General features: G+C 63.4%; 189 protein-coding genes, 7 pseudogenes and 2 riboswitches (2 of these 198 only partly in view). Of the genes and pseudogenes, 95 read left to right on the forward strand and 101 right to left on the reverse strand.

Features of this window, described 5'->3' with window-relative positions; translation table 11 throughout:
* The 4 genes from QYH69_RS02940 to QYH69_RS02955 form a co-directional block, all read right to left on the reverse strand.
* On the reverse strand, positions 1-2,469 hold the 5' portion of the coding sequence (locus QYH69_RS02940) for an AAA family ATPase (protein ID WP_308830425.1). The gene continues 330 nt to the left of window position 1, outside the view; only the first 2,469 of its 2,799 coding nucleotides appear in the window; its start codon is at positions 2,467-2,469; its stop codon lies off the left edge, out of view.
* 293 nt (positions 2,470-2,762) lie between these two features.
* On the reverse strand, positions 2,763-3,023 hold the full coding sequence (grxC, locus tag QYH69_RS02945) for a glutaredoxin 3 (protein ID WP_075161561.1): 261 nt from the start codon (positions 3,021-3,023) through the stop codon (positions 2,763-2,765).
* Positions 3,024-3,121: 98 nt separating this feature from the next.
* Complete coding sequence (locus QYH69_RS02950; RefSeq protein WP_308830426.1) at positions 3,122-3,646, reverse strand: peroxidase-related enzyme; 525 nt, start codon at positions 3,644-3,646, stop codon at positions 3,122-3,124.
* Positions 3,647-3,999: 353 nt separating this feature from the next.
* Positions 4,000-5,190: an AraC family transcriptional regulator gene (locus tag QYH69_RS02955; protein WP_308830427.1), complete on the reverse strand. Its 1,191-nt coding sequence runs from the start codon at positions 5,188-5,190 to the stop codon at positions 4,000-4,002.
* Positions 5,191-5,371: 181 nt separating this feature from the next.
* Between QYH69_RS02955 and QYH69_RS02960 the strand changes: the two genes are divergently transcribed.
* Both QYH69_RS02960 and QYH69_RS02965 read left to right on the forward strand, forming a co-directional pair.
* Positions 5,372-6,769, forward strand: coding sequence for a dihydrolipoyl dehydrogenase (locus QYH69_RS02960; protein ID WP_308830428.1), 1,398 nt, complete (start codon positions 5,372-5,374; stop codon positions 6,767-6,769).
* 621 nt (positions 6,770-7,390) lie between these two features.
* The gene (locus QYH69_RS02965; RefSeq protein ID WP_308830624.1) at positions 7,391-9,334 is read left to right on the forward strand and encodes an AI-2E family transporter; all 1,944 of its coding nucleotides are present in this window, start codon (positions 7,391-7,393) and stop codon (positions 9,332-9,334) included.
* 318 nt (positions 9,335-9,652) lie between these two features.
* On the opposite strand, the gene QYH69_RS02970 is transcribed toward QYH69_RS02965, so the two are convergent.
* Complete coding sequence (locus QYH69_RS02970) at positions 9,653-11,800, reverse strand: phosphocholine-specific phospholipase C (protein ID WP_308830429.1); 2,148 nt, start codon at positions 11,798-11,800, stop codon at positions 9,653-9,655.
* Between the two features lie 110 nt (positions 11,801-11,910).
* Positions 11,911-12,258: a hypothetical protein gene (locus QYH69_RS02975; protein ID WP_308830430.1), complete on the reverse strand. Its 348-nt coding sequence runs from the start codon at positions 12,256-12,258 to the stop codon at positions 11,911-11,913.
* 275 nt (positions 12,259-12,533) lie between these two features.
* Between QYH69_RS02975 and QYH69_RS02980 the strand changes: the two genes are divergently transcribed.
* The 3 genes from QYH69_RS02980 (at position 12,534) to glgA (ending at position 15,626) form a co-directional block, all read left to right on the forward strand.
* Positions 12,534-13,007 (forward strand): response regulator, encoded by a 474-nt coding sequence (locus tag QYH69_RS02980; protein WP_308830431.1) that lies wholly within the window; start codon positions 12,534-12,536, stop codon positions 13,005-13,007.
* A gap of 148 nt (positions 13,008-13,155) precedes the next feature.
* Complete coding sequence (locus tag QYH69_RS02985) at positions 13,156-13,746, forward strand: YSC84-related protein (RefSeq protein ID WP_308830432.1); 591 nt, start codon at positions 13,156-13,158, stop codon at positions 13,744-13,746.
* Positions 13,747-13,958: 212 nt separating this feature from the next.
* On the forward strand, positions 13,959-15,626 hold the full coding sequence (glgA, locus tag QYH69_RS02990; protein WP_308830433.1) for a glycogen synthase GlgA: 1,668 nt from the start codon (positions 13,959-13,961) through the stop codon (positions 15,624-15,626).
* Positions 15,627-15,724: 98 nt separating this feature from the next.
* Here glgA and glgX read toward each other — a convergent pair whose 3' ends face one another.
* The gene (glgX, locus tag QYH69_RS02995; RefSeq protein ID WP_308830434.1) at positions 15,725-18,004 is read right to left on the reverse strand and encodes a glycogen debranching protein GlgX; all 2,280 of its coding nucleotides are present in this window, start codon (positions 18,002-18,004) and stop codon (positions 15,725-15,727) included.
* A 462-nt stretch (positions 18,005-18,466) separates the two neighbouring features.
* Between glgX and QYH69_RS03000 the strand changes: the two genes are divergently transcribed.
* Complete coding sequence (locus QYH69_RS03000) at positions 18,467-18,889, forward strand: response regulator (RefSeq protein WP_308830435.1); 423 nt, start codon at positions 18,467-18,469, stop codon at positions 18,887-18,889.
* Positions 18,890-18,964: 75 nt separating this feature from the next.
* On the opposite strand, the gene QYH69_RS03005 is transcribed toward QYH69_RS03000, so the two are convergent.
* The 3 genes from QYH69_RS03005 to QYH69_RS03015 all read right to left on the reverse strand — a co-directional run bounded on the left by QYH69_RS03005 (position 18,965) and on the right by QYH69_RS03015 (position 21,927).
* On the reverse strand, positions 18,965-19,984 hold the full coding sequence (locus tag QYH69_RS03005) for a DUF6543 domain-containing protein (RefSeq protein ID WP_308830436.1): 1,020 nt from the start codon (positions 19,982-19,984) through the stop codon (positions 18,965-18,967).
* Between the two features lie 394 nt (positions 19,985-20,378).
* Positions 20,379-21,590: a patatin-like phospholipase family protein gene (locus QYH69_RS03010; protein WP_308830437.1), complete on the reverse strand. Its 1,212-nt coding sequence runs from the start codon at positions 21,588-21,590 to the stop codon at positions 20,379-20,381.
* 142 nt (positions 21,591-21,732) lie between these two features.
* On the reverse strand, positions 21,733-21,927 hold the full coding sequence (locus QYH69_RS03015) for a hypothetical protein (RefSeq protein WP_308830438.1): 195 nt from the start codon (positions 21,925-21,927) through the stop codon (positions 21,733-21,735).
* Between the two features lie 1,078 nt (positions 21,928-23,005).
* Between QYH69_RS03015 and QYH69_RS03020 the strand changes: the two genes are divergently transcribed.
* The 3 genes from QYH69_RS03020 to QYH69_RS03030 all read left to right on the forward strand — a co-directional run bounded on the left by QYH69_RS03020 (position 23,006) and on the right by QYH69_RS03030 (position 29,370).
* Positions 23,006-24,484 (forward strand): sigma-54 dependent transcriptional regulator, encoded by a 1,479-nt coding sequence (locus tag QYH69_RS03020; RefSeq protein WP_308830439.1) that lies wholly within the window; start codon positions 23,006-23,008, stop codon positions 24,482-24,484.
* A 149-nt stretch (positions 24,485-24,633) separates the two neighbouring features.
* The gene (locus tag QYH69_RS03025) at positions 24,634-26,319 is read left to right on the forward strand and encodes an MFS transporter (protein WP_374992334.1); all 1,686 of its coding nucleotides are present in this window, start codon (positions 24,634-24,636) and stop codon (positions 26,317-26,319) included.
* Between the two features lie 201 nt (positions 26,320-26,520).
* On the forward strand, positions 26,521-29,370 hold the full coding sequence (locus tag QYH69_RS03030) for a mechanosensitive ion channel domain-containing protein (protein WP_308830441.1): 2,850 nt from the start codon (positions 26,521-26,523) through the stop codon (positions 29,368-29,370).
* Between the two features lie 26 nt (positions 29,371-29,396).
* Here QYH69_RS03030 and QYH69_RS03035 read toward each other — a convergent pair whose 3' ends face one another.
* Together QYH69_RS03035 and QYH69_RS03040 are read right to left on the reverse strand one after the other, a co-directional pair.
* Positions 29,397-30,821, reverse strand: coding sequence for an ATP-binding protein (locus QYH69_RS03035; protein WP_308830442.1), 1,425 nt, complete (start codon positions 30,819-30,821; stop codon positions 29,397-29,399).
* 55 nt (positions 30,822-30,876) lie between these two features.
* The gene (locus QYH69_RS03040; protein WP_308830443.1) at positions 30,877-31,593 is read right to left on the reverse strand and encodes a response regulator transcription factor; all 717 of its coding nucleotides are present in this window, start codon (positions 31,591-31,593) and stop codon (positions 30,877-30,879) included.
* A gap of 189 nt (positions 31,594-31,782) precedes the next feature.
* Here QYH69_RS03040 and QYH69_RS03045 point away from each other — a divergent pair, with 189 nt between their 5' ends.
* The 3 genes from QYH69_RS03045 to QYH69_RS03055 all read left to right on the forward strand — a co-directional run bounded on the left by QYH69_RS03045 (position 31,783) and on the right by QYH69_RS03055 (position 33,438).
* A complete protein-coding gene (locus QYH69_RS03045; protein ID WP_308830444.1) occupies positions 31,783-32,919 on the forward strand; it encodes a porin in 1,137 nt (378 codons plus the stop codon).
* 124 nt (positions 32,920-33,043) lie between these two features.
* Entirely contained in the window at positions 33,044-33,193 is a 150-nt protein-coding gene (locus tag QYH69_RS03050; protein WP_308830445.1) for a DUF3563 domain-containing protein, read from the forward strand.
* A 92-nt stretch (positions 33,194-33,285) separates the two neighbouring features.
* Positions 33,286-33,438 (forward strand): hypothetical protein, encoded by a 153-nt coding sequence (locus QYH69_RS03055; RefSeq protein ID WP_308830446.1) that lies wholly within the window; start codon positions 33,286-33,288, stop codon positions 33,436-33,438.
* Positions 33,439-33,523: 85 nt separating this feature from the next.
* Here the strand turns inward: QYH69_RS03055 and QYH69_RS03060 are convergent, their stop codons facing one another.
* On the reverse strand, positions 33,524-33,934 hold the full coding sequence (locus QYH69_RS03060) for a DUF3597 domain-containing protein (RefSeq protein ID WP_308830447.1): 411 nt from the start codon (positions 33,932-33,934) through the stop codon (positions 33,524-33,526).
* A gap of 310 nt (positions 33,935-34,244) precedes the next feature.
* Between QYH69_RS03060 and QYH69_RS03065 the strand changes: the two genes are divergently transcribed.
* Positions 34,245-35,297 (forward strand): phytoene/squalene synthase family protein, encoded by a 1,053-nt coding sequence (locus QYH69_RS03065; protein WP_308830448.1) that lies wholly within the window; start codon positions 34,245-34,247, stop codon positions 35,295-35,297.
* 96 nt (positions 35,298-35,393) lie between these two features.
* Here QYH69_RS03065 and QYH69_RS03070 read toward each other — a convergent pair whose 3' ends face one another.
* From QYH69_RS03070 to QYH69_RS03095, 6 genes are all read right to left on the reverse strand, one after another.
* Positions 35,394-36,647: a patatin-like phospholipase family protein gene (locus QYH69_RS03070; RefSeq protein WP_308830449.1), complete on the reverse strand. Its 1,254-nt coding sequence runs from the start codon at positions 36,645-36,647 to the stop codon at positions 35,394-35,396.
* A 13-nt stretch (positions 36,648-36,660) separates the two neighbouring features.
* Positions 36,661-37,443 (reverse strand): 3-hydroxybutyrate dehydrogenase, encoded by a 783-nt coding sequence (locus QYH69_RS03075; protein WP_308830450.1) that lies wholly within the window; start codon positions 37,441-37,443, stop codon positions 36,661-36,663.
* A gap of 65 nt (positions 37,444-37,508) precedes the next feature.
* Positions 37,509-38,288, reverse strand: coding sequence for an acetoacetate decarboxylase (locus QYH69_RS03080; protein WP_308830451.1), 780 nt, complete (start codon positions 38,286-38,288; stop codon positions 37,509-37,511).
* A gap of 288 nt (positions 38,289-38,576) precedes the next feature.
* Positions 38,577-39,068, reverse strand: a complete 492-nt coding sequence (locus tag QYH69_RS03085; RefSeq protein ID WP_308830452.1) for an SRPBCC family protein — start codon at positions 39,066-39,068, stop codon at positions 38,577-38,579.
* Positions 39,069-39,108: 40 nt separating this feature from the next.
* Positions 39,109-41,475 carry a helicase C-terminal domain-containing protein gene (locus QYH69_RS03090; RefSeq protein ID WP_308830453.1) on the reverse strand — a complete coding sequence of 789 codons (2,367 nt, stop codon included), beginning with the start codon at positions 41,473-41,475 and terminating at the stop codon, positions 39,109-39,111.
* On the reverse strand, positions 41,472-43,262 hold the full coding sequence (locus QYH69_RS03095) for a VRR-NUC domain-containing protein (RefSeq protein WP_308830454.1): 1,791 nt from the start codon (positions 43,260-43,262) through the stop codon (positions 41,472-41,474). The genes QYH69_RS03090 and QYH69_RS03095 overlap by 4 nt, the downstream gene beginning before the upstream one ends.
* 525 nt (positions 43,263-43,787) lie before the next feature.
* Here QYH69_RS03095 and QYH69_RS03100 point away from each other — a divergent pair.
* Positions 43,788-45,839 carry a right-handed parallel beta-helix repeat-containing protein gene (locus QYH69_RS03100; protein ID WP_308830455.1) on the forward strand — a complete coding sequence of 684 codons (2,052 nt, stop codon included), beginning with the start codon at positions 43,788-43,790 and terminating at the stop codon, positions 45,837-45,839.
* A gap of 36 nt (positions 45,840-45,875) precedes the next feature.
* Here QYH69_RS03100 and QYH69_RS03105 read toward each other — a convergent pair whose 3' ends face one another.
* From QYH69_RS03105 to QYH69_RS03125, 5 genes are all read right to left on the reverse strand, one after another.
* A complete protein-coding gene (locus QYH69_RS03105) occupies positions 45,876-46,919 on the reverse strand; it encodes a porin (RefSeq protein WP_308830456.1) in 1,044 nt (347 codons plus the stop codon).
* 43 nt (positions 46,920-46,962) lie between these two features.
* On the reverse strand, positions 46,963-47,988 hold the full coding sequence (locus QYH69_RS03110) for an ABC transporter substrate-binding protein (RefSeq protein ID WP_308830457.1): 1,026 nt from the start codon (positions 47,986-47,988) through the stop codon (positions 46,963-46,965).
* Between the two features lie 55 nt (positions 47,989-48,043).
* A complete protein-coding gene (locus QYH69_RS03115; RefSeq protein WP_308830458.1) occupies positions 48,044-49,321 on the reverse strand; it encodes an MFS transporter in 1,278 nt (425 codons plus the stop codon).
* Positions 49,322-49,410: 89 nt separating this feature from the next.
* Positions 49,411-50,295, reverse strand: a complete 885-nt coding sequence (locus QYH69_RS03120; protein ID WP_075160859.1) for a polysaccharide deacetylase family protein — start codon at positions 50,293-50,295, stop codon at positions 49,411-49,413.
* Positions 50,292-50,993 carry a fumarylacetoacetate hydrolase family protein gene (locus tag QYH69_RS03125; RefSeq protein ID WP_308830459.1) on the reverse strand — a complete coding sequence of 234 codons (702 nt, stop codon included), beginning with the start codon at positions 50,991-50,993 and terminating at the stop codon, positions 50,292-50,294. The genes QYH69_RS03120 and QYH69_RS03125 overlap by 4 nt, the downstream gene beginning before the upstream one ends.
* Positions 50,994-51,267: 274 nt before the next feature.
* Here QYH69_RS03125 and QYH69_RS03130 point away from each other — a divergent pair, with 274 nt between their 5' ends.
* Positions 51,268-52,002 (forward strand): GntR family transcriptional regulator, encoded by a 735-nt coding sequence (locus tag QYH69_RS03130; protein ID WP_308830460.1) that lies wholly within the window; start codon positions 51,268-51,270, stop codon positions 52,000-52,002.
* 129 nt (positions 52,003-52,131) lie between these two features.
* On the opposite strand, the gene QYH69_RS03135 is transcribed toward QYH69_RS03130, so the two are convergent.
* The 3 genes and pseudogenes from QYH69_RS03135 to QYH69_RS03145 all read right to left on the reverse strand — a co-directional run bounded on the left by QYH69_RS03135 (position 52,132) and on the right by QYH69_RS03145 (position 57,626).
* Positions 52,132-53,802, reverse strand: a complete 1,671-nt coding sequence (locus tag QYH69_RS03135) for an MFS transporter (RefSeq protein WP_308830461.1) — start codon at positions 53,800-53,802, stop codon at positions 52,132-52,134.
* A gap of 300 nt (positions 53,803-54,102) precedes the next feature.
* Positions 54,103-55,762, reverse strand: a pseudogene (locus tag QYH69_RS03140) (methyl-accepting chemotaxis protein).
* Between the two features lie 280 nt (positions 55,763-56,042).
* The gene (locus tag QYH69_RS03145) at positions 56,043-57,626 is read right to left on the reverse strand and encodes an NADH-quinone oxidoreductase subunit M (RefSeq protein ID WP_308830462.1); all 1,584 of its coding nucleotides are present in this window, start codon (positions 57,624-57,626) and stop codon (positions 56,043-56,045) included.
* Between the two features lie 452 nt (positions 57,627-58,078).
* On the opposite strand from QYH69_RS03145, the gene QYH69_RS03150 reads away from it, so the two are divergent.
* The 3 genes from QYH69_RS03150 (at position 58,079) to oxlT (QYH69_RS03160) (ending at position 61,049) form a co-directional block, all read left to right on the forward strand.
* The gene (locus tag QYH69_RS03150) at positions 58,079-58,327 is read left to right on the forward strand and encodes a hypothetical protein (RefSeq protein ID WP_308830463.1); all 249 of its coding nucleotides are present in this window, start codon (positions 58,079-58,081) and stop codon (positions 58,325-58,327) included.
* Between the two features lie 158 nt (positions 58,328-58,485).
* On the forward strand, positions 58,486-59,430 hold the full coding sequence (locus QYH69_RS03155) for an LD-carboxypeptidase (RefSeq protein ID WP_308830464.1): 945 nt from the start codon (positions 58,486-58,488) through the stop codon (positions 59,428-59,430).
* A gap of 341 nt (positions 59,431-59,771) precedes the next feature.
* On the forward strand, positions 59,772-61,049 hold the full coding sequence (gene oxlT / locus QYH69_RS03160) for an oxalate/formate MFS antiporter (protein ID WP_308830465.1): 1,278 nt from the start codon (positions 59,772-59,774) through the stop codon (positions 61,047-61,049).
* 8 nt (positions 61,050-61,057) lie between these two features.
* On the opposite strand, the gene QYH69_RS03165 is transcribed toward oxlT (QYH69_RS03160), so the two are convergent.
* Positions 61,058-61,390 (reverse strand): DUF4148 domain-containing protein, encoded by a 333-nt coding sequence (locus QYH69_RS03165; RefSeq protein ID WP_308830466.1) that lies wholly within the window; start codon positions 61,388-61,390, stop codon positions 61,058-61,060.
* A 231-nt stretch (positions 61,391-61,621) separates the two neighbouring features.
* Here QYH69_RS03165 and QYH69_RS03170 point away from each other — a divergent pair, with 231 nt between their 5' ends.
* The 5 genes from QYH69_RS03170 (at position 61,622) to QYH69_RS03190 (ending at position 64,679) form a co-directional block, all read left to right on the forward strand.
* The gene (locus tag QYH69_RS03170) at positions 61,622-61,996 is read left to right on the forward strand and encodes a hypothetical protein (RefSeq protein WP_308830467.1); all 375 of its coding nucleotides are present in this window, start codon (positions 61,622-61,624) and stop codon (positions 61,994-61,996) included.
* A gap of 308 nt (positions 61,997-62,304) precedes the next feature.
* Positions 62,305-63,228, forward strand: coding sequence for a LysR family transcriptional regulator (locus QYH69_RS03175; protein ID WP_308830468.1), 924 nt, complete (start codon positions 62,305-62,307; stop codon positions 63,226-63,228).
* Between the two features lie 30 nt (positions 63,229-63,258).
* Positions 63,259-63,933: a response regulator transcription factor gene (locus tag QYH69_RS03180; protein WP_308830469.1), complete on the forward strand. Its 675-nt coding sequence runs from the start codon at positions 63,259-63,261 to the stop codon at positions 63,931-63,933.
* Between the two features lie 51 nt (positions 63,934-63,984).
* Positions 63,985-64,335 (forward strand): hypothetical protein, encoded by a 351-nt coding sequence (locus tag QYH69_RS03185; RefSeq protein ID WP_308830470.1) that lies wholly within the window; start codon positions 63,985-63,987, stop codon positions 64,333-64,335.
* A gap of 62 nt (positions 64,336-64,397) precedes the next feature.
* A complete protein-coding gene (locus QYH69_RS03190) occupies positions 64,398-64,679 on the forward strand; it encodes a DUF4148 domain-containing protein (protein WP_374992335.1) in 282 nt (93 codons plus the stop codon).
* A 24-nt stretch (positions 64,680-64,703) separates the two neighbouring features.
* Here the strand turns inward: QYH69_RS03190 and QYH69_RS03195 are convergent, their stop codons facing one another.
* The 3 genes from QYH69_RS03195 to QYH69_RS03205 form a co-directional block, all read right to left on the reverse strand.
* Positions 64,704-65,468, reverse strand: coding sequence for a response regulator transcription factor (locus tag QYH69_RS03195; protein WP_308830471.1), 765 nt, complete (start codon positions 65,466-65,468; stop codon positions 64,704-64,706).
* Between the two features lie 95 nt (positions 65,469-65,563).
* On the reverse strand, positions 65,564-66,907 hold the full coding sequence (locus QYH69_RS03200; protein ID WP_308830626.1) for a HAMP domain-containing sensor histidine kinase: 1,344 nt from the start codon (positions 66,905-66,907) through the stop codon (positions 65,564-65,566).
* Between the two features lie 110 nt (positions 66,908-67,017).
* Complete coding sequence (locus tag QYH69_RS03205; protein WP_308830472.1) at positions 67,018-67,707, reverse strand: response regulator transcription factor; 690 nt, start codon at positions 67,705-67,707, stop codon at positions 67,018-67,020.
* Between the two features lie 364 nt (positions 67,708-68,071).
* Between QYH69_RS03205 and QYH69_RS03210 the strand changes: the two genes are divergently transcribed.
* Positions 68,072-69,358: a porin gene (locus tag QYH69_RS03210; protein WP_308830473.1), complete on the forward strand. Its 1,287-nt coding sequence runs from the start codon at positions 68,072-68,074 to the stop codon at positions 69,356-69,358.
* A gap of 10 nt (positions 69,359-69,368) precedes the next feature.
* Here the strand turns inward: QYH69_RS03210 and QYH69_RS03215 are convergent, their stop codons facing one another.
* The 3 genes from QYH69_RS03215 to QYH69_RS03225 all read right to left on the reverse strand — a co-directional run bounded on the left by QYH69_RS03215 (position 69,369) and on the right by QYH69_RS03225 (position 72,192).
* Positions 69,369-70,583 (reverse strand): hypothetical protein, encoded by a 1,215-nt coding sequence (locus QYH69_RS03215; protein ID WP_308830474.1) that lies wholly within the window; start codon positions 70,581-70,583, stop codon positions 69,369-69,371.
* Between the two features lie 148 nt (positions 70,584-70,731).
* Positions 70,732-71,022 (reverse strand): DUF4148 domain-containing protein, encoded by a 291-nt coding sequence (locus tag QYH69_RS03220; protein WP_308830475.1) that lies wholly within the window; start codon positions 71,020-71,022, stop codon positions 70,732-70,734.
* Between the two features lie 141 nt (positions 71,023-71,163).
* Positions 71,164-72,192, reverse strand: a complete 1,029-nt coding sequence (locus tag QYH69_RS03225) for a LacI family DNA-binding transcriptional regulator (protein ID WP_308830476.1) — start codon at positions 72,190-72,192, stop codon at positions 71,164-71,166.
* A gap of 331 nt (positions 72,193-72,523) precedes the next feature.
* Between QYH69_RS03225 and QYH69_RS03230 the strand changes: the two genes are divergently transcribed.
* The 6 genes from QYH69_RS03230 to QYH69_RS03255 all read left to right on the forward strand — a co-directional run bounded on the left by QYH69_RS03230 (position 72,524) and on the right by QYH69_RS03255 (position 80,363).
* Entirely contained in the window at positions 72,524-73,765 is a 1,242-nt protein-coding gene (locus QYH69_RS03230) for an extracellular solute-binding protein (RefSeq protein WP_308830477.1), read from the forward strand.
* A gap of 163 nt (positions 73,766-73,928) precedes the next feature.
* Complete coding sequence (locus QYH69_RS03235) at positions 73,929-74,843, forward strand: sugar ABC transporter permease (RefSeq protein ID WP_308830478.1); 915 nt, start codon at positions 73,929-73,931, stop codon at positions 74,841-74,843.
* A gap of 9 nt (positions 74,844-74,852) precedes the next feature.
* Positions 74,853-75,704 carry a carbohydrate ABC transporter permease gene (locus QYH69_RS03240; RefSeq protein ID WP_308830479.1) on the forward strand — a complete coding sequence of 284 codons (852 nt, stop codon included), beginning with the start codon at positions 74,853-74,855 and terminating at the stop codon, positions 75,702-75,704.
* A 125-nt stretch (positions 75,705-75,829) separates the two neighbouring features.
* The gene (locus QYH69_RS03245; protein WP_308830480.1) at positions 75,830-77,800 is read left to right on the forward strand and encodes a beta-galactosidase; all 1,971 of its coding nucleotides are present in this window, start codon (positions 75,830-75,832) and stop codon (positions 77,798-77,800) included.
* Between the two features lie 203 nt (positions 77,801-78,003).
* Positions 78,004-79,293, forward strand: a complete 1,290-nt coding sequence (locus QYH69_RS03250) for a sugar efflux transporter (RefSeq protein WP_308830481.1) — start codon at positions 78,004-78,006, stop codon at positions 79,291-79,293.
* A 191-nt stretch (positions 79,294-79,484) separates the two neighbouring features.
* The gene (locus QYH69_RS03255; protein ID WP_308830482.1) at positions 79,485-80,363 is read left to right on the forward strand and encodes an MBL fold metallo-hydrolase; all 879 of its coding nucleotides are present in this window, start codon (positions 79,485-79,487) and stop codon (positions 80,361-80,363) included.
* 33 nt (positions 80,364-80,396) lie between these two features.
* Here the strand turns inward: QYH69_RS03255 and QYH69_RS03260 are convergent.
* Positions 80,397-80,783: pseudogene (locus QYH69_RS03260) on the reverse strand (LysR substrate-binding domain-containing protein); the annotation flags it as partial.
* A 610-nt stretch (positions 80,784-81,393) separates the two neighbouring features.
* Here QYH69_RS03260 and QYH69_RS03265 point away from each other — a divergent pair.
* Positions 81,394-81,963 (forward strand): VOC family protein, encoded by a 570-nt coding sequence (locus QYH69_RS03265; protein ID WP_308830483.1) that lies wholly within the window; start codon positions 81,394-81,396, stop codon positions 81,961-81,963.
* A 350-nt stretch (positions 81,964-82,313) separates the two neighbouring features.
* Here QYH69_RS03265 and QYH69_RS03270 read toward each other — a convergent pair whose 3' ends face one another.
* The 6 genes from QYH69_RS03270 to QYH69_RS03295 form a co-directional block, all read right to left on the reverse strand.
* The gene (locus tag QYH69_RS03270; protein ID WP_308830484.1) at positions 82,314-83,288 is read right to left on the reverse strand and encodes an anti-sigma factor; all 975 of its coding nucleotides are present in this window, start codon (positions 83,286-83,288) and stop codon (positions 82,314-82,316) included.
* Between the two features lie 11 nt (positions 83,289-83,299).
* A complete protein-coding gene (locus tag QYH69_RS03275; RefSeq protein WP_075160886.1) occupies positions 83,300-83,833 on the reverse strand; it encodes an RNA polymerase sigma factor in 534 nt (177 codons plus the stop codon).
* 831 nt (positions 83,834-84,664) lie between these two features.
* Positions 84,665-85,366, reverse strand: coding sequence for a response regulator transcription factor (locus QYH69_RS03280; protein ID WP_308830485.1), 702 nt, complete (start codon positions 85,364-85,366; stop codon positions 84,665-84,667).
* A gap of 100 nt (positions 85,367-85,466) precedes the next feature.
* Positions 85,467-86,483: a ketol-acid reductoisomerase gene (gene ilvC, locus QYH69_RS03285; protein ID WP_308830486.1), complete on the reverse strand. Its 1,017-nt coding sequence runs from the start codon at positions 86,481-86,483 to the stop codon at positions 85,467-85,469.
* Positions 86,484-86,797: 314 nt separating this feature from the next.
* The gene (locus tag QYH69_RS03290; RefSeq protein WP_308830487.1) at positions 86,798-87,241 is read right to left on the reverse strand and encodes a universal stress protein; all 444 of its coding nucleotides are present in this window, start codon (positions 87,239-87,241) and stop codon (positions 86,798-86,800) included.
* A gap of 506 nt (positions 87,242-87,747) precedes the next feature.
* Positions 87,748-89,223 carry an RNA polymerase factor sigma-54 gene (locus QYH69_RS03295; protein ID WP_308830488.1) on the reverse strand — a complete coding sequence of 492 codons (1,476 nt, stop codon included), beginning with the start codon at positions 89,221-89,223 and terminating at the stop codon, positions 87,748-87,750.
* A gap of 396 nt (positions 89,224-89,619) precedes the next feature.
* Here QYH69_RS03295 and QYH69_RS03300 point away from each other — a divergent pair, with 396 nt between their 5' ends.
* A complete protein-coding gene (locus QYH69_RS03300; RefSeq protein ID WP_075160892.1) occupies positions 89,620-89,958 on the forward strand; it encodes a BON domain-containing protein in 339 nt (112 codons plus the stop codon).
* 180 nt (positions 89,959-90,138) lie between these two features.
* Here the strand turns inward: QYH69_RS03300 and QYH69_RS03305 are convergent, their stop codons facing one another.
* The 6 genes from QYH69_RS03305 to QYH69_RS03330 form a co-directional block, all read right to left on the reverse strand.
* Entirely contained in the window at positions 90,139-90,591 is a 453-nt protein-coding gene (locus QYH69_RS03305) for a PA2169 family four-helix-bundle protein (RefSeq protein ID WP_308830489.1), read from the reverse strand.
* Positions 90,592-90,808: 217 nt separating this feature from the next.
* Complete coding sequence (locus QYH69_RS03310) at positions 90,809-91,045, reverse strand: hypothetical protein (RefSeq protein ID WP_308830490.1); 237 nt, start codon at positions 91,043-91,045, stop codon at positions 90,809-90,811.
* A 141-nt stretch (positions 91,046-91,186) separates the two neighbouring features.
* Positions 91,187-91,465 (reverse strand): DUF1488 domain-containing protein, encoded by a 279-nt coding sequence (locus QYH69_RS03315; protein ID WP_308830491.1) that lies wholly within the window; start codon positions 91,463-91,465, stop codon positions 91,187-91,189.
* A gap of 13 nt (positions 91,466-91,478) precedes the next feature.
* Positions 91,479-92,036: a type 1 glutamine amidotransferase domain-containing protein gene (locus QYH69_RS03320; RefSeq protein WP_308830492.1), complete on the reverse strand. Its 558-nt coding sequence runs from the start codon at positions 92,034-92,036 to the stop codon at positions 91,479-91,481.
* A gap of 21 nt (positions 92,037-92,057) precedes the next feature.
* Positions 92,058-92,348, reverse strand: a complete 291-nt coding sequence (locus QYH69_RS03325) for a hypothetical protein (protein WP_308830493.1) — start codon at positions 92,346-92,348, stop codon at positions 92,058-92,060.
* A gap of 490 nt (positions 92,349-92,838) precedes the next feature.
* Positions 92,839-93,138 carry a hypothetical protein gene (locus QYH69_RS03330; protein ID WP_308830494.1) on the reverse strand — a complete coding sequence of 100 codons (300 nt, stop codon included), beginning with the start codon at positions 93,136-93,138 and terminating at the stop codon, positions 92,839-92,841.
* Positions 93,139-93,434: 296 nt separating this feature from the next.
* Here QYH69_RS03330 and QYH69_RS03335 point away from each other — a divergent pair, with 296 nt between their 5' ends.
* The 7 genes and pseudogenes from QYH69_RS03335 (at position 93,435) to pdeR (ending at position 105,857) form a co-directional block, all read left to right on the forward strand.
* Positions 93,435-94,109, forward strand: coding sequence for an HAD family hydrolase (locus QYH69_RS03335; protein ID WP_308830495.1), 675 nt, complete (start codon positions 93,435-93,437; stop codon positions 94,107-94,109).
* A gap of 83 nt (positions 94,110-94,192) precedes the next feature.
* The gene (locus QYH69_RS03340; protein ID WP_308830496.1) at positions 94,193-94,690 is read left to right on the forward strand and encodes a PRC-barrel domain-containing protein; all 498 of its coding nucleotides are present in this window, start codon (positions 94,193-94,195) and stop codon (positions 94,688-94,690) included.
* Positions 94,691-94,704: 14 nt separating this feature from the next.
* Positions 94,705-95,115, forward strand: a complete 411-nt coding sequence (locus tag QYH69_RS03345) for a DUF3175 domain-containing protein (protein WP_308830497.1) — start codon at positions 94,705-94,707, stop codon at positions 95,113-95,115.
* A gap of 1,218 nt (positions 95,116-96,333) precedes the next feature.
* Positions 96,334-97,413 (forward strand): annotated as a pseudogene (locus QYH69_RS03350) (autotransporter-associated beta strand repeat-containing protein); the annotation flags it as partial.
* Between the two features lie 310 nt (positions 97,414-97,723).
* Positions 97,724-98,665: an autotransporter domain-containing protein gene (locus QYH69_RS03355; RefSeq protein WP_308830627.1), complete on the forward strand. Its 942-nt coding sequence runs from the start codon at positions 97,724-97,726 to the stop codon at positions 98,663-98,665.
* Positions 98,666-98,795: 130 nt separating this feature from the next.
* Positions 98,796-103,529 carry a DEAD/DEAH box helicase gene (locus QYH69_RS03360; protein ID WP_308830498.1) on the forward strand — a complete coding sequence of 1,578 codons (4,734 nt, stop codon included), beginning with the start codon at positions 98,796-98,798 and terminating at the stop codon, positions 103,527-103,529.
* Positions 103,530-103,844: 315 nt separating this feature from the next.
* Complete coding sequence (gene pdeR, locus QYH69_RS03365; RefSeq protein ID WP_308830499.1) at positions 103,845-105,857, forward strand: cyclic di-GMP phosphodiesterase; 2,013 nt, start codon at positions 103,845-103,847, stop codon at positions 105,855-105,857.
* Positions 105,858-106,050: 193 nt separating this feature from the next.
* On the opposite strand, the gene QYH69_RS03370 is transcribed toward pdeR, so the two are convergent.
* The gene (locus QYH69_RS03370) at positions 106,051-106,929 is read right to left on the reverse strand and encodes a crotonase/enoyl-CoA hydratase family protein (protein WP_308830500.1); all 879 of its coding nucleotides are present in this window, start codon (positions 106,927-106,929) and stop codon (positions 106,051-106,053) included.
* Between the two features lie 490 nt (positions 106,930-107,419).
* Positions 107,420-108,877, reverse strand: a complete 1,458-nt coding sequence (locus tag QYH69_RS03375; RefSeq protein WP_308830501.1) for a M20 family metallopeptidase — start codon at positions 108,875-108,877, stop codon at positions 107,420-107,422.
* A gap of 167 nt (positions 108,878-109,044) precedes the next feature.
* Here QYH69_RS03375 and QYH69_RS03380 point away from each other — a divergent pair, with 167 nt between their 5' ends.
* Complete coding sequence (locus QYH69_RS03380; protein WP_308830628.1) at positions 109,045-109,362, forward strand: superinfection immunity protein; 318 nt, start codon at positions 109,045-109,047, stop codon at positions 109,360-109,362.
* 123 nt (positions 109,363-109,485) lie between these two features.
* A riboswitch (ZMP/ZTP riboswitch) is annotated at positions 109,486-109,591 on the forward strand.
* A gap of 23 nt (positions 109,592-109,614) precedes the next feature.
* Entirely contained in the window at positions 109,615-110,247 is a 633-nt protein-coding gene (locus tag QYH69_RS03385) for a LysE family translocator (RefSeq protein ID WP_308830502.1), read from the forward strand.
* 49 nt (positions 110,248-110,296) lie between these two features.
* Here the strand turns inward: QYH69_RS03385 and QYH69_RS03390 are convergent, their stop codons facing one another.
* From QYH69_RS03390 to QYH69_RS03400, 3 genes and pseudogenes are all read right to left on the reverse strand, one after another.
* Positions 110,297-110,575: a YodC family protein gene (locus QYH69_RS03390; protein ID WP_308830503.1), complete on the reverse strand. Its 279-nt coding sequence runs from the start codon at positions 110,573-110,575 to the stop codon at positions 110,297-110,299.
* A gap of 555 nt (positions 110,576-111,130) precedes the next feature.
* Positions 111,131-111,452: pseudogene (locus tag QYH69_RS03395) on the reverse strand (MFS transporter); the annotation flags it as partial.
* Between the two features lie 94 nt (positions 111,453-111,546).
* Positions 111,547-111,972 carry an OsmC family protein gene (locus tag QYH69_RS03400; RefSeq protein ID WP_308830504.1) on the reverse strand — a complete coding sequence of 142 codons (426 nt, stop codon included), beginning with the start codon at positions 111,970-111,972 and terminating at the stop codon, positions 111,547-111,549.
* Positions 111,973-112,522: 550 nt separating this feature from the next.
* Between QYH69_RS03400 and QYH69_RS03405 the strand changes: the two genes are divergently transcribed.
* Positions 112,523-113,386, forward strand: coding sequence for an enoyl-CoA hydratase/isomerase family protein (locus tag QYH69_RS03405; protein ID WP_308830505.1), 864 nt, complete (start codon positions 112,523-112,525; stop codon positions 113,384-113,386).
* Between the two features lie 269 nt (positions 113,387-113,655).
* Here QYH69_RS03405 and QYH69_RS03410 read toward each other — a convergent pair whose 3' ends face one another.
* The 3 genes from QYH69_RS03410 to gltA all read right to left on the reverse strand — a co-directional run bounded on the left by QYH69_RS03410 (position 113,656) and on the right by gltA (position 119,198).
* Complete coding sequence (locus QYH69_RS03410) at positions 113,656-114,807, reverse strand: porin (protein ID WP_308830506.1); 1,152 nt, start codon at positions 114,805-114,807, stop codon at positions 113,656-113,658.
* Between the two features lie 498 nt (positions 114,808-115,305).
* Positions 115,306-117,582 (reverse strand): amylo-alpha-1,6-glucosidase, encoded by a 2,277-nt coding sequence (locus tag QYH69_RS03415; RefSeq protein ID WP_308830507.1) that lies wholly within the window; start codon positions 117,580-117,582, stop codon positions 115,306-115,308.
* Positions 117,583-117,896: 314 nt separating this feature from the next.
* A complete protein-coding gene (gltA, locus tag QYH69_RS03420; protein ID WP_308830508.1) occupies positions 117,897-119,198 on the reverse strand; it encodes a citrate synthase in 1,302 nt (433 codons plus the stop codon).
* Positions 119,199-119,503: 305 nt separating this feature from the next.
* Here gltA and QYH69_RS03425 point away from each other — a divergent pair, with 305 nt between their 5' ends.
* On the forward strand, positions 119,504-119,923 hold the full coding sequence (locus QYH69_RS03425; RefSeq protein ID WP_308830509.1) for a hypothetical protein: 420 nt from the start codon (positions 119,504-119,506) through the stop codon (positions 119,921-119,923).
* A gap of 38 nt (positions 119,924-119,961) precedes the next feature.
* On the opposite strand, the gene QYH69_RS03430 is transcribed toward QYH69_RS03425, so the two are convergent.
* The 3 genes from QYH69_RS03430 to QYH69_RS03440 form a co-directional block, all read right to left on the reverse strand.
* Positions 119,962-120,759: an alpha/beta hydrolase gene (locus tag QYH69_RS03430; protein WP_308830629.1), complete on the reverse strand. Its 798-nt coding sequence runs from the start codon at positions 120,757-120,759 to the stop codon at positions 119,962-119,964.
* Positions 120,760-120,925: 166 nt separating this feature from the next.
* A complete protein-coding gene (locus QYH69_RS03435; RefSeq protein ID WP_308830510.1) occupies positions 120,926-121,996 on the reverse strand; it encodes a rod shape-determining protein in 1,071 nt (356 codons plus the stop codon).
* Positions 121,997-122,316: 320 nt separating this feature from the next.
* Entirely contained in the window at positions 122,317-123,066 is a 750-nt protein-coding gene (locus QYH69_RS03440) for a helix-turn-helix domain-containing protein (RefSeq protein WP_308830511.1), read from the reverse strand.
* A gap of 174 nt (positions 123,067-123,240) precedes the next feature.
* On the opposite strand from QYH69_RS03440, the gene QYH69_RS03445 reads away from it, so the two are divergent.
* The 3 genes from QYH69_RS03445 to QYH69_RS03455 all read left to right on the forward strand — a co-directional run bounded on the left by QYH69_RS03445 (position 123,241) and on the right by QYH69_RS03455 (position 126,480).
* Positions 123,241-123,996, forward strand: a complete 756-nt coding sequence (locus QYH69_RS03445; protein WP_308830512.1) for a PadR family transcriptional regulator — start codon at positions 123,241-123,243, stop codon at positions 123,994-123,996.
* Between the two features lie 52 nt (positions 123,997-124,048).
* On the forward strand, positions 124,049-124,864 hold the full coding sequence (locus QYH69_RS03450; protein ID WP_308830513.1) for a siderophore-interacting protein: 816 nt from the start codon (positions 124,049-124,051) through the stop codon (positions 124,862-124,864).
* Between the two features lie 236 nt (positions 124,865-125,100).
* Complete coding sequence (locus tag QYH69_RS03455; protein ID WP_308830514.1) at positions 125,101-126,480, forward strand: TIGR00366 family protein; 1,380 nt, start codon at positions 125,101-125,103, stop codon at positions 126,478-126,480.
* Positions 126,481-126,504: 24 nt separating this feature from the next.
* On the opposite strand, the gene mmsB is transcribed toward QYH69_RS03455, so the two are convergent.
* Together mmsB and QYH69_RS03465 are read right to left on the reverse strand one after the other, a co-directional pair.
* The gene (mmsB, locus tag QYH69_RS03460; protein WP_308830515.1) at positions 126,505-127,401 is read right to left on the reverse strand and encodes a 3-hydroxyisobutyrate dehydrogenase; all 897 of its coding nucleotides are present in this window, start codon (positions 127,399-127,401) and stop codon (positions 126,505-126,507) included.
* Positions 127,402-127,489: 88 nt separating this feature from the next.
* Positions 127,490-129,181, reverse strand: coding sequence for an AMP-binding protein (locus QYH69_RS03465; RefSeq protein WP_308830516.1), 1,692 nt, complete (start codon positions 129,179-129,181; stop codon positions 127,490-127,492).
* A gap of 299 nt (positions 129,182-129,480) precedes the next feature.
* Between QYH69_RS03465 and QYH69_RS03470 the strand changes: the two genes are divergently transcribed.
* From QYH69_RS03470 to QYH69_RS03490, 5 genes are all read left to right on the forward strand, one after another.
* On the forward strand, positions 129,481-131,136 hold the full coding sequence (locus QYH69_RS03470) for a nodulation protein NfeD (protein ID WP_308830517.1): 1,656 nt from the start codon (positions 129,481-129,483) through the stop codon (positions 131,134-131,136).
* On the forward strand, positions 131,133-131,906 hold the full coding sequence (locus QYH69_RS03475) for a slipin family protein (RefSeq protein ID WP_075160918.1): 774 nt from the start codon (positions 131,133-131,135) through the stop codon (positions 131,904-131,906). The genes QYH69_RS03470 and QYH69_RS03475 overlap by 4 nt, the downstream gene beginning before the upstream one ends.
* Before the next feature lie 99 nt (positions 131,907-132,005).
* Complete coding sequence (locus QYH69_RS03480; RefSeq protein WP_308830518.1) at positions 132,006-132,266, forward strand: DUF4148 domain-containing protein; 261 nt, start codon at positions 132,006-132,008, stop codon at positions 132,264-132,266.
* Positions 132,267-132,646: 380 nt separating this feature from the next.
* The gene (locus tag QYH69_RS03485) at positions 132,647-133,948 is read left to right on the forward strand and encodes an NCS2 family permease (RefSeq protein ID WP_308830519.1); all 1,302 of its coding nucleotides are present in this window, start codon (positions 132,647-132,649) and stop codon (positions 133,946-133,948) included.
* A 75-nt stretch (positions 133,949-134,023) separates the two neighbouring features.
* Positions 134,024-134,554, forward strand: a complete 531-nt coding sequence (locus QYH69_RS03490; protein WP_308830520.1) for a cytochrome b — start codon at positions 134,024-134,026, stop codon at positions 134,552-134,554.
* A 12-nt stretch (positions 134,555-134,566) separates the two neighbouring features.
* On the opposite strand, the gene QYH69_RS03495 is transcribed toward QYH69_RS03490, so the two are convergent.
* Positions 134,567-134,857, reverse strand: a complete 291-nt coding sequence (locus QYH69_RS03495) for a DUF1488 domain-containing protein (protein ID WP_075160922.1) — start codon at positions 134,855-134,857, stop codon at positions 134,567-134,569.
* A 587-nt stretch (positions 134,858-135,444) separates the two neighbouring features.
* On the opposite strand from QYH69_RS03495, the gene QYH69_RS03500 reads away from it, so the two are divergent.
* The 3 genes from QYH69_RS03500 (at position 135,445) to QYH69_RS03510 (ending at position 139,158) form a co-directional block, all read left to right on the forward strand.
* Positions 135,445-137,484 carry a sigma-54-dependent Fis family transcriptional regulator gene (locus tag QYH69_RS03500; RefSeq protein ID WP_374992336.1) on the forward strand — a complete coding sequence of 680 codons (2,040 nt, stop codon included), beginning with the start codon at positions 135,445-135,447 and terminating at the stop codon, positions 137,482-137,484.
* A 25-nt stretch (positions 137,485-137,509) separates the two neighbouring features.
* Complete coding sequence (locus QYH69_RS03505) at positions 137,510-138,676, forward strand: VIT1/CCC1 transporter family protein (protein WP_308830521.1); 1,167 nt, start codon at positions 137,510-137,512, stop codon at positions 138,674-138,676.
* 182 nt (positions 138,677-138,858) lie between these two features.
* Complete coding sequence (locus QYH69_RS03510; protein WP_308830522.1) at positions 138,859-139,158, forward strand: 2Fe-2S iron-sulfur cluster-binding protein; 300 nt, start codon at positions 138,859-138,861, stop codon at positions 139,156-139,158.
* A 52-nt stretch (positions 139,159-139,210) separates the two neighbouring features.
* Here QYH69_RS03510 and QYH69_RS03515 read toward each other — a convergent pair whose 3' ends face one another.
* Both QYH69_RS03515 and QYH69_RS03520 read right to left on the reverse strand, forming a co-directional pair.
* Positions 139,211-139,537 carry a helix-turn-helix transcriptional regulator gene (locus QYH69_RS03515; RefSeq protein ID WP_308830523.1) on the reverse strand — a complete coding sequence of 109 codons (327 nt, stop codon included), beginning with the start codon at positions 139,535-139,537 and terminating at the stop codon, positions 139,211-139,213.
* Positions 139,521-139,631: pseudogene (locus QYH69_RS03520) on the reverse strand (type II toxin-antitoxin system RelE/ParE family toxin); the annotation flags it as partial. The pseudogene QYH69_RS03520 and the gene QYH69_RS03515, both read right to left, overlap by 17 nt.
* 339 nt (positions 139,632-139,970) lie before the next feature.
* Here QYH69_RS03520 and QYH69_RS03525 point away from each other — a divergent pair.
* Positions 139,971-141,215 carry an FAD-binding oxidoreductase gene (locus QYH69_RS03525; RefSeq protein ID WP_308830524.1) on the forward strand — a complete coding sequence of 415 codons (1,245 nt, stop codon included), beginning with the start codon at positions 139,971-139,973 and terminating at the stop codon, positions 141,213-141,215.
* A gap of 57 nt (positions 141,216-141,272) precedes the next feature.
* Here QYH69_RS03525 and QYH69_RS03530 read toward each other — a convergent pair whose 3' ends face one another.
* Positions 141,273-142,217, reverse strand: a complete 945-nt coding sequence (locus QYH69_RS03530) for an AEC family transporter (RefSeq protein WP_308830631.1) — start codon at positions 142,215-142,217, stop codon at positions 141,273-141,275.
* Between the two features lie 101 nt (positions 142,218-142,318).
* Here QYH69_RS03530 and QYH69_RS03535 point away from each other — a divergent pair, with 101 nt between their 5' ends.
* Positions 142,319-143,245 carry a LysR family transcriptional regulator gene (locus QYH69_RS03535; RefSeq protein WP_308830525.1) on the forward strand — a complete coding sequence of 309 codons (927 nt, stop codon included), beginning with the start codon at positions 142,319-142,321 and terminating at the stop codon, positions 143,243-143,245.
* Between the two features lie 30 nt (positions 143,246-143,275).
* Here the strand turns inward: QYH69_RS03535 and QYH69_RS03540 are convergent, their stop codons facing one another.
* Positions 143,276-144,019 (reverse strand): CbtA family protein, encoded by a 744-nt coding sequence (locus tag QYH69_RS03540; protein WP_308830526.1) that lies wholly within the window; start codon positions 144,017-144,019, stop codon positions 143,276-143,278.
* A 14-nt stretch (positions 144,020-144,033) separates the two neighbouring features.
* Positions 144,034-144,261 carry a CbtB-domain containing protein gene (locus QYH69_RS03545; RefSeq protein WP_308830527.1) on the reverse strand — a complete coding sequence of 76 codons (228 nt, stop codon included), beginning with the start codon at positions 144,259-144,261 and terminating at the stop codon, positions 144,034-144,036.
* Between the two features lie 38 nt (positions 144,262-144,299).
* Positions 144,300-144,445, reverse strand: a riboswitch (cobalamin riboswitch).
* Between the two features lie 50 nt (positions 144,446-144,495).
* On the opposite strand from QYH69_RS03545, the gene QYH69_RS03550 reads away from it, so the two are divergent.
* Positions 144,496-145,119 carry a histidine phosphatase family protein gene (locus QYH69_RS03550; protein WP_308830528.1) on the forward strand — a complete coding sequence of 208 codons (624 nt, stop codon included), beginning with the start codon at positions 144,496-144,498 and terminating at the stop codon, positions 145,117-145,119.
* Positions 145,120-145,243: 124 nt separating this feature from the next.
* On the opposite strand, the gene QYH69_RS03555 is transcribed toward QYH69_RS03550, so the two are convergent.
* Positions 145,244-146,476 (reverse strand): dienelactone hydrolase family protein, encoded by a 1,233-nt coding sequence (locus QYH69_RS03555; protein WP_308830529.1) that lies wholly within the window; start codon positions 146,474-146,476, stop codon positions 145,244-145,246.
* 475 nt (positions 146,477-146,951) lie between these two features.
* Between QYH69_RS03555 and nirB the strand changes: the two genes are divergently transcribed.
* The 5 genes from nirB to QYH69_RS03580 all read left to right on the forward strand — a co-directional run bounded on the left by nirB (position 146,952) and on the right by QYH69_RS03580 (position 154,327).
* Positions 146,952-149,384, forward strand: coding sequence for a nitrite reductase large subunit NirB (gene nirB / locus QYH69_RS03560; RefSeq protein ID WP_308830530.1), 2,433 nt, complete (start codon positions 146,952-146,954; stop codon positions 149,382-149,384).
* A gap of 28 nt (positions 149,385-149,412) precedes the next feature.
* Complete coding sequence (gene nirD / locus QYH69_RS03565; RefSeq protein ID WP_374992337.1) at positions 149,413-149,748, forward strand: nitrite reductase small subunit NirD; 336 nt, start codon at positions 149,413-149,415, stop codon at positions 149,746-149,748.
* Between the two features lie 51 nt (positions 149,749-149,799).
* On the forward strand, positions 149,800-152,490 hold the full coding sequence (locus tag QYH69_RS03570) for a molybdopterin-dependent oxidoreductase (RefSeq protein WP_308830531.1): 2,691 nt from the start codon (positions 149,800-149,802) through the stop codon (positions 152,488-152,490).
* A gap of 90 nt (positions 152,491-152,580) precedes the next feature.
* Positions 152,581-153,156, forward strand: a complete 576-nt coding sequence (locus QYH69_RS03575; protein ID WP_308830532.1) for an ANTAR domain-containing protein — start codon at positions 152,581-152,583, stop codon at positions 153,154-153,156.
* A gap of 13 nt (positions 153,157-153,169) precedes the next feature.
* A complete protein-coding gene (locus tag QYH69_RS03580; protein ID WP_308830533.1) occupies positions 153,170-154,327 on the forward strand; it encodes a CmpA/NrtA family ABC transporter substrate-binding protein in 1,158 nt (385 codons plus the stop codon).
* Positions 154,328-154,426: 99 nt separating this feature from the next.
* Here QYH69_RS03580 and QYH69_RS03585 read toward each other — a convergent pair whose 3' ends face one another.
* From QYH69_RS03585 to QYH69_RS03615, 7 genes are all read right to left on the reverse strand, one after another.
* Positions 154,427-156,139: an IlvD/Edd family dehydratase gene (locus QYH69_RS03585; RefSeq protein WP_308830534.1), complete on the reverse strand. Its 1,713-nt coding sequence runs from the start codon at positions 156,137-156,139 to the stop codon at positions 154,427-154,429.
* A gap of 106 nt (positions 156,140-156,245) precedes the next feature.
* Positions 156,246-157,592: a TolC family outer membrane protein gene (locus QYH69_RS03590; RefSeq protein WP_308830535.1), complete on the reverse strand. Its 1,347-nt coding sequence runs from the start codon at positions 157,590-157,592 to the stop codon at positions 156,246-156,248.
* Positions 157,585-159,705 carry a peptidase domain-containing ABC transporter gene (locus tag QYH69_RS03595; protein WP_308830536.1) on the reverse strand — a complete coding sequence of 707 codons (2,121 nt, stop codon included), beginning with the start codon at positions 159,703-159,705 and terminating at the stop codon, positions 157,585-157,587. The genes QYH69_RS03590 and QYH69_RS03595 overlap by 8 nt, the downstream gene beginning before the upstream one ends.
* A 2-nt stretch (positions 159,706-159,707) precedes the next feature.
* Entirely contained in the window at positions 159,708-160,907 is a 1,200-nt protein-coding gene (locus QYH69_RS03600; RefSeq protein WP_308830537.1) for an HlyD family efflux transporter periplasmic adaptor subunit, read from the reverse strand.
* Positions 160,908-160,999: 92 nt separating this feature from the next.
* Entirely contained in the window at positions 161,000-161,953 is a 954-nt protein-coding gene (locus QYH69_RS03605; RefSeq protein ID WP_308830538.1) for a hypothetical protein, read from the reverse strand.
* Between the two features lie 88 nt (positions 161,954-162,041).
* The gene (locus QYH69_RS03610; protein ID WP_308830539.1) at positions 162,042-162,194 is read right to left on the reverse strand and encodes a hypothetical protein; all 153 of its coding nucleotides are present in this window, start codon (positions 162,192-162,194) and stop codon (positions 162,042-162,044) included.
* 2 nt (positions 162,195-162,196) lie between these two features.
* Entirely contained in the window at positions 162,197-162,535 is a 339-nt protein-coding gene (locus QYH69_RS03615) for a hypothetical protein (protein WP_308830540.1), read from the reverse strand.
* On the opposite strand from QYH69_RS03615, the gene QYH69_RS03620 reads away from it, so the two are divergent.
* Complete coding sequence (locus tag QYH69_RS03620; RefSeq protein WP_308830541.1) at positions 162,534-163,214, forward strand: response regulator transcription factor; 681 nt, start codon at positions 162,534-162,536, stop codon at positions 163,212-163,214. The genes QYH69_RS03615 and QYH69_RS03620 overlap by 2 nt on opposite strands.
* Before the next feature lie 85 nt (positions 163,215-163,299).
* Here QYH69_RS03620 and rhaS read toward each other — a convergent pair whose 3' ends face one another.
* The 5 genes from rhaS to QYH69_RS03645 form a co-directional block, all read right to left on the reverse strand.
* Positions 163,300-164,331 carry a rhamnose ABC transporter substrate-binding protein gene (gene rhaS / locus QYH69_RS03625; RefSeq protein WP_308830542.1) on the reverse strand — a complete coding sequence of 344 codons (1,032 nt, stop codon included), beginning with the start codon at positions 164,329-164,331 and terminating at the stop codon, positions 163,300-163,302.
* A gap of 70 nt (positions 164,332-164,401) precedes the next feature.
* Positions 164,402-165,427, reverse strand: a complete 1,026-nt coding sequence (locus QYH69_RS03630; RefSeq protein WP_308830543.1) for an ABC transporter permease — start codon at positions 165,425-165,427, stop codon at positions 164,402-164,404.
* Entirely contained in the window at positions 165,420-166,478 is a 1,059-nt protein-coding gene (locus tag QYH69_RS03635) for an ABC transporter permease (protein WP_308830544.1), read from the reverse strand. Before QYH69_RS03635 ends, QYH69_RS03630 begins: the two co-directional genes overlap by 8 nt.
* Complete coding sequence (locus QYH69_RS03640; protein WP_308830545.1) at positions 166,475-168,004, reverse strand: sugar ABC transporter ATP-binding protein; 1,530 nt, start codon at positions 168,002-168,004, stop codon at positions 166,475-166,477. Before QYH69_RS03640 ends, QYH69_RS03635 begins: the two co-directional genes overlap by 4 nt.
* A 90-nt stretch (positions 168,005-168,094) precedes the next feature.
* Positions 168,095-168,988, reverse strand: coding sequence for an amidohydrolase family protein (locus QYH69_RS03645; RefSeq protein WP_308830546.1), 894 nt, complete (start codon positions 168,986-168,988; stop codon positions 168,095-168,097).
* Between the two features lie 252 nt (positions 168,989-169,240).
* Between QYH69_RS03645 and QYH69_RS03650 the strand changes: the two genes are divergently transcribed.
* Positions 169,241-170,251, forward strand: coding sequence for a LysR family transcriptional regulator (locus QYH69_RS03650; protein ID WP_308830547.1), 1,011 nt, complete (start codon positions 169,241-169,243; stop codon positions 170,249-170,251).
* Between the two features lie 57 nt (positions 170,252-170,308).
* On the opposite strand, the pseudogene QYH69_RS03655 reads toward QYH69_RS03650, so the two are convergent.
* The 4 genes and pseudogenes from QYH69_RS03655 to QYH69_RS03670 form a co-directional block, all read right to left on the reverse strand.
* A pseudogene (locus tag QYH69_RS03655) lies at positions 170,309-171,095 on the reverse strand (SDR family NAD(P)-dependent oxidoreductase).
* Between the two features lie 83 nt (positions 171,096-171,178).
* A complete protein-coding gene (gene rhmD / locus QYH69_RS03660) occupies positions 171,179-172,357 on the reverse strand; it encodes an L-rhamnonate dehydratase (RefSeq protein ID WP_308830548.1) in 1,179 nt (392 codons plus the stop codon).
* Positions 172,358-172,488: 131 nt separating this feature from the next.
* The gene (locus QYH69_RS03665; protein WP_308830633.1) at positions 172,489-173,241 is read right to left on the reverse strand and encodes an SDR family NAD(P)-dependent oxidoreductase; all 753 of its coding nucleotides are present in this window, start codon (positions 173,239-173,241) and stop codon (positions 172,489-172,491) included.
* 224 nt (positions 173,242-173,465) lie between these two features.
* On the reverse strand, positions 173,466-174,371 hold the full coding sequence (locus tag QYH69_RS03670; protein ID WP_308830549.1) for a LysR family transcriptional regulator: 906 nt from the start codon (positions 174,369-174,371) through the stop codon (positions 173,466-173,468).
* 181 nt (positions 174,372-174,552) lie between these two features.
* Here QYH69_RS03670 and QYH69_RS03675 point away from each other — a divergent pair, with 181 nt between their 5' ends.
* From QYH69_RS03675 to QYH69_RS03685, 3 genes are read left to right on the forward strand one after another with little or no spacing between them, the layout of a single operon-like run.
* Positions 174,553-175,980, forward strand: coding sequence for a M20 family metallopeptidase (locus tag QYH69_RS03675; protein ID WP_308830550.1), 1,428 nt, complete (start codon positions 174,553-174,555; stop codon positions 175,978-175,980).
* A 30-nt stretch (positions 175,981-176,010) separates the two neighbouring features.
* Positions 176,011-177,303, forward strand: a complete 1,293-nt coding sequence (locus QYH69_RS03680) for an MFS transporter (RefSeq protein WP_308830551.1) — start codon at positions 176,011-176,013, stop codon at positions 177,301-177,303.
* A gap of 58 nt (positions 177,304-177,361) precedes the next feature.
* Positions 177,362-178,405: a serine hydrolase gene (locus tag QYH69_RS03685; RefSeq protein ID WP_308830552.1), complete on the forward strand. Its 1,044-nt coding sequence runs from the start codon at positions 177,362-177,364 to the stop codon at positions 178,403-178,405.
* Positions 178,406-178,420: 15 nt separating this feature from the next.
* Here QYH69_RS03685 and QYH69_RS03690 read toward each other — a convergent pair whose 3' ends face one another.
* From QYH69_RS03690 to QYH69_RS03700, 3 genes are all read right to left on the reverse strand, one after another.
* A complete protein-coding gene (locus QYH69_RS03690) occupies positions 178,421-178,645 on the reverse strand; it encodes a hypothetical protein (protein ID WP_075160951.1) in 225 nt (74 codons plus the stop codon).
* A 145-nt stretch (positions 178,646-178,790) separates the two neighbouring features.
* Complete coding sequence (locus QYH69_RS03695; protein ID WP_308830553.1) at positions 178,791-179,819, reverse strand: alpha/beta fold hydrolase; 1,029 nt, start codon at positions 179,817-179,819, stop codon at positions 178,791-178,793.
* Positions 179,820-179,823: 4 nt separating this feature from the next.
* Positions 179,824-180,558 carry a 3-oxoacyl-ACP reductase family protein gene (locus QYH69_RS03700; protein WP_308830554.1) on the reverse strand — a complete coding sequence of 245 codons (735 nt, stop codon included), beginning with the start codon at positions 180,556-180,558 and terminating at the stop codon, positions 179,824-179,826.
* A gap of 231 nt (positions 180,559-180,789) precedes the next feature.
* On the opposite strand from QYH69_RS03700, the gene QYH69_RS03705 reads away from it, so the two are divergent.
* Complete coding sequence (locus tag QYH69_RS03705; protein WP_308830555.1) at positions 180,790-181,872, forward strand: DnaJ C-terminal domain-containing protein; 1,083 nt, start codon at positions 180,790-180,792, stop codon at positions 181,870-181,872.
* Between the two features lie 96 nt (positions 181,873-181,968).
* Here the strand turns inward: QYH69_RS03705 and QYH69_RS03710 are convergent.
* Positions 181,969-182,289 (reverse strand): annotated as a pseudogene (locus tag QYH69_RS03710) (DUF2380 domain-containing protein); the annotation flags it as partial.
* A gap of 266 nt (positions 182,290-182,555) precedes the next feature.
* On the opposite strand from QYH69_RS03710, the gene QYH69_RS03715 reads away from it, so the two are divergent.
* The 3 genes from QYH69_RS03715 (at position 182,556) to QYH69_RS03725 (ending at position 184,975) form a co-directional block, all read left to right on the forward strand.
* Positions 182,556-183,572 (forward strand): IS110 family transposase, encoded by a 1,017-nt coding sequence (locus tag QYH69_RS03715; protein WP_308830556.1) that lies wholly within the window; start codon positions 182,556-182,558, stop codon positions 183,570-183,572.
* Between the two features lie 274 nt (positions 183,573-183,846).
* A complete protein-coding gene (locus QYH69_RS03720; RefSeq protein ID WP_308830557.1) occupies positions 183,847-184,389 on the forward strand; it encodes an ankyrin repeat domain-containing protein in 543 nt (180 codons plus the stop codon).
* A gap of 31 nt (positions 184,390-184,420) precedes the next feature.
* Complete coding sequence (locus tag QYH69_RS03725; protein WP_308830558.1) at positions 184,421-184,975, forward strand: carboxymuconolactone decarboxylase family protein; 555 nt, start codon at positions 184,421-184,423, stop codon at positions 184,973-184,975.
* Positions 184,976-185,074: 99 nt separating this feature from the next.
* Here QYH69_RS03725 and QYH69_RS03730 read toward each other — a convergent pair whose 3' ends face one another.
* Positions 185,075-186,148 carry a DUF6765 family protein gene (locus tag QYH69_RS03730; protein WP_308830559.1) on the reverse strand — a complete coding sequence of 358 codons (1,074 nt, stop codon included), beginning with the start codon at positions 186,146-186,148 and terminating at the stop codon, positions 185,075-185,077.
* 350 nt (positions 186,149-186,498) lie between these two features.
* Here QYH69_RS03730 and QYH69_RS03735 point away from each other — a divergent pair, with 350 nt between their 5' ends.
* Complete coding sequence (locus QYH69_RS03735; protein WP_308830560.1) at positions 186,499-186,846, forward strand: DUF4148 domain-containing protein; 348 nt, start codon at positions 186,499-186,501, stop codon at positions 186,844-186,846.
* Positions 186,847-186,874: 28 nt separating this feature from the next.
* Positions 186,875-187,369: a DUF417 family protein gene (locus QYH69_RS03740; protein WP_308830561.1), complete on the forward strand. Its 495-nt coding sequence runs from the start codon at positions 186,875-186,877 to the stop codon at positions 187,367-187,369.
* Positions 187,370-187,526: 157 nt separating this feature from the next.
* Here QYH69_RS03740 and QYH69_RS03745 read toward each other — a convergent pair whose 3' ends face one another.
* Positions 187,527-188,849 (reverse strand): TIGR00366 family protein, encoded by a 1,323-nt coding sequence (locus QYH69_RS03745; protein WP_308830562.1) that lies wholly within the window; start codon positions 188,847-188,849, stop codon positions 187,527-187,529.
* A 278-nt stretch (positions 188,850-189,127) separates the two neighbouring features.
* Between QYH69_RS03745 and QYH69_RS03750 the strand changes: the two genes are divergently transcribed.
* The 8 genes from QYH69_RS03750 to QYH69_RS03785 all read left to right on the forward strand — a co-directional run bounded on the left by QYH69_RS03750 (position 189,128) and on the right by QYH69_RS03785 (position 197,469).
* A complete protein-coding gene (locus tag QYH69_RS03750) occupies positions 189,128-189,931 on the forward strand; it encodes an amino acid racemase (protein WP_308830563.1) in 804 nt (267 codons plus the stop codon).
* A gap of 177 nt (positions 189,932-190,108) precedes the next feature.
* Positions 190,109-191,455, forward strand: a complete 1,347-nt coding sequence (locus tag QYH69_RS03755) for a dicarboxylate/amino acid:cation symporter (RefSeq protein WP_308830564.1) — start codon at positions 190,109-190,111, stop codon at positions 191,453-191,455.
* A gap of 229 nt (positions 191,456-191,684) precedes the next feature.
* A complete protein-coding gene (locus QYH69_RS03760) occupies positions 191,685-192,350 on the forward strand; it encodes an NAD(P)H-dependent oxidoreductase (RefSeq protein WP_308830565.1) in 666 nt (221 codons plus the stop codon).
* A gap of 227 nt (positions 192,351-192,577) precedes the next feature.
* Positions 192,578-192,793, forward strand: a complete 216-nt coding sequence (locus QYH69_RS03765) for a transcriptional regulator (RefSeq protein WP_075161591.1) — start codon at positions 192,578-192,580, stop codon at positions 192,791-192,793.
* 316 nt (positions 192,794-193,109) lie between these two features.
* Complete coding sequence (locus tag QYH69_RS03770; protein WP_308830566.1) at positions 193,110-194,009, forward strand: ferritin-like domain-containing protein; 900 nt, start codon at positions 193,110-193,112, stop codon at positions 194,007-194,009.
* Positions 194,010-194,099: 90 nt separating this feature from the next.
* A complete protein-coding gene (iaaH, locus tag QYH69_RS03775) occupies positions 194,100-195,545 on the forward strand; it encodes an indoleacetamide hydrolase (protein WP_308830567.1) in 1,446 nt (481 codons plus the stop codon).
* Between the two features lie 19 nt (positions 195,546-195,564).
* Complete coding sequence (locus tag QYH69_RS03780) at positions 195,565-196,311, forward strand: CDP-diacylglycerol diphosphatase (RefSeq protein WP_308830568.1); 747 nt, start codon at positions 195,565-195,567, stop codon at positions 196,309-196,311.
* A gap of 129 nt (positions 196,312-196,440) precedes the next feature.
* Positions 196,441-197,469: a fatty acid desaturase gene (locus tag QYH69_RS03785; protein WP_308830569.1), complete on the forward strand. Its 1,029-nt coding sequence runs from the start codon at positions 196,441-196,443 to the stop codon at positions 197,467-197,469.
* Here the strand turns inward: QYH69_RS03785 and QYH69_RS03790 are convergent.
* From QYH69_RS03790 to QYH69_RS03800, 3 genes are all read right to left on the reverse strand, one after another.
* Positions 197,448-198,959, reverse strand: a complete 1,512-nt coding sequence (locus tag QYH69_RS03790; protein WP_308830570.1) for an aldehyde dehydrogenase — start codon at positions 198,957-198,959, stop codon at positions 197,448-197,450. The two genes, QYH69_RS03785 and QYH69_RS03790, sit on opposite strands and share 22 nt — an antisense overlap.
* Before the next feature lie 58 nt (positions 198,960-199,017).
* The gene (locus QYH69_RS03795; RefSeq protein ID WP_308830571.1) at positions 199,018-200,418 is read right to left on the reverse strand and encodes an MFS transporter; all 1,401 of its coding nucleotides are present in this window, start codon (positions 200,416-200,418) and stop codon (positions 199,018-199,020) included.
* A 126-nt stretch (positions 200,419-200,544) separates the two neighbouring features.
* Positions 200,545-201,276, reverse strand: a complete 732-nt coding sequence (locus QYH69_RS03800) for an enoyl-CoA hydratase/isomerase family protein (protein WP_308830572.1) — start codon at positions 201,274-201,276, stop codon at positions 200,545-200,547.
* A gap of 166 nt (positions 201,277-201,442) precedes the next feature.
* Between QYH69_RS03800 and QYH69_RS03805 the strand changes: the two genes are divergently transcribed.
* Together QYH69_RS03805 and QYH69_RS03810 are read left to right on the forward strand one after the other, a co-directional pair.
* On the forward strand, positions 201,443-202,198 hold the full coding sequence (locus QYH69_RS03805) for a GntR family transcriptional regulator (protein WP_308830573.1): 756 nt from the start codon (positions 201,443-201,445) through the stop codon (positions 202,196-202,198).
* Between the two features lie 108 nt (positions 202,199-202,306).
* Positions 202,307-203,107 (forward strand): PhnD/SsuA/transferrin family substrate-binding protein, encoded by an 801-nt coding sequence (locus tag QYH69_RS03810; protein ID WP_308830574.1) that lies wholly within the window; start codon positions 202,307-202,309, stop codon positions 203,105-203,107.
* A 36-nt stretch (positions 203,108-203,143) separates the two neighbouring features.
* Here the strand turns inward: QYH69_RS03810 and QYH69_RS03815 are convergent, their stop codons facing one another.
* From QYH69_RS03815 to QYH69_RS03830, 4 genes are all read right to left on the reverse strand, one after another.
* Positions 203,144-205,177 (reverse strand): acetyl/propionyl/methylcrotonyl-CoA carboxylase subunit alpha, encoded by a 2,034-nt coding sequence (locus QYH69_RS03815; protein ID WP_308830575.1) that lies wholly within the window; start codon positions 205,175-205,177, stop codon positions 203,144-203,146.
* 34 nt (positions 205,178-205,211) lie between these two features.
* Entirely contained in the window at positions 205,212-206,000 is a 789-nt protein-coding gene (locus QYH69_RS03820; protein ID WP_308830634.1) for an enoyl-CoA hydratase/isomerase family protein, read from the reverse strand.
* Positions 206,001-206,077: 77 nt separating this feature from the next.
* The gene (locus QYH69_RS03825; RefSeq protein WP_308830576.1) at positions 206,078-207,685 is read right to left on the reverse strand and encodes a carboxyl transferase domain-containing protein; all 1,608 of its coding nucleotides are present in this window, start codon (positions 207,683-207,685) and stop codon (positions 206,078-206,080) included.
* 83 nt (positions 207,686-207,768) lie between these two features.
* Positions 207,769-208,950 carry an isovaleryl-CoA dehydrogenase gene (locus tag QYH69_RS03830; RefSeq protein WP_308830577.1) on the reverse strand — a complete coding sequence of 394 codons (1,182 nt, stop codon included), beginning with the start codon at positions 208,948-208,950 and terminating at the stop codon, positions 207,769-207,771.
* 390 nt (positions 208,951-209,340) lie between these two features.
* Between QYH69_RS03830 and QYH69_RS03835 the strand changes: the two genes are divergently transcribed.
* From QYH69_RS03835 to QYH69_RS03850, 4 genes are all read left to right on the forward strand, one after another.
* A complete protein-coding gene (locus QYH69_RS03835) occupies positions 209,341-210,126 on the forward strand; it encodes a TetR/AcrR family transcriptional regulator (RefSeq protein WP_308830578.1) in 786 nt (261 codons plus the stop codon).
* Between the two features lie 146 nt (positions 210,127-210,272).
* Complete coding sequence (locus tag QYH69_RS03840; RefSeq protein ID WP_374992342.1) at positions 210,273-210,491, forward strand: hypothetical protein; 219 nt, start codon at positions 210,273-210,275, stop codon at positions 210,489-210,491.
* A 410-nt stretch (positions 210,492-210,901) separates the two neighbouring features.
* On the forward strand, positions 210,902-212,236 hold the full coding sequence (locus tag QYH69_RS03845; protein ID WP_308830580.1) for a glutamine synthetase family protein: 1,335 nt from the start codon (positions 210,902-210,904) through the stop codon (positions 212,234-212,236).
* A gap of 17 nt (positions 212,237-212,253) precedes the next feature.
* Complete coding sequence (locus QYH69_RS03850) at positions 212,254-213,702, forward strand: aspartate aminotransferase family protein (RefSeq protein WP_308830581.1); 1,449 nt, start codon at positions 212,254-212,256, stop codon at positions 213,700-213,702.
* Between the two features lie 7 nt (positions 213,703-213,709).
* Here QYH69_RS03850 and QYH69_RS03855 read toward each other — a convergent pair whose 3' ends face one another.
* Positions 213,710-214,801 carry a hypothetical protein gene (locus QYH69_RS03855; RefSeq protein WP_308830582.1) on the reverse strand — a complete coding sequence of 364 codons (1,092 nt, stop codon included), beginning with the start codon at positions 214,799-214,801 and terminating at the stop codon, positions 213,710-213,712.
* A gap of 42 nt (positions 214,802-214,843) precedes the next feature.
* Here QYH69_RS03855 and QYH69_RS03860 point away from each other — a divergent pair, with 42 nt between their 5' ends.
* From QYH69_RS03860 to QYH69_RS03870, 3 genes are all read left to right on the forward strand, one after another.
* Positions 214,844-216,148 (forward strand): FAD-dependent oxidoreductase, encoded by a 1,305-nt coding sequence (locus QYH69_RS03860; protein WP_308830583.1) that lies wholly within the window; start codon positions 214,844-214,846, stop codon positions 216,146-216,148.
* 240 nt (positions 216,149-216,388) lie between these two features.
* Entirely contained in the window at positions 216,389-217,594 is a 1,206-nt protein-coding gene (locus QYH69_RS03865) for a cytochrome P450 (protein WP_308830584.1), read from the forward strand.
* 10 nt (positions 217,595-217,604) lie between these two features.
* Complete coding sequence (locus tag QYH69_RS03870; RefSeq protein ID WP_308830585.1) at positions 217,605-218,618, forward strand: DUF2891 domain-containing protein; 1,014 nt, start codon at positions 217,605-217,607, stop codon at positions 218,616-218,618.
* Here QYH69_RS03870 and QYH69_RS03875 read toward each other — a convergent pair whose 3' ends face one another.
* On the reverse strand, positions 218,619-220,046 hold the full coding sequence (locus tag QYH69_RS03875; RefSeq protein ID WP_308830586.1) for a tetratricopeptide repeat protein: 1,428 nt from the start codon (positions 220,044-220,046) through the stop codon (positions 218,619-218,621).
* An 836-nt stretch (positions 220,047-220,882) separates the two neighbouring features.
* On the opposite strand from QYH69_RS03875, the gene oxlT (QYH69_RS03885) reads away from it, so the two are divergent.
* Complete coding sequence (oxlT, locus tag QYH69_RS03885; RefSeq protein ID WP_308830587.1) at positions 220,883-222,253, forward strand: oxalate/formate MFS antiporter; 1,371 nt, start codon at positions 220,883-220,885, stop codon at positions 222,251-222,253.
* Positions 222,254-222,364: 111 nt separating this feature from the next.
* Here oxlT (QYH69_RS03885) and QYH69_RS03890 read toward each other — a convergent pair whose 3' ends face one another.
* Complete coding sequence (locus QYH69_RS03890; RefSeq protein WP_374992343.1) at positions 222,365-223,351, reverse strand: aldo/keto reductase; 987 nt, start codon at positions 223,349-223,351, stop codon at positions 222,365-222,367.
* A gap of 148 nt (positions 223,352-223,499) precedes the next feature.
* The gene (locus QYH69_RS03895) at positions 223,500-224,414 is read right to left on the reverse strand and encodes a LysR family transcriptional regulator (RefSeq protein WP_308830589.1); all 915 of its coding nucleotides are present in this window, start codon (positions 224,412-224,414) and stop codon (positions 223,500-223,502) included.
* A gap of 146 nt (positions 224,415-224,560) precedes the next feature.
* Here QYH69_RS03895 and QYH69_RS03900 point away from each other — a divergent pair, with 146 nt between their 5' ends.
* On the forward strand, positions 224,561-225,925 hold the full coding sequence (locus QYH69_RS03900) for an MFS transporter (RefSeq protein WP_308830590.1): 1,365 nt from the start codon (positions 224,561-224,563) through the stop codon (positions 225,923-225,925).
* Positions 225,926-226,007: 82 nt separating this feature from the next.
* Positions 226,008-227,255, forward strand: a complete 1,248-nt coding sequence (locus QYH69_RS03905) for an amidohydrolase family protein (protein ID WP_308830591.1) — start codon at positions 226,008-226,010, stop codon at positions 227,253-227,255.
* Positions 227,256-227,288: 33 nt separating this feature from the next.
* On the opposite strand, the gene QYH69_RS03910 is transcribed toward QYH69_RS03905, so the two are convergent.
* The gene (locus QYH69_RS03910) at positions 227,289-227,624 is read right to left on the reverse strand and encodes a hypothetical protein (protein WP_308830592.1); all 336 of its coding nucleotides are present in this window, start codon (positions 227,622-227,624) and stop codon (positions 227,289-227,291) included.
* 406 nt (positions 227,625-228,030) lie between these two features.
* Between QYH69_RS03910 and QYH69_RS03915 the strand changes: the two genes are divergently transcribed.
* Together QYH69_RS03915 and QYH69_RS03920 are read left to right on the forward strand one after the other, a co-directional pair.
* Positions 228,031-229,449, forward strand: a complete 1,419-nt coding sequence (locus QYH69_RS03915; protein WP_308830593.1) for an amidase — start codon at positions 228,031-228,033, stop codon at positions 229,447-229,449.
* 441 nt (positions 229,450-229,890) lie between these two features.
* On the forward strand, positions 229,891-230,686 hold the 5' portion of the coding sequence (locus tag QYH69_RS03920; protein ID WP_308830594.1) for an amidase. The gene runs 617 nt beyond the window's last position; 796 of the gene's 1,413 nt are visible here — the first part of the coding sequence; the start codon lies at positions 229,891-229,893; the stop codon falls past the right edge of the window.

Genomic DNA, 230,686 nt, shown 5'->3' on the forward strand with positions numbered 1-230,686 from the left:
ATCCTGGCTCTTCGCGAGTCGCTTCACCTGTTCGAGCTGCAGTCGCACCACATGCCGGGTCTCGTCGCGCGTCAACGCCTTGAACAGAATGATGTCGTCGATGCGGTTCAGAAACTCGGGCCTGAAATGCTGGCGCAACACGTTCATCACACCGCTTTGCACGGTCGACACCGCATCGCCGCTCAGGAAGCCCGGGCCCGTGCGCGCATGCCCGCCGATCACGTCGGCGGCAAGATTGCTCGTGGCGATGATCAGCGTATTGCTGAAGTCGACCACGCGCCCTTTGCCGTCGGTCAGGCGCCCATCGTCGAACACCTGCAGCAGCACGTTGTAGACGTCCGGATGCGCCTTTTCGATTTCGTCGAACAGAATCACGCTATAGGGGCGGCGCCGCACGCGCTCGGTCAGTTGGCCGCCTTCGTCGTAGCCCACGTAGCCGGGCGGCGAGCCGATCAGACGCGAGACCGCATGCCGCTCCATGTATTCGCTCATATCGATGCGCAGCATCGCCTCTTCGTCACCGAATACGACTTCGGCAAGCGCCTTCGCGAGCTCGGTCTTGCCGACGCCCGTCGGGCCCAGGAACAGAAACACCGCGGTCGGCCGATGCCGCGCCTGCAGGCCCGTGCGCGAACGGCGCACCGCGTCGCTGACGGCCTGCACCGCCTGGTCCTGACCGATCACGCGCTCGTGCAGGCGCTCTTCCATATTGAGCAGCCGTTCGCGTTCCTCGGTCGTCAGTTGTGCGACCGGAATGCCGGTGAGCTTCGCGACGATCTCCGCGATATTCGTCACCGTCACGTGCGACGTATTCGCGCCCATGCCCGTCTTCCACGCATCGGTCGCGTCGCTCAAGGCGCGCTCCTTGTCGGCGATTTCGGTGTCGAGTGCATGCGCGCGCTCGTATTGCTTGCGCGACGCCGCATAGTCCTGTTCGCGACGCAATTGCGCGAGTTCGGCTTCGAGTTCGAGAATCGCGGCCGGGCGCGACGTGGCCGACAGATGTACGCGCGCGGCCGCCTGGTCGACGAGGTCGATCGCCTTGTCCGGCAGAAAGCGCCCGCTGATATAGCGGTCCGACAGTTCGGCCGCGCCGACGATCGCATCGTCCTGGATCGTCACGCGATGATGCGCTTCGAGCCGGTCGCGCAGTCCGCGCAGGATATTGATGGTTTGCACGACGCTCGGCTCGGGCACGAGCACGGGCTGGAAACGCCGTTCGAGCGCCGCGTCTTTTTCGATGTACTTCTGGTATTCGGACAGCGTCGTCGCGCCGATCAGGTTCAGTTCGCCGCGCGCCATCGCAGGCTTGAACACGTTTGCGATATCGAGTCCGCCTTCGCCGCCCTGCCCCGCGCCGACGATCGTATGCACTTCGTCGACGAACAGCACGAGCGAATCGAGATTCGCGGTGATTTCCTCGAGCAGCTGCTTCACGCGCTCCTCGAACTCGCCGCGAAACTTCGCGCCGGCCACGAGCGAGTTCACATTGAGTTCGACGAGGCGCTTGTCGCGCAGCGATTCCGGCACATCGCCGTTGACCATCCGCTGTGCAAGCCCTTCGACGACTGCCGTTTTACCGACGCCCGGTTCGCCGATCAGCACCGGGTTGTTCTTGCGGCGCCGTGCGAGCACTTCGACGAGCGTTTCGATTTCGCCCGAGCGGCCGATCACCGGGTCGAGCCTGCCGTCGCGCGCAAGCGCGGTCAGATCGCGGCTGAATTTGTCGAGCTGCGGCGTATTCGACGGCGCGGCGACCGTCTCGCGTTTCAGGCTCGGCCCGATTGCGGCGGCTGTCTGCTGGCGCAGCGCCTGCGTATCGAGCCCGTATTTGACGAACAGGTTGCTCGCAAAACTGTTGTTCACTTCGGCGAGGCCGATCAGCAGATGCTCGGGGCCGACATAGCTGTGGCCCAGTTCGCGCGAAGCAAGAAACGCGCGCTCGAGCGCGCTTTTCAGGCAAGGCGTGACGCCCATCTGATTGTCGGGCGGCGGTTCGAGAGCGGTGCGCCTCGGCGCGTTCGCATCGATATACGCGCGCACGTCGGTAGACGAGATGCCAAGGCTTTTCAGAATCGAAACGATGACCGCGTTGTCGGCGAGTTCGTAAAGCAGATGCTCGGTGTCCACTTCACGTCTGCCGAACTGCACCGCGCGTTCCGCGGCGCGCTGCAGCATTTCCTTTGCCAGATCGCTGAAATGCCGTTCGATGTTGACGACGGCTTCCGCGCCTTCGACGCGCTGCGGCACCGGGCGCGCGTAGGTGGCCGTCTCGCCGGGATCGTCGAGCTGATCGGGCATGCCGCTGCGAAACAGCGCCTCGAGCGGCGACAGCGTGCGCTGGTGCCGCGTCAGCTGCTCGTAATGGTAGTCGCATACATCGAGAATCCGCCGGCGTCCGCTCTGAAGCACCGCGAGCCGGACGCTCGCGGGCCTGACGCCGCAGATGTCACAGACTTGCCGTGCCATATGAGCTCCCTGTGGAACGTTCGCGTAAGAAAAACCTCGCAACGCGCGTTCGGCTTTGCCGACGCACGTCCGATGCTACATGATCGGTGCGCGAAGCGCATTCAGGGTTCGTTCAGGGCGCGAAGGGGCTCAAACAGGCCCAGACAGGCCCACACAGGCTCAAGCCGCCGCGCAGAGGCGCGAAGAAATTCGAAGACTCGGACATCGATGCGAGGCGCCGGCCACGCGAGCCGCAAGCATGGACAGCGCCTCACATAACACAAAGGAAAACTCGTCGGCGCGGCGGCGCTGCGTCAAACCCTCGCCGTCAACAGCGCGTCGAGACCGCCTTCGTTCTCGAGCGCACGCAGATCGTCGTAGCCACCCACGTGCGTCCCGCCCACATAGATCTGCGGCACCGTGCGGCGTCCGCTGCGCTCGATCATCTCGAGCGTCTTCGCCCGGTTGTTCTCGATGTCGATTTCGCGGAACGCGGCACCCTTGCCGCGCAGCAGCGCTTTCGCGGCAAGACAGTATGGACACGTCGGCTTCGTATAGAGCGTGATTTCAGGCATCGTCATCTCCATCAATTGAAGTTGCGGCGCCGCTGCCGTGCGCGCAAAATTCGCGCGCACGGCAGCGATCGTCAGTAGCCGGAACGACGGGACGGCGCTCAGACCTCCGCTTCGACAGCCGGGAAGTCCACGTCCGTGTTCGCCACGTTGTTCAGGTAGTTCGTGAAGGTCACCTGCGCAACCACGGCGATGATCTCGACGATCTTGCTGTCGGTGAGGCCCGCGTCGCGTGCAGCGGCAACATCGGCGTCGTCGACGCGGCCGCGCTGGTTCGACACCTTGCTCGCGAACGTCGCGATCGCGCTGCCTTCGCCGCGACGCGCGGCACGAATCGCGTCGTCCGACAGGCCCGCGTGGCCGCCCAGCACCGTGTGCGCGGCAAGACAGTACTCACAGCGGTTCGCTTGCGACACCGCGAGCGCGATGATTTCGCGTTCCGCGCCGCTGAGTTCGCCCTTCGACAGCTGTTGCTGTCCTTGCAGGAAAACACCAAGCGAAGACGGCGAATTGGCGAAGACCTTGAAAAGATTCGGCAGGAAGCCCGTCGCCTTTTCGACTGCATGCAGCGACGCTTGCGCGGATGCCGGGGCTTCGCCGATCGACAGGGTTTGAATGCGTGCCATGGTAGTTCTCCTTGTGACAATCAATTGTTGAAAATGCAACCAGAGAGGTTTCGTTTCGGTTTCGTCCGTCATCGAACGGATTGATTGCACTGTACGGATTCGCGGCACGTACGTTAATGGCACGCCGGCTCAAGAAATTGCCCGATCGACTCACGGCCGCTCGACGGCATCCGGCGCGGCGAGCGCGATATAGCAGGCAGAACGAATGGAAAGAGGCTGACCGCGGAATGCGGCAGCGGAAGAAAGATCAGGCAAAAGCGGGAGGACGCAAAGCGTAACCATTAAAACGCAATATTACGCATACAAACGCGCATCGGGCACCCCCGCCCGGCACAGCGACGAACCGCGCCACACTACTTCGGCTCGATATTGCCGCCGGATGCGCGCCAGCGCGCGGGCGTGACGCCGATATGACGCTTGAACACGCGCTGAAACGCGGCTTCGGACTGGTAACCGACCGTCGAGCCGATCTCGGCCACCGACGTCGTCGTTTCGAGCAGCGCGCGGCCGGCCAGCGTCAAACGCACTTCGGTCAGCATATCGGTTGCCGAGCGGCCGATCGCATCCTGGAACTGCCGCACGAACGTGGCGCGCGACATATGGCATAGCGCGGCGAACTGGTCGAGCGTCCACGGCTCGCCGGGCGCTTCGAACATCGCGGAAATCGCCGGCTGCAGGCGCGGCTGGCCGGCCAGCGCGAGCAGCCCGCGCGGCGCATCGATGCCTTCGCTCGCAAAGCGCAGCGTCAAGGCGAACAGCGCAGCCGACAGATAGTTGATCAGACATTCGCTGCCGGGACTTTCGTCGAGCGCCTCGTCGCGCATCAACGAGACGATGCGCGCAAGGCGCGAACCGGCCACGCTCGATCGCGCTGCGCTGCGCGCGGCCGCTTCGCTTGCAGCCGTTGCGCCGCGCGCAGCTTCGTCGGCGGCATCGGCATGGCCGCCTTCACCGGCGACGTCCGCGATCCGAATCGCACCGGCCGCTTCGTCGCGCGCGGCATCGGCGGCCTCCGACGCGACGCCGGACGTGACCTCGGAGAGCGCCGCAGTTCGCGCTGCGGCGCTTCCCGCCCCGACAGGCGCCACGCCGCGTTGCCCGTGCGACTCCGCGTGCCCCGCTGTCACCGGTCCTGTGCTTACCACGAGCCTCGCGGGCAAATGTTCGCGCAACAGCCGTTCCGGCATCGCGCCGACCAGAAAGCGCCCGCATAGCAGATCGGCGGCCGGCCCCGTGCCGCCGTTTTCGACGACCGTCAGCGTGATACTGCGCCGCTTCGCCTTCGGTGCGGGCGGCACGCCGCTGCCGTCATGGATGCGGTGCGGCGTGCCGGTCGGAAACAGGATCACGTCGCCCGCCGTCAGCCTGCGCGGCGGCCCGTTGCCATCCTCGAGCACCGCTTCGCCGGCCAGCAGCACGTGATAGGGAATCTCGTGTACGCCGGCCGTGCCGACCTCGACCACCCACGGCGAGCCGAAATGGCAGCGCTCGTCGATGCGTCCATTGACTGGCGTCAGCGACAGAAAGCGGCTTAGCAGATCCATCTGAGTCGTTTGAGCAGTTTGTTGATCCGTTAGCGAATTCGCACGCGGCGACGATCGACGTACATTGACTCCATCGAATGCACGCATGGGCTGAGCCTGATTCTACTGGACCACGGCGAGGCGCATGGCAAGAGGCTTTTCCGCCACGCGCGCGGTGCATTCAAACGAACTGGAGCAACGGATGAAGACGATTCATATCGATGTCGCAGTGATTGGCGCCGGCAGCGCCGGTTTGCCGGCGTACCGTGCGGCGAAGGCCGCGGGCGCGTCCGCGCTGCTGATCGAAGGCGGCCCGCACGGCACCACGTGTGCGCGGGTCGGCTGTATGCCGTCGAAGCTGCTGATCGCGGCGGCCGAGGCCGCGCACGCGGCGGCGAGCACGGCGCCATTCGGCGTGCATGTGGAAGGATCGATCCGCATCGACGGACGCGAGGTGATGCAACGCGTGAAAAGCGAGCGCGACCGCTTTGTCGGTTTCGTCGTGGAAAGCGTCGAAGGCATTCCCGCCGAAGACCGCCTGACCGGGTACGCGACCTTCATCGACGACAATCTGCTGCAGGTCGGCGACCATACCCGCGTGCACGCACGCAGCGTCGTGATCGCCACGGGCTCGTCGCCGTACGTGCCGCCGATGTACCGCGCACTCGGCGATCGCGCGATCGTCAACGACGACGTATTCAGCTGGGACGATCTGCCGCGCAAGGTCGCGGTGGTCGGCGCGGGCGTGATTGGCCTCGAACTGGGTCAGGCGCTCGCGCGGCTCGGCGTCGACGTGACGATGCTCGGCGCGCGCGGCCGTGTCGGTCCGCTGACCGATCCGGCGATCCGCGAGTATGCGCAGAACGTGTTCAGCGAGGCGTTCCGTTTCGAGCCGCGCGCCGAAATCGAAGCGGCAACGCGCGAAGGCGACACCGTGCATCTGCGCTACCGCACGAGCGCCGGCGCGCTGGTCGACGATACGTTCGACTATGTGCTCGTTACCGCGGGCCGTCGGCCGAACATCGACAAACTCGCGCTCGGCAATACGACGCTCGAACTCGATCAGACCGGCATGCCTGTCTACGACCCGCTGACCTTGCAGGCAGGCAAGCATGCGGTGTTTATCGCCGGCGACGCGAACGGCGTGCTGCCGCTGCTGCACGAAGCCGCCGACGAGGGCCGCGCGGCCGGCACGAATGCCGCGCATTACCCGAACGTCGCGCCGCTCGTGCGCCGCGCGCCGATCTCGGTGCTGTTCTCCGACCCGGGCATCGCGATGGTCGGCGCGCGGTATGCGGATCTCGCGCCGGGCAGCTTCGTGGCCGGTGAAGTGAGCTTCGAGGACCAGGGCCGCAGCCGTGTGATGCTGCGCAATCGCGGGCTCATGCACGTCTATGTCGACAAGGCGACGCGACGCTTTGCCGGCGCCGAGTGGATCGGCCCCGATGCGGAGCACATCGCGCATCTGCTGTCATGGGCGCTGCAGATGAACCTGACGGTCGACGCGATGCTCGAGATGCCGTTCTACCATCCGGTCGTCGAAGAAGGGTTGCGCACCGCGCTCAGAAATGCGGTCGCGCAGCTGAAGTCCGATCAATAAATCAGACGTCCAGACGTCGCGGCGACTTTCGCGCAATCGCATGCGCGAAGGTCGCGGCGGTGAAGCTTCCAGCTATGCCTGCGTATTGATTGACCCGCCCGCGGTTTGTCCCTGCTTCATCAGCAGTTCCGCCAGCTGCGCGGTCGCGGCACCGATCGCGCCTTGAATCGATGTCGCCTCGCCCTGCAACGTGGCGACGGCCGGATTCGGGCTGCCCGCCGGGACCGCGCAAACGCTCAGCCGCCGCGATCTGCGCCGGCACGCTGCGCTTTAAGCCGCGCGATCAGCGCCTCGAGCTGCTCGATTTCGTCGGACGAAACCATCGGCCGGGAGCATCGGGCGCGCGAGCCGCGCCGCGCGCCGACGTCCAGGTAAATTTGCCGAATCTGCTTCGCAATTCTGCACCGGAGATCGCGCCGTCCACGCGCGCGCGACTGGCCGGCACGCGAGCGGCCCGCGCGTCAATGGCTCACAGATTCGAAACGCGCGACACGCGCCAGGCGCACGTCTTGCTTGATGGCTACCTCATCCGCGAAAGCATCGACGCAAACCGAACGCCTTTGCGCCGATGATCGACACGCCGAAGGACAACACGCTTCCCATACGACACGCCGATCAATGATGAAACTGCCGCTGACGCCACCACGACCGTCGAATCGCGTCTACCCGCCTGGCGTTCCCGGCCTGCTCGGGCTCACGTCGACGATCACGGCCGTCGTCGTGGTCTGCGGCCTGTATTTCGGCCGCGAAGTGCTGATTCCGATCACGCTCGCGGTGCTGCTGAGCTTCCTGCTCGCTCCGCTCGTCAGCGTGCTGAGGCGGCTGCGCTTCGGGCAGCTGCCGTCGATCTTCGTCGCGGTACTTGTCGCGCTCGTCTCGCTGCTTGCGGTCGGCACGCTGATCGCGGCGCAGATCGCGCAGCTCGCGAGTTCGCTGCCGCAATACCAGGCGGCAATCGAACTGAAGATCGAGACCGTGCAGGAGAAAACGATCGGCCGCGCCGATGCGCTGCTCACCCGTGCAGCCGGCACGCTCGCGCGCGTGACACCCGATCATGCGCCCAATCCACCGCACGAGGCGGGCCGCACGCAGAAGCCGTCGGCCGCCGCGCCGCTGCCCGTCGAAGTGCACGAGCCGATGCCCTCGCCGCTGCAGCTCGCGCAAAAAGTGTTTTCGCCGGTCGTCGGCCCGATCGAGACGACGTTCATCGTGCTCGTCGTGACGATCTTCATCCTGCTGCAGCGCGAGGATTTGCGAGACCGCCTGATACGCCTGTTCGGCGCGCGCGACCTGCACCGCACGACCACCGCCATCAACGATGCGGCGACCCGGCTGTCGCGCTACTTCGTCGCGCAGCTCGGCATCAACGTCGGCGCCGGTTCGCTGATCGCGGTGGGACTCGCGATCATCGGCGTGCCGGGCGCGCTGCTGTTTGGCGGGCTGACTGCCTTGCTGCGCTTCGTGCCGTATATCGGCACGTGGATCGCCGCCGCGCTCGCGGCGATACTCGCAGCCGCGATTCAGCCGCAATGGTCGATGGCCGTCGCGACGATCGTTCTGTTCGTCGTCGTCGACGTGGTTGCGGGGCAAGTGGTCGAGCCGCTGCTCTATGGACACAGTTCGGGGCTGTCGCCGCTCGCCGTGGTGGTCGCCGCGATCTTCTGGAGCTGGCTGTGGGGACCCGTGGGTCTTGTGCTGTCGACGCCGCTTACGCTGTGTCTCGTCACGCTCGGCCGCTACGCGGAGCGATTGCGGTTCCTGACCGTGCTGCTCGGCGATCAACCGGCGCTCACGCCCGCGCAGAACTTCTATCAGCGCCTGCTCGCCGACGATCCGCACGAGGCGATCGTGCAGGCGGAACGGCTGCTCAAGGAGATGCCGCTCGTCCAGTACTACGACGATGTCGCGCGCGAAGGTTTGCGCCTTGCGCGCAACGACGCGCTGCGCGGCGTATTTGCACCGGACCAGCTGAGCCGGATGAACGAGACGCTGCTTGATATCGTCGAGAATCTCGAAGGGGCGGAAAACCTGCTGGCCCCACCGCCGCTCGCATCGTCGTCGCCGCTGCACGGCAGCGACGATGGCAGCAAGGCAGGTGCGGACGAAGACCCCGACGCCGATAGCGATACACCCATGCAGCTGCTGCCCGGCATGCGCGTCGTATGCATAGCGGGCCGCGGCGCCTTCGACGAAGTGGCGACCGCGATCGCGGTGCAACTGCTCGGCCGCCGTGGCCTGCCCGTGTTCGCCGCGCATTATGCGCAGTTCCGCAAAGGCAGCATCGATTCGGCACGCATCGAAAATGCGCCGATTGTCTGCGTCGTCACGCTCGATGCATCGGAGGCGCCGCCGTACCTGCGCAACCTCGTGCGCCGAATTCGCGAACGGGCGCCGTCGGCAGCGCTCGTGGTTGGCGTCGGCGGCCTGCCCGAACGCGACGATGAGACGACGCCGCTGAGCGGCACGATCAATGCGAACGGTTTCGGCGAACTCGTCGACCAGTGCGTGCACGCGGCGACCAATACCGCGCCGCTGCCGCCGCGGCTCGTCGAAAAGACCGGCTGAGCGTCAGCTCGCCATTCAACGCCATTTCGAAAGAGAATTGAAATAATTCACCGCGATTCTGATAGATCGCGCGCGCCACGATAACCGGCATTGGAACAATTCAGGCCAATATCATTTAAACCGGTTACTTCCGTTTCCTGAGAATTCCGCCAATAGAGTACGTATTGTCAGCAAATAATCATCGAGTCTTTATAAATCTCTGCTTTCGATTTTCCATTTATTCTTTCAGAAAGAAATCCCGGCTCGGGAAAACAATCGCCCCGAAGCGGCCGTGAGACCGCTTCGGGGCGACGTGACCGCCTGCAGGCGGCGAGGTCTCTACGAAGCCGTCATGACCGGCGCGATGGCCGCCGGATCCGTAATGCTCGGCTTGCCGGTCTCGATATGACCCGCGAGGCGGCGCTGGAACGCCGGGTCGTCGTTGTCGGTCACCGTCAGGTCGTACCAGTGGTGGCTCGACGCGAGAACCCACCTTTCTTCCACCGTCTCGTTCGGCGGCACGATCACGGGCCGCGACGACGCGCCGTAGGCGTTATCGGCCACCGACAGCCGCGCGTTCCTGTTGCCCTTGTTCGTGAAGCGCAGCACGACGTTGCCGTTCGCCACGTCGTAGTGCGTCTTGACCTCGGGCAGCGCCGTCCTGTTCTTGCCCTTGCCGGCTGCGGCCTCGATCATCTCCGCGTTCAGGTCGCCGTTGAAGCGCCGCACGAAGCCGTTCGGGCCGTAGACGGTGAACGCATAGGCGCCGTTGTTGATCGACAGGTCGAAAGTTTCGGTGATCGACTTGTCCTTCTCGACCGTGTAGCGCCACGGGCCGTCGGTACGCAGCGACGAGTACACGTAGAAGTGCGCGCCGACCGAACCGGTGTTGCCCATCACGAGTTCGAGCACGTTGCGCTTCTCGTTGACCTTGCCGTTCACGTGCAGCTCGTACGGCAGCGCACGGGCGAAGCGGATGCCCGGCTCCTGCGGCACGATCGGGCCCGGCGTCGCGGGCACGACCGGCTTCGGCTGCGTCGCACACTGGTTGTCGGCGATCGACTTGTAGTTGCTCGTGTCGGGCAGCGCCGGCATCGTCGCGTCCGGCGTGCGGAAATCGAACGCCGAGGTCAGGTCGCCGCATACCGCGCGGCGCCATTTCGTGATGTTCGGCTCCTTCACGCCGAAACGCGCTTCGATGAAGCGGATCACCGACGTGTGGTCGAACACTTCCGAGCACACGAAGCCGCCCTTCGTCCACGGCGAGACGATCGTCATCGGTACGCGCGTGCCGAGACCGTACGGCAGATTGTCGACTGTGTAGGTGCCGCCGCGGCCGTCCGGGTTGATCACGTTGTGGATCTCGCCCTCGGTCGTCACGGTCGACAGGCCCTGGGCGCGCGTCGTCGGCACTTGCGGCGGCGGCACGTGATCGAAGAAGCCGTCGTTCTCGTCGTACATGATGAAGAGCACGGTCTTGCTCCACACCTCGGGGTTCGACGTCAGCGCGTCGAGAATCATCGAGGTGTACTCGGCGCCGTAGGCTGGCGTGTACTTCGGGTGTTCCGAATAGGCCGCCGGCGGGCACAGCCACGACACCTGCGGCAGCTTGTTCGCGAGCACGTCGGCCTTCAGATCGTCGATCGTGCGCGCCGTCTGCGCGCGCTGGTACAGCGACGAGCCCGGCTGCGCGTCGATGAAGTTCGCGAAGTTCTGCAGGACGTTCGTGCCGTAGTTGCCGTTCAGCGGATCGTTGCCGTTCGTGCCCTGCTGATAAACCTGCCACGAGATGCCGGCTTTTTCGAGGCGCTCCGGGTACGTGGTCCACGACAACAACTGGTATTTCGGCGGTCCGTCGCCGTCCACGAAGTCGTTGTTGTCGAGCAGCGGGCCGCCTTGCGTGCCGGTCGGATCGACCATGCCCGTCATCAGGTACATGCGGTTCGGGTGCGTCGGCCCCGGTATCGAGCAGTAGTACGCATCGCACACCGTAAATGCATCGGCCAGTGCGTAGTGGAACGGAATGTCGGAGCGCAGGTGGTAGCCCATCGTCATGTCCGTCTTGTTCGCGGGCCACTGGTCGTAGCGGCCGTTGTTGATCGCGGCATGCGTCGGATACCAGTTATGGTCGAGGTCGCCGATACATTGCGCGCTCGTCGTCAGCGTATCGAGGTGGAACGGCAGCACGGGCTTCGTCGCGTCTTCCTTCGACGGCTGGAACCACACCGGGTTGCCGCCCGGCAGCGGAATCGGGAAGCGGTCGTTATAACCGCGCACGCCACGCATATGGCCGAAGTAGTGGTCGAAGGAGCGGTTCTCCTGCATGAACACGACGATATGCTCGATATCGCGGATCGTGCCCGTGCGGGATGCGGCCGGCACGGCGAGCGCTCTGCGGATCGAATCCGGCAGCGCGGTCATTGCGGCGGCAGCGCCGGCGGATGAAGCAACGGTTTGTAGAAAACGGCGGCGGCTATTTGAAGTCATGGTCTGGTCACCTTCTCTTTGTTGCGGGGGGAATCTGGCGGCTATGCGTCGCAGCGCTCCGACGGAGCGAGGAACCGCGCAAAGCGACGCGCGACGCGAAGTGCTGCTGATCAGTTGGCGCTGTCGCCGGGCGCGTAGCGCATCACGGGCGCGACCTGTATCGCATCGGCGGCGACGCTTGCCTGCGCGCTGGCCACCGCGCTGCCGGTTCCGGCATTGGTCAGCGGCGGCGCCTGCAGTTGCGAGAGCGGCACCGATGCGCCCGCAGCTAACTGCAGCGCGGCGCTCTGATAGCGCGACGTGCCGTTCTGCATGGAATTGGCGGAATCATTCGGAGCGGACAGGCTGCTCGTGGCATGGCTCGCGTCCCCCGGCCCGGGGCCGCATGCAGCGAGCATGAAGACGCTGATCAGAGCGGCACATGACGCCGCCGGTTTCGAGAGAAAGTCTCCGTCCATGATCCTCATCCCTTTCTTTAGTTAACCGGATGTTCGGCATGACTTTTGATTTAATGCCGCATCGTTTTCGCGAGGAGAGTGTCACGTTTAATTAAGAAGAATTTGTGAAATGGTTTCATCTCTATTTATCGAAATTTCCATTTACTTGAAATGCATCATTTCAATGCCATGAGAAACAAACGAAAAAGAAATAAAACATTAATGCGGCCGGCTTCGGGTCCGGGGCTTGCGACCGTGCATATCCGCTAGCGGCACATAAGACTGGGGAGACATGGATGCGTACAGGCACTAACCTGCAGGACAGCGAAGACGAATTGCAGTGGCGGCCGATTGGGCGGGCGCTGGCCGACCATCGCCGCGTGCTCGTCGTCGACGACTACGCGGATGCCGCCGATGCCTTGCAACTGCTGCTCAGCGCGAATGGCTTCGAATGCCGTGCGATGCACGAGGCGCATGACGTCTGCACGATCGCCGAGGCATGGCAGCCGTTTGCGGTGGTGCTCGATATCGCCATGCCGGAACTCGACGGCCTCGAGCTCGCCCGGCGGTTGCGCGCGGCGCCGTCGACGTCGCACATGCTGCTCGTTGCGTGCACGGGCTATGCATCGGGGCGCGACCGCGAGCGCGCGCGGGAAGCCGGCTTCGACGCCCATTGCGCGAAGCCGCTGACGCCGCAGCGGCTGCTTGCATTATTGAAGAGGGCCGTGGCGATGACACCGGACACGAGGAACGGAGGCACACGGCCATAAGCGCGACGCAAGCGTCGAGCGCGGAAAGAAAACAGATGCGATGACGGACAACTCCGCCGGCCGACCCCGCCGGTCAGGCACAGGCCGTGCTGTAGGGTCCGCTGCACTCAATGCGCATCTACTCAATCACGCTTACAGGAGAACAACGATGCAAAGAAGAAAGTTCATTTTGACCAGCGGTACGATGCTAGCGGCCGGCGGCCTCGTGATGGCTGGCTGCACGACGACGGGACAAAGCTCGGCAAACAGCACGGCCGGCAACTCGGATAAGCGTGCTGCCATCAATCACGACGTCGACGCGACGCTGTCGCGCCTCTACACGACGGTCAACGGCTCGCGCGAACTGGTCTCGAAAGCGCGCGGCGTGCTGGTGTTTCCGCAGGTCGTGCAGGCCGGCTTCGTGGTCGGCGGCCAGTACGGCCAGGGCGCGCTGCGCGTCGGAGGCCGGACCCAGGGCTACTACAGCACGGCGGCCGGCTCGTTCGGTCTGCAGGCCGGCGCCCAGTCGAAGGCGATCATCTTCTGCTTCATGACCGAACAGGCGCTTGCCGACTTCCGTAACCGCGACGGCTGGGCCGTAGGTGGCGACGCGACCGTTGCGGTCGTCAAGATCGGCGCGAACGGCAACATCGACTCGTCGACGGCGACCGCCCCGGTGCAGGCGTTCGTAATGACCAACGCGGGCCTGATGGCCGGCGTATCGCTCGAAGGCACGAAAGTGTCGAAACTGGATATCTGACCGGCGCGTTGACACCATGCTCACGCCGCGGCGTATTTGTCTGTGTAAAAGCCGCCGCGGCGGGAAGCCGAAATTACATCGTGACCGGCCATGCACGCGTCGCGCGGCGCGAAGCAGCCGGTTTTTTCATGGCATAGCCTTTGCGTTATAGCGCAGCGCAACACGCTTTACTCCTCTACCGTCCCCTACTGTTTTTTCGCGCGGAGTCGATCTTGACGCTGAATGTTCTTCTCGTTGCTTCGGAGGCGATGCCGCTCGCCAAGTCCGGCGGGCTCGGCGATATGGTGAGCGCCTATGCGGCCGCATTGCGCGACGCGGGCGTCGACGTTTCGATCCTGCTGCCCGCCTATCCGGGCGCACTCGCACAGGCGGTGGGCGTCACGCCGATTACGCGGATCTGCGGGCTGCCGGGCGGCGACGCGCGCCTGTTGCGTGCGCAGATGCCCGACACGGGCGTGCCGGTGCTGCTATTGCAGATGGATCATCTGTTCAGCCGCGAGCAGCTTTATGTCGATCAGCGCGGTCGCGATTACCTGGACAACACCGTGCGTTTCGCCTCGCTTGCCGCCGCGGCTGCACGCATTGCGCGCGGCGTACGGGGCGTGCGGCGCCCCGATATCGTGCACGCGCACGATTGGCATGCAGCGCTCACGCCCTTGCTGATGAAGCTCGCGGGCGTGCCCGCGAAGAGCGTGTTTACGATTCACAATCTCGCGTTCCAGGGCAACTGCCCGCTTGCGCTCGGCAGCTGGCTCGGCGTGCCCGACGCGCTGCTCGCGCCCGCCCTTTCGGATGAGCGCAGCATCGAGTTCTACGACACGTTGAGCCCGATGAAGGCCGGCATCGTGCACGCCGATCGCGTGACGACGGTCAGCGATACCTATGCGCGCGAAATCCTCACGCCGCAATTCGGACACCGCATGGAAGGCGTGCTGCAAGCGAGCGCGCACAAGCTTTCCGGCATCACGAACGGTATCGACGAAAACGTCTGGAATCCGGCGACAGACGCACATATCGCGCGTCACTACTGCGCCGCCGACGTGCGCGGCAAGCAGGCCTGCAAGCGCGATCTGCAGCAACGCTTCGGGCTGACTGTCGATCCGTTCGCGCCGCTGATCGCGATCGGCAGCCGTCTGACCTCGCAGAAGCTCGCAGACGTGGTTGCCGCCGCCTTGCCGATGGCGCTTGCGCGCCACCCGCGGCTGCAGGTGGCGATTCTCGGTAAAGGCGACGCGCATCTCGAACAGGCGATGCGCGCGCTCGCCGCGCTGTGGCCGCAGCGCGTCGGCGTGCAGATCGGCTACGACGAAGCGACCGCGCACAAGCTGCATGCAGGCGCGGACATGCTGCTGCACGGCAGCCGCTTCGAGCCGTGCGGTCTCACGCAGATGTATGCGATGCGTTACGGAACGATTCCGATTGCATCGCGCGTCGGCGGCCTTGCCGATACGATCGTCGACTACGAACCGGCGCGTTCGCCTGAACTCGGCTTGCCCGAAGACGGCGCGACCGGCTTCCTCTTCGACGGCGAAACCGTCGGCGATGTGGTCGCAGCGCTCGAGCGCGCACTCGAAGCGTTCATGCGGCCGTCGTCATGGCATGCGCTGCAGCGTAATGCGATGCGCGGCGACTTCGGCTGGGCGAAGCCGGCCGCACGCTATCTGCAACTGTATGCGGAGCTCACCGATGCGCGGCCCGCGAGGCGCGGCCTGTCGGAAGCCGTGCAAGGGGCGGCGGCCAGCGCGAACGGCGCGCGCGATGTCGACGTGGTCGCACAGCGGCGGCCGGCACGGCGTGCCGCGGGTGCTGCGCAGACCGGCAAGTGGAACGCCAATGCTTCCGCGCAGGGCGTGCACGAGGATGTTGCGCGACGCGCGTGACGTCCTGAAACATGCAGCCGCGTAACCGGTAACCGGATTACGCAGCTGCATGATCGATGTGCGGGCAACGGGATTGCCCGCGCCCCGAACTCTGCTCGCTACTGCGTGAGCCGCTCCTCGAGCCGGTCGAACACATGCTGCGTCTCGCCCTGCGCATGCAGCGCGAACAGCAGCAGCGAGCGCCCCGTCACCTGGTACACGTCGCCCGAACCGAATTCCGGCAATTCGTCGCGCTCGGGCGCGTTCGTATCGATCAGACAGCTCCATTGATCGCTGCCGGGCACCTCAGGCAGCGTGAAGTCCACCACGTCGTGATACGCGTTGACGACGACGAGCAGCGTCGCGTCCGATGCGGGCCGTCGAATGCCGCTTGCCTGCGCGCGACCGTCGATCACGAGGCCGAAGCAGCGCATCGCCGGATCGCCCCATTGCTCGTCCGTCAATTCGACGCCCGCAGGGCTCAGCCACTTCACGTCCTTCACTTCGAGATCGGCTTCGCTTTCGGCCTCGCTCCCGACCTCGCTTGCGCCCGCGCTTCCGGCTTCGCTTTGGCCTTCAATTCGGCCTTCCATCCGGCCCGGCAGCTTGAGCACGCGCGTCTCGCCGGTCAGAAAGCGCCCGCGCCGCAAGACCGGCAACGCATGACGCAACGCCGTGAGCTTGCGCACGAAGCCGATCAGCGCACGGCCGCGCTCGTCGATGCCTTCCCAGTCGACCCAGCTGATCTCGTTGTCCTGGCAATACGCGTTGTTATTGCCCTGCTGGGTACGGCCGAATTCGTCGCCGGCGAGCAGCATCGGCGTGCCTTGCGAGAACAGCAGCGTCGCAAGCATGTTGCGCTTCTGACGCTCGCGCAATTCGATGATTTCGGTGTCGTCGGTCGGTCCTTCGGCGCCGCAGTTCCACGAACGGTTATCGCTGTGGCCGTCGTTGTTGTTTTCGCCGTTGGCGTCGTTGTGGCGCTCGTTGTACGACACGAGATCGTGCAGCGTGAAGCCATCGTGCGCGGTCACGAAGTTCACGCTCGACCACGGGCGTCTGCCGCGGCGGTTGAAGAAATCGCCCGATGCGGTCAGGCGCGTCGCGAGATCGGCCGCGCAGTTTTCGTCGCCCTTCCAGAACGAGCGCGCCGTATCGCGGAAGCGGTCGTTCCATTCGGCCCAGCCCGGCGGAAAGCCGCCGACCTGATAGCCGCCGGGTCCGCAATCCCACGGTTCCGCAATGAGCTTCACGCTCGCGAGCACCGGGTCCTGCCGGCAGCTGTCGAGAAAGCCGCCGCCTTCGTCGAAGCCGTACGGCTCGCGGCCGAGAATCGTCGCGAGATCGAAGCGGAAGCCATCGACGTTCATCTCGGTGACCCAGTAGCGCAAACTGTCGGTCACCATCTGCAGCACGCGCGGATGCGACAGGTTCAGCGTGTTGCCGGTGCCGGTGTCGTTGATGTAATAGCGGTTCTGTTCGGGCATCAGCCGGTAGTACGAGGCGTTGTCGATGCCGCGAAACGACAGCGTCGGTCCGCGCTCGTTGCCTTCGGCCGTATGGTTGTAAACCACATCGAGTATCACTTCGAGACCCGCGTCGTGCAGGCGGTCCACCATTTCCTTGAATTCGGCGACCATGCCCGGGCCGCGCGCGAAGTAGCGCGGATCGGCCGCAAAAAAACCGATCGTGTTGTAACCCCAGTAGTTCGTGAGGCCCTTGTCGAGCAGGTAACTGTCGTTGACGAACGCGTGGATTGGCATCAGTTCGACGGTCGTGACGCCGAGCCGCCGGATATGATCGATCACGGCTTTCTGTGCGAGACCGTCGAACGTGCCGCGCATTTTCGCGGGCACCGCCGGATGCCGCTTCGTGTAACCGCGCACGTGCGTCTCATAGACGATCGTGCGGTCCCACGGCACGCGAATGCGCGTCGGATGCGTCCAGTTGAAAGTCTGATCGACGACCTGACACTTCGGCATATATGCCGCGCTATCGCGCTTGTCGAAAGTCAGATCGGGGTCGTCGCCGGGCGCGTTCAACGTATAGCCGAACAGCGACGGGTGCCATTTGAGCGCGCCGACGTGCGCTTTCGCATACGGGTCGAGCAGCAGCTTGTGCGGATTGAAGCGATGTCCCGCCTCGGGTTCGAACGGTCCATGCACGCGATAGCCGTACACGGTGCCCGCCGGCAAACCCGCGACATGCACGTGCCACACTTCGTCGGTGTATTCGGGTAATTCGATACGTTCGACTTCGCGCTTGCCTTTCGCGTCGAACAGACACAGTTCGACCTTCGTCGCATGCGCGGAAAAAAGCGCGAAATTTACGCCTCTTCCGTCCCATGTAGCGCCGAGCGGAAATGGCAGGCCTTCGGAAATACGTCGGTCGTGTGGCATGGAAAGCCTTGATTGACGAGAAGCGATTGATGAACGCGCAAACGGTCCCTGCAACGCGGCGCGGGCCCGCGCGACGAGGCAGGCGCGTCGAATCAGCAAGGCATGTGCCCGAAGCGGTGAACGTGCGTCACCGTCGGCGCCGGATGCCACGCGAATCGCCGCCAAGCGGCTCATCACAAGGCTTACCCGGACTTACAAACAAAGATAGATTTTGCGCGTTCGCCGTAAGTGTTTCGGTGCCCGCGCACGGCGTATTCAGCAGATGCAACGACCGGCAACGTGTCGCGCCCCATGTGATGCGAACGCCGAACAGCGCGCCGCAGCACGGGGGCCGAAAGCAGCCGCCCCACGCAATATGCGGTGCGACGCGGTTCAACTGCCGCGATGGCACGGCTCATGCGTACGTAAGAAACAGTCAAGCCGCCTGGACCGCGCATCGTTCGATGCACCGTTAGTAGACCGATGATGGATGCCACTGCACTTTCGGACACCCGCCTGCCCACTATTCTGCTCATCGACGACGAACAGGAATTGCTCGTCGCATGGGCGCTACTGCTCGAACTCGAAGGATTTCATGTCGTCACGACGCGCGAGTCGCGCGAAGGCGTGGAACTCGCGCATCGTCTGCACCCCGCACTCGTCATTACCGACCTGATGATGCCGGGAATGAACGGCGTCGATGTGTGCCTCGCGTTGAAGGCGGATTCGTCGCTCGACGACGTGCCGATCATTCTATGGAGCGCGTCGCCGGATATCCCCGACGGCGTGTTGTGCGAGTGCAAGCTGCACAAGCCGGTCGCGCGCGAAACCTTGCTGGAGAACGTCGAGGGGCTGCTGCGCTCGGCGCTGGACGCGCGGCGGCAGCGCGCATCCGTGCGGCAGTAGGCAGGCAACGCGCGCGTATTGCGGCACGCGCATTCCGGCGCATGTTTCCTTTAACCTGCCGCCTCGTCATGCCCATCAGCGCCCCTGGTAGCCCGAAGGACCCGGCTGTGGAGACGCAGCGGCATGCCGCGCGGGCACTGCGTCGTCGAATGCCCGCATATGCGCGGCGAGCGTTTCTTTGGGAAGCGACATCAACAGGCCGATGCTGTGGACGGACAACGCGCCGCTCCACCGTGCGGCAAACGCCTCCGCCTCAGGGGTGAAAAACACGCTCGACGGACGTGCTCCGCTCGCAAGCTCGCGACGGATCAGGTTGCGCCATCCCACGTGAGCCAGATCCAGCAGCGCCGCGCGGCTCGGCTCCGGCAGCGAGGACGAGGTCCGGCAGTTCCTTCTATGAAGGTAGTTTTCTATCATGTCCTTCGGCTTGTTCATAATGGCGGCGAACGTGTCGGCCGGTAACCTGCGCCCCCACTTTCGCAGATATGCTTTTTCGCCGTCCGTGAACGGCTGCACGATCACCGAGAGCCTGACCTGCGTCCCTTTGTTTTGCAGATCGTGCCAGCCGCGTACTGCCGACTGCACGTCCGCTGCGATTTTTTCGATCTGCTCTCCGGTTGCACCGTATCGGCTGGGCAGATCGTCATGGCGAGCACCGGGATTTCGCAACAGATGGTTCGCGATCCTGTCCGCCAGCGTGGGCTCCGGCAGCGCTTGCCGCGGGCGCGACCGCGCCGGCGTGGGCGGTCGCACCGTCGATGCCGGCGACGCGATACTGCCGGTGCCCGCAAGCCGGCGCGCTCGAGGAGGCGCGACGTCTTCGGCCGCGGTTCCGCGAAAACCGATGCTCGCCGCCGCCCGGCCTGCGCTGCGAGGACGCGTCGAATCCGTCTGCAGCATCCAGGCGCCCAGTGCATTGCGTTGCAGGGCACTGCCGCGCGCGCGAGGATTGCCAGGTGTCGTCAACCGCCACTTCTGCGTATCGGCGTCTTTCGCGACCGCATACGAACGCTTGTCGTGAAAGATAAATGTCTGGCCGCTATGCAAATCCTTGAATACGCCCGGCTCAGACGTCGAAGCATACGCGTCAGGCAACCGGGGCAGTGCATATGACTCGTGCCAGGCCGTCGGGCGTCCACTCCGGAAAAAAACTCGGCCGCCGGACGTGCCCGCCGGCGACGATACGGTCCATGCAGGGGCTTCTCGCACCGGCACCGGCACCGGCGCCGTCGCAGACGCAGACGCTGGTGCCGGTTGCTCTTCGCGAGGCGCCTGAACGTGCTCTCGCGATGTCGGCTCGACATGAACATCCGGCGCGCGAGACGTGCTTTCTCCGATTCGTGGCATACCGGTTTTCCTCGTCGGTCGCAGGTGCATGCATCGAAGCCGTCATGCTACGAAAATCGCCTCGCCCTGTTGCGATACCGCCATACCTACGTCCGCAGCGCCGCAGCGCCGCGTCGGCGCGTCGGCGCGACCACCGTAACAATCAGACCGCCGCCGGATCGGAACGATGAATCGCGATCCCTTCCATCGGATCGAGCGGCGTGCGCCACGGCGCGCGTTCGATCATGCTGCGCGTATCGTCGTAGCCCGCTTTCCAGCGCCGCTCGATGCCGCTTGCGGAGAAGTCGATGTCCTTATGCAGGTCGTGGCCGCACGAGCGCGGCGCATCGAGTTCGATCACCTGCATCGTCGTGCCGCAGCCCCAGTCGAGCAGTTGTCTGATCGCGTCGCTTTCGCGCTGTCCTTCGGTCATGTGCCTGCCCAGTTCGCGAATCACATGGCGCAGATTGTGAATCTGCTTCTGGCGCTCGAGATGGCTTTCCGCACGGCTCGAATACTGGATGTCGCGCTGCCTCGTCATCGCCTCGCGTATCGATGCCGGCTCGGGACCATGCACGGGCCACAACTGCACGGTGAAGATGACCGAATCGCGGCGCGGGCGATCGTCGAGCACCGCTTCGAGCGGCGTGTTCGAGTAGATGCCGCCGTCCCAATATGCTTCGCCGCCGATACGCACCGACGGGAAGCCCGGCGGAAACGCGGCCGATGCCATCACATGATCGACGGCGAGCGGCATGTCGCGGTTCGTGAAGTAATGCATATGCCCGCTGGCGACGCCGACCGTACCGACGGTCAAACGCATGCGCCGCGCGTTGAGAAAATCGAAATCGACGAGCGAGGTCAGCGTGTCGCGTAACGGCTCGGTCCGATAGAAGGCGGCGCGCTCGGGGCCGACCGCGCCGTAGAGGCCGAACCATGCATCGGCGCGCGGCGTGAAGAACGACGGAATGCCTTGCGTGACGATCGACAGATCGCGCAGCCACTCGGCCGCACTGACCGGCAGGCCGCACAAGCCGGCGAGCCATCCGTTCGTGCCGGTGGCTCCGCCGCAGCCACCCTGCCAGGTGACGCGACGCCAGAATTCGTGCAGCCGCTCGAGACGCTCGCCGCTGGGATTGCCGGCAATGATGGCGCCATTGATCGCGCCGATCGACGTGCCGATCACCCAGTCGGGCTCGATGCCCGCGTCGTGCAACGCATGGAACACGCCGGCCTGATACGCGCCGAGCGCGCCGCCGCCTTGCAGCACGAGCACCACCTGGCCCGCAATGTCGGCGCGCCGCGCGTCGGCGCCTGCGTGCCCGGCGGGTTCGCGCTGCGCGCGGACGCCGCCGCCCGCTGCCTGTTTTGCCATCGCGCTTCTCCGTCGACGAAACGTCGCCTTCAGTGAGGCAATCACTTGAGGCAATCACGTGAGGCAGTCACGATAGCGCACCTTCCCGTCGCACGCAGCGAGGTACACCCCCGCATGCCCGGCGGCGAGGCGTGCCGCCGCGTCAGCGGCCGACGAGCCGGTAGGTGAAGAACAGCAGCGCGACAGCGGCCGCCGTGCAGGCGGATGCCTTCAGCAGTGCGAGGCCCGCCGCGCCGGCGCGCCGCCAGGTGAACCGCACGTGCCGCGGCTGTGCAGGGTTCAGCGAGTCTTCGGCAAGCAAGGTCGTAAAGCGCACTGTTTCGTCGATCATTCGCATGGTCCGTTTCTCCTTGCGGTATGGGCCAGGGCTCGCGCTGTCTTCGCTATTTTCGCTGTCTGCGTTCGGCACGACGCTCACCGTTTGCTTCGCCTGTCCGCTTCGATGCTGCTTCGATGTCCGCAAAAGCCGCGACGCGTTCCGCGCATGGCGCAGCCGCGTGCCGAGGACACCGCACGGTGGTCGCGAATGGTCCGTATGGCATACGAACCACTCGCTCCACTCTTCTTCCGACTTCGCCCCCCAATGGCTCCGCCGCCTTCCCGATTCGCGGTATTCCCCGACCTCGAACCGTGAAGTCCCCGTGCCGTCGTCCGGTGCCGACCTCTGTGGATCGGTGTTGCCGGACAGCGGCGAGCCGGTTGTGGCCAACCTGTCGCAACGGATATGCCATGGGGGCATGAGCCTTGTCGTGCCGTGCTCTATACGACTGACGAACACATCGGGAACAGGCTTTCAGGCTGCTCGCGTTTCGGAATCGAAACATATATTGCGCGCGGATCGACGTGCGCGAAGCCTACGGAAACGCTCCCTGTCGACGTCACCAGCGACGGCGAATCGCGCGCAAAGCAGCGTGGGGCAAGGCTTTGCCCGCGAATCTGCCCGATCCGCGAGGAGCCGCAGCGGTCCGGCACGCGTTATGCCCAATGTGTCGCACTGTTGAGACAAACGGCATGTGGCCGGACCTGAAATGCATGCGGACTGATACCCGTTCGCTACGCCGAGCCCCGAAAGCCTTATCTGGCGCGGCTTCGCCACTGTTCGCCGATGAATCACCGATGAATCGCGTGGTCGTCCCGTCCCGGCGATTCGTTTCCGCATCCTGATTTGTGCTTATACAAACGCGTGTTCCTTTCCTTTATTTTTTGATCACGAGCCGTAATCATGCGACGATAGGACCGTCGCCCCTCGGCGACGAACGTGCGGGACCGGCCCGATAAGATCAATAGAACCGCTGACAAGAAGGCTGAAACCAGGAAGGCTAAAACCAGGAAGGCTGAAACCGCTGTCGCAATCGAAGGATCACTGGCTTACGCGTTCGCGCTGCGCAGCGGCCAAACGTCCAACCGGGGGTACCATGCATTCCACCTCGATGTCGCCCGCTGCCGAACGTGCCGTGCTTTGCGTGTCATCGGTGCCAGACGAGCCTCTCGCCCGATTTCTGGCCGCTGCGGGCTGGCATGTCGTCCATGCGAAAACGCCCGCGAACGCCGAGCGTCTGCTCGACCGCGGCGATATCAAGGTCGGGCTCATCGACCTTCCCGACGACTGCACCGCGCAACAACTGTCCGCGCTCGAAGCGTTCATGCAGCGCGGCGAGACGAACTGGGTCGCGCAGATCGCGCCAGGCCGCTCGGACGACGAACTGACGAGCCGCTTTATCCTCGACTACTGCTTCGATTTCGTGACGAAGCCATGTCTGAACGACCGGCTGATCTTCGCGCTCGGCCATGCGCATGGCCTGTCGAGCCTGCGGCGCACGAGCGTCAAGCCTAAGCCGTCGCTGGGCAAGCACGGCATGGTCGGCCATTGCGAGCCGATGGAGCGGCTCTACCGGCGACTCGACAAATGCGCGCAAACCGACGCGCCCGTCTTTATCGCCGGCGAATCGGGCACCGGCAAGGAGCTCACCGCACGCGCGGTGCACGACTGTTCGGCGCGTCACAAGCAGCCGTTCGTCGCGATCAACTGCGCGGCGATTCCGCCCACGTTGTTGCAAGCGGAGCTGTTCGGCCACGAGCGCGGCGCGTTTACCGGCGCACTGCAGAAGAAAATCGGCCGCATCGAGCACGCGGACGGCGGCACGCTGTTTCTCGACGAAATCGGCGACATGCCGCACGAGTGCCAGGCGGTGCTGTTGCGCTTTCTGCAGGAAGGAACAATCGAGCGTCTGGGCAGCAACTCCCCGATCAAGGTCGACGTGCGCGTGATTTCGGCGACCCACGTGGACCTCGAAGCCGCGGTCGGCGACGGGCGCTTCCGCGCCGATCTCTATCACCGGCTTTGCGTGCTGCGGCTCGACGAACCGCCGCTGCGCGAGCGCGGCGGCGATATCCGCCTGCTGGCCGAATACGCGCTCAGCATGTACCGGCAGGACGGCACGCATAAGATTCGCGGGTTTTCGAGCGGCGCCGTGGTCGCCATGTCGAACTACGCGTGGCCCGGCAACGTGCGCGAACTGATCAACTGCGTGCGGCGCGCGGTCGTCATGACCGAAGGGCGCTTCATTACCGAAGCGGACCTGGGCTTGCCCGCCGCGATCAACGAGCGGCCGAAGACGCTTGCCGAGATCCGCATGCAGGCCGAAATCGAAGCGATCGAAGACGCGCTGCGGCGGCATGGGCACAATCTGTCGTCGGCGGCCGCGGAGCTTGGCGTATCGCGCGCGACGCTGTACCGGCTCATGAACGCGAACCGGATCCAGAGCGACATCAGCTCGATCCGGCAAGGACGCCGTCAGGCGCAAAACGGCAATCGCGACGCCGAAGCGGACCCGGATGCTCCCGCGGCTGCGGGCGCGGACGATGCGCCGCCGCGCTCCGCCATGGCCCTGTGACGGGTACCCGATAGCCGGCTGTCCGGCCCGCGCGGGCCGCTGCTTTGTCGCCCGAACCGCCCGCCGGACCGGATTCCTCGCGCCAGCGTGACGGGTCATGCGAGCGCATGCGCTGCCCGGGTCGCTGCATGCGGCCCGCCGCCGTTGCTATGCTTGTCCGTGTTACCGGCACGGAAGCGAACTTGTCCCCTCCCGATCTCTCCGACGCGCGCACGCGGCGCGTACCGTATCCCCCAGCCGTCGCGGTCAGCGCGAGCCCCTGCGACGAAGTTGCGATCTGCGGCGCGCGCTGCTCCGCGCCCGACCGGGGGAGCCGCTACAAGCGGCTTGCGCTGCTTTCGACAATCCTCGGTTCGAGCATGGCGTTTATCGACGGCTCGGTCGTGAACGTCGCACTGGCCGCGCTGCAGTCCGAACTGCATGCAAGCGTCGCCGCGATTCAATGGGTCGTCGACGCATACCTGCTGATGCTCGCTTCGCTCGTGCTCGTCGGCGGCGCCCTCGGCGACCGCTACGGACGCCGCCGCATATTCGTCTGCGGAATTGCCGTCTTCACGCTCGCCTCGGCCGCGTGCGGCCTCGCGCCCGACTCGGCGACGCTGATCGCCGCGCGCGCGGTGCAAGGCATCGGCGCGGCGTTGCTGGTACCGAGCAGCCTGTCGATCATCGGCGCCGTCTTCGACGATCGCGAGCGCGGCCGCGCAATCGGCATCTGGGCCGGATTCGCGTCGATCACCTCGGCGCTCGGGCCGATTGCGGGCGGCTGGCTCGTCGATGCGTTCTCGTGGCGCGCGATCTTCTTCCTGAATCTGCCGATCGCGGTTGCCACCATCGTGCTTGCGCTGATTGCGGTGCCCGACAGCCATCGGCCCGACGCGCCGCGCCGCATGGACTGGGCCGGCGCAATAGCGGCCGCGGCAGGTCTCGGCGCGCTTGCCTACGGCCTGACGCTCGCCTCGGAGCGCGGCGTGGCCGGTTTTGCGGCGCCAGCCGTACTCGCGTCGGTGGCCGGCGGCGGCATCGTGCTGATCGGTTTCGTCATCATCGAGGCTGCGGGCAGGCAGCCGATGATGCCGCTCGACGTGTTTCAATCGCGCGACTTCAGCGGCGCCAATCTCGTCACACTGCTGCTTTACTTCGGCCTGGGCGGCACGCTGTTCTTTCTGCCGTTCACGCTGATCCGCGCGCACGGGTTCACGGCGACGCAGGCCGGCGCCGCGCTGCTGCCGATTCCGCTCATCGTCGGTGCGCTGTCGCGCTTCGCGGGCGGCGCGCTCGCGGAGCGCTTCGGGCCGCGCCTGCTGCTGACGGCCGGATCGATCGTCACGGCGGCGGGCTTTGCGCTGTTCGCGCTCGTGCCGCTCGCGACCGGCGACCGGTCGTACTGGGCGGCGTTTTTCCCGGCGCTCGTCGTGATGGGTCTCGGCATGACGCTGACCGTGACGCCGCTGACGACAACCGTCATGGCGTCGGTGCCGGGCGAGCGGACTGGCCTCGCGTCGGGCATCAACAATGCGGTCGCGCGCGTCGCGAGCCTGATCGCGGTGGCGGCGCTCGGCATCGTGTTTTCGTGGACGCATGAAGCCGCGTTGTCGACGCGGCTCGACGCGTTGCATATTCCGCACCGCTCGGGGACGGTCATGGATTCGATCGGGTCGACTGCACCCTCGTCCGACCGTATGACGCAGCGCGCCGCAGCGGTTGCGCAGGCGGAACATGCCGCGCTCGACGCCGCATTTCGCGCGGTTGCGCTCGTCTGTGCAGCGGGTGCGCTCGGCAGCGCGCTGTGCGCGGCGCTGATGATCGGGCGGCAAAGCGCCGAAGGCAGCCACTGAACCGGCCCGGAGACGCAGCGCGGGAGCGGCGCGGGCACACGCGTTGCGTCCGCAACCACGGTTCGGGCCCTATCGAGGAACTTGAGGCCCGACAATCGGTCGCTTTTACTTTTCCGCCTTTTACTCTTCATTAGATCGAATCGGGACGCGACGCCGCGCTTCGCCTGGTGAGGCCCGAATCACGACGTCTGAATGTTTTCTATGCGCAAACTCTTTATCGCCTGGCTCCTTATCGTACTGGCGCTGCCCGCCCTCGCGGCCGCGCCGACGGCGCCCGCCGCCGCATCCGCCGCGCCGCCCGTCAAGCTCACGCCCGACCAGGCTCGCCAGGCGCTTGAAGTCCTCAACGATCCACAACGTCGTGCGCAGGTAACCAACACGCTGCATGCCATCGCTGCCGCCGGTGCACTCGCCGCGCCGCCCGTCGCGGCAAGCCCGGCCGCAGCCGCGAGCGCGGCGCCGGCAGCCGCCGCCAGCACGCCGCTCGCGCTGAAATCGAACGGCCTCGCGGCACAGATCGCGCGGCAAGGCGCGCGCTGGCTCGAGCAGGCCGGCATATCGCTCAAGCATTCGCTGATCGTGCTGCTCGATACGGCGTCGGTGCGCGCGTGGTGGCGCGGCGAGATTCAGAACCCGCAGGAGCGCGCGAAGCTCGCGATGATTCTGTCTGCGATCCTCGGTACGCTACTGCCGGCGATCTTTATCGAATGGGTCGTGCAGCGGCTTTTGCGTCGCGCGCGCGCCGCGATTGCCGCGCGGCGGCTGCATCGCGAGGCAGTGCAGCACGCCGCCGAGGAACGGGAGGCGCAACAGGCGGCTGCCAGCGCAACGCCTGATACGGCGCAAGGCGCGTCTGCGTCTGCTGCCCCGGCCGCCTCGCCCGCCGCGCGTGCCGGTGCTGCCGGAACGCCCGGCGACGTCGACGAAGAAGCCGCGCAAGCCGCACAGGCCGCCGGCGTGCCGCTGCAGCCCGGCGACGACGCAAGCGCGGCACAGGCCAAAGCCGACGCCGCTGCGGCGGCGGCAACGGCAGCAACCGCGAAGACTGCCGCATCGATTACTTCGACGCCGCCCGCGGCAGCCGCTCCGTCGACTGCGCCAGGCAAAACCGAATCAACCGAGCAGCAGGCGAAACAGGCCCGCAGCCGACGCCATGCAGCCGCTCATTGGACCTTGCTGCAGCGGCTGCCGCTCGCGGCGTTACACCTGCTCTTGCGCGTCGTGCCGCTGGCGGTATTCGTCATCGCTGCAAGCGTTCTGATGTCGATCCTTGCCGAAGACGGCTCGCCGCAGGACAGAGCACTTAGCACGCTGATCGACCTGTACGTGCTCTGCCGATCGATCGTCATCGCGTGCGGCTTTTTCCTGCAGCCCGACGCGCCCGCGCTGCGCTTGTGGCGCATGCCGGACCGGTGGGCGATATTCGTGCAGCGCTGGGCTGTCTGGATCGTCGGCGCAATCGGCTGCGGCGCCGCGCTCGTCGAAATCGCGCTGGCGCTTGGGCTCTCGGAGTCCGCCCACGTGGCGCTCGTCAAACTCGTCGCGCTCGCGGGCCACGTGCTGCTGTCGCTGATGATCCTGCAATGCCGCACGCCCGTCGCCGAAGCGATCCGCGCGCGGGCGCAGGATAGCAGCAGCCCGATGAAGCTGATTGGCGAAGGCTTCGTCGATTTATGGACCGGCGTCGCGGTGTTTATCGTGATGGCGCTGTGGTTCGTCTGGGCGCTCGATGTGCAGAACGGCTACCGCACGCTGCTGCATCTCGGCGGCATTTCGGTGGCTGTCCTGATCGGCGCGCGTGTCGTGTCGATCGTCGTGTTCGGCGCGCTTGGGCGGATCTTTCGCACCGAGCAGGAAGAGGGGCGCTCGCTCGTTCATCAGCATGCGTACCGCTATTACCCTTTCGTGCGCAGGATCGTCTATTTGCTGATCGCGGCGGTAACCGTGCTCGTGCTGCTGCAGGTCTGGCACGTCGACGTCTGGCAGTTCTTCGCCACGGGCACGATCGGCCATCGGCTCGCGTCCGCCATCGTGACGATCTTCGTGGCCGCGGTCATCGCGCTGTTCATCTGGGAGGCGGTGAACGTGTCGGTCGAGCGGCGCCTTGCGCGCTGGACCCAAAGCGGCGATCTGATGCGCGCGGCGCGCCTGCGCACCTTGCTGCCGATGCTGCGCACGGCGCTGTTCGTAGTGATCGCGCTCGTCGTCGTCATGACGGGATTGAGCGAACTCGGCGTGAATACCGCGCCGCTGCTGGCGAGCGCGAGCATCTTCGGCGTGGCGCTCGGCTTCGGCTCGCAAAAGCTCGTGCAGGATTTCATCACCGGCATCTTTCTGCTGATGGAAAACGCGATGCAGGTCGGCGATTGGGTCACGCTCGCGGGCGTGTCGGGCACGGTCGAATATCTGTCGATTCGCACGGTGCGGCTGCGCGGCGGAGACGGTTCGCTGTACACGGTGCCCTTCAGTTCGGTTTCGACGGTCAACAATACGAACCGCGGGCTCGGCAATGCGGCGGTGAGAGTCAGCATCGTGTTCGGCGCGGACCTCGATCTGGCGATCGCGACGTTGAAGGAAATCGGCACATCGTTGCGCGAAGACGACCAGTTCAAGGACGGCATTCTGTCGGACTTCGCCTTCTGGGGCGTCGATGCGGTCGACGGCGCGTCGGTCACGCTCGCGGGCCAGGTGCAATGCCGCGACTCGGCGCGCTGGGGCGTGCAGCGCGAGTTCAACCGGCGCATTTTCCAGCGCTTCAGCGAGCGCGGCATTGCGATTGCGAATCCGCAGCGGCAGGTGCTTGCGCCCGAAGATGGGAGGCTGCTCGTTGCGCAGTTGAATGGGCGGGGCGAACTCGATGATCGCGACGATGCGCGCGACGAGCGCGATGCCGGGTCGCGCAACGGCGCGCGCGGCGGGCGCGGGCACCATGCCGATGACGACAGTGCGCGGGTCGATGCGCATGCTGACGAAGAGCGGGATGCACGCCAACGCTCCGATGAAAAGCCGGCCACGCAGTCCGATCGCCCAGGGCGGCCACGTACGAATTAAAGCGGGTTTGAGGGCGTGCGTGAATGTCAGTCTTCGCGCGGCAACACCAGCACCGCATCGAGCCCTCGCCCCTCCCGGTTCTCCAGCGTCAGCGTGCCGCCATGCGCGGCCGCGACGCTGCGCGAGATGGTCAACCCGAGCCCTGTGCCCTCTTTCGACGCAAGCCTGACATACGGCTCGAACACACGCTCGCGCAGCGTCGCGTCGGCGATACCGGGCCCGCGGTCGCTAATCACGATGCGCACGCTGCGCCCCCTATCGGCGACGCGCACGTCGGCGCATTCGCCATAGCGGATCGCATTGTCGAGCAGATTCTGCAGGCAGCGTTTCAGATTGCGTGGGTAGCCGGGTACCGGCCGCCCCGCGCAGCCCGTAACGCTCACTGCGTGACCCGCTTCGCGCAGGTCCTGCGCAAGACCTTCGAGCATCGAGTCGATATCGATCGCGCGACGCGTCTCGGTGATCTCGATGCCTTGCATCGCATCGAGCGTCGACGTGACCATCGCCTCCATCTCGTCGAGATCGCCGCGCAGCCGGTCGCGCCAGTCAGGATCAGGCAGCATCTCCGTGCGCAGCCGCAAGCGCGTCAGCGGCGAGCGCAAGTCGTGCGATACGGCAGTCAGAAAACGCGTGCGTTGCGCGATGCTGTCGGCTAGCTGCTGCTGCATCGCGTTGAACGACTGCGCGGCGCTCCTCACCTCCGACGGGCCCGTAACCGGTAAAGGCGGCCGGTGAATATTGCGGCCCAGCGCGTCAGCCGCCTTCGCCAGTTGACGCAGCGGCTGCACCGCGAAGCGCACCGCGATGAACGCGAGCACGCAAACGGCGGTAAAGCGGATCAGATAGAGGCGCACGAGATAGTCGAGCGCGAGCGTATGCGGCTCGGTCAGCGCGTCGGCCTGACCTTCGTTTGCGCGCACATCGAGCCAGCCGTCCCAGCCGCTGCCGTGCAGCTTCAGCCGGACGTGGAAATCGCCGGTCGGCATCGACGAGTCGAACAGGCTCAGGATGCCGCCGCGCTTGCCCGAGTCGTCGTGCACGTCGGCTTCGAGCAGGCGCATATCGGGCGTCGCGCCGAGACGCCGCGCGAGCACACCGCGCATCAGATCGCCGGTGACGCGTTGCACGATCGGTACGCGGTCGGATCGTGTGAGCTGCGCTGCATCGGCACCGGGCTCGTCGGCCGCGATCCACACGATCCGATACTTCGGATCGCCAAGCTGTTGCGCAAGCGCGCGGCGCGCCGCATCGTCCGGCGCAAGCGCGACGAGCCGCGCCGTATCGGCGAGGCGGCTCGCGAACAGCCGCGCCGGCACTTCGAGTGCGCGGCTTTCGTGCGTGTCGAACCAGATCGTGCTCGTCAGCAGTTGCCCAGCGAACATGCCGATCGCGAGAATCGTCACGAGGCGGCCGAATAGAGAATCGGGCCACAGGCGCGGCAAAAAACGCATTTGCCGCAAGCGCGCTCCCCAATTGAACCTCGCCGCCGAACGGTTCACGCGCGTCTCACGTGTCGTACACGACATCGGCCACGAGCATATAACCCTCGTTGCGCACCGTGCGAATCAGTCCGGCACGCCGCGCCGCATCCTTCAGATGATGGCGCAGGCGGCTGATACAGACGTCGATCGACCGGTCGAGCGGCGTGTGCTCCTTGCCGAACACATGATCGAGCAGGAATTCGCGCGACAGCGGCCGGTTCGGATGATCGAGCAGCGTGCGCAACGTGCGGTAATCCGAGCCGCCGAGCGACACGACGATGCCGTCGGGCGACAGCATCTGCTTCATTCGCGTATCGAGCCGCCAGCCGGCAAAGCCGACAAACGCACTCGCGTCGGCAGCGTGCCGCGCACGCGCCATGCCGCGTGCGCGGCGCAGCACCACCTTGATCTTCGCGACGAGTTCGCGCGGATCGAACGGCTTCGGCAGGTAGTCGTCGGCACCCATCTCGAGGCCGAGAATGCGGTCCAGCAAGGCGCCGCGCGCGCTCAGGATGATGATCGGCACGTCGCGATCGCGGCGCAGTTCGCGCGTGAGATCGAGCCCGTCCTCGCCGTCGAGCATCAGATCGAGCACCACCAGATCGACGCGCGCAGCACGCAACACCTCTTTCATTTGCGCGCCGCCGCTCGCAATGCTCGTCTCGTAGCCCATGCCGCGCAGGTAGTCGTGCAGCAGTTGCCGGATATTCGGATCGTCGTCCACGACGAGTATGTGGTCCATCTGAAACTCGAGCCTTTCGTTCCTTTCATTTCAATAGCGCGCCCGGTAATCGCAAGCGCGCCAACACATTCCATTACAAAACTGCGCCGCCTCAACACATCGCCATTACATCGGAACGCTACATTTGCCGCCTCAAATGGCAATCATTCTCATTAACTGAAACTATATCACGGCGGTTTCCGGACACACATGAAGCGCACACTCATCGTCGCGACGTGCACCGCGGCCTTTACGTGCCAAGCCCACGCGCAATCGGCGGTCACGCTGTACGGCCTGCTCGACGCCGGCATTTTCTATACGAATAACATCAAGGGCCACAGCGCATGGCAGGAATCGAGCGGCGACGTGACGGGCAGCCATTGGGGATTGCTCGGGCGCGAAGATCTCGGTGGCGGCACGAAGGCCATATTCGAAATCGAAAACGGCTTCAGCGTGACGAACGGCACGCTACGCCAGGGCGGCCGCCTGTTCGGCTATCAGGCTTATGCGGGGCTGTCGAACGCGCGCCTCGGTACCGTGACGCTTGGCCGCCAGTACGATTCGGTCGTCGACTATCTGGCCGCGCTCAGCTTTACCGGCACGCATCCGGGCGGCAACAACCTGTCCGCGCATCCGTACGACAACGACAATCTGAACAATTCGTTTCGCGTGAACAACGCGATCAAGTACGCGAGCGTGAACTACGCAGGCCTCAGATTCGGCGCGCTATACGGCTTCTCGAACGACCCCGGTTTCGACGATAACCGGCTTTACAGCTTCGGCGCGTCGTACGACGCGGGGCCGCTCACATTCGGCACCGGATACTTCCAGGCGAACAACGGCGGCGGCGGCAACACGAACGGCGCACTGACGCTGACCGATCGCACGTTTATCGCAGCGCTGCAGCGCACTTATGGCGCCGGCGTCGCCTATGCGTTCGGACCGGCCCGCGTAGGGCTCGTATGGACCCGCACGCAACTGGGCGGGCTCGGGACGATCAACGGCCCGAATAGCCTCGGCCTTGCGCAGAACGGCCAGGGCGCGAGCTTCACGAACTACGAAGTCAACGCGAGCTACCTGGTGATGCCGACGTTCAGCGTAAGCGGCGAGTACACCTTCACCGACGGCGCGCTCTCCACGGCCAGCGGCTCGCATCGTCCGAAGTGGCATGAGGTGTCCGTGCAGGCCGACTATCTGTTTTCGAAACGTACGGACGTCTATCTGCAGACGAGTTACCAGCATATCGATAGCGACGGCTCGGGCCTGAGCGCCGATATTGCCAGCCAGACTCCTTCATCGAACGATCAGCAGCTCGTGGTTGCCGTGGGGCTGCGGCACCGGTTCTAGCCCAGCGTGCCGGCCTGGGGCGCCCCGCGTTCGGCGCGCCTCGCGAACCTCATTTTCTGCTCATTCTCGGGCAATACGATACGTCTCATGGAAGCGTTTTACCTCTCACCCAATGGAGACGATCATGTTTGCACACCTCATCGAAAAGATTGGCAGCTGGTTCGAGCGCAATGAACAACGCGAACTGAACCGCTGTCTGGAAGGCGCAGCCGACCTCGCTGAAGTCGAGCGCCGTCTGCGCGACTACAACTCGCGCGCGTACACGAACCTGTAAAGGCCGAACCGCCCGGCGGCAACGCGCCACGCCCGGGTCCGCCTCGCTCGGCCTCGTCGCCGGTAAAGACCAGCGAAACGTCGGAGGCTGTCATGACCTGCATCTTCATGCTGATGGATCTGCTCGCGCCCCGCTGTCCGGAATTCGACATGCCGCTCGATAGCGACTACTCATACGAAGCGCGGCACGCCGACTACGAACGTCGCCATGCGTTCGGCATCAATCACGCGTGGCATCGGAACTGACCGCCACGCACGTCGCGATGCGCGCGGCGCGCGTGGCGCGTGGCGGCACGGTGGGCGTGCTGCCCGCACGCGTTCAGCACTTCGATTAGTTCTTCAGATCGTCGGGCACCTTGCCGCCGTTTTCGGCGAGTTTCGTCATCACCTGCTTGTGCAGCCAGACGTTCATCGACGCCGAATCGTTCGTGTCGCCGGTGTAGTGCAGTTCTCCGGCGAGTTCCTTGCGTGCGTTAAGGCTGCTGTCCAGATTGAGCAGCTTCATCAAATCGACAATCGACGTACGCCAGTTCAGCGTTTCCGAGCGTTGCGCAGCGAGCCCGCTCAGCACCACTTCGACATCGACGGGCTGCGCAGCGGCGGCCGGCGCTGCCGCCGGCGCGTCGCTCGCAGCGGGTGCGGCTTGAGCGGGCGCTGGAGCGCTTGCGGTATCAGCGGTTTTTTGCGTAGCAGGATGACCGGTGGGGAAGATCTTGCTGAGGATCGTGCCGAAAATACTCATGACTTTTCTCCGCTAAATAGAGGGGGGTTGCTGAAACACCCTTCGTGCGAGGGCGCTGCCTGCGCGAGCAGCGAGTGCGAAGCGACGCGCATCGCCTCACGTACGATCAGGCGGGCGCCGAATCTAGCATAGTCAAAGAATCGGCCGTATCGAAAACACGCCGCACACAACTCACCACACACTGACGAATCGCGCGCGAATCCGGCCGGCGTCTCACGCGGCATCCGACCGTTTCGCAAGCCTTGTGCCGCTTTGCCGTATACAATGCGGCAGCTTTTTAATCCGCCTAGCATTTCATTCGACTCCGCTTATGCCCAATCCGACCCGGGCCTTCCTGCTCGGCCCGCTTCTGAAAGGTGTTTCGCGCTCGTTCTATCTGACCCTGCGCGTGCTGCCGCCCGGCATGCGCGACCCGATCGGTCTCGCCTATCTGTTAGCGCGCGCCGCCGATACGATTGCGGACACGTCGATCGTGCCGCCGGCCGAACGTCTCTCGCTGCTGCTGTCGCTGCGCGCCGCAGTGAACGGCGCGTCGGACGAACGTGCGCAGATCCAGCGCGTAGCCGTGCAGGTCGCCGCGCAACAAACGCAATCGGACGAACGCGTGCTGCTCGAATCGCTCGAGCCCGCGCTTGCGATCCTGCCGCAATTGAGCGATGACGACCGCAATGCGGTTCGCGAAATCGTCACGACGCTCACGCAAGGGATGGAATTCGACCTGCGCACCTTTCCCGACGAACAGTCGGGCGATATCGTCGCACTGCGCGAGTGGGACGCGCTCGACCGCTATACGTATATGGTGGCCGGCTGCGTCGGCGAATTCTGGACGAAGATGACGTACGCGCATCTGCCCGGCACGCTAAGCGAAACATCCGATGTGATGATCGAGCGCGGCGTGCGCTTCGGTAAGGCGCTGCAAATGACGAACGTGCTGCGCGATTGCAGCAAGGATCTGCGCATTGGCCGCTGCTATCTGCCGTCAACGCTGCTCGATCGCTTCAGCCTCACGCCCCGCGATCTTCTCGAGCCCGGCGCTTCGTTGCGCGCGCAACCGCCGATGCACGAACTGGTGGGCAAGGCGCTCGACAACTACCGCGCGGCAATCGACTACACGCTCGCTATCCCCGTGCGCGCGGTCCGCCTGCGGCTTGCCTGCGTATGGCCGATCCTGATCGGTCTCGAGACGCTCGAGTTGCTCGTGACGAACCCGCTCTGGCTCGAACCGGGGCGCGCGTCGAAGATCAGACGCGGCGACGTGTACCGGATTCTCGCGCTATCGATTCCGGCGGTGATGTCGAATACGCTACTGCGCGGCTGGATGCAGCGGCTCATTGCACGCGTCGATGCGCAACGGCGCAATTGAGGCCGATGGGTAGAAAAGCGATGCGGGGCCGCGATCCAGCCGCGGGCCGGCGCCGATATGGCCTGGACGGTTCATTGTCCTGAACCGTCCGCGAACTCAGGCCGCCTCTTCCTTCCGCGAGTCGCCGCTCACCTCGCGCAAGCGCTTGTCCGACTCCGGCAACGTCCCTTTCGCCCGATGCACGTCGTGCGTGACGAACCCGACGTCGCGGCTCGGCACGTCGAACCAGTCGCGATGCGCGAACGAATCGCGAATGTCTTCGAGCCCGCTGTCCCAGTGCTCGTTCATCGTGTCGATGCTGAACTCGTAGTCCTTGTAGTGCCCTTCGTACGACTTGTTCCTGTAGATCAGGTGCACGACGTTGATCGCACTGCCGTCGGCGAGCCTCTGCGCATGCCTGAACAGCGGATCGGCCTTGATCACCGAACTCGGCACGTGCTTGAGCAATTCCTTGATGAAGCACGCGTTGCGCTGGCGTTCGGCGAGCATATTGGTGACCGCGCGCGTACGGCTCGAGTACTGGATGTCTTTCGCGCGCTCCGATACGTCGAGAAAATCGCCAGGCAGGTTGCCTTGCGCGCTCCACAAATCAACCTGAAATACGAGCGTATCTTTCTGATCCGCGTCGCGCAACACTTCGGTCAGCGGCGTGTTCGACACGAGGCCACCGTCCCAGTAGAACTCGCCGTCGATTTCGACCGCGGGAAAGCCGGGCGGCAACGCGCCTGACGCCATGAAATGCTCGGGCGTCAAACGCATCTTGCGATTGACGAAGCTCATCAGGTTGCCGGTGCGCACATTGACCGCGCCGACCGACACGCAAATGCCGCCGTCGTTGATACGGTCGAAATCGGCAAAGGCAAGCAGCGTCTCTTTCAATGCGGCCGTGTTGTAGTAGCTGACCTCGCTCGGGCTCACTTTCGAGAAACCCGCGAGCGGCAACGGGAAGCGCGGCGCGAAAAAGCCCGGCTGCCCTTCGGTCAGCGCGCGCCCCGCCGCGATCATGCTCGCCCAACGACGCGCGAGTTCGTGCTGCTCGAGCCCCGGCAAGGCCCACGCGCTGAGGTTGCCGAGCCACCCGCGCTGATGGCAGATCGCGTTCCAGAAGCCACGCAGCGCTTCGACGCGCTTTTCCGGCGGATTGCCCGCGATAATCGCCGTATTCAGCGCACCGATCGATACGCCCGCGATGCGGTGCGGCTCGACGCCCGCCTCGGCGAGCCCTTCGTAGACGCCCGCCTGATACGAACCAAGCGCGCCGCCGCCCTGCAGTACCAGCGCAATCTCGTCATAGCGCGGCAGCGTGAACGACTCCGTCTGCCGTGCCGGCTTGTTGGTCTTGCTGCTCATGCGTGCGCCCCCGTTACTGCATGTACCAGCCGTGGCTGACGACGATCGATTGCCCCGTCAAGGCCGCCGATTCGAAACCCGCGAGGAACGCAACCGTATTCGCAACGTCGTCGATGGTCGTGAATTCGCCGTCGACGGTATCGCCGAGCATCACGTTCCTGATCACCTCCTGTTCGGAAATGCCGAGTTCTTTCGCCTGCTCGGGAATCTGCTTGTCGACGAGCGGCGTGCGCACGAAACCGGGGCACACGACATTCGCGCGCACGCCGCGCGGACCGCCCTCTTTCGCGACCACCCGTGCCAGGCCGAGCAGGCCGTGCTTCGCGGTGACGTACGCGGATTTCAGCTTCGAAGCCTCGTGTGAGTGCACCGAGCCCATGTAGATGATCGAGCCGCCGCGGCCGCTGTCGTACATGTGGCGAATGGCCGCCTTCGTCGTGAGAAACGCGCCGTCGAGGTGCACGGCGAGCATCTTCTTCCAGTCGGCAAATGCGTAGTTTTCGATCGGGTTCACGATCTGGATGCCCGCATTCGACACGAGCACGTCGATGCTGCCGAATTTCTCAACCGCTGCGTCGATGCCGCGATTCACGGCGTCTTCGTCGATCACGTTCATTTCGACCGCGAATGCGCTGCCGCCGCTCTCGTCGATGCTTGTCGCCACCTGTTGCGCATTTTTCAGCGAAAGGTCGGCGATCACGACTTTTGCGCCCTGCGCAGCGAGCTTGCGCGCGCACTGTTCGCCGATACCGCTGGCCGCACCGGTGACAACGGCGACCTTGTTGTTCAACGTCATATCAGGAATCCTTAGCCAGTAACTGGGAAATAAGATGGAAAACGAGCCGGAACGCGGCCTCCGGATTATTCGTTCGCGGCGGGCTTCAGCGTATCGACGGCCGCGAGATAGTCGAACGCCACTTCGCCGATGTCGAGCGTGAGGTCGGCGATGAAATGCCGCGCGCCGATCACGCGGCGCACCGGCAGGTCCGCGACCGGCGCGAGCGCGTGCGGATGCAGCTCGAGCGCAGCCGGGCCGCTCCATGCACCGAGCACCGTCACGTCGCGCAGGAAGAAGCGCACGAGTTCGCAGACGCGAGCGGTGCCGTCCACATGCGGAATGACCTTCAGTACATAGTTCGGTGTTTCGGCGAGTTTGCGGCGCTCGGTCTCGACGTCGCAGAAGTTGTGCTTGTAGCCCATCGTGCCCGTCGCGATGCGCTGAGTGCCGTAATCGACGGTGCCGAGCAGCGTGTCGTTGCCGTCCACCGAAATACGCGGACGCGCGAGCTTCTTCGGAAAGCCCCAGATTTCGCGGCCGCCCGCGATCGGGCTCTCGTCGTCGAGATACATCGCGTGCGTGTAGTTGCCGATCCTGCCTTGCGGATCGCGCACCGCGATGACCTGGCCGCTTTCGGTGTAATCGCCGAAACCCGACGAATCGGGCATGCGAATGAACTCGTAATGGACAAGGCCGTCGGCCGGACGCAGCGGCTCGGGTACAGCGGCGCGCAGCGCTTCGGGGTCGGTTTCATATGAAATGACGAAGTACTCGCGATTCCGGTAGCGATACGGCGGGCGCGGATACGATGGGTTATGAACCGGCATCGCAAAGGCTGCTTTGCGAATCGAATCGATGTCCATGAAGTCCTCTCCTTTTGGGTCAGGCGTGCGTGGGCACATCCGGAATCGTAAAGGAACGTGCAGCGTTTCTGCTCCCGGTTTGCAAAAAAATACATTGATGCTTTTGCAACATTAGCGGCTCGAATTCGCACTTCAATGCCGGGACGATGTGTTAACGACATATGTCTGCACCGCGCCTGCGAACACTTTAGACGGCACTTACCCGAAACGGATTAGCCGGGTAGTGCCCAAGGGCAGAGGCGCGATGCTTTCGCAATGCATGCATTGAGGAACGCCAACATCATAGTGTCATGAACGATGTTCGATACTGACGAGTCGCGCATCGAGCAGACGCGCGAGCGAGATGCCGCCCTCGCGCATCACGAAGTCGTGGTTCCATTGAAAGAACGGCCTCGCAAGCGGCGCGAACACGTTCATCCAGCCGCGCCTTGTATGCACGCGCCATTCGTAGCGCACAACCGTGACGCCGCCGCGCTCGTGCGAAAAGCGCCAGCAGCCCGTGCCCTCGAGATCGCCGCTCGCGATGCCTTCGAGCGCGACAAGCGGCTCGATACGCGTGACGCGCACGTCGAACACGACGCGATACGGCAGCCGCCCCTTCCAGGTGTAGCGCTGCAGCGCGCCGACGCCGTCGCCCGACCCGGCTTCGAGCGCCGCTACCCGTTCGACGTTTTTCCACCACTCGGGCCAGCGCGCCGAATCGTGAATAGCAGTCCACACTGCAGGGAGCGGTGCTTCGAGACGCCAGACTGTCGATAGCCGGTACTCGCTCGGTTGCATGCCATCCTCACGGTTTCTGTTTATCGATGACGTTCGTCGATCATTGCACGCGCCACCAGCGCGGCAGCAGGCGCCGCACCTCGGCACGCCGATAGCGGTCGTCGATCAGATGCACGACGCCGACGTCATGCTCGGTGCGAATCACGCGGCCCGCCGCCTGCACGACTTTCTGCAAGCCCGGATAGAGGTACACGTAGTCGTAACCGTTGCCGAATTGCGCATGCATCGTGCGGCGCATCTGCTCGTTGACGTCGTTGATCTGCGGCAAACCGAGCGTTGCAATGAATGCGCCGATCAATTGCTCGCCGGCAAGATCGATGCCTTCCGCGAAGGCGCCGCCGAGCACCGCGAAGCCGACGCCGCACGTCGAGGTGCGAAAGCGCGCGACGAATGCGTCGCGCGCCGCTTCGTCCATGCGGGGCTCCTGTGTCCATATCGGCACGTGCGGATGTTGCGCGCGCAACGATGCGGCAACGCGCTGCAGATAGTCGAAGCTGCTCAGAAAGCCAAGGTAATTGCCGGGCCGCGTCTCGTACTGGCGCGCGATCAGTTCGACGATCGGCGCGATCGAATCGTCGCGATCGCGCCAGCGCGTCGATACGTGAGACGCGACGTGCACGGCCAGTTGCTCGGCCCTGAACGGGCCCTCGACGTCGAGCCAGCCTGTGTTTCCGGCAAGCCCCAGCATGTCGCGGTAATACTGCTGCGGGCCGAGCGTGCCGGAGAACATGACGGTCGTGCGCGCGGCCGCGTGACGCGAGGCGAGAAACGGCGCAGGGATGACATTGCGCACACAAAGCGATGTTGCGGGTTTGCTGCGTGATTCTTCCGCACGTAATGGCGTCGAGAGCGTCACATCGCACAGCGAATGGTCGCCGAACGCTTCCGCGAGCGACATGAAATGCAGCGCGTCGAAGTAGAAGCGCAGCAACGTCTCATCCGCGCCGAATGGCGCTTCGGATAACTGATCGGTAATCGCCGCGATCAGATTTTGCACCGCCGCTTGCATGCGCGCCGGAATGTCGGGCAAGACTTCGTAGCGCGCCGTGCGTTCGCGCGTCAATGCGTTCCACTCGCGGTTCAGCCGGTCGAACGGCTTGCGCAATGCGGCCGGCGCGGCGCGGCGCGCGGCCTTGAACGCGTGCTGATCGAGCGTCGCGGTGTACATGCGGCGCGCGCGATCCGGCAGGTTGTGCGCCTCGTCGACGAGCACGGCGACGCGCCACTGATTCAGTTGCGTCAGCGCATGGAGCAGCGCGCTGCTGTCGTAGTAATAGTTGTAGTCGCCGATCACGACATCGCACCAGCGCGCGAGTTCCTGCGCGAGATAGTACGGGCAGACGTCGTGCGCGAGCGCAGCGGTGCGCACGGCGTCGCGCGACAGGCGCGTCGAGCGCAACGCGGTCTCGCGTGCGGCCGCGACGCGATCGTAAAAGCCGCGTGCGAGCGGGCACGATTCGCCGTCGCACGAATTGCCGGGGTGCTCGCAGGCTTTGTCGCGTGCGACGAGTTCGAGCACGCGCAGCGGGAAGGAGCGCATCGGCGCGATGCCGGCTTCGCTGCTGCCTGCAGAGGACGCGATATCCGCGCAATCGGAAGCATCGATGCCAACGCCACTTTCGGCCCGGTTTGCGCACGCTCGCTCCAACGCATCGAGCGCATCGAACGCGAGCGCACGGCCCGGCGTTTTCGCGGTCAGAAAGAAGATGCGGTCGATATGATCTTCCGCGCATGCCTTCAGCAAAGGGAAAATCGTGCCAAGCGTCTTGCCGATGCCGGTCGGCGCCTGCGCGAGCAGCGCGCGGCCGTCGCGCGCCGCCCGATAAACGGCCACCGACAGCTCGCGCTGGCCGCTGCGAAATGCGCCATATGGAAATCCGAGCTTGCCCAGAAACGCATTGCGCGCGATGCGGTGTGATGCCTCGCGTTCGGCCCACGCGACAAAACGTTCGCATTGCTCCTCGAAGAACATGCGTAAAGCGGCCGCCGTATGATGCTCGGTCAACAGCGTCTCTTTCTGGCTCACGATATCGAAGTAAACGAGCGCGACGTCGAGCTGCGCGAGTGCGCGCGCTTCGCACAGCAAATGCCCGTAGATCAGCGCCTGTGCCCAATGCAGCGCACGATGGTTTTCGCGCATACGCTCGAGGTCGCCGCGGTATGTCTTGATCTCCTCGAGCCTGTTGCGCGCGGCATCGTAACCATCGGCGCGGCCTCGCACCGTAAGGCCGCGATAGGCGCCGCTCAATGTGACTTCGGTTTCGTAACCGCTGTCGCGCCGGCCGGCGACGACCGTGTGCCCCGCCATGCCTTCGGCTGCGCTTGGCGCCGGCGTGAAGCGCAAGTCGAGATCGCCGCGCTTCGCGGTGAACTCGCACAGTGTGCGCACGGCGACCACGTAGTTCATGTGATCGCCTCCGGTGCACGCGCCATATCGTCATCGGTTTCGCCGTCGACACTGTCGGCCCATCGCACGTCGAGCACGCACACCGGAATTGCGTGTTGCACGCAATACGCAAGCCAGCGGACCTGATTGTCCTGCAGCCGGTCGCCGGGCCCTTTCACTTCGATCAGTTCGTAACGCCTCTCACGCGGCCAGAAGCGGATCAGATCGGGCAAGCCTGAGCGATTCGCGCGGACGTCGCGCAAAAGCCGCGCGCAAAACAGCTTCAGATGCGCGGCCGGCACGCAGTCGAGTGCGAGATCGAGCAACTCGCGCGTCAGCAGTCCCCAGAACACGAACGGCGATTGCCGCCCCGCCTTGCTTTCGAAATGGCGCAGTATCGTCTCGCGATAGCGGTTACCCGCTTCGTCGTCGAGTTGCGCAAGACATGCATCGAACATCGCGGCGCGCTTTGTGTAGAAGTCCGGCGCATGCAGATCGGCGGGACCGCGTTGAAACGGGTGAAAAAACGCCCCCGGCAGCGCCGCGAACACCGGCTCCCAGCACAGCAACCCGAACAGCGAACTGATCAGCGCGTTTTCGACGTAGTACACCGGCGCATCCTCCTCGCCAAGATGATCGAGCACGACGTATTCGACCGAGGCTGCCTCGATGGGCCGCGCGAGTGTCAGCATGCTGCGCGGAACCGCATGCGCGTTGGCCGGCGCCGCGGCGCGCCTGTCACGCGAAGCGTGCGGCGCTGACCGAACCGATCGCGCCGACATGCCCGCCTGCCGCTGCAACCGCGGCAACATGCGCGCTACGCGCTGACTTTCTTCTTCGCTCTCCGGTACGCTCGCGGCTTGCAGCGCGAGCGTCAGCGCCTCGTGCGCGCGGCCGGCCAGCTCGAACGCGCGTATGCGCCGATGGCGCGCGCCGGGCCATGCGCAACGCGCGTAAATAGCCGTTGCGATATCCCATCGACGATGACGTTCGGCGCAGTATCCGATGCGATAGAAAAGTTTTTCGCGTCGCATTGCAAGCCATGCGTTATCGGTCGAGATCTCGTCTACTGCGCTCAGCAGTGCATCGAATAGCGTTTCGGTCGTTGGATCGTTGCCTGTCGCCGCGAGCGTTTCGAGTTCGCCAAGCGTCTCGCTGCACGCGTGCAGCGCGAGATAGATATCGATATCGCCGCGTTTCTGAAATGCTCGCGACGATGCCGCCAATGCAACGGGCTCGTATTGATAGACGCCAAGATCGGCAAGCACGAACTCGGACCAGTCCTGCTGCAGATTGCCGAAAAACATCAGCCGCAAGCGGTCGCACAGCGGCGCGACACGGACCTGCAACACCTGCTCGGCGGCTTGCGCATGCCATTCGCCGTACGGGCGCGCACCGGCATGGATATCGCGCAGCAGCGCGAGCCATTCCTGCTTGCGCGCGGATTTTGCACCGGCCAGTTCCGCGCGAAAACACGCAAGCAGTTCGACGCGCGTAGATAGATCGAACAGTTCGTCGAGCGTCAGCAGCGCATTTGCGTCGACCCAGCCCGCCGCGACGAGCGGCCTCGCCGCCGCTAGCGGACAGCCGATCTCGCGATAGACAAGCCGGCCTGTGCGAAAGAGCGTGCCTTTGCGCATCACCATGCGCGTAAGCAACGCGCGCGACGCTTCAGGCAGACGCGCGAAATCATCGAGAAAGGCGTGCTCGGCGTCGTCGAGCAAATCGGCGTAGCGTTCGGCGAGCCATGCAAGCGCGCGTTCGAAATTGCGCAGGTAATAGAGCGGATCCGGGGTGTCGTTCGGCACGGCGCTGGCGGTCAAAAGGCGAGAGAGCCTCGGGCAAATGGGCGAATCAGACGAACTGTATATTTATACAGCCTTCATGGCAATGCGCACGATTTACCGGACCCGCGCGCTGTACGGAAACGCAAATGCGCCAGACGGTGGCGCTTTCGTGAAATCGAAATACGGCGACTGCGGCTTGGCCCGATCGCGATGGGCGGCCCATCTCTTGCAACCGGATTCTTGTCGGGTCTGGCCAAGTCGCTTCGCGATGTCGTCACATTCGGACCGTCACACTGCTACTGTCGCACGCACGAACTGTTAGCGCGTTCTACGGTAGCCGTAAATCCGACACACCTATCCAACTGTTGAGTATCGACCGCGCGTGGCCTCGCGTAGGGTTCAACGGATCCTCAACCTGCAGGAACCGATATGACGTTCACTCACTCCCTTCGTCGCGGACTGACCCGGTGTCACTCGCGCGCAAGCAATGTCGTCACGAACGCTTCGCGCTTTGCGAATGCTCGATACTGCACGTCGCGCGTACCCATGTTGGCGTTTCTCGCGCTCGTTCTGTGCACGCCGTGCGCGGCAATGGACGTCGTGGTGACCGCCGCGGCAACGAATGCGCGCGAAAGCGGCCAGACGCCCGCACCGAATCCAGTCACACTCACTTCGCCCAACCTGGGCCTGCGCGACGCACTCTCCTTGCTCAACAGGAACAAGGGGTTCGCGGGAAGCAACATCGACAGCCTGAATTTCGTGCTTGCAGCGGGCACTTATCGTCTCAGCGCGCCGCTCGTCGTGTCTCCCGATCCGACGTGGAGCAGCACGCCGATCACGATCACAGGCCCGACCAGTGGCCGCGCCATCATCACGGGCGGAAAGTTGCTGTCCGGCTTCACACCCGTCACCGATGCCGCGTCGCTCGCACGGCTACCGTCTGCCGCACGAGGCAACGTAGTCGTTGCAAGCCTCAGCAACAACGGCATCACGGATCTCGGCACGGAACAACGGCACGGCTACAACATCCCGATCACACCGGCTCCGCTCGAGATTTTCTTTCGCGATGCGCCGATGACCGTGGCGCGCTGGCCCAACACAGGCTTCGCAAAGATCCAGTCGTTGCCCGACGGGCCGACGGGCCTTACGTTCACTGTCTCGGGCGGTAATCCCAGCGCATGGCAGCACGAACCGAACCTCGAAGCGATGGGCTACTGGGCGCGGGACTGGGCCGACACGACGCTGCCGGTAACGTCCGTGAATCCTTCGTCGGGCGTGCTCACGTTGCAGGCGCCCGCGCCTGAGTTCGGGCTGCTCCAGGGTCAACGCGTGGTGATCGAAAACGCGCTCTCTGAACTCGATCAGCCGGGCGAGTACTACGTGGATAGGGCTACCTCGCGCGTGTTCCTCTGGCCGCCGTTTCCGATGATGAGCGGCGATGTGCAGGCGTCCGTCGTCGATACGCTGCTCACCGTGAACAACGCGGTAAATCTTACGATCAGCAACCTCGTGTTCGATATCGCGCGAGGCGACGGTATCGATCTGAACGGCGGCGGCCACATCGTGGTGCAAAACACGACGCTGAGCAACATGGGAGGTCGCGGCGCGTTTTCGAACGCGGGCAGCAGCGGCTTCGACTCGATCAAGCTTGCGCACACGGGCGAGGGCGGCATTGTCATCGTTACCGGCAATCGCACGACGCTCGCGCCAGGCAATGCATTCGTCGACAACAGCGACCTGCACGATTTCGCGCGGCGTTCGCATGCGTATCGCCCCGCGGTCAACGTGGCCGGCGTCGGCAATCGCGTGAGCGGCAACACGATCTATTCGGGTCCGCACGCTGCGATCCTGTTCACCGGCAACAATCACGTGATCTCGGACAACGAGATCTACGATGTCGTCACCGAAACCGCCGATTCCGGCGCAATATATACGGGCCGCGACTGGACCACGCGTGGCACGGTAATCGAAGACAACTTTATCCACGACATCGGCACAACGACTTTGCCCGACGCGACAGTCGGCGTTTATCTCGATGACGAGGCAAGCGGCACGATCATCCGCCGCAACGTATTCTCGCGCGTGAACCAGGCCGTGTTCATCGGCGGCGGTCGCGACAACGTCGTCGAAGACAACCTCTTTGCAAACTCGTCGCCGGCGCTCCATGTCGATTCGCGCGGACTGTCATGGCAAAACCCCGATGCCGTCAATCCGAACGGCATATTCCAGACCGAATTGCGCGCGGTGCCCTATGACCAGCCGCCGTACTCGACACAATATCCGACGCTGCCCAATATCCTGCAGAACCACCTCGGCGCGCCGGTCGGAAACGTATTCGACCGTAACATCGTGATCAACGGAAGCCCAACCGACATCGACGCCGGTGCGCAGCCGTTCTTCGTTCCCGGACAGGTTTTCGACGCGAGCAGTGTCGTGTTTACGAGTGCAATCGCTGACGCCGACCGTAAGACTTTCAACGACTTCACGATTTCGCCGTCATCGCCTGCCATCGCCGCCGGTTTCACGCCTTCGTTGTTCGGTACAGCGGCGGCGGCACCGCCCCCGCCCGTCGCCGCGAGTTCGACGAGTCAACCGTAGGCATGAGCGAGCCGCGGCAACCGCGCGCATCGCTCGCTAGAACAGCGTGCGAATTCCGCCGCCGACCGTATAACCGGACGAGAAATGCGTAGCGTGATCGCCAAGCACCGCGGCATAGACAAGCGTGCGTCTCGACAGCGGATAGTCGTAGCCGACCGACCACGTGTTGCGGAATTCGTCGCGCTCGCCACCGCTCTTCGACATGCCGTCCGATATCAGCACCGTACCGGTGCCTGCCTGGATCGCTGCCCCGAGCTCGCCGAAATTGACGTGATAACCGCCGCCCGCTATCGCATTCGAGATGTACTGATATTGCCCATATAGCTTGACGATGCCGACAACGTAGGTCGCGCCCGCCTGCACCGCCGACTGCGTCGAAAGACCGGGCACGCTCGATGCGAAATCGCCCGGCACGCTGTTGAACTTGATCTGCTGGTAGACGACGTTCGCAGTCAGCGAAGCGCCGCGATACTGCACTTGCCCCGCCCACTTGTTTTGCCCGGGCTCGCCGGCGGCATTGCCGAACGCATACTGCGCGTTCAGTTGCCAGCCGTCGTGGAACGTCGACGAGTACGTCACGGCGTTGCTCCACTCGCCGCCGCCGCCGCCGACGCCCTGCCCGTTGACCGCGACGTAGGTGTGGATCACGGCCGGCGAGAACACGAACGAATTGAAGAACGGGTTGTAGAAGATCGTCGAGTTCCAGTAGAGCGGCCCGATCTGACCGAATACCAGTTTGCCCCACGGCGCGCTGACGCCAACCCACGCATTGCGCGAAAAGAACCCGTCGCCGGCGAAGCGCCCGAACGTGCCGTTCTGCACCGAAAAATAGCTTTCCAGTTCGAACACCGCCTGGTAGCCGCCGCCGAGATCCTCCGCGCCCTTCATGCCCCAGAACGACGCGGTCGCTCCGCCGTTGCCCAACATGAAGGCGGTCTTGCCGCCCAGGGCCTTTTTCGCGCCGACGAATGCGTCGACGTCGCCGTACAACGTCACGCTGGACTGAGCCGCAACGTGACCGCTCCAGCACAACGCGGCGAGCGCCACCGCAGGGAACGCGCGCGGCAGTTTCCTGTTCATCTGATACCTCCGTAGCTTGTTGTTCTGTTAATGCGCGGCGCGCTCAGCGCATCGCGGCACGGTAGTAGGTCGGGTCGTAGTACTTCGACGGGTCCGTCAACTTTTTATGGGGCGTCGCGTAGCGACTGCGCAGCGCAAGCACCGTGCGAATGCCGGCAACGTTCATCCGGCCTTTCCGGAAGAATCCGGCCCGCGGATCGAGCAGCTCGCCATAGGTGGTCGCAGCGAGGGCGGGCGTCATCTGCGGCACGTTCTTACGCAGGATCGCGATCGCTTCGTCGCGGTTCTTCGGGTCATACAGCCAGTCGATCGCCTCGACGTATGCGCGGATGAATGCAACCACCTTCGCCTTGTTCTTGCGCGCCCACGAACGGCGTGTCGCCGCGACATTGCCCTGGTACGGGCCGATGACATCGGTGGCCGTCGCGATCTGGTTGAATCCGTCGTTGCGCGCGAGGATGTTGAACGGCGTGGACAGCAGCGTCGCGACCTGCTTGTGCTGCTGTAGCGCCGCCCAACGTTGCACCATGCCGCCCGCGGTCTCGATCGTGTAGTCCTGCGGTTGCAGGCCTTTGCGGGCCAGCATGTCGTACAGCACGAATGCGTAGCCGGTGGTGCGCGCGTCGACCGACAGCGTCTTGCCGCGAAGGTCCGCATAGGACTTGATGTCCGGCGCCGCCACGAGGGAAAGGAAACTGCTGTCGCTGCCCATGACGGCGACGAAGTCCGGCTGCGGGCCGATCGGCGCTTCGCCTTCGCCTTCCACGTACGCGACGATGTTGTCGATCGCGGTCATCGCAATGTCGAAGCGGCCCTGCGACAGGTCGGTCATCTGGTTTACCGAACCGGTCGTGCCTTGCAGGACCACGTGAATGCCATGCTGCTCGAAGAAGCCTTTGTCTTCGGCGACGTAGCTCGGCCAGTTGAAGCCGCCGGGAAAGACATTGACCGTCACGTCGCCCAGTTTGGGGGCCTGCTGCGCCTGCGCGGACGGCGCAGCGCTGATGCCGCATGCGATCAGTGCCGCGGCGGTGAATGCCGCCATCCATGATTTTCCAATTGCTTTCATTGTTCAATGATCCTAAATATGTAAACCAGCAAGATGCAGGAAGACAACGTTCAGCCTATTTGGCGGTCAACGGCGCGGTTTCCCTCGCGCGGCTGGCGGGCAACGCCATGCGCGACGGTTGCAGCGCAAGCGCAAGCAACGCGCCGATAAAAGCCAGCAGCGAAATCTGTTCGAGTCCGGCGGTCGACCACCCGCTGGACGTCGCAAGCCAGCCGATGGTGTAGCCGGCGATCGACGCCGATCCGTACAGGCTCGACACGAATACACCCGAAGCCTTGTTATTCAGATGGCCGCTGACCGAGCGAATGTGATAACCGGCCAGATTCACGTAGATCACGCCGCTCACCACGAGCCCCCAGACGAACGACAGCAACGCTTGTGCGAAGAGCGTGGTGGCCGCATAGAAGAGTCCGTAACCAAGCAAAGCCGCGATCAGAAAGCTCACGACGAGTACCTTGCGCGCCGAAAGGCGGTCGCCTATCCAGCCGCCCGCGATCGATGCGAACACACCGAACCCGTAGGCGCTCATCACGCGGCCGGTCATGGCCGGCGTAAAGCCAAGATGTTCGCGCAGGAAAGTCGGATACATCCCGAGATAGCCATAGATGATCAGCCCGCCGATCAGACTCAGCACGGTAAGCAGTATGGTGTTGCGATTCCAGAGCGTATGCGCGGTGGCAATTCCTGCATCGTCGTGGCGCTCGGCTGTGCGTGTCTCGCTGAACCACGGCCGCACCGCAATCAGGATCAGCACGATTGCCGCGAAGCCCAGCAGCCCGAACACGATCATCGGGAACCGCCACTCATGTCTCATCGCGAGCAGGCCAGCGCCGGCCACCGGCCCGATGATTGCGCCGACGCCGAACGAGAAATTCACCGCGCCCACGGCAGTAGAACGAAAACGGGTGAAGTAGCTGGTCCCGATCGCAATGATCACCGTCAACTGCATGGCTTCGCCGATGCCGGTCGCGGCCCGGTACAGCAGCATTTCGGCGAAGCCGTGCGCACTCGCGGTCAGCACGGTCCCGATCGAGAAGATCGCAATGCCCACGATCGTCGCGCTTCTGCGCGACAGCCGGGCGAGCAGGAAGCCGGTCGGCGCGCCGGCGATGGCCATGCCGAGCGTGAAGATCGTCGACAGCAAGCCGATCTGCGCGAGCCCGAAGCCATACTCGTGGCGCACGTCGGCCGCAAGCAGCGGAAAAATCTGGCGATCCATCGCGTTGATCGAGTACGACGCGAGCAGCACGACGAACATCGCAACAGCGGCCAGCGTCGAACCGGACGGACGCAACCCTGCCTGCTGCGCAGGCCGCAAAAGAGGACTATTCATCAACGTCTCGAAGAGAACGGCAGCCGCGTGGCCGCCTTTGTCATGGGGGCGGCGCGGACCGGTCCGGCCCGCGCGCGACATTCTCGCGCTCAGCCCGGTTGCGGCGCCGAAGCGACGAACGCGTCGCAGATCGCACTGCCGGTCGTGAAGACAACGCCCGGCCGTGCATTGATGTGCGCAAGCGCTTCACGGAAATAGCGCATCCGGTGCGGCACGCCCATGATGTAGGGATGCACGACGAGCGCCATCACGCGCGGCTCTTTGTGCGCATCCGCGTAAAGCTGTTCGAACTGGTCGATCGCGCGGTCGCGATACTCGGCCGCGGCATGGTGCTGGATCAGCATCATGGCGACGTCGTTGCACTCCTGCGTGTACGGCACGCTGACGATCGGCTTCGTGCGCGTCTTCAGATACAGCGGCTGGTCGTCGAGCACCCAGTCGCATACGTAGTCGTAGCCCTCCTCGACGAGGATGTCCGGCGTCTCCCATGTTTCGGTAAGCCCCGGCCCGAGCCAGCCGCGCGGCGCCTGTCCGGTGAATGCGCGGATCGCTTCGGAGGTCTTGCGAATATCGGCGCGCTCGTCTTCGACCTTCTGCATGTTTTTCTGGCTGAAGCCATGACCCATGAACTCCCAGCCGCGCTCCAGCGCCGCGCGCGAAATCGGCTCGTAGCTATGGATCGCCGAACCGTTGATCGCGAGAGCGGCGCGAATGCCGAGCGTATCGAACACATCGAGCATGCGCCAGAATGCGACGCGATTGCCGTATTCGTGCCATGCCCAGTTCGGCACGTCCGGTGTCGGCGAGCCGCCGGCAGGCGGCGTCAGCACCGTGCGCGGCATCGTTTCGCGCGGATTCCATTCCTCGATGTTGACGATCACCCACACGGCGAGCCGCGCGCCGTCCGGCAACGCGAGCTTCGACCGCTCGACGATCGGCGAATACGCGAGACGTTCGTTCGGTAACAGGTTCATGATTTCCTCGAGCCGATTGTGAAATGGATGGCGCCGAGCCCTTCGACCGAGCCTTCGATGCGATCGCCCGGCACGACCGGGCCGACGCCAGCAGGCGTGCCGGTGAAGATCAGGTCTCCCGCCTTCAGTTCGTACTGTGTCGACAGATTCGCAATGATCTCCGGCACGTTCCAGATCATCTGCGCGAGGTCGCCCTTTTGCCGCACTTCGCCGTTGACGGACAGCGCGATAGCGCCGCGCCCGATGTGCCCGACGCGTGCGACGCGATGCAGCGGGCCGCACGGTGCCGATGCGTCAAACGACTTGCCGAGTTCCCACGGCAGCATGCGTTCCCGCATTTCGCGCTGACGATCGCGGCGCGTCATGTCAATGCCGACCGCGTAGCCGAACACGTGGCCAAGCGCTTCGTTCACCGGAATGTTCGCGCCGTCGGTGCCGATCGCGACGACGAGTTCGATCTCATGCTGAAAATCTTCCGTGCACGGCGGGTAAGCAAGCTCTGCGCCATTCGCAACGACAGCGTCGGACGGCTTCTGGAAAAAGAACGGCGGATCGCGCTCGTCGCCTTCCTTCATCTCGCGAATGTGGTCCACGTAATTGCGGCCGACGCAATACACGCGACGCACCGGAAACGCGCTGGTTTCGCCGGCTATCGCCAGGACGGTGGTGGCCAATGAAACGGCATACGAAGCAGTCAAGCTTGTCTCCCTGGGGTGAAAGTTCGTTGGCCAGATAATCTGTGTACAATAACTCATTGTCAACGCCAAATTGTATTCACTTTGGTGGGCACTGCAGCAATCTGCATTCGTTCATATCGGAGATGCGCTCACGTCGCGGGGCGCTAGAGGGCCGGCCAGACCGCACACAAGTAGTGAATGAGAGCGTGCGATTTGCATACTTTTGTGGCTCGATCACCCATAAGTGTGCTCACCACTCATTTATAATCACCCTCGTCTCAAGTCCGAGGACCCTATGATCGAAAAAACCGCTGCCGCCACGCTGTCGGGCGAACTCGCCGAACGCATACGCCAGGATCTGCTTGATGGCGTGCTCGTGCCGGGATCGCGCATCAACGAGGTTTCGCTAAGCCGGGAACTGGCGGTGTCGCGCACGCCGCTGAGGTCGGCGCTGCAGATGCTTGCAGGCGAAGGCCTGCTGACCTACACGCCCAATCGAGGCTTCACGGTGCGCGCCTTTCCGTTATCGGAAATCGTCGATGCTTATGAAATGCGCGCCCTCGCGGAAGGTCTGGCCGCGCGGCTCGCGGCCGAGCGCGGACTATCGGCCGACGCCTGCGTGCAGCTGGAAAATGCGCTCGCGCGCGGCGATGAGATTCTCGCGGGCGACGCGGAGCCGAATGAGCAGCGCGCGAACTACGCGGAGGTCAACGAGGTCTTCCACTCGGTCATTCACCAGGCCGCCAGTTCCCGGCTGGTGTCCGATGTGCTGCGCGTGTGTCAGCAGATTCCGCAGGCTTCGACGCACAACATACTTGCGTTCGAGATCGACGACATTCGCGAGCGGCATCGGTTTCACCACCGCATTTACGATGCGATTCTCGCGCGTGAACCACGCGAGGCGGAAACGCTGATGCGGCAGCACGTGGTGAGCGTGAAGACATCGTTGATTCGCGCGACGAGCCGGCATTTGAATGCGGCTCAAAATGAAAGCGCAAGCGCGGGTAGAAGAAAAGCGACGACGAAGTAGATGACCTGCCGCGGCCCGGCGATTCGCGACTGCAATGGGCTCGCATGCGACGCACAAGAGGGCCCCGCTCGGGGAGCCTGTGCCTATTGATTGCCTGTTCGATCGCCTGTTCGATCGCCTGTTGATTACCTATTCGGGCTGCGCCGCCGCTCCGTCCGCGGCTGCCTGCGCATCCGCCATCCCTGCTGCTGCCCCTGCCGCTACCGCCGCGCCTTCCGGCGCACCGTCCTCCGGATACACGACACGCACCGCCGGCACGAACCACGCGAGGCACAGCCCGATGAGCGCGGCTGCCGCCGCAAGCGCAAGACCCAGATGAATCGAGTCGATCAGCGCGAGGCGGGCCGCCTGCATCATCGGCCCGCCGACGTGCCCCGCCATGATCAGATGTTCGATCAGCGCGGCCTGCTGGGAATGGTCGACGCGCAAATCGGGGCTCGCGAACGACTGCAGCCACTGCGTCGCCTGATACGAATCGAGCGAACGATGCACGCCGCGCACATAAAGATGACTCAACAGCGCGCCGGTCATCGCGGTGCCGAGCATGCCGCCGAAAATCCGCAGCGACTGCAGCAGCGCAGTCACCGCGCCGATGTGCTCGCGCGCCACGAGCTGTTGCGAGCAGATCGTCAGATTCGTCGCGACGAGGCCAAGACCGAGGCCGCTCAGCGCCATGCACAGCATCCACACGTAATGCGGCTGATGGCCGGTAATCGCGACGAGCGCGAGACACGACGCCGCAAACAGCGCAAAGCCGATATACATGAGCGTGTTCGCGCGCGGAATGCGCGTGACGAGCCGGTTGTTCAGCACGCTGCCGACCGACGTGCCGAGCAGCAGCGGCGTGATCAGCATGCCCGATTCGTGCGGCGACATGCCAAAGCCGCCCTGAAATAGCAGCGGCACATAAAACACCATCGAAAACAGCGCAAAGCCCCCGAGCGTGGACATCGCGAACAGCGCGGCAAGCCGCCGGTCGAGCAGCATATCGATGGGCACCACCGGGTAACCCATGCGCCTTTCCCAGAACCATAGCGTGCTGCCGCATGCGACGGTCACGAGCATCAGCACGATCGTCATCGTGCTCACGCCTTCCTTCGGCAGCAGTTCGATCAGCAATTGCAGCGCGCCGAACGTCGCCGCGACGACGAATGCGCCGAGCCAGTCGAGCTGAACCGGACCCGCCTTGCGCAGGTGCCGCAGCGGCGGTACGAAGCGCAGCACGAACAGCAGCGACGCGACGCCGACCGGAACATTGACGAAGAACACGAAGCGCCAGCTCGCGGACTGCGTAAGCATGCCGCCAAGCGACGGCCCGACCACATTCGCGAGCCCGAACGCCGACGTGACGAACACGAGCCAGCGCAGCCGCAGCTTGGGATCCGGAAACAGATCGGCGACCGTCGCGAACACCGTGCCGATCAGAATGCCGCCGCCGATGCCCTGCAGGCCGCGCGCGATGACGAGAAACAGCATGTTCGAGGCAATGCCGCACAGCACCGAGGCGCCGGTAAACAGCGAGATTGCGGCGATCAGAAACGGTTTGCGGCCGAACAGGTCGCCGAGGCGGCCGAAAATCGGAATCGTGATGACCGATGCGAGCATGTAGGACGTCGCGACCCATGCGTATAGATCGAACCCCTTGAGGTCCGCGACAATGCGCGGCAACGCGGTGCCGACGATCGTCTGATCGAGTGCGACGAGCATCGCGACGAACGCGATCCCGAGCATGGCAAGCAGCGATTCGCGAAACGGCAGCAACTGCCTGCCCGGCTCATAGGCGGCGATAGCGGGAATCATGATGGCGTCGGCGAGAGTGAAGAACGCAAGCGGCACAAGAGCGGCGCACTGCGCGAGCGCTGTGCAGACTGTGGCACTGCCGCGAGGAATCGGCAAGTCACAGTCCGTAAGTCGCTGAAAGCGCAAGAAAATGACAGACCGAGCGCGCCGCGCACCAGTTTGCGGCACAGCGTTGGTCCTGCCAGGCCATTTGCTACGTCTACACCGCTTGCATCACTAACATCGCCTTTGCGCCGTTTATTCCCGCGAACCGAAGAAGGGCCCGATGCATCGGGCCTCGGCCAGGGTTCGAGCCGACGCTCAGAGCGCGGCGGCGTACTCCGCTGCGGCCGCGATCGCGCCTTGCGCCGCCGTGCCGGCCGCGCGGCCACTCGCGTATTGATGTGGCGTATACCGCGCCTCGTCGTCCCGCAGATGAAATGCGCGCAGCGCGTTCTGCAGAATCACCGCCTGCTCGGTCAGCGACTGCGCGGCGGCCGCCGCTTCTTCGACGAGCGCGGCGTTCTCCTGCGTCAGCGTATCCATATGCGTGACCGCGAGGTTCACCTGCTCGATGCCGGAACTCTGCTCGGACGCCGCCGCGGCGATTTCCTGAATCAGCGTCGTGACCTGCGCGATCGCGTCGCGCGCACCGTCGATCGTGCCGCCAGCCTGCTCGACGAGCTGCGCGCCGCTACCGACCTTGCTGACCGCGTTGCCGATCAGTTCGCGCACTTCCTTCGCGGCCGCGGCGCTGCGATGCGCAAGCGAGCGCACTTCCGCCGCGACCACGGCGAAGCCGCGCCCTTCTTCGCCGGCGCGTGCCGCTTCGACCGCGGCATTCAGCGCGAGGATATTGGTCTGGAACGCGATGCCTTCGATGACCGCAATGATCTCGACCATGCGCTGCGACGCGGCCGAAATATCGCGCATCGTCGCGACCGCGTCGGCGACCATGCTGCCGCCGTCGCCGGCGATCTGCGCGGCCTTCACCGCGAGCTGGCTCGCCGTCTTCGCGTGTTCGGCCGTTTGCCGGACCATCGACGTCACCTCTTCCATGCTGGCGGCCGTTTCCTCGAGCGACGCCGCCTGGTTTTCGGTGCGCACCGACAGGTCCGCGCTGCCGGTCGCGATTTCGCGCGCGCCGGTCGCGACGCTGTCGGCGGCCGCGCCGATCTGGCGCACGGTGCCAGTCAGCGCATCGCGCATGCGCTGCATCACGTTCAGCAGACTGCTGTCGTAGCCGGTCCGGTTCGCGCGCAATTCGATCGTCACCGTCAGATCGCCCTCGGCGATCGCGCCGGCCACTTGCGCCGCGTATCGCGGATCGCCGCCGATCGTGCGCAGAATGCTGCGGTTGATCATCCAGACGAGCGACGCGAGGATAAGCGCAAGCGCGACAAACACGGCGCCGAGCACGTAGAGCGTCTCCATGAAGGCCGCGTCGATATCGTCGACGTAGGCGCCCGTCGAGATGATCCAGTCCCACGGCGCGTAACGCACGACATAGCCGATCTTGTCGACCGCTTCGGTCGAATGCGGATGCGGAAACACATAATCGACGAAGCCGCCGTTCGGCGACTGCGACCTGCGCGAAGCTCACATAGTGATGGCGGCCGTCCGCGTCCGCGATGCCCGCCAGCAGTTTGCCGTTCGTCGCGGGCTTCATCGGATGCATGACCATGCGCGGCGTCGAGTCGATCACGAGCAGATAGCCGTCCTCGCCGTATCGGATGTCGCGCAGCCGTGCGAGCGCCTCCTTGCGCGCCTCGGCTTCCGGGATCGCACCGCTTTTCGCGAGCGCCGCGTATTCCTCGACGATCGACAGACCGACATGCGCGACATTGATCAGATCATTCTTGCGTTCGTCGATATGCGTCTGCCGCGAAAGCCATGCAGCCGACACGGACACCAGCAGCAGCGCCAGGAGGCTGACGACGAGCGGCAACCACAGCTTTTGCGCGAAACCGAGCTTATGCATCTCCTGCGCCTCCGTCTTTATGATGTGGTGAGCCACATTTTTAATAAGGCACATCGTTCCGGCCGCATGCCTTTGATGTTCAGTCGCAAGGTCGCGGCAGAAAGGCAATACGTCGGCATCCACGCGACGACGAACTATGCCCGTTCCATATAACGACAGGAACGGGCTGCAGATTTGTACAGGGAAACCCTTGCCTCGCGATGAAACTTTTCGGCAAGGGCTGAAAAAAGCGCGAGGCGCGCGCGGCAAGCGCGGCGCCTGCGGCTTTCAGGACGCGCAATCAGCCGCGCGGGCGATCGCGATCGACGACTACCATATGCTGCGCGCCCGAGGCCGGCGCGGCGGCATGCAGATCCGGTGCGACGCGGGTATCGGCCACGCGCGTGGCGCCATTGGCCGTTGTCCCTTCGGCTTGCGCGAGCACTTCGCCGGCCGTCGCATCGATCGCATCGGTGAACGGCTTCGGATCGATACCGATCGCGAGCACGAGCACCGCGAGTGCGCCCAGCAGCGCGAACTCGCGCTTGCCGACATCGGCGAGCTTCGCGACCCGCGCATTGGCGAGCGCGCCGAAGATCACGCGCTTGACCATCCACAGCGTGTACGCCGCGCTGAGGATTAGCGTCAGTGCGGCGATCGCGCCGATCCAGAAGTTGAACTGGATCGTGCCCATCAGCACCATGAACTCGCCGACGAAACCGGACGTGCCCGGCAAGCCGACGTTGGCCATCGAAAACAGCATCACGAAGACGGCAAAGCGCGGCATGGTGTTGACCACGCCGCCATACGCCTCGATCGAGCCGCTTTGCGTGCGGTCGTAGAGCATGCCCGAGCACAGCAGCATCGCGCCGGATACGATGCCGTACGACAGCATCTGCACGACCGCGCCTTCCATCGAAATGCGCGTGAACACGAACAGGCCCAGCGTGACGAGGCCCATATGCGCAATTGCCGAATACGCGAGCAGCTTGCGGATGTCCGTTTGCACGAGCGCGACGAGGCTCGCGTAGATCACCGCGACGAGCGAGAGCGTAATGACAGCCGGCGCGAAGAAGTGACTTGCCTGCGGCACGATCGGCAACGCGAAGCGCAACAGACCATAGCCGCCGATCTTCAGCATGCCGAGCAGCACGGCCGCCGCGGTCGGCCCTTCGAGGTGCACGTCGGGCAGCCACGTATGCACGGGCCACATCGGCACCTTCACCGAAAATGCGGCGAAGAAGCACAGGAAGATCAGCACCTGCGGCACGAAGTCGATTTGCAGCGAACGCCACTGCGCCAGGTCGAAGCTATGCGACTGCGAGTACAGATACAGCATCGCCGCAAGCATCGCGAGCGAGCCCGTCAGCGAGAAAAGGAAAAAGCGCAGCGCGGCGTGCGCGCGATTCGACTGACCCCAGGTGCCGATCAGCAGATACAGCGGAATCAGCGTCGCTTCGAAGAAGACGAAGAACAGCATGCCGTCCTGCGCCGTGAACACGCCTTGCATGAAGCCCGACAACAGCAGGAATGCACCGAAATACTGTGCGACGCGCTTCGTGATCGACTGCCACGATGCGATCACGACGATGACCGTCGTGATCGCCGTCAGCACGGTAAACCACAGCGAAATGCCATCGACGCCGAGATGCCATGCCACGCCGAACGACGGCAGCCACGGCTTGTTCTCGACGAATTGCATCGCGACGACGTTGTTGCGGAAGCCTTGCACCAGCGGCACGGCCGGCAGGAGAGCGACGATCGCGCCGACAAGCGCGAGCCAGCGGGTGCGGTTGAGCGCGCGATCCGAACCCGCGCGCAGCACGACTAGGCCAGCCACGATCGGAATCCAGATCAGCAGGCTGAGTAACGGAGGGAATTGCATGAGATTGACTGGGACTCTGAGCACAGCGACAGCCCGGCTGTCGCAACCGAAAGGGAATCGATTACAAACTGATTGCGGAAATAAAACAGAAAGGAGGACATCAGACGGGCGAGGCTGAAAACGTCCCGTCAGGGTTAACGAGCATAACCGTTTCGACGATGTTTTGCAGCGCACCAAAAAATAGTGGTGAGCGCAACGAGTCATTGCTGTTGCGGGGGTTGCCAGATCGATTGCTGTTGTGCTCCGCACAACACATAAAGCTGAGCCGGATTTGCCGTGCGGCGCGCTGCGTTTTTTGCAGGCAATAACGGGACCTTTTGCCACGACGCCCTGTCGCCGAATTACCACGCGTTCAGCGCGCCGGCAGCGAAAAAATCACACGAAGACGGGAAATCCCTGGCATGGGATGCGGGCGCTTCGCGTTAGGCTCTAGCAAGGGAGGAGACAACCCGATGAGAAGAGCTTTCAATATCGCAGTCGTCGTGCTGGTCGGCTTTCTGATCGCCGACCGAACCGCGACGCACGTGCAGGCACACGAGCAGGCATCGATCAGCTGCGCCGCGGGAGCGGACCTCGTGCGGCTCGATGCACTGAATAAAGGCTTTTCGGATGCCGGGGCGACGAATCAGGGCGACGCGTTCAGGTCGAGCTGCTTCGTGACCGGCCGCGCGCAGATCGGCGATCTGATCGCGCGTGATTGAGGAGCCGCACGACTGCGTAGCTTCAAATCCGCTGTTGCGCGTCGCCGCTTGCGCGCGATGCGCGAGCCCCTGTCCGGCTTCCCCGATCTGCACAATAATGAACGGCACTCGAATCGCCGATCTTCGATCGGCATGACGAACGGCCAGGGGACACGCTTATGCATCTGAAAGGACGAACCGTCGGCGTCATCGCGCCGGCCGGCGTACCGGATATGAACAACGTTGCACGCGGCATCGCGTTGCTCGAGAGCTGGGGGCTCGAAGTGCGCGTCGGCACGCATGTAACGAAGCGCTTTCGCACCTTCGCCGGTACACATGAAGAGCGCCGTGCGGACCTCGCATGGGCCTTGACGGACCCGTCGATCGATATCGTCTGGGTTGCGCGCGGCGGCTATGGCTGCGTGCATTGCCTGCCCGCGATTCCGCCGGCACTGCCGCGTGAAAAAACGGTGATCGGCTTTTCCGATGCGACTTCCCTGTTCTGCGCGATGAGCGGCATGCCGAACGCGCGGCTCATACACGGACCGTCGCTCGGCAGCCTCGCCTCCCATGTCGACGACGCCTCGCGGCAAAGCGTACTGACCGCGCTGACAAACGACATTGCGGGCGGTGCGCCGGCCATTTCGCTCACACATCTGCACGGACCGCATACGCCCGTGCGCGGCCATCTGCACGGCGGCAATATCACGACGCTCGCGAGCGTCGCGGGCACGCGCTGGCAAGCCGATTGCCACGACGCGATCGTGCTGCTCGAAGACATCACCGAACTCGCTTACCGGCTCGACCGCAGCATCACGCTGCTCAAGGAAAGCGGGACCTTCGACGGTGCGCGCGCTTTCGTGTTCGGCGAGTTCGTGCGTTGCCCGCTGCCCGAAGGAGCCGACTATACGCTGCACGACATCTTCGTCGATCTGCTTGCGCCTTATGGCGTGCCGATCTTTGCCGGCATGCCGATCGGACATGCCGCGCAGAATGTCGCGTGGACGTATGGGGCGCCCGCGCGCATCGTCGAAGATCAGCTTCTGCTCGACGCATCGCGCGATGCCGATGCCGATGCCGATGCCGTCGTTGCGTCGTCACTGCTGTCGAACTTGTCAAAGTAGATACGCGCACCTTGCGGCGGCGTTACAGCGCGCGCGTTAACGGTGCGCGCTGCAGTTCGTGTCGCGCACCAGCGCAGGGCTCACGCACCGCGCGCAATCATCATTCCCCTCCGCACGCCTCGTGTCGGCGCATCGAGCACTGAGCCGCCGCCCGGATTTCCGCGCCTGCCATTCATCCGTCGCCCCGCATCCCCCGTGTCCGGACGCACTGTCGCGGCTCACGGCAATGCCTTTGGCATGGTTCTCGCTCTTGTCGGCGGTCCTGGTGCAGGACTCGAAAAACAGAACACGAAATAACGCACCGCCTGGCCCACACGCAATCTCGCAACGGAGAATCACCGATGAACACCCCTGTACAGTCGCTCGATCGCGCCGCATCGTCCGGCGCGCGTTCCGCGACCTCCATGCGCTGGCTGCAGCTCGCGCTCGGCCTCGTCTGCATGATGTCGATCTCGAGCCCGCAATACGTGTGGACGCTGATGACGAAACCGCTGATGGCGAAGCTCGGCATCTCGCTGCCCGAAGTGCAGGTCACGTTTTCGATTCTCGTCTTTCTGCAGGCTTTCTTTTCGCCGTTCCAGGGCGCACTGATCGATCGCTTCGGGCCGCGCCGGCTGATCTCGATCGGCACGCTGCTCGCAGGCGTCAGCTGGATGCTCGCGTCGCACGCGTCGAGCACGACGGCGCTGTACCTCACCTATGGCGGCCTCGGCGGTCTCGGCACCGGTATCGTGTATGTCGGCGTCGTCGGGCTCATGGTGCGCTGGTTTCCGGATCGCCGCGGCATGGCCGCCGGCGCGGTCGCGGCGGGCTACGGCATGGGCGCGATCGTCACGACGTTTCCGATTTCCGCCTCGCTGGCTGCGCACGGCATCGACTCGACGTTGTGGCTGTACGGCATGATCTTCGCCGTCGTCGGCTTCGTCGCATCGCAAGGATTGCGTGTGCCGCCGCAAGCGGACGCGAACACGGCGGGTGCGGCTCACTCGTCCACGCGTGAATACCGTCCGTCCGAAATGTTGAAGACGCCGATCTTCTGGCTCATGTTCGCGATGATGACGATGATGTCGACCTCGGGCCTCATGGTGACCTCGCAGATGGCAAGCTTCGCGGCCGATTTCGGCGTCAGCAAAGTGCTCGTGTTCGGTCTCGCCGCCCTGCCGCTCGCGCTGACTATCGACCGTTTCACGAACGGCCTGACCCGACCGCTGTTCGGCTGGGTCTCCGACAAACTCGGCCGCGAAAATACGATGGGCTTCGCGTTCGCGCTCGAAGGCATCGCCATGACGCTGTGGCTGCTCACCCGCGACGACGCCGTGCTGTTCGTGCTGCTGTCGGGCGTCGTGTTCTTCGGCTGGGGCGAGATCTTCTCACTGTTCCCGTCGACGCTGACCGACACCTTCGGCACGCGCTTCGCCACGGCGAATTATGGCTGGCTCTACATCTCATTCGGCGTCGGCTCGATCTTCGGCGGACCGCTTGCCGCGCTGCTGCATCAGCATACGGGCAGCTGGGTGCCGGTGTTTGCCTGCGCAATCACGCTCGATATCGTGACCGCCGTGCTTGCGCTCTTCGTGCTGAAGCCGGCGCGCGCGAAGTTCGTTCGCGCGCAGCCGTAACATCCGCATCAGTAGGAACCAAACGTGTTTTCCCACACGCTTGTCGACTTCGGCACCTTCACGTTTTCGCCGAGACAGTCGGCGCGATACTTGACTGCGAGCCGCGCTTGCGCGGCCTCGATATCCGACGGGTAGTAGTCGTCGCCGCCCGCTGAGGGATCGTAGCCGACCGATTCCAGCTCGCTGAGTTCCTGCATGAGCTGCGCATGCGTGACGGGACGCGCGAGCGGCTTGAAAGGATAGTCGTTGCATTCGTTCGGCGTCAGCTTGCTTGCCGACGCAGCACCGCTTGCGAGCAGCACGCAAAGCGTCGCCGCCGTTTTGATCCAGAAAGGTTTCATGTCGTCCGCTCCTTGCGCGATGTTGTGACAGTCCAAGGATGGTCCGCGCGACGTATCGAACCGCAAAACTACAGATGAACGTTCTGTCAGGATCGCGCGATCGCGTCACACCGCCGGCATCGCGCCGGCCGGTTCCATGAAACAAGTTTCATCATTTCACTGTCCGACTTCTACTCGCCGGGCACGCCTTCACGCGCATACTTCTGCCGTTCAGCAGCGGCAGGAGCCTATATGCACCACCCCATGCAAGTGGAACTCGTCAACGACTACAGCGGACAGGCGCTGCGCGTGACGATCGATCGCAGCGTGTCGATACTCGACGCGCCCGATCTCGATGCACTGATCGAACATCTCGCGGTCCTTCGCGCGAAGATGCAGCCCGCGATCCCGCCACAGATCTCCCGCCAGCATCGCTATGTGGTCGAAATCGATCCATGCTGGTACACCGAGAAAAACCCCGTATTCGAAGGCGCCGTGCTGTTCTTCCGGCACACGGGCTTTAACTGGACCGGTTTCGCCGTGCCGAAGGAAAGCCTCGTCAAACTGATCGACGCGCTGACCGAGCATGCGGACGCGTCTCACGAAACGTACAGCATGCCGAACTGATTTCTCTTTCTCTTCAGCATTCCACTTTCGCCTGACACATGCGGGCACGGCATGACGCCGTCGCTCGCATACCGGCGCTGCGTGCGCCGCGGCTTTTCTCCCGCCTCCTCGTTCTTTTCGTCGCGCGCATCAAGATAGCTGCACGCGCAATTTCCCTATGTTTCACGCACCCGATCGATTTGCGAAACCGCATTCGCGACGAGACGACAAGCAATCCGAAATATAAAGAATCGTTCACGTTGACGGCGATCCGCTGTTAGTTCGAGTGGACGATCATTCGCAACGTCCAACGTAGAGGGCTTGCCGAAATGAATCAACTCCAGTCCATGCGTGTCTTTATGCGCGTCGTCGAACTGAGCAGCTTCTCGATTGCCTCGCGCCAGCTCGGCATGTCGGCGGCGGCGGTCACGCGCAGCGTCAATATGCTCGAAGCGCATCTGAACACACGTCTGATCAATCGCTCGACACGCAGTCTTTCGCTAACCGAGGCAGGCGCACGCTATCTCGACGGCTGTCGCGCGATCGTTGCGAATCTCGACGAAATGGATGCGAATCTGACGCGCACGGCGCATTCGCCGCACGGCACGGTGCGCATTGCCGCGTCGACGACGTTCGCGAACACCGAGCTTGCCGCACTGCTTGCGGACTATCGCGTGGCCGAACCGGGTGTCGACTTCGAAGTCGCAACCTTCGAGGCGAATCTCGATCTGATCGAAGGCGGCTTCGACGTCGGCTTCACCGACGACGATCGCCTCGTCGGTACTTCGCTGGTCGGCCGCACGCTGATGCAGTACCGCAGCGTGCTCGTCGCGTCCCCCTCCTATCTTGCGCGGCAAGGTACGCCGCTCAATCCGTCGATGCTCAGCACGCATTCCTTGCTGGGCCCCGCGAACGGCGCCGCACGCGCGTGGGAATTCGCCGATGCGCATGGCGCGTATCGCGTGCCCGTGCGCTACAGTTTGCGGGCGACCAACACCGCCATGCTGCGCATGGCCGCATTGAGCCATATGGGCGTTGCGCTGCTGCCCGCACCGAGCGTCGCGCGCGAGCTTGCAAGCGGTGCGCTGGTGCCGGTACTCGAACGTTTTCCGCTCAACGATTCCGCGCGCCATTTCTCGATCGTCTATTCGGGCCGCAATCATCTGACGGCCAAAGTGCGCGCGTTCGTCGACTTCACCGTCGCACGGTTCCGCTCGGAAGAGCGCAAAACATCGTTGCGCGCGGTCGCGTAACGCCGCCCGAACAGACGAGCAATCGAGCCCATGGCCAGAATCCTCACCATCGAAGACGACGAATGGGTCGTCGGCGACATCGTGCGTGCGCTGAGTGCAAGCGGACTTGCCGTCGACGTCGCGCGTACGGGCCGCGAAGGCCTCGTCAAGGCGATGTCCGACGCTTACGACGTGATCACCGTGGACCGCGTGCTGCCCGACCTCGACGGCCTCAAGATCGTCTCGACGATGCGCGGCGCCGGCATCGAGACACCGGTGCTCGTGATGAGCGCGCTGGGCGGCGTCGAGCAACGCATCGAAGGCCTGCGCGCCGGCAGCGACGACTATCTGATCAAGCCGTTTTCGGCCGATGAAATGTCGGCACGTGTCGAAGTGCTATTGCGGCGCCGCCCGCGCCACGCGCCGGAGCCGATCGTGCTGCGGGTCGGGCCGATCGAACTGGACCGGATGCGCAGACGCGTCACGGCACGCGAACGCAACGTGACCTTGCAACCGACCGAGTTCCGTCTGCTCGAATTCATGATGCGCCACGCGGGCCAGGTGATGACGCGCACGATGATTTTCGAAGGCGTCTGGGGCGGCCGCTACGACCCGGGCACGAACCTCATCGATGTGCATATCGGCCGCTTGCGCCGCAAGCTCGAAGCAGGCGGCGAGCCGCCGCTGATCCGCACGGTGCGCGGTTCCGGCTACCTGCTCGGCTGACTCGGCTAACTCGCCCGAACCCACGCAGCCCGGCACCGTCGAACGTCACGCGTGCCCGATGCTGAACTGACTGAACTGAAAATCGTCCGCCCGGCGCTGACCGGCCCTGCACGTCGATCGTGCCGGCGCTGCTGCGTGCGGGTGCCGCTACGTGCCGGCGCCGCGGATACCGCTGTGCGGTCCGCTCAGCGCGGCCGCGCGCATCTTCCGATTATTTCCCCGTACGTCTGGAAGCGCTCGCCTGGCATGAATGCCAACGATATCCAGCATATCGAATCGCGCTCGTGTCGCGGGCTCGGTGACGTCAAGACCGTCCTCGGGTCGCCGCAGGATGAACGAGTTTTCATCGTCTTACGGCCGAACGGCTATCGGGCGCTGCTTACACTGAATCCAGACCGTTAGCGATTCATCCGCAGCCGATCGACGGCGGTCGATTTCTTTATACCCTTAGGATGACGAATATCATGATGAAACTCGTACTGGTTAGCTTTGCACTCACCGGCGCCACGCTGTGCAGCCCGGTTTTCGCACAAACCTCCGCACCGGCGGGCACGAACGCCGCTACCCAAGCCGCTCCCGCGCCTGCCACCGCGCCGTCCGCGGTCTCGCAAGCCGGCCAATGGACGCCGCCGTATGGTCAGCCCGTAACGGGCCTCACGCGCGCGCAGGTCTATCAGGATCTCGTTCATGCCGAACAGGACGGGCAGCTGCAGTACCTGAACAAAACGCTGTACTCGCACGGTTGAGCATGCTGGAGACGAGCGATCCGCTCAAGCTTGCGCCGACAATTGATAGCCGAAGCGGCTCACCGTGTCGATCCGCACCTGCGGGCAGCGGCCGGCCAGCTTGCGGCGCAAGCGCGACACGACGAGGTTCACGCATGCCGGATCGACCTCTTCCTTCTCCGACCACGCGTAACGGATCAGCTGATCGCGCGGCACCGGCGCATCGAAGCGGCGCAGCAGGCACTCGAGCAGCTGGTACTCGCGCCTCGTCAGCGCGACCCGGCCCACGCCGGCCACGAGTTCGCGCGTGGCCGCGTCGAGATGCACGGCGGTCTGTAGCGCCGTTGCTTGCGTCGGACGAGCGGGCTGCCACGCTTGTGGCGCTTGTGGCGCTTGCGTTGCCTGCGTGCCTTGTGTCGCTTGCGCCGACTTTGCCGGCAACGCCGTCGCCATCCGCTGCAAGGCCGCAATCCGCTCCTGGATCTCGACAAACGAATAGGGCGGCGTCAGACACGCATCCGCCCCTGCGCGCAGCATGCGTACGCGCTGCGCCGCGTCGAGCCCGCGCACGAGCGCAACGATGACCGGCGTATCGTCGACGGCCGACAGCGCCGGCAGCGCGTCCAGCAGATCGGCTTGCGCCCCGGGCTCCATCGCGAGCGCAACGACGGCGTCGAAAGGGTCGTGCGCGGCAACGAACGCGCCATCTCGACTATTGTCGACGCGCTGCACGCTATGCGCGCTTTCGCGAAAAGCCTTATGCAGCCACGTGGCTTCCGGATGATTCGTGGAGATCAGAAGTATGCGCATGCGAGCGGTGACGGATAGTCACGAAGTCACGAAGGTTTGTCGGGGTGAGCGCGCACAGGCGCGCCCGAGGTAGGCGCACGCATGTCCGTTCGCGTTCAAGCAAGCGTGTGCGGCCAGCATTCGATGCTCACGTGCGTGCCGGGCTCGGCACTGCCGATGCGTGCGGAAAAATCGTGAACCCTCAGCACGGCCGACACGATGCCCAGTCCCAGGCCCGAGCCCGCAATATGCCGCGTATGCTCGCCGCGATAAAAGCGTTGCATCACCGCATGGCGTTCTTCGACCGGAATGCCGGGCCCGTTATCGATCACGTCCACTTGCGGGCCGTCGCGCGTTTGCGCGAGCGTCACGCGCACCGCCCCGCCGGCCGGCGTGAATTTCAGCGCGTTATCGAGCAGATTGCTCAACGCTTCGAACAGCAGCGCGCGGTCGCCATGCACGACCTGAACCGCGGTCGCTTCGACGGCAAGCGAAATCGAACGGCTTTCCGCAAGCGGCTCGTAGAGCTCGCAAACGTCGCGCACGAGCGCTTCGAGGTGGATCTCCGCGAAGCCGCCACGCCGTTTGAGCGAGCCGATTTCCGAAATGCGCAGCATCGCGCGAAAGCGGTCGAGCAACTGATCGGTTTCTTCGCGGGCGCGCTCGAGCATCGGCATCCATGCCAGCGCGCGCCCGTCTTCGCTCATGTCGCGCGCGCTTTCGTCGATATGGGCCAGCAGGGATCTGACATGCGCGAGCGGCGTGCGCAGGTCGTGTGCGATGCCATCGCAGGCACCCTTCACTTCCGTCATCAAACGCTCGACTTCGTCGAGCATGTGGTTGACGAGATGCGACAGCATATCGAGTTCGTCGCGGCCGCCGACAGGCAAGCGCTGGTTCAGATCGCCTTGCGCGATCAGTTGCGTCACGCGCCGGATCTCGCGCACGCGCCGCATCTGCCGCATGCCGAGCGCGAAGCCGCCGACGACGCCCGCCGCGAGACAAAGGCCGCTGCTGAACAGCAGCGCGTTCAGTATCGTGTCGCGAATGCGGATGATATGCGTGAGGTCGCGCGCGACCACGAGAATATCGCCGTCGTGGCGCCGGTCGGCCATCGCGCGCACGACGGGCGCCGTTTGAGCACTAGCGACGGGCAGCGTGTGATCGAGCGTGACACCTTTGCGATCGGTGCGTATGCCGGGCGGCAGTTGCATGACGTCGCCGGCCAGATGCTCGCCGTCCGCGCGAAACAGACCGTAGTACGCAGCATGCATGCGCTCGTGCTCGAGCCGGTGTCCGATCGTTTGAGCCAGCTGGGCGCGCGGTATCGCATCGAAATACGTGAGCTGCCAGTCCATCACGAGATCGTTCTGACGCTCCATTTCGCCCGTCACGACCCAGCTCATGAAGCCGAGCAGAAGCATGACCGATACCGCGAAAATCAGCCCATAGACAGACAGCAGACGGAACGTCGTGGCGTGCCAGCGCCGACCGATTTCGGGCGCCCGCGTGCCTGAGGGACCGGACGACCCCGACGAGGAGGTCGACGAGGCAGTCGACGAAAGGGTGCTCAACGTTGCTCCTCGCCGAACATATAGCCGGACCCCCGCATCGTATGGATCATGGCGCGCGCGCCGGGCGGATCGAGCTTCTTGCGCAAGCGCCCCATATGCACGTCGATCAGATTCGTGCCCGGATCGAAGTGGTAGCCCCACACCGCTTCGAACAGCATCGTGCGGGTGATCGTGCGCCCCGCATGACGCATCATGTATTCGAGCACGCGGTATTCGGTCGGCAGCAGCGCGATCTCCTCGCCGTCGCGGCGAACCTTGCGCGAAACTAGATCGAGCTCGATCGGCCCCACGCTCAGGACCGCTTCCGATTGCGGCATCGGTGCGTTGCGTCTGCGCAGCAGCACTTCGAGCCGCGCGACCATCTCTTCGGGATCGAAGGGCTTCGTCAGATAGTCGTCGCCGCCGGCGCGCAGGCCGCGCACGCGCTCGTCGACGTCGCCGAGCGCGCTTAGCATCAGCACCGGCGTCGTCACGCCGATGCTGCGCATGGTCGTGAGAATCGACAGGCCGTCCATGCCCGGCAACATGCGGTCGAGCGTGATCACGTCGTAGTCGTCGCTCAACGCGCAGACCATCCCCTCCTTGCCGTTGTCGATCCAGTGCACGGCAAACCCCCTGCGGCTCAGTTCGTTGACGATCTCGCCCGCGGCGATTTCGTCGTCTTCGATCGTCAGCACTTTCAACATGGTCTTTCACTCGCCTCGCCGGTCGCTTCGTCGTCGTTCTCGCGTCGCTTCCGGGACTGCTTCGCCCGGCTGCAAGCAATGCCGCTTATCGAGCATCCGCCCCGTTTCGTTACTGAGAGCTTACGCGCGGCTATCCAACCGAACCGTAGCAATTCAATGAAAAAAGTTTCATGTTCGCGCGATGCATCAAGCGCACACCGGTTCTCGCGTCGATTCAGTTTTTCGGAAGAGTTCATTGCACGCCGCGCCTTTCCGTTGCACTGATACATTCCGTCGGCCTGAAGCGCATCCGCTTCGCCGGTTACACGGGCCATGAAGGATTGCGCCAGGACGGGATGAAGGAAACCATGCATGGAGACGTTAGATGGTGAAGATAACGGGTAAAAAGCGCTGGGTCGCGGCACTCATGCTCGGATCGCTGATCGATGCCGCACACGCGGACGACAGCAACAGCGTCACGCTTTACGGGGTGATGGACGTTGCAGTGGGTGTGGTCGAACATAGCGCGAACGCGAGCGCGTCGTTTCCGACCACGGTCAATCCCGTCAGCAAGGTCAGTACACAGTTCCAGCATCCGGTTTACGGGCTTTTCAACGGCGGCATCTCCGACTCTCGATGGGGGATACGCGGCAATGAAAATCTCGGTGGTGGACTGAATGCGTTTTTCGACCTCGAATCGGGCTTCAATGAACAGTCAGGTCAGTTGAACAACGCGGCCGCTTCGATTGCGGGCTCCAGAAACACGGTGGGGGCCGCATCGGCGCTGGACGGGCAGTTGTTCAACCGCGCGGCTTACGTCGGACTGCGCGACGGCAAATTTGGTTCCGTCGAATTCGGCCGTTCGACGACATTCGGCTTCGACGTGATCACCGCGTACGACCCGCTGTTCCAGTCGCAGTTGTTCTCGCCGATCGGCTTCTCCGGATCGTATTCGTCAGGCGGAATTACGGAAGGATCCCGAACCGACAACAACATCAAGTACACGAACCACGTAGGCGATTTCAATTTCGGCCTTTCTTATAGCTTCGGCGGCGTCGCCGGCCGCTTCGGCGACGGCTCGACCTTCGGTGCCGTGGCCGGTTACCAGAACAACGCGTTCGGCATTCAGGCGACTTACTACGAGGCGCGCGATATCGTGCACTCGGGAGCACTCGTCGGCGCGAATGCGATCGATAGCCCGCTTGTCGGCACCAATGTCGGCGCGCTGTCGCTGAACGACGACTACGACTATATGATCGCGGCCCGGTACCTGATCGGTAAGGCGACGATCAAAGGCGGCTACGAGCGCTTCGTGATCAAGCCGCCGAGCGACCCCGTCACGCCCGGCACGACGGTCGACTATTTCGGCTTCACAGGCGCGCTCGGCAACACCACGACGACGACCACGACCAACGTCTACTTCTTCGGCGGCGACTATCAGTTCACGCCAAGCTTCGACGTCGCGGCCGGCATTTACGATACACAGACGGAGCAGTCGCAAGGGGTATTGGGCGGCAACCAGTGGCAGTACTCGCTGCTAGCCGACTATCACTTCACGCGACGCACGGACGTCTACGCCGGTTACATGTTCTCGAAGTTCAATGGCGCCGCCTTCGATGGCTTTCAATCGACGAACTATATTCTTGCGACCGGCATACGCACGTTATTCTGATCGACGCCCGTTATTCGTGTAGCCGCGGCATCTCTTCCGTATTCGCCGGATCGAGCACGCTCGAGAAATAGAACAGATGCCGGTCACCTTGCCGCAGCGCAATGTCGTGGTTATACGGCGGCGCGCGGAAACTCCCGTCGACGTCCCTGCCGAAAAAGGTCGGGACGACCGTATCGCTCTCGCGTGAATAGGTCAGCACGAGCGAGCGATCGAAGCTGCGCATCGGCTTGCCGCTCGACGGCCAGCAAAACGTTTGCGGCCAGTGAGAAAGCAGGCTCACGTATTCCTTGCCGTTCTTTTGCGCGGCATCGCGCAGGAACGGCGTCATGTCTTGCGCCACGCGATCCGCACGCTCTTTCATCGCATTGGCGTAGTAGTCGGTCACGCTCGGATTGTTTCCGGTGCCCGGTGGCAGTTCGGATGGTGCGGGATCACCATCGAAATTGCCGTGTGCATGCTCGAACTTCTCGACATCGGGCGTCAGCGCATTCTGGTAGAACGGCGCGAACCAGTTCACGATCGGCGTCGCGCTCAATGCCGCAAGCGCGTGCGATTGCCCCGTGGCATTCGCCTCCGTCTGCTGGCCCTTCTGCTCGAGATCGTTTTTCTGGTTCAGCAACCCGGCGGCACGCCCGATTTCCGCGAAGTCGGGCAGCACCAATGGCGCGAAGGCAATCGCAGGCGCAAGCGGCATCAATGCCATTGCCGCGCCGTCCGCGAACGTGTGAACGGCGCTGTTCGCAAGATACCATTTGGCCATTTCGGAATCCGGATGGTTGGCCAACCCGGTCGCGTTGAGGCCCAGGCCATACAGATCCATGCCGGCGTTAATCATTGCGCCAGCCCACATCGAGCCGCGATAAAGTCCGCTGAGCGTCTTGCTGCTGTTTCTGCCGATCAGAGCGAGGTATTCCGCCGCAGTCATCGTTGCACTGGTCGCGGCCCCGAGCGAGTTGAACGCGTTCGGATTGTCGACGGCCGCTTTCACCTGACCCGGCAACGAAATCGCGCCGACGCCTAGCCAATGGGCGTGGAAACCGCCAGTGGCACGGTGGCCGTTACCTGTTGAGCCGTGGTTCGGTGTATGCCGGCGAACCGTTTGATGGCTCGAACCGTGCGCATCGCTGCCCGCCCTGCTGCTTTGCCCCGATCCGGTATGAGCGCGACCGTCGTCATCCGGACTGCCGGGCGCCACGCCGTTATCGCGATTCGCCGAAACTCGCACGTGACCATCCTTTTTGAAGTTGAAGTGCCAAGCCGATGGTCTGATTCTATGGGTGCGATGCCCGCAGCGGTCTTATCTATTCATGATCGACCGCTGCGCCATACCGGGAAGTCAGTGAACCAAAAGAACGGGCCGACTCAGCGGCAGTTCAGTGGTGCGCGTATACAGTTTTGTTCAGATACGCGATTTGCCCGTCGCGCTGGGCCTGAACGAGTTCGGCATAGACCTGTGCGCGCGTCTTGCCCACGTATGCAGTGTCCGGTGCCACCCATTGCGGCGCCTGCGTGCCTGTGGGGTTCTGTCGTGCCTGTGTTTGTGTTTGTGTTTGCGCTTGCTGTGGTCGCTGCGGCGTTGGCGCGTCGATATAGGTCTGCGCGAAAACTGCCGTGCTCGAAGCGAATGTCACGATCGCAACCAATGTGCTGATACTTGCCTTCATGGGAAATTTCGTCCGTCAATTGAATAGCTGTCGTGCAGATAGCGACGCATGCGGCTGCATCGCGATCGGCTATTTCAATAACGTCCCGGGTTTCCCGGCTGTTCCATTCAACAAATCTCACCGAGTCGCACAGTAAACCGGTTACTTGCGGCGCGTGCGGCGTGCAACCGGCGCGGTCGAATCGCGGACCACGAGTTCGGGCAGCGGCACCTTATACGCGTCGCGTTTCGCCTTGCGACCCTCGATGCGGTCGATCGTCAATGCGACCGCAATCGATGCGATAGACGCGGTCGGAAAACGTACCGTCGTCAGCGCGGGCCGGAATTGATGGGCGAGATGAATATTGGTCAGGCCGATCACGGACAGATCGTGCGGCACCTGCCGGCCGCTGTCGGCTGCCGCCTGGATGGCGCCTATTGCCATCAGATCGTTCGTCGCGAATAGCGCAGTGAGTTGCGGATGCACGGCGAGCAACGCGCGCGCCGCTTCGTAGCCGCCTTCGATAGAATCGCGGCATGAAGCGGCATGCAAGGCGGTCGTGTCGACTCCGCGCGCGGCTAGCGTATCGACAAAACCTTTTAGTCGCAGCGATTGCGGGCCGCCCGATCCGTCGCCGAGCAGCGTGCCGATGCGGCGGTGCCCAAGGCCCGCGAGATGATCTGCGGCAAGCGCGCCCGCATATTCGTAGTCGACGGTGACGCATGGCAGCGCACGCGATGTCTTCGCGCCTTCCCACATGCATAGCGCGAGCGTGGATCCGCGCGCGGCGATGCCCGCGAGTTCGTCCGCGCTGACATCGGTGTTCATCACGATCACACCGGCGGCCAGCGTGCCGGCGATCTTGTCGAGGTACGCGCGTGCGATGGCAGGGCTATCGTCAGTATTGCAAACAAGCAGGAAGTAACCGTGGCGACGCGCCGCGGCCTCCGCTTCGAGCACGAACTCCGGGTAGAACGGGTTCGAAATATTCGACAGCATCAACGCGAGCGTCGAGGTGCGGCCTTCCGCGAGCGCGCGTGCAGTGAGGTTCGGCCGGTAGCCGAGTTCGCGCACCGCCGCCATGACGCGGTCGACTGTGGCGGGCCGCACCTTTTGCGGATTGCGCAGCGCGTTCGACACGGTGGCCGCCGTCACCTGCGCGTGCCGCGCGACTTCAGCGAGCGTCACCATCGGCGGCGCCCGTGCATGCGGGTAAACGCGCGATTGCCGCTCGCGCGTGGCGTTTCAGGTGCGTCGGGGTACGCATTTTTGCCCATATATTAAGACGCCAATCCAAAGGTTGCGCAGGCGGAACGGCTCGGCTACTTTTAGCGGAACGGAGGCAGACGCAGCACATGGTAAAGCAAATGAGCGTATTGCAAGCAAAAATTTAAGCGCTTAAATTCGCTACCCGCTCTGTACAAAGCCGTATGCAGGCGGTGCGGAGAAAGCAGTTGGCTCATCGCGTCGCCGCCGTCATAAAACGAGACATACAACTATCTGGATGGGACTGGAGACAACGATGAAATTCAAGGCAAGCCGCGTGCTGCTCGCGGGTATTGCATGCTTCGCACTCGGCGCGGGCGCGTACGTCGACGCCGCGACGCTGAAGGTCAACGTATCGGCGCGCGGCAATCAGCGCGCGGTCTGGCAAAGCGCTTTCGACCAGTTTCAGAAAGCAAACCCCGACGTCGATCTGAAGGTGACCTACGTCGGCGAAGAAGCGTACAAGGTGCAGATTTCCGGCTGGCTCGCGACCGATCCGCCCGACGTGTTGAGCTGGCACAACGGCGAACGGATGGCGTACTTCGCCAGGCGCGGCCTGCTCGACGACCTGAGCGCCGATTGGCAGAAGAACGGCTGGGACCAGACGTATGCGTCGGTCAAGCCGCCTTCAACCTACGCGGGCAAGCAGTATGCGGCGCCGCTCGGCTACGACTCTTATGGCTTCTTCTATCGCAAGGATCTGTTCCAGAAGGCCGGCATTGCATCGGAGCCCAAGACGTGGAATGAATTCCTCGAAGACTGCAAGAAGCTGAAAGCAGCCGGTATCGCACCGATCGCCGTGCCGGCGAAAGATTCGTGGACACTTGCCGCATGGTTCGACTATCTGGACCTGCGCATCAACGGCTACGCGTTCCACGAACAGTTGATGGCAGGCGACATCCCGTACACCGACCCGCGCGTCAAGAAGGTCTATACGACATGGAAGACCTTGATCGACGACAAGTATTTCGTCGACAACGCGCTGTCGTACGACGTCGATTCGGTAAGCCCGCTGCTCGTGAACGGCAAAGCCGCGATGATGCTGATGGGCACGTTCTTCTCGGCGGCCCTGCCCGATGCGACGCGCGAGCGGATGAGCTACTTCCGCTTCCCGGTGATCGACGCGGCTGTGCCGATGGCCGAAGACGGGCCGGTAAACATCCTGATGATTCCGGCGAAGGCGGCAAACAAGAAGGACGCGCACCGGCTGCTCGCTTTCATGTCCACGCCTGAAATCAACGGCGAGCTCGCGAAGGGCTGGGGACAGCTGCCGTCGAACAACAAGGCGCCGGAGCCGCAGGACGCGATCTCGAAGATCGGCTTCCAGATCCTGTCGAACACGCCAGGTGGCGTTGCGCAGTTCTACGATCGCGACATGACGAAGGAGATGGCCGACGAGGGTATGAAGGGTATGCAGCAATTTTTCAACGACCCGAGCCAGATCGACGCGATCCTCGCCCGCCTGGAACAGACCCGCAAGCGCATCTACCATAAGTAACGCAAACAGGGGCTCGCGGCGAGTCCGATGCGGGCCGGGCTGCCCTTCCCGGCCATTCATGTCCCTGACTCTTTCAGAGCCGGGCGGATGCTGTCGCCGCAGCCGACGCCGGTTCAACGGGCCCGCAGCGCAGCCCACGCCGTAGCCCCGCGCGAGGAAACGTATGTCCACTACCTTGTCCGATCACGCCGCAAGCGCAAGCCGCGTTCGCCGCAAAAGCCAGTCGCCGCTGAACAAAAGACGCAACCGCGCGGCGCTGATGTTTCTGCTGCCTGGCGCGTTGATCTTTGCGATCTATGTTGTCTACCCGGTGCTGAACAGCATCATGCTCAGCTTCTACAACTGGGACGGTATGACGCCGCGCACGTTCATCGGCTTCGCGAACTACGCGGAGCTGATCCAGACCGACACGTTTTACGTCGCGCTGAAAAACAACGTGCTGTGGCTCGTGCTGTTTCTGCTCGCACCGCCGATCGGTCTTGCGTTCGCTCTCTATCTGAACCAGAACGTGCGCGGCATAAGGCTCGTGAAGTCGCTGTTTTTCGCGCCGTTCGTGCTGCCGGGTGTGGTGGTCGGCCTCGTGTTCAGCTGGTTTTACGACCCCACGTTCGGCCTGCTGAAGCTGATTATCGGCCACGGCATACCGGTGCTCGGCGATCCGCGCTATGTGACGTACGGCATTATTTTCGCTGCACTGTGGCCGCAAATTCCGTTCTGCATGATTCTCTATCTGACGGGCCTGACCGGCATCAATAGCGAAATCATCGAGGCCGCGCGCATGGAAGGTGCGCAAGGCATCAAGCTGCTGTGGCACATCATCCTGCCGCAATTGCGCCCCGCCACGTTCATGGCGTTCGTGCTGACCGTGATCGGCGCGCTGCGCAGCTTCGATCTGATTTCGGTGATGAGCGGCGGCGGTCCATTCGACAGCTCGACCGTGCTCGCCTATTACATGTACGACCAGGCGATCAAGTACTACCGCGACGGCTATTCCGCCGCGATCGCCGTCGTGCTGTTCCTGATCATGCTTGCCTTTATTGTCTGGCAGCTGCGCCGTCTCGTGCGCAGCGAATCGTGAGGACCCGCCATGTATCCGATGCCCGTTTCGCGCTGGCGCCCCGCCAACCGTCTGCTGTACAAGGTGTCGCTGCCGTTCGCGCTGCTCCTGTGGCTGCTGCCGCTGATCGCGGTGCTGACCACATCGATCCGCTCGAGCGACGAGCTTTCAGCCGGCAACTATTGGGGCTGGCCGCAGCATTTCGCGCTCGTCGAGAACTACAAAATAGCGCTCACGCAGACGCCGATGCTGCATTACTTCCTCAATAGCGTGCTGATCACGCTGCCGGCGGTGGCAGTGTCGATTTTTCTCGCGTCGATGGCCGGCCACGCGCTCGCCAACTATCGTTTCCGCGGCAACATGCTGCTGCTTGCGATTTTCGTCGCAGGCAACTTCGTGCCGATCCAGATCCTCATGATTCCGGTGCGGCAACTCACGCTCGACCTCGGGCTCTACAACACCGTCTGGGGGCTGATGCTGTTTCATATCGCATTCCAGACCGGCTTTTGCACGCTGTTTCTGCGCAACTTCATTCGCGAACTGCCGTATGAACTGATCGAAGCGGCGCGCGTCGAAGGCGCGAGCGAATGGGCCATCTATGCGCGCATCGTGCTGCCGCTCGTGCGTCCGGCGCTTGCCGCACTCGGCATTCTCGTCTTCACGTTCATCTGGAACGACTACTTCTGGGCGTTGTGCCTCACGCAAGGCGACGATGCCGCGCCGATCACCGTAGGCGTTGCGGCCTTGCGCGGCCAGTGGACCACCGCGTGGAATCTCGTTTCCGCCGGCTCGATACTCGCCGCGCTGCCGTCGGTCCTGATGTTCTTCGCCATGCAGAAACACTTCGTCGCGGGCCTCACGTTCGGCGCGACGAAAGGTTAGGCCAACCGGAAAAATTCCCGCCGGCGCGCCGATGCGTACCGCTTCGCACGCTTACGCGCGTGCGCGGTTCAGCGCGGGCGTGCCTCTCGACATCAACGCTTCATCGATACGAAAGCGAGACACTCATGCGTTTAGGAGTCTGCTACTACCCCGAGCAATGGCCGCGCGAGAAATGGCACAGCGACGCGCGCCGCATGGCCGAACTCGGCATTCGCCGCGTGCGCATCGCAGAATTCGCGTGGAGCCGGATGGAGCCGGAACCGGGCCGTTACGAATGGGAATGGCTCGACACGGTGATCGACGTGCTCGCGCAGCACGGTCTCGAAATCGTGCTCGGCACACCGACCGCCGCGCCACCGATGTGGCTCGTTCATCGGCATCCGGAGATCCTGCCCGTCGCGCAGAACGGCATGACGTACAACTTCGGTTCCCGCCGTCACTACGACATTTCGAGCGGCGTGTATCGCGCACATTGCGCGCGCATCGTCGAGCAGATGGTGCGGCGTTACGGCAAGCATCGCGCCGTCGTCGCATGGCAAACGGATAACGAACTCGGCTGCCACGACACGGTGCCGACCTATACCGAGGCCGCGCGCGTGCGCTTCACGCAATGGCTCGCGCACCGCTATGGCGAGATCCGTGCGTTGAACGATGCGTGGGGCAACGTATTCTGGAGCATGGAGTACCGCGACTTCGCCGAAATCGGCCTGCCGAACCGCACGCCGACCGACGCGAACCCGAGCCACTGGCTCGACTTCCGGCGCTTCATGTCCGCCGAAACCGCGAGCTTTCACGCGCTGCAAGGCAGCCTGATCCGCGAACATGCGCCCGGGCGCGACCTGCTGCATAACTTCATGGGTTTTTTTACCGCCTTCGATCACTTCGAATTCGCGAAGAGCGGTCTCGACGTGGCAGCGTGGGACAGCTATCCGATTCCGCGCACCGAAGTGCTGTGGTTCGACGACGACGTCAAGCATCGCTGGGCGAGAAGCGGCCATCCGGACATTCCGTCGTTCAATCACGATCTGTATCGCGGCGTCGGCAAAGGTCGCATGTGGGTAATGGAACAGCAGGTCGGGCCGGTCAACTGGGCGCCTTATAACCCGATCCCGGAAGCCGGAATGACGCGACTCTGGACATGGGAAGCATTCGCGCACGGCGCCGAGCTCGTATCGTATTTCCGCTGGCGTCAGGCACCGTTCGCGCAGGAGCAGATGCATTCGGGCATCAATGCGCCCGACGACACGCTGACTGCCGGCGGTCATGAAATTGCGCGTGTCGCGCGCGAGGTCGCGGCATTCGATTCCGAATTCGTTGCGAATGCAAGCAACGCGCGACAGCAACGCGCGCCGGTCGCGCTGCTGTTCGATTACGAAGCCGACTGGATCGTGCAGATCCAGCGGCACGGCGCCGATTTCGACTATCAGCGCAGCGTGTTCGAATGGTACAGCGCCTTTCGCTCGATGGGCATCGACGTCGATATCCTCTCGCCACACGCCGATGTATCGGGCTACGCGCTCGTCGTGACGCCGTCGTTGCCGATCGTGCCGGACAGCCTCCTCGCGCAGATCGAACGCGGCCATGCGCAATGGCTATTCGGCCCGCGCACCGGTTCGAGAACGCGCGACTTCACGATTCCCGCGACGCTGCCTCCGGGCCCGTTGCAGGCCGCGTTGAACGTACGCGTGCTGCAGAGCGAATCGATGCGGCCGACGCTGCGCCCGGCGGTAACGATCGACGGCGTCGCAGGGCATGCGTTGCGCTGGCGCGATCACGTCGAACCCGGCGACGGCACAACGGTCACCGCGGTATTCGACGATGGTTTGCCCGCGGTCGTGCAGGCCGGGCGCACGCGCATGGCCACCGCCTGTTTCGACGACGCGTCGCTGCGCGCGCTGCTCGCGCTCTGTGCACGCGACGCTGGAATCGGCGTAACGACGCTGCCGGAAGGCGTACGTTTGCAGCGATTGGGCCGCCTGCAGTTCGTTTTCAACTACGGCGAGGTTGCATGGCGAGCAAACGCGCCGGACAATGCGCGTTTCGTGCTGGGCAATCGCGAGGTCGGACCGGCGGATGTCGCTGCGTGGGTCGTGTGAATCGGAACTGTGCCGATTCGACGGCGGCGCTGCGAGCGGATCGGCGCGCGATGCAGCGTGCATGAGGGTTTGGTGCGACGCGGTCTTGCGCGCCGCCTTGCCCGCTCGCATGATGCGCCGCCCGCAGCGCACCGGCCCCCTCATGTCGACCCGCGTTGGCGCTTTGGCGCCTACTCGGGTCCCATGCAGTAACTGCGGTATCAATGAACGCCCGACTCGTCGAACTCGCCCGCATTGCGCATTTCCTGCCTCTCGCTGCCGCGACGCTGATGCTCGGCGTCGCGATGTCGTTCACCGCACCGTATCTGTCGCTGTTCGGCGTCGAGCAGGCGCAGATGACGCCGCTCATGCTCGGCGTCTTCATGACGCTGATCGCCGCCAGCGGCGTCGCAATCAGCGCATGGGCCGGCAAGTGGTCGGACCGCCATGGGCACCATCGTCCGCTGCTGCTCGCGGCGCTGCTGCTCTCGGCGCTCGGCTATCTGCTGATCTGTTTCGTACGCAACTATCATGCGCTGCTCGGCATCGGCATCGTGTTTCTCGGTGCCGGCGGCTCGGCGCTTTCCCTGGTGTTTTCGTTCGGGCGCGCCGCACTGCCGGTGCGCGACGAGGCCGAGCGCGCGTTTGCCACCGCGACGCTGCGCACGCTGCTGTCGGTCGCATGGGTATTCGGGCCGTCGCTCGGCGCGCTCGTGCTGGCGGCAGCAAACTTTCACGGGCTCTTTCTGTTCGCGGCCGCAAGCTTTGCGGGATGCGCCGCGATTATCTGGCGCATGCACGAGGTACCGGGCGGCGAGCCGCATAGCGCGCCCGAACATGTTCCCGGCGACCCGGCGTCGTCGCTCGAAATCACGACGCCTGAACCGGAAGAGCCTGTCCAGCCCGATTACACGCATCCGGGTGCGTCCACGCGCCAGATCTGGCGTTCGGTTATCGCACTGACGCTGATCGGACTCGCCGCCAACGCCACGATGATCGTGCTGCCGCTTTACATCGTGCACGGGATGCACGGCGCGCGCATCGACGTGTCGATCATGCTCGGACTCGGTGCGTTCCTCGAGATTCCGATGATGCTCGCGCTCGGCGCACGCGGCGCGACGCTGAACAAGATGCGCTGGCTCGCCGCCTGCTGCATCGTGCATGTGATCTATTTCATCGCGATGGCCGCAGCCGGCTCGATCGACGTGCTCATTCCGATGCAGGGACTCAATGCGTTTGTCGTCGCGGTCACCTCATGCCTCGGCATGACGTATATCCAGGACCTGATGCCTGACAAGCCCGGTGCGGCCACCGCGCTTTTCTTCAACGCCTCGCGCGTCGGCTCGATTCTTTCAGGCGTGTTGTCCGGCCTGCTCGTCGCAGGCATCGGTTATCGCGGCACCTTCCTGGCATGTGGGTGTCTCGCGGCCGGCGCTTTCGTGCTGTTCGCCGATCCGCCCTGGGCGCGCGCCGTGCGCTATGTGCGCGATCTGTGGCGCACGCGCCGCAGTTAGGATGTGAAAATTTCCTATATCGCGTGATCCGCCATCCGCTACCACTGCGTATCGAACAAACGCTGTGCGAATTGGCAAGACGCACGCGATCCGAATGCCAACAATGAGTCTTTTTCCCGGCAACGGCATGCGGCGCCTTGCGCACACGATTGCGCGGGCCGCACGCCGAGGCTCGATGTCCCGAGGCAAAATTGGCATTCAGTACCGTTACCCATCAGATCGGCGACGTATCGATTACCCGCGTCACTGAAACCACGTTTGCGCTTCCGCTGTCATTCCTCTATCCGAACTGGCGCACGATCTGCTGCGCCGAACTGGGGCGGCTACTGTCGCCGGCCACGCTCGACGTGCGGCAAGAGGAAGTGATATTGAACGTGCATACGTGGGTGGTCCGCACAGGCGGACACACGCTGCTGATCGACACCGGCATCGGCAACGGCAAGTACCGTCCGTTCAATGCTCGCTTCGACCAGTTGCAGACCTCGTTTATCGAGCGCCTCGCGCATGCGGGCGTGCAACCCGACGATGTCGACTACGTGCTGCTCACGCATCTGCACGCGGACCATGTCGGCTGGAACACGCATCTCGTCGACGGCCGCTGGATGCCGACGTTCGGCCGCGCAAAGTACGTGTTTCCGCAAGCGGAAAAGGATTTCTTTGCGACGCGCGCAGGCGCGAGCCGCAGGATGGTGTTCGAAGACAGCGTATTGCCCGTGATCGAGGCGAATCAGGCGGTCATGATTCCCGAGACCGGCGGCGAGTTTCTCGACGGCGTCGTGTTTCACCCGACGCCTGGGCACAGCATCGCGCATATGGCCATCTCGATTCGCTCGAACGGCTATGAAGCGCTTTTTTGCGGCGATGTCATGCACAATCCGTTGCAGGTGTATCGACCCGAATGGTGCTCGACGTTTGCGCTCGACGAAGCACGCGCACGCACTTCGCGGCGGTGGCTGCTCGACTACGCGGTCAAACGCGATGCACTGCTGTTTACCGCGCATTTTCCGGAGTCGTCGATGGGGCGCGTGATGCGCAAAGGCGACGGGTACGCTTGGCGATATAGCGCGTGATGCGGTGCCCGCGCTCATAACCGATACCGTTACTTATGCCGGCGCGGACGTCTCCGCGCTATCCGTTCCGCCCGCACCAGGCGCCTCTTCGAAAAATGCCGTAAAAGCGCGTGCTTTTGCGCTCGCCATACGCCGCGTCGGGAACACGGCCCATAAATCGACTGCCGGCAGCGCCTGTTCGGTCAACACCGCCCGTACCTCGCCGCTCGCCAGTTCCGGCCCGAACATCCATTCCGAGGCCACCGCGACTCCCATATCGGCAAGCACTGCGGCGCGCACGCCTTCCGCGGCGGTGACGCCCTGTTCCAGCAGATCGATGTGGCGGTCGTCGAGCACGACGTCGACATCCAGTTCCGGATGCCGCGCGAGAAATGTCTTCATCTTCGGCACGATACGAAGCCATGCGAACGTGACCGCCGCGCACATGGCGCGCACGGGCATTTCATTCAGTGTCCGTAATAACAGCCGAACCACGGCCGATCTGACAGTACGGTCTGACGTCCGTGCCTGGAGCGTTGGACGACGCCGCCTGCAACGCGCGACTTTGTCGATCTCCTCCTCTGATGTCTTTCCAACGGCACGCGCACCATCGTAAGCGGTACCGCATCGTTCAGCGTGCGATCAGGTCCGCTCCGATTCCGCCTGTTTTCGCGGCGCTTTCGTCGGATTGCGCATTCCTGCTGTAATGCGTTCGGCAATGCAGCGCAGCATGACAAGCATATGAAGCGCTGCTATTCCGTATTGGAAACACACGGACTACTTCGCGACCGCGCTGCGATATTCCCTTACGGATACGTCGCGTGCGCGGGTTGCGAAGCACCTTTCCACGTGAGTCGACGTTCACGACGGCAGCGCGCCAATCGCCAGGAATAATCGCCCGTCCCAGTTGTTTTAGCTGAGCAGCGTGCATGTTGACGTAGAGCAGGATCGGAGCGTCGCGGGTGGTACGGCCCGGTTGCGTGCCGGCAAAGCTGCAAGGCGCAAGGGGCGCCACCTCGTGTTTACATCCAGCAGCAAAGGAGTTGAAGCAATGATGAATCAGTCGGTGTTCGAAAAGGCCGTGCGGCCGTTGAAGAAGCTTCCCACGCGTTTGCATCACCATGCCTTCACGACGGACAACCATCAGCAAACGCGCCACTTCTACGAAACGATTCTGGGCCTGCCGCTGGTCGCCTATGAGGTCGAATCCGAGCGGATCGGCAAAACATGCGTCGACCTCGGTTACGCGTTTTACGAACTCGGCGACGGCAGCACGCTCGCGTTCTTCACGTTCGACGATCCCGAAAAACAGGCGGCGTGGAAGGAAAAGGAGCAGTCGCTCTTCGTGCATATCTCGCTGCTCGTCGCGGCGTCCACACAGGACGAAATCGAGCGGCGTCTGACAAAAGCCGGATATGAGCCGCTGATGCTCCAGCATGGCTTTTGCACGTCGCTATACATCAAGGATCCGAATGGCCTGATGCTCGAGTTCAGCGTCGATCATGAAGACACGTTGGGAGTCGTCGAGGAAATGACGGCTTCCGTACGCGAATGGATGCAAGGCGGTCGTGGATCAGGCAGAAGCCCGCAGTTCAGTATCGTCGCGGGCAATGTCGCGTGATGAACTGATACAAGCGGCCCCGACCGATATAAGCGGTCTTGCCGCACAAACGCCAAGCGGGAAACTCTGTATGCGCTGCCTCGTGACCTGGACCCGCCACCGGCCGCGTGTGGCGCGCTCTTCATCTCGCACGAAATCCTCTGCGAAAATAGAGAATATGCGCGTACGCTAATCCGTTAGACTTTGTAGAGCAGGCTACAGGGCACCTTCGCAAAGCCGATGTAACTGTCAGGCACGTTATCGGCTGTCGTAATGTGAACGCGCGGCCACCCAGCGCAACACCCCACCGGGTCACGCCATTCATTCTTGGGCGCGACATGGTCGCAGCGCATGCGGCATGGCGCGTAGTATCAGGTCATGCTGGCAAACAGCGAATCAAACGATGCCTTACCGAATAGCTGGCTGTTGTGACTCTCGGCCAGCATCTTGCCGAGGTCGGGCAACGCAATGCCATCGCTTTTACCGATCAGTGCGTAGCCGAGCTGGCCACGCCTCCATGTCACCACGCTCATATCGTCGATCCTCTGCTCGGCGATCGGGTGATCGGGCTTCGCCTCTTTCGTCACGCACAGTGCAACCGGCGAGCCGGATGCCGGCAGATACACGATCTGCACGAGCGGTCTGCCGTGAAAGCGCAGGCGCTGCACACGCTTGAACGTGAGACCCGATGCGCTCAGATCCGGCACATGCACGTCGAGGCCATCTTCCTGGCGGATCTCGTCGACGATGCGTGCGGACTGCACCATGTCTGGTTGCACTTCCGCAAGCGTTTCGTGCGCATAGAGTTGCTGGTAGCCCGCAGCCGCCACGACCCACGGCGATGCGGCGCTGCCCGTCAACGAGGCGAGCGGCGTGCCATCGAACATGCCCGCCCCCGCGCGCGAATCCGCTGCGAGCCTGAACACCGCACCCCAGCAAAATGCGCCCGCAACGAACGCGACCGCAAGCCAGGCAGGCGCGACGCGAAACGGTGCGCGGCGCGACAATTGCCACGCGGGCGGTACGTCAGCTGGAGGCGAGCCAGCGGGATTCGCGTGCACGCGTATTTCATCAGCTTTCGCGGTAGACGCGTCGATCTGGTCATCGTATTGCGCATGGACATCGCCGCGCGAGATGCGACTCACCAGCTCTATCAGACGCTCGGGCACCTCAGGCAAGTTCTGGTGCGCGAATGCGTGCTGATAAGGTAGCCGAGACGCGCGTAGCAATGCCACACGTTCCGCGAGTTCAGCCGACGACCCGATCCCCTCTTCAACCTGTTGCTTCTGATCGGCCGGCAGCACGCCGTCGACGTACGACAACAACAGGATGTCGTCAATCTTCATTCCCCGTCTCCTTACCCTTTGATGCTGTCTTTCACTTTTTGGTCTTGTCGCGTGCCGAACTGACTCCCAACGGCCTGCCGCGCGCGCGACAGACGGCTCATGATGGTGCCTACCGGTACTCCGAGTACCTGGGCCGCCTCCTGATAACTAAGCCCTTCGACAACTACCAACAGCATAACGGTGCGTTGCGCATCCGGCAATCGCTCGACCGCGCGGACGATCTGCCGGTTAAGCGCGTCGGCTTCAGGATCCGGCGCGGAAGGATCGGCGACAGTCTCCAGGTAGCTGTCGTCCCATTCCGCACTTGTACGACTGCGCACGCTGCGCGCGCGCAATTCGTTGATCCACGTCGTGTGCACGATGGAATACATCCAGCTCAACGGAGAAGTATCCGGCTTTAGTTGATGTGCCCGCTCGAGTGCGCGAAGGCATGCACGTTGCACCAGATCTTCCGCATCGTGCTGATCTCGAGAGATGCGTAGCGCGAACGCCCACAACCTCGGCAGCAATTCTGGAAGGATGCTGGGAAAATCTGCGACGCTCATCGGCGTAATTCCTCGCGTGACGTTTCTGTTCTGCCGACTCCGCGTTAATTCGCGGAGATCGGCGGCAGACGAAGTTTAGCGTCGATCGCAAACGTTTGCTGGCGCATCCTTTCTCAACCCGGCTAACGCAATTAGAAAAAGAAACGAAGGTAGTCATTGTTGATCACCAATCGAATTGCAAGCCAATTTCCGGGTAGTCAAGTCCAAAACCAATGCCTTTCTTTTAGACGCAAGTAGCGTAAGCCGCTTGCGCGAGAGCACCGTCCCGAAATGACGGCAGACCATCGCGAGCGCCACCTTTGCGGTGTCGTGCGATAAACGCGGTTTGCCTAATGTCATTCGTTTTTGCACCATCAGGATCCTGGTTTAGTGTGCTCGCACGGACGACATTTCGATACCCTTGCGATACATTTTTTGCCTGCTACGTAATGCCGCCCCGCCCCCTCGCCCGGCTACCGCTCTGCTTCGACGCACCCGAGGGGAAAGGCAACGATAACAACGCATTCTTTGTCAAACATGACCTTAACCAAAGTGCATCGTTACGGCAACCGAACAGCATTCGTTTAAGAAGAACCGGCCTTGCTCCCCGACGAACCGCTTTGCAGTGCAATTATGCAAGGCACGACATATGTCAGGTTTTCGCAAAAAACTCCGGAAAAACGCTTCCGGAAACTTCAGTCTTTTCTGAACCAATAATATGTTGGTTCGTTCAAGGTGACTAAAAATCCCTAACGGACGCTCCTCGATTTTCAGGTGCGACACGAAAAGAAAATATTCAGCAAATCTGCCACGCACGAATTCGTGCGCCGCAATCATACGTAATTAAACCGTCTATATCGAGAGCACATAGCCTGCGCCGCGCACGGTCTTGAGAAGCGATTCTTTACCAGGCATGTCAATCTTCTTGCGCAGCTTGCTCATGTGAACTTCTATGAGGTTCGTCCCCGGGTCGAAGTGATAGCTCCACACGGCCTCGAACAGCATCATGCGGGTCACGGTCTGGCCTACGCGCCGCATCATGAATTCGAGCACGCGACATTCGGTCGGCAGTAACGCAATCTCGACGCCGTCGCGCGTCACTCTGCGCGCGGCAAGATCGAGTGCGAGCGGGCCCGTGCGCAGCACCGTCTCCGCAGCACGTGCGGCAACGCCGACGCCGGGCTCCTGGCTACGGCGAATCAAGCCTTCGAGACGCGCCATCAATTCGCCCGAGTCGTATGGGCGCGTCAGATAGTCATCGCCGCGCGCACGCAGACTGCGTATCCTTTCGTCGACATCGTCGGGAACGTTCAACATAAGCACCGGTGTTTGCACGCCGACGGTGCGCATAGCGGCAAGAATGCTCATGCCGTCGATACCCGGCAGCATGCGCTCCAGCGTGATCGCGTCATAACCACCGCCGATCGCGCGTGCGAGCGCTTCGCGCCCGTCGCCGACCCAGTCCACGGAAAATCCATAGTTTTTCAGTTCCGCGACGATTTCCACGCCCGTCTTCGGGTCGTCGTCGATCGTCAGCACTCGAGATCTCGTCATCGTTTTACCATCCCGAATCTGCTGCTTATCCGTTGGGCCGATCATCCGTCACCTTCGCTGGCCGCGTCGCCGCCACCCATATTGCCGTTTCGTTCCATGCCTAGTTTTTCGACTGGTCGACGAGCTTGTTCTTCGCGATCCACGGCATCATCGCGCGCAGCTTCGCACCGACCTGCTCGATCTGGTGCTCGGCCGTCAGACGGCGGCGCGATTGCAGCGTCGGCGCGCCAGCGCGGTTTTCGATGATGAAGCTCTTCGCGTATTCGCCCGTCTGGATGTCTTTCAGCACGTCCTTCATCACCTTCTTCGTTTCGTCGGTGATGATGCGCGGGCCCGTCACGTACTCGCCGTACTCGGCGTTGTTCGAGATCGAGTAGTTCATGTTCGCGATGCCGCCTTCGTAGATCAGGTCGACGATCAGCTTCAGTTCGTGCAGACACTCGAAGTACGCCATTTCCGGCGCGTAGCCTGCCTCGACCAGCGTTTCGAAGCCGGCCTTGATCAGATCGACCGTGCCGCCGCACAGCACGGCCTGCTCGCCGAACAGGTCGGTTTCGGTTTCTTCGCGGAAGTTCGTTTCGATGACGCCGGCGCGGCCGCCGCCGATGGCTGCCGCGTATGAGAGCGCGACTTCGCGCGCCGCGCCCGACTTGTCCTGCGCAACCGCGACCAGCATCGGCACGCCGCCGCCTTGCGTGTACGTGCTGCGCACCGTGTGACCCGGCGCCTTCGGCGCGATCATGATCACGTCGAGGTCCGCACGCGGAATCACCTGGCCGTAGTGCACGTTGAAGCCGTGTGCGAACGCGAGCGCCGCGCCCTGCTTCGCATTGGCGTGCACTTCGCTCCTGTACACCTCGGCGATCTGCTCGTCGGGCAGCAGCATCATGACGACGTCGGCGCCCTTCACCGCCTCGGCCACTTCCTTCACGGTCAGGCCCGCGTTCTCAGCCTTGCTCCACGAAGCGCCGCCCTTGCGAAGACCGACGGTCACCTTCACGCCGCTGTCCTTCAGGTTCAGCGCGTGCGCATGGCCTTGCGAGCCGTAACCGATGATCGTGACCTGCTTGCCTTTGATAAGGGAGAGGTCGGCGTCTTTGTCGTAGAAAACTTTCATTTGTCTTCCTATTGGATATCGCAGGCGTGGCGAGTTCTCCAGCGGTTGCCGCATCACCAGGCGCACGCTTTACAAATACCTTAAACCGCCGCCGTTTCACGCTGAAACAGCCCAGTGCGCGCCGGACATGCGACGGCTGGCGGCAACTTGCAACCGTCATAACACCCGAACGCGCGGCGTTATTCCATTGTCAGAATGGGGCGTGACTGCCGCACGGCGTGCGCAGCGGGCACAGGCGGTCGGGCCTGGTGGAAACCCCTGCGCCGGCGGACCGCGCGAAGCACCCGCACCGCCGAACCGCTCAGTTACAAGGCTCAGTTACAAGGAATTGTCACGACGAGGCGGCCATTGCAGCGCGCCATCAGATCGTCGTGCGCGAGGCCCCGGTTCCACCATCGGGCAAAACCGCTGCGCGGGCGATGCCCGACGACCAGAATGTCAGAGTTCAGCAACCCGGCGTGCGTCGAAATGCTGTCGACAATGTCGCCGCAGGCCATATGGCCACGCACGGGTACGCCGCTGCCCTCCATATGGTCGAGCGCCTCGCGCAAGGTGATCATCGCCGCGTCCTGGACGCACGCGCAGGCGAGGTCCGACAGGTACCAGCCGGTCGCCGCGATCGCCGACGTCGTATCGACGACTGCGAGCACGTCGGTGTGCGCCTCGAGCGCAAGCGCAAGCTCGGCTGCGTGATGCAGCGCGGTTTTCGCTTCGCGGGTGCCGTCGTAGTAAAGCAGGATCCTTGAAGGTTTGGACATGGAAAACTCGCTGCAAAGGTTAGAGAGCCGGTAGGGCTTCGCACGCTGTCTGACCTTTCGTCCCTTGGTCACCTCGCAAAACACCTGGCCGGGCAGGCGTATTCCACGGGGACGCGCCGCGCCGGCGCATCGGCTGTGCGCGCTCACGGCAAGCGCGCGTGGATGAACGTCGCGCCGCGGCTACACGCCATCCGCGGGTCACCCGCACGTCATCCGCAGGTCATCCGCAGGTCATCCTGCAGGTCATCATTAGGGCTGCAGTTCAAATGCCTGTCGCGTGCTTTCACTTTCATGCTGGCTTACCGACGCCTTTAAGGGCTTTGAGCATTCGAATATTCGCAACGCCGTTGGCAATGCACGAGGTCCTGTCTGGTCTCCTGCAGGCGAATGCGTTTCGGCCTGGCGGCCGCCGTTTCCGCTGCCTTCGGGAAGGCGCACAAAAAAACACAGCGCCAAACAAGGCGCTGTGCGATATCAATGGAATGTATGAACGAGGGCGGACCGACTCAGATCTGCCTGCGCATCTCCGCAGGCGGCACTTTCATCAGCCGCCGATACTTCGCGACGGTGCGCCGCGCGACGAGCACGCCCTGATCCGCGAGCATCTTCGCCAGCGTGACGTCCGACAAAGGATCGCGCACGTTCTCAGCGGCGATCATTTCCTTGAGCAACGCACGCACGGCCGCCGCGGAGCAGGTTCCGCCGCTTTCGGTGCCGAGTTCGCGTGGGAAGAAGTGTTTGAATTCGAAAATGCCGCGCGGCGTAGCCATGTACTTGTTGCCTGTCGCACGCGAGATCGTCGATTCGTGCAGACCCAGCTCGTCGGCAACATCGCGCAGCACGAGCGGCTTCAGCGCGATCTCGCCATACTGGAAGAACGCCTTCTGATGCGCGACGATGCATTCGGCCACGCGCTGGATCGTGTCGAAGCGCTGCTGCGCGTTGCGGATCAGCCAGCGCGCTTCCTGCAATTGCTGCGCAAGCGGCGAGCGGCTTGCGCCTGCCGACTGCGCAAACAGTTCGGCGTACATCCGATGAATGCGCGCCCGCGGCAAGACGGCCGGATTGATCGTCACGACCCACTTGTTGCGCACCTGGCGCACGAGCACGTCCGGCACGACATAGTTCTCGTCGCTGCGGCCATACGAATTACCGGGTTTCGGATCGAGCTTGCGTACCAGCGCACAGGCAACGCGTAGCGCCTCTGCGTCGCAGCCGAGCTGCTTCTGGAGCTCCGCATGCTCGCGGCGCGCGAGCCGGTCGAGATGCTGCTCGACGATCTTGCGCGCAATGACGCGCCCCGGCGTATCGGCCGGCAAGGCATCGATCTGCAGCGCGAGACATTCGGATAACGAACGAGCGGCGAGACCCGGACGGTCAAGTGTCTGCACGAGACGCAGCGCCACGGTGAGTTCGTCTTCGGTGAGCGGCGGATCGAACTCGACGACGTCGGTCAGCTCGGAGAGCGCCTGGCGCAGATAACCGTCGTCGTCGAGCGCCTCGATCACGACCCGTGCTGCCTCGCGGTCACGTTCATCGAGTCGGTAGAGGCGCAGCGCATCATGCAACTGTTCGTGGAGGGTCGGCTGCACACGCGCCCATTCCGCCGGATCGCTGCCTTCGCCGTCGCCGTTGTAGCGCGACGAACCGCGGCCATACGAATCGCCGGAATAGTCGCCGCCGACGTCATCGCCCAGCGAGCTTTCGCTGCGCGTATCGGTCGTCGAGCCGTCGAGCGCCGCGTCGCGCTCCGCTGCCGGCAACGTCTCGGCCGCCACTTGACCGTCGGCCGCGGCTGCGCCAGTCAGTCCACCCTCTTCGGGAGCGGACGGGTCGTACTCGAGGAAAGGATTTGTATCGAGCGCGGTGCGCAGTTCCTGCTGGAATTCGAGCGACGACAGCTGCAATAGCCGCACGGACTGTTGCAGGCGCGGAGTAAGCGCGAACGACTGCCTTGCTCGTAGTTCAATTGAAGGCGGCATTGTAGACATGGTCCTGTTGATCAATGAAAAGCGGTTCTGCCCGATAACAGCAACTGTCGTACCAGCTTCGCCAATCGCCTGTTTTTTCTCGGGTTTGCGTTTTTGCACGGCGCTTGCTGAGGGTTCTCGCTGCGTGCTTTTTACAAGCGTCCGGCAAAGGCCGGCATGCCTCGCGCGGCACGGGCGCCAACGTTGCCGGCGCGCGCCGGCATGCCCGCGCGAGCGGCCGGAGTACCCGTGCCTGCGCGGCTCGCGCGGGGGCACACCGGTCATCGCGCACGTCGGGCGCCTATGTCAGGCACGTGGCTTGCAGAAGGAACGAGGCGGATATCTGCGCCATGCGCGGGACTACCGCGTTCCGATGATTCAAGCGAAATTCAAGCAAAAGGAGAACCCATGAAAACGATCCAGCTCCTCAAGACCGCAGGCAGCATCGCATGCGTCGCGTTCGCCCTGAACGCAACCGCGCAGACCGGTGCATCGGCACCGCCGGCGTCGTCCGAGACCCTGGGCCAACATTTCGACGACGGCACGGTCACGACGAAAGTCAAGGCCGAACTGCTCAGTGCGAAGAACGTGAAGTCGACGCACATCCACGTGAAGACCCGCAAGGGCATCGTCTGGCTGACGGGTTCCGTGCCCTCGGCAGATGACAAGTCAGCGGCGCAAGACGTCGCGCAGAACGTCGACGGCGTGAAGGGCGTGAAGAACCACCTGAAGATCGCGTCTGAATAACGAGGAAGCACACCATTAGCTTCGTCGTGTTTCGCGATTGGAAGTGACCTGGGGGTCGGCTGACGTAGCGGCTCGCAATTGAAGAAGGAAGAGCGCCGGTGCTGTAATAGCGCCGGCGCTCTTTTTTATCGACCAGATGCGGTAAGACACCGTAGCACTGACTCGTCCTGACCGCGCGAATCAGCGTTTTGTCGCTGCATGCTGATCGCGCAAGTCGCGAATGCGGTCATGATTCTGCAACACGCCCTGGTATTGACGTTCGACCACGGCCCTCACGTCGGCAGGCAGGTCCTTTTCGAGCGCTTCCTGATAGCGCTTCTTCGCAACGTCCTCGCCTTTCTCGCAGTCGGCCAGGATCGCGTGATCGCTGCGGCTGCCGACCGCAGACTTCAGATCGACCCAACCACGGTGCAAGGCGCCCGACATCGAGCCGCCACTTTCGGGTTTACCTCCCAGTTGCATTACGACGTCCTGCAGTTCGCGAGCGGCGCGCGTACAGGTATCGGCGCGCGAACGCAGCAACGCCTTCAGTTCCGTATCGTGTGCATCTTCGGCTGCCTTCAGAAAACCTTGCTCGCCATCCTTCGAAGTTTCAATCAACTCGTTGATCACCGAGATCACATTGGTAGCCATGCTTTACCTCCTCGTTTCGGGTTTAGGCGCGTGCAAATGCGCGCCGCGCATTTTTCACGGGCTGCGACGCGCCGGTGCGTGCTTTGAGAACCTCGCAGTCGGCGTGCCCGGCATCGATAGGCACGTCGTTTGCTGACACTTCGCGGCAAACCATAAAAGTCGGCAGCAACGACAAGGAGAAGCGATGTCGAAGGTCGGATACCTACAGTGGCTCGTACTAGCGGCAATCGTTGCATCGGCGGCTGCCGTGCAGGTGCGCGAACGGCTTGCCGAGCCGCTGGTTAAACAGCATGTAGAGCATGTGGAACTTGATCAGCGATCGGCGGGCTGCGGCGCCGCGCGCGCCGGCGTGATCCGGGCGGGATGCGGCGCCGAACAGGACATGCACGGCGAAGCGGGCCACGTCGCACCGGAGCACGCCGACCCGCGTGCGATGTCCCGCCGTTTCACTCACCGCTACGCACCGCCTCAGAACCTTTGGGTGTAAGAGAAACTTTCGGGTTGGGCCAGTCTCTGGTTTAAGCGCGCGGCGGCCGCTTGTAACGGGCCGCCGTCTTTTTGCCTCGCTTTTTCGAAACCTTCGAGTCCCGATCCGTTACTCATCTTCCATGCGAAACACACCGCTATGCAGCTCGACGCTTGCGCCGTCGTTGCGCTCGAGCGCCTGCGCGCACACCGAGCGGATTCGCGCTCGGCCACGTTCGAAGGCGCGCAACAACTCGTCCTCCTGCGCTGAGTTCGCGCCGAAATGGTCTTCGAGCGCCTCGGCCGTAATCGCGCATGCAACGGCTTCGCCGTCGACATATGCGACAAACGCGAGCTTCAGGTTCGAGCCGTCGAAATCCGGCGCGTCCTCGGAAAATGTGATCTTCATGAACGAGCCGCGCTCACGCCGCCGCGCGCGATAGTTGTGCAATCAACGTTTTGTTGAATGCCGGTATGTCGTCGGGCTTGCGGCTCGTGATGAAGTTGCCGTCTTCGACGACTTCCTTGTCGACCCATGTGCCGCCCGCGTTGCGAATATCATCCTGCAGGCTTGGCCAGCTCGTCACCGTCCGACCTTCGATGATGCCCGCGGATACCGGTAGCCACGTGCCGTGGCAGATCACGGCAATCGGCTTGCGCGCGTGGTCGACGGCTTTCACAAACGCCTGCGCCGCCGGCAGCACGCGAATCGCATCGCCGTTGACAACGCCGCCCGGCAGCACGACCGCATCGTAATCGTCGGGCATCGCCTTCTCGAACGTCAGATCGACATCGACGGCATCGCCCTTGTCGACGTGCTTGAATCCCTGAATCTTTCCGGGTTTGGCAGAAATTACGTGAACCGTTGCACCGGCTTCGGCGAGCGCGCGGCGCGGCTCGAGCAGTTCTGCCTGCTCGAATCCGTCGACGGCAAGCATCGCAACCTTGCAACCCTTGAGCGAATTGGGTGTATTGGCCATACATTTCTCTCCTTGAAACGGTCACTCTTCATACGCGGCCATGACGAGCCACAAATCGCGCCCGCCGTCGCGTATCTCCGCTGCGATCGCGTACGGATCGCGTGGCTGGCAGGTCTGCGCGAGTACATGATGCGCGACCTCGCCGTTGTCGAATACGCGACCTTCGAGAGGCCGCACTTCGCGCTTTCCTTCAAACATGAACTGATTGCGCCGATATACGAGCGTTTGCGTCTTCCACGTCTCGAAACACTGCTGGACGTGCTGGAAATCGCCGCCGCAAATATTGGCCTGGTAATGCGTTTTCGACTGCATGATCCTCTCCACAATGCTTGAGCGTGCCGCTTGCCCCTGCCGCCTCGCATGCAGTCGGCGCCTGGCGTCGGTGGATCGCCGCGAAACCGGTACGCGTCCATCGCGCACACGGCGTTGCTGCGGATCGTCACGCACTTGCAGTTGTGATGCACCTGCTGCCATCCGGTTCCCGAGGTTCGCCCCGTTTTACTGGCTAGCTCCCGAAGCTGCATCCGCCGAGGCTGCCCCGCTTGCGCCCAGAGGTCCGCTGGCCGCGGCCGGGCCGCTCATCGCGCTGCCGCCGCCCGCGGCGGCACCTGTGTCCGCACTGCTGTTATCGGCCTTCTTGCATGCGACCGTGCCGCACGCAAGCATCACGACCGACGCTGCAATACCTATGCTGCGTAATACACCGTTCATCGAGTTGTCCTCCCGTTCATGAGGGGCCGGCGCCGGCGCCGGCCGTCATCTCAGGTTCGTCCCTCATGCGGCCTCTCGTTTCGCCGCTGAGCTACTGTCCCTTCGTGTCGCTGCTCGCATTTGCACCAGGCATGTTGGTCGTATCGTTCATCTGCTTCTTCTTGCCCTTCGTCGAGTGATGTTGCATTTGCGAAGGGCTCATGCCGCTCGAGCTCGTCGCGTTCTGGCCAGCCTTGTTGGCGCCCGTGTCGTTGCCCGTCGCCATCCCGGCCCCGCCGCCGCCCGACGAGCCGCCGCCCGAGTTGCCGCCACCCCCGCCCGCGCCTTGTGCAAACGCCGCACCGGAGAGCGCGAGAAGAGCCGATACCAGCAGTGTTTTCGTGAGTTTCATCCTGTTTCTCCCTTGGATTGTTGTGCGGCCGAGGCCGCGACGCGATGCGTCACCTGCACTGCCATTTCAGCAAGCCCTGTGCCGCCGCGCCCTGGCGTCCGTATGCGCAACATCCGCGCGACATCGTCATGTATGCAATCGGCCACGCACGCGCCGCATGGCCCGTTACACTCTGCATGTACCTGCAATTTACAAGCGCAACGTAACTCTTTCGCGCAGCAACAAATGGCCCGGGCCGCGTTGCGTTATCGCAATACATGCCCCAACGACGGTCCATTCACTTGAGGGATCTCATCATGCGCATTACCACGTCGTTTCTGTTCGACCTCGATGGAACGCTGGTCGACAGCGTTTATCAGCACGTGCTCGCCTGGAAGGAAGCGCTCGATAGCGAAGGCATCGAGCTCTCGGTGTGGAGGATTCACCGCAAGATCGGCATGAGCGGGGGCCTCTTCACACATCAGCTGCTGCGCGAAACAGGCGGCGCGATCAGCGGCGAGCGTGTCGAGCGCTTGCGTTCGAAACACGCTGACGCATACCGCCGGCTCCATGCACAGGTATGTCCGCTGCCCGGGGCGCGCGAATTGCTCGCCGCGCTCGACGCGAGCGGCACGAAATGGGCGATCGCGACGAGCGGACGCATGGAAACCGCCGCCGTCAACCTGCAGGCACTCGGCGTCGATCCGGCGAAATCCGTCGTCGTCACGCGCGACGATGTCAAATATGCAAAGCCGGACCCGGACCTCTTTATCGCGGCGGCACACCGGCTCGCGGTGCCGATCGAACAGACGGTCGTGGTTGGCGACAGCATCTGGGACATGCTCGCGGCGCGCCGTTGCCGCGCCCTCGGTGTCGGCCTGCTATCGGGCGGCTACGGGCGCGAAGAGCTCGAAGGCGCGGGCGCGCTGCGCGTGTATGAAGACCCTGCCGATCTGCTGCTGCATCTCGACGAAATCGCCGCGCGGCCCTGATACGCCGTGCTGTGCATCGACTCGTTCCACTGAGGAACGTCGGTTGCTCCTACGCTCCATGTCAGAACGTTCGGAGAACCGCGATGAGCACAGGTGCAAACATCGTCGGCAGCGGCCGCGACATGGCAAATGGGCCGGGACCTGAAGTGATGGCCGCCGCGACGCTCGATGGCGATCGTGTCATAAGTTCGGATGGCCATGACATCGGCAAGCTCAAGGACATCATGCTCGACGTTCGCTCGGGACGCGTCGCGTATGCGGTGCTGTCGACCGGCGGCTTTCTTGGCATCGGCGACAAGCTGATGGCCATTCCATGGGGCGCGCTCACGCTCGACACGGACCGCAAATGCTTCGTGCTGTCTTTAACCGCCGAACGCGTGAAAAATGCGCCGGGCTTCGATAAGAATCATTGGCCGTCCATGGCGGATGAAACCTGGGCGACCTCGATTCACCAGTACTATGGACGCGAGCCGTATTGGGGAAGCGACGCAGGCAGTCGCTATCGTGCGACCGGATTCGACGCCGGCGATATTCCTCCCGGTTCGTCGAATGCGCCCGAGGCCGGCGGCGTGAAGCTTTGAGCGAGTGCGCCGCCATGGCTACGACCCATTCGCGTTCCCCCTCGCGCAAGTCCGCCGCGAAACATCCGTCCGCACGCAGCAAAGGCGGCCGGCCCGCGCGTCAACGCCATAAGCATGCGGCGCAGCAGGCCACACCCGCCGCGAACGACAAAACGCGCCGCTGGTCGCACGAGGTGATGGAGCACAGCGACGCGATGGACCTCGAGCGCGACATCTTCAAGACCGGCAATGCGCAGGACATCGCCGAATCGCTGAAGCGCTCCTCGACGCACAGCAAACGGCGCAAAGGCACGCCGTTTCAGTCCGCTATGTCGATGCTCAACTTTTATATCAACCGTGCCGGGCGGAATCTGCCCAAGAGCCGCCGCGATATATTGCAGCAGGCAAAGCGCAAGCTGCGCGAAGCGTTCGGCCGCGAACCGTGAAAGGCTGCGAGAGTGAAAGATCGAACGTCGCCGAACCATGCTGAACAACAAGGTTGACGATAAGGATGCTTAACCAGTCTGCCTGCAGGTATGTGATCTTTGCCTGCACGCGCATCAGCGCATATAACACGATGCAACCTTGTCCGCCGCTCATGGCGGCTGTTCCGTGGAACGGCGACGGTCGTGAAGAAGAAGCACGTGCCCGGTGTACGCACCGGCAGCCTCCTGTTACTTTCGAAAACACTCGCGATTCATGCGGTCGCCGCTTGCAACAGCAACGCTCCGCTGTCCAATGCGTCGGTCACGTGCAGCGGGTCCAGCTTTGCGCCCGTGATCGCGCGCAGCGGCAGCACGAACGTCTCGGTGATTGTCGCGCCCGGCGCATCGGGCAGCTTCGTGCATGCAAGCAGCCCGATCGCGTTGAGCGTCGAGCAGAGTAGCACGGCCACCAGCAACGGCACGCTATCGCTGACGGGCGGCGGCGGCACCGGCACGCAACGCGGTGCGGTCCTGCTAGCCGCGGGCAATGGCAATCGGTTGACGAACGGCGCCGGCGCCACGATCGACACGGCGGGTGCCTTCAACGATGCGATGGCCGCGAACGGCAGCGGCAATACGCTGACCAACCTCGGCGCGATCACGACCGCGGGCCCGAACGGCTACGGAATGACCGCGGCGTGGGGACAAACGAACGTCGGCCAGTTGAACAACACGCTCGTCAACGCCGGTCTGGTTAGCACATCCGGCACCAACGCGCGCGCGGCATCGATACTCGGCGGCAGCGGCACGATCAGCAATAGCGGGACGTTGTCGACAAGCGGTGCGATGAGCCCAGCCGCGTATATGCAAGGCAACAACGATCAATTGATCAACACCGGTTCGATCAATGCGACAGGTCAGGGCTCCGACGCGGTGTTTTCGAATACGGCCAGTTCGTCGTTCAATGCGCTGATCGAAAATCGCACGGGCGGTCAGATCGTGTCGCAACGCGCGGCCGGCATTCGCACGCTCAACGGCAATTCGACCGTGATCAACGCCGGGCTCGTGCAAAGCGGCATGGGCACCGCTATTTCGATGGGGGGCGGCAACGACGCGCTGATTCTGCAGACCGGCTCGACGATTGTCGGCAGCGCCGATGGCGGTACAGGCACGAACACCGTGACGCTGCAAGGAAACGGCACCGCGGCTAATGCATTCACGAACTTCCAGACGCTGCTCATGCAAGGGACACGGTGGAACTGGACCGGCACCGGTACGTTTTCGACGGCGCACGTGCAAAGCGGCACGCTCGCGCTGACCGGCACGCTCAATGCGCCCGCCAGGGTCACGGCGACAATCGATGCGGGCGCAACGATCATCGCCGATGCGGGGAATCTGCCGCTTCATGTGATCGACAACGGTCTTGTGAATTTCGCGCAGGAGGCGGACGGCACCTATAGCGGGTCGATCGAGGGCGCCGGCGCCGTGCAAAAGAATGGCGCTGGCACGTTGACGCTCGCGCCGTCCGCGACGAGCGGCAATACCTATTCGGGCGGCACGCTGATCGCGGGCGGCGTCGTGGCTATTGCCGCCGACAATGCACTTGGCGCATCGACGGGCCGCCTCGCGTTCGACGGCGGCACGTTGCAGCTGAACCAGAGTTTCGACCTCGCGGCGACGCGCACGATGACACTGAGCGCAGCGGGCGGCACGATCGATACGCAGGCATTCGATTCGACGCTCACCCAGCCCGTGACCGGCAACGGCACGCTGACCAAAACCGGCGCCGGCATGCTGCTGATGAACGGAGTCAGCACTTATAGCGGTGCTACGAACGTAACGGCCGGTACGCTCGCGGTGGGCGACCCGATGCACACGAAGGCCGCACTCGCCGGCGGCGGTGGGATGAACATCGATGCCGGCTCCACAGTGGGCGGCTATGGTTCCATAAGCGGTGCCGTGACCAACAACGGCACGCTTGCCGTGGCGAATGCGTTGCCCGCGTTCGCCGCCGCGTCCAACGGCATATTCAATGTGAACGGCGCATTGACGAATGCCGCGCTCGTCCGGATCGGCGGCCCGGCGGGCACGACGCCTGGCAACGTACTGCGCGTCGCGGGCAACTATGCAGGACGGGACGGCGCGATCGCGCTGAACACGGTCGTCGGCTTCGACGATGCGCCGTCGGACAGGCTCGTTATCGACGGCGGCAGTGCACGCGGTTCGACGGTGCTGCAGGTCGCAAACGCGGGCGGCACGGGCGCACGGACCGCGGTGAACGGCATTCGAGTGGTCGAGGCGGCAAACGGCGCGACGACCGATCCCTCGGCGTTTCGCCTGTCCGCGCCGATCAAGGCCGGCGCCTATACGTATTACCTCGCGAAGGGGGGCGTGACGGCCGGTACTGCGAACGACTGGTTCTTGCGCAACACGGTCGCACCGCAGCCGGCGTTGCCGCAGCCTGTTCCGCCATCCGGACCCGGTGCGCCGCCGTCGCCGCCCCCCTCTACCGCCCCGCCTCCCCTCCCCTTCGGATGTGGTCGCAGTACCGGTTGCGGCCGCGGGCACGCCGCCCCTGCCCGCGGCGCCGCCCGCGGGATCGGCCCCGATTCCGCTGTACCGTCGCGAAGTGCCGCTGTATGCGGCCATTTCGGGTGTCGCAAGACAGTTGGGCACTTTGCCGATCGAGACGTTTCACGATCGCCAAGGCGATCAGTCTTTGCTCGCCGGCTACGGCGCGCTGCCAGCCGGATGGGCGCGCGCATGGGGCAACCACGGCGTGCTCGCCGAAGACGGCGCCGCAAGCCCGGAATTCGATGGCGCGACATTCGGCGTGCAGGCCGGCCACGATCTGTATGCGGATGCAAACGCGAGCGGCGCGCGCGATCGCTACGGCCTCTTTATCGGATTTGCGCGCGCAACGGGCAGCGTCAATGGCTTCGCACTCGGCGCGCCGAATCTCGATGCCGGGCATCTCGCGATCGACGCGTACAGCGTCGGCGGCTACTGGACGCATATAAGCGCAAGCGGCTGGTACACCGATATGGTTTTGACGGGCGGCTCGCTTGCCGTAGAGACGCAATCGCGCGACGGCGCCGCTGCGACGACGCATGGGCACGACGTTGCCGCATCGGTCGAGGGCGGCTTGCCGTTCGCACTGTATGGCGGCGCGCTCAGCGTCGAACCGCAGGCGCAATTGATCTGGCAACACCTGTCGCTCGCAGATTTCAACGACGGCGTGTCGAGCGTCTCGTTCCATAGCGGCAATGCGCTCATCGGACGCCTCGGCATGCGGCTCAAGGGTCGCTTCACAGCAGCAGGCACGCGCATCGAACCCTGGCTGCGCGTCAGCGTGCTGCGCGCATTCGGCAGCGACGATCAGGCAAGCTTTGCCGGCAGCACGGAAATCGGTACGAAAGTCGGTCAGACTGCTGCGCAGATCGGCACGGGCGTTGCCGCGCAGCTCGCGAAATCGGCTAGCGTCTACGCCACTGTCGGCTGGCTCACGAACCTCGGCGGCGCGCATCAACGCACGATCGGCGGCAATGCGGGCGTGCGCTGGACGTGGTGAGCGGGCGCATCCGGCAGCTTCTGCGCTTCAGTCCGTCCCCTTACGCCGATACCGCCGATGGCACGCGTGCCGAAAACCTGCGAGACTTTCGTCCTGAAGACGCAATCGGGCGGCCTGCCGCCCTCTGGATATGGCTCGCCGCGCCCCCACCTACGGTCGCATGACTTCCGGCTCTTCCTCTGCCGGCGCGCTCGCCGGCTTCCACCCGGTCGTTGCCGGCTGGTTCTCGAAAACCTTCCCCGCTCCGACCGACGCACAGGCTGCCGCGTGGCCGCTGATCCGGCGCGGCCGGCCGACGCTCGTCGCCGCCCCGACCGGTTCCGGTAAAACGCTGACGGCTTTTCTGTCCGCGCTCGACGAGCTCGTGCGCGAAGGGCTCGCCAACGGCGGCACGTTGCCGGACCAGACGCTCGTCGTCTATGTATCGCCGTTGAAGGCGCTGTCGAACGATATCCGTATCAACCTGCAGGCACCGCTGGCCGGCATTGCGCAGGAACTCGCCGAGCGCGGCCTGCCGCCGCTCGAGATCCGCACCGCCGTGCGCACCGGCGACACGACGCAACAGGAGCGCGCCGCGCTGCGCAAACGCGCCGCGCACATTCTCGTCACAACGCCCGAATCGCTCTATGTGCTGCTCGGCTCGGAGTCGGGCCGCGCGATGCTATCGACCGTGCGCACAGTGATCGTCGATGAAATCCATGCGATGGCGGGCGGCAAGCGCGGCAGCCATCTCGCGCTCACGCTCGAGCGACTCGATGCATTGTGCGGTCGCCGTTTGCCGCGCATCGGGCTGTCCGCGACGCAAAAGCCGATCGGCGCCGTCGCGCATTTTCTGGTCGGCGGCGCGAGCGTCGACAGCGATGCGCCCGCGGACTGCGAAATTGTCGACGTGGGCCATGTGCGCGCACGCGACCTTGCGCTCGAAATTCCGCCGGTGCCGCTCGAAGCCGTCATGTCGAACGATGCGTGGGAGCTCGTCTATAACCGGCTCGCCGAACTGGTCGCGTTGCATCGCACGACGCTCGTGTTCGTCAACACGCGGCGCATGGCCGAACGCGCCGCGCGGCATCTGACCGATCGCCTGGGCAAGGACGCGGTCGCCGCACACCACGGCAGCCTCGCGAAAGAACATCGCTTCGATGCCGAGCAGCGCCTCAAACGCGGCGAATTGCGCCTGCTGATCGCGACCGCTTCGCTTGAACTCGGCATCGATATCGGCGACGTCGAACTCGTTTGCCAGATCGGTTCGCCGCGCGGGATCGCGCCGTTCTTGCAGCGCGTCGGGCGCTCGGGCCATCAGGTGGGCGGCATGCCGAAGGGACGTCTTTTTCCCGTATCGCGCGACGATCTGATCGAATGCGCGGCGCTGCTCGATTGCGTGCGGCGCGGCGAACTCGACGCATTGCGAATTCCACGCGCGCCGCTCGACGTGCTTGCTCAGCAGATCGTCGCCGAAGTGAGCAGTCGCGAATGGAGCGAAGATGCGCTCTTCGAGCGGTTTCGCCGCGCAGCGCCGTATGCGGCGCTCGAGCGCGAGCAATTCGATGCGGTGCTCGAGATGCTGGCCGAGGGCTTCACGACGCGCCATGGCACGCGCGCCGCGCATATCCATCGCGATGCGGTGAACGGCACGCTGCGCGGCCGGCGCGGCGGCAAGCTGTATGCGGTCACGTCCGGCGGCACGATTCCGGAAAACGCCGACTACTCGGTGATACTCGAGCCGCAAGGCGTGCAGGTCGGCACGGTCAACGAAGACTTCGCGGTCGAAAGCCTGGCCGGCGACATCTTTCAGCTCGGCAATACGTCGTACCGCATCTTGCGAGTCGAGAGCGGCCGTGTGCGCGTCGAAGATGCGCACGGCCAGCCGCCGAGTATTCCGTTCTGGCTCGGCGAAGCGCCGGGGCGCAGCGACGAGCTGTCGTTCGGCGTGGCGCGCTTGCGGCGCGAGATCGAGCGCATGTTGGCGGACGACGATGCGGGCAGTGACGGCGATGCATGCGCGGCTGCGGAGATCGTTGCACACGCAACGGAATCGAAACCTGCAGCGCGCCGCCGCGCTGCGCGCGATGCGGCGCCCGCAGCGCATGGTGCGATCGATGAAGCGCATGTCGCTGTTCATGAAGCGCCTGCGGAACCAGCCGTCGCAGAACGCTTACGCGTGACCCACGGCATGGAGCGCGGCGCCGGACGCACTATCGAACGCACAACCGAACGCAAAATCGAACGCACAATCGAACGCACAATCGGGCGGCTCGTCGACGAGATCGGCATTTTAGAGCCCGCGGCACGGCAGATTGTCGAGTATCTTGCGCGCGCGCGCCAGGCGCTGGGCGCCTTGCCGACGCAGGACACGCTCGTCATGGAGCGATTTTTCGACGAATCGGGTGGCACGCAGCTCGTCATTCACTCACCGTTCGGCAGCCGCCTGAACCGCGCATGGGGCCTTGCCCTCAGAAAGCGCTTTTGCCGCACGTTCAATTTCGAACTGCAGGCCGCCGCGACCGAAGACGCGATCATTCTTTCGCTGACCAGCAGTCACAGCTTCGCGCTTGACGAAGTGTGGCGCTATCTGAACTCGAAGAGTGCCGAACGTCTGCTGATTCAGGCACTGCTCGACGCGCCGCTGTTCAACGTGCGCTGGCGCTGGAACGCGACGACGTCGCTCGCGCTGCCGCGCTATACGGGCGGCCGCAAGACCGCGCCGCAACTGCAGCGCATGCGTAGCGAAGATCTGCTCGCGGCCATCTTTCCAGATCAGGTCGCGTGCGCCGAAAATATCGCGGGCGAGCGCGAGCTGCCGCGCCATCCGCTCGTCGAGCAAACCATCGACGACTGCCTGCACGAGGCCATGGATACCGAAGGCTGGCTGCAACTGCTGCGCCGCATCGAGCGCAAGCAGGTGGCGCTGATCGCGCGCGACCTGCCCGCGCCCTCCGCGCTCGCCGCCGAGATTCTGACCGCGAAGCCATACGCCTATCTCGACGATGCCCCGATCGAAGAACGCCGCACGCAGGCGGTGCTCAATCGCCGCTGGACCGACCCCGCGTCCGCCGACGACCTCGGCGCACTCGACGCCGACGCAATTGCCAGCGTGCGCGAAGAAGCGTGGCCGCAAGTGCGCAGTGCGGACGAAATGCACGAGGCGCTGAACACGCTCGCATGCATTACCGACGCCGAGGCGCAGCAGAACGAGGGATGGCCGGCGTGGCTCGCGACGCTTGCGCAGTCGGGCCACGCGACGCGGCTCGCCATCGCGCCGCACGACGCGCTGTGGGTGCCCGTCGAACGCCTGACCTGCGTGCGCGCACTCTACCCCGACGCGCCGTTCGAACCGAAGCTGCGCGTGCCGAAGGCCTACGCCGATGCGTGGAACGAAGACGACGCGCTCGTCGAAGTCGTACGTGCGCGGCTCTCGGGGTTCGGTCCACTGCCGTTGCCCGCACTCGCGCGTGCGCTTGCACTGCCTGCATCGGCCGTCGCGCAGGCGCTCGCGCGTCTCGAAGCGGAAGGCTATGTGATGCGCGGCCGCTTTACGCCGGGCCTCGCGCCGGACGCGTCCGATGAAGAATGGTGCGAGCGCCATCTGCTCGCGCGCATTCATCGCTACACCGTGCGCAAGCTCAGGCGCGAGATCGAACCGGTCGAGCGCCATGACTTCATGCGCTTCCTGTTCACGTGGCAGCGCGTGACGCCGGAGGCGCGCGGTACGGGCCGCGATGCGCTCGCGGCCGTGCTCGATCAGATGGAAGGCTTCGAAGCCGCCGCCGCCGCGTGGGAAGAAGACGTCCTGCCCGCTCGCCTGAACGACTACTCGCCGATGCTGCTCGATGAACTGTGCCGCGCGGGCAAGATCGTATGGACACGTTTGACCGAGCGTTCGCGCACGACGAGCGCGCCTGTGCGCAGCACGCCTGTCGTACTGTTGCCGCGACGCCACCTCAATGCGTGGCATGCGTTGTTCGATTCTCACACGCAGCCCGAACTCTCGTCGCGCGCGCAGCTCGTGTACGAAGCGTTGGCCAGTCACGGGGCGATGTTCTTCGACGAACTCGTGGCCGATGCGCATCTGCTTCCAGTGGAACTCGAAAATGCACTCGGCGAACTGGTCGCGGCGGGCCTCGTGCATTCCGATAGTTTTGCCGGCTTGCGCGCCTTGCTCAAGCCCGCGTCCGCCAAACGCAGTGCGTTTCATCACGGCCGGCGCCGCGCGGCCGTGCCGCTGACCGGCGGGATGGACGATGCGGGGCGCTGGGCGCTCGTGCAGCGACGCAAGGCGCCGGTTTCCGATGCGGCGGCAACCGTTGCGAGCGCAACGACGGCGCGGTCGCCGGCGATTTCGGGTGTCGGCGCCGCCTCTTCCGCGCGCCGCGCCCCTTTCTCGTCCGACGTCGTCGAGCACATCGCGCTGACGCTGCTGCGCCGCTATGGCGTCGTGTTCTGGCGGTTGCTCGAACGCGAAGCGCAATGGCTGCCGCCGTGGCGCGACCTGCTGCGTGTCTATCAACGGCTCGAAGCACGCGGCCAGGTGCGCGGCGGACGCTTCGTGAACGGGCTTTCGGGCGAGCAGTTCGCGTTACCGGAAGTGATTCCAGTGCTGCGCGAAGCGCGCCGGCGCAGGCAGGACGCATCCGATCGGCACGACGCCGGCAACCGTGACTTCGTTTGCATTGCTGCTACCGATCCGCTCAATCTGGTCGGTACGCTGCTGCCCGGCGACAAGGTGCCGGCCGTCGCCGGCAACCGCGTGCTGTTTCGAGACGGGGTGCCGGTCGCCACGCTGGCCGCCAGCGCGTTCAATTACCTCGAAGAAACAGATGCGGCCGCGCGCGAACAGATGCGCGCGTGCCTCGCGCGGCGCCGCTGAACTCGCAGATACGCAGGCGCGCCGCCCTATCGGCGGCCTGTTTCAGGTAGCCAGTGCGCATATTCAGGATTCGCGGCGCAATCGCAAATCGGTCGACGGCTGTATCGGCGCAACATCGTTGGCTATTGCTATTAAGAAAGTTCTGCGCTACACCGTTAACCTGTTCGGAGCCCGAAATCCGTGCTTCCTTCGCTACAATGGGGACCGCTTTCCGCACGCCGACCGTCCGCCATCCGCCCGCTTGAGTTCGTTTTTTGCTGGTTAGTTGTACCGGCGCGAGTATAGGTGGCAAATTTTGCCCGGATACCCTCATTCATGAACGACGACCAATACGATCAGGTGCACCAGGCGCTGTACGCACGGTTCGGTACCCATAGTCCATGCTGGCGCCTGTCGAGCGACAGCAATGCGCTCGAACTGTCGCCCGTTACTGGTGACGGCCCTGCCACCGCTGCCGTCGCGCTCAGCGCGCAACAGGCCGCGCAGATTCGCAGGCTGACGGGCGTCACGTCGCACCTGACGCTCGAGGTGCGTCTCTATGGCGAACCGTTGCGTCTGCATCTGGTTGGGAAAAAGCTCAATAGCAGCACGTGGGCCGGGACCGCTTCGGAATACGACGATACGGAATCGGTTGCGCGCGATCTCGTACACGGGCTCTCGTTTGCCGAACAGGTCGTTTCCGAAGTGAACTCGGTGGTCGTGATCGTCGACCGCAACGGCCGTATCCAGCGCTTCAATCGCCTTGCCGAAGAGCTGACGGGCATGAAGGAAGAAGACGTCATCGGACGCAGTGTATGGGCGCTGTTCATGTCGTCGGAAGCCGGCGCGGCGTCGAGCCAGAATATCTCGGGCTTCTTCAATCGCGGCGTCTCGTATGAGGTCGAGCGGCTCGTGCGCACCGTGCACGGCGAGCGGCTCTTCCTGTTTCGCAACAAGTTCGTGCAAAGCGGCAGCGGCATGGACGAGCAGTTCCTGATCTGCTCGGGAACCGACATCACCGAAGAACGCCGCGCGCAGGAGCGTCTATCGGAACTCGCGAACACCGATTCGCTGACCGGCCTGCCGAACCGCAACGCTATCCAGGACAAGATCCGCATGGCGATCGCGAGCGCGGCGATCGACACGTCGGTCGGCATCCTGTTTCTCGATCTCGACAACTTCAAGAAGGTCAACGATCACTACGGGCACGTGTTCGGCGACCGGCTCATTCAGGACGTGTCGGCCACCGTGCGCGATTGCCTCGATGAAGGCGACACGCTTGCGCGTCTGGGCGGCGATGAATTCATCGTGCTGTCGTCGCCGGCGACCGCCGCGTCGCTCGAGGCAACTGCTCAGCGCATTCTCGAACGGTTGCGCACGCCGTTCAGTCTCGGGCTCGTCGAGGTCTACACCGGTTGCTCGATCGGCATCGCACTCTTCCCCGAGCATGGCGACAGCCTCGAATCGCTGGTCCGCGCCGCCGATACGGCGATGTACGTTGCAAAGGACGGCGGCAAGCGCACCTATCGCGTGTTCTCGCCGGAAATGAACCGCAAGGTCGCCGAGTATATGTGGCTCGATACGAATCTGCGGCGCGGTCTCGACGAAGGACAGCTGACGCTGCACTATCAGCCGAAGCTGTCGCTCGCAACAGGTGCCGTGTGCGGCGTCGAGGCGCTCGTACGCTGGAACTCGCCCGAGCGCGGGCAGATCATGCCGGGCGAGTTCATTCGCTATGCGGAGGAATCCGGCCTGATCGGTCCGCTCGGCCGCTGGGTCATGCAGACCGCGGCCGCGCAGGCCGCGCAATGGAAAGCGCGCGGTCTCACGTTGCGCGTGGCAATCAACGTGTCGGCGCGGCAGCTCGTCGATACTGCAGTGGTCCGTCATTTCAGCGAGGCGCTGCAATGTGCGAACCTCGATCCGTGCCTCGTCGATCTCGAACTCACCGAGAGCTGTCTGATCGAAGACGAAGCCGCGGCAATCGACCTCATCACGCAATTCCGGGAACTCGGCGCACAAGTGCACCTCGACGACTTCGGCACCGGCTATTCGTCTCTTTCGCAACTCGGGCGCATTCCACTCGATGTGATCAAGCTCGACCGCAGCTTCGTGCGCTCGATCAACACGGACAGGAAAGCACAGGCGCTCGTGCGCTCGATGGTAGCGGTCGCTCAGGCGCTGCAACTGCAGGTGGTCGCCGAAGGTATCGAGACCGAAGCCGAAGAACTCTTTATGAAAGGCCTCGGCGTCGAATACGTGCAGGGCTATCTGTACAGCCAGCCGATGCCGGCTGCCGAATTCGAACAATGGCTGGTCGACCGGCAGAAGGTCCGGCTGATCGCCTGAGCGGCTCAATCCGTGCGACCTGCAAGACCCTCTGCCAACTCCGCCTACGTGCACTATCGGGCCGGGCTAGTTTCGTGAAGCTTCCTGGACGGCTGCACCGGCGTGTTCCCGATGACTGTTCCGGCTGACCGCGCCGATTGCTCACGATCTCGTTCAGCGTCGCTTCATCTTCAAATGATCGAGGCCGAGGGCGTCAGGCAACGTTCGCGTTGTGATGACGCAAGTTACCCGTGCGGCGGTTCTGCAGCATCACGAGCCGTTCCATGAACGCGAGATCCTTCTCCTCGATCGTGAACGCGGCCTCGACCCAGTCTTCGGTGATTTCCATCAACTCCGAGCGCGAAAGCTGCAGCACGCGCTGCCGTGCCCGCACCATTGCGCGGATGCCGTTCAATTTCGGCCGCAGCGTGTCGATGAAGGTACGCGTCGCGATGTACGCATCGCCCGGTTCGAACAGGTGATCGACCAGCCCTTTCGACGCGTGCCACTCGGCTGTGTGCGATTCGCCGCCGCCGATCAGCTCTTCGGCGAGACGCATGCCGGCGCGCCGCGCAACGAGCGAATAGCCGCCCATGCCCGGAAACAGATTGAACGCGATCTCGGGGAAGCCCATTCTCGCGTCGTTCTGCGCAAGCACGAAATGATGCGCGAGCGCTGCCTCGAATCCGCCGCCGAGCGCCGTACCCTCGATCATCGCGATCGAGATGGCGCCTGTGTCGAAACCGCGCGCCGCCGCATGCACGCAGTCGACACAGGCGCGCGCGTATGCCATCAGTTCCTGGCGCCGGCCAGCGCGAATCGCCTCGGCGAAGAAACTCAGGTCTCCACCGACGTTGAACATGGTTGGGATGACCGAGCCCGTCACCCAGAAATTGATCGGCAGCCCTGATTCCTGCGCGGCGCGCGCGAGGCTCAGGATGTCGTGCACGAGTTCCAGGTTGAAGCATGGCCGTGGTTGAGCACGCAGCATCATCCACATGATGTTGCGTTCTTCTTCGTAAAAAGCCGAGATTTGTGAAAGATTGCCCGCTTCAACGAACGGACGGCATGCGTGATGGCTATTCAGGTTCATTTCCAGTGGTCCTTTTAGGTTATAAAACGTCGGAAGAGCTATACGAGCCTAAAACAGACCACAATCCCGCGAGAGCGGCTGGCTAACACTTCAGCACAATTAATGGAGTGCGCGCGCCAGACCCGCCAGCGCGACTTTGCGGTAACTCGTACCGACATTCCGTGACGCAAACGATTGCGGGGGAGCACGTACAGCGACACACCCGATCAGGCCCGCCGCGGCATGGATGGGCATAACGCCATTAGAACCTTTGCTTCAATTTTTCTGTGGAAATTTCATCCCATTTATGCAATGCGAAGCGGATATATTCCCGGCGCATTTTTATTCGAATTACCGGAGAGAAGTGAATAGCGCCGGGGGACCGGCGCGTGGGGCTGCGGGCAGGATGACGGCCGCGGCAGCGCACGGCCGGGGATGCGACATTTCGGTGTACGTGGCGACGATGCACATGCTCTGTGCACGACCGCATGCGATCAGGAGACCCGAGCGTTCACGGCGCGGCCGCGATCACTTCGGCCACGCAGGCCGTAAGCTTCTTGCCGTACGGTACGTGCAGGAACTCGTTGGGACCGTGCGCATTCGACTTCGGTCCGAGCACGCCGCACACCATGAACTGCGACTGCGGAAAGCCCGCTTTCAATACGTTCATCAACGGGATCGTGCCGCCCTGGCCGATATAGGCGCAGTCGGCGCCGAAGTGCTGTCGCGATGCGTCGTTCAATGCGGCGCCGAGCCAGCTTGCGACGTCCGGAGCGTTCCAGCCGGTCGCCGCGCCGCTGTCGGGCTTGAACGTGACTTTCGCGTTGTAAGGCGGGTCGAGTTCGAGCAACGCTTGCAGTTCATTGACAGCCTTGCTGGCGTCGACGAGCGGCGGCAGCCGCAGCGACAGCTTGAACGCGGTGCGCGGGCGCAGTACGTTGCCCGCGTCGGCGAGCGACGGCAGGCCGGCCGCACCGGTCACCGCAAGCGACGGGCGCCACGTCGAATTGAGCAGCGCGTCTTTCGGGTCGGTAGTGGTCGGCAGCACTTGCCGGCCGTCCTGACCGCACGCCCAGGGCATTTTCTTCCACACGTCGTCGCCGAGTATCGTCGCGGTCGCTTCGGCTTCGCGCATTCGCTCGGGCGGTATCGGGCAATGAAAGCCTTTTGGCAGCAGATTGCCCGTCGATGCGTCTTCGAGCCGCTCGAACAGTTGCCGCATGATGCGGAAGCTCGAAGGCGCAATACCGCCGTAGGAGCCCGAATGAATACCCTCGTCGAGCACCTGCACCTCGAGGTCGCCCGAAACGAGGCCGCGCAGCGACGTGGTGAGCCAGAGCTGGTCGTAATTGCCCGCGCCCGAATCAAGGCACACGACGAGGCCGACTTTGCCGAGCCGGTCGCGCAGTGCATCGACATACGGCAGCAGGTCGTAACTGCCCGACTCCTCGCAGGTTTCGACGAGCCCGACGCAGCGCGGCCGTTCGACGCCTTGCGCATCGAGCGCCGCGAGCGCGGTGACACTCGCGTAGATCGCGTAGCCATCGTCGGCGCCACCGCGGCCATAGAGCTTGCCGTCTTCGAGCTTCGGCACCCAGGGGCCGAGGTCGTTGCGCCAGCCCGCGAATTCCGGCTGCTTGTCGAGATGCCCATACAACACGATGGTTTCGGTGCTGCCCGAGCGCGTCGCAGGCGATTCGAAGAAGATCACCGGCGTGCGGCCCGGCAGCCGCACCACTTCGAGCTTCAGGCCGCGCACCGGCTGCGTTTCGGCCCACTTGGCCGCTTCGGTGACGACGCGCTCGATATAGCCGTGCTTCTGCCAGTCAGGATCGAACGCCGGGCTTTTGGCCGGGACGGCGATGTAGTCGGTCAGCGCGGGAACGATCTCGTCGTTCCATTTGCGCTCGACGAAATCGCGCAGCGTGTTGGGGTCCAGTTTCGATTGCGTAGTGGCGTCGGAAATCATCGCGGCATGTCCGGTCGGTGAAAAAACACATGATAGTCCCGATCATGCGCGTCGCCGCGAAGGCGCGTCGCCGCGCGCCGCATGCGGCGCGGTACGGCTCCGCGCTGCGCGAGCGCAGCGTTCGCGCGACAATGGTGCATTCGTCATGCATGCCCCCTGGCAATCTCATGGAGAATCTCGTCATACAAGGCGTCGCGGCTATCGTCGCGCTCGGCATCTATTTCCTGCCATCGATCATCGCCGACCGGCGCAAACGCTACGATCTGCTGACTATCGCGCTCTTCAACGCCGTGGTCGGCTGGACCGTGTTCGGCTGGCTGCTTGCGCTTTATTGGGCGCTACAGCCGAATCCGCCGAAAAACGTGGCCGGCGAAATCGTGAAGTCGCGCAAGATCGTGAGCATGCGCAAGTTTTCGACGATGCTCGCCGATCGCGTGCGCCTGCGCTCGTCGCGCACCGAGGCGCGCGAGCGTTCGTCGAAGTGAAGTGTAAGGTGTGAACGGTGAGGGCCGGCCGCCGCCTCTGCTGTCGGGCGGACATACCGCTGAATAGGCTTCCTGTCGACACGTGCATGGGCCGGCGCAACAGCTGTTGTCATGGGATAATCCTGCGGTTCGCGCAACTGGCGCTACGAGATGGATCACCATCGGGGAACGCGAACCGCACTCCGCCGCTGGCCGGAATCGCGAATCGCCGCGCGCCTGGGCATTGCCTCGATCTTGTCACGGAGACATGCAATGCCCGAACACACCTCTCTTCTCGCTTTCGGCCTCGTCGCACTGGGCATGGCACTGACGCCCGGCCCGAATATGGTTTACCTCGTCTCGCGCTCGATCTGCCAGGGACGCACGGCGGGGCTGATTTCGCTCGGCGGCGTCGCGCTCGGTTTTGTCGTCTATTTGTTGTGTGCGGCCTTCGGCATTACCGCGCTGCTGCTTGCCGTGCCGTTCGCGTACGACGCGCTGCGCTTCGGCGGTGCGCTTTATCTGTTGTGGCTCGCATGGCAAGCGGTAAAGCCCGGCGGACGTTCGCCGTTTCAAGTGCGCACACTGCCCGCTGACAGCCGGGGCAAGCTGTTTGCGATGGGCTTTGTGACCAATCTGCTGAACCCGAAAATCGCCGTGCTTTATCTGTCGCTGCTGCCGCAGTTCATCGATCCGCTACACGGCAGCGTGCTCGGCCAGTCGCTCGCGCTGGGCTTCGTGCAGATCGCGCTTAGCATGTGCGTGAACGCGGCGGTCGCGATGACCGCGGGTTCGATTGCCGGGTTTCTTGCGCGCCGGCCGACATGGCTCGCGGTGCAACGCTGGATGATGGGCACGGTGCTGACGGGTCTGGCCGTGCGAATGGCCATGGAGGCGCGGCGCTAGGCCGCTTACCGACAGGCGCGCTCGGGGAAGCGCGCCTCGTTTGCCTCGCTCACGGAAGCACGACCCGAATGAACTTGTGCAGTTGCACCGAGCCGGCCGGAATCGAGCGCGGCTCGCAGCGCACGTTCTCGTAATCGAAGATGTCCTGGCGTAATTCGCCGTGCTCGTCGAACCACTGGCAGACAAGCCGGTCGGCAGCCGAACCGGCCACCGGCCCTGCGTAAGTGACCGTCATGCGCGGGCCGCCGGCCTTGAGCGTGACAACATCGCCAACGTTGAATTGGCCGGCACGCGTCGTATCGAATGGTTTGAGAGTAGCAGTCAGCATGATGTCCCCGTTATAAGCGTAAGCGTCGAGCCGTCTGATCAAACACTGCCGTAAACGCACCACCGTCGAATCAATTGAAAGAGTGCCGCAAGATTATCAATCGGATTTTCCGCAAGCAAGCTTTTTCTAAAAAGACACTGAGGCCCGCGCGAATTAAGTGACTTTATAAAATATTTTAGAACGCGTGTTCAGCATATGGGATGCCAATGTCCGTCAGTTCCGCGCCCCGGTTCTGTAAGAGTTAGTGCCCTTGTGGCAGGGGTCTGAAGGGTGCGACCAACACGACTGTAATCTTCCCTGACTGGGGGATGTCATACGCGCGTAATAATATTCGCTAACTCGCAATGCGCAAACTTAATCGCCCATAATCCCGATCACCAATAAACCGACCGATCATTGCTGAACAACGATATATCGGGCGGCGTCAGAAATTCGGCAAAAGATCGCATTATTTACGGGTAATTACCGAGGGTCGGTTGGATGCGTGAAGAATATTTTCCGGACGCGCCGGGTTTCTGCCCGATACACGCGCAATTGTTCAGTGCACGCGACTTGTCGGCGCGCGGCCCATCCTGCTACGATGAAGCCGACGGCGAGCAGCGCAAAGCCCAATGTCAGCACGTGTGTGCCGATACGCGCGACGACCGCGGGCAAGGTCAGCGGCGCGAACGCGAAACCGATCGCAAACGCATGACCGCAAGGCCTGCTTCAGGCGGCGTCCAGTGCAGTCCCGTTTGCAGGTAGATGCCGTACGTCAGGAGAATGCACTGTTGCGATAGAACAGGAACGCGACGACGAGCCCGATAGAGAACGCAGGATTACCGAACAGTTGCAGGTCGACGAGCGGGAAGCCGCCGTGGCGCACGATTCGCTGCTCGATAACGCTTCGTCGTGCGGCTGCTCGACAGCTGGCTACTGTTGCCGCGGCACGGGTCGTTCCTGTGCCGCGGCATCCCCCATTCCGGACGCGTTCAGGTCTCGAGCTTTGCGTCCATCGTGATCGTGGCGTTCAGTACCTTCGAGATTGGGCAACCGGCTTTCGCGTCCGCGGCAGCCTTTTCGAATTTAGCCTCATCGCCTCCGGGGATTTTCACTACGACATCGAGGTGCGATGCGGTAAGCGAAAAGCCGCCACCGTCTTTATCGAGGGTGACCGTCGCCGTAGTCGCAATCCGCTCCGGTTTGATGCCGGCCTTGCCCAGTTCCGCCGATAGCGCCATTGAGAAACAGCCGGCATGCGCGGCCGCGATCAACTCTTCGGGATTCGTGCCGACGCCGCTTTCGAATCGCGTCGAGAACGAATACTGCGTGTCTTTCAGCACGCCGCTATCAGTCGAGATGCTGCCCTTTCCGTCCTGCAGACCGCCCTGCCAGACTGCCGATGCTTTGCGCTTCATCACACTCTCCTGTAGTTGCCTCATCGATGCGAGCGTGCCGTTGCATGCGCCGTGCCGCGACGCCTGTCCGCAATGATCCCGCCCGGATTCTTCTGCGGAAAACGGCCTCCATTGCAATCGCTACGCTTCGACATAGGCGCGGGCCTGGACCAGCTTCATCATAGGCTCAAGCTCGCAACGTCGCGTTGACGCCGTGCCGATCGCTTCAACGCCATAGCGCGTCCGATCCATCCTTTCCGGCGCGGGAAGGGACCCCGATAGCCCTACCCGCTCCACGCGATACGCTGCGCCTTGCTGATCAAGCATGAGAGCGTAGTGGCGGCGCGTGCTTCGGCCCGATGCTAGTATCCGAACCAGTTCATCAACCGGGTCGATCGGACTTCCGCAGGTGCGCGCTTCGCCGCCACATCTTCTCCGGCCGACATACTGGCCAGATGAACTGGCAACGCTTCAACGCGGCAAATGGACCCTGTTGCGCAACTCCTCCCATACCGCGTCGACTTCCCGATTCGCACCGCACCCCGTGCAAACGCATTTTCGAGGAGGCACCATGATCGACAAGGTTGAGTCCAGCTCTTCGAGCACCGCGCAAGAGCAGGTACGTGTCAGACGCGTAACGCCGGCATATTGGCAGGTTACGCTGCACAATCCGCCGTTCAACATCTTTGGTCCTGACTCCATTCCACAGTTGCAGGCTGTGGTCCAGGCGATCGAAACGACGCCGGAGCTCAAGGTGGTCGTGTTTCAAAGCGACGTGCCCGGCTACTTCCTGACTCACTACGATTTCATTCCGCCCTTGTCCGATTCGACTGCTCTGCCCAACGGCCCGACCAGCCTGCATCCGATACCGGACATGATGGTGCGAATCGCCAGGTCGCGCGTCATATCGATCGCAAAACTGCGCGGGCGAGTGACCGGCGTCGGCGGCGAACTGGCGCTCGCGAGCGACATGCGCTTCGCCGCCCTCGAAAATCTCGAGATCTCGCAATGGGAAGCGGGCGCGGGATTCGTACCCGGCGGCGGCCCGATGGCGAGGCTGCCGCGTCTGATCGGCCGTGGCCGGGCGATGGAAGTGCTGCTTGGCGCCGACAATATCGACGGTGAGACGGCCGACAAATACGGCTACGTGAATCGCTCGCTGCCGGACGCTCAGCTCGACGACTTCGTGGACAGATTCGCGCGTCGCATTGCAAGCTTCGACGGCGAGTCGCTTGCCGACATCAAGCAGGCCGTGAACTACGCAAGCCTGCCACCCGATGCCGAGTCTGCCGCCGGCTGGAATCTGTTTATCTGGTCCGTGCAGCGACCCGAAGCACAATACCGCATCGGCGAACTGATGAAGCGCGGTTTGCAGAAGGATCCCGACATCGAGCGCAATCTCAATCGCTACACCGAAGAGGTGGGCAAGCGCTAAGCCATAGCCAGAGCAGCGTCCGAATCGGAATATGCGTGGTCCACGTCGTGCGCGCCGTGTTGAAGCGGCTCGCGATGTTCGCGCACCTTCGGGATGATCGACTCGCTAGGTAAAGGCCTTTCTGATCCTGCGTTCCAAGGCCGACCGGCTATCAAAGCAGCGCGGACATCACCGGGTGATTGCGGACGTCGCAAGAAAAAACCCCGTCCGACACAAATGTCGGACGGGGTTTGTGCCTTACGTTGCTTCTGTACGGAAAACCGTGTGTCCTAGAAGCGGTGACGCATACCGATCGTCGCCACCACCTGGTTGCCCGTCGACGACGCGCCACCCGAGTTGTTGATGAACGCCACGAAGTTGCTTCCCGACACGTGCTGGTACATGCCTTCGGCGTACACGTCCGTGCGCTTGGACAGCGAATACACTGCCTGCAGGTTCACCTGGTTCCACTTCGGATCCGCGCCGAACGTCGAGCTGTCCGACACGTGACCGTTCGTGTACGTGTATGCGACTCCGAGGCTGATCGCCGGCGTCACCGCGTACTTGCCGTTCACTTCATAGTTGTCGAACGTCACATGGCCGTTTGCCGAACCGAACGACTGCGTGCCCTGGAACTGGCTGTGCGTGTACACGAATCCGACGAGCGCCGGCCCGATCGCGTAGTTGATGCCTGCGCCGACCGTACGCTGCACGTCGGCGCCGAGCACGAAGCCGCCTGTGCCGTTCGACTGCGATTCGGCGAGGTCGACCGCGCCCGCCGTGTTCGCGGTGCTGTTCGAGCCGTTGATCTGCAGGTAGCCGGCCGCGATATTGAAGCCCGCGAACGAGTAGCTCGCGCCCGCGCTATAGGCGCGATTCACGGCGAAGTCGTCGTTGTTCGAGAACGCGTACAAGCCGCCGAACTTGAAACCGCCGTAGTTCGCGCTGTTGTACTTGATCGAGTTGTTCATCCGAACCGAGTGGTTCAGGTTGTCGTTATCGAACGGGTGCGCGAAGCCGGTGTCGCCGAACGTGCCCGCCGTGCCCGACAGCGGCGCGACGAAGTCGACCAGCGAATCGTACTGGCGGCCCAGCGTGACGGTGCCGTACTGGTTGCTCGCCAGACCGACGAACGCTTGCCGGCCGAACAGACGGCTATGCTGGGCAAGCGTGCCGTTCGTTACGCTGAAACCATTTTCGAGCACGAAGATCGCGTGCAGACCGCCGCCGAGATCTTCGGAGCCGCGTAGACCGAAGCGGCTGCCGTTGATTTCGCCGCTGGTGGCCTGGAACAGCGAGCCATGGCTACCGCCTTTGACGACGTTATTCGTATATTGCAGACCGGCATCGATGATGCCGTAGAGAGTCACGGAACTTTGCGCATGCGCGGTCGACGCGGCGAATGCGGCAATGACCGCCGCGGGGATGGCGATTTTCTTCACTGAGTAGCTCCTTCGTGTGGAAACCGGATTAACGGCGAACGAAAGTATAGGGAGCTACCCGCAATAAGCATCTCGCCATATATCGCAATACTGTTCGTCTATTGGAGCTGTATATTTTTCATAAAACAGTAATACGCAAGTCAGGCAAAGCTTCGGCAGACTTCCGGCACGCCTCGATTAGAGCTTTTAACGTGTGGCAGTGGCGCAACTGCAACGCAGTCCGGGATTTCCGATACGAGAAGGGATCTTCGGGCTCATCCGGCCAGACTGCGTGATTCGCACGATCTGGCCACGTACGCTCCGGACATGAATTCCGCTTACCAATAGCTCATTAATCGTTGATCATGCTTTCAATTTCGTTTTTTGCAGCGATCAAAGAAGATCAAAGAACAGGAAAACCATATTCCTCAATAATTATTATTGCAATCCGAGAAATATGGCTATCCGGCAGTCGTTCTTTCAGAACATTTTTGCGTAAATCGAACCGCATTATTTCGCTTATAGCAATGCGACCACTCGCACGTCGCTCTGCTCGGACGACGCGACCACCTTGCCGTCCATGCGCCGGAACGTAATCGACACGGTCGCGTCACCGACGCGAAGGTTGCTGATCTCGAGCCAGTCGATGCCGTCCGGCAACATCGGCTGCTCGATCAGCACTTCGCGCCGCGCCGCATCGATCGTTACGCCGAGGCACGCCTCGAGCATCATGAACGGCGATCCGGCCGCCCACGCCTGCGGCAGGCATGCGACCGGGTACGCGGTCGGCGGCTCGCCGCGGCGTCGCTGGAAGCCGCAGAACAGCTCCGGCAGACGCATATCGAACTTGACCGCCGCCTGGAACAGCGCCTGCAGCAGATTGACGGCGGCCGGCTTGCCGCCGTAGCGCACGAGCCCGCGCGCGCAAAGCGCATTGTCATGCGGCCAGACCGAGCCGTTGTGATACGCCATCGGATTGAAGCGCGGCTGCCCCGCCGCAAGCGTGCGCACGCCCCAGCCCGTATGAAAGAGCGAGGATTCGAGCGTATGCGCGACCGCTTCGCCGCGCTCGCGCTTCGGCAATCCGAATGCGAGCAGATGCCCCGCGTTCGACGCGAGCACGCGGCACAGCTCGCCGTGGCCATCGAGTGCGATGCCGTAGAAATTCAGGTCCTCCATCCAGTACAACGCTTCGACGCGCTCGCGAATCGACGTCGCGCGCTGCGTGTAGCCCATCGCATCGCTCGTCAGGCCGCGCAGCGCCGCGAACTGCGCCATGGTGTCGAACGCGGCGCTCGCATACGCCTGCACTTCGACGAGCGCGATCGGGCCGTCCGGAAAGCGGCCGTCCGCATGGAACACGGAGTCGTGGCTGTCTTTCCAGCCCTGATTCGCGAGCCCGCCGTCGGAAGCGCGCTGATAGTCGAGCAAACCAAACCGGTTCTTGTCGCAGACGCCCGCGACCCACTTCGCCGCACGCTCGAGCGCTGGCCACAACTCGTCGACGAGCGCCGTGTCGCCGGTGCGCGTCACGTATGCGCCGGCCAGCACGATGAACAGCGGCGTCGTGTCGACGCCCCCGTAGTACAGCGCAAACGGCACTTCGCCCGTTGCCGCCATCTCGCCGCGCCGCAGTTCGTGCATGATCTTGCCGACCGCGGCGTCGCGAAATGCCGAATCTTCGAGCGCCTGATGCTTCGCGAGAAAGCGCAGCACGCCGCGCGCGAGCCCCGGCTGCAGCCATAACGACTGCAGCGAGGTAATCACCGCGTCGCGGCCGAATGGCGTGGAGAACCACGGGATGCCCGCATACGGATACGGACCTGTTTCGAGATCGGTGGTCAGCAGGCTCAAATCCGCCTGCGAACGGTCGATCCACGCGTTGAAGAGCGGATTGCTCGAACGCACGCGCGCCGACGCGCGGCGCCGCTCGCGCATCATCAGGTGCGCGTCGACGAGTGCCGCGCGCACCGCGGCGCGGCCGACGCGCGGACGCACGGTATCGATCTGCGACGTATGCGCTTCGCTGAACGAATGCGTGGGCTGCGGCACGTGCGCGTCGCCGCGCCCCTTGCCTTCGACTTCGACCGCCACCGACAGATAGATCGACAGGCAGGCCTGCGCCGGCAGGCGCACCGAATAATCGGCGCGGCCGGCGAGCAGCTTGTCCGGCGTGGGCGAAAAAGCGATGCGCACGCGGCGCGACACGTCGTCGAGGCCGATATAGTTGAGCAGCACTTCGCCGTTCTCGACGCGTGCCGGTTCGATCGTGCCTTGCTTCGGGCGCTTGAGACCGCGCACTTCGAACATGTCGCGGAAGTCGCTCGCAAACGAAATGGAGAGCGGCACGACCGCTTCATTCGTGCCGTAGTTCGTCAGTTCGATCGCTTCGTTCAGTACCGTGCCGCACAGCACGCGCACGCGCTCGACGTGAATCACGCCTTCCGGCGTGATGTCGCCGCCCAAAGGCGGCAGCGGACGATTCGTGAGGTGCGCGGTAAACGCCGTGTTGTCGCTGCTCACGCTACCCGACAGCAGCGACGGCGCGCGTCCGCCGAATGTGAGGCGCAATTGCGACAGCACCCGCGTATCGTTGACGAACAAGCCGTCGTCGACGCCGGTAATGTCGCCCAGTGGATCGTTGACGATGAATGTCCCGCCCGACTTCAAGACCGACTGGCTGGCACTGGCCACGTTCAGATTTTCCGGCGCGATGAATGCGCCGTCGTCTTCCTGCTCCTCGAAATCCGCGCGTTCCGTATGTGTCAGTCCACCTAGTGCTTCCGGATTCTGCATCAGCTCCCTCCCTGTGCTCGTCTGTGCTCGTCGATCATCGTTCCGATTTTAGAGGGTCTACGCGAAATGGGCACGCTTGCGTTGCGAGCATGCACGCGCGGTTTCGCAGTCGCACCCGGACGCACCGGGCAAATCGGCAAACCAACAGGAAAAAATGCGGATGATGCGGACACAGATGCAGTACGGACCAGGTGCCAATCGCGCGGTTTTGGCACGCCGCATGCGAGCGCGCGTACCGGCGATCGGGTCGATGCGCTCGCCGCGCGAGCGCTTCCGGGTAGATCCGAGCCGGATCCGGTTACATTCGCCTGGCATCAACGCTCGGCGAGCGGCTTCGCCTCGCGCGGCGTGTGCCCGACAAAGAGCTGACGCGGACGGCCGATCTTCTGCTCCGGGTCCGCAATCATCTCGTTCCACTGCGCGATCCAGCCCACCGTGCGTGCCATCGCGAAGATGCAGGTAAACATCGACGTCGGAATGCCAAGCGCGCGCTGCACGATGCCCGAATAGAAGTCGACGTTCGGGTACAGCTTGCGCGACACGAAGTATTCGTCTTCGAGCGCGATCTTCTCGAGCGCCATCGCGAGCTTGAACAGCGGGTCGTCGTGCAGACCCGTTTCCTCGAGCACTTCGTGGCACGTCTCGCGCATCAGCTTCGCGCGCGGGTCGTAGTTCTTGTACACGCGGTGACCGAAGCCCATCAGCTTCACGCCCGAGTTCTTGTCCTTCACCTGCTTGATGAATTCGGGAATGTTGTCCACCGTGCCGATTTCTTCGAGCATGTTCAGCGCCGCTTCGTTCGCGCCGCCGTGCGCCGGGCCCCACAGGCAGGCGATACCGGCCGCGATGCATGCAAACGGGTTCGCGCCCGACGAACCGGCGAGGCGCACCGTCGACGTCGACGCGTTCTGCTCGTGGTCCGCATGCAGGATCAGGATGCGGTCGAGCGCGCGCACGAGCACGTCGTTGACCTTGAATTCCTCGGCCGGCGTCGAGAACATCATGCGCATGAAGTTCGCGCTATACGACAGATCGTTCTGCGGATAAACGAACGGCTGGCCGATGCTGTACTTGTACGCCATCGCGACGAGCGTCGGCAGCTTCGCGATCATGCGGATCGCCGACACTTCGCGATGATCGGCATTCGTGATATCGAGCGAGTCGTGATAGAACGCGGACAGCGCGCCGACTGCCGCCACGAGAATCGCCATCGGGTGCGCATCGCGCCGAAAACCACGGAAGAAGATGTGCATCTGCTCATGCACCATCGTGTGGTTGACCACCGATTTCACAAACGCTTCCTTCTGCTGCGGATTCGGCAGATCGCCCTTCAACAGCAGATAGCACGTCTCGAGGAAGTCCGCGTTCTGCGCGAGGTTGTCGATCGGGAAACCGCGATACAGCAGTTCGCCCTTGTCGCCGTCGATGTAGGTGATCGAGGAATTGCACGACGCCGTCGACATAAACCCCGGGTCATACGTGAACTTGCCGGTCTGGCCATAGAGCCTGCGAATATCGACCACATCGGGACCCATCGAGCCCTTGTAGATCGGCAGTTCGATCTTCTCATTGCTATCGGAAAACGTTAGCGTTGCGTGTGCGCCTGAGCTGTTCATTCGGGGTCCTCGTATCAAACCATTGCTTGCAAGTCGACCTGCATTCTAAAGCCCGGGTTCGTCAACTTTGCGACGATATACGCAACAGTGATTACCGTCGAAAGAAACACTCGTCGGCGAGAAGGCCTTCGCGAAGCCGACAAAGTGAAAGAAAACGCTGCAAATGCAACAATCTTTTGTTCAGTGGAACGATACGGATCGCAAACGGGTCTGCGATACTGCAGTCATGCAACCGGTCGTCTGCGAGCCGCGCGAGATGTCTTTATGCGCAGACCTCCGGCACCAACTGAACAGGGATGTCAAACATGACGCTGAATATGGAAACGCTTTTCCCGGATACCGGCGAACAGGAAGAAGCCGTCGTCACCGCGCTCAATCATCAGGACATCGTTCTGGCGATGTCGGCGGCACTGGCCACCGAAAAAATCGCAGTGCTGCACATGCTCTACCCGCGCACCGACGCTCGCACTCACAGCAGCCTCGACAAGCTAGTCGACCAGCTGCATGCGCATGGGCTGCATGAAGTCGCGCGGCTGCTCTCGCAGGAGGCTCACTATCTGGTATTCCGGAGTCCGGCCAAAGCGTGGAAGGCGTTTCATGAAATCCGCAACGACTCGCTCGCCATCGGCGTGCATCTTTACTACTGCGGCCTCGTCGGCGAGGCCGCGGAGCGCGCGCTGGACGAAGACGCGCATCGCAAGCCCGCGCACAAGCGCAAGCACTGACAACGCGAGGCGCGCGGCGCGGGCGACAATGCAGGCGGTCACGCCCCAGCGCGAGTCGCTACACCGCGCACGAATTCGTCGACGTAGCGATTGAAGGCGGCCGGGTGCGCGAGATTCATTCCATGCGACGCGCCGTTCACGGTTTTCCGGCGCGCGTCCGGCAGCCATGATTGCAGCGCCGCGACGGCTCGTTTGAACATCTGCGGACTTTTCTCGCCGTCGATCAGCAATACCGGGCAGCGCACCTGCGACGCGTCGTCGGGCACATAGGCAGGTAGCGGATCGCGGAACTGGCGCGCCAGCGTGTGCGCGTTGTCCGTCGCCATCGTGCGAAACGCGGTCGTGCTCTTCGACCAGAAGCCAGGGCGGCTCACCGAATCGACGAACAGCTGCAGGCCCGCTTCCACCTTCCCTTCTTCGATCAGTTGCGCGGCACGCGCGCGCAACGCATTGACCGTTTCGGGCAGGTTCGCGACCGGCCGGCCGGCGATCTGCAGCGGACCGCCCGGGTCCGCCAGCGTCAGCGTGCGCACATGCTGCCGGTGTCGGCGCGCAAAATGAAACGATACACAGCCGCCGCGCGAATGGCCGATTACATGCGCCGGGCCCGCATCGAAACGATCGATGAATTCCGCGAGTTCGTCGGCATGGCGGCTCCAGCTGAACGGAAAGCGCGCCGGCGTCGCGCCATTGGGCCAGTAGTGCGTGAGGCTGATCGCAACGCAGCGATAGCGGTTCGACAGGCCGTCGAGCTGGGGCTGCCAGTAGCGGTAGTCGCATAGCGACCCGTGCACGAACAGCAGCAGTTCGCCTTCGCCGCGTTCGACGTACGGCACACGCAAGCCGCTGCTCAATTCGACGAAGGAGGGAGAGAAAGCGTGCGTGGCGGCGGGTGCATTCACAGGCGGAGATGGGCAAACAGTGACGAATGAGCGGACATCAGGCGATGTCCGACATTGTCACATACCTTTCAGAGCCGCTTTGCTTGCCCCCGCGACCCGCTTATTCGTACACGTAGGCGTCGACGAGTCCCGCTTCCGCTGCCGCGCCCGCGCCGCGCACCGCGCACGTCAGCGGCTCGTCGGCGACCCGCACGGTAAGACCCAGTTCGCCCGCGAGATAGCCGGTCAGATGCCCAAGCAGTGCGCCGCCGCCCGTCAGCACGATGCCGGCATGCGCGATGTCCGTAACGAGCTCGGGCGGCGCATTTTCGAGTGCCCCTTTCACCGCGACGAGCACCTGGCGCAGCGGCACCGCGATCGCATCGGCGACATCCTGCGTGCTGATCTCGATCGTGCGCGGCAGGCCGTCGTCGACGCTGCGGCCCGTCGCGAACATCTTTTCCTGCGGCACGTCGCGCAACGCCGAACCGATCGTCTTTTTCACGTGTTCCGCTGTCTGTTCGCCAAGCACGACGCCGTACATCGTGCGTACATAGTTGACGATCGCCTGGTCGAGCTGGTCGCCGCCGACGCGGATCGATCCGCTATACGCGACGCCGCCGAGCGCGATCACGCCGATTTCGGTCGTGCCGCCGCCGATATCGACAACCATCGAACCGGTTGCCTCAGACACCGGCAACCCCGCGCCGACCGCCGATGCCAGCGATTCTTCGATCAGGTTGACCTTCCATGCGCCCGCCGCGACCGCCGCTTCGCGGATCGCGCGCCGCTCGACCTGGGTCGCGCCGGCCGGTACGCAGATCGTGAAGGCCGCGCGGCGCGCGAAGAACGGCCGCGGCTTCGCCATGTCGACGAATTGCCGGATCATGTGCTCGGCGGCCGGGAAATTCGCGATCACACCGTGCCGCATCGGCCGCACCGGTTCGAGGTTGCCCGGCGCGCGCCCGAGCATCTGCTTCGCTTCGGCGCCGACTGCCGCGACGCGTCTGCGGCCTTCGGCCGACATCTGCTTCTGGAAGCACACGACCGAAGGCTGATTGACGACGATACCGCCGTCGTCGGTATAGATCAGGGTGTTGGCCGTGCCGAGGTCGACGGCGACGGAATAGTGGAACAAGCGTCCGAAAAGCGAAGAGCGGTTCAGCGAAGCTTGCGGCATCGATCGCGCCATATATCGGCTCTGTAGGTGTGTGGTTGGCTGTCCGGAAGGCGACGTCAGCGCAACGTCGGTAGCTCCATGGCGGCACGAAACGCTCGAACGCGCGGGCAGGCATGCCGCCGGCCCGTGCGTCGGGCATGTTGTTCAGGCTTATGACCACCGTTAACGGCGCGCCGCGGACGATCTTTAGCGCAACGTAAAGAACTCGCGTGCAACGCGAAAACACCTACAAAAAGCCTTCATTCGCGCGGGCGCCAGCGCAGCGCGCGGCGCGCGGCGCGCGGCGCGCGGGCAAAAGCTGACCATCGAGGCGCACCGCTTCGCGAACGCTTTTAGCGGAAATATCGCGCAGGCGTTTGGCCGAGCGAATCCCTGAACACAGCGATAAACGACGACACGTCGTTGTACCCGACGTCGAGCGCCACGCGCGTTACGCTCGCCCCGGCGCCGAGCCGCTCGAGCGCAATCAGCAAACGCAGTTGCTGCCGCCATTGCCCGAATGTCAGTCCGGTTTCCTTGACGAAGAGCCGCGCGGCCGTGCGCGCGGTCACGCCGGCGCCTGCCGCGAACTCTTCGAGCACGCCCGATTGAGCCGGATGCGCGCTCAACGCTTCGGCAATGCGCAGAATTCGCCGGTCGCGCGGGTAATGCAGCGACAGCGGCGCGGCCGCGAGCAATGGCAGACGGTCGACGATCACATCGATCAGGCGCGCCTCGGGGCCGTCGGGCGGATAGTCTTCGCCGAATTGGGCGGCCGCGAGCAGCAATTCGTCGACCAGCGGGTCGACCGACACGACGACGTTTTGCGCCGGCACGGGTACGGCATCGGTATCCGCATACAGCGTGCGGGTCACGACCGGAGTCAGCGACGTCGCGCGATGCGGCGCACCCGGCAGCAGCCACACCGCGTGATGCGGCGGCACGACCCACAGTCCGCGGTCGGTGCGCACGGTCAGCACCCCTTCGCTGACCTGCACGAACTGCACGCGGTGCTCCGCGTTCCACGGCTTGTCCAGCGCGTCGTGCCGCTCGGCGAGCACGATGACCGGGCGCTGCGCGAGGTTCGCTTCGATGGCGTCCATTGTCCGTTTTGCCGTGTCAGGTATCGAAACGGTGCGAGATTAGCACGTCGGCGATAAGTCTGCCGACGCGAGAGTCGAGTCATCCCGTAAAAACGAGATTTGACAAACTATCTTTAGATATATATCTTACGATATATCTTTAGATACATCGTCGTTCTTCCCGAGGAGTTCGTCATGCGCGATCATCGCCAGTTTCATTTCTCATCCAATAACGCCTTCCCGAGCCGTCCTGGATTGGCCGACGCATTCTCGCTGCACCGCCTGTGGCATGCGTGGCACGCCATCGGCCGCCATCACCACGGTCGCGGCGGCCGCTTTTCGGGCGGCGGCCCGGGTTTCGGCGGCTTCGGCGACGAAACCGACGGTTTCCCGCGCGGACGCAAGTTCACGTCCGACGATCTGCAGCTGCTATTGCTCGCGCTGATCGGCGAGCGGCCCAGTCACGGCTATGAACTGATCAAGGCGCTCGACGCGCGCTCGAACGGCTTCTACTCGCCGAGCCCGGGCATGGTGTACCCGGCGCTCACCTACCTCGAGGAACTCGGCTACGTCACCGTGCAGATGGAAGGCAACCGCAAGCGCTACGAACTGGCCGATGCAGGCCGCAGCTATCTGGCCGCGAACCGCGAACGCGCCGACCTGATGCTCGCGAAGCTCAGTCATATCGCCCGCAAGATGGACATGGTGCGGCGCGCGTTTTCCGGCGAGGCCGGCGATAGCGCAGGTAGCGAAGCCGGAGGCGATGAATTCGGCGGCGTTCGCGGCACGGCCTGGCTGCCCGAATTCATCGAGGCGCGCCGTGCACTGAAACACGCGCTGCTCCTGCGCGACAACGCATCGCCCGACGAGCAGCGCCGCATTGCCGCCATCCTCGCGCGCGCAACGGCCGAGATCGAAGGCAAAACCAGAGGCGGCGGCGATAAGGCCTGAGCACGGCCTGAATGGAGCCAAAGCCCGCTCGCAACCGAAAAGGAATTCGTTCATGCACGATCGCTCCGATCTTGCGGTGACGCGTGTGCGTCATCCACTGAAGTTCCGACTGCTGCAAGTCAAGCACGTGCGGCAGCTCACGCCGCATCTGACCCGCGTCACGCTGACCGGCGACGACCTCCACGACTTCGAGTCGGCCTCGTTCGACGACCATGTCAAAGTGTTCTTCCCGGCCCCCGGCGCGGAAAAGCCGTCGCTGCCGCAAACGGGTCCGGACGGACCCGTATTCGTTGCTGACGAACCGCGCCCCGTGGCACGCGACTTCACGCCGCGCCGCTACGACCGCGCCATGCGCGAGCTCGATCTCGAGTTCGCCTTGCACGAAGCAGGGCCCGCCGCCGAGTGGGCGGCGCAGGCACAGGCCGGCCAGTATCTTGGCGTCGGCGGCCCGCGCGGCTCGCTGGTCATTCCGACCGGGTTCGACTGGCACCTGCTGATCGGCGACGATACGGCGCTGCCCGCCATCGCGCGTCGACTCGAAGAGTTACCGGCAGGCACACGCGCCGCGGCAATCATCGAGGTCAGCGATCCGTCCGCGCGCATCGAATTTTCGACTGCATCGGATCTGTATAACGTGTGGTGCTATCGCAGCGAAGCGAAGTCGCGCGGCGAGGCGCTGCTGCAGGCTATCCGCGAAACGTGGATGCCCGACGGCGAAGGCTACGTCTGGGCAGCCGGTGAAGCGGCGACGATGCGCGCGGTGCGCTACCACCTCGTCAACGAGCGCGGCATCGACAAGTCGCGAATTCGCGCGGCGAGCTACTGGAAACAGGGCGCCGTTGCAGTACACGAAGCGCTCGACGATTGACGCGCCCGCGTCGTCATCCATCGTTAGCAAAGCGTACTCTTCGTTGTCATCGCAATTCCATCTCGGATGATCCGGCGCGAACCTGACGGCACGTGCGCGACAGCAGACATCGAAAAATTCCGGTATGTTTCGTGCCCACGTCGAACGCGGCGTCGCGGCGCACGAGCTTTCAAACTGAAGGCTTGCGCACCGCGCGATACGCCGCATCTGAAACCACGCGCACGAGAGAAAATACAATGGACGCGAGACAGCCTGCTCCTACAACCGCATCGCAACCGGAACGCCGCGACATCGTAAGCGTGCTCGTCTATCTGTTCGAGCGTGTGATGCCCGACCCGTTCGTACTGTCGATCGGGCTCACGCTCGTCGTGATCGTGTTGTCGATGCTGTTCGCGCCGAAAGCCGACATTCCGCACGTGCTCAGTGCATGGTATGGCGGCGCCTTCGGCATTCTCGGCTTCGCGCTGCAGATGATCCTGATTCTCGCGACCGGCTTTGCGATCGCCGATGCGCCGGTCGTGCAGCGCGCGCTGCGCTCGCTCGCCTCGCGCGTGCAGACGCCGACCAAAGCGGCACTCGTCGTGTTTCCGATCGTCGCGATTGCCGCATGGCTGAACTGGGGATTTGGACTCGTGGTCGGCGCGCTGCTCGCGCGCGAGATCGCGAGGCGCGTCGACGTCGATTTCGCGTGGCTCGTCGCGGGCAGCTATTCCGCGTGGTCGATCTGCAATAGCGGGCTGTCGAGTTCGATTGCGCTGTCGCAGGCTTCGCACGGCAACGCGCTGAATCTCGTCGAAAAAGCGACGGGCCAGGTCGTGCCGCTCACGCAAACAGTGTTCGCGCCGTTCGTGTTTGTGCCGACGGTCGCGATCGTCGTCGTGATGACGTTTATCTTCATCAGGATGCATCCGCGCGATGCGAAGATCACGACGCTGCGAGACGAAGCCGTGGCGCCCGCCGACGATCCGCACGCGCGCAATGCCGATGACGGCTCGCTTGCCGCGCGACTCGAACAGTCGATGCTCGGCACGCTGCTGCTGCTCGCAATGGGCGTCGGCTATATCGCGATGCAGTGGCATGAGAAGGGCTTCGAGCTCGACATCGACACGACCATTCTGATCTTTCTGCTCGCCGGGCTCGCGCTGCAGCGCACGCCGATCGCTTACGCCGATGCGATTCGCCGCGCGGCGCGCCAGACCGGCTCGATGCTGCTGCAATATCCGATGTACGGCGGCATCATGGGCATCATGAGCGGCACGGGCCTCGCATCGGTCATCGCCAAGACGTTCGTCGCAGTCGCGACGCCGAGCACGCTCGCGCTGTGGAGCTATCTGAGCTCGCTCATCATCACGTTGCTGATTCCGAGCGCGGGCGGTCATTGGGCCGTGCAGGGGCCGTTCGTTCTGCCGGCGGCATTGAGCCTGCATGCGCCGGTCGCGCGCACCGCGATGGGCGTCGCGATGGCGGAAAACGTGTCGAACATGCTGCAGCCGTTCTGGGCCGTGCCGGTCGTCGCGATTGCCGGTATCCGGATTCAGCGCGTGATGGGCTATACCGCGGTGACGTTTTTCGTGTCGCTGGTCATTTACGCGGTGTCGTTGTGGCTCGTGCCGTGACGTGTCGGCTTCTGCCTCGCGCGATCAGGCCGTATCGTCGTCGCGCCGGTACAGCCTGATCACCGACGAGAAATCGAGCTTGCCCGCACCGTTTGTGCTCATCGCCTGATACAGCTGCTGCGCGAGTGCGCCAAGAAAGACCGGTTGCCGCACGAGCTTAGCGGCGTCGTTCGCGAGACCCAGATCTTTGAGCATCAGATCGATTTCGAAGCCGCCCGTATAGCCGCGCGACGACGGTGCGGTATCGAGCACGCCCGGAAACGGGTTGTACGTATCGGAACTCCAGCAGCGCCCCGTCGACGTATTCATGATGCCGGCCAGCACCTTCGGATCGATGCCGAGCGCAGCGCCTAGCGCCATGCCCTCCGCCACGCCCGCCATCGTGATGCCGAGCACGAGGTTATTGCAGATCTTCGCAACCTGCCCTGTGCCCGTGTCCCCGCAATGCACGATGTTGCGGCCCATCGCCGACAACACCGGCTTCACACGTTCGTAGGCTTGCGCACTGCCGCCGACCATAAAGGTCAGCGTGCCTGCCACAGCGCCGCCCGTGCCGCCCGAGACCGGTGCATCGACGAATGCATTGCCCTGCTGCTGCGCAAGCGCCGCGAACGCCTTCACGCTCGCCGGATCGATCGTGCTCGAATCGACGATCGTTACGCCGCGTGCGATGCCGGCGAGAATGCCGTCGTCGCCGGTCAGTACGCTCTTGACGTGCGCGGCGGCCGGCAGCATCGTGATCACGCATTGCGCGTCGGTCGACGCCGCTTTCGGCGACGCGGCCGCCTGCGCGCCCGCTTCCACGAGTGCCTGCACGGCCGGCGCGCTGACGTCGAACACATGCAGAACGTGACCCGCATTCAGCAGATTGCGCGCCATCGGCGTACCCATGTTGCCGAGCCCTACGAAACCAATTCTCATCGTGCCGTCTCCGGTGGGGTCCGCATGCGACGCGCCTGTCAACGCACCTCAGCGCGCTTCAATGCGCTTCAACGTACTTCGGTTCAGGTCAGCGCAAATCGGGAAAGTCCTCTTCCCAATACTCGCCGGGCATGCGCGCCGGCTCCGCGGTGCGATCAAGCTCGCGACAGCGCAGCTCGACGCGGCGAATCTTTCCCGAGATCGTCTTCGGCAGTTCGCTGAACTGCAAGCGGCGAATCCGCTTGTACGGCGCGAGCTTCTCGCGGGCAAAACGAAACACGTCGCGTGCCACTTCGGGGCTCGCGTCGAAGCCGTGACGCACGGTGACGAACGCCTTCGGCACCGACGCGCGCAGCGCATCGGGGCTCGGCACCACCCCCGCTTCGGCAATGGCCTCGTGCTCGATCAGTACACTTTCGATCTCGAACGGGCTCAGCCGGTAATCGGACGACTTGAACACGTCGTCAGACCGGCCGACGTAGACGAGGTAGCCGTCGTCGCGCCTGAATGCAACATCGGACGTGTGGTAGTAGCCGTTGCGCATCGCGTTCGCATTTGCCGCTTCGTTGTTCGCGTAGCCGGTCATCAAGCCAAGCGGGCTCGCCGAAAGCGGCAGCGCGATTTCGCCCTCCGCAACGGGCTGATCGTCCGCATCGACGAGTTCGACCCGATAACCGGGCAGCGGCCGTCCCATCGAACCGGGTACCACCGGCTGCCCCGGCGAGTTACCGACCTGACACGTCGTCTCGGTCTGGCCGTAGCCATCGCGTATCGTGATGTTCCACGCGTGGCGCACGCGCTCGATGACCTCCGGATTCAGCGGCTCCCCCGCGCCGACAATCTCGCGCAACTTCACCGGATACGAAGCAAGCGGCTCCTGCACAAGCATGCGCCACACGGTCGGTGGCGCGCACAGCGTCGTCACGTTGCAGCGCACCAGGACCGTTAGCGTGTCTTTCGGCACGAAGCGCGCGAAGTTGTAGACGAACACGCACGCCTGCGCATTCCACGGCGCAAAGAAACAGCTCCATGCATGCTTCGCCCAGCCCGGCGAACTGATATTCCAGTGAATATCGCCCGGCTGCAGACCGATCCAGTACATGGTCGACAGATGGCCCACCGGATAGCTCGCATGCGTGTGTTCGACGAGCTTCGGCTTCGACGTCGTACCGGACGTGAAATACAGCAGCATCGGATCGCTCGCGCGCGTGCGGCCATCGGGCGCGAACGATGAAGAGGCCTCATAAGCGGCGGCTATATCGGTCCAGCCGTCGCGCGGCGCCCCCACGCAGACACGCGTGAGCGGCACGTCGAGCGCATCGAATTTCGCGAGTTCCGCGCCATCGACAATCGCGACGGTCGCGCCGCCCAGTTGCACGCGATCGCGCACATCGTCGGCCGATAGCTGGGTGGTGGCCGGCAGCACGATCGCGCCGAGCTTCATCGCGGCGAGCATCGTGTCCCACAGCTCGACGCGATTCGGCAGCATCAGCAGCAGACGGTCGCCGCGGCCCACGCCAAGGCCGCGCAGGAAGTTCGCCACGCGATTCGAACGCTCCGCCATCTGCGCATACGAAAGCGTGAGGCCGCGGCCCTCGGTGTCGTCGACGATCCACAGTGCCGGGCGCTCATTGCCGCGCGCGATAACGTCGAAGTAGTCGAGCGCCCAGTTGAAGTCGTCGAGAACCGGCCAGCGGAACTCGCGATAGGCGCGCTCGTAGTCGGTGCGATGGCGCAACAACAGATCGCGCGCTTCCAGAAAGCTGTCGGCTGCTGTCATGGTTGTCTCCAGTACCATGCCGCGTTATCCCGGCGTGCGCTTCAACGCGTGGCTGGACATCGTCGCGTGTCGGCGCGAATGCGCTCTATTGGCGGACATTCTGCACGCAAACGTGCCGCGCGATAACACCTGTTTGGACTTCGATCAATTCATCGCGGACTCGCCGCGCATTCGTCCCGCATTCATCCCGCATTTCCCGCGCATCGATCGATTTCCGACTAAGCTTGATAACAGGCCTCCTTTTGGGGCTGGTCGCCGCCGGCGCCGGGATCCGCCCGGCGGCGCGCCGGCCGTCGGCGATGAGAATCTACCCGTTTCTCCCGTACCGGCAACCCGGCCCGACGTCCAGACGCCGCATCGCATGCGGCGCGGCGCGGGTGGCGGGCGCGACGATGCACCGCACGCCACGCGGCCCGCACCTGCGTGCGGCTGCGGTGCGAATGCTGCGGCTGGCCGCCGCTTCGATGGCCTTCGCTATCTTCACGGGCCAAGGCCCAACCGGTTTCGGCATGTCGGCGGCCTATGCCGCCGAAACCAGCGACAATCCCGCGGCCGCCGCGACGCCACACGTGATCGTGATTCCGGTCAGCGGCGCGATCGGCCCGGCGAGCGCGGACTTCATCGTGCGCGGACTCGCGCGCGCCGCGCACGAGCATGCGGCGTTGGCAGTGCTGCAGCTCGATACGCCCGGCGGGCTCGACACGTCGATGCGACAGATCATCAAGGCGATGCTCGGCTCGCCGGTGCCCGTCGCCAGCTATATCGCCCCGGGCGGCGCACGCGCCGCGAGTGCCGGCACTTATATCGTCTATGCAAGCCAGATCGCCGCCATGGCGCCGGGCACGAATCTCGGCGCCGCCACGCCGGTGCAGATCGGCATGGGCGGTTCCGACGCGCCGAAACCGGGCGCGGGCCCGGCGCTGCCCGGCCTCGCGCCGGACAGCAAGCCCGGCGGTGAGGCTTCCGCGGCTTCGTCGGCCTCCGCAGCCGCCCCATCGCCCGCGCTCGATACGCAATCGACCGAAATCCGCAAGCAGGTGCAGGATGCGTCCGCCTACATTCGCGGCCTCGCCCAGCTGCGCGGGCGCAACGCGGACTGGGCCGAGCGGGCGGTGCGCGAAGCCGTGAGCCTGTCCGCACGCGAAGCGCTCGAACAGAAGGTCGTCGACGTCGTCGCCCGCGACCTTCCCGATCTGTTGCGGCAGCTGGATGGCCGAACCGTCACCACCGCCGACGGAGACCATCGCCTCGCCGTCGCGCACGCCGACGTGATCACGCTCGAGCCGGACTGGCGCAGCCGCTTCCTCGCGGTGATCACCGATCCGAACGTGGCGCTGATTCTGCTGATGATCGGCATGTATGGCCTGTTCTTCGAGTTCGCGAATCCGGGCTTCGTGCTGCCGGGCGTGGTGGGCACGATCAGCCTGCTGGTCGGCCTCTTCGCGCTGCAATTGCTGCCTGTCAACTATGTGGGACTCGGTCTGATTTTCCTCGGCCTCGCTTTCCTGATCGCCGAGGCCTTTTTGCCGACGTTCGGCTCGCTCGGCTTCGGCGGCGTCGTCGCGTTTGCGATCGGCGCACTGATGCTGATCGATACCGATGTGCCCGGCTTCGGCATTCCGCTGCCGATGATCGCCGGCGTCACGCTGTTCGGCGCCCTGTTCGTGTTCACCGTGTCGAGCGTCGCGCTGCGTGCGCGGCGGCAACCGGTCGTGACGGGCTCCGAAGCAATGATCGGCAGCATCGGCGTGGTGCTCGACGACGGTCTCGTGCCGGGCGACAACACCGGCGACGGCGGTGGCACTGGCTGGGCGCGCGTGCATGGCGAACGCTGGCGCGTCGAGAGCAGCGAGCTGCTGCCCGCAGGCCACACGGTACGCGTGACCGGCCGCCGCGGACTTACGCTGACAGTCGTGCCGGCCGGTGCGGCATCACAACAGGGAGAACGCAGATGATCGGTTTCACGTTCGGTTTCGGCAGCATTCTGATTGTGGTCGTGGCACTGCTGATCGCGTCGTCGATCCGCATTTTTCGCGAGTACGAACGCGGCGTCGTGTTCATGCTCGGGCGCTTCTGGAAGGTCAAGGGACCGGGACTCGTGCTGATCATTCCGGTCGTGCAGCAGGTCGTGCGGATGGATCTGCGCACGATCGTATTCGACGTGCCGCCGCAGGACGTCATTACGCGCGACAACGTGTCGGTCAAGGTGAATGCGGTGGTCTACTTTCGCGTCGTCGATCCGGAGCGCGCGGTCATCCAGGTCGCGCGCTACCTCGAAGCCACGAGCCAGCTCGCGCAAACCACGCTGCGCGCGGTGCTCGGCAAGCACGAACTCGACGAACTGCTCTCCGAGCGCGAGCAACTGAACGCGGACATCCAGAAGGTGCTCGATGCGCAGACCGACGCCTGGGGCATCAAGGTATCGACGGTCGAAATCAAGCACGTGGACATCAACGAAACGATGATCCGTGCGATCGCGCGGCAAGCGGAGGCGGAACGCGAACGGCGCGCAAAGGTCATTCACGCCGAAGGCGAACTGCAAGCGTCGGAAAAGCTGCTCAATGCAGCACGGATGCTTGCGCAGCAGCCGCAGGCGATGCAACTGCGGTATCTGCAAACGCTCACGACCATCGCAGCCGACAAGAATTCGACGATCGTGTTTCCGCTGCCGATCGACGTAATCACCGCGGTACTCGACCGGATGGGCAAGCCCACGCAAATGTGAGCGTGCCTATTGCGCACGACAGTTCGCTTGTGCCTCACGCGCTTTGACGAGCCGCTCTAGAATGGGAATGCACTGCTTCGACTTGTTGAGGACGCAACCATGAAACGCATTCCTCGTATTGTTCTTTGTGCGATCGCCGGCGTCTTGTGCTCGACCTATGCCTTTGCGGATACGCCCACGGCCGGGTATGACCCGTCGGCACCGAAGACGCGCGCGCAAGTGATCGCCGATTTTGCCGAATGGCGCGCGGCGGGCTACGATCCAGACGACTGGATCGATTATCCGGAGAATGCCATCGCCGCGGGCAGGATCGTGGCCGCGCGCCGCGCGGCGCAAGCGGCAAATCCGTCGCCGCAGTAAGCGCCCAGCACGCAAGGTCCGCGAAACGTTCGATGCCGCGGACCTTTTCCTATCTAACGTTTTCTGCCGATCGCGTTTCTGCCGCTCCCCCTTAGCGGCATTCTACGAACCCCGCCCGCCTTTATCCGGGTTTTTCCTGTCGAACCGCAACGGTTTGGCGATTCCCTGATCGCACGCACGAGATTGCGCCAATCAAGGAATTCGCGAAGATGTGCGCCCCGAATTTGTTCATATAAACTCCGCACAACTATCGAGGTTGTCCTGCTGCCCCGCGGCCGATTCATGTTTACAATCCGCCGCGTGGCTGTCCCGGACCGGCAGCCGCCCGACCGGCAGTCTTCTTCGACAACAACGACTCAACCCGACGAGAGAATCGGCACATGGACTCCGTAAAACGGTATTTCGGCTTCGACGAAGCAGGCACGACCCTGCGCACGGAAGTACTCGCAGGCGTGACCACCTTCCTGACGATGGCCTACATCATCTTCGTCAACCCCGCGATTCTCGGCGACGCCGGCATGCCGAAAGACTCCGTGTTCGTCGCGACCTGCATCGTCGCGGCGCTCGCGTCCATCATCATGGGTCTCTACGCGAACTATCCGATCGCGCTCGCGCCGGGCATGGGACTCAACGCCTATTTCGCGTACACGGTCGTCAAAGGCATGCACTTCCCGTGGCAAGCGGCACTCGGCGCCGTGTTCATTTCCGGGTGCCTTTTCATGATCGTCACGCTGTTCCGTGTGCGCGAGGTGATCGTCAACGGCATTCCGCATTCGATCCGCATCGCGATTACCGGCGGCATCGGGCTCTTTCTCGCCATCATTTCGCTGAAGTCCGCCGGCATCGTCACCGGCAATCCGGCCACGCTCGTCACGCTTGGCAATCTTCACGACGCGCATGCCGTGCTCGCCATCGTCGGCTTCTTCGCGATCGTCACGCTCGACTATCTGCGCATCCGCGGTGCGATTCTGATCGGCATCGTCGGCGTAACGGTGTTGAGCTTTTTCTTCGGCGGCAACGAGTTCCACGGCATCGTGTCGATGCCGCCGTCGATCGAACCGACGCTGTTCAAGCTCGACATTCGCGGCGCCCTGTCGACCGGCGTGCTCAATGTCGTGCTCGTCTTCTTTCTGGTCGAACTGTTCGATGCGACAGGCACGCTGATGGGCGTCGCCAACCGCGCGGGGCTGCTCGTGCACGGCAAGATGCATCGGCTCAACCGCGCGCTGCTCGCGGACAGCACCGCGATTCTCGCGGGCTCGGTGCTCGGCACCTCGTCGACGACCGCGTATATCGAAAGCGCGTCCGGCGTGCAGGCCGGCGGGCGCACCGGCGCGACCGCGCTCACCGTCGCCGTGCTGTTCCTGCTGAGCCTCTTCTTCGCTCCGCTGGCCGGTGTCGTGCCGGCTTATGCGACGGCGCCCGCGCTGCTCTATGTGTCGTGCCTGATGCTGCGCGAAATGGCCGACCTGCCGTGGGACGATGCGACCGAGGTCGTGCCCGCGGCGCTCACCGCGTTGCTGATGCCGTTCACCTATTCGATCGCGAATGGGGTCGCGTTCGGCTTTATCTCTTATGCAGGGCTCAAGCTGCTGACGGGACAGGCGCGGCAAGTGAAGCCCGTCGTATGGATCATCGCGGCGGTCTTCCTGCTGCGCTTTTTGTACCTCGGCGCGGAATAGCCGCGGGCGGCCTGTCTGTCGCTTCGGTTGCCACGACCATTCGTTACAGGAACAAGATCCGTTTAGGAGCAGTGCATGTCCGCTTACACGACGCAGGAACGCTATTCAAAGCCTGCGATCTTTTTTCATTGGGCCATTTTTCTGCTGGTCGCGACTGCCTTCTTTGCGATCGAAATTCGCGGACCGAAAGGCAGCGACAGCCGCACGCTATGGACTGCCGTGCACATGTGGGCCGGCGCGCTCGTGCTCTCGCTCGCCGTGTTGCGGCTGCTATGGCGCCTGTTGCACGGCGTGCCCGCCGAAGTGGAAACGAATGCGCTATTGACCTTTCTCGCGCGGCTCGTTCATCTCGCGCTGTATCTGTTTATCTTCGCGCAGCCGCTGCTCGGCATTCTGATGATCAACGCCGGCGGTCATCCGGTCACGCTTGCCGGCACTAACCTTCAGATCGTGCTCGTGGGCGCCGACCCCGGCGCGCGGCACGCGCTGCACGACGCGCACGTGTGGCTCGGCAATGCGTTCTACTGGGTGATTGGTCTACATGCGCTGGCGGCGATCGCGCATCAAGTGCTGTTCAGGGATCGCACGCTGCAGCGAATGATGTAGCGTGCGCGCCGGCTACGAGCGAACGTTCGCCTCGTAAAACCGCACATAGCCGCTGCGCAACACCGCGCATTGCGCGCGCGTCTCCGAGAGCAGCCGGCGCGTCGCGGCTTCGATTCGCGAGCGGTGCGCGTCGAACGCGCCCAGCATGTCTTCGATGCGCGGCGACGCCGCGCCGAAATGGTCTTCGAGTGCCTCGGCCGTAATCGTGCACTCCACCCGTTCACCATCGACCATCGCCGTAAAAGCCAGGGTCAGCTCTCGCCCCGAATATTGAGGGGGCACGTTCGGGAAAATGATCTGCATGGGAATCGCCTGCCGGGTGGAACGTCGTTGCCGTGGCCGCGCCTGCCCTTCGAGTGCCTCCGTCTGGAACGCAGGCGCGGGTCGAACCGCCGCGGACTGTGCGCAAGCGCACGCCCGAAACGATTTCATTCACTTTAGACGACTTCCGCCGTGCCGCAAGTTTTCCGTTGACGCACACCATCGCGGTGCCTGGAGGGAGCGAAACAGGAGCAAAACGGGAGCAAAACGAGCCCCGCCGCGGTGCAAAAAAGCGCCTGACGCGTCGCGCGGACGGTTCAAGTGTCCTTCTTCAACAGGCAGAGCGCACGGCGGGAAGTCGGCCGCCGGGCCGGTCGCAGTTGCCCGCGTATAGCGCCAGCGTCTGCGCGCAATCGGCGAATGAACGCATAACACTTCTAACGAGTGCCTCTGGCTGCGCGGGAAACGCCAGCTTCCCACGCCTGCTGTGCCCAATGGCCGCGGCGTCCTGTAACATGAACCACTGACCGGCAACCGTATGCTGCAGTGCCAAATAAATGGCATGAAGACACGACGAAGCCGCCCGTCTCCACGCGGACGCGGCTTTGCATTCCACCGGAGACAAGCCTGTGAATCATCGTCCCGCTGCTGGACCCCCTGCTGGGCAGGTCGTCGGGCAACCCGGTGCTCGACTCGACGTGATCGCCCAGGCGCACGCGCGCTCGCGCGATTTCGGTCTGCAAGCGCATGAGGCGCCGGATTTCCATCCGCTGCGGCATACGCAGTTGCAGGACATCGTCGAACGCAACCAGTCGCTTTACTCGCATGCGCTGCCGGTCATGGAAACGCTGCATGCGCAGATCGTCGATACGCAAAGCATGGTGCTGTTGACCGACAGCAACGGCGTGATCCTGCACAGCCTCGGCGACAGCGACTTCGTCGAGAAAGCGCGACGCGTGGCGCTATGCCCCGGCGTGTCGTGGGCCGAGGCCGATCGCGGTACGAACGCGATCGGCACCGCGCTCGCGGACGGGCGGCCGACCGTCGTGCACGGCGGCGAACATTTTCTGCATGCGAACCGCGTGCTCAGCTGTTCGTGCGCGCCGACTGCCGACCCGTACGGCCATACGATCGGCGCACTCGACGTGAGCGGCGATACGCGCGGCTTTCACAAACATACGCTTGCGCTCGTGCGGATGTCCGCGCAGATCATCGAGAATCACCTGTTTGCGAACCAGTTTGGCGACGCCGTGCGTGTGCGCTTCCATGCGCGAGCGGAATTCATCGGCACGCTGTTCGAAGGGCTCGCCGCGTTCTCGCGCGACGGCTGCTTTCTCTCTGCGAATCGCAGCGCGCTATTCCAGTTCGGACGGCCGCTCGCCGCGCTCGAGCGGCTGCCGTTCGACGCGCTGTTCGGCGCGCCGTTCGCGGCGCTCGTCAGCGAAGCGGAGCACGCACCCGGCGAATGCATGACGCTAACCCTGCCAAGCGGCGTGCGCGTTGTTGCGCGAGCCGAATGTCGTGCGCGGCCTGCGTTCAGCGCCGGCGCATCGAGTGACAGCGAGGGCGACCGCCGCCGCGATCCCGGCGGCTGCGCATCGGCCAAAGCGCCGGCCGGCGCGGGGCGCGTACGTCCCGAACCGCATGCGGTGAGCTTCGCGACGCTCGATACCGGGGACGCGAGAATGGCCGAGGTTCTGCGCCGGGTCGAAAAGATCGGCGGCCGCGACATTCCGCTGCTCGTGCTCGGCAAAACCGGCACTGGCAAGGAATGGCTTGCCCGCGCGTTTCACTACGAATCGCCGCGCCGCGCGGCGCCATTCGTTGCCGTCAATTGTGCATCGCTGCCCGACACGCTGATCGAAGCGGAGCTGTTCGGCTACGAGGACGGCGCCTTCACCGGCGCACGCAAGCGCGGCAATGCCGGCAAGATCGTGCAGGCCGACGGCGGCACGCTCTTTCTCGATGAAATCGGCGACATGCCGCTGGCGCAGCAGGTGCGGCTGATGCGCGTGCTGCAGGAGCGCGCGGTCGTACCGCTCGGCGGCGCGCGGGCGATCCCGGTCGATCTGAGGATCATTTGCGCGACGCATCGCAACCTGCGCGCGATGATCGGCGCAGGCACGTTCCGCGAAGACCTGTATTACCGGATCAACGGTCTCGCCGTCACCTTGCCCGCGTTGTGCGAGCGCACTGATTTGCCCACGCTCGTCGAACGGATACTGGCGCGGCAGCAACGTGAGGAACCGCGCACTCCATCGCGCGTGCATCGCGACGTACTGGAACTGTTCGGCCGTTGCCTATGGCCCGGCAATCTACGGCAACTGTCGAACGTACTGCGCACGGCCGGCATCATGGCGGAAGGCGCGGACGCAATCGGTATCGGGCATCTGCCCGAGGATTTTCTCGAAGACCATGCAGCGGCGCAAAGACGGGAACTCGACGGCCAGGAAGCCGCCTTCGTCGTCGGGGACGATGCCGCGTTGCGCGCTCAGTCGACGTGTTCTTCCCGCTCCGCCGAACGCCCCGCCCGCATGACCGAATGGCAGGCCGCGCTCATCGAGCAGACGTTGACACGGCATGGCGGCAACATCTCCGCGGCGTCGCGTGAACTGGGACTCGCGCGCAACACCGTATACCGCTATCTGCGTATGCGCGGCGCGCACTAAGCGCACTGCGCCACAACGACCGGCAATGGCCACGCGACACGAACTCAAACGATTCCGCACGAACCTCGCCGACGAACTCGACAGCGCCGCGCTATACGACACGCTCGCACGCGTCGAGAAAGACCCGGCGCGCCGCGCGGTATTCGCGCAACTGGCCGGCGCGGAACGCGAGCACGCGAACGTCTGGCTCGACAAGCTGCGCGCGAGCGGCGAGCGCGCGCGGACACACCGTCCGAGTGCGAAGACTTACCTGATGCGCGCGTTGATCCATACGCTCGGACCGTCGTCCGTGCTGCCGGCGCTCGCGGCCGCGGAAACCGCGGACCGCGACAAGTACGCGCATCAGCCCGACGCCGCACAGCTTTCGGCGGACGAGCAGCGTCATGCGGCAGTGATGGAGGCCGTCGTCGCACAAGACATGCAGCGCGCAAGAAGGCTGCTGGCCACGCGCGCGCGTCGGCACTTCACGCCTTCGGTCGCGCGCGCGGTCGAAGCGGAGCCCTGGCACAAGGGCGTCGCATCGGGCAACGAACTGCGCGCCGCTGTGCTCGGCGCAAACGACGGACTCGTGTCGAACTTCTGCCTGATCATGGGCATCGCGGGCGCGGGCACCAGCAATAAGGCCATCATGCTGACCGGCTTCGCCGGCCTGATCGCGGGCGCGTGCTCGATGGCGCTCGGCGAATGGCTGTCGGTCACGAATGCCCGTGAACTCGCGCGCGCGCAGATCGCAAAGGAAGCAGACGAGCTCGAGCATGCACCTGATGCGGAACGCCGCGAGCTTGCGATAATCTACGAGGCGAAAGGCATCGACCGCGCAGAAGCGAACCGTGTCGCCGAGCAAATCATGCGCGACAAACAGAAGGCGCTCGACACGCTGACGCGCGAAGAGTTGGGTATCGACCCAGCGGAGCTCGGCGGTAATCCGTGGTCCGCAGCGGGGATGTCGTTCTGTCTGTTTTCGCTCGGCGCGCTTTTTCCCGTGCTGCCGTTTCTCTGGGCGCAAGGCAGCGCGGCAATCGCGCAATGCGTGGCGCTCAGCGCGTTCGCACTCGCGGCGGTCGGCGTGTTCACATCGCTATTCAACGGTCGCGGTGCCGCGTTTTCAGCGATGCGCCAGATCGTGATCGGACTCGTTGCGGCTGCGTTCACCTTTGGGGTCGGGCATTTGCTGGGCGTGTCGATTTCGTGATCTTGCGATCGTGGATTTTTTAACCCCGTCGCCGCGTCATCGTGCCATCATGCCATTGGGTCTCGGTGCGTGAAGACGCAGCCGCGTGCGAGCGGGAGTTCCGTTAAACTCCGCTACGCTTGCTCCGCGCATGGCTTATGCGCCTCTCCGCCTACCGCCTACCCGTCCACCGGCTAATTGCAATGCTCGACCCTGACACAACGCACACGGTCCTTATAGAACCGCTCGGACGCATGTTCGAGGCACCCGAGTCGTTGACCGTGCTCGAAGCGGCCGCCTTCGCCGGTTTGCGTTTGCCGCGCTCATGCCGCAATGGCACGTGCCGCACCTGCCTGTGCAAAATGACGTCGGGCAGCGTGCGCTATCAGATCGAATGGCCCGGCGTCAGTGCCGAGGAAAAGGCAGAGGGCTATATCCTGCCGTGCGTGGCCATCGCCGAAAGCGATCTTGCAATCGAGGTGACGGGCGTGCAGGAGATGTGAGCGTCGGACCACTCGCGGCGCGGACCGCGAGTCGACCGATCTCGACGAAGAATCAGAAGTCGAGCTGATCCGCAGTGATGTCAAGCGCGGCAGCGATTTTCTCGCGCGTGGATCGACGCAAACGGTCGCTGCTTTCCTGCTGCGCATAGGCCGATTGGCTAATGCCGAGCCGCTGCGCGACTTCGGCCTGAGTCAAACCCAAATGCTCGCGCCACGCGCGTACAGGCGTCGCACCGTCAACCGTGCGGCTCACCACATCATGAGGAATCAACCCGCGTTCGCCGCTGCGCTCGGCCAGATACTGCATATACGGAATGACCACGAACGCCGGCGTACCGTCAGCGCCCGTTATAAGTTGAATATTAGTAGGTGCGTTCATCGCGTTTCCTCACTTCTTCGATCTCGACAACCTTGATTTCGCCGTCCCAGTTGAACAACACCCGAAAGTCGCCAGTGCGAAGCCGGTAGCTTGCAAATGGTTCGTCAAATGCACGACATTCTGACCCTTCAGCCGTCTTTTCGGCGACGGTTCATAGCGGCATGTCTGCCGCTGTCAGCTTTGATGGCTGACTTGCTGTTAGTGATGCAGATCGTCTGGGACGTTGACGTCGTGCCTGCTTCCTCGCGTCCGCACACTCGCATATCGCACCTGTTTGCGGACCATACGAAAACTCTGAAAAGTGGCCGCAGCAGGAAGCGTTCGTACGGCGCGTCGTTCGATCTCGACGGGCAACCTATAATCGCCGGGTCGACACTCGACATCGCGACGCGACAGCCCGCACATCACCCTGTTCAACGACACACAAACCCGCATGGACTTCGACGTCATCGTTCTCGGCGCCGGCATCATCGGCGTTTCATCGGCTGTGCATCTGCAGGACCGCGCGCTACGCGTCGCGCTCGTCGACCGCCGCGGTCCCGGCGAAGAAACGAGCTTCGGCAACGCGGGGCTCATCGAGCGTTCGTCGATCGTGCCGTATGGCTTTCCGCGCCAGTTGCGCACATTGCTGCGCTACGCACGCAATCGTTCCACCGATCTCTACTGGGATTACCGGGCACTGCCGTCCTACGCCGGATGGCTAATGCGCTACTGGTGGGAATCGCAGCCGCAACGCCATGCGGCCGCAGCACGCGACATGCTGCCGCTCATCGGCGCGTGCATCGCCGAGCACGACGCCTTCATCGCACGCGCAGGCGCAGGCGCACTCGTGCACGACGGCGGTTGGATCGAGGCATACCGCACACCCGCCGCATTCGACAAGGAACGCGCAGCAGCGCAAGCCGACGCGCACGCGCACGGCCTGCGCGTCGAACCGCTCGATGCGGCTGCGCTACGCAGACGCGAGCCGGGCATCGGCGCAGACATCTGCGGCGGTTTGCACTGGCGCGATCCGAAAAGCGTGCGCAGCCCGGGTGCGCTCGTAAAAAGCTATGCGCGGCTTTTCGAAAGCACCGGTGGCGTATTCATCAATGGCGACGCAACGACGCTGCGCGCGGAAGGCGGCGCATGGACTGTCGAAACGGCATCCGGGCGACTCAGTGCACCCAACGTCGTGGTTGCGCTCGGCCCATGGTCGGATCTGGTGTTCGAGCCGCTCGGGTATCGCATTCCGCTGCGTGCGAAGCGCGGCTACCACATGCACTACCGGCCGACGCGCACACCGTTGTCGGTGCCTGTCGTCGATATCGAGTGCGGCTATGTCGTGGCGCCGATGGAGAACGGCCGGCTGCGCGTCACGACCGGCGCCGAGCTTGCGACCCGCGGCAGCCCGCCCACCGGCATTCAGCTTGCGCGCGTCGAGCCGCTCGCGCGCGCCGCGTTCGGCATCGGCGAACGGCTCGATCAGGCGCCCTGGCTCGGCATGCGCCCGTGCACGCCGGACATGCGGCCTGTAATCGGGCCCGCGCCGCGGCATCGCGGCTTGTGGTTCGCATTCGGCCATAACCATCATGGGCTCACGCTCGGCCCCGTCACGGGCCGGCTGCTTGCCGAAATGATGACTGGCTCCACGCCGTTTACAGATCCACGGCCGTATCGCGTCGAACGCTTCGGCTAAGGTCGTGTGTGCCGCTTCGTAACGTCGCCGGCTGCACGGCCGCAGCGCGAACATTCGTCACAAACCGTGCCGCTGCATGATCAGCAACAGCAACGATAGCGTCACGAGCGAGGCGACTGTCGAAAAGAGGATGGTTTGCGACGTCACGTGCGCCTCGCGCCGATAAAACTCGGCAAGCATGTACGGTCCGGTGCCGGTCGGCAGCGCGGCGAGCAATACGGCGACACCGGCCATATTGGCCGGCAACGCGAACACGCGCGAGGCCATCCACCAGGCCAATGCCGGCTGGACGATCAGCTTGATCGCGGTGATCGCGACCGACGTAATGCGTTCGTTGCCCGCTTGCCGTTTCTCCGCGAGAAAGAGCCCGAGGCTCACGAGCGCGCACGGACTCGCCGCGCCGCCCAGCAGCTTGAGAAACGTTTCGGCACTGTGCGGCAAGGTCCAATGCACGCTCGCCACGAGCGCACCCGCGATCGGCGAAACGATCAGCGGATTTTTCGCGAGCGAGCGCAGCACCTTCAAACCAAGCTTGTGCGGCGCACGCTCGGTCTGCAACCCGACCTCGATCAGCACGATCGCGAGAGCGAACAGCACACAAGCGACGATGATCGTCGCGATCGTCGTCGGCGTGAGGCTTGCGTTGCCGAATACGATCAGCGCAAGCGGAAAGCCGATGTAACCGGTATTCGGGTACGACGCCGCGATCGCGTCGACGCTCGCATCGGCAAGATGCCTGCCCTGCACGAGCCGCACGATCAGCACGCCAATGAACAGCACCGCGCACGCCACCGAAAACGTCACCACAAAACCCGGCTGGTCGAGTTGACGCCAGGTGGAATGCGCCATGGTGTCGAACAGCAGCGCGGGCAGCGCGAGCCACACAACGAAGCGGTTCAGTTCGGAAGCGGCGGTCGGGCCGAGCAGATTGCGCCGCCGGCAAACGAAGCCGGCGAAAATCAACGCGAAGACAGGAATCAGGATTTCGAGCGTGGACAGCATCGGGACATGCACATCGGCCAGTCGGAAGGCCGCTAGCGTAAACCCGATCAACGATACAATCCAATGCTGATTGAATTGCTCAACGATACTTTTTTTGCATCATGGTCGATGTCAAGCCGCTCCGCTATTTCGTCGCCCTCGCCGAGACGCGCCATTTCGGCCGCGCCGCCGCGCGGCTCAATCTGTCGCAACCGCCGCTGAGCCGTCAGCTTGCGGCGCTCGAAGCCTCGCTAGGCGTCACGTTGATCGAGCGCAACTCGCGCAGCGTCACGCTGACCGCCGCGGGCGCGCGCTTCTACGCCGATGCGAAAGCGATTCTCGCCGCCCTCGATCAGGCGGGCCGCAATGCGCGCGCCGCGGTGCTCGGCGAGCGTGGCGAACTGTCGATCGGATTTACGATGTGCGCGGCTTACAGTGTGTTGCCTACTTACGCACGCCGTTACGGCGCGGCTTTTCCGGATGTCACGCTGAATCTGCGGGAAATCGTCTCGAACGATCTCGCGCCGCAGGTGCTCGACGGGCAACTCGATGCGGCGATCATGCTGTCGGGCGCGCCGCCGCACGGGCTTGCCGCACGCACCGTGCTGACCGAACCGCTGTGCGTCGCGCTGCCGCGCCGGCATCGGCTCGCCCGCGCGAGGCGGGTGTCGATTGCACAGCTTGCGCATGAGCCATTCGTCATCGCCGCGCGCGAAGTCGGCGAAGGGTTGCATACGACCATCGTCGAGCATTGCCGCACGGGCGGCTTCGAGCCCGACGTGCGCTTCGAAGTGCGTTTGCAGCAGACAGTCCTGAGTCTTGTCGATGAGGGGGCCGGAGTCGCGCTCGTGCCCGCGTCGATGCAACGGGCGCAACTGGCGGGGGTGGTGTTCAAACCGCTCGCGCAGGCACCGTCGATCTCTCAGGTGCTCGTGTGGCTGTCGACGAACCGGAACCCCTGTCTTGCGCGGTTTCTCGAACTGGTCGAACAGGGGCCGGACAGAAACGGCCCGCACGCGTTTGCCGTGCAGGCCGCAGACGCGAGCTAGCGTGCTCTATGCTTTAACCTGACCCGCCGTTCAACCCGCGAGGCGCCGCTCCGGCCGAGCGGCGCGCGACAGGCGCTGCAAGCGTTCGGCGAATGCGCCGAACAGCAAGCCGAGCGCCGTCCACAACACGGCCTGCATGCCGAGTGCGGTAACACGGAACTTCCACAGCACGACCGCCGGAAACGCGGCCGGCACCTCGTTGATTTCCGGCAAACCGGCTTGCACGGCCGCGATGATCGCAATGAATACGAGCCCCGCGAGAATCGACCCGTTCCATACGCCGAAGCGTGCAATCGCGCGACGCCGCACCTTCATCGAAAACACGAGCGCGGTCAGCGAAATGACGATCATCAGGAAGTACAACCCGGTGCGATAGCCGATTGTCTGCGGGTCACCGACCGACGGCGGGTTCGGCGGATACTTGAGCGCCGGCACGATCGCAATCGCCATGAATGCGCCGAGCGCAAGCCATGCGGACAATTCGCGCACACTGAGCTTTTTGGCGCGGCCGTAAAAATACGCGAAGGTCAGCGCAAAGAGTCCGCCCACTGCGGCCCCATACACGACCACACCGGTGAAGAGACCGAGCCCTGCCTGCGTGCCGCGGCTTACGAGTTCGGGCTCCCGTGCTTCGCCCTTCGCCGCGTCGGCTTTTTCTTCGAATGAAATGGCCTGATCGACCTGCGGCTCACCGACCACGCGTGCCAGACCGAACGTGAGCAAGCCCGCGGCGATGCCCGCGAGCATCCCGCGCACCAGCAATTTACCTACCATGGTTCGCTCCTGCGTCAGTGGCAGGGGAAGCCGAGCAGATGGCGGCCGTCGTGAACGAATTCGTGCACGTACATGCCGGGGATCAGCGATGTCGCGCCCTCTTCCGCGCCGACGAAATAGAGTGCAAGCAACAGCAGCAGGCCACCGAAGACAACCCACGGCAATAGTTCGCGCAGCGGAATGGGCGTGGGCGCGGCGGCGGGTTCGAGTGCGTCGAGCGGCTTGAAAACTGCGTCGGACATGACGGATATCTCCCTGGGGTTACGCGCCCCGATAGACGATTGCAGAAAAGGCACGAAGCTGGGTCTGACTTCCGGACCAACGATGTGGCCGATTACAGTGGCGCGACCGCGCCGGACTTGCACCGGCTTCCGCGCTTCGAGTAGCGCTTATTCTACGCGCTAAACTGTGCGACCCCCGAAAGCTTTTCGCGGGCCGCGCAAAACAGCACACCCTGCGCATGCACATGGAACGACATGCAGACACGTCTCTGGTTGATCAGCCACGCGTCGACCGCGGCACAACGCAGCGCGACGTTCGCGGACGCGAACGAGCCGCTCGATGCGCGCGGTCTCGCCGAAGCGAACGCCTTCGCCCAGCGTCCGCGCTTCGCATTCGGCGGCGTGGACGAAGTGCGCGTGCTGACCAGTCCTGCAGCGTGCGCGCGCGACACGGCCCGTGCGCTCGGCTTCGATGCCGCCGTTGCCACCGAGCTTGCCGATACCGACTACGGCGAATGGCAACGCATGCGCGTCGCCGATATCGCGACGCAGGCGCCGCAGGCACTGGAAGCGTGGCTGCGCGATCCTGCTGCAGCGCCGCCGCGCGGCGAATCGTTCGAAGCGGTTCTGGCACGCGTCGGCGCATGGCTCGACGCGCTAGCGGGGAATGACCGGAGCGGCCGCACGGTCGTCGCCATTACACATGCGGCCGTGCTGCGCGCGGCGCTCATCCATGTGCTGCACGCGCCGCCCGCCGCATTCACGCAAATCGAAATTGCGCCGCTCACAACGATCGGGCTGCGCAGTTCGAAGCGCGGCTGGACCTGGTGGCCTCATGCGCCAGGCGAATCCGCACCCATACCGCAAACCACCGCCTGACACGCACTGCGCCTTGTTCAAAACGGCCGGCAGGCGATTCCGTCAATGTCGCTTCAGACGGCGCGCCGGTATCGTCGCGCACCAGCTCGCAAGCCGGCCGCTGGCGCATCGCGGAAAAACCGCTTCAACCCGACTTATCGTCTCCGCCGCTCATTCGCGGCATCAGCGAATCGCCTGGCCGCGCAATATCGAGCACCTTGCGCGCCGACTGGATGCCAACCACCGGCAGACCCTCGGCATCGAGCATGCCGATCTGCGCGAGCACGGTCGCCTGATCCCAATACACATGCAGGTTGTCTATCTTGTCGCCGCGAAAGCAGATCACCGCGACCATCGCGACTTCGAAGTATTTGCCCGTCGGTGCGACGCCGGGCAGCATCCAGTGCATCTCGCACGTGTGCGTACAACGAAACACGAATTCGTCGACGATCCGGTCGAGGCCGACGGTAAACGAGACCGGCACATGCTGCGCGTCGGGTGGAAACGAATGCATGAACTCTTCGATATAGAAGCGCTTGAGCGATTCGTGGCCGATGCCTCCGGTCATCGTCGGCACGTCGTTGAAGTAGGGATCGTCGACCATCGTCGCCATCACGGCCTCGGCGTCGCGCGTGACGTACTTGTGATACGAGTGCCGCTTCCACACGCGTTCGATGGCATAGATCGGCCCCATCGTCTTCTTGAGCAGCGACAACGAACGCGAATACGACAACGCCGCCGACGGACGGTCGAAGTCGGGGCCGGGCACGGTGAACGACTCGCCGCAGTCGTATTCATGGACCGTGACCCCCGGCTTGTACTCGAACGCCGCGCGAATCTTGCCGCGCACGAGCACGTCGTGCGCCGACGAAATACGCCCTGACAGATGCAGCACCACCGGGCAGCGCAGACGGCGGGCCTCGCCCAGGTGAGCTTCGAGCGCCGCGCCGCAGAAGCCGACCGCACAGTCGACATCGGTATGCGCCGCCGCGAGCACCGCGAGCGTGCCGCCCGGTCCAAAGCCGAGCACGCCGACCTTGCCGTCCTGCGCCGGATGTTCGCGCAATGCTTCGAAGGTCGAATTGATGTCGTCGATCGCGTGATCGATCTCGAGAAGCCGGTTATGTTCGCGGGCGAGCGCGGCGTCGCCGCCGTAACGGTCGAACGACTTGCGCGGCGAGAGCCGCCAGTAAAGATCGGGCACGACGACCACGTAACCTTCTTCGGCATAACGCCGCGCCATCGTTTTGATGGGCTCGTCGATGCCATAGTTGTCGTGCAGCAGCACGAGCCCCGGCGCCGGTCTATGCGCGGGCAATGCGAGATAGCCAGTGAAACTCCGGCCATGGCTCGCGGCAATTTCAATCAAATCGTCCATCGTCCATCTTGTTGTCACACCGGTCTGTCAGGCGTGAGAGCCCGTCGTATCAAGAACGCGCAGACAGGTCACTTATTCCAGCCGTCATCAGTCAGAAAGCAAAAAACGTTCGGGCATCGCATCGGCGCGCTCTCGCGCTAATTCAGTGCATCGCCGAGTTCGCGCACTGCTGCGGTGCAATACAAACATCGTGACGAATACGCGAGTGCCTTGTCCGACAAGGATTTGCCACTTTGCTGCTCAATGGCACGACCGTTGCTTAAAACGCTCGGCTGCCTGCAAAGACGCGGGCGGCGCAAGCGGAGCCACCGTTCGCCATCGGCGAAAACGGTCCGCGCAAGACATGGCCGCAAGCCCCGCAACAGAGCAACGCATGAGGCGGGGTTTCGGCAGACAACAGTCGGGCAATGGCGTTCGACGTGCGCTGCATCGGGTTTCGCCGCCCGCTGCGCGATACCTCGGCAGAACGGACATCATGAGCAAACCCCGACTCGTCGTCATCGGCAACGGCATGGCCGGCATTCGCACGCTCGAAGAACTGTTGACGATCGCCCCCGATCAGTACGACATCACGGTCTTCGGCGCCGAACCTCACCCGAACTACAACCGCATCCTGCTGTCGCCGGTACTGGCCGGCGAGCAGAGCTTCAACGACATCGTGCTCAATCCGCTCGAGTGGTACGAGCAGAACGGCATTCATCTGCACCTGGGCAAGACCGTCGAAAAGATTGACCGCGTGCACCGCAAGGTGATCGCCACCGACGGCACCGAGGCGCCGTACGAGCGCCTGCTGATCGCGACCGGTTCGACGCCGTTCATCCTGCCGGTACCCGGCAACACGCTCAAGGGCGTGATCAGCTATCGCGACATCTACGATACGCAGACGATGATCGACACGGCCGCGGTGAAACGTCACGCCGTCGTGATCGGCGGCGGCCTGCTCGGGCTCGAAGCCGCGAACGGTCTGAAGCTGCGCGGCATGGAGGTGACCGTCGTGCATCTCGCCGACACCTTGCTCGAACGGCAGCTCGACGCGACCGCCGGGCGTCTCCTGCAGCGCTCGCTCGAAACACGCGGCCTCAAGTTTCTGCTCAGCAAGGCGACCGCCGAAATTGCGGGCAACGAAGCAGGCGAAGTGACCGGCGTGATCTTCAAGGACGGCGACGCGGTTCCCGCGGATCTCGTCGTGATGGCAGCAGGCATCCGCCCGAATACCGCTCTCGCGGAAGCAGCGGGCCTCTACTGCAATCGCGGCATCGTCGTCAGCGACGCGCTGCAGACCTACGATCCGCGCATCTACGCGGTCGGCGAATGCGTAAGCCATCGCGGCATCGCGTACGGTCTTGTCGCGCCGCTCTTCGAACAGGCCAAAGTCGCCGCGAACCATCTCGCGCTGATGGGCATCGGCAGCTACAAAGGTTCGGTGCTGTCGACGAAGCTGAAGGTAACCGGTATCGACCTCTTTTCCGCAGGCGATTTCATGGGCAGCGACGGCACTGAAGAAATCGTGCTGTCCGATCCGGCGGGCGGCGTCTACAAGAAGCTCGTGATCAAGGACGACCAGCTCGTCGGCGCATGCCTGTACGGCGACACCGCCGACGGCGCCTGGTACTTCAAGCTGCTGCGCGAAGGCCGCAAGCTCGGCGAGCTGCGCGACCACATCATGTTCGGCGAATCGAGCGTCGGCGACGCGGGCGTGCAGGGACAAAGCCGCGCCGCGGCCATGGCCGACAGCGACGAAGTGTGCGGCTGCAACGGCGTATGCAAAGGCACGATCGTCAAGGCGATCAGCGAAAAGGGCCTGTTTACGCTCGACGACGTGAAGAAGCACACGAAGGCGTCGAGTTCGTGCGGCTCGTGCACGGGGCTCGTCGAACAGATCCTGATGAGCACGGTCGGCGCGAATTTCCAGGAGCCGCCGAAGACGAAGGCCGTGTGCGGCTGCACCGATCGCAACCATGGCGAAGTGCGCAAGGCGATTCGCGACCACCATCTGCTCACGCACCGCGAGGTCTACGACTTCCTCGAATGGCGCACGCCGAACGGCTGTGCGACGTGCCGCCCCGCGATCAACTACTACCTGCTGTCGACGTGGCCGCGCGAAGCCGTCGACGATCCGCAAAGCCGTTTCGTCAACGAGCGCGTGCACGCGAACATCCAGAAGGACAACACCTTCTCGGTGATCCCGCAGATGAAAGGCGGCGTGACGAATTCGGCCGAACTGCGCCGCATTGCTGACGTGGCGGACAAATACAACGTGCCGATGGTCAAGGTGACGGGCGGCCAGCGGATCGACCTGTTCGGCATCAAAAAGGAGGATCTGCCGCACGTGTGGAAAGACCTCGGCATGAAGTCGGGCCACGCATACGGCAAGTCGATCCGCACCGTGAAAACGTGCGTGGGCAGCGAGTTTTGCCGCTTCGGCACGCAAAACAGCACGCAGATGGGTATCGATCTCGAAACCATGCTCGCCAATATGTGGTCGCCGCACAAGACGAAGCTCGCGGTGTCGGGCTGTCCGCGCAACTGCGCGGAAGCCGGCATCAAGGACGTCGGCGTGATCGCGGTCGAAAGCGGCTGGGAACTCTATGTAGGCGGCAACGGCGGCATCAAGACCGAAGTCGCGCAGTTCCTCGTCAAGGTGAAGACGCCGGACGAGGTGAAGGAATACACGGGTGCGTTCCTGCAGCTCTATCGTGAAGAAGCGTATTACCTCGACCGCACCGTGCATTACATCGCACGCGTCGGGCTCGACTACGTGAAACAGAAAGTGGTCGAGGATGCGGCGAGCCGCAAGGCGCTCTACGAACGGCTGCTCTATTCGCTCGAAGGCCTGCCCGATCCATGGGAGGCGCGCATCGCGGGTATGCAGAAGAGCGAATACATCCCGCTCAAGGTAGTGGCCTGATAGCGAACGCAACAGACCGGAAGGGAACATGACCATGGACATGCAAGTGAGCCGCGCGTGGACGCGCATCTGTACCGTTGCCGACATTCCGCCGCTCGGCAGCCGCGTGCTCGAACGCGCGAACGGCAATATCGCGATCTTTCGCACCGCCACCGACAACATATTCGCGCTGCTCGACCGGTGCCCGCACAAAGGCGGCGCGCTGTCGCTCGGCATCGTGCACGGCGAGAGCGTGACCTGCCCGCTGCACGCGTGGAATATCGATCTCGCCAGCGGCGTCGCGAAAGCGCCCGACGAAGGTTGCGCGCGCCACTTTCCGGTGCGCGTCGATGAGGACGGCACGGTTTACCTGTGCCTCGAATAGCGCGCGAGACCTGATGCAATGAGCAGACGCAATCAGGCGCATGGAGGCTCGATGAAAACCGTCACCCGTTCCACCTGCTGTTACTGCGGCGTCGGCTGCGGCGTGCTGATCGAGGCGGAGGACGGGCGCATCACCGGCGTCAAGGGCGACCCCGGGCATCCGGCGAACTTCGGCAGACTGTGCAGCAAAGGGCTCGCGCTCGCAGACAGCGCGCGCAGCGAGACCGGCCGCATGCTGGCGCCCGCCTTGCGCACGGCGCGCGACGAGCCGCGCCGCACCGTGTCATGGAACGACGCACTCGACACGGTCGCGCAACGCTTTGCCGACGTGATCGGCGAACATGGCCCCGATGCCGTTGCGTTCTACCTGTCCGGTCAGTTGCTCACCGAAGACTATTACGTCTTCAACAAGCTCGCAAAAGGCCTGATCGGCACCAACAACATCGATACGAACTCGCGCCTGTGCATGTCGAGCGCGGTGACGGCGTACAGGATGGCACTGGGCGCCGACGGTCCGCCCACCTGCTACGAAGACCTCGAACTCGCGCAAACGGTGCTGTTCGCGGGCAGCAACATGGCGTGGGCGCATCCGGTGCTGTTTCGCCGGCTCGAAGCGGCAAAGGCGGCGAACCCGGCGATCCGCTGGATCGTCGTCGATCCACGCCGCACCGATACGGCCGCGATGGCCGATCTGCATCTCGCGATCCAGCCCGGCACCGATGTCGCGCTCTTCAACGGCATGCTGCATCACCTGATCTGGGAAGGTCTCGTCGATCGCGACTATATCGATGCACACACAACCGGTTTCGCCGAACTGAAGAAGCTCGTGCGCGAATTCACTCCGCGTGTCGCCGCCGAATTGTGCGGCATTGCCGAGCAGGACCTGCTGCAGGCGGCCCAGTGGTTCGGCGAAAGCCCCGCCGCGCTTTCGCTCTATTGCATGGGCCTGAACCAGTCGAGCCACGGAACCGACAAGAATCTCGCGCTGATCAACCTGCACCTGGCGACGCATCAGATCGGCCGTCCCGGCGCGGGCCCGTTTTCGCTGACCGGCCAGCCGAACGCGATGGGCGGGCGCGAAGTCGGCGGCATGGCGACCATGCTCGCCGCGCACCGCGATATCGGCAACGCCGCGCATCGCGAAGAAATCGCGCGGCTCTGGGGGCTGGCCGATGCGGCGCGCCTGTCGGACACGCCGGGACTGCCCGCCGTCGACCTCTTCGAAGCGGTGCGCAGCGGCAAGGTCAAGGCGGTCTGGATTGCGTGCACGAACCCCGTGCATTCGATGCCCGATATCGCGAAGGTGCGCGAGGCGCTCGATCAGGCGGAATTCGTCGTCGTGCAGGACGCGTTCATGCAAACCGACACGGTGCCGTACGCGGACGTGCTGCTGCCCGCGGCGACGTGGGGCGAAAAAGCCGGCACCGTCACCAATTCGGAGCGGCGCATCACGCGCGTGCGCGCCGCCGTCGAGCCCGCCGGAGAGGCGAAGCCCGACTGGTGGATCGCGAACGAAGTCGCGCGCCGTATCGCGCACAAGCTCGAACGCGAGCCGCACCTGTTCGGCTTCGAGACCACCGAAGCGGTATTCGACGAACATCGCGCGCTCACGGCCGGCCGCGATCTCGACATCGGCGGCCTCAGCTACGCATTGCTCGACGCACAGGGACCGCAGCAATGGCCGTTTCCGCCGGACCACGCCACGGGCGATGCGCGCCGCTACACCGATGGCCGCTTCGCCACCGCGGACGGCCGCGCGCGCTTTCATGCAACGCGCTATCTGCCGGTGGCCGATGAAGTCAACGCGCGCTTCCCGTTCCGTCTGACGACCGGACGCCTGCGCGACCAGTGGCATGGCATGAGCCGCACGGGCCGCGTGGCAAGGCTGTTTTCGCATGCACCGGAACCCGCACTGACGATGCATCCGGGCGATGCCGCGCGCCGCGGTCTTGCGGAAGGCGACCTCGTGCAGGTGAAGAGCCGCCGCGGCGCATTGGTGCTGCCGCTGCAGATCTCCGACGATGTGCAGTCCGGCGCCGTATTCGCCGCGATGCACTGGAGCGGCCAGTTCGTCGCAAGCGGCGGCATCAACGAGACGACGCACGGCGCGGTTGATCCGCATTCGAAGCAGCCGGAGCTCAAGCATGCGGCCGTGCGCGTCGAACGCGCCGACCTGCCATGGCGCATGATCGCGGCGCGGCGCGGCGACGCGCTCGCGCTGCAGGCCGCGCTGCAGCCGCTGCTCAGGGAATGCGCCTACGCGTCGGTCACCTTCGACGCCGACGATCTGCTGATTCTGCGCGCCGCGCACACTGCTGCGCCGCAAGGCTGGCTCGAGCGCGTCTATGCGGCCATGGATTTGCCGTCCGGCGACGATACGCTCGAATACCGCGATGCACGGCGCGGACTTGACAAGCGCGCGATCTGGCGCGAAAACGTGATGAACGGCTTCGTGCTGGCCGGCGACACGGCAAACGGCGCCGCCTTGCTGGCAAAATTGCGCGACGCGACGCCGTGGAGCGGCCCGCGCTTTGCCGCATTCGCGGCTCTGCGCGCGGAACCGGCGGTGCGCGATCGCGTCGTGTGCGGCTGCATGCAGGTGAAGGCGTCGAGCATCAACGAGGCGATTGCGAATGGTGCGACCGTGCCCGAACTGAAAGCGAAGCTCGGCTGCGGCACGGTCTGCGGCTCGTGTCTGCCGGAACTGAAACGGCTTGTCGACACGTCCGCCGTCGCCGGCTGACGCCGCAGGTGCGAAGGCCATCACGAAATAAGACGCGAAGTCCGACATGCGGCGCCGCCGCGCGCTACTGAAGAATCGAACTGGAAGACCATGCTGCGTGTACTGCTCGTGACCGATACCGACAAGCCGATAGGCGAATTGCGCGAAACGCTCGCGCAACTCGGCTACGAAATGCTGGCCGGCACGGCGACGCCGGAAGCGCTGCATCGTACGGTCGAGAGCGAGCGGCCCGACGTAATCATCGTCGATACCGAATCGCCATCGCGCGATACGCTCGAGCAGCTCGCCGTGATGAACGCGACCGCGCCGCGCCCGGTGCTGATGTTCAGCAACGACACGAACCAGCAGCTGATTCGCGATGCGGTCGGCGCAGGCGTCACCGCGTATCTCGTCGAAGGTCTCGCCACCGAACGCCTCGCACCGATTCTCGAAGTGGCGCTCGCACGCTTTGCACAGGAATCGCAACTGCGCGAACGTCTCGCGCAGGCCGAAAACGAACTCGCCGAGCGCAAGCTGATCGACCGCGCGAAACGCGTGCTGATGGAGCGTCAGAAAATGACCGAGCACGCCGCGTATGCGACGCTGCGCAAACGCGCGATGGACCAAAGCATCAAACTCGTCGACGTCGCGCGCCAGATCGTCGCGTCGGCGGACTTGCCGGAATGATGATGGGCCGCTTATGACTGAATCTGCACACTCGCCTGGACCGGACGCGTCGCACATGGCGCCCGGCCGGCTCGAAAAAACGCATCTGCGCCTGGGCTTCGTCGCGCTCAGCGACGCCGCGCCGCTCATGGCGGCGAAGCTATACGAATTCGGCCACGCGCATGGGCTCACGCTCGAACTCGTGCGCCAGCCGTCATGGGCCGCCGTGCGGGACAAGCTCATCTCCGGCGATCTCGACGCCGCGCATGCGCTGTACGGCCTTGTATACGGGGTGCAGCTCGGCCTCGGCGGGCCGCAAACCGATATGGCCGTGCTGATGGTGCTGAACCGCAACGGCCAGGCGATCACGCTGTCGCGCCGCCTCACCGAAGCGCTCGCGTCGCATCGCACGCTGCCCGAAGCACTCGCGACGCTCGGCCGCAAACCCGTGTTCGCGCAGACGTTCCCGACCGGCACGCATGCAATGTGGCTGTACTATTGGCTCGCCGCACAAAACGTGCATCCGTTGCGCGATATCGAAAGCGTCGTGGTTCCGCCGCCGCAGATGGTCGATGCGCTCGCGCAGGACCGGCTCGACGGCCTGTGCGTCGGCGAGCCGTGGAACGCGGTGGCGCAGGCGCAAGGCGTCGGCGCGACGGCCGTCTATAGCAGCGAAATCTGGCCCGACCATCCGGAGAAGGTGCTCGCCTGCCGGCGCGATTTTGTGAGCCGTTTTCCGAATACGTCGCGCGCGCTCGTGCAGACGATGCTCGAGGCGTGCCGCTGGCTCGACGACGACCGCCATTGCACGGAAATCGCACGGCGGCTTGCGCAGCCTGAATTCATCGGCGTGCCGGTGGAGACGATCGCACCGCGTTTGCAGCGTGCAACCGGGCACGATACGCGTTTGCCCATCCGCTTTTTCGCGGGCGGACATGTGAACTATCCACGGCCCGACGACGGTGTCTGGTTTCTGACGCAGTTCCAGCGTTGGGCAATGATTGACACGCGTGACGACTATGCGGAGATCGCCGCGCAGATCAACCAGACCCGGCTTTATCGCGAAGCAGCGCACAACGTCGGGGTGACGGTGCCGGACACTGAGGCACCGCAGGTGTTGATCGATGGGCGCGTGTGGGATGGCTCAAACCCGGTCGAATACGCCGACACATTTGCCATTCGCGGCTTGTGATGCGCTCGCGATCGACTGGGAACGCGCGCGCAGTGCGCTCCGGCGCATGCGCGCTTCCGGCGAACACGCGTCGGCGATGGGGGGCATGATTCGCGTCGCTCAATGCGAATCGCGCGGCACCGGCGCACCGCTGGCACCGACCAGAAAGTCGAGATCGGCGCCCTGATCCGCCTGCAACACATGCTCGACATAAAGCCGGTAGTATCCGCGCTTCGGCAATTCGGGCGCCTGCCACGCGGCGCGCCGGCGTTCGAGTTCTTCATCGGAGACCTCGAGATGAAGCTTGCGCGCTTTCACATCGAGTTCGATCATGTCGCCGGTGCGCACGAGCGCGAGCGGCCCGCCCGCCGCAGCCTCCGGGGATACATGCAGCACCACTGCGCCATACGCGGTGCCGCTCATGCGTCCATCGGAGATCCGCACCATATCGGTAATCCCTTTTTGCAGCACCTTCTTCGGCAGCGGCATATTGCCGACTTCCGCGAAGCCCGGATAGCCCTTCGGGCCCGCGCCCTTTAGCACCATCACGCAGTTTTCGTCGATATCGAGCGACTCGTCGTCGACCTTCGCATGCAACTCCTCGACGTTCTCGAACACGACCGCGCGGCCGCGATGCTTGAGCAGCGATTGCGTGGCGGCCGACGGCTTGATGACCGCACCGTTCGGCGCAAGATTGCCTTTGAGCACCGCGATGCCCGCATGCGGCTTGAACGGCTTCGCGAACGACGTGATGACCTGCTCGTTGTAATTCGGCGCCTCGCTCACGTTGTCCCAGATCGTCTTGCCGTTGACGGTCAGCGCGTCGCGATGCAACAGCCCCTGTTCGCCGAGCTGCCGCAGCACCGCGGGCAAACCGCCCGCGTAATAGAAATCTTCCATCAGGAACTCGCCGGACGGCTGCAGGTTCACGAGGCACGGCACTTCGGAACCGAGTTCCCAGTCTTCGAGCGTCAGTTCGACGCCGATGCGTTTCGCGATCGCAAGCAGGTGCACGACCGCATTCGTCGAGCCGCCGATCGCCGCATTCGTGCGAATCGCGTTTTCAAATGCCTGACGCGTCAGAATTCTGTCCATCGTCAGGTCGTCGCGCACCATGTCGACGATGCGGCGCCCCGCCATATGCGCAAGCACCTGGCGGCGCGCATCGACCGCCGGAATGGCCGCATTGTGCGGCAAACCCATGCCAAGCGATTCGACCATCGACGCCATTGTCGATGCGGTGCCCATCGTCATGCAGTGGCCGCGCGAGCGGTTCATGCACGATTCCGCTTCGACGAATTCCTCGCGTGTCATCGTGCCCGCGCGTACTTCCTCCGACATTTGCCAGACACCGGTGCCCGAGCCGAGCGTACCGTCACGAAAACGGCCGTTGAGCATCGGGCCGCCCGAGACGGCGAGCGCAGGCAGATTGCACGACGCCGCGCCCATCAGCAATGCCGGCGTGGTCTTGTCGCAGCCGACCAGCAGAATCACGCCATCGATCGGATTGCCGCGAATCGATTCCTCGACATCCATCGACGCGAGGTTGCGAAACAGCATGGCCGTGGGCCGCAAATTCGTTTCGCCGAGCGACATCACCGGAAACTCGAGCGGCAGGCCGCCCGCTTCGCGCACGCCACGCTTCACGTAGTCCGCCAGTTCGCGGAAATGCGCGTTGCATGGCGTGAGTTCGGACCATGTATTGCAGATGCCGATAACAGGCCGGCCATCGAATTCGTCGTGCGGAATGCCCTGATTCTTCATCCACGAGCGGTGGATAAAGCCATCTTTGTCGTCCCTGCCAAACCAGCTCTGCGAGCGGAGCTTGCGCATGTCGCCTCCTATGTCTTTTTTGCGGTTGCCGTCTGTCGCGGCGAATATCGAGCTTACCGCATCGGGCTCGCGCCGGCAGAGGCGAATCGCTCGACAGGCATGCGCGTTATCCCTTAGCCGGCGCGGACAGATCGTCGCGTGGCCCGATCAGCAACGAGCCGAGGGCGGCTATGTCGTCGATATCGAGCGTCGCGGCGTCGGCTTTCAATTGCAACAGCGCGACGATCGTGTCGTAGCGCGCGGCGCGCAGATCGCGCCGCGCCACGTAAAGCGCATTCAGCGTGCGCAGCACGTCGGTGCTGGTCCGGCTGCCGACCTTGTAGCCGGCTTGCGTGGCGTCCAGCGTGTTGCGGCACGCTTCGACGAAGTCGATCAGCATGCGGGTCCGCTCGCGCCCGGCCTCGTAGCGCGCGAAGCTCTCGCGCGCAGCCGCTTCGGCGTCGCGCTGCGCGGACAATAGACCGTTATGCGCCTTATCCTCGAGCGCTTCCGATGCCTTGACCTTAGACTGCACCTCGCCGCCGGAAAAAAGCGGAATGGTCACGGTCAGCATGGCCGTAGTCGTGGTGGTCGGCCGCGCATAGCCGGCCGCCGCGCCCGCCGGCGTATAACTCGCGGTCACGGCCGCCACCGGATAGTGCGCCGCGCGCGCCTTGGTCACGTCGTACTGCGCGATCTGCCAGTCGAGTTGCCGCATCTGCACGCCGAAGCCATGCTCGCGCGCCTGCGCCGCCCAGTCTTCCGGGTCCGCGGGCGCCGCCGCGGGCAGCGGCATTGCGCCGCGCAAACGCGCAAGCGGTTCGAAAGGCGCGCCCGTCACCTGTTCGAGTGCACGGCGCTTCGCTTGCAGATTCACCTGAGCCACGCGCTGCTGCAGAACGATTTCGTCGCGCAGCGTTTGCGCATCGCGCAAATCGATTCCCGTTGCCTCGCCGGCATCGCGCCTGCGTTGCAATTGCCCGTATTCGACGTCGATCGCGGCAAGGTAATCGTCGATGCGGCGCACTTCGTCCTCGGCGGCGAGTTCGTCGAAATACGCCTTCGCAGCGCGAAGAATCGACGCCTGCTGCGCGCCGCCGAATTCGACCGCGCCGCGTGCTTCGACGAGGTCCGCCTGCCGGTAGCTGGTCCAGCGTGTCCAGTCGAACAGCGGCTGGGTCAGGTTGACGCTCCACCCGCTTTGCCAGTAGTCGTTGCGCGGAAAGCCTTCCGTATCGATGCGGTTATAGCCGCGCCCCCAGCCGCCCGAGAGTTGCGGCAGCAGCGCGGCGCGCGCAATGGGTACCGCCTGCCGCGCGGCGTCATACGAGGCGCGCGCCTGCGCGACGCTTGCGTCGTAATCGACCGCCTGTTCGACGACGGTCAGCAAATCCACCGCATGCGCGTAGCCGCTGCCGCACAACAGCGCCGCGAGCGCGGCTGCGACACCCATTGCCCGACGTCGATCAACCATGCGTGGGCTCCATTTCAAGGTTCGCATTTCCCGCCGTTTCCCTCAGCAACGCGCCATCGTGCAGTCGATAGCGAATTTCAAACGCAGCGGCCAGTGTCAGATCGTGCGTAATGACGACCACCGTGCAATCGAGTTGCCGCAGCAACGCGGCGATGTGCCGAACCGACGCCGGATCGAGATTCGAAGTCGGCTCGTCGAGCAGCAGCAGGCTGCGCCGCTGATACAGCGCGCGCGCCAGCAGAAGCCGCTGCCGTTGACCGGCCGAAATATTGGCGATCGTGTCGCTGATCACGGTGCGCGTGCGCATCGGCAGACGCATCACGTCGTCGAGCAGGCCGACCGCGGCGAGTGTGGCGTGCACGCGATCTTCGTCGACGCTCGCGGCGAACAGCGAAACGTTATCGGCAATCGAACCATGCAGAATCAGATCGCCCTGCCGCATATGCGCTGCGTGGCGGCGAATTTCGTCGACGCTCAGATTGCGCCAGTCGATACCGTTCAGCGCAATGCGCCCTTCCTGCAACGGCTCGGCCGCGGACAGCAGCTTGAACAACGTCGACTTGCCGCTTCCCGATGGGCCGACAATCGCAATCTTGTCGCCGCTGCGAATATCGATGCTCGCGTTTTTCAGCACGGGCCGATCGGATACGCCATAACGAAACGTCACATCGCGCACCTCGATCTGCCGGAACTCGCGAACTTCCGCCGCTTTCAGGCTATCGGCGAGCGGCGTATAGCGCTCCTCCTCGCAGTCCGCGATATCGGCCACGCGCGCCACCGGCACGCTCAGCATCAGGTAAGCGAAACCCGAGTTGATCGCGTGCGCGAAGCGCTCCGAGAGCAGCGACTTATAGATGAGGAATGAATAGAACACGCCGGCCGAGACGGCGCCGCCCAGCATCAGGCGCGCGGCAAACCATGTAATTGCGATCGTGTCCGCATAGTTGACGAGCTTCAGAATCGCATCGCGCGTACTGGTCAGGCGCGCGCTCGACAGCGTCGCCGCGATGTACTCCTTGTACTTCGTCATAAAGAGCGCGGTACGGCGCGTCTCGCCCTGCGCGAGCTTGATCAGCGATGCGGCGCGGATCGTCTCGATCAGCGCGTCATCGCAACGCGCCGAACGCTCGACGACGAGCGCGTGCGTGTCGCGCATCCGCGCGAACATCGCTACGGCAATCGCGACATAAACGGCGAACATCGCCAGCGCAACGAGCGTGAGGCGCCGGCTTTGCATCAGCATCAGGCAAAGCGCCAGCACGCCGACGGTCACGTCGATGCATAGCGACACGAAGGTACGCGTCGCGTACACGCTGATTTCGTCCTGCGCCTTGACGCGCGCGAACACATCGCCGACGTGGCGCTTTTCGAACCATGACATTGGATTGCGCAGCAGGTGGCCGAGCAGCCCTTCCGTCGTGTTGATCCGCACGCGCCCGTGCAACAGTTCGACGAGCGTCGTTTCGACATACTGACTCAGCGCACCGGCGGCGAAGATACTGGCGAACGTCAGCACCAGCACGTTCAGCAGATTCAGGTTGTCCGCTGCCACGACATAGTCGAGCACGAGGTTGCCCAGATATGGCATCGCGAGAATCGCGAACTGACTGCCGAGCGCGACGAACAGCACCTTCGCCAGATGTTGCCGCAACAATGGGTTCTGCGCGCGCAGGCGCGCAAGCGCAGCAGGAATGCGCGACTTCATGCGGATGCGCGGCAACGCCGGCGTCGGCGCGCATTCGAGCAGATAGCCCGAGACGCTCGCAACGAACGTATCGAGCGAGATGCGGCGCTTGCCGCTCGCGGGGTCGATCACCTGCACATAGCCGCGGCCGCATTTATCGAACACGACGAAATGCGCACCGCCGAAATGCAGAATCGAGCCGCGCGCGATCGAATGCAGATCCGCGCCCGCATCGAAACGATAGGCCTGCACCGCGAGGCCGAATTCGACGGCCACGTCATACAGGTCCATCAGCGAAAGACCGTTCGCCGAGATCGGCCGGAATACCGACAGCTCGCGCACCTCCGTCGCGCGGCCCAGATGAGACAGCACCATCGCAAGGCACGCATATCCGCATTCGGCCACTTCATTCTGGTAGATGATGCGCACGTTCACCCCCTCAAGACGCGGAACAGCGGCGCGAGTACCCACTCGGCAACCGTCCTGCGTTCGACCACGATGCTCGCCATCGCCCGCATGCCAGGCAAAATCTCGAAGTGCTGCCCCTCGAAATCGAACGTGCGGCCGCGCAGCGCCGCCCATGCCATATAGCTGTCGCCGGCCGGCTTGCCGGCATTCTTCGGATTGCCGCCCGGCGGCGCGGGCGGCTCCACCGTCGTATCGGACAAGGCATCGATGCGCGCTTCGTAGGTACCGAATTTTCCGTACGGAAACGCATCGAACTTGAGCCGCACGGTCTGGCCGATCCGGACAAAGCCGCGGCGCCGCGACGGAATCAGCAGCGCGGCACGCAAACGGCGGTCGTCGCCGGTGGCGATCACGAGTGCAACGTCTTCAGGGGCGAGCATGCGTCCCGGCACGAGACTCGAGAACGTGACGACGCCTGCTTTCGGCGCGGAAATCGTCGTATCCTGGCGCGACTGCTCGAACTTCACCCGGATGTCCTGTACATCGCGGGCATGCCGCGCGTCGAGTTCCTTCATTTGCGCTTCGAGATCGGCGCGCGTGTTGCGCAATGAACCGATCTCGCCTATCAGCTGCGCGCGCCGCGCCCTGTTTTGCGCGACGCTCGACCTCGCCTGGTGCACTTCCGCACTCGCGTCTTCAACGCGATTCGCCGTAACGAGGCCGGTGGCCGATTCGAGCCGCTGCAGCTTGCGTGCCGAACCCTCGGCGAGCGCCTCGGTTTGTGCGATCTGTTCGTCGAGTGCCGGCAGTTCGGCGCGCCGGCTCGCCTCGGTCGCTTGCGTACCGTCGAGTTGCGCGCGTAGCTGGAGCTTGCGCTGAGTCCACTGAGCGTCGGCGGCCGCGAGCTGTTCGTCGCGCATGCGCGCATCGAAATCGAAGCGCTGGCTGCCATCGCTCGCGAGCGACAGGTCGCGCTGAACCCTGAAAAGCGGCGCGCCCTGCGCGATGTGCGCAGCCGGTTGCGCGTAAATCGACGTCACGAGCCCGCTGATACCGCGAATCTTCACTTCCGACGAGGACACGATTTCACAGGGCACATCCTGCTTGATTTCGATTTGATGGTTGAACGCGAAGACAACCGCGGCGATGGTCAGCAGCGACGTCGCATACGCGATCCATCGCCATGGGATATCGCGAAACTGGGGCAGACTCGTTGGGTCCATTCTTCCAAGGCAAAAGCCGGCCACGACAGGCCGCATATACAGGTGAAAAGAGCAATCTCGTGCGCTGAACGGTCGAGCCGCCGGGCGCGCAATCAGCGCGACGCGGAGAACGCATAGATCGACGGGTGGCCTGTGACGAGCGAACGGGCGAAGTTATCGGTCAACGCGCGCTCGATGCAGTCCGCCACGCGCTGCGGCGCATCCGCATTCGCGAGCGCGATCGCGTCGCACTGTTGCGCGCCGAAGCGCCCTTGCTCGAAGCGCAAATAGAACGGCAACAGCCACGCATCGAGCGGCGCGCCGAGACGAAACACACCGCGGTGAATGCGTGCGGCGCGGCCGAATATCCGAACACCCACTGTTTCCATCGGAAAACGCGTGAATGAGTAAGGCGGCACATCGGCGAACAATACGACGACGCCATTGCGGCGCAGCGACCGGATCACACGCAAACCGAGACCGTTGCGGTTTTCGCCGCTGTTGGTATGCATCACCTCGATCGCCGGAATCATCGCGTCATCGTCGCCATACAGATTGCGCGGCACACCGGAGACGACGCCGATCGACTCGAGCCCGAGCAGCCTGCGCAATTCGTCCACGACGTAGATGTTCGCGTATTGCGACACGTAGTGAAACGGCGCGACGATCACGGGCCGCTCAGGGGCTTGCGCTTTGAGCGCCGCGATTCTTTGTGCGACGGTCGCCGCAATCGCGTTCAGCTCCGGCCACGCCTCGGCGCGCCGCAACTGCCTGCCGAAATGCAGCCGCTGATCGATCAGCCTTTCGAGACGCGCACCTGCCAGCACGTCACGTCGCCTCAGGGACGGCAGCCGTAATACGTCGTGTCCGGTTTCCCATCGCTCGAGTCCGGTCCAGCGCGCACGTGCATCGACGAGGCCGCGCAGCGTCGAGCCGGCAATGGCAAGACGCTCGATTGCGCGTAACGACAGACGGCACAACAGGCGCGCACGCATCCGGTAATGCCACGCCGCGATCCGGCGTAGCGCGGGCTTCAGCAAAAGCCATGGGGAAAGTCGGATTTTCATCGCTTCGATGCCCGGCAAGACGTGTTGCCGCGGCGAACCCGTACAGTCCGCCGCGGCGATGCGCCCGTCCCGAACAGTGCCTACCGGCTCAATGCTTCGCCGGTTGAGACGACGACGAAGACGACGATCCCGCCACCTGCACCATCACCACCGATGTCGATGAAGCGGACGTCGAAGGGCCTTTGTTGGCGCCGCCTGCAACACCGGCGACAGCCAATGCGTTGCGCTCGATTTTTTGCATGATCAACTGCCCACCTTCACGATGACGACGGTCGTCGCCTTGGCCACGGACGAACCATGCTTGTTGCAACCCCCGGCAAGATTCGCTTGAGTCAGTGCACTGCGTTCGATTTTTTGCATGTTTTTAACCTCAGAATGGATAAGTACGACCATCCGGAAAACTTCCTTCGGAAGGTGTTCCGGACGGGCTGAAGTATCAGCAATGCAAATGCGCCGATCTATAGGATTTCTTCGATTCTTGATCTGCGATCCGTAAAATATCGTCACTTCGCTGTACAAGCAGCGATCGAACGCTAGAATCGCCGCGTTAAGAAAGCCGCGGTCACGCACCGCATCGAGCATGTGCGCCCCTTCGAATTCCCCCATTTCACGCGAGCTTCGCATCGCCATCGCCGACGATCATCCGGTGATCCGTCACGCGGCCGCCGCGGCATTCGCCCAGATCCCTGGCATGCATATCGCTGCGAGCGTAGCTTCGGGTGCCGAACTGCTCGAAGCGCTGCACAGCGGCGCATGGGATCTGATCGTCACCGATCTGCTGATGCCCAGCGAGCAGATCGACGGCGACGGATTGCATCTCGTACGGCGTCTCAAACGGCTCCATCCGGGCATACCGATCATGGTGTTCACGATGGTTCGCAATCGCGACATCGTGCGCGAACTCGATCAGATCGGCATCGCGGGCATCGTGACGAAGTCCGAGAGCATCGGCGTATTCATGGAAGCGGTGCTCGACGTCGCGGTACATCGGCAGCGGTACCGGTCGGCCGGCGTGCAGGACATTCTTCGCGGTCCGCATGCGACGATGCCCGAACCCGTCGTGCGCCCTTCGCTGACGCCAAGGGAATTCGAAGTCATTCGCCTCTATGGCGCCGGCCTCTCCCTCACGGAAATCGCGGTGCGGCTGCACCGCTCGATCTCCACGGTCGCGACGCAAAAGAGCAAAGCGATGCGCAAGCTCGGCATCGAAACGAACGCGGAGATGATCCGCTTCGTTCAGGCAAACCGGCTCATACAATAGAAAAGCCGCGCAGGAGACCTGCGCGGCTCATCTTTTACAGCAGCGTCCAACCGGTAACCAGTGTGCGCTCGGGCTGCCGCCGACATCAGAAGTTGAACTGGTCGATATTGCTCGCGTCGAACGTGGTCGGCGGCCCGAGAATGATCTCGCCGTTCGCGCCGATCGTGCGCTTGCCGAGCTTGCCCGCTTCGAACGATTCGCCTTCCTTGCCGCTGATCGTGCCCGATGCAAGGTTCGCCGCGGCATACGCAGCGAGATAGCCGAGTTGACCCGGATCCCACAACTGGAACGCCTTGACCGTGCCGTTCTTCACGAACGCGCGCATCTGGTTCGGCGTGCCGAGACCTGTCACCGCAACCTTGCCCTTGCTCGACGAGGTCGAGATATAACGCGCGGCCGCGGCAATGCCAACCGAAGTCGGCGCGACGATCGCCTTCAGGTTCGGATACGCCTGCAGCAGACCTTGCGTCTCGACGAACGACTTCTGGTCGTCGTCGTTGCCGTAGGCGATCTTCACGAGCTTCATCTTCGAATACTCGGGCTTTTTCAGCTCGTCCTGCATCCATTTGATCCACGTGTTCTGATTCGTCGCGTTCGGCGTTGCCGAAAGGATCGCGAATTCCCCTTCGCCGCCCATCAGCTTCGACACGAGCTGGATCTGCCCGCGCCCGATGCTCTCCGCGTTCGCCTGGTTCACGAACAGCTGGCGTCCGTCGGGCGCCGTGTCCGAATCGAACGTGACGACCTTGATACCTTGCGACATCGCCTTCTTCAGATACGGCACAAGCGCGTTTGCGTCGTTTGCGGCAATCACGATGGCGTTCTGCCGTTGCGTGATCAACGTGTTGATGTACGAAACCTGCGATGAAGCGCCCGCATCCGACGGGCCGACCACCTTGCCGTCGCCCTTGAATTCCTTGATGGCCGCCATGCCGCCGTCGTCGGCGATCACTTCGTACGGGTTATTGATCTGCTTCGGAACGAAAGCGATCTTCAAGCCGCTCCTGACGTCGGCCGCGTGCGCGGCGCTCGCGACGCCAAGCATCGCCGCGCATAGCAGCGCCGCGGATACCGCGGTTTTCGCCGCATGTTTCGCATACCGCAAAGGTTGATCCATTTTTCTGTCTCCTCGCTGGAATGAGCGGACCGTTAAGGCCCGGGTTGTCGATATCGGTTACTACGCTCCCCTATCCGGCAGTTTGCGAAGCCGCTGACTTCGCAAGAAAACGCCGGTCGCGCATCGCACGCCAGCGCGCCACGAGATTCGGAATCAGCACCGATGCAAGCAGCAACGCACCGGTCACGATGGTCAGCGTTTCGCTCGACACGTCGTCGAGCGTCAGTGCATTCTTCAGCACGCCGATGATCAGCAGCGACAGCAGCACGCCGATCATCGACCCGCGTCCGCCGAATATGCTCACGCCGCCGAACAGCACCGCCGCGATAACGGAAAGCTCGAAGCCTTCACCGTTATCGCCGCGCGCGCTCGTAAAGCGCAACGTATAGACGACGCCGGCCAGTGCGCTCATCGCGCCCGACAGCACAAAGGCGGTGAGCCGGATCTTCGCGACTTCGATACCGGAAAAGGCGGCGGCCGTCGGGTTCGCGCCGATCGCATAGAGACAGCGGCCGAACGCGGTAGCCTGCAGCAGCACCGTAAACAGCACCGCGCAGACGATGACGATCACGAACGGCAGCGGAATAAACGTCTCGCCGAGCGTATCCATGCCAAACGCGGTGTAGCCTGCGGGAAAATCCGCGACCGCCCGATCGCCGAGCAGTACATAGGCAAGACCGCGAAACAGCGCGAGCGTGCCGATCGTCACCGCCAGCGACGGCAGGTTCAGCTTCACGATGACGAGCCCGTTCGATAGTCCGGCAAGCATGCCGAACAGCAGCACGAGCGCGATGACCGCGGGCATCGGCAAGCCCATATGCCACAGCACCCCCATCAATGCGCTCGATGCGCCGAGCACCGATGCGACCGACAGGTCGATTTCGGCGGCGACGATAATCAGCGTCATCGGCAGCGCCATCAACGCGATCTCGGTCAGATCGGCGAGCACGTTCGACAGATTCGCACCGGTCAGAAACACTGGCGACAGCACGCGTCCAAGCAGCAGCGACAGCGCGAGCACGATCACGAGCAGCGTCTCCCAGCGCAGCGGCGTTTGCCGCTTGCGCGTAAGCAGCGCGGAATCGGGTTTAGCCATGATCGCGTCTCCTCATCATGCGTTTGGCGACAGAGCGGGCCAGCAAGGTATCGACGGTGATCGCAGCGACGATCAGCGCGCCTTCGATGGCCTGCTCCCAGAACGGCGACACATGCAGCACGACCAGTGCGATGCTGATCACGCCGAGCACGAGCGCGCCGAGCGTCGCGCCGAGTATCGTGCCGACGCCGCCGGTGATCGCGACACTGCCGACCACTGCCGCCGCGACGACCTGCAATTCGATGCCTTTTGCCGTGCTCGCATCGACGGTGCCGAAACGCGCAAGCCACAGCGCACCCGCAAAACCCGCGATGGCGCCCGACAAGAGAAAGCCCGACATCACGCGGCGCTCGACGTTCACACCCGCGAGCCGCGCCGCCTCCGGATTCGAGCCGATCGCATAGTGTTCGCGACCGCCGCGAAAATGCTTCAGATAAACGCCGAGCGCGATCAGCACCGCGGCGGCAATCAGCGCAAGCGTCGGAATGCCGAATGCCACGCCGGTCGCGAGCCGGGAAAACGCATCGGGCAAATTCGTGGCGTTGATTTGCCCGCCATGCACCCATGCGTAGTCGGCGCCGCGGAAAATATAAAGCGTCGATAGAGTCGCCACGAGCGAAGGCACGCGCCCGGCCGCGACGAGCAGCGCATTGATGCCGCCTGCAACGAGACCGATCGCCAGCCCCGCCGCGAGCGCGGCCACGACCGGCATATGCGGGAATGCCACGTACAGGCTCCCGACCGCATACGCGCTGATGCCGACTGTCGAGCCGACCGACAGATCGATATGGCGCATCAGGATCACAACGGTCATCCCGGCGGTTAGCAAGCTGATGATCGATACATTGAGCAGGACATCCCGCAGGTTTTGCAGATTCAGGAATTGCGGCTGCGCGAGCGCGGTGCCGACGATCAGCAACAGCAGCACGAAAAACAGCGTCGTTTCGCGGCTTTTCGCGAGCGCACCGACGACGCCGCCCGCGCGCGGCGCGGCGCGCATTTCGGCCGGCGTGCGGACCGGCGCGGCCTGGGTCGATGAATGGCGCATCATGCCGCGTGCCCCCACTGTGCAGTGCTTTGGCCGAGCGCCGCGCTCATGATCCGTTCCTCGCTCGCATCGGCGCGCGCGATTTCGGCGCTGATGCGCCCCTCGTGCATCACGAGCACGCGGTCGGCCATGCCGAGCACTTCGGGCAGTTCGCTCGAAATCATCAGCACGGCCATACCGTTCTGCACGAGTTCCGACAGCGCGCCGTACACTTCGGCCTTCGCGCCGACGTCGATGCCGCGCGTCGGTTCGTCGATGATCAGCACGTTCGGATTCGTCGCGAGCCATTTGCCGAGCACGACTTTCTGCTGGTTGCCGCCGGACAGCGTGCCCGCTGCCGCGCCAGTGTCCCCGGCCTTGAGGCGCAACCGCTTGCCCCAATGCGCGGCCAGCGCCGTCTCACTGCGCGAGAAAATCAGCCCATGCCGAACGAGGCGTCCCAGCACCGTCATCGACGCATTGCGCGCGATGCTCAGATCGAGCGCGAGCCCTTGCTGACGGCGGTCCTCCGGCACGAGCGCGAGCCCCGCGCGCACGGCCGCCGCGGGCCGCCTTGGCGCAAGCCGCTTGCCGCCGAGTCGGACCTCGCCCGCATCGTAGGGATCGATACCGAAGATCGCGCGCGCAACTTCGCTGCGCCCGGCGCCGACAAGCCCCGCCAGCGCGACGATTTCGCCCGCGCGAACTTCGAAGCAGATGTCCTTGAACACGCCCGTGCGCGTCAGGTTACGCACCGCGAGCCGCACTTCACCGGGCGCGACGTCTGCTTTCGGGTAGAAGGTCTCGAGATCGCGACCCACCATCTTCGCGACGATCTGATCGGTGGTCAGCGCCGAGGTCGGCGCGTCGAATACTTTTGCGCCGTCGCGCATGATCGTGACGTGCTGCGTCAATGCAAATACTTCGTCGAGCCGGTGCGTAATGAACAGAACCGCCACGTCGCGTTCGCGCAGCTTGCGTACGATCGCAAAGAGCCGCTCGACTTCGGGCAATGAGAGTGCCGCTGTCGGCTCGTCCATGATCAGCACGCGCGCGTTCAGCGACAATGCCTTCGCGATTTCGATAACCTGCTGGTCCGCGATGGAAAGCCCGCGCACGAGTTGATCCGCGCGCAGATCGACGCCGAGCGACGCAAGCAGGCCGTTCACTTCGTCGCGCATCGCGTCGTAGCGAATGCGGCCGACGCGGTCCACCGGCTGGCGCCCCATATAGATGTTCTCCGCAATCGACAGATCGAAGAACAGCGTCGGCTCCTGATAGATGACGGCGAGGCCCGCATCGCGCGCGTCGGCCGGCGTCGCGAAGTGCCGCGGCGCGCCGTCGATATAAAGCTCGCCGGTGTCGGGCTGGTGTACGCCCGCGAGAATCTTGACGAGCGTCGACTTGCCCGCGCCATTCTCGCCGAGCAGCGCATGCACTTCTCCGGGCCATAGGACGAGCGCGCCGTCGGCGAGCGCACGAACGCGCCCGAATGATTTACTCGCGCGCTTCAGTTCCAGCCTCGGCACCGCGTCGGTGTGTTGCTGCACTGCGTGTCTCCTCCAGCAAGCGGCCTCGTTTGTGTGCCGCATCGTTACGGTTGCCTCGGTGTTTTATGAGGCGCCGTCAAAACTCCCACGTCAGATGCGATACACGCGCTCGGCATTACGCACGAACAGCGCGGCTTTTTCGGCGTCGCTCACGCCGCCGACGATCGCCGCATACGCGTTCCACAAATCCGCATACGAACCGAATTGCCGGTCGACCGGAAAATTCGAGGCAAACATCGCTCGCTCGACGCCGAAAGCATCGATCGTTTCCAGCACATAAGGGCGCAAGCTCTCGGCAGTCCAGCGGTGATCGAACATCGCCAGGCCGCTGATCTTCACCGCGACGTTTGCGCAGCCCGCAAGCTTGCGCATTCCGTCGCGCCATGCGCGATAGCCCGCTACGCTATCGCGATCGACGAACATGCCGGTGTGATTGACGATGAACTGCGTATCCGCGTGTTCGCGCGCCAGCGCGGCGGCATCTTCCATTTGCGACGGGTACAGCTGCATATCGAACGACATCCGATGGCGCCGCAGCAGCGCGAAATTCGCGCGCCACGTCGCATCGCGCATCAGATGCCGGCCGATATAGTCGTACAGCTTGTTTTCATGCACGTTCAGAATCTGCCGCACGCCGCGCGTGTTCGCGAATGCGGCGTGCGCTTCGAGCACTTGCGCCGCGTTCGGCGCGCAAAGATCGACACCGGCGACAATGCCGTTCGGCATGCGGCGCGATGAACGGTTATCGGCCACCTGCTGCAGCCAGCGCGTTTCTTCGACCGGATCCGCCGGATCGTGATTCGCCTCGACGTGCACCACTTTCAATACGTCGACGGGCTGCACATCCTCGAGCAGATCGGCAAGCAGATAGTCATGCTGCAAAGCGCGCGCATCGCCGACGAACGAGACGCCCGGGTTCGCCAGCCACGGGTAATGATGCGTTTTCAGGTCCCACAGATGAATATGCGGGTCGACCACTTGCATGGAGCGTCCTTTATGCGTTGAGCGTCGTCGATTCATCGGGTAGTGCAATGCGGGTCCGCGCTCTGCAGACGGAATACGCGCGAAAGCGGCTGTTGCAGCGGTCTGTGATCCGGCGCCGTCTGCATGATGTCCGCCATGCAATCCCAGCATTTGCGCAGCGGCCGCGCATATGCAACGACTATAATTCGGGCGTCGATAGCCTCTCAATCCGTTGTTCGGATAGGGCGATACCGAAACCGAATCGGACATCCCATGAGCCAGAACGCCGCCACCGTCGCCCTCGTCAACCGGCTCAAGTTCAAACACCTTGCGTTGCTCGTCGCACTCGACGACACGCGCAACGTCCATCAGGCCGCCGACGCAATCAATGTCGCGCAGCCGAGCGCGAGCCGCATGCTCGGCGATATCGAGGAAGCGCTCGGCTTTCTGCTGTTCGAACGCAATGCGCGCGGCATGCAGCCGACGCCGCTCGGCGTCGTCACGCTCGCCTATGCGCGCCGGGCTCTCGCCGAACTCACGCGTTTCGCCGACGACCTCGAAGTCAAGCGCAAGGGCGGCCACGGTCAGCTCACCGTGGGCGCGATCATGGGTGCGGCACCCGATCTGCTCGCGATGGCCGTCGCGACGCTGAAGACGGAGCGGCCGCTGCTCAACGTCTGCATCCTCGGCGAAACCAGCGATCAGGTCGTGCAGTTGCTGCACCGCCGCGAAGTCGACCTCGCGCTCGGGCGCCTTACCCATCCGCTGCAGCACAACGATTTCAGCTTCGAACCGCTCGCGAACGAAACGCTGCTGCTCGTCGTGCGCGCCGTGCATCCGCTTGCAACGCGTGCGGCGCTCTCGCTGCCCGAAGTCATCGGCTGGCCATGGGTCGCGCAGCCGATCACGAGCCCCGCGCGTGTGCTGTTCGAAGAAGAGCTCGCACGCGCAGGCTTGACGACCCCCGCGAACCTCACCGAATGCGCGTCGATCTTCGCGACGCTGCAACTGCTCGAAAACTACGATGCGGTGGCGATGCTGCCGGAATCGGTCGTACGCGATCACATGCGCGGCAAACTGCTCGTCGCGTTGCCGGTCGAAATCGGCAAGAGCCTGGCGGGCTTCGGCATTCTGACGCGCAAGGAAGAGCCGCTCGCCGAGCCGGCCGTGCGCTTTATCGAATTGCTGCGTCAGCATTCGCTCACGCTCAAGCGCGCTGCGTCCGCTGCCGGCGACACAGCGCCGGCAAGCCGGGCGGCGCGCAAGACCGCCCCGGTTCATTGAACGACGCAAAACCGCAAACGCCGCGTTGCCGCACAGGTCGGCCCGATCGAACCCGCTTCATTGCAGGTTCACGAACAGGCCGCCGTCGACGAGCAACGCTGCGCCCGTCACATAGCGCGCCCGATCCGACGCGAGAAACACGACGCAATCGGCGACATCGTCGGGGAGACCGAGGCGCCCGAGCGGAATGCGCTTTGCGAAGTACGCTTTCTTCGCTTCGTCGGCGAGGTCTTGCGCGTTGAGGTCCGTGGCGATCGTGCCGGGCATCACCGAATTGCAGCGAATGCCGTACGGTCCGAGCGCGATCGCGCACGACTGCATCAGCGAATGGACGCCGGCCTTCGTCGGCGTGTAGTGCGTCTGCATGCCGCCGCCGACAAGCGCGCTGATCGAACTCGTCGCGACGATCGCACCGCCCAAGTCGGATCGTAGCCATGTCGTTCTGTGAGCCAAGGAGTTGGTAGAATGTTTTGTCTTCCTAAGACCGCTTGGCCTCCGACTTGAGCACGTCGGCCGGCATGTCGAGAAACGCGTGAAACGGACAGATGCCCGCGTTGCTCGCGAGCACGTCGACCTTGCCGAATGCTTCGACCGTGCGGCGCACGAGTTCCGGTCCCGTCGCGCGATCGGCGACGTTGCCTTCGACCGCGATCACGCGACGGCCGAGGGCCTTGATTTCGTCGACCACTTCCGCGACCGCCGAGCGGCGGTTGTACGACGCATCGTTGTCGCCCCAGTAATTGATCGCAACATCCGCGCCATCCTTCGCGCACGCCACCGCGATCGCACGGCCAATGCCGCGCGAGCCGCCCGTGACGATCACGGCCTTGTCTTTCAGCAGCACAACTGTCTCCCTTGTTTGACCGACTTGTTGCGTCAGTGCTCTTGATGCGTTGGCCTCAGTGCGGCGCTTGTAGTGCGGCGCTTTTAGCGCGAATAAGGTCGCGCAAGCGCGCATTCCGGATTCAACCGCACGCCGAAACCCGGCGCGTCCGGCACCTTCAACCGGCCATTCACCGGCACCGGCTCGTCGAGCAGCAGCGGCGTGAACATCGGCACGACCTCATCGGCCTTCGGCGCCATCATCAGGAACTCGGAGAACGGCGAGTTATGGCGCGTCACCACGAAGTGATAGCTGTACACCGACGACCCATGCGGCACGACCAGCACGTTATGCGCATCGGCAAGCGCCGAAATCTTGATCAGCTCGGTGATGCCGCCGCACCAGCCGACATCGGGCTGGATCAGATCGCAGCACTGCATTTCCAGCAGCATCCGGAAGCCCCAGCGCGTCGCTTCATGTTCGCCGGTGGACACCATCATGCCGCGCGGAACGTTGCGGCGCAGTTCGGCGTAACCCCAGTAGTCGTCGGGCGGCAACGCTTCCTCGACCCATTTGAGCCCGTATTCGTGCGCCGCTTTCGCCAGCTTCGTCGCATAGTTGACGTCGAGGCTCATCCAGCAGTCGTACATAAGCCAGAAGTCGTCGCCGACGCGGTTGCGCATATCGGCAAGGCGCTCGATGTTCTGTCTGAAGCCCGCCTCGCCTTCCGCGGGACCGTGCTGCAACGGCATCTTGCCGCCGATAAACCCCATGTCTTTCGCGAGATCGGGCCGCGCGCCGGTCGCATAGAACTGCAGCTCGTCGCGCACCGGTCCGCCCAATAGCTGGTACACCGGTTCTTTGCGCACTTTCGCGAGCAGATCCCACAACGCGAGATCGACGCCCGAGATCGTATTGAGCACGATGCCTTTGCGGCCGTAATAGAGCGTCGAGAAATACATCTGATCCCACATCTTCTCGATATCGGTCACAAGCTGGCCTTCGAGGAAACGCGCGAGATGCCGCTCGACGATAAACGCGCCGATCTCGCCGCCCGTCGTCACCGCGAAGCCGACCGTACCGTCGCTCGCCTCGATCTCGACGACGAGCGTGCCGAGCACGTTGATGCCGAATGATTGCCGGCTTTGCCGGTATTCGGGGTAGCGCGCCATCGGCGTCGCAATGTGATCGTCGATCCAGTGTCCACCGGCCTGATCGTGATAGTCGGCGCCGCCGCCGCGAACGACGAAGGCACGCACGTGCCGGATAGTGGGCATCGCCATGTCAGTAGGCTCCGTTATGTTTTGTGCTTGTGCCGTTATACGGCGGTGCGCGCAACCGGTCGTCCGCGGACGGTCGTGCATAGCGAAGCGCGCGTGAAAGAAAGCCGGCTCGAACCGTTCGGCAGCGCCGCTCAGTAAGTCGCGCGCCCGCCGGACAGGTCGAAGACCGAACCGGTGCTGAACGCGCAGTCTTCCGACGACAGCCAGAGAATCATCGACGCCGCTTCCTCGGGCAGCAGGAAGCGGTTCATCGGAATTTTCGACAGCATGTAGTCGATGTGTTCCTGCTTCATTGAATCGAAGATTTCGGTCTTCGCGGCCGCGGGGGTGACCGCGTTCACGAGAACGTTTTTCGTAGCGAGTTCCTTGCCGAGCGATTTCGTCAGGCCGATCAATCCGGCCTTCGAGGCGCTGTAGTGCGACGCGTTCGGATTGCCTTCCTTGCCCGCTACCGAAGCGATATTGACGATGCGTCCGTAGTTCTGTTCGATCATGAGCGGCACGATCGCGCGGCACGTGAGGTACGGGCCGATCAGGTTGACGTCGATCACGCGGCGCCACACGTCCGGCGCGAGTTGCCACAACGTGCCGTTGCCGCCGGTGATGCCCGCGCAATTGATGAGCACATGAATCGCGCCATGCACGGCGACGGTTGCGGCGACCGCCTTGTCGATCGACGCTTCGTCGGTCAGTTCGACCGTGGCCGTCGAGACGGTGCCGAGTGCTTCGAGTTCGTTTTTGCTGCGCTCGAGGCGCTCGCTATCGATGTCCCACAGCGCCACTTGCGCGCCCGAGCGCAGCGCGCGCTGCGCGACCGCGTAGCCGATGCCGCGCGCACCGCCGGTGATGACAACGACGCGGCCCTCCAGATCGATCTGATTCATCATGCGCTCCTGGTCGGCGCGCAGCTTGCGCGCGCACCGCTATCGTTATTGCCGGGTTATGGTTCATTCCGGTTCAAGCAATATAAAGCGGTACGCAATGCGGGAACAATCCGGGTATTGGATGGGGTGATAGCAAAACTGGATCGTGTGAGCCTCGCAGCTCCATCGGCACCATCGGCACCATCGGCACCATCGGCAAATTTCAGCGCGTGTCGAGAAGCACCTCAATCGAGCGACGCCGGGTTATGAATCGCGCCCGTCAGCAGTTCGATGAACGCCTGCATCGTTTGCGGCAGGGTGCGTCCCGCCATCGTTTGCACCTGAAGCGTGCGCTGATGCAATTCCGCATTGACGATCGGCACTGCCGCGAGTCCATCTGCCTTCAGCCGGCTGCGCACCGTCACATACCCGGTCAGGGTGAACGCATCGGTCTGCCGCACGAAGCTTTGCAGCGCGGCGTGATAGTTGCTCACGAACACGGGGTCGAAGACGAGCCCCTCGAGGCTGCACGCAATATCGAAGAGCTGCCGGATCGTCACGCCCTGATGGTCGATCGCAAGCGGCCACGCGGCGAGATCGGCAAGCGATACCGATTCGCGCGCGCCGAGCGGATGATCGCTTCTGACGAGCGCGTAGATCGGTGCGCGCTGCGAATACAGCACGTGAATGTCTTTCTCCGGCGCAACGCTGAAACAGACGGCGATATCGGAGGCGCCCTCGCGCACGCGCTGCGTCGCAACGGACGGCGCGGATACATCGAGCTGGAAATGCGTGGCGCGATGTGTCTTCAGAAAGCGCGCGAAGACTTGCGGCAAGAAATGCGGCGCCACGCCTTCGGAGCTTGCCACGCGTATCGTCGCGCGGCCGCCGTTGGAAAGCCCGCGAATCTCTTCGGCGACGCGCTCCGCATCGAGCAGACTGCGCTGTGCATGTTCGGCAAGCAGACGCCCCGCATCGCTTAGCACCATGCCGCGCGGATGCCGCTCGAACAGCACCGCGTCGACTTCCTCTTCGAGCTTCGCAATCTGCCGGCTCAATGCGGACACCGCTACGTACAGACGCTCGGATGCCTTGCTCAGCGAACCGCTGCGTGCCACTTCGAGAAAGTAACGCAGTGCAGTGTTGTCCATATCGCCAGACGGTTGCTTTGCCGTTTCGGCATGGTTGGATGGCTTTGCCGTTTCGGCAACGATACGTGCCAAATATTGTAATTGTCCATAAATATCGTCCACGCCAGGATCGCGTCATGGGTGATGCACGAACGCCGTATGCCGCCCCATTCGCCGCTGCGGCGCTCATCGGAGAGCAACATTGACACGTGATATCGCGATTCAATCGGCAGCCGAACATTACGATTCGGGCCGCTTTCTCGAAGACCTCGGGCGCCGCGTCGCCGCGCGCACCGAAAGCCAGGAAGCGGACAGCGCGGACCGACTTCGCGCTTATCTTGCCGATCAGATCGCGCCGCTGCTCAAAGTGTGCGGTTTCACATCGCGCATCGTCGGGAACCCGGTGAAAGGCGCCGGACCGTTTCTGGTCGCGCACCGCCATGAAAGCGATACGTTGCCCACCGTGCTGACTTACGGACACGGCGACGTCGTGCGCGGCTACGACGCGCAATGGCATGAGGGCCTCGCACCATGGCGCATCACAGTGGACGGCGATCGCTGGTACGGCCGCGGCACCGCCGACAACAAAGGGCAGCACAGCATCAATCTCGCCGCGCTGCAGGCCGCGCTCAAAGTACGCGGCGGGCGGCTCGGCTTCAATGTGAAACTGCTCTACGAGACCGGCGAGGAAGTCGGTTCCCCCGGCCTGCACGCACTCTGCGAGCAGTTGCGCGACGAATTGCGCGCCGATGTGCTGATCGCGTCAGACGGTCCGCGCGTCAGCGCGCACCGGCCGACTGTATTTCTCGGTTCGCGCGGTCTCGTGAATTTCAGGCTCGACGTCACGCTGCGCGACGGCGGTCATCATTCGGGCAACTGGGGCGGACTGCTGCGCAATCCGGGCGTGACGCTCGCGAACGCGATCGCGTCGATGGTCGATGCGCAGGGCCGCATTCTCGTCGAAGGCCTGCGTCCGCCGCCGATTACCGATTCGGTGCGCCGCGCGCTCGCCGATATCGAAGTCGGCGGCTATCCGGGCGAGCCCGCGATCGATGCCGACTACGGCGAACCAACGCTCACGCCGACCGAACGTGTATTCGGCTGGAACAGCCTCGAAGTGCTTGCATTTCGCACCGGCAACCCGGACAAGCCGGTCAATGCGATACCGCCTTCCGCTTTTGCGCATATGCAATTGCGCTTCGTGGTCGGCACCGACTGGCAGAACCTCGAGTCGATCGTGCGTCGCCATCTCGACGAGCATGGCTTTACGCAGGTCGAACTCGACGTCGAACGCGGCGTCCCGGCCACGCGCGTCGATCCCGAAAACGCATGGGTGCAATGGGCATTGCGCTCGATCCGCGAAACGACCGGCACGCAACCCGCGCTGCTGCCGAATCTCGGCGGCACGCTGCCGAACGACGTCTTCGCTCACGTGCTCGGCATGCCGACGCTGTGGGTGCCGCACTCCTACCCCGGTTGCTCGCAGCATGCGCCGAACGAACATCTGCTTGGCCCCGTCGCGCGCGAAGCACTGCAGATCATGGCGGCGCTCTTCTGGGATCTCGGCGCGGGACGCCCCGATAGCGCCGATGCCGCCGGCCGACACACCTCCAGTTCCGCCCTTTCCTGAACCGCTGAACGTCGCGTAAGGACATCGCCAATGCGCCTCGACTCCACCACGACGGCGGGCTCGCTCGCCGCACCCGTATCGCGCGCGAGTGTGTCGCGCCTGATCGTCGCGACCTCGATCGGCAATGCGCTCGAGTTCTTCGATCTGATCGTCTACGGCTACTTCGCGACGATCCTCTCGCATCAGTTTTTTCCCGTGCACGATAAAACCGTGTCGTTGCTGCTGACGCTCGGCACCTTTGCGCTCTCGTATCTGGCGCGGCCAATCGGCGCGCTTGCGCTCGGCTCGTTCAGCGATCGCAAAGGCCGCAAGGCATCGTTGACACTGTCGATTAGCATGATGACGCTCGGCACCGGCATGGTCGCGTTGATGCCGTCGTATGACGCGATCGGACTGTTCGCGCCGTTCGGCATATTTGTTTCGCGTCTTCTGCAAGGCTTCTCGGCAGGCGGCGAGTTCGGCAGTTCCACGGCCTTTCTGATCGAACACGCGCCGGAGCGTAAAGGATTCATGGCGAGCTGGCAGTTCTCGAGCCAGGGTGCGAGCACGCTGCTCGCGTCCGCCTTCGGCGCGGTGCTGACCGGTACGCTCGCGCCCGACGATCTGAACAGCTGGGGCTGGCGCATACCGTTTCTGTTCGGCATGCTGATCGGTCCGGTCGGTCTGTATATTCGCCGGCGCATCGACGAAACGCCCGAATTCGAGCGCGCCGAAAAAGCCGCGTCGCCGGTTCGAGAACTGTTGGCCACGCAAAAGGCGCGCGTGCTCGTGTCGATCGGCTCGCTCGTGCTGACGACGACCGCCAACTACATGCTGCTCTATCTGCCGACCTATGCGTCGCGGCAACTGGGGCTTGCCGCATCGTCGGGTTTCATCGCCACACTGATCGCAGGCGGCATCGTGATGGTGCTGACGCCGCTCGTCGGGCATTGGTCCGACCGGGTCGGCCGCACGCGGATCATGCTCGGCGCCGGCACGCTGTTTCTCGCGACCATTTATCCCGCGTTCATGTTTCTGAATGCGCATCCGTCGCTGCCCACTTTGCTCGTGGCCGTGATCTGGATCGCGCTGCTGAAAGCGACCTACTTTGCGCCGATTCCCGCGCTGATGTCCGAACTGTTTCCGACCCGCACGCGAACCACGGGAATGGCGCTCGGTTATAACATCGGTACCACCATGTTCGGCGGGTTCACGCCGCTGGCCGTCGCAAGCCTCATTGCGGCGACGGGCAATAATCTCGCACCGGGCTTATATCTGATGCTCGCGGCAATCATCAGTCTCTTCACGCTTGGATGGGCACGCGCGCGCCTCAAGGTTCGCTAAAGATTTGATAGGGCCTGCCAGCCGCCCACTTTCATCGACCTGACAGCAGGAAGTATTCATGCAACACGCTTTGCAGCAAGCCGTGCAATTCGCCGTGGAAAACGAATCGCTCTGGGACCGTCATGTGACCGGCAACTGGGGCGTGCACGTGAACGACCCGCCGCCATGGAACAGGCTGCTCGGTCCGGTGCACGACCGCGGACCGGCTTCCGGCGCGATCGCAGTGGACGGCCGCGTTCTCGTCTCATGGGGCGAACCGGATCGGCCCGACCTGACGTTCAGCGTCGCGAAAATGTATCTCGCGTTGCTCGCCGGCCTTGCGCACGACCGCGGCCTGTTGCCCGACGTCGACGAACCGGTGCGCGTCCGGGTACCCGGCATCGGCTTCGACGACGAGCACAATGCGCCGGTGACATGGGCGCACCTGCTGCAACAGACGAGCGAATGGCAAGGCACGTATTTCGGCTTATCGGATCAGGCCGATCACTTTCGCACCGTGAACTTTGCCGCGCCGCCCGACGGCAAGAAAGGCGACCTGCGTCCGCTGCGGCATCCCGGCACGTACTGGGAATACAACGACGTGCGTATCAATCAGCTTTCGCTCGCGTTGCTGCATCTGTTCAGGCAACCGCTGCCGGACGTGTTTCGCGACGCGATCATGCGGCCCGCCGGCGCGAGCGAAAACTGGCAATGGGTCGGTTACGACAACGCATGGATCGAGATTGACGGCCGGCGCATGCAATCGGTACCGGGCGGTACGCACTGGGGCGGCGGCATGTCGGTCAGCGCGAACGATCAGTTGAAGGTTGCGCAAATGCTGCTCGACGATGGAGTTGCGAACGGCCGGCGCGTGCTGTCGAGCGAATGGATTGCGCGAATGCGTACGCCCTGTGCAATCGCGCCGTTCTATGGATATCTCGTCTGGCTCAACACCGATAGAAAGATTTTCCCGAGCGTGCCGGCGTCGAGCTATTTCGGTGTCGGTGCGGGCAGCTCATTTACATGGATCGAACCCGAGCGCCGGATGGCGGTTATCGTGCGCTGGCTGAATCCGGCTGCCGCCGACGGTTTCTTTGGGCGCGTTCTCAACGCGATCGGATAAGCCCCGACGCGTGGCTCAATGCGCGCTGCGCGCGCCGCGCGTCAGCGAATCGAACAGCTGTTCCGCTTCGGTCAACTCCTCGAGCGCACGCTCGAGGCGCGATACCGCATCCGAATGGCTGATCGCCGGTTCGCCCTCGGCTTCGCCGCGCACGAGGCGAAACGCCTGTTCGACGTTGCGCGTCGCTTGCATATAGCGCGCCGCGGCGTTCGATTCGCGCGAATGAGAAATGGCTGCCATGGTGGTCCTCCGTCTGCCTGCACATTGCACAGACGCCAGGTTACCAGGCCGGCAACGGCCTGTCCAGGAACTCGCGCACAGTGTTGTAAACAGGCAATGAGGCGCGCTTGCGCGCGATCGCAGCAGGTCTTCGTGGCCAAACCCGCTACGCCTCGGCGATAAAGCGCCCGATCTCCACGTTCAGAAACTGCGCGGCAGCCGGGTCCGCCTCCGACGCCGCCATGTGGCCGCTGTCGTAGGGCAACCTTAGCAGGGTGCTGCCGGGAATCTGGTGCGCCGCCCATTCGCCATCTTCGACAGGATTGTAAAGATCGAGCCGCGGCACGCCGATCATCGTGCGAGCGGTAATCGATGCGAGCGCTCGCGCGGTGTCGCCGCCGAATCCCGGCGTATTCCCGACGTCGTGCGCGTCATAGGCCCATGACTGGTACGTCCAGTCGAGCGGATCGTATTGTTGTGCGCTCCACCACTGCGCGCGCTGCTGGAGCCACGCGTCCACGCTACCGGCTTGTGCGGCGTCGCTTGCAAAGCGCTGCGGCGTGCGGTTTGCGAATACGTGCATCACGCCGACCCAGGCCGACCAGTCGGTCGCAGCGCCGCCGCGCGCCATTTCCGGATTGGCGTTCGCGAGCGCGAGCCGGCCTGCGTGGTTCATCGCCTGCGCCCACGGCGCTGTCTTCGCCATCGGCACCAACGCGACGATATGCGACATGAGGCCGGCAAACTGCACACCCCACTGCAACGCTTGCATGCCGCCCATCGATGCGCCCGCAACCGTATGCAACGCATCGATGCGCAGATGTTCGAGCAGACGCTTCTGGCTCGACACCATGTCGCCGATCGTAAAGCGCGGGAAGCGGCTGCGCGGCTGCGTCGCCGAATTGGACGGCGAACTCGACAGTCCATTGCCGAGCGCGTCGACCACGACGATCGTGAAGCGCGACGGATCGAACGCACGGCCCGCGCCGATCAGGAAATCGAGCCGATGATGCGTGCTGCCGATCGCGCATAGACCGAGAATCACGGGTTTCGACCGGTCGTCGGGATCGCCGTGCACGACATACGAAACTCGAAGATCGTCGATGCTCTCGCCGGATTCGAGCGCAAAACGGCCGAGCGCCGCGTGCCGATGCGGCGCATCGATCCAGCCCGGTTGTAAAGGAGGATGGCCCATTTCTCTAGCTGCTCATATACCAGCCACCGTTCACATTGATGGTCTGGCCGTTCATATAGCCGTTGTTCGCAAGCAGCACGGCGATGTCGGCGACTTCATCGACGCCGCCGAGGCGGCCGACCGGAATCACATCCCTTCTGATGTTCGGATTGCCGGCGACCATGTCGGTCTCGATCAGTGCCGGCGCAATTGCATTCGACGTGACGCCCGTTTTCGCGAGAAGCGTCGCATAGCTGTGCGCGAGCCCGATCATGCCTGCCTTCGATGCTGCATAGTGCGGACCGATTACGCCGCCCGTCTGCGCGGCCACCGACGATAGCATAATCAAACGCCCCCAGCCGCGCGACACCATTTCAGGCGCGACTTCCTGCGACGCAAGAAACGCCGACGTAAGGTTCGTGGCGATGGTCGTGTGCCAATCGTCGGGCGCTAGCTGCTGCCACGGTTTCGCATGGCCGATGCCCGCATTGTTGACGAGCACGTCAATCTTGCCGAATGCGTCGCGCGCACGATCCACCATATTCCTGACGCCTGCCGCGTCGCTCACGTCGACCTGAATCGCGATCGCCTTCGCACCGTTCGCTTCGATCTGCGCGACCGTTTCGCGCGCGGGCTGCGCAGCGTCCTTATACGTGAGCGCAACCGACATCCCGCATCGTCCATACGCAAGCGCAATCGCCTTGCCGATGCCGCGGCTTGCACCCGTCACAAGCGCGACCTTGCCTGTCAGATCCGTCATTGCAAGACTCCTTACCGTTGGCGGCAGCCGCGCATTCGGGCTGCGTTGACACATGAGTATCGGTGAGAAACGTCGCGCAAAGCGGAGTTCCCGCGTCGTACACGTCGACTGCGACGACATGTCAGACCGCGCCGGCCTTACCGTCGTTACCCGACGCCCGAAAAATTTTCGCCTCGCCGAAATCGCATCACTTGATAGACTTGCGGCTTGCAAAGACGACGGATAAAACGCGTGAGCATCGGGGAATACTACAAGCGGCTGAATCTGCCTGAAACCGCTTCGCCTGAAGAGATCAAGAAGGCGTATCGGCGCCTGCGCGCAAAGTACCATCCCGACCTCAACAAAGGCAGCGAATCGAACGTCGAGCCCGTATTCAAGCGCATTCAGGAAGCATTCGAAGTCTTGACCGGTGCACGCGCGCCCGCGGCGCATGGGGCTTCCGCCACGCCGAAAGAAAGCCGCCATGCGCAGGCGCGTCCGCCGCAACCGCAGTCGCCGCGTACGAGCGAGCGCGACACGAACAGCAAACCCTGGTCCACGACGTCGGACCGCTGGCAGGCATACCGGTCCAGTGAAGACCGGCCGCCGATGCGCGGCGCGAACCGTCACGACAAGCTCTATGTGCCGCTCGACATTGCCTTGAACGGCGGCCACGTGCCGAGCGGTTACCAGATAACCGCGCCTTGCCGGCAATGTGGCGGAATGAGTGCGCGCTTCAATGCCGGACCTTGTGGCGATTGCGATGGGCAAGGCAAATCGGCCCATGGCGCACGCTGCGGCAGTTGCGGCGGCAGCGGACGCGCGAACGTCGAGCGCTGCGCCGCCTGCCAGAACACCGGCTCCGAAAGCTACTGGAAAACCGATCAGGTCGCCGTGCCGGCCGGCGCATGGGACGGCCAGCAAGTGACGGTGCCCGACGGCGGCTTTCCCGGCGCAAACGGCGGCGCGGCCGGCAACGCCGTGCTCTCGGTCGTCATTTTGTGCGGCTCCGATATCGAGCGCGATGGACTCAATCTGACGAGCGAACTGAAAGTCGATTTCGTCACCGCAACGTTAGGCGGCGCATTGGAAACGCACCTGCTCGGGAGGAACCTGCGCGTTGCGATTCCGCCGAACTCGGCGCAAGGCAGTGTGATTCGCTTGGCCGCGCATGGATTATCGGATGCGTCGGGCAACCAGGGCGAACTGAGGCTGCATGTCGTGCTTGCAATGCCGCATTCCGTCAATCATCTGACCGACGATCAGCGCGCACAGCTCAAGCAGATGTTCGACGCTGCTGCGCAGCGCGGCAAGAGCGACGGCGACGCACGATGATTTCGCTGAAACACCGTCTTCCCGCTTGCCACGTCCTCGACACGCCAAGTTGATGTTGATGATCAGGTTGCCGATCTTCTGCACCCAGCACACGCCCACGCGCTCGGTTCCGAGCTTGCGTCCGATCTCGAGTTCGCAGCCGTTGCATGCGTTCAGGTTCTGCGAGACCGAGAGCTTGTCGACCAATGCGCTGGCCGGCGCGTTATCGGCGACGCGATAAAGCGGGCCGTCGCGCAGCTGGGCACGCAGTTCGTCGCTGACCATCCGCACGCGCGCGGCATCGCGCAACCATACGCGCGCGGCACAGGCAGCAGCGAAATGCCGACTGTCGGCAGTCGCCATGACGGCTGCCCTCACGAGGATGAACGTGTCGAATGCGGCAACCCGCATTTCCGCCGCTTCGGCTGTGATCGGCATGTTCCGGGCCTACGTTAGCGTTTTCGCACGCCGTTTGCCTACGTCGCCAGACGATCCGCGCTATGCTTGACCCACACCGAATGCCGGTCAATGCTGCTTCGCACACCGGCGCCGCCCCTATCACGAGGAGATGGAATGGACGCCTCCCTCCCGCGTCGGGTCAGAGAGGCTGTAGAAACAGCGGAGCCCTCGCTATACCCGACGACGGCATCAGAGTGCCAAAGTGGTGGTGTTGAGACGACCACTGAGGGTAAGGAGGGCTCGAAATGAAGACTACGACATTTGGCGTGGACCTGGCAAAGCGGGTCTTTCAGGTGCATTGGGTCAACATGGAAACAGGCGAAATCAACCGGCGGCAATTCAGGCGCGAACAGCTCGTGACTTTCTTCGCGAAGCAGCAGTCCGCGCTCATCGCGATGGAAGCCTGCGGCAGCGCCCACTACTGGGCCCGTTGCTTCCAGCGCCTGGGCCATCAGGTCAGGCTCATTGCGCCCGCGTTCGTGCGCCCCTTTGTGAAACGCAACAAGACTGACGCGGCCGATGCCCAGGCCATCTGGGAAGCGGTGCAGCGTCCGGCAATGCGCTTCGTGGCTGTCAAAACCGAAGCACAGCAAGGTGTGCTCGCCCTGCATCGTGCACGTGAGCAACTGATGAAGATGCGCAATATGCAGCGCAATCAGGTGTATGGCCTGCTTTACGAGTTCGGTGCCGTGGTGCCCGCCGGGCCGCGCGGCATGGCTGAGGCGGCCCGTGCTCTGGGCGGGTTGGCCGATACCCTGCCGGCAATCGTGATCGACACGCTGCGCGAACAGCTGCAGCGCATCCAGATGCTCGAGCACGACATCGCGCAGGTCCAGCGCCGGTTGACGCAATACAGGCATGAAGACGAGGCGGCCAGACGCCTCATGGAGATTCCCGGCGTTGGCCTGCTCAGCGCAACGGCCGCCATTGCCACCATGGGTGAGCCTCACACGTTTCGCTCCGGGCGTGAATTTGCGGCATTTCTGGGCCTGGTGCCCCGACAGAGTGGCACCGGAGGACACGTCAGGCTGCTGGGCATCAGCAAACGTGGTGACGTGTATCTGCGCACCTTGCTCATTCACGGCGCGCGCTCGGTACTCACGCGCGGCAAGCAGCCAAGCCCGCAATTGCAGCAACTGCTGGCGCGACGACCGTTTAACGTCGCCGTCGTCGCGCTGGCCAACAGGATGGCACGCACGATCTGGGCGTTGCTCGCCCACGCGCGAATGTATCAGCCAGGTTACGTGGCTCACGCCGCGTAGAAGATCAATTCACTAAAGGAGATGGATCGCTCATAGGTTGCGCAGGTAGATGTACGCGTGATGGCAAAACAGGTCGGACCGCGGGGAAGGCAAACCTGAATCGCTGGCTGTCCTTCGAGGACTCCAAGGAGTTGAGGTCTTCCCCGGCATATTCCATCAGGGCCAGCGGACTCCACGTCCGCGTCACAGGCCGGATATAAGTCTGCAACCTGATCCTGTCCGCCAGCCCGCAAACATCACCTGGCAAGCCGGGAGGCGTCCATATAAGTCCGCGATGACCGACACCCAGAAGCCGACGCAAGCGCAGCAGCCATCCGAAGAAATCGATCCGCAACTGATCGAACTCGCACACGAGGTATTCGAACTCGCGCGGCGCGGCGATGCAGCAATGCTCGCCGCCGTGATCGAAAAGGGCGTGCCGCCGAATCTGCGCAACGATAAGGGCGATACCCTCGTAATGCTTGCCGCTTATCACGGCCACGAGGACGCAGTGCGCACGCTGCTCGAACGCGGCGCCGACCCGAACCTGCGCAACAACAACGGCCAGACGCCCATCGCGGGCGCCGCGTTCAAAGGCTTCAAACCGATTATCGAACTGCTGCTCGATCATGGCGCGGATGTCGAAGGCGCGTCGCCGGACGGCCGCACCGCATTGATGGTGGCCGCGATGTTCAACCGCACCGACATAGTCGACCTGCTGATTTCGCGCGGCGCGAATCCGCAAGCGCGCGATGCAGGCGGCAATTCGGCCGCCGACGCGGCCGCGCGGATGGGCGCTGCCGATACCGCCGCACAACTGACTAAACCGCGCGGCTAGGTCTTGCGCCTCTAACCACTTCTACCCGACCATGAGCCAAAGACTTCCGCCATTCGAGGCCGCCACGGCCACCGACGAACAGAAGGCTGTTCTTCAAGACATTCTTGGCGGCCCGCGCGGCAACCTCAACGGCCCATTCCTCGGCTGGATTTTCAGTCCGCAGCTCGCGCAACATGCGCAGCGTCTCGGCGCATTCTGCCGCTATCAGACCGGACTGCCGCTACGCCTGTCGGAACTGGCGATTCTAGTCACGGCCGCGCGCTGGCAGGCGCAGGCCGAATGGTTCATCCATTACCCGATCGCCATGCAGGCGGGCCTGCCGGCGGACGTCGCCGAGGCCATCCGGATCGGCCTGGAACCGAAATTCGTCGAGGAAGACGACAAGCTGATCTACCGGTTCGCCACCGAATTGTACGAACTCAAACGCGTGTCGGATGCCACCTATCAGCAGGCAGTCGACCGCTTCGGCCATACGGTCGTCATCAATCTTGTCGGCCTGCTCGGCTACTATGCGCTGGTCGCGATGACGCTCAATGTGTTCGAGATGCGCGCGGCAGGCCAGGACTCGCTGCCGTTTCACGAATGAGCACGCATTAGCAGCAAACGCGTGAGCCGCTAACCATTCGCCGAGATCGGGGAATCGTCGATAGCGGAGTCCCTGCACGTCAGCAGGCACCCTGCCCTATCACGCAAGCCTCAAACCGCGTGCCGGCAAAATCTCCTGTACGACCGCAAAGCGTTGCTCCTTCACGGCGTCGTGGAACCTGCGATAGTCGCTGTTTTCGAAGGTCTTCGTGTGTTTCGGCTGTACCGCGCCGTCGTCCTTTGCCTTGATGCCGGTCGCGACGTGTTTCCATGAGCCCGGGCCTTTTGCGATGTAGTGCGGAATCGATTCCTGAATGCCGGGAATCGATCCGGCTGCCACCGCATCGCGAATCACTTCAAGGCGCTTCTGCTCGTCCCGGTCGGTATTGTTCTGGAGCAATTGCTGCAGCGCCGTTTTCGCAGCGGTCGGCAAGCCCGGCTGACCGGAGAAATCGGCGGCGTTCGCCGCCCATGCCTGCACGACGCGGCAAGCCATGTCTGCAGCCTCCATGAATTGCGGCAGGTTATCGCGTTGCACGGTCTCGCCCTTGCCGTTCACGTAGTGCCATTTTGCCCAAGGCAGGTCCGGGTAGGTCAACGCGGCGCCATGCCCGAGCGGCAGCGCACGCGTGAGCACGTCGGATTGCAGTTTGTCGATCAGATGTTCGGTGTAGTGCTCGAACCGTTCGAGCCAGTCTTCACGCGAGCAATCATCCGCTTCGAGGTGCGAGACCTTGTTGTACTCCGATTCGATGCCCGAGAATCCCTGGTGCGCCCATGTATCGACATAGGTGTGCAGCGTCGTGCCGAGCCGGTGCAGCGCATTGTCCGCGCCGCGGCGCTCGAGCGCGTGCCGCACGAGTTCGCGCGCGACTTCGCTGTCCGGCCGGCAAACCGCGCGTTGCTCGAGCGTGTCGCCGATGCCCGCGGGCAGGAAGTGAAACGGCGTCCAGACGAGCCGGTTCATTTCGTCCTCTACGTTCACGTAGTCGAACAGCTTGTGCGCCGACGCGAAGCGTTCGAACTGCTCGCCGCCCGCGAATCGCAGCAGTCCCGGCGTCGTTGCGTCGTCGATGTACTGGCACGCGTGCGCGACCGTTTGCGCGTCTTTCGCAGACAGCCCGCCGAGCCGCGTCGTGATGTAGATCACCCCGTAGTGGAAATCGATGTTCATGCCGACTCTCCGTATGGTTGTCTTCGCTTTGCATTGCGCGTGTGGGCACACGCGGCGCAGGCGCTGCCCGAGTCCAGAATCGCAACAGCACGAGAACATCGATTCGCGCGCAGCGGCTTTATCGGGAAATCGAATCAGTCACGCCCGCTTTTAACTTCACCAGCGTTAATCAATCAATTAATCACGACGTTTCCATGAAAAGTCCTCGCGCAGCGCGTGCCGGAGCTGACGCCGGGCCGTGATCCGATCGAGCAGTTTCATGAGCCGCCGTGCCATTCACGCCGAAAGTGCGCGCCTCTAAAGTTCAACCCATGCCGTCGCCGACGGAAACTCTCTTAAAGGTGTTAGCCATGAAACGTCTGAACCATGCTCTTATCGCCGCCTCGCTGGTCGCCGCCACCTTCGCGGCTCCGTTTACCGCTCGTGCTTCCGACGTCGCGCCGCTCACGCGCGCGCAAGTGCGTGCCGAGCTGATCGCGGCCGAACAGAACGGAACGTATCCGACGAGCAAGGTGCACTACCCGGCTGCGCAACCGGATGCGGCCACCGTTTATGTCGCCAACCGCGCGGCCGCCGCGGCCGGCGCCGATAGCGCGTACGGCGGTTCGGCTGCGGGCAGCTCCGTGTCCGGTACGCGTAGCGGCAGCGCCGCATTGAACGGGCGCCCGCCGTTCGGCAACCTGTATAGCCATCACTAAGCGGTCAACGACGCAACGAGGAATGCAGATGAACACGCTGATCAACAATCTGGCCCGCACGGGCCTCATGAAACAGGACTTTACGTATCACGTCGTCCGTGCGTCGATGGTGCTGATCTTCGTCTTTTTTGGTTACCAGAAATGGTTCCAGTATGAAGCTCAGGTGCTGATTCCGTATATCAGCCACGGACCGCTGATTTTCTGGCTGTACCCGGTATTCGGCATCCGCGGCGCCAGCTGGTTTCTCGGCGTATCCGAATGGTTCTTCGGCGCGCTGCTGTTTATCGGCTTCTGGAACAAGCGTATTGGCGTGCTCGGCGCACTGGGCTCGATCGCAACCTTCGTCGGCACCGTGACGATCATTCCATTCATGCCTAACGGCTGGGACGTGGCGGCCGGCGGCTTCCCTGCAATGGCCGGCAACGTGCCGTTCCTGATGAAGGACGTGGTGCTGCTCGCGGTGTCGGTCTATCTGCTCAAGGAAGATGTTGCGCGAGTACTTGCCGAACGGGGCACGAGATAAAGCGGGGAACGGAGCGAGGAGACGAGCCGCCGACAACGCTCATGCGTAAAAAGCCGGCTTGATGGAGGTTGGTTCGAGGCGCGTGCAATCGAGTTGCACGCGCCCTTGAGCCGTCTGAACGCTTGAGAGCCAGCAAGCGTTCCGGTGCCGCCGGCTTTTAGAACAGATACATGCCGGCGACGAAAATCACGCCCGAAAACAGCAGCGCTGTCACGCAATAGCCCATGATGTCGCGCACACCGAGGCCCGCAATCGCGAGCGCCGGCAGTGCCCAGAACGGCTGCGCCATGTTGGTCCACGCCTCGCCGTACGCGATCGCCATCGCCGACTTGCCGAGGTCCGCGCCAAGCGCCTGCGCGGCCGGCATGACGAACGGCCCCTGCACGACCCAGTGACCGCCGCCGCTCGGCACCGCGAAGTTGATCACGGCGGAGCTCAGGAACGCGAGCAACGGGAACGTGTGGACGTTCGCGATATCGACGAACCATTTCGTGATCACGCCGGCGAGCCCCGAGTGATCCATCAGCGCCTGAATCCCTGCATAGAACGGAAACTGGATCATGATGCCCGCGGCGCCGCGCGCCGCCGCGGCTACCGCACGCGCATACGCCATCGGCGTCTTGTGCAGCAGCATGCCGGTTGCGAGGAATACGAGGTTCACCGTGTCGATATCGAGCGTGAAGCCCTTCGTTACCGTGCGCACGACGAGGAAGCCGTAGCAGACGAGCGCGACGAGAATCGCGAGCAGACGGCTTTCTTCGAGCCGTTCGGCGAGCGTCGCATTCGCGGGCAGCTTGCGTTCGACGCTCGGCGGTTCTTCGAGCAACGCCGGGTCGACCGCGACCACATCCTGAGGCTTCGGCATCATCAAACGCGCGAGAATCGGCAACATTACGATGAGGCCAAACGTGATGAACGCGTTATAGCCGGTGAAAATCGTGTGCGACACCGGGATCAGGCCGATGGTCCTTTCCATCGGATTGCCTTTGGTCGCGGCGACGAGCGGTACGGATCCCGACAGGCCGCCGTGCCATGTCAGAAAGCCCATATACGCGCACGCAACGAGCAACCGGTAGTCGGTACCCTTTACGCGCCGCGCGACTTCGCGCGACAGCATCGCACCGAGCACGAGCCCGAAGCCCCAATTGATCGCGCACGCCACGGCGCCGACGAACGCGACCAGCATCACGCCCTGCCCCGGCGTGCGGGCCGAGTTCGCGAGCGCGACCAGCATCCGCCTGATCGGGCCCGAGCTCGCGAGCGCGTGGCCGGTGACGAGAATCATGGCCATCTGCATCGAGAACGCGAGCAGATTCCAGAAGCCCGCGCCCCATAGCGAAATCAGTTCGACGGGCGGCTTCGGCGTGAGGCCGAACGCGAGCGCGAAGGTCGCGATGGTCAGGAAGATGGCGAAAATCAAAGGGTCGGGAAGCACGCGGTGCACGACCTGCGTGAAAAACCGCGAGATGCGCTGAATCAACTGTCTACTCCTTGTCGCCTGTTTGATGGGCGTGCGAGGTACGCACGCGGAATTTGTATGGCGGGTTTCCCCATGGTGATCCGGCGAGCCTTTCATTTTTCTTCATCGCGCTCGTCGGCAAGGGCAGAATTTTTGCATAAAACGGTCGTCGGTGTGGCCGAAGTATGCAAATCGCAAGGCTTACACGCGTGACAAACATCGGCGCCGCAAATGGATCTGGAACATTGCCGCGCTGAAAACTATCATCGACGCCATACCTTCCGCAATCGAGGATCGTCATGGGCAATGGCGCATCATCGGCAGGGCTTGTGATCGGCGTGCTGGGCGGCATGGGCCCGCAGGCAACGGCCGACTTTCTCACCAAGCTCACGGCCGCGACGCCCGCCGAGCGCGAGCAGGATCATCTGCGCGTCCTGATCGATTCAAACCCCAAGGTGCCCGACCGCAGCGAGGCCATCGCCGGCCGCGGCGCGTCGCCGGGAGCCACGCTCGCTGCGATGGCGGCCGGCCTCGAACGCGCGGGCGCCGATTTTCTGGTGATGCCGTGCAATACCGCTCATGCGTTCGAGCCTGAAATTCGCGCGGCGGTCAGCGTGCCGTTCGTGAGCATGATCGACGAGACCAGCGCGATCTGCGAAAACGCATTCCCCCATGCACTGCGCTTCGGTCTGCTGGCGACGAGCGGCTGCATTCACGCGCTTCTCTATCAAAACGCTTTCATCCGGACCGGACGCCGCACTATCGTTCTTGACGCTGTTGACCAGGAAAAACTGATGGCGCTGCTGTACCGGATCAAACTCGGCGACCGGTCCGCCCCGGCGCAAATTGCGATGCGTGCCTACGGCGAAACGCTCGTCGACGCCGGTGCGGATATGGTGATCGCGGCCTGCTCGGAGGTTCCGCTCGTGCTTGCCGATGGCGATCTCACACGGCCCGTGCTCGATGCAACTGCCGTTCTCGCGCAGCGCTGCATACGTTATGCCTATGGGTTCGAACCGCTGCCCTCTGCGCAACCGACTACACGAGCAGGCGCAGAATCAGCCACGCATCCGCAGCACGCGCAGCCCGTTGTTTCACTGTGAACCTCGCCACACAAAACACTGCGCACTCGCCGCTGCGCGCAGAGTCGCCGGATACGTCGCGTTGAATTTTGGTCGATGAAGATACGACTGCGGCGCGCCATGCAAATCCGCAAAAAACGGCGCACCGCCCGTAACGCGTAAGTCATTTTCAATGCGCCTGAGCGCGGGAGACAAAGCGTGAAACAGAACAGACTGGGGCTGGCCATCGTCATCGGCATGCTGATCGGCATTGCCGCGGGGTACGTGTGCCATCAATCGGCCGACTCGCCTGCAGCGGCGAAAGAAATGGCCAGCAGTTTCTCGTTGATTACCGATATCTTTCTGCGCCTCATCAAAATGGTGATCGCGCCGCTCGTATTCAGCGGCATCGTTGCGGGGCTGGCCGCGATCGGCGACCCGAAGGCGGTCGGCCGGGCGGGCCTGAAGGCGCTCGGCTGGTTTATGTGCGCGTCGTTCATGTCGCTATTGATCGGCATGGTGCTCGCCAACGCCTTCGACCTCGGGCACGCAATGAATCTGCACGTGCCCGCCGCGGGCGCGGCGGCCGGCGTCAGCACTGCCGCGTTCAATCTGCACAATTTCATTACGCACATCGTGCCTTCGAGCGTAATCGAAGCAATGGCGAACAACGAGATATTGCCGATCCTCGTGTTCTCGCTATTCTTCGGTATCGCCATGGGCACGATGAAAGACCGGCTGCCTCCCGCGCTGCTGTCGTCGATCGAGGGGTTGTTCTCGATCATGCTCAGAATTACAGGTTACGTGATGTGGTTCGCGCCGCTCGGCGTATTCGGCGCGGTGGCCGCTGTCATTACCGTGCAAGGCCTCGGCATGCTTGTCACGTATGGCAAGTTTATCGGCGCGGTCTATTTCAGCATGATCGTGTTGTGGTGCGTGCTGCTCGCGGCCGGCTACGGCGTGCTCGGCAAACCGGTCTTCGCACTCGTGAAGCTGATTCGCGAGCCGATGATTATCGCGTTTTGCACGGCGAGCAGCGAAGCCGCTTATCCGAAAACGATCGAGCAGCTGACACGCTTCGGCGTCAAGCCGCGTATCAGCAACTTCGTGCTGCCGCTCGCATACTCGTTCAATCTGGACGGATCGATGATGTATCAGGCGTTCGCCGCGCTTTTTATCGCGCAGGCGTACAACATTCACCTGTCGTTCGGCCAACAGTTCTGGATGCTGCTCGTGATGATGCTGACGAGCAAGGGCGTGGCCGGCGTGCCGCGCGCGGCAATCGTCGTGATTGCAGCCACCTTGCCGCTGTTCGGGCTGCCGGTCGAAGGCGTCGTGCTGCTGCTCGCGATCGACCAGTTCATCGATATGGGGCGTACGACAACGAATGTGGTCGGCAACAGCATCGCGTCGGCGGTCATCGCGAAGTGGGAAAGCAGTCTTGCTCCGTGGACGGGGAAGGCCTATCCGTTATCCGAAGCAATTCCCTCGATGCACGACGATATGGCTGGTGCACCGACCTCGAACGCAACGCACCCGGCGTTCCCGGCATCGCAAGCGCGTTGAACTTCATGACGCCGCTTCGCAACGGCATCGTGTGCGCAGCGGCATACCGGCCTGCGTTCCTGCAAACAAACCCTGTTCGGTATATCGTTAGAACGAAAAGTCGGTTCGCGCCGCGCACATGCAACTCTAAGATAGCGATTCTGGCCGTTGTCCATCCGCGCGCCCAATCGTTCGCGCTGCACGCGATGCGGTCATCGCAGCCGACGTCACCGAGCAAGGAGTCTTTCAGTTGAACCGTTTCGAGCATTCCCGCGCGCCGCTCGTAGTCGGCATCGGCGGCACGACGCGCGCCGCATCGTCGACCGAGCGCGCGCTTGCCGTCGCGCTGCGCGGCGCGCAGGAAGCCGGTGCGCAGACGCGCGTGTTCGGCGGCGCATTCCTGCATCGGCTGCCGCACTATGCACCTGAAAATAGCGAGCGCACCGACGAACAGCTCGAGCTGATCGAAGCCGTGCGCAACGCCGATGCGCTTGTCATCGCAACGCCCGGCTATCACGGCGGCGTATCGGGGCTCGTCAAGAATGCGCTCGATACGCTCGAAGACCTGCGCGACGATGCACGCCCGTATCTCGATGGCCGTGCGGCCGGCTGTATCGTCACCGCATACGGCTGGCAGGCCGCGGGCTCCGTGCTCACGTCGCTGCGCTCGATCGTGCACGCGCTGCGCGGCTGGCCGACACCGTTCGGCGCCGGCATCAATACGCTCGAGACTAGCTTCGACAACGCGGGGCTTTGCTCGGACCCGAAGGTCGCCGGGCAGCTCGCAACCGTCGGCCGCCAGGCCGCCCAGTTCGCGCTCGCATTCGGCAGCGAGGCGCAAGCAGGCGATAACGGTGCGGCCGGCGGCGGCCCGTCGCATGCAGGCGCCGCCGGGATCTTCGCGCTGGCCGACTGACACCCCACCCTTGGCGCCGCGCATCGCGGCTTCACACGCGCGCGCTCGTTGCGTCCATCACGTTGCGTCCATCACGTTGCGCCGCCCGTCGCGCGACGACCCATTGCGCACAGCAATGCGGCCGTGCGCACAAAGCGTCCGCGAAACCGTGTGCCAGCCCACAGACGGACGCGCATTGGCGACCGATAGTCGCGTCAACCGGACAATAAAACCGGATGCAAGAGCAAATGAACCGACTGATTCGCTACAAGGGTTACCAGGTCGCACCCGCTGCGCAGCGCCTGCCGAACGGGCTGTTCGCGGCCAATCTGACCATCGAGAAAAGCGCGGCCGAGCCGGGGCGCGCCTATTCGTTCGACGCCCTTGACTACTTCTTCGACGAAGAGCATGCGCTCGCCTATGCATTCCGCTGGGGACGCCTGTGGGTCGACGACCATCAATAACGGCGCGGCGCCTCGCCGGTTAGTCACCGAATCGCGCGCAAGACGCGCGCACGCCAACGCTTGCCGGGTCCGTCCGGTATCGGCGCGCTCCCCTTTCATCCAAGCCGCAGCAAGACCACACCAAGGCCACACAAGGCCAAATCAAGGCCACACCAAGGCCACACCAAGGCCACACAAAGGCCTCGCGCGCGCCGCGCGCGATTCGTGGCCAAGGCCGTCAGCCACGCCTGTCGTGCCGGTGCAAGCGCCGTTCCAGTGTGTTGTGACAAAATAGGGCGACATATGTCTTACGTAAGATGCCTTAAATAAATTTGCCATGTCCGATACCCTGACAGATGCTGCCGGCGAAGATCACGCGCTGCGAAACTGGACATTCCGGGACCAGGCCCGTATGCGGATCGGCTCCGAGGCCCACAAGCAGATGTTCTGCCGCATGCTGCTGGAAACCCATAATCCCTATAAACCCGCGGTACTCGACTGGCCTGCGCTCGCACCCGACGCACTGCAGCGCCTCACTTCGCTGCCGATCTGGGACATCGCCGTGCAAACCGAAGGCCGCGCATCGATTCGCGTGGCCACATACGCGGCCACGGTCAAAGATCCGCTGCTGCGCGAAGCGATCGAAATGGACGGCGCCGAAGAAGCGCGCCACAAGCATGTGCTGTCGCACCTCGTCGCCGCCTACGGCATCGAACTCGCGCCGGAGCCTGAATACCCGGCGCCGCGCGACGCCGAATGGGCATGGATGTTCACGGGCTACAGCGAATGCATCGACAGCTTCTTCGCCTTCGGCCTGTTCCGCTCGGCCCAGCAATCGGGCTACTTCCCCGAATCGCTCGTCGAAACGTTCGAGCCCGTCATTCAGGAAGAGGCGCGCCATATCCTCTTCTTCATCAACTGGGTCGCGTGGCATAGGCGCAGGATGCCGTGGTGGCGCCGCCCGTGGCATTCGCTGCGCGTCGCCGCGATCTGGGTCAAACTGGTGTGGGACCGCGTAGGCATCGCGAAGGGCATGGACGCCGACGGCGTGATGCACGACTCGAATTTTCTGGCCGCGAACAGCGCAACGATCGGCGCTGCGCTCGACGCACGGCAACTTCTCGAGCTATGCCTCGTCGAAAACGAGCAGCGCATGAGCGGCTATGATGTGCGTCTTCTGCGCCCCACGCTGATGCCGCGGCTCGCGCGGCTCGCTCTGCGTTTCATGAAGAAGTAACGGGTGCAGCGTTGCGTCCGATTCGCGCCGCGCGGTCCGAGCGCGCCGGCGCGAGCTGGGCTTCGCGCGTCCGACCGGGAGGGAACACGCATGGCATGGACCGTCGACGAACAGCTGGCACTGAGCGCATGCGAAGCAGTTGCGGCCATCCAGGCGGGCAAGCTGCTCGCAACCGATTACGTTGCGACGCTGCTCGCACGCGCGGCGGCGCTGTCGAGCCTCAATGCCTTGACCGCGCTCAATATGGAAGGCGCGCTCGCGGCCGCGCAGCGTATCGACGCGCTATCGCCCGGCGAGAAAGCGCGTCTGCCGCTCGCGGGCCTGCCCGTGATCGTCAAGGACAACATCAACACGGCGGACCTGCAGACCGCCGGCGCGACGCCCGCACTCGCGGACTTCAAACCGAAAACCAACGCGCCATCGGTGCAGCGCCTGCTCGACGCAGGCGCAGTGCTGCTCGGAAAAGCGAACATGCACGAGCTCGCATGCGGCATCACGAGCACGAATTTCGCGGCGCCGGGCCCCGTGCGCAATCCGTACGACCCGGGCCTGATTCCGGGCGGCTCGTCGGGCGGCAATGCGGTCGCGGTCGCCGCTCGCATCGTGACGGCCGGTCTCGGCACCGACACGAGCGGTTCGAACCGCATTCCGGCCGCGCTGACCGGGTGTGTCGGCTTTCGGCCTTCGGTCGGCAACGGCGGCGCCGAGCGCCGCTATCACGATCCGCAAGCGCTGCTGCCGTTGAGCCACACGCGCGACACCGTCGGCCCGATCACGCGCACCGTGGCCGATGCCGCGCTGCTCGACGCGGTCATTACTGGCGACGCCGCACAGCCGCCGGTGGCACTGTCGGGCTTGCGCATCGGCTTGCCCGCGCCATTGTGGGACGGCCTCGATGCATCGCTCGAAGCGGTCGCGCGCGCCGCGCGGCGCAAGCTCGCAGCCGCGGGGGTCACGTTCGTCGAACTCGAGATGCGCGAACTGATGCCGCTCAACGACCGCACGGCACCGATCACGGCTCACGAAACGCTGGCCGACGTGCGTGCATGGCTCGTCGCGAACGACGCGCCGGTGCAGACGGTCGAGGAACTCGCACGCTCCATTGCGAGCCCCGACGTGCGCGAAATATTCGAAGCGATTCTTGCAGACCCGTTCGCGCCGCTCTATCAGGCCGCGCTCACGACATGGCGGCCGCAACTGCAGCAGCTTTATGCAACGACATTCGCAAACGGGCGCGTCGATGCATTGATGTTTCCAACCACGATTCTTCCGGCGACGCCGCTCGACGAAATTCGCGGCTCGTCCGTCGTATCGCTGCATGGCCGCATGCTCGATACGATGATGGCCTATCTGCGCAACACGGACCCTTCCGCCAACGCGGGGCTGCCCGGTTTGTCGCTGCCCGCGGGACGCACCGCGGACGGTTTGCCCGTAGGCATCGAACTCGATGGGCCGGTCGGCAGCGACCGGCAACTGCTTGCGATCGGTAGCGCATTCGAACAGGTTCTCGGCGCACTCGCGCCACCCACAATCTAACTACCGATGAGTCTCCTCCATGCTCCTCCTCTTGCGAAAAACACTGGTCTTTTCGCTGGCCGTGTTCGTGGGCGCCTGCGCGTCGCTGGCGGCCAGCAATCCGAATGCGCTATGGCAGATCGTCAGTGAACAGTGCGTGCCGCCCGAGCAGTCGATCGGGAAACCCGGCGCATGCACCGACGTCAATCTGAAGAAACACTATGCGATCCTGAAGGATATCGTCGGCGCCACGCAGTTTCTGCTGATTCCGACCGACCGCGTGAGCGGCATGGAAAGCCCGCTGATTCTGCAACCCGACGCGCCCGATTACTGGGTCGATGCGTGGAACTCGCGGCATTACGTCAATGCCCGGGCCAAGGTTCAGTTGCAGGACGATCAGCTCGGGCTCGAGATCAATTCCCAGTTCCGGCGATCGCAAGAGCAGCTGCATATACATATCGATTGCATGCGCGACGATATCGTTGCCGCGCTTGCGCCGTATCGCGACCAGGTGCTGTTCCAGTGGCATCCGGCGACACTCGATAAACAGCGCTATCGCGTGATGCGCGTGCCGAACCTCGAGGGCGAAAACAATCCGTTCCGGGTCGTTGCGCGCGATCTTCCGGATTCCGGTCAGATGGCCGAGCAGACCATACTCGTCACGGGAGCGGGGCGAACCACGAAGGACGGCTGGCTGATCGTCAATAGCGCGCTGAATATCGAAGACGGCAGCGGCACGGCCGAGCCGTTGCTCGATCATCAATGCATGCTCGCGAAGCACGGGTGAGCCGCTTAAGCGGTTTTTCAGCGAAGCTTCGCATGACAAATTGGTTTCACCACGCGTAACCGGCCAGTAGCATCGGGTTCGATCGACGTCAGGGCTTTCGGCCCGGCGCATCAACGACCGGATCCGCCGATGGCTTTTTATCTCGATGACACCCAGCGTGAAGTTCTGTCACGTCGCCGCGCGAGCTGGACGTGGCGCAGCGAATGGCCGACATGGCTCGTCATCGTGGCGATTTACGCCGGCTGGTTCGGCGCCGCGACGCACGCGCGCGAACTCGGAATGCCCGTTACGATCGCGCTGCTCGCGCTATTCGGCGCATGGTATCTGTCGCTGCAGCACGAACTGCTGCATGGGCACCCGACACGTTCGCCGCTTATCAATGGGCTGATCGGTTTCATGCCGCTCGCGGTATGGCTTCCGTACCGCGTGTATCGCGAGCTGCATTTGCGTCATCACGACGATCCGCATCTGACACGCCCCGAACACGATCCGGAAAGCTATTTTGTCAGTCCTGACGCGTGGAATCGAGCGGGCCCGATACTGCGCGCATGCTTGACGGCGCGCAATACGTTTGTCGGGCGCGTGCTGCTAGGCCCCGCGTTTTCGCTTGCCGCGACCGCAAGCGGCGCGGCGCGCAAGCTCGTAAAGCGCGATTTCAGCGACGTGCCCGCGTGGCTCGCACATGGTGCGGCACTTGCCGCATTGACGACGTGGCTCGCGCGCGACTGCGGCATTTCACCGTGGCTTTTTATTGCCGGCGCCGGTTATCCGGCGCTGGCGTTGAATGCGATCCGCTCGTTTCACGAGCATCGCGGCGCGGATGCGTACGAGCATCGCTCGGTCATCAATGAGGCGGCGTGGTACTGGCGGCTGCTGTTTCTGAACAACAACTACCACGCGGTGCACCACGATCTGCCGGGGTTGCCGTGGTTTGCACTGCGTCGCATCTACCGCGAGCGCCGCACGGACTATCTGCTGCGCAACGGCGGTTTTCTCGTGCACGGGTATGGCGACTGGCTTGCGTCGTACGCGGCAAAACCGGTCACGCATCCGGTCCACGCCATCGCGCAAACCGGCGCCGCTTCGACGCGGCGCCGGCCGACGCAACCGAAGCTTCTGCTACGGCGTGCGCGTCTTCAGTTCAGACGCTTCAACTGACCGTCGTCTGCATACCAGTCGACTGTCTTGCCCGTCGTGTTGACCGTCACCGCGCGCGGCTCGGTGAACTGGTCGAACGACTCGATGCCGGTCTCGCGGCCCACGCCGCTGTTCTTGAAGCCGCCCCACGGCGATGCCGGGTCGAGACGGTGATGGTCGTTGACCCAGACCATGCCGAACTCGAGCTTGCTCGCCACACGATGCGCGCGCGCAACGTCGATCGTCCACACGGAGGCGGCAAGGCCGAACTGCGAGTCGTTGGCAATGCGGATCGCGTCGGCTTCGTCCTTGAACGGCATCACCACGGTGACCGGGCCGAACACTTCTTCCTGGCCGATTTCGCAGCCCGGATTGACGTCGTACAGCACCGTCGGCTCGAGGAAGAAGCCTTGCGACAGATGCGACGGAATCTTGCCGCCCGTCAAAAGCTTCGCACCATCCTGTTCGGCGCGCGCGAGCATGGCGAGAATGCGCTGCCGCGACCGGTCGGAAATCACCGGGCCCAGTTGCGTCTTCGGGTCTTCGGGGTTGCCGACGCGGATGCCGGCCGCCTTCGCGCGGAAACGTTCGAGAAATTGCTGATAGATCGTTTCCTGAACGAGAATGCGGGCGCCGCACACACACGTCTGCCCGGCGCCGATGAACGACGCAAATGCGGCGCCGTTGACGGCCCGTTCGATATCCATATCGTCGAACAGGATCACCGCACCCTTGCCGCCCAGTTCGAGCGTAGTCAGCGCGAAGGTGCGCGCGGCCGCTTCGCCGATCGAGCGGCCCACCTCCGTGCCGCCCGTGAACACGACCTTGCGGATCAGCTCGTGCTTCGCGAGCGCCGCGCCGCATACGCGGCCTTCGCCGTTCACGACGTTGACCACGCCCTTCGGCACGCCCGCCTCTTCGAGCAGGCGTACGAGACGCACCGTCGTCAGCGGAGTTTGTTCGGATGCCTTGATGACGACGCTATTGCCGGTCGCGAGCGCCGGCGCAAGGCTTTTCGACAGAATCATCAACGGATGATTGAACGACGTCATCAGCGCGACGACGCCGAGCGCCACGCGCTGCGTATAACAGAGGTACGGGCCTTCGATCGGAATCACGTCGCTACGGCGTGTCAGCGACAGCGCCGCAAAGTATCGATAGAACTGCGGCAGGCGCGAAATCTGCGCGCGCGTTTCGGCGATCGGCCGGCCGTTGTTCAGTGTTTCGAGCTTGTAGAAATTCTCGAGGTCGGCTTCGAACAGGTCGGCAAATCTGTTCATGATGCGCGAGCGCTGCTGAATCGGCATATCGCGCCACTCGCCGCGCTCGAACGCCGCATGGCCGGCGCGCACCGCGCGATCGACATCGGCTTCCGACGCCGCGGCGAGGCTGCCGATCACGGCGCCCGTTGCCGGATTCACGATGTCCATCGTGTGGCCGCCTTCGGCGCCAGTCCATTCGCCATCGATCAGAAGCTGGGCTTCGAGGTGCTGCTTGTTGACTGCATCCATTGCGATTTCCTTTTCGATTTCCTTGCGGGTTCGGTGCGGTTTCGTGCGATTGGGTTGATTACTTGAGCGGCGACACGCGCGCGGCAGCGTTGACGCCGTCGCGCGCGAGCGCGTCGCCCGGTTGAAGGTCTTCGAGGCGCTGGCCCGTCGGTTCGACGCCGAGCCATGCGACCACCACGATCTGGACCGCGAGCAGCCCGATCATCAGCGCCAGCACGCCGACCACGCCATGCTGCGCAAACAGCGAAACCACGATAAACGGCGTCACGATCGTCGCGCCACGCCCCAGGGTATTACAGATGCCCGATGCGCGCAGACGCACTTCGGTCGGGAACAGTTCGGGCACGTACACCGCGAACAGCAGCGCGACGAGCACATAGATCGGTATGGTCAGCAGCAGGCCCACCACCGGCAGCAACAGCGGATTGCTGACGAACGGATAGATCGCGCCGAACAGAATGGCCAGCAACGACGCGATGATGATCGTCTTCTTGCGCCCCCAGGAATCCGCGGTAAAGGCGCCGATGGCCGAACCGACGGGCGCGCCGATCGACATCACGAGCGCATAGCCGAACGACTTGGCAATGCTGAAGCCCTGATGCACGAAGAACGTCGGCAGCCACGTGACGAAGCCATACAGCAGCGTATTGATCACCACGAGACACACGCAGCCGACAATCATCCGCTGCAGCATCGTGCCTGAGAACAGCGACGCGAAGCTCATCGGCTGCTGCGCATGCGCGGACTTCGCGGCCGCGACGGCCGGCGGCGGCAACGGCTTGCCCTGCTCGTTCGTGACTTCGCCCTCGATGCGCTGCAGGATCGCCTCGGCTTCCTTTTCGCGGCCCGCGGATTCCAGCCAGCGCGGCGACTCGGGCAGCGACTTGCGCGCGTACCAGACGCCGAGCGCGCCGATGCCGCCAAGCACGAACATCGCTCGCCAGCCGAGCGCGGGAATCACGAGCAAACCGATCAGCCCCGCGATCGGCAGGCCGGTCACGACGAACACCGCCATCAGTCCTTGCAGCCGGCCGCGCGAACGCGGCGGAACGAACTCGGCGAGCGTCGAGTAGCCGACCACGTTTTCAGCGCCAAGACCCACGCCCATCAGGAAGCGGCACGCGATCAGCAGGTTCATGGTCGGAGAAATCGCTGCCCCGAGCGACGCGAGGCCGAAGATCGCCAGATTCACCTGATACGTGAAGCGGCGTCCGAAACGATCCCCGAGGAAGCCGGTGACGAGCGAGCCGAGCATCATGCCGAGGAACGTCAGCGACACGAACAACGCGTTTTGCGCGAGGGTCGAGAAGCCTGTTTTCAGCGTCGCGCCGAGCACCGTCGACGCGACATAGATGTCGAATCCGTCGAAAAACATGCCGATGCCGATCAGCCACATGATCCGGCGATGAAACGCCGACATCGGCAGCCGGTCGAGTCTTGCACCTGCGTTCACGTTCATGTTGTACGTCTCCAGCCAGTTTCCGGTCGGTTGTTGTTTTGCGCGGCGGGGGGTGGTTGCCGCGGGCGTGTGTCGGGTGTTGCGTTGACGATCGCGTCAAGGATTGCGACGTCGGCGGTTCGGCGCTCAGCGGCTTTGCAACAGCCGCATGGTCGTCACGGTCAGCGTTTCCGTTGCGAAGCGGAAGTTCTGTTCGAGCGCGTTTTCTTCCGCGGCCTGGAAAAACACCTTGCAATCGCGGGCGCCGGTCTCGTCGAGCGCGAGGATCCGTTCGATCAGCGTGTCGGTTGCCGCGCTCAGCGTATCGGGCTCGGCAACCTGCGTGATCAGGCCCGCGTCGAGCGCGACAGCAGGCGCAAGCGGTTCGCCGAACAGCACCATCGGGAACACGCGCTTGGGCAGCGCATAGCGGCCAAGGTAGGCCATGATCGCGGCCGGCGGCAGCCCGGCTTTCATCTCCGGGAACGCAAGGCGCGCGGCGCTCGATACGATCGCGAAATCGCACAGGATCGCGAGGCCGAACCCGAATCCGAATGCGTCGCCCTGCACCTCGGCGACGCTGATCAGCGACGTGCTGCGCAGCAGCTTCTTCAATTCGATAAGCCGTGCAACTTCCGCATGAACCGACGCCGCGTCGCGGCCCGCGCGTTCGCGTCCCTTGCAGAATGCGTTGCCCACAGCGCGCAGCCGCAGCACGCGCGCGCTCGGCTCGATCGCTTCGCTGCGCAGCGCGGCGATCATCGCGTCGAACATCGGCCCGGTGATTTCATTGGCGGCATCCGGGTTGTTCAGCGTGAACGTGAGCACCGCGCCGGATTTCTCGATCGATACGGGCTGCGGCAAAGAAACGTGATCCACGTGCTCTCCTTGGTTCGGGTCTTGGTGCGGGTGTTGGTTCAGGCCTTGGTACGGCAGGTTCGATGTTGTATAATCTGTATACAGCGTATTCAATGAATATCGCAGTGTCAACCGGAATGCTCGGCGAGGGGTTATACGATCACCGGAAGGGAGAAGGGAGCTCCAATTGCGAACCGCAAAAAAAGCCGAGAAAGGCCAGCATCAGGACATGCCGCTCGCGCCGCCGCTCGATACGATCGGCCGCAAGTACCATGCGCGCATGCGCACCATCCATGCGACGAGCGACTCGTTGAGCGAAGGCGTCGTCGTGCCGGCGCTGCGCGAGGCGATCGTCGAAGGCGTGCTCGCGCCCGGCAGCCGCCTGTCCGAAGTACAGGTCGCGAAGCAATTGAATGTGAGCCGCACGCCGATGCGCGAAGCGTTCGCGCAGCTCGAACGCGAAGGGCTCGTCACGATGCTGCCGCGCATCGGCGCGTTCGTGCGCTCGGTCAGCGTGCGCGACGTCGAAGAAATCTATACGGTACGTTCGGCGCTCGAGTGCCTTGCGGTGCAACTCGCCGCGGACCGCATTACCGCGCTCGGCCGGGCGCAGCTCGATGACGTGGTCGCCGCGATGGAAAGCGCCGTTGCCGACGACAATCCCGCGAGCTATGTCGATGCGCTCGATCGCTTCTATACGGTCGTGATGACGATCGCCGATAACCACACGCTGCAGGAGAGCCATGCCGCGCTGATCGGTCCGGTGCGGCGCGTGCGGCGTATCGCGATGGCGCGCGGCGGGCGCATGCGGGCGTCGTTCGAGCAGTCGGTGCGGATTCGCGACGCGATCGTAAATCACGATCCGCGCGTGCAGGACCTGATGCGCGAACAATTGCAGGGGGCCTGCAAGTCCGCGCTCGACGTGCTCAATCACGTCGAATGACCGTGACGCAGCGCGGTCGCGCCATGGCGTGGCCATATGGCGTCGCGCGCTTGCCGCAGTCGGCGCGGTTTGGCGAGGCTCCGACGATATGCCAGAATCGGGCGCATCATGAATTCCGTTCCCTGGATTGCCGCGCTGCCGATGTACAACGTCTCGCCATCGCTCGCAGCGTGCTGGCGCGATTGGCTTGCGGACGTGCTCGGCATCGTCGAGCCTGCGGCGCGCATAGTCGACGGCGGTAACGACTTATCGGCGCTCTGGCGCCGCAACGATCTGCTGCTGTCGCAAACGTGCGGCTACCCGTTGACGCACGAATTGCGCGACGCGGTACAACTCGTTGCAACGCCTTGCTTTGACGCGCCGGGCTGCGACGGTCCCCGCTATTCGAGCGCGCTGATCACGCATGCGGGTGCATCGTTCGCAACGCTCGAAAGCTTGCGCGGTTCGACAGTCGCGTTCAACCAGACCGATTCGCACAGCGGCTTCAATACATTGCGGCATGTCTTCGCACCGTTGGCGCGCGGCGGCCGCTTCTTCGATTCAAGCATCGAGACCGGCTCACATCTCGCTTCGCTGCAAGCCGTGGCCGAACGCCGCGCGGATCTTGCCGCGATCGACTGCGTGACGATGGCGTTCGTGTGCGACGAACGGCCGGCGCTTGCGCATGCCGTGAAGCAGATCGGATGGACCGAAGCATCGCCGGGCTTGCCGCTGATTGCATCGAAAGCGCTGCCGGCGGATCGGATCATTGCGTTGAGAAGCGCGTTGAAGGAAGCGCTGCTGTTGCAGCCCGAGCGAGCGCGGCGGCTGCGTTTAAAGGGCTTTGAAACGTGCTCGATGGACGACTACGCGCGTATCACCGAGCTGGAAAACGAGGCCATCGAACGCGGCTATGCGCGGCTGGCGTGACGCGGCGCATGCTTGCGGGCGCTCACACTATGCGGATCACTCGCTTGCCAGCACGAGCAATTGCGCCCCTTCGGCGACCTGATCGCCGATCGCGTACAGCAGTTCGGCCACCGTACCCGCAGCAGGCGCACCGATCGTATGCTCCATTTTCATCGCTTCCATCACGATCAGCGGTGCGCCCTTTTCGACCTTTTCGCCGGGCTCGACGAGCACCGCGATGACCTTGCCCGGCATCGGCGCCGTCAGGCGTCCTTCGCCATGCTCGGCATCCGCGGCATGCGCAAGCAGGTTCTGCCATTCGAATGCGAGCGCCTCGCCGCGGCAGAACACATGAAACGTATCGCCATCGATAAACACGCGGCCCGTCACGCGGGTATTCCCAAGCGTCGCACCATATTCGTGCGGCGTCGTGCCGGCCCACCACGCGAACGGCTCCTCGCGACCCGCGAATTCGAGCGCCTGCGCGTCACCGTCGCGTGCGAAGGTGACGACGAACGGCGCATCGCTTTCGACGTCGTTCCAGTTCAACGTCCGTCGATAACCGCCGTTCAGACGCCAGTGCGCGAGCGCTTTCCACGGCGACGTGCCGCACGCGGCCGCAGCGCCGCCCGCCGCGTCGCCCTCGCGCTCGAGCAGGGCCGCACAGGCAAGCGCAAGCGCGGCGTCGAACGGCTTTTGCGTCGGTGCGAACAACGTATCGCGATGACGTTCGATCAAACCCGTATCGAGGTCGGCGCTCGCGAACGGCTCGCTTGTCACGATCCGCCGCAAAAACTCGACATTCGTATGCGGCCCGACCACTTCGCATGCCTGCAGCGCGCGGCTCATGCGCTGCAACGCGTCGGCGCGCGTCGCCCCATGCACGATCAGCTTCGCGATCATCGGGTCGTAGAACGGCGTGATCGTGTCGCCCTCGCGCACGCCGCTGTCGATGCGCACGGGCGCACGCGGACCGCCCTGCTGCATGGCGACCGTGAACTCGACGCCTTCCGGCATGCGCAAATGCTTGAGCGTGCCCGTCGACGGCAGAAAACCGCGCGCCGGATGCTCGGCATAGATGCGCGCTTCGATCGCGTGTCCAGTTAGCTGCAACTGGTGCTGCGCGCACGGCAACGCTTCGCCGGCCGCGACGCGCAACTGCCATTCGACGAGGTCGTGTCCGGTCACCATCTCGGTGACCGGATGCTCGACCTGCAGCCGCGTGTTCATTTCCATGAAGTAGAAATCGCCGCCCGTCATGATGAATTCGACGGTGCCGGCGCCGACATAGTCGACCGCGCGCGCGGCCGCGACCGCTGCTTCGCCCATCGCACGGCGCAACGCATCGGAGAGCCCGGGCGCGGGCGCTTCTTCGAGCACTTTCTGGTGACGCCGCTGCACCGAGCAGTCGCGATCGAACAGATAGACCGCGCCGCCATGCGTATCGGCGAACACCTGCACTTCGACGTGGCGCGGCCGTGTCAGATACTTTTCGATCAGCACGCGATCATTGCCGAAGCTGCTCGCCGCTTCGCGTTTGCACGACACGAGCGCCGCCGCGAAATCGTCGCCACGCTCGACGACGCGCATACCTTTGCCGCCGCCGCCCGCGCTTGCTTTCAGCAGCACCGGGAAGCCGATCGCGTCCGCTTCGCGCCTGAGCAGATCAGCGTCCTGATTGTCGCCGTGATAACCCGGTACGAGCGGGACCGCGGCGGCATGCATCAACGCCTTGGCGGCGGCCTTCGAGCCCATCGCCGCGATGGCCTCGACAGGCGGTCCGATAAAGACGAGGCCGGCCGCCTTGCACGCGCGCGCGAAGTCTTCGTTTTCCGACAGGAAGCCGTAGCCCGGGTGCACGGCCTGCGCGCCGCTTGCGCGCGCCGCGTCGATAATGCGGTCGATACGCAGGTAACTTTCCGCCGCGGTCGAACCGCCGATATGCACGGCTTCGTCGCAAGCTGCGACGTGCTTCGCGTTCGCATCCGCATCGGAATAGACCGCCACGCTTGCAATGCCAAGCCGCTTGCACGTGGCCGCAACGCGGCATGCGATTTCGCCTCGGTTCGCAATGAGGATCCTGTTGAACATGAGTCTGCCCTGGCGCTGTAGTTTGCCTGTTGACTTATTGTGTGCGCCACACGGGCGCGCGCTTCTCGAGAAACGATGCCACGCCTTCGCGCCCTTCGGCGCCAGCCCGCACCTGCGCGATGCGAACGGCCGTTTCCTCGATCAGGGCCCGGTCGAGTTCGCGGTCTGCGATGTCCTGCACGAGTTGCTTGCAGGCGCGCACCGCGCGCGGTCCGTTCGAACATAGAATCGCCGCAAGTTGCTGCACGGTGTCGTCGAGCTTGTCTGCGCCGACCACTTCGCTGACGAAACCGAGCCGCAGCGCGGTCGCGCAGTCGAACTGCTCGGCCGTCGCAAAGTAACGACGCGAAGCGCGTTCGCCGAGTGCGCGGATCACGTACGGTGCGATCGTCGCCGGAATCAGGCCCAAACGGGCCTCGGAGAGGCAGAAATGCGCGGTGTCGACGGCAATCACGATATCGCACGCGGAGATGAGACCCATCCCGCCCGCGTATGCATCGCCGTTCACGCGCGCGATCACGGGCTTCGGGCAGCGGTAGATCGACCACAGCATATCGGCAAGGCGCAATGCGTCGGCGCGGTTCTCGTCGTCTGAGTAGCCGGCCATCTTCTTCATCCAGTTCAGGTCCGCACCGGCGCAGAACGCCTTGCCATTTGCGCCGAGCACGACGGCACGCACGTCGTCGCGCTCGGCGAGTTCGCGAAACACCGCGGTCAACTCGGCGATCATCGTTTCGTTGAACGCGTTGCGTACGTCTGGACGATTCAGCGTGACCGTCGCCACCTGATGCGTGAATTCGACGATCAGCGTTTCAGGGTTCAGTTCATTCACCATTCGAAACTCCTCGCGCGAGCCTGCAAGATCGTGCGCATTCCGTGCGCCGCATTGCATCCGCTGCATTACATGCGGAATACGCCGAAACGCGTGTCCTCGATCGGCGCGTTCATCGCAGCCGACAACCCCAGTCCGAGCACGTCGCGCGTTTGCGCCGGATCGATCACGCCGTCGTCCCATAGTCGCGCGCTTGCATAGTACGGGTGGCCCTGGTGCTCGTATTGCTCGCGAATCGGCTGCTTGAAAGCCTCTTCTTCGGCCGCGCTCCATGTGCCGCCCTTCGCTTCGATACCGTCGCGCTTCACGGTGGCGAGCACCGATGCGGCCTGCTCGCCGCCCATCACCGAGATGCGCGCGTTCGGCCACATCCACAGAAAACGCGGCGAATACGCGCGGCCGCACATCCCATAGTTGCCCGCGCCGAACGATCCGCCGATGATCACCGTAAACTTCGGCACCTTCGCCGTCGCGACCGCGGTGACCATCTTCGCGCCATTGCGCGCGATGCCTTCGTTCTCGTACTTGCGGCCGACCATAAAGCCCGTGATGTTCTGCAGGAACACGAGCGGAATCTTGCGCTGGCAGCACAGTTCGATGAAATGCGCGCCCTTCAACGCAGACTCCGAAAAAAGTATGCCGTTGTTCGCAACGATGCCGACCGGATGCCCCCAGATGTGCGCGAAACCCGTGACGAGCGTCGTGCCGTAGCGGGCCTTGAATTCATCGAAAGCGGAATCGTCGACGATGCGCGCGATCACTTCACGAATATCGAATGGCTTGCGCGTATCGACCGGAATCACGCCGTAGATGCTCTTCGCGTCGTATCGCGGCGGCTTCGGCTCGCGCAGCGCGAGCGGCTGATCCTTGCGCCGGTTCAGATTCGCGACGATGCTGCGCGCGATGGCGAGCGCGTGCGCGTCGTTCTGGGCGAGATGATCGGCTACGCCCGACAAACGCGTGTGCACATCGCCGCCGCCCAAATCTTCGGCACTGACTTCTTCACCGGTCGCGGCCTTCACGAGCGGAGGACCGCCAAGAAAAATCGTGCCCTGGTTCCTTACGATGATCGACTCGTCGCTCATGGCCGGCACATAGGCCCCGCCCGCGGTGCACGATCCCATCACCACGGCGATCTGCGGAATGCCCGCGGCGGACAGATTTGCCTGGTTGTAAAAGATACGGCCGAAGTGGTCGCGATCGGGAAACACGTCGTCCTGATTCGGCAGATTGGCGCCGCCGGAATCGACGAGATACACGCAAGGCAAGCGGTTTTCGGCGGCGATCTCCTGCGCTCGCACGTGCTTCTTGACGGTGATCGGGTAGTACGTGCCGCCTTTGACGGTCGCGTCGTTGCAGACGATCACGCATTCCTGCCCTGCGATCCGTCCGATGCCGGTGATGACGCCCGCGCCCGGTGCGTCGTCGTTATACATGCCGAATGCGGCAAGCTGCGAGAGTTCGAGAAACGGCGTGCCGGGGTCGAGCAGTTGCGCCACGCGCTCGCGCGGCAACAGCTTGCCGCGCGATACGTGCTTGTCGCGCGCGGCTTCTCCGCCACCGAGCGCGAGCTTGCCGATCCTGTCGCGCAAGTCTGCGACAAGCGCTTCGAGTGCGGCGGCGTTTGCGCGGAAATCGTCCGAGCGCGGGTTCAACTTCGTTTCGATCACCGGCATTGCATGCTTCTCCTTCTTCTGATGCCTCGCGTGCGTTTGTTGCCATTGCGGGCAGCCACGCCGCGATACGATCCGGTTCGCCGCTACATTGTTTCGGCAAACAGCTCGCGGCCGATCAGCATCCGGCGAATTTCGCTCGTGCCCGCACCGATCTCGTAAAGCTTCGCATCGCGCCACAAGCGGCCAACCGGATACTCGTTGATATAGCCATTGCCGCCGAGAATCTGGATCGCCTCGCCGGCCATCCACGTGGCCTTTTCCGCCGTATAGAGAATCACGCCCGCGCAATCCTTGCGCACATGGCGAATATGATCCTTGCCGAGCGTGTCGAGATTGTGGCCCACCGCATACAGATACGCGCGGCATGCCTGGAACGTCGTATAGAGATCGGCGAGTTTGCCCTGGATCAGCTGGAATTCGCCGATCGACTGGCCGAACTGCTTGCGGTCGTGCACATAGGGCACCACGGCGTCCATCACGGCGGCCATGATGCCGGTCGGGCCGCCCGCCAGAACGGCGCGCTCGTAGTCGAGTCCGCTCATCAACACCTTGACGCCGCCGTTCAGTTCACCGAGCACATTTTCCTGCGGCACCTCGACGTCCCGAAACACGAGTTCGCCGGTATGCGAGCCGCGCATACCGAGCTTATCGAGCTTCTGCGCAACCGAAAAACCGCGCATGCCCTTCTCGACGATGAACGCGGTGATGCCGCGCGCGCCCGCTTCGACGTCCGTCTTCGCATAGACGACCAACGTATCGCAATCGGGACCGTTGGTGATCCACATCTTGGTACCGTTCAATACGTAATGGTCGCCCTTTTTGTCCGCACGCAATTTCATGCTGACGACATCCGAGCCCGCATTCGGCTCGCTCATCGCGAGCGCGCCGACGTGTTCGCCCGACACGAGCTTCGGCAAATACTTGCGCTTCTGTGCTTCGGTGCCGTTGCGATGGATCTGGTTCACGCACAGATTCGAATGCGCGCCGTAAGACAACCCGACCGACGCCGATGCGCGCGAGATCTCCTCCATCGCAACCATATGCGCGGTGTAGCCCATGTTCGCGCCGCCGTATTCCTCCGCCACCGTCATGCCGAGCACGCCGAGATCGCCGAACTTGCGCCAGAGATCCATGGGGAATTGATCGGTGCGGTCGATTTCGCCGGCACGCGGTGCGATTTCTTTCGCCGCGAACCCCGCGATGCTGTCACGCAGCATTTCGACTTCTTCGCCGAGCGGGAATTGCAGGCCGGGCAAGTTGCTCATTCGAATCTCCCAGGTGAGCGGTCGGAGGTGCGGCCTGGATGCGGCGGCCCGTGATGACGCGCGGTACGAGGCCTAATACAAGGTTTGATATAAGGCCCGATGTGCAGCGCATCCAGCGTCGCGCCGATGCGCGACGCGCATGCCGCATTGCGGTAGCGCGACCTTTCTGAGCCAGGCTCAAGATTTTCCGCGACCGACGAATACGATTTGCCGCCGCGATATGCCATCGCAAACACCGTTACAGTGCGCATTTCACGCCAGATTTACGTAAGCGTCAATAGGTATTTCTGAGCGAAGCTCATAAAACGGCCGACGTACTGAAGCCTTACGTGCCATGCTAGTATCGACTGGCGCCGGGCCATCCGGCACTGAAATCTGGGTTGGGCTCATATGATGCGCGTAACAAGGGACGAGACACCGGCTTCACGCCGGCAGCCGGCGGGACGCAAGTCGCAGCAGCGTGTGAAGGAAATTCTCGAAGCCGGCCGCGACGTGTTCTCCGAGAAAGGATACGAGCGGGCGACCACGGCCGAGATCGCGCATCGTCTCGGCATTTCCGAAGCCACCGTATTCAGCTATTTCCGCGGCAAGCGCGAGTTGTGCGCACGCGTGATCGGAGACTGGTACGACGAAATCATCGAAGCGATCGAAGCAGGCCTGCCGCGCGACGGCGGCGTGCGTCAGCAGTTCGCGTTCATCGTGCGCACCCATTTGCGGCTCATGCTCGTCAACGGCACCGGGCTGTGCTCGCTCGTGCTGTCCGAAGGGCGCACGCAGCAGCATGAGCTGAGCGAGGCGCTAACGGGACTGCACCGGCGCTATACCGCACCGCTGATGCGCGTGCTCGCACAGGGACAGGCCACGGGCCAGGTGCGCGCCGACATGCCGCTGCGCCTGTTGCGCTCGCTCGTGTTCGGGCCGATGGAGCATGTGCTGTGGGAGGCGACGCTCGCCAATCGCCGCTCCGATATCGATGCAACCGCGGACCGGCTCATCGACGTCCTGTGGTCCGCGCTACAGCCGCCCGACGTCGCGCGCGCCGCGCTTGCGCAATTTCGCCATGACGTAAGCGAAGCGACGCGTCGGCTCGAGCAGGCCGAAGCCGCGCTGCGGGACACCGCACGCACACGCGAGACGCGACGTTCGCGCAAGGACAACGGCAGCAGCGGCGCATGAAAGCCGCTCATTTTCGTTGCCATGCATGTGTCATGTGCACGCCTTGAAAGGAATTGACACGTTTTCTGGCTCGTATATCCTGATTACGTAAGGCCATCTTTTTTAACGTCGCCAGATCGAGTGTCATCGTGAGAATCCGAGGCCCTTTGGTAAGGTGGAACCGTGGTCGGCCCGCGAGGTGTCTTCGCGCTGACTGCACCAACGCCGACGGTATCGGTAGCGGCATGCGCGCAATACTTGCATTGCGCCGCTTCCTGCCCGTCTTCGCCATTCTTTCCCGCCGTTCGGTCAGACGCCACAACGTCGTCTGCGCACGCGCCTTCGTCGCCATTCATTCGGACGGCGTCGCGTCCCTGCTTCCCTAGCGCCTCTTCCGGCGTTTCCTTTTTCGCTACCGCTCTGTTTCGCCTTGTCTGTGCATGCGTTTGCGCTGCCCAGCGGCGCGATTGCGCACGAGCCGACACTGCTATCAGCACTACGCGCGCGTGCGTTTTTCGACGCGCGCCTCATCTGGCACGCCGCCATGCGCGGCGCGTAGCCTGGCTATTCGCGTCGCGTAGTGCGATGCGCTGACCGCGGTTGCACCAAAGAACGCTATTCATACGCGTTCTCTCACCTTCCCAAACACGTTATGTTCAACCATTAGTCATGCAAACAAAACCATTGACCAGCGTCATCGCCGACAGAACGACGATCTGAACGAAGCGTTCCAATCCGGCGACGTGCGCACTGGCGACAACACTTACGCAGTGGCGGGCCCACAGAGAGAACAATCATGTACGACATCGATGAGTTTCTAAAGAAGCATCACATCACCGAGATCGAAGCCATCATTCCCGATATGGCCGGTATCGCGCGCGGCAAGATCATTCCGCGCAGCAAGTTCGAATCCGGCGAATCGATGCGCCTGCCGCAGGCCGTCATGGTGCAGACCGTAACGGGCGATTACCCGTCGAACGGCAGCCTGACCGGCGTGACCGATCCGGACATGGTATGCGTGCCCGATGCATCGACGATCCGCATCATCCCGTGGGCCGTCGATCCGACCGCGCAGGTCATCCACGATTGCGTGCATTTCGACGGCACGCCTGTTGAAATCTCGCCGCGCCGTGTCTTGCGGCGCGTGCTCGATCTCTATCGGGAGAAGGGCTGGAAGCCGATTGTCGCGCCCGAACTCGAGTTCTATCTCGTCGATATGAACAAGGACCCGGACCTGCCGCTTCAGCCGCCCATCGGCCGCACCGGCCGTGCCGAAACAGGGCGGCAGGCGTATTCGATCGAAGCGGTCAACGAATTCGATCCGCTTTTCGAGGACATCTACGAGTATTGCGACGTTCAGGAACTCGAAGTAGACACGCTGATTCACGAAGTGGGCGCCGCGCAGATGGAAATCAACTTCCTGCATGGCGACCCGCTCAATCTGGCGGACCGTGTGTTTCTGTTCAAGCGCACCGTGCGGGAAGCGGCATTGCGTCATCAGATGTACGCGACCTTCATGGCGAAGCCGATGGAGAGCGAACCGGGTTCGGCGATGCACGTGCATCAAAGTCTCGTCGACAGCCATAGCGGCGAAAACCTGTTTACCGGCCACGACGGCGAGCCCACCGCCCTCTTCCACGGCTATCTCGCGGGCCTGCAGAAGTACACGCCTGCGTTGATGCCGATTTTCGCGCCGTACATCAACTCGTACCGCCGGCTGTCGCGTTTCATGGCGGCGCCGATCAACGTGCAATGGGGCTACGACAACCGCACGGTCGGTTTTCGCATTCCGCATTCGGGGCCTGGCGCGCGACGCATCGAGAACCGGATTCCGGGCGTCGATTGCAATCCGTACCTCGCGATTGCCGGCACACTCGCGGCCGGCTACCTCGGCATGACGCAGCATCTGCGTCCGACCGAGCCGCTGTCGAGCGACGGTTATCAGATGCCGTATCAACTGCCGCGCAATCTCGAAGAGGGTCTCACGCTGATGTCGGCATGCACGCCGCTGGCCGAAACGCTCGGAGAGCGCTTCGTCAAGGCCTACCTGACACTGAAGGAAATCGAATATGAAGCGTTCTTTCGCGTGATCAGCTCGTGGGAACGCAGGCATTTGCTGCTGCATGTCTAACAATACCGGAGCCGACCATGAGTTCTACGACAGAAGCAAACCTCTACGCGACGCAAACGCCGACGATACATGACGAACCCGAAGTCGAAGCATCGCCGCACACACGCAGCACCGCCGAGTACCGCACGCTCGACGCTGCACATCACATCCATCCGTTCTCCGATATGGGAACGCTGAATCGCACCGGCAGCCGCGTGATAGTGAAAGCGGAAGGGGTTTACCTGTGGGATTCCGACGGTAACCGGATTATCGACGGGATGGCCGGTCTCTGGTGCGTAAACATCGGCTACGGCCGCAAGGAACTCGCTGACGCCGCATATCGGCAGATTCGGGAACTATCGTTTTACAACACCTTCTTCAAGACCACGCATCCGCCTGTGATCGAGCTGTCGGCGCTGCTTGCCGAATTGACGCCTGCGCCGTTCAATCACTTCTTTTATTGCAACAGCGGCTCCGAGGCCAACGACACGATGCTGCGAATCGCGCATCGCTATTGGGCTGCGCTCGGCAAACCCGGCAAGAAGTATGTGATCTCACGCACGAACGGCTACCACGGCTCGACAATCGCGGGCGCCACATTGGGCGGCATGGACTATATGCACGAGCAGATGCCGTCGCCGATGCCGCATATCGCGCATATCGATCAGCCGTACTTCTTCGGCGAAGCGGCGGCCGACATCACGCCTGACGCATTCGGCCTCGACCGCGCCCGGCAACTCGAAGCGAAAATTCTGGAGATCGGGGCACAGAACGTCGCCGCATTTATCGGTGAGCCTTTCCAGGGAGCGGGTGGCGTGATTTTTCCACCGTCGAGCTATTGGCCTGAAATTCAACGCATTTGCCGCAAGTACGATGTGCTGCTCGTCGCCGATGAAGTGATCGGCGGATTTGGACGCACCGGTGAATGGTTCGCGCATCAGCACTTCGGCTTCGAACCCGATCTGATTACGCTAGCGAAAGGAATGACAAGCGGATATGTGCCGATGGGCGCGGTCGGCTTGCACGACCGTATCGCGCGAGCACTGATCGAAAACGGCGAATTCAATCACGGGATGACCTATTCGGGCCATCCGGTCGCTGCCGCGGTCGCGATAGCCAATCTCACGCTGTTGCGCGACGAAGGTATTGTCGAGCGTGTCAGACATGAAACGGGGCCGTATTTTCAGGCGCTGTTGCGCGAGACGTTTGCGGGGCATCCGATTGTCGGCGAGGTGGTCGGTACGGGGCTGGTTGCCGGCGTGCAACTTGCGAGGGAACCCGCTGCGCGCCGCCGCTTTGAAAATGGCGCGGAGGTCGGCACAGTGTGCCGCGATTTCTGCTTCAACGACAATCTGATCATGCGCGCGACAGGAGACCGGATGTTGCTGTCGCCGCCGCTCGTTATCGCGAAGAGCGAGATCGATGAGATCGTCGAGAAGGCAAAGCGTGCGATCGATGCGACCGCGCGACAAGCGGGATGCCACTGATTTCACATTAGTACGTGAAGAGGTTCAAGCTCGTGAGTTCGTCTTCAACCGATCGCAAATCCATCCGGGCATAGTTGTATTTGCTGTGTTCCATATCGCGTTCGCGCTCCAGGTCCAGTTTCTGATGCTCGAGCGCGATCGCATCGCTATAGGGCCGCATATCCGAGGGCGAATGACCATCTTGCGGACGCAAACTCTGTAGTTTGCGCTCCGCCTCTTCCCATCGGCGCCTGACGTCCAGATATTGCGCATTGAGCTGCCGCCATCTGTTCTCGGACCGCATAACGTCCAACTCCAGCGATCGCTTGCGGTTCGTCAGTTCGGTAAACCTCGGTGACTTTTCGTCTCCGCCGGCGGGCAGCCCCACGTTCGCATTGAGTCTCCAGACCCCGTGTTCATCCAGCTTGACCGGGATTCCCGGCTTCTGGCGATCGTCTGGCTGCACGATCCGCCACGTCTGTCCGTCGTGCTTGCATGGATATGTGGTTTTGTTCTGTTTCAGGTATCGCTGCCCTGTCCCGTCGAGATAGATCCCGGCGTGATCCGTATCCGTCCGCAATTCGCCATTCGGCTTGCGCGCGTAGCGCGCAGGCACTGCCTCGAGCCCTGCCTGCGCGGCGTGCGCAGCGGCGCCGCAAGTCGATCCGTGGCCAATGGTAGAGCGTGCAATCGCGTCCAAGGACCTCGCGGCCGGATTGCGCGGATCGTATGCGGCGAGGTTGCCGGCCGGCTCATCCGTGCTCCCGACGCCACCTCCGACGTGTTTCGAGCCGCCCGTCGCGGCTGCGCTGGATTCGGACCCGAACGCGCGCGGCGATTGGAAGTCCACCTGCCGTCCGCCTGGTGCGGACGGTATGCCGATTCCTTCATTCGAAGGATGAAAGCCACCTCGAATCGTCAACCCCATATGACCTCGAAAAAAATAACGACCTGAGATAAGGTATGGCTGCGTTATCTCGCGGCGTGTGCTGGATGTCCGGAAGTGCAATGCGCCGATCCGGCAGCGCCGCATCGTCATTGAATCAGTCATGCGTTTTGCGAGGTAGTGATCGGGAATGGAAGCGGGATGCCGGTAGAATTCCGGGCTTGTCACCGGCATATCCGCCTGTCTCCCGATACGCAATCGCCGACACGTTTTTTAATGACCGCTACCCTCGATCGCCGCGCCGACGCACTTATCCAGAACTCGTACTACGAGGCCAACGTCTTTCGCTCCGCTACCGACGACCCGGCCCTCGAAGGCACGTTGGAAGCCGACGTCTGCGTGATAGGCGCGGGGTTCTCGGGCTTGTCCGTCGCGCTCGAGTGCCGCGCACGCGGCCTGTCTGTCATCGTGCTCGATGCACACCGGCCTGGCTGGGGTGCATCGGGACGCAACGGCGGACAGATGTTGGTCGGTTTTGCCAAAGATGATGTGATCGAGCAAGCGCTCGGCACCGACGGTGCGCGCGCCGCATGGTCTCTTTCCGTGGCCGGTGTCGCACTGGTGCGCGAGCGGATCGCGCGTTATGGGATCGACTGCGATTTCACGCAGGGCTACCTGACCGTCGCCACCAGAGAAAAGCGCATCGAGGAACTTCACGCATGGATGGACGCGGCCGCGACCCGCTGGGGTTATCCGCATTTGAAATGGATCGGGCGCGATGCGATTCGCTCGCGCGTCGCGTCCGACCGTTATCTGGCGGGCGTTTTCGATCCATTATCCGGGCATTTGCACCCGCTCAGATATTGTCTCGGCCTCGCCGACGCGGCGCGCAAGGAAGGGGCGCGACTTTTTGCGCATTCGCCCGTGGTCGAAGTGAAACGCGGCGCGCAACCGGTTGTGCGCACAACGAGCGGCGAAGTGCGCTGCCGGTTCGTTGCTGCATGTGGCAACGCGACGCTCGGCAACGTGCTGCCTGCGGCAGTCGCAGCACGCATCGCGCCCATCGCGTCATATATCGTTGCGACCGAACGACTCGAAGAAGCGCGTGCGGATGCGCTCATAGCGGGACGCGCCGCAGTTTGCGATAACAACTTTTTTCTCGACTACTTTCGCGTGTCCGCAGACCACCGCTTGCTATTCGGCGGCCGCGCAACATCGACAGGCATGGCGCCTGCGCGGATCAGCGAGGCGATTCGCAAGCGGATGCTCGCGGCTTTCCCGCAACTCGCCAATGTGCGCATCGAATATGCATGGGGCGGTTTCGTCGACGTGACGCGCAATCGGGCGCCGGACTTTGGCGCGATCGATCCGAACTACTTCTACGTGCAAGGCTTCGCAGGCCACGGCGTCGCGCTGACGGGGATCGCGGGGCGCGTGATAGCCCAGGCGATTGCGCAAGACCGCACGGCGCTCGACCTCTTCGCAAAGATACGGCACGCGCGCTTTCCTGGCGGCCCCGCGTTGCGCGGTCCCGCGCTCGAACTCGGCATGCTGTACCACCGGATTCGTGAGTTGTTTTAGGAATGCGGCAGGCTGAACTCCCGATATTGACGGGTTAAGCATTACTCAAATCACGGCAGCAAAAAGGCGAGAAGTCCGCCGGGGAAGCGACAACGCATCACGAATCGCGCAGGCTTGCTGGAATAACGTCAATCGCACGACTGTTCCTGGTTACAGGGCGGCATTGTCTTTGTTTCTCGATGAGGAGCGGCACGGTGCCCGTCGCCGGTTTTCGTCTATCCGTCTCCAGGAGCCCATGCGATGCAATTCAGCGATTTTTCGAACGCTGCGTTCTTCAACAACCCTTATCCTCTCTATGATGAGATGCGCGCCGCCGGGCCCCTCGTGAAACTCTCAGCGGGGCTATATGTGACCGGGCGCTATGCGGTCGTGCACGATTTGCTGTTCGACCGGCGTTTCGGCAAAGGTATCGAGGCCAGCGTGAAAGCGCGGTACGGGGAAGCGGCGGTTGACGAGCCGATCTTTCGAACGGCGCGCCACATGCTGGCCGGCCTCAACCCGCCAACCCATACGCGGCTGCGCGCACTGGTGATGAAATCCTTTACGGCTCGCCAGCTGGAACGCTTTCGCCTCGCGTCGCATGAGATTTCGCATCGTCTTGCCGATGCGTTGATCGCCAGCGATCAACCGGACATCATCCGTGATTTTGCGTTTCCACTGCCCGCGCAGATCATTTGCACGATCATGAATGTGCCTTTGGAAGATGCGCCGATGTTAAAGCGGCTAAGCGACGACGCATCCAGCGTGCTCGATGTCAATGTCATGAACGCAGAGCAGCTGCGCAAAGCGAACGAATCCGTACTCGAGCTGCAGCGGTATTTCACTGCGCTATTAGAGGCGCGCAGGCGCAATCCGGGCGACGACCTCATATCGCAAATGGTGGCCGCCGAAGAAGATGGCGAGGTAATGTCTAACGAGGAGCTTGTCGCGAATGTTCTGCTTCTGTTTGTGGCCGGTCACGAAACCACGACGAACATCATTGGCAACTCACTGGTTTCGTTGCACCGGCATCCGGAGCAACTGATCCTCGCCAGGTCCAATCCCGCGATCCTGCCCAATGTCATCATGGAATGCATGCGCCATGAAACGTCGGTGCAATCGACCATGCGGGTCGCTCTCGAAGATGCGGAGGTCGCGGGCGTTCAGGTCGCCCGCGGCGACGTGGTGTTCGTCTGGCTCGGCGCGGCGCACCGCGATCCCGAGAAATTCGCCGAGCCCGGCAGACTGAAGATCGACCGATCGTTCAAGGATGTCAAAATACTGAGCTTTGGCGGCGGCCTGCACTTTTGCCTCGGCGCGCGGCTCGCAACGATGGAAATCGAAGCCGCGCTGGGCACGCTGTTTTCGCGGCTGCCGGACATGCGCATTACCAACCTCGACGATCTGCGCTGGCACAAGCGCTCGCAGCTTCGCGGCGTCGAGTCTTTGCAGATAGCCCGCTCCTGATAAAGCTCTCATGACCACCCAGCTCACTGCCGCCGTCGCATCGAAATTCGCGAACCTCGCGCTCGACCACCTGACGCGCGAGTACCCGAACCAGCTGACCCATCGGCTCGCAGGGCCGCATGATGTGCAAAGCCCGCGATCGCTGCATCCGATCTTCTACGGCAGCTTCGACTGGCATTCGTGCGTGCATGGCTACTGGCTCGTGCTGCGTCTTGTCGACCGCTTTCCCGATTTGCCGGAAGCCGCACGCATCGTTGAACTCGTCGACACGCATTTCACCGACGCGAACGTGGCCGGCGAGCGCGCATATCTGGACTTGCCCCATAATCGCGGCTTCGAGCGTCCGTACGGCTGGGCATGGATGCTTGCGCTCGCGGCACAGGTCGAGGCATTGAAGCTACCGCAGGCCGCGCGTTGGGCGCAAACGATCGCCCCGCTTGCGAATGCGTTCGTCGAACGCTTCGAGGAATTTCTTCCGAAGTCGACTTATCCGCTCCGTGTCGGCACGCACTTCAATACCGCATTTGCACTAACGCACGCGCTCGATTTCGCGCGTGCATCTGCGTCGCGCAGATCGCTCGAAACGCTGATCGTCGATACCGCAAGACGCTGGTATCTGAATGATGCGGCCTGCCAGGCATGGGAGCCGTCCGGCGACGAGTTTCTGTCGCCGTCGTTGATGGAAGCGGAATTGATGCGCCGCGTGCTCGCGCCCGCCGAGTTCGATGGCTGGTTCAGGCGCTTTCTGCCCGCACTTGCGTCACGCGAGCCCGCCACGCTGTTCGTGCCTGCGGCGGTGTCCGATCGCAATGACGGCAAGATCGCGCATCTCGACGGACTCAACCTCAGCCGCGCATGGTGCCAACGCTCGCTTGCACGCGCCTTGCCCGAAAGCGATGCGCGGCGCGGCGCGCTGTTCGAAGCCGCCGAGCGACATCTGCAAGACGCGCTAGAGCATGTGGCCGGCGACTACATGGGCGAGCATTGGCTCGCGACATTCGCAACGCTCGCACTCGAAGCGTAGTCAACCGGCGTTGGCGGCGCTCGGGTTCGGGGTCTCGTCCCCGTTTTGAGCCTTGGGCGAAGCGATGCGGCCGAGCATCGCGTGAAATGCGCGTTTAATCCGCTCGACGCTTGCCGTCTTGTAGGGAAATGACTCGTTGTCGCCGTGCGCCAGCATGCAGGCGTTCACCTCGAACACGACGACCGCGCCTTGCGCATCGAGCGCGCAATCGATGCCGAAGTAGTCGAGCCCGATTGTCTCGCCGATCGCACGCAGGGCGGCATACTGCGTTTCCCCGAATACGCTCGCGGGATTTTCGAGGAAGGTCCGTTCCTCTTCCTGCATCCACGGCGTGCGCGCCATCGCGGTCGTAGCGTGGTGCACTTTCCACTGGTCGCCGATGGCGAGGTGGTACGGCAGGATTTCGCCGTCGACGTAGAAAAAGCGGTACTTGCGGTAGTGTCCGTCCGGCGATCGATAGTCCACGAACGGTGTCAGATAGTAGTCGCAACTGTCGCCGTGCCGTTCGACGAACGCGCGCACTTGCCACATCAGATGCGCCAGTTCGAAGTCGTTGCCGCCGTGCGTGCCGGCGCGCCGCAAGAGCAACGGAAACGTCCATGGAAACGCCGCTTCGTCGGCGATCAGCGCGCGCAGTTCAGCGGTGGTGTGCAAGCGCGTTTGCGGCACGATGCATCCCGGCGTATCGGCAATCAGCTTCGCAATCGATTCGCGTCCCGTGTACGCAATCCGTCGCGGATGATTGACGACGGGCTTACCGATTTCCTCCACGAACTGTTCCGCCAACGCGAGCATCGGGCCGCATTGATCGACATCGGCGATCAGATTCACCACCACATCGCCGCTTTTGCGCAAGACTTCGTTGTCGTATTTGAAGTCTTGCAGCAGGTTCAGCACATTGCTCTCGAACGGCGCACCTTCGACGAGATACGAAAATGGCGTATTGCCGCGCCCGGGCGCGAAAACGAACAGAACGCTGAACGGCGACGGCTTGACGGCCGACGGCACGTTGACGAACAGTTTGTGCTCGAGTGCGCGACGGTAATGCGCCTCGGCCTCCTCGTTCAGATAAAGCGACTGCTCGAAGTTCGCAACGAGGTGCAGCGTTTCAGGGTCGTTCGGCTGCTTTTCGAGGATGCTCCTGAAATGCTCGAGCGCCCGTCGTGGGCGGCCGGCACTGGCGTGCGCAAACCCGAGCTCACGATGCACGGGCACGCATTCGTCGGGATCCTCCGCAAGCATCGGCATCAACCAGCCTATCGCCGCGTCATGCCGTTTCGTCCGGTTCAACACCTCGGCCAGACCGAAGCGGGCGCTCCAGTGCGTGGGTGCGCTCTTTATTACTTCGAGGTACAGATTTTCAGCGAGATCGAGACGACCTTCGCGATGGTGGGTAAACGCGCTTTGCAGCACACTGTTGATGGACATGGACGGGAGCGCGTGAGGTAGTCATGCGGCGCGTGGTTCTCGCCGCGCGCACGAAACATAGCAGAGCTTCGCGCGTCGAGGGGACGTTTGAATGCGATGCGTAAGGTTTCATTTTTTACGCCGAAACAATTGAAAGCTGGAACGCGGTGCCCAAGCGCCTGAACGGCTGGAGGAATTTTCGCGTGCAGCAATTGTTATGTCGATGAAACCCCTCGACGCACGCGCTATGCCGCCTCGTATGCAAGGCTAGTCATCGGGCGACAAGATCCGCGCGGCCAGCGATGCGTCGACGGTGCCCATTGCACAGGACCATTTGATCGCGGCTGTCCACGTGGCAATGGGCAATGCAACCATCGTTCACACGCTAGCGTCCGGCCATTCGCCGCACGTGGCGCAGCCCGCCGCGCTCGCCGCATTGCTGTGCGCGATCGCGGCAGACGTTTAGCGCCTCCTGCAACCTGTGCGGCGCCGCACCAACACCTACAAATAAAAAACTTTACATTACGTTTTACTTTCATCTATAAAGATAACGCATGTTGCGAACCCGCTTTGTCTCGCCACATGTCCTCGCCCGCCGACGCTTGTACGGCGGGCTTTTTTTTGCATGACGCGCGCCATTCATGCGCTTCCTTCATTTTCCTTTCGTTCGACGAATCGCCTGGTGAAAACCCCGCCAATCCTTTCTCTTGACTTACTTGATATATCACATACTGTATCGACTTATGACCGGCCCTAAAACTGCCTTTCACCAGGCTTGAGTCAGGTTGGCGGCGACACAGCCCGGTCGTCTCCTTCCCCACGTACATAAATCAAGGCAGTCATACATCGGAGACATCATGAAAGCGGATCGAGAGGAACAGGCGGGACAAGCGTCGTCATGGATGGCGTCGCCGTGGGTACAACTTGTATTCGGCGTCATATGCATGGCGATGATCGCCAATATGCAGTACGGCTGGACACTATTCGTCAACCCGATCAACGAGAAATACCAATGGGGGCGCGCAGCGATCCAGGTGGCGTTCACGATTTTCGTGGTCACCGAAACGTGGCTCGTGCCCGTTGAAGGGTATCTCGTCGATCGCTTCGGGCCGAGGCCGGTCGTCGTCGGCGGCGGCATTCTGTGCGCGCTTGCATGGGCGCTGAACTCGGTCGCGTCGTCCTTGCCGCTGCTCTATTTCGCGGCGGCAATCGGCGGTATTGGCGCAGGCGCGGTGTACGGCACCTGCGTCGGCAATGCGCTCAAATGGTTTCCCCATCGCCGCGGGCTTGCGGCCGGGATCACCGCGGCAGGTTTCGGGATGGGCTCCGCAGCGACGGTCGTGCCGATCGCGAACATGATCAAGAGCAGTGGCTATGAAGCGACATTCCTGTGGTTCGGCTTGGGCCAGGGAATTATCGTGTTCATTCTGGGCCTTGCATTGCTCGCGCCGCCGAAGAGCCTGCTCGAAAGCGTGAAAGCCGCCGCAACGGGCACGGCCAGCGCGGTGAAGCGCACGATCTACAACGCGACACCTCGCGAAGTGGTGAGTTCGCCGGTGTTCTGGGTCATGTACCTGATGTTCGTGATGATGGCCGCGGGCGGGCTGATGGCAACGGCGCAGCTTGGTCCGATCGCCAAAGACTTCGGATTGCAGGACTCGCCGGTTTCATTGGCAGGCCTTACGTTGCCGGCGCTGACATTCGCATTGACGATCGATCGCGTGCTCAACGGTTTGACACGCCCGTTCTTCGGCTGGGTGTCGGACCGCATCGGCCGCGAAAATACGATGTTTGTCGCGTTCGCAATCGAGGCGATCGGCATCGTTGCGCTATCGCGATATGGTCATAGCCCGACTGCGTTCGTTATTCTGACGGGTATCGTGTTCTTCGCATGGGGTGAAATCTATAGCCTCTTCCCCGCCACTTGCGGCGACACGTATGGGCCGAAGTTCGCCGCGACGAATGCCGGTCTGCTCTATACGGCAAAGGGCACCGCGGCCCTGCTCGTACCGTTCACCAGCGTCATTACCGCCGCCACGGGCAGCTGGCACGCGGTGTTCATGCTTGCGGCCGGCATGGCGGCTGTTGCTGCGCTGCTCGCGGTCTTCGTGTTGAAGCCGATGCGTCGTGCCCACGCCGAACGGCATTCATCGCCGGCAATCGATTTGCCGTATGGTGGGGGATCGCTCGTTAGCGAGTCAGCGCGGGTCTCGGGCATCGAACGATGAGAAACAGTAAGCGCGGCATTTGTTGACGTTTGCCCGCGGCTTAAGCAATAGAAACGGGTCGCTTTTTGCTAGCGACCCGTTTTTGCCATTTATCGTAGCCTGCCTGTTTTCTTACCAACGCTGATGCACGTGCGGCGCGATCAGTCGATCGTAAATGCGGCGTGCGTGCGCCATCGTCTCGTCGGTCAAGGCGCCAAGCGCGCTTGCTTCCGCATTCGCTTTCGCCTGCGCCGCGTTTTTCGCACCCGGAATGACAACCGAGACGGCCTTTTCCATCAGAATCCAGCGCAGCGCGAACTGAGCCATGGTCGCGCCTTGCGGCACACCCGCGCGCAACGCTTCGACCGCTTCCAGTGCGACGTCGTATGGCACGCCCGAAAAAGTCTCGCCGACATCGAACGCTTCACCATGGCGATTGAAGTTGCGGTGGTCGTCCGCCGCGAACGTCGATTGCGCATTGAGCTTGCCCGTCAGCATGCCGCTCGCGAGCGGTACGCGAACGATCACGGCGACGTTCTTCGCCTGCGCTTCGCGAAAGAACAATTGTGCAGGCCGCTGCCGGAAGATGTTGTAGATGATCTGCACCGATACGACATTCGGGTACTCGATCGCCTTCAGCGCTTCTTCGACGCGTTCGACCGACACGCCATAGTGGCGCAGCTTGCCCGCGGCGACGAGTTCGTCGAGCCCGTCAAACAGTTGCGGACGGAAGTAGACATCGGTGGGCGGGCAATGCAATTGCACGAGGTCGAGCGTATCGACGCCGAGGTTCTCGCGGCTGCGGTCGATAAACGCTTCGATATTGGCCTTCGTATAACCGTCGGCGATATGCGGATTGAGCCTGCGCCCTGCTTTCGTCGCAACCACGGGCCGCGCGCCGCCGCGCTCGCGCAGCACGTCGCGAATGATCCGCTCCGAGCGGCCGTCGCCGTAAACATCCGCCGTATCGATGAACGTAACGCCTGCGTCGAGCGCTGCATGCAGCGCCTCGCGCGCATCCGCGTCGGACACGTCGCCCCACGAACCGCCGATCGCCCACGCACCGAAGCCGATTTCCGAAACGTCCCAGCCGGTACGGCCGAAACGGCGATGATGAATCTGCATGAATGCCTCCTGGATGTTCACGATTTGGGATCGACTCGCGGCCGCAAGACCGCTAGTGTGCCAGCAAGTTGCGAGAACCGCTGGGTATCCGTTTGTATGCGTTCCAGCGTTGCGCTTCGTGACCCGTGCACAGCGTCTTCGTCTACGCAACACCGAACATGCCTACCAGTTGCTCGCGCAACCATCGGTGCGCTGGCACCGTTTCGTTGCGTTGATGCCAGAACAGGCTAATCACGCGCTCGGGCGCTTCGATCGGCGCACGCAAGCCGACGAGCTCGCCGCTCATACCGAAACGTTCGCACAAGTCGCTCGGCATCACGCCAATCAGATCGCTGGCTCGGATCATTTCGCAAGCGACCGTATAGTGATTGACGGTTGTGACAAGATTGCGCTTGAGGCCGCGCGACGCAAGGAATATATCGAACGACGGTTGCGTCTGGCCCGCAAGGCTGATGTCGACATGCCGCGCGTTAAGAAAACGCCGTGTGGTCAGACGGCCAGCGCTTGCAAGCGGATGATCGTGCCGCATCAGGCACGCATAGTCGACGGTCCACAACGAACGCGAGCGGATATAGGCAGGCGGCAAGGTCTCGTTCACATATACGCCGATCAGGCAATCGACGCGATTGTCTTCAAGCAGTGTCGGCGCATCGAGCAGCATGTTCGGCACCGAATGAAAACGCAACCCCGGCGCTGTACCGCTAAAGCGCGCAACGAGCCGCGGCATCACGATGCTCGCGACATAGTCGGACATCGAAAGACTGAAGCTCGCTTGCGCGCTCTGCGCGAGGAAGGTTTCTTCGTCGAGCACGGCGCGAATACGCGACAACGATTCGCCGACCGGCCCCCACAGCGCAATCGCTCGCTGCGTCGGCGTAACGCCTGCGCCGTTGCGCACGAACAGCGGATCGTCGAAGGCCTCGCGCAAACGGCTCAGTGCATTGCTGACCGCGGGCTGCGTGAGCGACAGCTTCGACGCCGCGCGCGTGACCGCACCCTCCGACATCAGCGCCTCGAACACTTTGAGCAGGTTCAGATCGAGGGTCCTGAAGTTCATCGCGCCTCCATTCATTGCATTTATATGGCGGATCACGATTATAAATATTTATGACGTTGAGCATGGCCCTAGAATCGGCGGTGCAGCGTGCAACGTCCGCCGTCCGCTTCTCCAGGCGCCGTTCTGGACAATGGGAGAGACAATCCGTGTCGACGATTTCCGGCCGCATCGAGCGCCTGCCGTTCGGGCGTTTTCACAAGCGTCTGCTGTTGATGGGCGGTCTCGGCTACACGTTCGATGCGATGGACGCCGCGGCCGTTGCATTCGTGCTGCCGGTACTGCGTCACGACTGGGCTCTGACGAGCGTGCAGACCGGCGTGCTCGGTAGCGGCAATTTCATCGGCTACTTCTTCGGCGCGTTGTCCGCGGGAACACTTGGCGATCTGATCGGCCGGCGCAAGGTAATGATGTGGGCGCTGCTGCTGTATAGCGTCGCGACCATCGTCAGCGCCACGACTCATTCGTGGCCCGCCTTCCTCGCATCGCGGATCGTTTCCGGCGTCGGCACGGGCGCAGAGAGCGCGATCATCGCGCCATATCTCGCCGAGTTCGTCGCGCGCCGCTATCGCGGGCTCTTCACGGGCTCGCTCGCAGGCTTCTTTTCGTTCGGCTTTGTCGGTGCGGCGCTGCTCGGCTATTTCATCGTCCCGGCGTTTGCCTCTGGCTGGCGCGCGGTGCTCTACATCACCGCGCTGCCGGTCGTCATGCTGCTGTGGTGGCGCCGCGCGCTGCCCGAATCGCCGCGCTGGCTCGAAAGCCGCGGCCACGCCGCGGAAGCGGACCGCGTGCTGACGAAAATCGAAAACGGGTTCGCTGCAGCCGGTATCGCCTTGCCGGAGCCTGAGCCGATCGTCGCGAGCGGGTCGTTTTCCGCGACAACCGGCACGTTGCTCGCGAATATCCGCGCTTTATGGGTCGGCAAACAGGTGCGCATTACAGCGATGACCTGGCTGATGTGGCTTTCGATCACCTTCAGCTACTACGCGTTCTTCACCTGGATTCCGGGCCTGCTCGTGCAGCGCGGCATGAGCATCACACAAAGCTTCGGCTATTCGGTCGCGATCTATCTGGCGCAGGTGCCTGGCTACTTCAGCGCATCGTGGTTCAACGAACGCATCGGCCGGCAAGCGACGATCGCCTCGTACATGGTGCTTGGCGGTGCGTGCGCGCTCGGCATGGCCTTCGCGTCGACCGGCGGCGAAATCATGCTATCGGGAATCTTACTGTCGTTCTTTATGAACGGTACGTACGCCGGCGTTTATGCGTACACCGCCGAAGTGTTTCCAACCGCCGTGCGCACGACCGGCACCGGAATTGCATCGGCGATCGGACGCATCGGCGCGATCGCTTCGCCAATACTCGTCGGCTATCTGTTTCCGAAATTCGGCTTTGGCGGCGTGTTCGGCACAACGACCATCGTGCTGATGCTCGGCGCCATTTCGGTGCTCGTGATGGGCATACCCACGCGTGGCCGCTCGCTCGAAGATATTGCCGCGGGCGAAGCGGTGTAGCACTGCGAAACAGTCGTCCTATATCCGGTTAGCAGGCGTACGCTCTACATCGGACGTGTCACGCTTGAACGAGGAGAAAGTCGTGGAATCTACGCTGTTCAGGAATGCCGCGCTGCTCGACCCGCTGCACGGCGAATTGCTCGAAACGCGCGATGTACTCGTCGAGAACGGTCTGGTGAAGGAAGTGTCCGACCGGCCGCTGCAAAGCGCAACCGCGCGCATGATCGACCTCAAGGGAAAAACGCTGATGCCCGGCCTGATCGATCTGCACGTGCATGTGGTCGCCGTGCAATTGAATCTGTCGCAACTCGTGCATGTGCCGAACGTCCTCGTGACGTTACGCTCGGTGCCGCTCATGCGCGGCATGCTGCGGCGCGGCTTCACGACTGTTCGCGACGCGGGCGGCGCAAACGCGCCGTATAAGCAGGCCATCGAAAGCGGGCTCGCGGTCGGGCCGCGCATGTTCGTCGCTGGCCGTGCGCTGAGTCCGACCGCCGGTCACGGCGATATGCGCTCTCGCTCCGACTATATCGGCTCAAGCGCGCCGTGCGGCTGCTGCGTACGCGTCGGTGCGTTGTCGCGCGTCGCGGACGGCGTCGACGAGGTGCGCAAGGCCGCACGGGAAGAACTGCAGATGGGCGCCGATCATCTGAAGATCATGGCATCGGGCGGCGTCGCATCGCCAACCGATCCGGTCGGCGCGTTCGGCTTCGCCGAAGACGAAGTGCGCGCAATCGTCGACGAGGCACGCGCACGGCACACGTATGTGATGGCGCACGCGTATACGGCCGAGTCGATTGCGCGCGTCGTGCGCTGGGGTATTCGCACAATCGAGCACGGCAACCTGATCGACGGGCCGACCGCGAAGCTGATGGCCGATGCCGGCACCTATGTCGTGCCGACGCTCGTCACTTACGACGCGCTCGCAAGCGAAGGTGCGCAATACGGGCTCGCCGGAGAAAGCGTGGCGAAAATCGAGGACGTGCGCGACGCGGGAAAGCGTTCGCTTGAAATCTATCGCGATGCAGGCGTGAAAATGGGCTTCGGTTCGGATCTGCTCGGCCCGTCGCAGCGCCTGCAAAGCAACGAGTTTCTGATTCGCGCCGATGTGCTCGGCGCGGCCGAGGCGATCCGCAGTGCGACGATAGTCGGTGCGGAGGTGCTCGGCTTGCCGGAGAAACTTGGTTGCATCGCGCCGGGCGCGTGGGCCGATATGATCGTCGTCGATGGCAATCCGCTTAAGGATATAGCCTGTTTGACAGGGCAAGGCGAGCGCATTCCGCTCGTGATGAAAGGCGGAAAGATCGAGTTCGACGAACTGGCGCGGTAATGCGCTCGCGGCGGTCGTCCGTGCGTTGCCGCGCTACTTGTACTCCACCAGTATCTCGCGATAGCGCGTATCGCCCTCGTTTCGCGCTTTATGAGTTGCGGGAACGCGCATTCCTTTGCCTGCATTGGACAGTATTTCGAGGTATCCGTTTTCGCACAGTAATGAATAGACCCCGCCCGTCGATACCTCAAAGATGCCGAGGTCGCTGCCGTGTTCGTCAAAGATGCGCAGCGGCGCGCCTTCGATTGCATACCACATGTACGAATGCATATGGGTATGTACGGGCGTTTCCTGGCCCGGATCGAGCACGAGGTCCCACACGATGATCTTGTCGTTCTCGAATACTTTTTCGGTACCCACACCGGCCATGGCTTTCTCCTTGAGTTTCGCGAGCGATCGATCTCGCGATTCTCCGCGCTAGCGTCGTGGTTCGCCCTTGAACTTCGGAAAGCCGGGCGCATTGCACGAAGCGCCCGGCTTTCCGAGTGGCTGTTCAGCCTGCTTGAGCGGCATAAGGAAAGTCACGCCTCGGCGGTTTGCCCATTCCCATGAGCGATGCGCGAACAGCCGGCCAGGCTGGATGTGCTCGCGAAACCATAGGATCTGCACGTCGACACATCCCGCGACGAAGTTCTATGCGACATCAGCAGTAACGCCGTCGATCAAGCGGGTGATGGACAAAATGAGTGTGTCGAAAATGGCTTGACGACCAAAGTATTAAGCCTTAAAGTTACCCCTAACAAACGTTCGGTAGTAGGGCGGATCGGAGCCCACCATGAAGTCAGAGATCTTGTATGAAGATGCAACGGGGTTGGCCGAACTGATCCGCACACGCCAGATCTCGCCGGTCGAGGTCATTCAGGCGCATCTTGATAGAATCGAAGCAGTCAATCCCAGTCTCAATGCCATCGTGACCGTTGCAGCCGATGCGCTCAAAACTGCGAAGGCAGCGGAAGGCGCGGTGCTGCAAGGCCATGATCTTGGACCCCTGCACGGCGTGCCCTTTACCGTAAAAGACTCCATCGACACCGCCAGGGTGATGACGCAACGCGGCTCGCCGATTTTCAAAGGACGCGTACCTGACGTCGACGCCACCAGCGTCGCCCGAATGAAAAAGGCCGGCGCTATCCTGCTGGCAAAGACAAACCTCCCGGAGTTTTCCTACTCGTTCGAAACCGACAATCTCCTTAGCGGTCGTTCGAACAATCCGTGGGACCTTGAGCGCACACCCGGCGGTTCGAGCGGCGGGGAATCGGCTGCCATTGCGGCGGGTATGTCGCCGATCGGGCTCGGCACCGATCTTGGGAATTCATTGCGCGGACCAGCCGCGCAAACCGGAATCGTATCGCTCAAGGCAACGCACGGGCGCGTGCCGATGACTGGAATCTGGCCGCGTGCGCCGCGTCGCTTCTGGCATGTTGGCCCGATGGCCCGCAGTATTCGCGACCTTGCACTCGCGTTTTCACACTTGTCTGGCCCCGATGGTCTGGACGCTTTCGCGAGCAGCACCGTCCAGTTCGATGCGCCCATCGGTTCTTCGCGCCTTAAGCCGCACAAGCAGCTACGAGTGGGCTGGATGGTGGAACCCGGCTTCGGGCCAGTCGACTCCGAGGTTGCCGCCACCGTTGAAGCGGCGGCTGAAGCGCTGAAGAACGTCGGATGCCTTGTTGAGCCGGTGCGTATACCCGCGCTCGAACGAGACTTCGCGAATGACGTGTTCAACCGTCTGCACGTGATGGAAATGAAGCGGGAATTTGCTGAAGCAACTGCGGGGCGCAGCGTCGACGATCTCTACAAGTCCGCCAGAAAAATGCTCTTGCTGCCCGATGTATCCATGAAGGACTACGTTGACGCGGAACAGGCGGCCGAACGCCTGCGCGACGGATTTGCCGACTATTTCATGAAGTACGACGCGCTGGTGACGCATGTATTGCCCATCCCGGCCCATAAACACGGTATCGACGCGCTCACCGTCAACGGCCAGACCATGGATGTCTCGTATATCCGCGGCGCGGCGGTACCGCTTAACGTTACCGGTCTGCCCGGCATCCCGATGCGCTTCGGTACCAGTAGTGAGGGGTTGCCGATCAGCGTTCAGGTGGTGGGCAGCTGGCATGCCGAGTCGACCATCCTCCATCTCGCAACGATGCTCGAATCGGTCAGCCAGGTGCGTCACCTGCATCCTGACATTTGATGCAACCGGCGATCGGCTGGAACCCACCTCTGCCCAATCCAACGGCCCTGCCGACGAGCACGAAACTCCTCGCGTTCGGCATCATGTGCCTTGGCTTCTTCATGACAACCCTTGATACCCATATCCTCGCCTCATCGTCAGCATGCCCTGCGGACTCGCGCATTCTCTACGCGAGGAATCGGCAATGGGAAGCCTCCGCCCGCCGCGCATTGAACGGTACGATCTGACATCGAAACGGCCTCGTTCCCACGTCGGAGCCGTGACACTGCCAGACAACCGATCTTAAGCTTGACTAATCTTCTGTGTGTCGGTATCGCCGGTCGCCTCGAAAGAGGTTGACGGGACAAAGTATAGCGCCTAATCTTCGTCCCTAACAAACGTTAGACAGACTTCTGATCTGACTTCGTTAGTTACTTTTCCGACACTTTCAGGAGACTCCTGATGAGCACCGAACTTATCTCTCAAGACGCAACCCGGCTCGCCGAACTGATTCGCACCAAGGAAGTTTCGCCGGTGGAGGTCATGCAAGCGCATCTCGAGCGCATCGATGCAGTGGATTCGAAGATCAACGCCATTGTCACGGTCGCCGACGGCGCGATCGAAGCTGCGCGCGTCGCCGAGGCAGCAGTGATGGCTGGTAAGGAACTTGGTCCACTGCACGGCGTTCCCTTCACCGCGAAGGACTCCATCGACACAGCGGGCGTGCTGACGCAACGTGCCTCGCCCATCTTCAAGGGCCGTGTGCCCGACACCGACGCAACGAGCATTACTCGCATGAAGAAGGCAGGCGGCATCCTGCTGGCGAAAACCAACCTTCCTGAATTTTCTTTCTGGATCGAAACCGATAACCTGCTGTCTGGACGCACGCGTAATCCATGGAATCTCGATCGCACGCCAGGCGGATCGAGCGGCGGCGAATCGGCTGCCGTCGCAGCGCTGATGTCGCCGCTCGGTCTCGCAACCGACGTCGCCATTTCGGTGCGCGGCCCGGCAGCGCTAACCGGCGTGGTCGGACTCAAGGCGACTCACGGACGCATTCCGATGACGGGTATCTGGCCACGCGTACCGCGTCGTTTCTGGCACATTGGGCCGATCGCACGCAGCGTTCGCGACATCGCGCTCGCCTATTCACTGCTGGCGGGTCCTGACGGCGCGGACGGCTTTTCCACGGCTCCGCTCAGCCTCGATGCTGGCGTGGCATCCAGCCCGGGCCGGCCGATTCGGGTTGGCTTGCTCA

The sequence above is a fragment of the Paraburkholderia sp. SARCC-3016 genome (assembly GCF_031119615.1).
Classification (GTDB): domain Bacteria; phylum Pseudomonadota; class Gammaproteobacteria; order Burkholderiales; family Burkholderiaceae; genus Paraburkholderia.

Bases quoted from the DNA above. Each gene is read 5' to 3' on its own strand.
- QYH69_RS03645 (WP_308830546.1), bottom strand. From the start codon at position 168,988: ATGCAAGTGGTCGACCCGCATATTCATCTGTGGGACCTGAAAACGCAT.
- QYH69_RS03315 (WP_308830491.1), bottom strand. From the start codon at position 91,465: ATGAAGATCACATTTTCCGAGGACGCGCCGGATTTCGACGGCTCGAAC.
- QYH69_RS03105 (WP_308830456.1), bottom strand. From the start codon at position 46,919: ATGAACAGGAAACTGCCGCGCGCGTTCCCTGCGGTGGCGCTCGCCGCG.
- QYH69_RS03650 (WP_308830547.1), top strand. From the start codon at position 169,241: ATGAGCCAGAACGCCGCCACCGTCGCCCTCGTCAACCGGCTCAAGTTC.
- QYH69_RS03075 (WP_308830450.1), bottom strand. From the start codon at position 37,443: ATGACGTTGAACAACAAGGTCGCCGTTGTCACCGGTGCGGCCAGCGGT.
- QYH69_RS03115 (WP_308830458.1), bottom strand. From the start codon at position 49,321: ATGAATAGTCCTCTTTTGCGGCCTGCGCAGCAGGCAGGGTTGCGTCCG.
- QYH69_RS03680 (WP_308830551.1), top strand. From the start codon at position 176,011: ATGCGCCTCGACTCCACCACGACGGCGGGCTCGCTCGCCGCACCCGTA.
- QYH69_RS03405 (WP_308830505.1), top strand. From the start codon at position 112,523: ATGATCGACAAGGTTGAGTCCAGCTCTTCGAGCACCGCGCAAGAGCAG.
- QYH69_RS03245 (WP_308830480.1), top strand. From the start codon at position 75,830: ATGCGTTTAGGAGTCTGCTACTACCCCGAGCAATGGCCGCGCGAGAAA.
- rhmD (WP_308830548.1), bottom strand. From the start codon at position 172,357: ATGGCGATGCCCACTATCCGGCACGTGCGTGCCTTCGTCGTTCGCGGC.
- QYH69_RS03335 (WP_308830495.1), top strand. From the start codon at position 93,435: ATGCGCATTACCACGTCGTTTCTGTTCGACCTCGATGGAACGCTGGTC.
- QYH69_RS03585 (WP_308830534.1), bottom strand. From the start codon at position 156,139: ATGCGCAAGCTCCGCTCGCAGAGCTGGTTTGGCAGGGACGACAAAGAT.
- QYH69_RS03545 (WP_308830527.1), bottom strand. From the start codon at position 144,261: ATGTCCGACGCAGTTTTCAAGCCGCTCGACGCACTCGAACCCGCCGCC.
- QYH69_RS03390 (WP_308830503.1), bottom strand. From the start codon at position 110,575: ATGCTGACTGCTACTCTCAAACCATTCGATACGACGCGTGCCGGCCAA.
- QYH69_RS03855 (WP_308830582.1), bottom strand. From the start codon at position 214,801: ATGCCGGTGACAAGCCCGGAATTCTACCGGCATCCCGCTTCCATTCCC.
- oxlT (WP_308830587.1), top strand. From the start codon at position 220,883: ATGAAAGCGGATCGAGAGGAACAGGCGGGACAAGCGTCGTCATGGATG.
- QYH69_RS03790 (WP_308830570.1), bottom strand. From the start codon at position 198,959: ATGGATGCAGTCAACAAGCAGCACCTCGAAGCCCAGCTTCTGATCGAT.
- QYH69_RS03050 (WP_308830445.1), top strand. From the start codon at position 33,044: ATGTTTGCACACCTCATCGAAAAGATTGGCAGCTGGTTCGAGCGCAAT.
- QYH69_RS03465 (WP_308830516.1), bottom strand. From the start codon at position 129,181: ATGACAGCAGCCGACAGCTTTCTGGAAGCGCGCGATCTGTTGTTGCGC.
- QYH69_RS02965 (WP_308830624.1), top strand. From the start codon at position 7,391: ATGAAACTGCCGCTGACGCCACCACGACCGTCGAATCGCGTCTACCCG.
- QYH69_RS03295 (WP_308830488.1), bottom strand. From the start codon at position 89,223: ATGCCGCCTTCAATTGAACTACGAGCAAGGCAGTCGTTCGCGCTTACT.
- QYH69_RS03100 (WP_308830455.1), top strand. From the start codon at position 43,788: ATGTTGGCGTTTCTCGCGCTCGTTCTGTGCACGCCGTGCGCGGCAATG.
- QYH69_RS03730 (WP_308830559.1), bottom strand. From the start codon at position 186,148: ATGAACATCGATTTCCACTACGGGGTGATCTACATCACGACGCGGCTC.
- QYH69_RS03445 (WP_308830512.1), top strand. From the start codon at position 123,241: ATGCGCGATCATCGCCAGTTTCATTTCTCATCCAATAACGCCTTCCCG.
- QYH69_RS03485 (WP_308830519.1), top strand. From the start codon at position 132,647: ATGGACTCCGTAAAACGGTATTTCGGCTTCGACGAAGCAGGCACGACC.
- QYH69_RS03845 (WP_308830580.1), top strand. From the start codon at position 210,902: ATGTACGACATCGATGAGTTTCTAAAGAAGCATCACATCACCGAGATC.
- QYH69_RS03020 (WP_308830439.1), top strand. From the start codon at position 23,006: ATGCATTCCACCTCGATGTCGCCCGCTGCCGAACGTGCCGTGCTTTGC.
- QYH69_RS03795 (WP_308830571.1), bottom strand. From the start codon at position 200,418: ATGAACGTGAACGCAGGTGCAAGACTCGACCGGCTGCCGATGTCGGCG.
- QYH69_RS03170 (WP_308830467.1), top strand. From the start codon at position 61,622: ATGCACCACCCCATGCAAGTGGAACTCGTCAACGACTACAGCGGACAG.
- gltA (WP_308830508.1), bottom strand. From the start codon at position 119,198: ATGAACAGCTCAGGCGCACACGCAACGCTAACGTTTTCCGATAGCAAT.
- QYH69_RS03195 (WP_308830471.1), bottom strand. From the start codon at position 65,468: ATGCGCATACTTCTGATCTCCACGAATCATCCGGAAGCCACGTGGCTG.
- nirB (WP_308830530.1), top strand. From the start codon at position 146,952: ATGAGCAAACCCCGACTCGTCGTCATCGGCAACGGCATGGCCGGCATT.
- QYH69_RS03320 (WP_308830492.1), bottom strand. From the start codon at position 92,036: ATGGCCAATACACCCAATTCGCTCAAGGGTTGCAAGGTTGCGATGCTT.
- QYH69_RS03700 (WP_308830554.1), bottom strand. From the start codon at position 180,558: ATGACGGATCTGACAGGCAAGGTCGCGCTTGTGACGGGTGCAAGCCGC.
- QYH69_RS03435 (WP_308830510.1), bottom strand. From the start codon at position 121,996: ATGGCGCGATCGATGCCGCAAGCTTCGCTGAACCGCTCTTCGCTTTTC.
- QYH69_RS03190 (WP_374992335.1), top strand. From the start codon at position 64,398: ATGATGAAACTCGTACTGGTTAGCTTTGCACTCACCGGCGCCACGCTG.
- QYH69_RS02960 (WP_308830428.1), top strand. From the start codon at position 5,372: ATGAAGACGATTCATATCGATGTCGCAGTGATTGGCGCCGGCAGCGCC.
- QYH69_RS03550 (WP_308830528.1), top strand. From the start codon at position 144,496: ATGCAGACACGTCTCTGGTTGATCAGCCACGCGTCGACCGCGGCACAA.
- QYH69_RS03425 (WP_308830509.1), top strand. From the start codon at position 119,504: ATGACGCTGAATATGGAAACGCTTTTCCCGGATACCGGCGAACAGGAA.
- QYH69_RS03340 (WP_308830496.1), top strand. From the start codon at position 94,193: ATGAGCACAGGTGCAAACATCGTCGGCAGCGGCCGCGACATGGCAAAT.
- QYH69_RS03815 (WP_308830575.1), bottom strand. From the start codon at position 205,177: ATGTTCAACAGGATCCTCATTGCGAACCGAGGCGAAATCGCATGCCGC.
- QYH69_RS03740 (WP_308830561.1), top strand. From the start codon at position 186,875: ATGAACACGCTGATCAACAATCTGGCCCGCACGGGCCTCATGAAACAG.
- QYH69_RS03345 (WP_308830497.1), top strand. From the start codon at position 94,705: ATGGCTACGACCCATTCGCGTTCCCCCTCGCGCAAGTCCGCCGCGAAA.
- QYH69_RS03070 (WP_308830449.1), bottom strand. From the start codon at position 36,647: ATGAGCAGCAAGACCAACAAGCCGGCACGGCAGACGGAGTCGTTCACG.
- QYH69_RS03615 (WP_308830540.1), bottom strand. From the start codon at position 162,535: ATGCTCGATGCGGTGCGTGACCGCGGCTTTCTTAACGCGGCGATTCTA.
- QYH69_RS03505 (WP_308830521.1), top strand. From the start codon at position 137,510: ATGGCCACGCGACACGAACTCAAACGATTCCGCACGAACCTCGCCGAC.
- rhaS (WP_308830542.1), bottom strand. From the start codon at position 164,331: ATGGATCAACCTTTGCGGTATGCGAAACATGCGGCGAAAACCGCGGTA.
- QYH69_RS03085 (WP_308830452.1), bottom strand. From the start codon at position 39,068: ATGCAACCGAGCGAGTACCGGCTATCGACAGTCTGGCGTCTCGAAGCA.
- QYH69_RS03630 (WP_308830543.1), bottom strand. From the start codon at position 165,427: ATGGCTAAACCCGATTCCGCGCTGCTTACGCGCAAGCGGCAAACGCCG.
- QYH69_RS03590 (WP_308830535.1), bottom strand. From the start codon at position 157,592: ATGGTTGATCGACGTCGGGCAATGGGTGTCGCAGCCGCGCTCGCGGCG.
- QYH69_RS03275 (WP_075160886.1), bottom strand. From the start codon at position 83,833: ATGAGCGTCGCAGATTTTCCCAGCATCCTTCCAGAATTGCTGCCGAGG.
- QYH69_RS03375 (WP_308830501.1), bottom strand. From the start codon at position 108,877: ATGATTTCCGACGCCACTACGCAATCGAAACTGGACCCCAACACGCTG.
- mmsB (WP_308830515.1), bottom strand. From the start codon at position 127,401: ATGAGAATTGGTTTCGTAGGGCTCGGCAACATGGGTACGCCGATGGCG.
- QYH69_RS03265 (WP_308830483.1), top strand. From the start codon at position 81,394: ATGATGAATCAGTCGGTGTTCGAAAAGGCCGTGCGGCCGTTGAAGAAG.
- nirD (WP_374992337.1), top strand. From the start codon at position 149,413: ATGACCATGGACATGCAAGTGAGCCGCGCGTGGACGCGCATCTGTACC.
- QYH69_RS03750 (WP_308830563.1), top strand. From the start codon at position 189,128: ATGGGCAATGGCGCATCATCGGCAGGGCTTGTGATCGGCGTGCTGGGC.
- QYH69_RS03065 (WP_308830448.1), top strand. From the start codon at position 34,245: ATGCCCAATCCGACCCGGGCCTTCCTGCTCGGCCCGCTTCTGAAAGGT.
- QYH69_RS03155 (WP_308830464.1), top strand. From the start codon at position 58,486: ATGCATCTGAAAGGACGAACCGTCGGCGTCATCGCGCCGGCCGGCGTA.
- QYH69_RS03130 (WP_308830460.1), top strand. From the start codon at position 51,268: ATGATCGAAAAAACCGCTGCCGCCACGCTGTCGGGCGAACTCGCCGAA.
- QYH69_RS03540 (WP_308830526.1), bottom strand. From the start codon at position 144,019: ATGGTAGGTAAATTGCTGGTGCGCGGGATGCTCGCGGGCATCGCCGCG.
- QYH69_RS03220 (WP_308830475.1), bottom strand. From the start codon at position 71,022: ATGAAGGCAAGTATCAGCACATTGGTTGCGATCGTGACATTCGCTTCG.
- QYH69_RS03290 (WP_308830487.1), bottom strand. From the start codon at position 87,241: ATGTCCAAACCTTCAAGGATCCTGCTTTACTACGACGGCACCCGCGAA.
- QYH69_RS03515 (WP_308830523.1), bottom strand. From the start codon at position 139,537: ATGAACGCACCTACTAATATTCAACTTATAACGGGCGCTGACGGTACG.
- QYH69_RS02950 (WP_308830426.1), bottom strand. From the start codon at position 3,646: ATGGCACGCATTCAAACCCTGTCGATCGGCGAAGCCCCGGCATCCGCG.
- QYH69_RS03865 (WP_308830584.1), top strand. From the start codon at position 216,389: ATGCAATTCAGCGATTTTTCGAACGCTGCGTTCTTCAACAACCCTTAT.
- QYH69_RS03725 (WP_308830558.1), top strand. From the start codon at position 184,421: ATGAGCCAAAGACTTCCGCCATTCGAGGCCGCCACGGCCACCGACGAA.
- QYH69_RS03785 (WP_308830569.1), top strand. From the start codon at position 196,441: ATGGCTTTTTATCTCGATGACACCCAGCGTGAAGTTCTGTCACGTCGC.
- QYH69_RS03490 (WP_308830520.1), top strand. From the start codon at position 134,024: ATGTCCGCTTACACGACGCAGGAACGCTATTCAAAGCCTGCGATCTTT.
- QYH69_RS03770 (WP_308830566.1), top strand. From the start codon at position 193,110: ATGTCCGATACCCTGACAGATGCTGCCGGCGAAGATCACGCGCTGCGA.
- QYH69_RS03400 (WP_308830504.1), bottom strand. From the start codon at position 111,972: ATGAAGCGCAAAGCATCGGCAGTCTGGCAGGGCGGTCTGCAGGACGGA.
- QYH69_RS03715 (WP_308830556.1), top strand. From the start codon at position 182,556: ATGAAGACTACGACATTTGGCGTGGACCTGGCAAAGCGGGTCTTTCAG.
- QYH69_RS03510 (WP_308830522.1), top strand. From the start codon at position 138,859: ATGCTCGACCCTGACACAACGCACACGGTCCTTATAGAACCGCTCGGA.
- QYH69_RS03495 (WP_075160922.1), bottom strand. From the start codon at position 134,857: ATGCAGATCATTTTCCCGAACGTGCCCCCTCAATATTCGGGGCGAGAG.
- QYH69_RS03535 (WP_308830525.1), top strand. From the start codon at position 142,319: ATGGTCGATGTCAAGCCGCTCCGCTATTTCGTCGCCCTCGCCGAGACG.
- QYH69_RS03165 (WP_308830466.1), bottom strand. From the start codon at position 61,390: ATGAAACCTTTCTGGATCAAAACGGCGGCGACGCTTTGCGTGCTGCTC.
- QYH69_RS03575 (WP_308830532.1), top strand. From the start codon at position 152,581: ATGCTGCGTGTACTGCTCGTGACCGATACCGACAAGCCGATAGGCGAA.
- QYH69_RS03910 (WP_308830592.1), bottom strand. From the start codon at position 227,624: ATGGCCGGTGTGGGTACCGAAAAAGTATTCGAGAACGACAAGATCATC.
- QYH69_RS03530 (WP_308830631.1), bottom strand. From the start codon at position 142,217: ATGCTGTCCACGCTCGAAATCCTGATTCCTGTCTTCGCGTTGATTTTC.
- QYH69_RS03055 (WP_308830446.1), top strand. From the start codon at position 33,286: ATGACCTGCATCTTCATGCTGATGGATCTGCTCGCGCCCCGCTGTCCG.
- iaaH (WP_308830567.1), top strand. From the start codon at position 194,100: ATGGCATGGACCGTCGACGAACAGCTGGCACTGAGCGCATGCGAAGCA.
- QYH69_RS03330 (WP_308830494.1), bottom strand. From the start codon at position 93,138: ATGAAACTCACGAAAACACTGCTGGTATCGGCTCTTCTCGCGCTCTCC.
- QYH69_RS03060 (WP_308830447.1), bottom strand. From the start codon at position 33,934: ATGAGTATTTTCGGCACGATCCTCAGCAAGATCTTCCCCACCGGTCAT.
- QYH69_RS03205 (WP_308830472.1), bottom strand. From the start codon at position 67,707: ATGTTGAAAGTGCTGACGATCGAAGACGACGAAATCGCCGCGGGCGAG.
- QYH69_RS03780 (WP_308830568.1), top strand. From the start codon at position 195,565: ATGCTCCTCCTCTTGCGAAAAACACTGGTCTTTTCGCTGGCCGTGTTC.
- QYH69_RS03895 (WP_308830589.1), bottom strand. From the start codon at position 224,414: ATGAACTTCAGGACCCTCGATCTGAACCTGCTCAAAGTGTTCGAGGCG.
- QYH69_RS03570 (WP_308830531.1), top strand. From the start codon at position 149,800: ATGAAAACCGTCACCCGTTCCACCTGCTGTTACTGCGGCGTCGGCTGC.
- QYH69_RS03110 (WP_308830457.1), bottom strand. From the start codon at position 47,988: ATGAAAGCAATTGGAAAATCATGGATGGCGGCATTCACCGCCGCGGCA.
- QYH69_RS03230 (WP_308830477.1), top strand. From the start codon at position 72,524: ATGAAATTCAAGGCAAGCCGCGTGCTGCTCGCGGGTATTGCATGCTTC.
- QYH69_RS03040 (WP_308830443.1), bottom strand. From the start codon at position 31,593: ATGGACCACATACTCGTCGTGGACGACGATCCGAATATCCGGCAACTG.
- QYH69_RS03825 (WP_308830576.1), bottom strand. From the start codon at position 207,685: ATGCCGGTGATCGAAACGAAGTTGAACCCGCGCTCGGACGATTTCCGC.
- QYH69_RS03300 (WP_075160892.1), top strand. From the start codon at position 89,620: ATGAAAACGATCCAGCTCCTCAAGACCGCAGGCAGCATCGCATGCGTC.
- QYH69_RS03240 (WP_308830479.1), top strand. From the start codon at position 74,853: ATGTATCCGATGCCCGTTTCGCGCTGGCGCCCCGCCAACCGTCTGCTG.
- QYH69_RS03090 (WP_308830453.1), bottom strand. From the start codon at position 41,475: ATGAACTACGTGGTCGCCGTGCGCACACTGTGCGAGTTCACCGCGAAG.
- QYH69_RS03175 (WP_308830468.1), top strand. From the start codon at position 62,305: ATGAATCAACTCCAGTCCATGCGTGTCTTTATGCGCGTCGTCGAACTG.
- QYH69_RS03695 (WP_308830553.1), bottom strand. From the start codon at position 179,819: ATGGGCCATCCTCCTTTACAACCGGGCTGGATCGATGCGCCGCATCGG.
- ilvC (WP_308830486.1), bottom strand. From the start codon at position 86,483: ATGAAAGTTTTCTACGACAAAGACGCCGACCTCTCCCTTATCAAAGGC.
- QYH69_RS03735 (WP_308830560.1), top strand. From the start codon at position 186,499: ATGAAACGTCTGAACCATGCTCTTATCGCCGCCTCGCTGGTCGCCGCC.
- pdeR (WP_308830499.1), top strand. From the start codon at position 103,845: ATGAACGACGACCAATACGATCAGGTGCACCAGGCGCTGTACGCACGG.
- QYH69_RS03000 (WP_308830435.1), top strand. From the start codon at position 18,467: ATGATGGATGCCACTGCACTTTCGGACACCCGCCTGCCCACTATTCTG.
- QYH69_RS02955 (WP_308830427.1), bottom strand. From the start codon at position 5,190: ATGGATCTGCTAAGCCGCTTTCTGTCGCTGACGCCAGTCAATGGACGC.
- QYH69_RS03870 (WP_308830585.1), top strand. From the start codon at position 217,605: ATGACCACCCAGCTCACTGCCGCCGTCGCATCGAAATTCGCGAACCTC.
- QYH69_RS02985 (WP_308830432.1), top strand. From the start codon at position 13,156: ATGCAAAGAAGAAAGTTCATTTTGACCAGCGGTACGATGCTAGCGGCC.
- QYH69_RS03830 (WP_308830577.1), bottom strand. From the start codon at position 208,950: ATGAGCAACTTGCCCGGCCTGCAATTCCCGCTCGGCGAAGAAGTCGAA.
- QYH69_RS03380 (WP_308830628.1), top strand. From the start codon at position 109,045: ATGGAGAATCTCGTCATACAAGGCGTCGCGGCTATCGTCGCGCTCGGC.
- QYH69_RS03580 (WP_308830533.1), top strand. From the start codon at position 153,170: ATGACTGAATCTGCACACTCGCCTGGACCGGACGCGTCGCACATGGCG.
- QYH69_RS03475 (WP_075160918.1), top strand. From the start codon at position 131,133: ATGATCGGTTTCACGTTCGGTTTCGGCAGCATTCTGATTGTGGTCGTG.
- QYH69_RS03150 (WP_308830463.1), top strand. From the start codon at position 58,079: ATGAGAAGAGCTTTCAATATCGCAGTCGTCGTGCTGGTCGGCTTTCTG.
- QYH69_RS03305 (WP_308830489.1), bottom strand. From the start codon at position 90,591: ATGGCTACCAATGTGATCTCGGTGATCAACGAGTTGATTGAAACTTCG.
- QYH69_RS03620 (WP_308830541.1), top strand. From the start codon at position 162,534: ATGTGCGCCCCTTCGAATTCCCCCATTTCACGCGAGCTTCGCATCGCC.
- QYH69_RS03810 (WP_308830574.1), top strand. From the start codon at position 202,307: ATGAATTCCGTTCCCTGGATTGCCGCGCTGCCGATGTACAACGTCTCG.
- QYH69_RS03635 (WP_308830544.1), bottom strand. From the start codon at position 166,478: ATGATGCGCCATTCATCGACCCAGGCCGCGCCGGTCCGCACGCCGGCC.
- QYH69_RS03080 (WP_308830451.1), bottom strand. From the start codon at position 38,288: ATGGACATCGATTCGATTCGCAAAGCAGCCTTTGCGATGCCGGTTCAT.
- QYH69_RS03440 (WP_308830511.1), bottom strand. From the start codon at position 123,066: ATGGACGCCATCGAAGCGAACCTCGCGCAGCGCCCGGTCATCGTGCTC.
- QYH69_RS03325 (WP_308830493.1), bottom strand. From the start codon at position 92,348: ATGCAGTCGAAAACGCATTACCAGGCCAATATTTGCGGCGGCGATTTC.
- QYH69_RS03415 (WP_308830507.1), bottom strand. From the start codon at position 117,582: ATGCAGAATCCGGAAGCACTAGGTGGACTGACACATACGGAACGCGCG.
- QYH69_RS03610 (WP_308830539.1), bottom strand. From the start codon at position 162,194: ATGCAAAAAATCGAGCGCAACGCATTGGCTGTCGCCGGTGTTGCAGGC.
- QYH69_RS03835 (WP_308830578.1), top strand. From the start codon at position 209,341: ATGATGCGCGTAACAAGGGACGAGACACCGGCTTCACGCCGGCAGCCG.
- QYH69_RS03015 (WP_308830438.1), bottom strand. From the start codon at position 21,927: ATGCGAATGATCGACGAAACAGTGCGCTTTACGACCTTGCTTGCCGAA.
- QYH69_RS03135 (WP_308830461.1), bottom strand. From the start codon at position 53,802: ATGATTCCCGCTATCGCCGCCTATGAGCCGGGCAGGCAGTTGCTGCCG.
- QYH69_RS02975 (WP_308830430.1), bottom strand. From the start codon at position 12,258: ATGGACGGAGACTTTCTCTCGAAACCGGCGGCGTCATGTGCCGCTCTG.
- QYH69_RS03685 (WP_308830552.1), top strand. From the start codon at position 177,362: ATGCAACACGCTTTGCAGCAAGCCGTGCAATTCGCCGTGGAAAACGAA.
- QYH69_RS03270 (WP_308830484.1), bottom strand. From the start codon at position 83,288: ATGAAGATTGACGACATCCTGTTGTTGTCGTACGTCGACGGCGTGCTG.
- QYH69_RS03670 (WP_308830549.1), bottom strand. From the start codon at position 174,371: ATGGACAACACTGCACTGCGTTACTTTCTCGAAGTGGCACGCAGCGGT.
- QYH69_RS03450 (WP_308830513.1), top strand. From the start codon at position 124,049: ATGCACGATCGCTCCGATCTTGCGGTGACGCGTGTGCGTCATCCACTG.
- glgX (WP_308830434.1), bottom strand. From the start codon at position 18,004: ATGCCACACGACCGACGTATTTCCGAAGGCCTGCCATTTCCGCTCGGC.
- QYH69_RS03915 (WP_308830593.1), top strand. From the start codon at position 228,031: ATGAAGTCAGAGATCTTGTATGAAGATGCAACGGGGTTGGCCGAACTG.
- QYH69_RS03875 (WP_308830586.1), bottom strand. From the start codon at position 220,046: ATGTCCATCAACAGTGTGCTGCAAAGCGCGTTTACCCACCATCGCGAA.
- QYH69_RS02980 (WP_308830431.1), top strand. From the start codon at position 12,534: ATGCGTACAGGCACTAACCTGCAGGACAGCGAAGACGAATTGCAGTGG.
- QYH69_RS02970 (WP_308830429.1), bottom strand. From the start codon at position 11,800: ATGACTTCAAATAGCCGCCGCCGTTTTCTACAAACCGTTGCTTCATCC.
- QYH69_RS03225 (WP_308830476.1), bottom strand. From the start codon at position 72,192: ATGGTGACGCTCGCTGAAGTCGCGCGGCACGCGCAGGTGACGGCGGCC.
- QYH69_RS03720 (WP_308830557.1), top strand. From the start codon at position 183,847: ATGACCGACACCCAGAAGCCGACGCAAGCGCAGCAGCCATCCGAAGAA.
- QYH69_RS03385 (WP_308830502.1), top strand. From the start codon at position 109,615: ATGCCCGAACACACCTCTCTTCTCGCTTTCGGCCTCGTCGCACTGGGC.
- QYH69_RS03235 (WP_308830478.1), top strand. From the start codon at position 73,929: ATGTCCACTACCTTGTCCGATCACGCCGCAAGCGCAAGCCGCGTTCGC.
- QYH69_RS03370 (WP_308830500.1), bottom strand. From the start codon at position 106,929: ATGAACCTGAATAGCCATCACGCATGCCGTCCGTTCGTTGAAGCGGGC.
- QYH69_RS03555 (WP_308830529.1), bottom strand. From the start codon at position 146,476: ATGGACGATTTGATTGAAATTGCCGCGAGCCATGGCCGGAGTTTCACT.
- QYH69_RS03025 (WP_374992334.1), top strand. From the start codon at position 24,634: ATGCTTGTCCGTGTTACCGGCACGGAAGCGAACTTGTCCCCTCCCGAT.
- QYH69_RS03030 (WP_308830441.1), top strand. From the start codon at position 26,521: ATGCGCAAACTCTTTATCGCCTGGCTCCTTATCGTACTGGCGCTGCCC.
- QYH69_RS03180 (WP_308830469.1), top strand. From the start codon at position 63,259: ATGGCCAGAATCCTCACCATCGAAGACGACGAATGGGTCGTCGGCGAC.
- QYH69_RS03765 (WP_075161591.1), top strand. From the start codon at position 192,578: ATGAACCGACTGATTCGCTACAAGGGTTACCAGGTCGCACCCGCTGCG.
- QYH69_RS03035 (WP_308830442.1), bottom strand. From the start codon at position 30,821: ATGCGTTTTTTGCCGCGCCTGTGGCCCGATTCTCTATTCGGCCGCCTC.
- QYH69_RS03480 (WP_308830518.1), top strand. From the start codon at position 132,006: ATGAAACGCATTCCTCGTATTGTTCTTTGTGCGATCGCCGGCGTCTTG.
- oxlT (WP_308830465.1), top strand. From the start codon at position 59,772: ATGAACACCCCTGTACAGTCGCTCGATCGCGCCGCATCGTCCGGCGCG.
- grxC (WP_075161561.1), bottom strand. From the start codon at position 3,023: ATGCCTGAAATCACGCTCTATACGAAGCCGACGTGTCCATACTGTCTT.
- QYH69_RS03360 (WP_308830498.1), top strand. From the start codon at position 98,796: ATGGCTCGCCGCGCCCCCACCTACGGTCGCATGACTTCCGGCTCTTCC.
- QYH69_RS03665 (WP_308830633.1), bottom strand. From the start codon at position 173,241: ATGAATCAGATCGATCTGGAGGGCCGCGTCGTTGTCATCACCGGCGGT.
- QYH69_RS03145 (WP_308830462.1), bottom strand. From the start codon at position 57,626: ATGCAATTCCCTCCGTTACTCAGCCTGCTGATCTGGATTCCGATCGTG.
- QYH69_RS03860 (WP_308830583.1), top strand. From the start codon at position 214,844: ATGACCGCTACCCTCGATCGCCGCGCCGACGCACTTATCCAGAACTCG.
- QYH69_RS03850 (WP_308830581.1), top strand. From the start codon at position 212,254: ATGAGTTCTACGACAGAAGCAAACCTCTACGCGACGCAAACGCCGACG.
- QYH69_RS03010 (WP_308830437.1), bottom strand. From the start codon at position 21,590: ATGGCAAAACAGGCAGCGGGCGGCGGCGTCCGCGCGCAGCGCGAACCC.
- QYH69_RS03210 (WP_308830473.1), top strand. From the start codon at position 68,072: ATGGTGAAGATAACGGGTAAAAAGCGCTGGGTCGCGGCACTCATGCTC.
- QYH69_RS03470 (WP_308830517.1), top strand. From the start codon at position 129,481: ATGAGAATCTACCCGTTTCTCCCGTACCGGCAACCCGGCCCGACGTCC.
- QYH69_RS03280 (WP_308830485.1), bottom strand. From the start codon at position 85,366: ATGACGAGATCTCGAGTGCTGACGATCGACGACGACCCGAAGACGGGC.
- QYH69_RS03690 (WP_075160951.1), bottom strand. From the start codon at position 178,645: ATGGCAGCCATTTCTCATTCGCGCGAATCGAACGCCGCGGCGCGCTAT.
- QYH69_RS03045 (WP_308830444.1), top strand. From the start codon at position 31,783: ATGAAGCGCACACTCATCGTCGCGACGTGCACCGCGGCCTTTACGTGC.
- QYH69_RS03455 (WP_308830514.1), top strand. From the start codon at position 125,101: ATGGACGCGAGACAGCCTGCTCCTACAACCGCATCGCAACCGGAACGC.
- QYH69_RS03605 (WP_308830538.1), bottom strand. From the start codon at position 161,953: ATGAAAATCCGACTTTCCCCATGGCTTTTGCTGAAGCCCGCGCTACGC.
- QYH69_RS03250 (WP_308830481.1), top strand. From the start codon at position 78,004: ATGAACGCCCGACTCGTCGAACTCGCCCGCATTGCGCATTTCCTGCCT.
- QYH69_RS03120 (WP_075160859.1), bottom strand. From the start codon at position 50,295: ATGAACCTGTTACCGAACGAACGTCTCGCGTATTCGCCGATCGTCGAG.
- QYH69_RS03600 (WP_308830537.1), bottom strand. From the start codon at position 160,907: ATGGACCCAACGAGTCTGCCCCAGTTTCGCGATATCCCATGGCGATGG.
- QYH69_RS03525 (WP_308830524.1), top strand. From the start codon at position 139,971: ATGGACTTCGACGTCATCGTTCTCGGCGCCGGCATCATCGGCGTTTCA.